At 59.9% G+C, this 230,686-nt stretch carries 191 protein-coding genes, 6 pseudogenes and 1 riboswitch (2 of these 198 cut by a window edge); of the genes and pseudogenes, 111 read left to right on the top strand and 86 right to left on the bottom strand.

Translation table 11 applies throughout. The features are described 5' to 3' along the window. Positions 1 to 177: the beginning of a tRNA (uridine(34)/cytosine(34)/5-carboxymethylaminomethyluridine(34)-2'-O)-methyltransferase TrmL gene (gene trmL / locus AC1RDQ_RS12070; RefSeq protein WP_090452600.1), read on the bottom strand. Its footprint begins 279 nt before the window's first position; only the first 177 of its 456 coding nucleotides appear in the window; the start codon lies at positions 175 to 177; its stop codon lies off the left edge, out of view. Between trmL and AC1RDQ_RS12065 the strand changes: the two genes are divergently transcribed. Beyond that, complete coding sequence (locus AC1RDQ_RS12065) at positions 176 to 616, top strand: hypothetical protein (protein ID WP_057712405.1); 441 nt, start codon at positions 176 to 178, stop codon at positions 614 to 616. The two genes, trmL and AC1RDQ_RS12065, sit on opposite strands and share 2 nt — an antisense overlap. Positions 617 to 1,172: 556 nt before the next feature. Here the strand turns inward: AC1RDQ_RS12065 and ntrC are convergent. The 5 genes from ntrC to AC1RDQ_RS12040 all read right to left on the bottom strand — a co-directional run bounded on the left by ntrC (position 1,173) and on the right by AC1RDQ_RS12040 (position 5,499). Next, positions 1,173 to 2,609 (bottom strand): nitrogen regulation protein NR(I), encoded by a 1,437-nt coding sequence (ntrC, locus tag AC1RDQ_RS12060; protein ID WP_046040882.1) that lies wholly within the window; start codon positions 2,607 to 2,609, stop codon positions 1,173 to 1,175. After that, complete coding sequence (gene glnL, locus AC1RDQ_RS12055; RefSeq protein ID WP_340312482.1) at positions 2,606 to 3,691, bottom strand: nitrogen regulation protein NR(II); 1,086 nt, start codon at positions 3,689 to 3,691, stop codon at positions 2,606 to 2,608. Before glnL ends, ntrC begins: the two co-directional genes overlap by 4 nt. 227 nt (positions 3,692 to 3,918) lie before the next feature. Continuing rightward, the gene (locus AC1RDQ_RS12050) at positions 3,919 to 4,539 is read right to left on the bottom strand and encodes a DUF4124 domain-containing protein (protein ID WP_492587375.1); all 621 of its coding nucleotides are present in this window, start codon (positions 4,537 to 4,539) and stop codon (positions 3,919 to 3,921) included. Beyond that, positions 4,536 to 5,051 carry a DUF4124 domain-containing protein gene (locus tag AC1RDQ_RS12045; RefSeq protein ID WP_492587374.1) on the bottom strand — a complete coding sequence of 172 codons (516 nt, stop codon included), beginning with the start codon at positions 5,049 to 5,051 and terminating at the stop codon, positions 4,536 to 4,538. The genes AC1RDQ_RS12050 and AC1RDQ_RS12045 overlap by 4 nt, the downstream gene beginning before the upstream one ends. 25 nt (positions 5,052 to 5,076) lie before the next feature. Next, complete coding sequence (locus AC1RDQ_RS12040; protein ID WP_492587373.1) at positions 5,077 to 5,499, bottom strand: cupin domain-containing protein; 423 nt, start codon at positions 5,497 to 5,499, stop codon at positions 5,077 to 5,079. A 275-nt stretch (positions 5,500 to 5,774) separates the two neighbouring features. Between AC1RDQ_RS12040 and gmtY the strand changes: the two genes are divergently transcribed. The 3 genes from gmtY to gmtX are packed head-to-tail and all read left to right on the top strand — an operon-like array spanning position 5,775 to position 10,523. Next, positions 5,775 to 7,241, top strand: coding sequence for a gamma-mobile-trio recombinase GmtY (gene gmtY, locus AC1RDQ_RS12035; protein WP_492587371.1), 1,467 nt, complete (start codon positions 5,775 to 5,777; stop codon positions 7,239 to 7,241). Between the two features lie 2 nt (positions 7,242 to 7,243). Then, the gene (gmtZ, locus tag AC1RDQ_RS12030; protein WP_492587370.1) at positions 7,244 to 9,868 is read left to right on the top strand and encodes a gamma-mobile-trio integrase GmtZ; all 2,625 of its coding nucleotides are present in this window, start codon (positions 7,244 to 7,246) and stop codon (positions 9,866 to 9,868) included. Continuing rightward, the gene (gene gmtX / locus AC1RDQ_RS12025) at positions 9,861 to 10,523 is read left to right on the top strand and encodes a gamma-mobile-trio protein GmtX (RefSeq protein WP_492587368.1); all 663 of its coding nucleotides are present in this window, start codon (positions 9,861 to 9,863) and stop codon (positions 10,521 to 10,523) included. The genes gmtZ and gmtX overlap by 8 nt, the downstream gene beginning before the upstream one ends. Positions 10,524 to 10,565: 42 nt before the next feature. Here the strand turns inward: gmtX and AC1RDQ_RS12020 are convergent, their stop codons facing one another. After that, entirely contained in the window at positions 10,566 to 11,999 is a 1,434-nt protein-coding gene (locus tag AC1RDQ_RS12020; RefSeq protein ID WP_492587367.1) for a UvrD-helicase domain-containing protein, read from the bottom strand. After that, the gene (locus AC1RDQ_RS12015; RefSeq protein ID WP_492587366.1) at positions 11,992 to 13,698 is read right to left on the bottom strand and encodes an ATP-dependent nuclease; all 1,707 of its coding nucleotides are present in this window, start codon (positions 13,696 to 13,698) and stop codon (positions 11,992 to 11,994) included. Before AC1RDQ_RS12015 ends, AC1RDQ_RS12020 begins: the two co-directional genes overlap by 8 nt. 782 nt (positions 13,699 to 14,480) lie before the next feature. Between AC1RDQ_RS12015 and AC1RDQ_RS12010 the strand changes: the two genes are divergently transcribed. Continuing rightward, positions 14,481 to 15,416 (top strand): hypothetical protein, encoded by a 936-nt coding sequence (locus AC1RDQ_RS12010; RefSeq protein WP_492587364.1) that lies wholly within the window; start codon positions 14,481 to 14,483, stop codon positions 15,414 to 15,416. Here the strand turns inward: AC1RDQ_RS12010 and AC1RDQ_RS12005 are convergent. From AC1RDQ_RS12005 to AC1RDQ_RS11985, 5 genes are all read right to left on the bottom strand, one after another. Next, positions 15,392 to 16,453, bottom strand: a complete 1,062-nt coding sequence (locus AC1RDQ_RS12005; protein WP_492587363.1) for an RES family NAD+ phosphorylase — start codon at positions 16,451 to 16,453, stop codon at positions 15,392 to 15,394. The genes AC1RDQ_RS12010 and AC1RDQ_RS12005 overlap by 25 nt on opposite strands. Positions 16,454 to 16,657: 204 nt before the next feature. Continuing rightward, a complete protein-coding gene (locus AC1RDQ_RS12000; RefSeq protein WP_492587362.1) occupies positions 16,658 to 17,068 on the bottom strand; it encodes a GNAT family N-acetyltransferase in 411 nt (136 codons plus the stop codon). An 84-nt stretch (positions 17,069 to 17,152) separates the two neighbouring features. Next, on the bottom strand, positions 17,153 to 18,025 hold the full coding sequence (locus AC1RDQ_RS11995) for a hypothetical protein (protein WP_492587360.1): 873 nt from the start codon (positions 18,023 to 18,025) through the stop codon (positions 17,153 to 17,155). A 23-nt stretch (positions 18,026 to 18,048) separates the two neighbouring features. Next, positions 18,049 to 18,585: a DUF6998 domain-containing protein gene (locus tag AC1RDQ_RS11990; RefSeq protein ID WP_492587358.1), complete on the bottom strand. Its 537-nt coding sequence runs from the start codon at positions 18,583 to 18,585 to the stop codon at positions 18,049 to 18,051. Between the two features lie 466 nt (positions 18,586 to 19,051). Next, entirely contained in the window at positions 19,052 to 19,981 is a 930-nt protein-coding gene (locus AC1RDQ_RS11985; RefSeq protein WP_121102109.1) for a LysR substrate-binding domain-containing protein, read from the bottom strand. Positions 19,982 to 20,191: 210 nt separating this feature from the next. On the opposite strand from AC1RDQ_RS11985, the gene AC1RDQ_RS11980 reads away from it, so the two are divergent. The 10 genes and pseudogenes from AC1RDQ_RS11980 to AC1RDQ_RS11935 all read left to right on the top strand — a co-directional run. After that, the gene (locus AC1RDQ_RS11980; protein ID WP_008017331.1) at positions 20,192 to 20,962 is read left to right on the top strand and encodes an ABC transporter substrate-binding protein; all 771 of its coding nucleotides are present in this window, start codon (positions 20,192 to 20,194) and stop codon (positions 20,960 to 20,962) included. Positions 20,963 to 21,099: 137 nt separating this feature from the next. After that, complete coding sequence (locus AC1RDQ_RS11975) at positions 21,100 to 21,789, top strand: ABC transporter permease (RefSeq protein ID WP_008017329.1); 690 nt, start codon at positions 21,100 to 21,102, stop codon at positions 21,787 to 21,789. Beyond that, positions 21,786 to 22,499 (top strand): ABC transporter permease, encoded by a 714-nt coding sequence (locus AC1RDQ_RS11970; RefSeq protein WP_008017327.1) that lies wholly within the window; start codon positions 21,786 to 21,788, stop codon positions 22,497 to 22,499. Before AC1RDQ_RS11975 ends, AC1RDQ_RS11970 begins: the two co-directional genes overlap by 4 nt. A gap of 27 nt (positions 22,500 to 22,526) precedes the next feature. Then, complete coding sequence (locus AC1RDQ_RS11965; protein ID WP_008017326.1) at positions 22,527 to 23,294, top strand: ABC transporter ATP-binding protein; 768 nt, start codon at positions 22,527 to 22,529, stop codon at positions 23,292 to 23,294. 70 nt (positions 23,295 to 23,364) lie between these two features. Then, positions 23,365 to 24,486 carry a DUF2817 domain-containing protein gene (locus AC1RDQ_RS11960; protein ID WP_008017325.1) on the top strand — a complete coding sequence of 374 codons (1,122 nt, stop codon included), beginning with the start codon at positions 23,365 to 23,367 and terminating at the stop codon, positions 24,484 to 24,486. Positions 24,487 to 24,749: 263 nt separating this feature from the next. Next, a complete protein-coding gene (locus AC1RDQ_RS11955) occupies positions 24,750 to 25,823 on the top strand; it encodes an aromatic ring-hydroxylating dioxygenase subunit alpha (protein ID WP_492587356.1) in 1,074 nt (357 codons plus the stop codon). A gap of 1 nt (position 25,824) precedes the next feature. Continuing rightward, positions 25,825 to 26,964, top strand: a complete 1,140-nt coding sequence (locus AC1RDQ_RS11950) for an FAD-binding oxidoreductase (RefSeq protein ID WP_008017321.1) — start codon at positions 25,825 to 25,827, stop codon at positions 26,962 to 26,964. Positions 26,965 to 27,021: 57 nt separating this feature from the next. After that, the gene (locus AC1RDQ_RS11945) at positions 27,022 to 28,140 is read left to right on the top strand and encodes an S-(hydroxymethyl)glutathione dehydrogenase/class III alcohol dehydrogenase (protein ID WP_008017320.1); all 1,119 of its coding nucleotides are present in this window, start codon (positions 27,022 to 27,024) and stop codon (positions 28,138 to 28,140) included. Positions 28,141 to 28,221: 81 nt separating this feature from the next. Further along, positions 28,222 to 28,605, top strand: a complete 384-nt coding sequence (locus AC1RDQ_RS11940; RefSeq protein ID WP_008017318.1) for a VOC family protein — start codon at positions 28,222 to 28,224, stop codon at positions 28,603 to 28,605. A 211-nt stretch (positions 28,606 to 28,816) separates the two neighbouring features. Next, positions 28,817 to 29,068, top strand: a pseudogene (locus tag AC1RDQ_RS11935) (hypothetical protein); the annotation flags it as partial. A gap of 130 nt (positions 29,069 to 29,198) precedes the next feature. On the opposite strand, the pseudogene AC1RDQ_RS11930 reads toward AC1RDQ_RS11935, so the two are convergent. The 3 genes and pseudogenes from AC1RDQ_RS11930 to AC1RDQ_RS11920 all read right to left on the bottom strand — a co-directional run. Next, positions 29,199 to 29,684: pseudogene (locus AC1RDQ_RS11930) on the bottom strand (transposase); the annotation flags it as partial. A 240-nt stretch (positions 29,685 to 29,924) separates the two neighbouring features. Beyond that, positions 29,925 to 30,521 (bottom strand): NADPH-dependent F420 reductase, encoded by a 597-nt coding sequence (locus AC1RDQ_RS11925; protein ID WP_205890803.1) that lies wholly within the window; start codon positions 30,519 to 30,521, stop codon positions 29,925 to 29,927. A gap of 12 nt (positions 30,522 to 30,533) precedes the next feature. Then, positions 30,534 to 31,286, bottom strand: coding sequence for a 3-oxoacyl-ACP reductase family protein (locus AC1RDQ_RS11920; RefSeq protein WP_205890802.1), 753 nt, complete (start codon positions 31,284 to 31,286; stop codon positions 30,534 to 30,536). A gap of 110 nt (positions 31,287 to 31,396) precedes the next feature. Here AC1RDQ_RS11920 and AC1RDQ_RS11915 point away from each other — a divergent pair, with 110 nt between their 5' ends. Further along, positions 31,397 to 32,335, top strand: a complete 939-nt coding sequence (locus tag AC1RDQ_RS11915; protein WP_492587354.1) for a LysR family transcriptional regulator — start codon at positions 31,397 to 31,399, stop codon at positions 32,333 to 32,335. 171 nt (positions 32,336 to 32,506) lie between these two features. Beyond that, positions 32,507 to 33,130, top strand: a complete 624-nt coding sequence (locus AC1RDQ_RS11910; protein WP_492587353.1) for an ATP-binding protein — start codon at positions 32,507 to 32,509, stop codon at positions 33,128 to 33,130. Positions 33,131 to 33,248: 118 nt separating this feature from the next. Here AC1RDQ_RS11910 and AC1RDQ_RS11905 read toward each other — a convergent pair whose 3' ends face one another. Both AC1RDQ_RS11905 and glnA read right to left on the bottom strand, forming a co-directional pair. Next, on the bottom strand, positions 33,249 to 33,428 hold the full coding sequence (locus AC1RDQ_RS11905; RefSeq protein ID WP_492587351.1) for a hypothetical protein: 180 nt from the start codon (positions 33,426 to 33,428) through the stop codon (positions 33,249 to 33,251). A gap of 909 nt (positions 33,429 to 34,337) precedes the next feature. Further along, the gene (glnA, locus tag AC1RDQ_RS11900; RefSeq protein WP_008002929.1) at positions 34,338 to 35,744 is read right to left on the bottom strand and encodes a type I glutamate--ammonia ligase; all 1,407 of its coding nucleotides are present in this window, start codon (positions 35,742 to 35,744) and stop codon (positions 34,338 to 34,340) included. A 328-nt stretch (positions 35,745 to 36,072) separates the two neighbouring features. Between glnA and thiI the strand changes: the two genes are divergently transcribed. Together thiI and typA are read left to right on the top strand one after the other, a co-directional pair. Beyond that, positions 36,073 to 37,527 (top strand): tRNA uracil 4-sulfurtransferase ThiI, encoded by a 1,455-nt coding sequence (gene thiI, locus AC1RDQ_RS11895; RefSeq protein WP_090452611.1) that lies wholly within the window; start codon positions 36,073 to 36,075, stop codon positions 37,525 to 37,527. Positions 37,528 to 37,666: 139 nt separating this feature from the next. Then, on the top strand, positions 37,667 to 39,487 hold the full coding sequence (typA, locus tag AC1RDQ_RS11890) for a translational GTPase TypA (protein WP_057712399.1): 1,821 nt from the start codon (positions 37,667 to 37,669) through the stop codon (positions 39,485 to 39,487). Between the two features lie 219 nt (positions 39,488 to 39,706). On the opposite strand, the gene AC1RDQ_RS11885 is transcribed toward typA, so the two are convergent. After that, entirely contained in the window at positions 39,707 to 40,144 is a 438-nt protein-coding gene (locus tag AC1RDQ_RS11885; RefSeq protein ID WP_108216195.1) for a YkgJ family cysteine cluster protein, read from the bottom strand. 255 nt (positions 40,145 to 40,399) lie between these two features. Between AC1RDQ_RS11885 and AC1RDQ_RS11880 the strand changes: the two genes are divergently transcribed. The 5 genes from AC1RDQ_RS11880 to AC1RDQ_RS11860 all read left to right on the top strand — a co-directional run bounded on the left by AC1RDQ_RS11880 (position 40,400) and on the right by AC1RDQ_RS11860 (position 49,609). Beyond that, a complete protein-coding gene (locus tag AC1RDQ_RS11880; RefSeq protein ID WP_492587350.1) occupies positions 40,400 to 42,850 on the top strand; it encodes a glycogen/starch/alpha-glucan phosphorylase in 2,451 nt (816 codons plus the stop codon). Between the two features lie 290 nt (positions 42,851 to 43,140). After that, on the top strand, positions 43,141 to 46,347 hold the full coding sequence (locus AC1RDQ_RS11875) for a DUF2339 domain-containing protein (RefSeq protein WP_492587348.1): 3,207 nt from the start codon (positions 43,141 to 43,143) through the stop codon (positions 46,345 to 46,347). Beyond that, entirely contained in the window at positions 46,344 to 47,717 is a 1,374-nt protein-coding gene (locus AC1RDQ_RS11870; RefSeq protein WP_492587346.1) for a DUF3999 domain-containing protein, read from the top strand. The genes AC1RDQ_RS11875 and AC1RDQ_RS11870 overlap by 4 nt, the downstream gene beginning before the upstream one ends. Positions 47,718 to 47,992: 275 nt before the next feature. Continuing rightward, positions 47,993 to 49,003, top strand: coding sequence for a class 1 fructose-bisphosphatase (locus AC1RDQ_RS11865; RefSeq protein WP_150811990.1), 1,011 nt, complete (start codon positions 47,993 to 47,995; stop codon positions 49,001 to 49,003). Positions 49,004 to 49,006: 3 nt separating this feature from the next. Beyond that, on the top strand, positions 49,007 to 49,609 hold the full coding sequence (locus tag AC1RDQ_RS11860; RefSeq protein ID WP_492587344.1) for a DUF924 family protein: 603 nt from the start codon (positions 49,007 to 49,009) through the stop codon (positions 49,607 to 49,609). 114 nt (positions 49,610 to 49,723) lie between these two features. Here AC1RDQ_RS11860 and AC1RDQ_RS11855 read toward each other — a convergent pair whose 3' ends face one another. Both AC1RDQ_RS11855 and AC1RDQ_RS11850 read right to left on the bottom strand, forming a co-directional pair. After that, positions 49,724 to 50,488, bottom strand: coding sequence for a methyl-accepting chemotaxis protein (locus AC1RDQ_RS11855; protein ID WP_371318464.1), 765 nt, complete (start codon positions 50,486 to 50,488; stop codon positions 49,724 to 49,726). Between the two features lie 93 nt (positions 50,489 to 50,581). Continuing rightward, positions 50,582 to 51,604: pseudogene (locus AC1RDQ_RS11850) on the bottom strand (HAMP domain-containing protein); the annotation flags it as partial. A gap of 293 nt (positions 51,605 to 51,897) precedes the next feature. Between AC1RDQ_RS11850 and AC1RDQ_RS11845 the strand changes: the two are divergent. Together AC1RDQ_RS11845 and AC1RDQ_RS11840 are read left to right on the top strand one after the other, a co-directional pair. After that, the gene (locus tag AC1RDQ_RS11845; RefSeq protein ID WP_007975531.1) at positions 51,898 to 52,152 is read left to right on the top strand and encodes a hypothetical protein; all 255 of its coding nucleotides are present in this window, start codon (positions 51,898 to 51,900) and stop codon (positions 52,150 to 52,152) included. Positions 52,153 to 52,182: 30 nt separating this feature from the next. Then, on the top strand, positions 52,183 to 52,752 hold the full coding sequence (locus tag AC1RDQ_RS11840) for a lipocalin family protein (protein WP_057712393.1): 570 nt from the start codon (positions 52,183 to 52,185) through the stop codon (positions 52,750 to 52,752). 114 nt (positions 52,753 to 52,866) lie between these two features. Here AC1RDQ_RS11840 and AC1RDQ_RS11835 read toward each other — a convergent pair whose 3' ends face one another. Next, positions 52,867 to 54,231 carry a formimidoylglutamate deiminase gene (locus AC1RDQ_RS11835; protein ID WP_492587342.1) on the bottom strand — a complete coding sequence of 455 codons (1,365 nt, stop codon included), beginning with the start codon at positions 54,229 to 54,231 and terminating at the stop codon, positions 52,867 to 52,869. A gap of 146 nt (positions 54,232 to 54,377) precedes the next feature. Between AC1RDQ_RS11835 and hutC the strand changes: the two genes are divergently transcribed. The 18 genes from hutC to mdoH all read left to right on the top strand — a co-directional run bounded on the left by hutC (position 54,378) and on the right by mdoH (position 77,640). After that, complete coding sequence (gene hutC, locus AC1RDQ_RS11830) at positions 54,378 to 55,088, top strand: histidine utilization transcriptional repressor HutC (protein WP_173677901.1); 711 nt, start codon at positions 54,378 to 54,380, stop codon at positions 55,086 to 55,088. Beyond that, positions 55,085 to 55,654 (top strand): HutD/Ves family protein, encoded by a 570-nt coding sequence (locus AC1RDQ_RS11825; RefSeq protein ID WP_492587340.1) that lies wholly within the window; start codon positions 55,085 to 55,087, stop codon positions 55,652 to 55,654. The genes hutC and AC1RDQ_RS11825 overlap by 4 nt, the downstream gene beginning before the upstream one ends. Before the next feature lie 497 nt (positions 55,655 to 56,151). Beyond that, positions 56,152 to 57,834, top strand: a complete 1,683-nt coding sequence (hutU, locus tag AC1RDQ_RS11820) for a urocanate hydratase (protein ID WP_492587338.1) — start codon at positions 56,152 to 56,154, stop codon at positions 57,832 to 57,834. Between the two features lie 157 nt (positions 57,835 to 57,991). Further along, the gene (locus tag AC1RDQ_RS11815) at positions 57,992 to 59,461 is read left to right on the top strand and encodes a purine-cytosine permease family protein (RefSeq protein WP_057712389.1); all 1,470 of its coding nucleotides are present in this window, start codon (positions 57,992 to 57,994) and stop codon (positions 59,459 to 59,461) included. Between the two features lie 69 nt (positions 59,462 to 59,530). Next, a complete protein-coding gene (locus tag AC1RDQ_RS11810; protein ID WP_492587336.1) occupies positions 59,531 to 60,499 on the top strand; it encodes an ABC transporter substrate-binding protein in 969 nt (322 codons plus the stop codon). 70 nt (positions 60,500 to 60,569) lie between these two features. Beyond that, complete coding sequence (locus tag AC1RDQ_RS11805; protein WP_057712387.1) at positions 60,570 to 61,421, top strand: ABC transporter permease; 852 nt, start codon at positions 60,570 to 60,572, stop codon at positions 61,419 to 61,421. Continuing rightward, positions 61,418 to 62,248 (top strand): quaternary amine ABC transporter ATP-binding protein, encoded by an 831-nt coding sequence (locus AC1RDQ_RS11800; protein WP_052961897.1) that lies wholly within the window; start codon positions 61,418 to 61,420, stop codon positions 62,246 to 62,248. The genes AC1RDQ_RS11805 and AC1RDQ_RS11800 overlap by 4 nt, the downstream gene beginning before the upstream one ends. 150 nt (positions 62,249 to 62,398) lie before the next feature. Beyond that, positions 62,399 to 63,922, top strand: a complete 1,524-nt coding sequence (gene hutH / locus AC1RDQ_RS11795) for a histidine ammonia-lyase (protein WP_492587334.1) — start codon at positions 62,399 to 62,401, stop codon at positions 63,920 to 63,922. A 119-nt stretch (positions 63,923 to 64,041) separates the two neighbouring features. Next, positions 64,042 to 65,574 carry a histidine ammonia-lyase gene (hutH, locus tag AC1RDQ_RS11790; RefSeq protein WP_090452629.1) on the top strand — a complete coding sequence of 511 codons (1,533 nt, stop codon included), beginning with the start codon at positions 64,042 to 64,044 and terminating at the stop codon, positions 65,572 to 65,574. A 109-nt stretch (positions 65,575 to 65,683) separates the two neighbouring features. Further along, entirely contained in the window at positions 65,684 to 67,090 is a 1,407-nt protein-coding gene (locus AC1RDQ_RS11785; RefSeq protein ID WP_102672199.1) for an amino acid permease, read from the top strand. Between the two features lie 17 nt (positions 67,091 to 67,107). Beyond that, a complete protein-coding gene (hutI, locus tag AC1RDQ_RS11780; protein WP_492587332.1) occupies positions 67,108 to 68,313 on the top strand; it encodes an imidazolonepropionase in 1,206 nt (401 codons plus the stop codon). Positions 68,314 to 68,323: 10 nt separating this feature from the next. Beyond that, positions 68,324 to 69,127, top strand: coding sequence for an N-formylglutamate deformylase (hutG, locus tag AC1RDQ_RS11775; RefSeq protein ID WP_492587331.1), 804 nt, complete (start codon positions 68,324 to 68,326; stop codon positions 69,125 to 69,127). Positions 69,128 to 69,395: 268 nt separating this feature from the next. After that, positions 69,396 to 70,352, top strand: a complete 957-nt coding sequence (locus tag AC1RDQ_RS11770) for a choline ABC transporter substrate-binding protein (protein ID WP_492587330.1) — start codon at positions 69,396 to 69,398, stop codon at positions 70,350 to 70,352. A 161-nt stretch (positions 70,353 to 70,513) separates the two neighbouring features. Further along, a complete protein-coding gene (locus tag AC1RDQ_RS11765) occupies positions 70,514 to 71,431 on the top strand; it encodes an alpha/beta hydrolase (protein WP_492587328.1) in 918 nt (305 codons plus the stop codon). 104 nt (positions 71,432 to 71,535) lie between these two features. Then, positions 71,536 to 72,507, top strand: coding sequence for a prolyl aminopeptidase (gene pip / locus AC1RDQ_RS11760; RefSeq protein WP_407515064.1), 972 nt, complete (start codon positions 71,536 to 71,538; stop codon positions 72,505 to 72,507). Continuing rightward, on the top strand, positions 72,504 to 72,941 hold the full coding sequence (dtd, locus tag AC1RDQ_RS11755; protein ID WP_057712378.1) for a D-aminoacyl-tRNA deacylase: 438 nt from the start codon (positions 72,504 to 72,506) through the stop codon (positions 72,939 to 72,941). The genes pip and dtd overlap by 4 nt, the downstream gene beginning before the upstream one ends. Before the next feature lie 321 nt (positions 72,942 to 73,262). Further along, on the top strand, positions 73,263 to 75,077 hold the full coding sequence (locus tag AC1RDQ_RS11750; RefSeq protein WP_090452641.1) for a glucan biosynthesis protein G: 1,815 nt from the start codon (positions 73,263 to 73,265) through the stop codon (positions 75,075 to 75,077). Then, the gene (gene mdoH / locus AC1RDQ_RS11745) at positions 75,070 to 77,640 is read left to right on the top strand and encodes a glucans biosynthesis glucosyltransferase MdoH (RefSeq protein ID WP_492587327.1); all 2,571 of its coding nucleotides are present in this window, start codon (positions 75,070 to 75,072) and stop codon (positions 77,638 to 77,640) included. The genes AC1RDQ_RS11750 and mdoH overlap by 8 nt, the downstream gene beginning before the upstream one ends. A 197-nt stretch (positions 77,641 to 77,837) precedes the next feature. Here the strand turns inward: mdoH and AC1RDQ_RS11740 are convergent, their stop codons facing one another. From AC1RDQ_RS11740 to ubiE, 11 genes and pseudogenes are all read right to left on the bottom strand, one after another. Beyond that, positions 77,838 to 78,551 (bottom strand): methyl-accepting chemotaxis protein, encoded by a 714-nt coding sequence (locus AC1RDQ_RS11740; protein ID WP_492587503.1) that lies wholly within the window; start codon positions 78,549 to 78,551, stop codon positions 77,838 to 77,840. A gap of 141 nt (positions 78,552 to 78,692) precedes the next feature. Next, positions 78,693 to 79,754: pseudogene (locus AC1RDQ_RS11735) on the bottom strand (methyl-accepting chemotaxis protein); the annotation flags it as partial. Between the two features lie 222 nt (positions 79,755 to 79,976). After that, positions 79,977 to 80,684 (bottom strand): 16S rRNA (uracil(1498)-N(3))-methyltransferase, encoded by a 708-nt coding sequence (locus AC1RDQ_RS11730; protein WP_090452647.1) that lies wholly within the window; start codon positions 80,682 to 80,684, stop codon positions 79,977 to 79,979. Next, positions 80,681 to 81,475 (bottom strand): twin-arginine translocase subunit TatC, encoded by a 795-nt coding sequence (gene tatC, locus AC1RDQ_RS11725; protein ID WP_057712372.1) that lies wholly within the window; start codon positions 81,473 to 81,475, stop codon positions 80,681 to 80,683. The genes AC1RDQ_RS11730 and tatC overlap by 4 nt, the downstream gene beginning before the upstream one ends. Continuing rightward, a complete protein-coding gene (tatB, locus tag AC1RDQ_RS11720; RefSeq protein ID WP_150811974.1) occupies positions 81,472 to 81,915 on the bottom strand; it encodes a Sec-independent protein translocase protein TatB in 444 nt (147 codons plus the stop codon). The genes tatC and tatB overlap by 4 nt, the downstream gene beginning before the upstream one ends. Before the next feature lie 10 nt (positions 81,916 to 81,925). Beyond that, the gene (locus AC1RDQ_RS11715; protein WP_057712370.1) at positions 81,926 to 82,198 is read right to left on the bottom strand and encodes a twin-arginine translocase TatA/TatE family subunit; all 273 of its coding nucleotides are present in this window, start codon (positions 82,196 to 82,198) and stop codon (positions 81,926 to 81,928) included. A 25-nt stretch (positions 82,199 to 82,223) separates the two neighbouring features. Continuing rightward, the gene (locus AC1RDQ_RS11710) at positions 82,224 to 82,556 is read right to left on the bottom strand and encodes a phosphoribosyl-ATP diphosphatase (protein WP_007975564.1); all 333 of its coding nucleotides are present in this window, start codon (positions 82,554 to 82,556) and stop codon (positions 82,224 to 82,226) included. Further along, entirely contained in the window at positions 82,549 to 82,950 is a 402-nt protein-coding gene (hisI, locus tag AC1RDQ_RS11705) for a phosphoribosyl-AMP cyclohydrolase (protein WP_007989281.1), read from the bottom strand. The genes AC1RDQ_RS11710 and hisI overlap by 8 nt, the downstream gene beginning before the upstream one ends. An 81-nt stretch (positions 82,951 to 83,031) precedes the next feature. Beyond that, a complete protein-coding gene (gene ubiB, locus AC1RDQ_RS11700) occupies positions 83,032 to 84,636 on the bottom strand; it encodes a ubiquinone biosynthesis regulatory protein kinase UbiB (RefSeq protein ID WP_057712369.1) in 1,605 nt (534 codons plus the stop codon). Further along, positions 84,633 to 85,256 carry a ubiquinone biosynthesis accessory factor UbiJ gene (locus tag AC1RDQ_RS11695; RefSeq protein WP_057712368.1) on the bottom strand — a complete coding sequence of 208 codons (624 nt, stop codon included), beginning with the start codon at positions 85,254 to 85,256 and terminating at the stop codon, positions 84,633 to 84,635. Before AC1RDQ_RS11695 ends, ubiB begins: the two co-directional genes overlap by 4 nt. Next, entirely contained in the window at positions 85,256 to 86,026 is a 771-nt protein-coding gene (ubiE, locus tag AC1RDQ_RS11690) for a bifunctional demethylmenaquinone methyltransferase/2-methoxy-6-polyprenyl-1,4-benzoquinol methylase UbiE (protein ID WP_492587325.1), read from the bottom strand. Before ubiE ends, AC1RDQ_RS11695 begins: the two co-directional genes overlap by 1 nt. Before the next feature lie 155 nt (positions 86,027 to 86,181). On the opposite strand from ubiE, the gene AC1RDQ_RS11685 reads away from it, so the two are divergent. The 3 genes from AC1RDQ_RS11685 to AC1RDQ_RS11675 all read left to right on the top strand — a co-directional run bounded on the left by AC1RDQ_RS11685 (position 86,182) and on the right by AC1RDQ_RS11675 (position 87,972). Then, entirely contained in the window at positions 86,182 to 86,457 is a 276-nt protein-coding gene (locus AC1RDQ_RS11685) for a polyhydroxyalkanoic acid system family protein (protein ID WP_150811973.1), read from the top strand. Positions 86,458 to 86,702: 245 nt separating this feature from the next. After that, positions 86,703 to 87,125, top strand: coding sequence for a phasin family protein (locus AC1RDQ_RS11680; protein ID WP_057712367.1), 423 nt, complete (start codon positions 86,703 to 86,705; stop codon positions 87,123 to 87,125). A 10-nt stretch (positions 87,126 to 87,135) separates the two neighbouring features. Next, positions 87,136 to 87,972 (top strand): phasin family protein, encoded by an 837-nt coding sequence (locus AC1RDQ_RS11675; RefSeq protein ID WP_489339600.1) that lies wholly within the window; start codon positions 87,136 to 87,138, stop codon positions 87,970 to 87,972. Between the two features lie 97 nt (positions 87,973 to 88,069). Here the strand turns inward: AC1RDQ_RS11675 and AC1RDQ_RS11670 are convergent, their stop codons facing one another. From AC1RDQ_RS11670 to AC1RDQ_RS11625, 10 genes are all read right to left on the bottom strand, one after another. Next, on the bottom strand, positions 88,070 to 88,690 hold the full coding sequence (locus AC1RDQ_RS11670) for a TetR/AcrR family transcriptional regulator (RefSeq protein WP_057712365.1): 621 nt from the start codon (positions 88,688 to 88,690) through the stop codon (positions 88,070 to 88,072). A 59-nt stretch (positions 88,691 to 88,749) separates the two neighbouring features. Further along, a complete protein-coding gene (gene phaC, locus AC1RDQ_RS11665; protein ID WP_057712364.1) occupies positions 88,750 to 90,432 on the bottom strand; it encodes a class II poly(R)-hydroxyalkanoic acid synthase in 1,683 nt (560 codons plus the stop codon). Between the two features lie 115 nt (positions 90,433 to 90,547). Next, entirely contained in the window at positions 90,548 to 91,402 is an 855-nt protein-coding gene (phaZ, locus tag AC1RDQ_RS11660; RefSeq protein WP_057712363.1) for a poly(3-hydroxyalkanoate) depolymerase, read from the bottom strand. A 164-nt stretch (positions 91,403 to 91,566) separates the two neighbouring features. Further along, positions 91,567 to 93,246 carry a class II poly(R)-hydroxyalkanoic acid synthase gene (phaC, locus tag AC1RDQ_RS11655; RefSeq protein WP_492587323.1) on the bottom strand — a complete coding sequence of 560 codons (1,680 nt, stop codon included), beginning with the start codon at positions 93,244 to 93,246 and terminating at the stop codon, positions 91,567 to 91,569. Positions 93,247 to 93,505: 259 nt separating this feature from the next. After that, complete coding sequence (locus AC1RDQ_RS11650) at positions 93,506 to 93,877, bottom strand: gamma-butyrobetaine hydroxylase family protein (RefSeq protein ID WP_057712361.1); 372 nt, start codon at positions 93,875 to 93,877, stop codon at positions 93,506 to 93,508. Positions 93,878 to 94,090: 213 nt separating this feature from the next. Then, positions 94,091 to 95,428, bottom strand: a complete 1,338-nt coding sequence (gene hslU / locus AC1RDQ_RS11645) for an ATP-dependent protease ATPase subunit HslU (RefSeq protein ID WP_150811968.1) — start codon at positions 95,426 to 95,428, stop codon at positions 94,091 to 94,093. 54 nt (positions 95,429 to 95,482) lie between these two features. Further along, the gene (hslV, locus tag AC1RDQ_RS11640) at positions 95,483 to 96,013 is read right to left on the bottom strand and encodes an ATP-dependent protease subunit HslV (RefSeq protein WP_007975582.1); all 531 of its coding nucleotides are present in this window, start codon (positions 96,011 to 96,013) and stop codon (positions 95,483 to 95,485) included. Positions 96,014 to 96,299: 286 nt separating this feature from the next. Continuing rightward, complete coding sequence (locus AC1RDQ_RS11635; protein ID WP_057712359.1) at positions 96,300 to 97,013, bottom strand: SPOR domain-containing protein; 714 nt, start codon at positions 97,011 to 97,013, stop codon at positions 96,300 to 96,302. 1 nt (position 97,014) lies between these two features. Continuing rightward, positions 97,015 to 98,751, bottom strand: coding sequence for an arginine--tRNA ligase (gene argS / locus AC1RDQ_RS11630; protein ID WP_102672218.1), 1,737 nt, complete (start codon positions 98,749 to 98,751; stop codon positions 97,015 to 97,017). Between the two features lie 236 nt (positions 98,752 to 98,987). Further along, positions 98,988 to 101,207 carry a primosomal protein N' gene (locus tag AC1RDQ_RS11625; protein ID WP_492587321.1) on the bottom strand — a complete coding sequence of 740 codons (2,220 nt, stop codon included), beginning with the start codon at positions 101,205 to 101,207 and terminating at the stop codon, positions 98,988 to 98,990. A 289-nt stretch (positions 101,208 to 101,496) separates the two neighbouring features. Between AC1RDQ_RS11625 and rpmE the strand changes: the two genes are divergently transcribed. From rpmE to AC1RDQ_RS11610, 3 genes are all read left to right on the top strand, one after another. Beyond that, complete coding sequence (gene rpmE, locus AC1RDQ_RS11620; protein ID WP_008047849.1) at positions 101,497 to 101,715, top strand: 50S ribosomal protein L31; 219 nt, start codon at positions 101,497 to 101,499, stop codon at positions 101,713 to 101,715. A gap of 35 nt (positions 101,716 to 101,750) precedes the next feature. Further along, a complete protein-coding gene (locus AC1RDQ_RS11615) occupies positions 101,751 to 102,539 on the top strand; it encodes a thermonuclease family protein (protein ID WP_057712357.1) in 789 nt (262 codons plus the stop codon). A 183-nt stretch (positions 102,540 to 102,722) separates the two neighbouring features. Continuing rightward, a complete protein-coding gene (locus AC1RDQ_RS11610; protein WP_008047852.1) occupies positions 102,723 to 103,991 on the top strand; it encodes a malic enzyme-like NAD(P)-binding protein in 1,269 nt (422 codons plus the stop codon). A gap of 230 nt (positions 103,992 to 104,221) precedes the next feature. Here the strand turns inward: AC1RDQ_RS11610 and AC1RDQ_RS11605 are convergent, their stop codons facing one another. Beyond that, entirely contained in the window at positions 104,222 to 106,660 is a 2,439-nt protein-coding gene (locus AC1RDQ_RS11605) for a penicillin-binding protein 1A (protein WP_492587502.1), read from the bottom strand. Positions 106,661 to 106,878: 218 nt separating this feature from the next. On the opposite strand from AC1RDQ_RS11605, the gene AC1RDQ_RS11600 reads away from it, so the two are divergent. From AC1RDQ_RS11600 to AC1RDQ_RS11485, 24 genes are all read left to right on the top strand, one after another. Next, a complete protein-coding gene (locus AC1RDQ_RS11600) occupies positions 106,879 to 107,943 on the top strand; it encodes a pilus assembly protein PilM (RefSeq protein WP_349734660.1) in 1,065 nt (354 codons plus the stop codon). After that, on the top strand, positions 107,943 to 108,509 hold the full coding sequence (locus AC1RDQ_RS11595) for a PilN domain-containing protein (protein ID WP_349734658.1): 567 nt from the start codon (positions 107,943 to 107,945) through the stop codon (positions 108,507 to 108,509). The genes AC1RDQ_RS11600 and AC1RDQ_RS11595 overlap by 1 nt, the downstream gene beginning before the upstream one ends. Next, positions 108,506 to 109,129, top strand: coding sequence for a type IV pilus inner membrane component PilO (locus AC1RDQ_RS11590; RefSeq protein ID WP_349734656.1), 624 nt, complete (start codon positions 108,506 to 108,508; stop codon positions 109,127 to 109,129). Before AC1RDQ_RS11595 ends, AC1RDQ_RS11590 begins: the two co-directional genes overlap by 4 nt. Next, complete coding sequence (locus tag AC1RDQ_RS11585; protein WP_349734655.1) at positions 109,126 to 109,653, top strand: pilus assembly protein PilP; 528 nt, start codon at positions 109,126 to 109,128, stop codon at positions 109,651 to 109,653. Before AC1RDQ_RS11590 ends, AC1RDQ_RS11585 begins: the two co-directional genes overlap by 4 nt. 13 nt (positions 109,654 to 109,666) lie before the next feature. Further along, the gene (locus AC1RDQ_RS11580; RefSeq protein WP_492587319.1) at positions 109,667 to 111,736 is read left to right on the top strand and encodes a type IV pilus secretin PilQ; all 2,070 of its coding nucleotides are present in this window, start codon (positions 109,667 to 109,669) and stop codon (positions 111,734 to 111,736) included. Positions 111,737 to 111,740: 4 nt separating this feature from the next. Continuing rightward, the gene (aroK, locus tag AC1RDQ_RS11575; RefSeq protein ID WP_057712350.1) at positions 111,741 to 112,259 is read left to right on the top strand and encodes a shikimate kinase AroK; all 519 of its coding nucleotides are present in this window, start codon (positions 111,741 to 111,743) and stop codon (positions 112,257 to 112,259) included. 151 nt (positions 112,260 to 112,410) lie between these two features. Then, positions 112,411 to 113,511, top strand: a complete 1,101-nt coding sequence (aroB, locus tag AC1RDQ_RS11570; RefSeq protein ID WP_057712349.1) for a 3-dehydroquinate synthase — start codon at positions 112,411 to 112,413, stop codon at positions 113,509 to 113,511. 10 nt (positions 113,512 to 113,521) lie between these two features. Then, positions 113,522 to 115,114, top strand: coding sequence for an AAA family ATPase (locus AC1RDQ_RS11565; protein ID WP_492587317.1), 1,593 nt, complete (start codon positions 113,522 to 113,524; stop codon positions 115,112 to 115,114). 349 nt (positions 115,115 to 115,463) lie between these two features. After that, entirely contained in the window at positions 115,464 to 119,909 is a 4,446-nt protein-coding gene (gene gltB / locus AC1RDQ_RS11560; RefSeq protein ID WP_492587315.1) for a glutamate synthase large subunit, read from the top strand. Between the two features lie 32 nt (positions 119,910 to 119,941). Continuing rightward, the gene (locus AC1RDQ_RS11555) at positions 119,942 to 121,360 is read left to right on the top strand and encodes an FAD-dependent oxidoreductase (protein ID WP_007997363.1); all 1,419 of its coding nucleotides are present in this window, start codon (positions 119,942 to 119,944) and stop codon (positions 121,358 to 121,360) included. A gap of 253 nt (positions 121,361 to 121,613) precedes the next feature. After that, on the top strand, positions 121,614 to 122,681 hold the full coding sequence (hemE, locus tag AC1RDQ_RS11550; protein WP_057712346.1) for a uroporphyrinogen decarboxylase: 1,068 nt from the start codon (positions 121,614 to 121,616) through the stop codon (positions 122,679 to 122,681). A 290-nt stretch (positions 122,682 to 122,971) separates the two neighbouring features. After that, on the top strand, positions 122,972 to 124,438 hold the full coding sequence (gene gbpA / locus AC1RDQ_RS11545) for an N-acetylglucosamine-binding protein GbpA (RefSeq protein WP_057712345.1): 1,467 nt from the start codon (positions 122,972 to 122,974) through the stop codon (positions 124,436 to 124,438). Positions 124,439 to 124,515: 77 nt separating this feature from the next. After that, the gene (locus tag AC1RDQ_RS11540) at positions 124,516 to 125,064 is read left to right on the top strand and encodes a cytochrome b (protein WP_090452687.1); all 549 of its coding nucleotides are present in this window, start codon (positions 124,516 to 124,518) and stop codon (positions 125,062 to 125,064) included. 4 nt (positions 125,065 to 125,068) lie between these two features. Beyond that, complete coding sequence (locus AC1RDQ_RS11535; protein ID WP_492587313.1) at positions 125,069 to 125,611, top strand: hypothetical protein; 543 nt, start codon at positions 125,069 to 125,071, stop codon at positions 125,609 to 125,611. Between the two features lie 8 nt (positions 125,612 to 125,619). Continuing rightward, positions 125,620 to 127,539 (top strand): type II secretion system secretin GspD, encoded by a 1,920-nt coding sequence (gene gspD, locus AC1RDQ_RS11530; RefSeq protein WP_492587311.1) that lies wholly within the window; start codon positions 125,620 to 125,622, stop codon positions 127,537 to 127,539. 4 nt (positions 127,540 to 127,543) lie between these two features. Next, on the top strand, positions 127,544 to 129,016 hold the full coding sequence (gene gspE, locus AC1RDQ_RS11525; RefSeq protein WP_492587309.1) for a type II secretion system ATPase GspE: 1,473 nt from the start codon (positions 127,544 to 127,546) through the stop codon (positions 129,014 to 129,016). A gap of 3 nt (positions 129,017 to 129,019) precedes the next feature. Next, the gene (gene gspF / locus AC1RDQ_RS11520; protein WP_492587307.1) at positions 129,020 to 130,225 is read left to right on the top strand and encodes a type II secretion system inner membrane protein GspF; all 1,206 of its coding nucleotides are present in this window, start codon (positions 129,020 to 129,022) and stop codon (positions 130,223 to 130,225) included. Positions 130,226 to 130,228: 3 nt separating this feature from the next. Further along, complete coding sequence (gene gspG, locus AC1RDQ_RS11515) at positions 130,229 to 130,684, top strand: type II secretion system major pseudopilin GspG (protein WP_492587305.1); 456 nt, start codon at positions 130,229 to 130,231, stop codon at positions 130,682 to 130,684. 3 nt (positions 130,685 to 130,687) lie between these two features. After that, entirely contained in the window at positions 130,688 to 131,155 is a 468-nt protein-coding gene (gene gspH / locus AC1RDQ_RS11510; RefSeq protein ID WP_340312405.1) for a type II secretion system minor pseudopilin GspH, read from the top strand. Continuing rightward, the gene (gene gspI, locus AC1RDQ_RS11505; protein ID WP_090452700.1) at positions 131,148 to 131,531 is read left to right on the top strand and encodes a type II secretion system minor pseudopilin GspI; all 384 of its coding nucleotides are present in this window, start codon (positions 131,148 to 131,150) and stop codon (positions 131,529 to 131,531) included. The genes gspH and gspI overlap by 8 nt, the downstream gene beginning before the upstream one ends. After that, entirely contained in the window at positions 131,524 to 132,066 is a 543-nt protein-coding gene (locus AC1RDQ_RS11500) for a type II secretion system protein GspJ (protein ID WP_492587303.1), read from the top strand. Before gspI ends, AC1RDQ_RS11500 begins: the two co-directional genes overlap by 8 nt. Beyond that, positions 132,063 to 132,914: a type II secretion system protein GspK gene (locus AC1RDQ_RS11495; protein ID WP_492587301.1), complete on the top strand. Its 852-nt coding sequence runs from the start codon at positions 132,063 to 132,065 to the stop codon at positions 132,912 to 132,914. The genes AC1RDQ_RS11500 and AC1RDQ_RS11495 overlap by 4 nt, the downstream gene beginning before the upstream one ends. Further along, on the top strand, positions 132,911 to 134,017 hold the full coding sequence (gspL, locus tag AC1RDQ_RS11490) for a type II secretion system protein GspL (protein ID WP_492587299.1): 1,107 nt from the start codon (positions 132,911 to 132,913) through the stop codon (positions 134,015 to 134,017). The genes AC1RDQ_RS11495 and gspL overlap by 4 nt, the downstream gene beginning before the upstream one ends. Next, entirely contained in the window at positions 134,014 to 134,445 is a 432-nt protein-coding gene (locus AC1RDQ_RS11485) for a type II secretion system protein M (RefSeq protein WP_492587297.1), read from the top strand. The genes gspL and AC1RDQ_RS11485 overlap by 4 nt, the downstream gene beginning before the upstream one ends. Here AC1RDQ_RS11485 and AC1RDQ_RS11480 read toward each other — a convergent pair. Then, on the bottom strand, positions 134,438 to 135,718 hold the full coding sequence (locus AC1RDQ_RS11480) for an MFS transporter (RefSeq protein WP_150811946.1): 1,281 nt from the start codon (positions 135,716 to 135,718) through the stop codon (positions 134,438 to 134,440). The two genes, AC1RDQ_RS11485 and AC1RDQ_RS11480, sit on opposite strands and share 8 nt — an antisense overlap. Positions 135,719 to 135,836: 118 nt before the next feature. Between AC1RDQ_RS11480 and AC1RDQ_RS11475 the strand changes: the two genes are divergently transcribed. The 3 genes from AC1RDQ_RS11475 (at position 135,837) to AC1RDQ_RS11465 (ending at position 138,165) form a co-directional block, all read left to right on the top strand. Continuing rightward, complete coding sequence (locus AC1RDQ_RS11475) at positions 135,837 to 136,739, top strand: LysR family transcriptional regulator (protein ID WP_492587295.1); 903 nt, start codon at positions 135,837 to 135,839, stop codon at positions 136,737 to 136,739. Positions 136,740 to 136,837: 98 nt separating this feature from the next. After that, a complete protein-coding gene (locus AC1RDQ_RS11470) occupies positions 136,838 to 137,221 on the top strand; it encodes a type II toxin-antitoxin system PemK/MazF family toxin (RefSeq protein WP_492587293.1) in 384 nt (127 codons plus the stop codon). A 680-nt stretch (positions 137,222 to 137,901) separates the two neighbouring features. After that, entirely contained in the window at positions 137,902 to 138,165 is a 264-nt protein-coding gene (locus AC1RDQ_RS11465; RefSeq protein WP_090452716.1) for a DUF6124 family protein, read from the top strand. Positions 138,166 to 138,286: 121 nt separating this feature from the next. On the opposite strand, the gene AC1RDQ_RS11460 is transcribed toward AC1RDQ_RS11465, so the two are convergent. From AC1RDQ_RS11460 to AC1RDQ_RS11365, 20 genes are all read right to left on the bottom strand, one after another. Next, positions 138,287 to 139,513 (bottom strand): beta-ketoacyl-ACP synthase, encoded by a 1,227-nt coding sequence (locus AC1RDQ_RS11460; protein WP_154861171.1) that lies wholly within the window; start codon positions 139,511 to 139,513, stop codon positions 138,287 to 138,289. After that, positions 139,513 to 140,241, bottom strand: a complete 729-nt coding sequence (gene fabG, locus AC1RDQ_RS11455) for a 3-oxoacyl-ACP reductase FabG (RefSeq protein ID WP_102671137.1) — start codon at positions 140,239 to 140,241, stop codon at positions 139,513 to 139,515. Before fabG ends, AC1RDQ_RS11460 begins: the two co-directional genes overlap by 1 nt. Then, positions 140,241 to 140,699, bottom strand: coding sequence for a hotdog family protein (locus tag AC1RDQ_RS11450; RefSeq protein WP_492587291.1), 459 nt, complete (start codon positions 140,697 to 140,699; stop codon positions 140,241 to 140,243). Before AC1RDQ_RS11450 ends, fabG begins: the two co-directional genes overlap by 1 nt. After that, a complete protein-coding gene (locus AC1RDQ_RS11445; RefSeq protein ID WP_349734620.1) occupies positions 140,696 to 141,892 on the bottom strand; it encodes a beta-ketoacyl-[acyl-carrier-protein] synthase family protein in 1,197 nt (398 codons plus the stop codon). Before AC1RDQ_RS11445 ends, AC1RDQ_RS11450 begins: the two co-directional genes overlap by 4 nt. After that, on the bottom strand, positions 141,889 to 142,506 hold the full coding sequence (locus tag AC1RDQ_RS11440) for a hypothetical protein (protein WP_492587289.1): 618 nt from the start codon (positions 142,504 to 142,506) through the stop codon (positions 141,889 to 141,891). Before AC1RDQ_RS11440 ends, AC1RDQ_RS11445 begins: the two co-directional genes overlap by 4 nt. After that, positions 142,506 to 143,231: a class I SAM-dependent methyltransferase gene (locus tag AC1RDQ_RS11435; RefSeq protein WP_057712324.1), complete on the bottom strand. Its 726-nt coding sequence runs from the start codon at positions 143,229 to 143,231 to the stop codon at positions 142,506 to 142,508. The genes AC1RDQ_RS11440 and AC1RDQ_RS11435 overlap by 1 nt, the downstream gene beginning before the upstream one ends. After that, positions 143,228 to 144,475 carry an NAD(P)/FAD-dependent oxidoreductase gene (locus tag AC1RDQ_RS11430; RefSeq protein ID WP_492587287.1) on the bottom strand — a complete coding sequence of 416 codons (1,248 nt, stop codon included), beginning with the start codon at positions 144,473 to 144,475 and terminating at the stop codon, positions 143,228 to 143,230. The genes AC1RDQ_RS11435 and AC1RDQ_RS11430 overlap by 4 nt, the downstream gene beginning before the upstream one ends. Next, entirely contained in the window at positions 144,462 to 145,622 is a 1,161-nt protein-coding gene (locus tag AC1RDQ_RS11425) for a hypothetical protein (protein WP_057712322.1), read from the bottom strand. The genes AC1RDQ_RS11430 and AC1RDQ_RS11425 overlap by 14 nt, the downstream gene beginning before the upstream one ends. Beyond that, on the bottom strand, positions 145,619 to 147,958 hold the full coding sequence (locus AC1RDQ_RS11420) for an MMPL family transporter (RefSeq protein WP_492587286.1): 2,340 nt from the start codon (positions 147,956 to 147,958) through the stop codon (positions 145,619 to 145,621). Before AC1RDQ_RS11420 ends, AC1RDQ_RS11425 begins: the two co-directional genes overlap by 4 nt. Then, positions 147,942 to 148,646, bottom strand: coding sequence for an outer membrane lipoprotein carrier protein LolA (locus tag AC1RDQ_RS11415; protein WP_492587284.1), 705 nt, complete (start codon positions 148,644 to 148,646; stop codon positions 147,942 to 147,944). Before AC1RDQ_RS11415 ends, AC1RDQ_RS11420 begins: the two co-directional genes overlap by 17 nt. After that, a complete protein-coding gene (locus AC1RDQ_RS11410) occupies positions 148,643 to 149,068 on the bottom strand; it encodes an acyl-CoA thioesterase (RefSeq protein ID WP_057712319.1) in 426 nt (141 codons plus the stop codon). Before AC1RDQ_RS11410 ends, AC1RDQ_RS11415 begins: the two co-directional genes overlap by 4 nt. After that, the gene (locus AC1RDQ_RS11405; protein WP_150811934.1) at positions 149,061 to 150,605 is read right to left on the bottom strand and encodes an HAL/PAL/TAL family ammonia-lyase; all 1,545 of its coding nucleotides are present in this window, start codon (positions 150,603 to 150,605) and stop codon (positions 149,061 to 149,063) included. The genes AC1RDQ_RS11410 and AC1RDQ_RS11405 overlap by 8 nt, the downstream gene beginning before the upstream one ends. Beyond that, complete coding sequence (locus tag AC1RDQ_RS11400) at positions 150,586 to 151,527, bottom strand: lysophospholipid acyltransferase family protein (protein ID WP_407515026.1); 942 nt, start codon at positions 151,525 to 151,527, stop codon at positions 150,586 to 150,588. The genes AC1RDQ_RS11405 and AC1RDQ_RS11400 overlap by 20 nt, the downstream gene beginning before the upstream one ends. Continuing rightward, complete coding sequence (locus AC1RDQ_RS11395) at positions 151,524 to 152,258, bottom strand: glycosyltransferase family 2 protein (protein ID WP_057712316.1); 735 nt, start codon at positions 152,256 to 152,258, stop codon at positions 151,524 to 151,526. The genes AC1RDQ_RS11400 and AC1RDQ_RS11395 overlap by 4 nt, the downstream gene beginning before the upstream one ends. A gap of 146 nt (positions 152,259 to 152,404) precedes the next feature. After that, positions 152,405 to 154,084 carry an ApeI family dehydratase gene (locus tag AC1RDQ_RS11390; RefSeq protein WP_492587282.1) on the bottom strand — a complete coding sequence of 560 codons (1,680 nt, stop codon included), beginning with the start codon at positions 154,082 to 154,084 and terminating at the stop codon, positions 152,405 to 152,407. After that, positions 154,081 to 154,626 carry a COG4648 family protein gene (locus tag AC1RDQ_RS11385; protein ID WP_057712314.1) on the bottom strand — a complete coding sequence of 182 codons (546 nt, stop codon included), beginning with the start codon at positions 154,624 to 154,626 and terminating at the stop codon, positions 154,081 to 154,083. Before AC1RDQ_RS11385 ends, AC1RDQ_RS11390 begins: the two co-directional genes overlap by 4 nt. Then, the gene (locus AC1RDQ_RS11380) at positions 154,623 to 154,877 is read right to left on the bottom strand and encodes an acyl carrier protein (protein WP_007992314.1); all 255 of its coding nucleotides are present in this window, start codon (positions 154,875 to 154,877) and stop codon (positions 154,623 to 154,625) included. The genes AC1RDQ_RS11385 and AC1RDQ_RS11380 overlap by 4 nt, the downstream gene beginning before the upstream one ends. Before the next feature lie 9 nt (positions 154,878 to 154,886). Then, entirely contained in the window at positions 154,887 to 155,162 is a 276-nt protein-coding gene (locus tag AC1RDQ_RS11375; protein WP_057712313.1) for a phosphopantetheine-binding protein, read from the bottom strand. Then, complete coding sequence (locus AC1RDQ_RS11370; RefSeq protein ID WP_492587280.1) at positions 155,140 to 155,952, bottom strand: lysophospholipid acyltransferase family protein; 813 nt, start codon at positions 155,950 to 155,952, stop codon at positions 155,140 to 155,142. The genes AC1RDQ_RS11375 and AC1RDQ_RS11370 overlap by 23 nt, the downstream gene beginning before the upstream one ends. Continuing rightward, a complete protein-coding gene (locus AC1RDQ_RS11365; RefSeq protein ID WP_090452742.1) occupies positions 155,928 to 156,653 on the bottom strand; it encodes a beta-ketoacyl synthase chain length factor in 726 nt (241 codons plus the stop codon). Before AC1RDQ_RS11365 ends, AC1RDQ_RS11370 begins: the two co-directional genes overlap by 25 nt. Positions 156,654 to 157,008: 355 nt before the next feature. Between AC1RDQ_RS11365 and AC1RDQ_RS11360 the strand changes: the two genes are divergently transcribed. Next, positions 157,009 to 157,779 (top strand): ParA family protein, encoded by a 771-nt coding sequence (locus tag AC1RDQ_RS11360; RefSeq protein ID WP_015093167.1) that lies wholly within the window; start codon positions 157,009 to 157,011, stop codon positions 157,777 to 157,779. A gap of 129 nt (positions 157,780 to 157,908) precedes the next feature. On the opposite strand, the gene trxC is transcribed toward AC1RDQ_RS11360, so the two are convergent. The 6 genes and pseudogenes from trxC to AC1RDQ_RS11330 form a co-directional block, all read right to left on the bottom strand. Beyond that, positions 157,909 to 158,343: a thioredoxin TrxC gene (gene trxC, locus AC1RDQ_RS11355; protein WP_077432334.1), complete on the bottom strand. Its 435-nt coding sequence runs from the start codon at positions 158,341 to 158,343 to the stop codon at positions 157,909 to 157,911. A gap of 73 nt (positions 158,344 to 158,416) precedes the next feature. After that, a complete protein-coding gene (gene selO / locus AC1RDQ_RS11350; RefSeq protein WP_492587278.1) occupies positions 158,417 to 159,880 on the bottom strand; it encodes a protein adenylyltransferase SelO in 1,464 nt (487 codons plus the stop codon). Positions 159,881 to 159,928: 48 nt separating this feature from the next. Then, positions 159,929 to 163,297: a mechanosensitive channel MscK gene (gene mscK / locus AC1RDQ_RS11345; protein WP_223501850.1), complete on the bottom strand. Its 3,369-nt coding sequence runs from the start codon at positions 163,295 to 163,297 to the stop codon at positions 159,929 to 159,931. A gap of 34 nt (positions 163,298 to 163,331) precedes the next feature. Then, entirely contained in the window at positions 163,332 to 165,074 is a 1,743-nt protein-coding gene (locus tag AC1RDQ_RS11340) for a potassium/proton antiporter (protein WP_057712307.1), read from the bottom strand. 218 nt (positions 165,075 to 165,292) lie between these two features. Then, the gene (locus AC1RDQ_RS11335; RefSeq protein ID WP_371318461.1) at positions 165,293 to 166,156 is read right to left on the bottom strand and encodes a methyl-accepting chemotaxis protein; all 864 of its coding nucleotides are present in this window, start codon (positions 166,154 to 166,156) and stop codon (positions 165,293 to 165,295) included. After that, positions 166,148 to 166,903, bottom strand: a pseudogene (locus AC1RDQ_RS11330) (MCP four helix bundle domain-containing protein); the annotation flags it as partial. The gene AC1RDQ_RS11335 and the pseudogene AC1RDQ_RS11330, both read right to left, overlap by 9 nt. Before the next feature lie 401 nt (positions 166,904 to 167,304). Between AC1RDQ_RS11330 and AC1RDQ_RS11325 the strand changes: the two are divergent. From AC1RDQ_RS11325 to AC1RDQ_RS11310, 4 genes and pseudogenes are all read left to right on the top strand, one after another. Continuing rightward, positions 167,305 to 167,535: a hypothetical protein gene (locus AC1RDQ_RS11325; protein WP_492587276.1), complete on the top strand. Its 231-nt coding sequence runs from the start codon at positions 167,305 to 167,307 to the stop codon at positions 167,533 to 167,535. Continuing rightward, on the top strand, positions 167,532 to 167,834 hold the full coding sequence (locus AC1RDQ_RS11320; protein WP_057712304.1) for a cell division protein ZapA: 303 nt from the start codon (positions 167,532 to 167,534) through the stop codon (positions 167,832 to 167,834). The genes AC1RDQ_RS11325 and AC1RDQ_RS11320 overlap by 4 nt, the downstream gene beginning before the upstream one ends. Positions 167,835 to 167,889: 55 nt before the next feature. Next, positions 167,890 to 169,008 (top strand): annotated as a pseudogene (locus AC1RDQ_RS11315) (HAMP domain-containing protein); the annotation flags it as partial. A gap of 18 nt (positions 169,009 to 169,026) precedes the next feature. After that, positions 169,027 to 169,872, top strand: coding sequence for a methyl-accepting chemotaxis protein (locus AC1RDQ_RS11310; RefSeq protein WP_492587501.1), 846 nt, complete (start codon positions 169,027 to 169,029; stop codon positions 169,870 to 169,872). A 142-nt stretch (positions 169,873 to 170,014) separates the two neighbouring features. Here the strand turns inward: AC1RDQ_RS11310 and AC1RDQ_RS11305 are convergent, their stop codons facing one another. Together AC1RDQ_RS11305 and putA are read right to left on the bottom strand one after the other, a co-directional pair. Further along, entirely contained in the window at positions 170,015 to 171,817 is a 1,803-nt protein-coding gene (locus tag AC1RDQ_RS11305) for an acyl-CoA dehydrogenase (RefSeq protein WP_492587274.1), read from the bottom strand. A 257-nt stretch (positions 171,818 to 172,074) separates the two neighbouring features. Next, on the bottom strand, positions 172,075 to 176,025 hold the full coding sequence (gene putA / locus AC1RDQ_RS11300) for a trifunctional transcriptional regulator/proline dehydrogenase/L-glutamate gamma-semialdehyde dehydrogenase (RefSeq protein ID WP_429521858.1): 3,951 nt from the start codon (positions 176,023 to 176,025) through the stop codon (positions 172,075 to 172,077). A 461-nt stretch (positions 176,026 to 176,486) separates the two neighbouring features. Here putA and putP point away from each other — a divergent pair, with 461 nt between their 5' ends. The 3 genes from putP to AC1RDQ_RS11285 all read left to right on the top strand — a co-directional run bounded on the left by putP (position 176,487) and on the right by AC1RDQ_RS11285 (position 179,806). Beyond that, positions 176,487 to 177,971, top strand: coding sequence for a sodium/proline symporter PutP (putP, locus tag AC1RDQ_RS11295; RefSeq protein WP_057712300.1), 1,485 nt, complete (start codon positions 176,487 to 176,489; stop codon positions 177,969 to 177,971). Between the two features lie 431 nt (positions 177,972 to 178,402). Beyond that, complete coding sequence (locus AC1RDQ_RS11290) at positions 178,403 to 178,726, top strand: hypothetical protein (protein ID WP_492587272.1); 324 nt, start codon at positions 178,403 to 178,405, stop codon at positions 178,724 to 178,726. Positions 178,727 to 178,966: 240 nt separating this feature from the next. Further along, entirely contained in the window at positions 178,967 to 179,806 is an 840-nt protein-coding gene (locus AC1RDQ_RS11285; RefSeq protein ID WP_057712298.1) for a 23S rRNA (adenine(2030)-N(6))-methyltransferase RlmJ, read from the top strand. 110 nt (positions 179,807 to 179,916) lie between these two features. On the opposite strand, the gene msrA is transcribed toward AC1RDQ_RS11285, so the two are convergent. The 5 genes from msrA to aceE all read right to left on the bottom strand — a co-directional run bounded on the left by msrA (position 179,917) and on the right by aceE (position 190,009). Further along, on the bottom strand, positions 179,917 to 180,567 hold the full coding sequence (gene msrA / locus AC1RDQ_RS11280; RefSeq protein WP_090452759.1) for a peptide-methionine (S)-S-oxide reductase MsrA: 651 nt from the start codon (positions 180,565 to 180,567) through the stop codon (positions 179,917 to 179,919). A 219-nt stretch (positions 180,568 to 180,786) separates the two neighbouring features. Further along, positions 180,787 to 183,480 (bottom strand): putative bifunctional diguanylate cyclase/phosphodiesterase, encoded by a 2,694-nt coding sequence (locus AC1RDQ_RS11275; RefSeq protein ID WP_090452761.1) that lies wholly within the window; start codon positions 183,478 to 183,480, stop codon positions 180,787 to 180,789. A gap of 234 nt (positions 183,481 to 183,714) precedes the next feature. After that, on the bottom strand, positions 183,715 to 185,109 hold the full coding sequence (locus tag AC1RDQ_RS11270) for an alkaline phosphatase D family protein (RefSeq protein WP_492587270.1): 1,395 nt from the start codon (positions 185,107 to 185,109) through the stop codon (positions 183,715 to 183,717). A gap of 275 nt (positions 185,110 to 185,384) precedes the next feature. Further along, entirely contained in the window at positions 185,385 to 187,352 is a 1,968-nt protein-coding gene (gene aceF, locus AC1RDQ_RS11265) for a dihydrolipoyllysine-residue acetyltransferase (protein ID WP_492587268.1), read from the bottom strand. Between the two features lie 11 nt (positions 187,353 to 187,363). Continuing rightward, positions 187,364 to 190,009 (bottom strand): pyruvate dehydrogenase (acetyl-transferring), homodimeric type, encoded by a 2,646-nt coding sequence (gene aceE / locus AC1RDQ_RS11260; RefSeq protein ID WP_057712293.1) that lies wholly within the window; start codon positions 190,007 to 190,009, stop codon positions 187,364 to 187,366. A gap of 383 nt (positions 190,010 to 190,392) precedes the next feature. Here aceE and glnE point away from each other — a divergent pair, with 383 nt between their 5' ends. The 15 genes from glnE to AC1RDQ_RS11185 all read left to right on the top strand — a co-directional run bounded on the left by glnE (position 190,393) and on the right by AC1RDQ_RS11185 (position 208,477). Next, entirely contained in the window at positions 190,393 to 193,332 is a 2,940-nt protein-coding gene (gene glnE / locus AC1RDQ_RS11255) for a bifunctional [glutamate--ammonia ligase]-adenylyl-L-tyrosine phosphorylase/[glutamate--ammonia-ligase] adenylyltransferase (RefSeq protein WP_492587266.1), read from the top strand. A gap of 203 nt (positions 193,333 to 193,535) precedes the next feature. Then, the gene (gene waaF / locus AC1RDQ_RS11250; protein WP_492587264.1) at positions 193,536 to 194,570 is read left to right on the top strand and encodes a lipopolysaccharide heptosyltransferase II; all 1,035 of its coding nucleotides are present in this window, start codon (positions 193,536 to 193,538) and stop codon (positions 194,568 to 194,570) included. 1 nt (position 194,571) lies between these two features. Continuing rightward, positions 194,572 to 195,633: a lipopolysaccharide heptosyltransferase I gene (waaC, locus tag AC1RDQ_RS11245; RefSeq protein ID WP_046039742.1), complete on the top strand. Its 1,062-nt coding sequence runs from the start codon at positions 194,572 to 194,574 to the stop codon at positions 195,631 to 195,633. Further along, positions 195,633 to 196,754 carry a glycosyltransferase family 4 protein gene (locus AC1RDQ_RS11240; protein ID WP_492587262.1) on the top strand — a complete coding sequence of 374 codons (1,122 nt, stop codon included), beginning with the start codon at positions 195,633 to 195,635 and terminating at the stop codon, positions 196,752 to 196,754. The genes waaC and AC1RDQ_RS11240 overlap by 1 nt, the downstream gene beginning before the upstream one ends. After that, positions 196,755 to 197,561 (top strand): lipopolysaccharide core heptose(I) kinase RfaP, encoded by an 807-nt coding sequence (gene rfaP, locus AC1RDQ_RS11235; RefSeq protein ID WP_218495205.1) that lies wholly within the window; start codon positions 196,755 to 196,757, stop codon positions 197,559 to 197,561. It begins immediately after the preceding gene. Next, the gene (locus AC1RDQ_RS11230; RefSeq protein WP_218495204.1) at positions 197,561 to 198,295 is read left to right on the top strand and encodes a lipopolysaccharide kinase InaA family protein; all 735 of its coding nucleotides are present in this window, start codon (positions 197,561 to 197,563) and stop codon (positions 198,293 to 198,295) included. Before rfaP ends, AC1RDQ_RS11230 begins: the two co-directional genes overlap by 1 nt. Then, a complete protein-coding gene (locus AC1RDQ_RS11225; RefSeq protein WP_090452769.1) occupies positions 198,292 to 199,044 on the top strand; it encodes a lipopolysaccharide kinase InaA family protein in 753 nt (250 codons plus the stop codon). The genes AC1RDQ_RS11230 and AC1RDQ_RS11225 overlap by 4 nt, the downstream gene beginning before the upstream one ends. Then, complete coding sequence (locus AC1RDQ_RS11220) at positions 199,044 to 200,495, top strand: lipopolysaccharide kinase InaA family protein (RefSeq protein WP_492587260.1); 1,452 nt, start codon at positions 199,044 to 199,046, stop codon at positions 200,493 to 200,495. The genes AC1RDQ_RS11225 and AC1RDQ_RS11220 overlap by 1 nt, the downstream gene beginning before the upstream one ends. Before the next feature lie 229 nt (positions 200,496 to 200,724). Then, on the top strand, positions 200,725 to 201,060 hold the full coding sequence (locus AC1RDQ_RS11215) for a YceK/YidQ family lipoprotein (RefSeq protein ID WP_102669310.1): 336 nt from the start codon (positions 200,725 to 200,727) through the stop codon (positions 201,058 to 201,060). Between the two features lie 166 nt (positions 201,061 to 201,226). Then, positions 201,227 to 202,984 carry a carbamoyltransferase family protein gene (locus tag AC1RDQ_RS11210; RefSeq protein WP_150811915.1) on the top strand — a complete coding sequence of 586 codons (1,758 nt, stop codon included), beginning with the start codon at positions 201,227 to 201,229 and terminating at the stop codon, positions 202,982 to 202,984. After that, positions 202,968 to 204,098 (top strand): glycosyltransferase, encoded by a 1,131-nt coding sequence (locus tag AC1RDQ_RS11205; RefSeq protein WP_492587258.1) that lies wholly within the window; start codon positions 202,968 to 202,970, stop codon positions 204,096 to 204,098. The genes AC1RDQ_RS11210 and AC1RDQ_RS11205 overlap by 17 nt, the downstream gene beginning before the upstream one ends. Then, entirely contained in the window at positions 204,098 to 204,994 is an 897-nt protein-coding gene (locus AC1RDQ_RS11200; RefSeq protein ID WP_340312339.1) for an antimicrobial resistance protein Mig-14, read from the top strand. Before AC1RDQ_RS11205 ends, AC1RDQ_RS11200 begins: the two co-directional genes overlap by 1 nt. 8 nt (positions 204,995 to 205,002) lie before the next feature. After that, the gene (locus AC1RDQ_RS11195; RefSeq protein ID WP_340312338.1) at positions 205,003 to 206,445 is read left to right on the top strand and encodes a PIG-L family deacetylase; all 1,443 of its coding nucleotides are present in this window, start codon (positions 205,003 to 205,005) and stop codon (positions 206,443 to 206,445) included. Further along, positions 206,442 to 207,596, top strand: coding sequence for a glycosyltransferase family 4 protein (locus AC1RDQ_RS11190; protein WP_150754789.1), 1,155 nt, complete (start codon positions 206,442 to 206,444; stop codon positions 207,594 to 207,596). Before AC1RDQ_RS11195 ends, AC1RDQ_RS11190 begins: the two co-directional genes overlap by 4 nt. Beyond that, positions 207,593 to 208,477 (top strand): glycosyltransferase, encoded by an 885-nt coding sequence (locus tag AC1RDQ_RS11185; protein WP_102669306.1) that lies wholly within the window; start codon positions 207,593 to 207,595, stop codon positions 208,475 to 208,477. The genes AC1RDQ_RS11190 and AC1RDQ_RS11185 overlap by 4 nt, the downstream gene beginning before the upstream one ends. A gap of 65 nt (positions 208,478 to 208,542) precedes the next feature. Here AC1RDQ_RS11185 and AC1RDQ_RS11180 read toward each other — a convergent pair whose 3' ends face one another. Beyond that, positions 208,543 to 209,766, bottom strand: a complete 1,224-nt coding sequence (locus tag AC1RDQ_RS11180) for an acyltransferase family protein (protein WP_492587256.1) — start codon at positions 209,764 to 209,766, stop codon at positions 208,543 to 208,545. Beyond that, the gene (locus AC1RDQ_RS11175) at positions 209,766 to 211,628 is read right to left on the bottom strand and encodes a bifunctional O-antigen ligase/aminoglycoside phosphotransferase family protein (protein WP_150811910.1); all 1,863 of its coding nucleotides are present in this window, start codon (positions 211,626 to 211,628) and stop codon (positions 209,766 to 209,768) included. The genes AC1RDQ_RS11180 and AC1RDQ_RS11175 overlap by 1 nt, the downstream gene beginning before the upstream one ends. A gap of 154 nt (positions 211,629 to 211,782) precedes the next feature. Between AC1RDQ_RS11175 and msbA the strand changes: the two genes are divergently transcribed. Both msbA and hldE read left to right on the top strand, forming a co-directional pair. Next, the gene (msbA, locus tag AC1RDQ_RS11170) at positions 211,783 to 213,585 is read left to right on the top strand and encodes a lipid A export permease/ATP-binding protein MsbA (RefSeq protein ID WP_057712276.1); all 1,803 of its coding nucleotides are present in this window, start codon (positions 211,783 to 211,785) and stop codon (positions 213,583 to 213,585) included. A gap of 211 nt (positions 213,586 to 213,796) precedes the next feature. Continuing rightward, a complete protein-coding gene (hldE, locus tag AC1RDQ_RS11165; protein ID WP_407515008.1) occupies positions 213,797 to 215,221 on the top strand; it encodes a bifunctional D-glycero-beta-D-manno-heptose-7-phosphate kinase/D-glycero-beta-D-manno-heptose 1-phosphate adenylyltransferase HldE in 1,425 nt (474 codons plus the stop codon). Between the two features lie 180 nt (positions 215,222 to 215,401). On the opposite strand, the gene AC1RDQ_RS11160 is transcribed toward hldE, so the two are convergent. The 4 genes from AC1RDQ_RS11160 to AC1RDQ_RS11145 all read right to left on the bottom strand — a co-directional run bounded on the left by AC1RDQ_RS11160 (position 215,402) and on the right by AC1RDQ_RS11145 (position 218,918). Then, positions 215,402 to 216,367, bottom strand: coding sequence for a hypothetical protein (locus AC1RDQ_RS11160; protein WP_057712274.1), 966 nt, complete (start codon positions 216,365 to 216,367; stop codon positions 215,402 to 215,404). 32 nt (positions 216,368 to 216,399) lie between these two features. Then, positions 216,400 to 217,212: an aldo/keto reductase gene (locus AC1RDQ_RS11155; RefSeq protein ID WP_492587254.1), complete on the bottom strand. Its 813-nt coding sequence runs from the start codon at positions 217,210 to 217,212 to the stop codon at positions 216,400 to 216,402. Further along, the gene (locus AC1RDQ_RS11150; RefSeq protein ID WP_057712272.1) at positions 217,209 to 218,384 is read right to left on the bottom strand and encodes an NAD(P)/FAD-dependent oxidoreductase; all 1,176 of its coding nucleotides are present in this window, start codon (positions 218,382 to 218,384) and stop codon (positions 217,209 to 217,211) included. Before AC1RDQ_RS11150 ends, AC1RDQ_RS11155 begins: the two co-directional genes overlap by 4 nt. Before the next feature lie 201 nt (positions 218,385 to 218,585). After that, positions 218,586 to 218,918: a DMT family transporter gene (locus AC1RDQ_RS11145; protein ID WP_492587252.1), complete on the bottom strand. Its 333-nt coding sequence runs from the start codon at positions 218,916 to 218,918 to the stop codon at positions 218,586 to 218,588. 103 nt (positions 218,919 to 219,021) lie between these two features. On the opposite strand from AC1RDQ_RS11145, the gene AC1RDQ_RS11140 reads away from it, so the two are divergent. After that, positions 219,022 to 219,924: a LysR family transcriptional regulator gene (locus AC1RDQ_RS11140; protein WP_191622243.1), complete on the top strand. Its 903-nt coding sequence runs from the start codon at positions 219,022 to 219,024 to the stop codon at positions 219,922 to 219,924. A gap of 11 nt (positions 219,925 to 219,935) precedes the next feature. Beyond that, on the top strand, positions 219,936 to 221,228 hold the full coding sequence (gene waaA, locus AC1RDQ_RS11135; protein ID WP_492587250.1) for a lipid IV(A) 3-deoxy-D-manno-octulosonic acid transferase: 1,293 nt from the start codon (positions 219,936 to 219,938) through the stop codon (positions 221,226 to 221,228). Between the two features lie 121 nt (positions 221,229 to 221,349). Here the strand turns inward: waaA and AC1RDQ_RS11130 are convergent, their stop codons facing one another. Beyond that, positions 221,350 to 222,783: a TolC family outer membrane protein gene (locus AC1RDQ_RS11130; protein ID WP_492587248.1), complete on the bottom strand. Its 1,434-nt coding sequence runs from the start codon at positions 222,781 to 222,783 to the stop codon at positions 221,350 to 221,352. Between the two features lie 205 nt (positions 222,784 to 222,988). After that, positions 222,989 to 223,094: riboswitch (TPP riboswitch) on the top strand. A gap of 165 nt (positions 223,095 to 223,259) precedes the next feature. On the opposite strand from AC1RDQ_RS11130, the gene thiC reads away from it, so the two are divergent. Together thiC and cytX are read left to right on the top strand one after the other, a co-directional pair. Continuing rightward, on the top strand, positions 223,260 to 225,149 hold the full coding sequence (thiC, locus tag AC1RDQ_RS11125; protein WP_008063536.1) for a phosphomethylpyrimidine synthase ThiC: 1,890 nt from the start codon (positions 223,260 to 223,262) through the stop codon (positions 225,147 to 225,149). Between the two features lie 152 nt (positions 225,150 to 225,301). Then, a complete protein-coding gene (cytX, locus tag AC1RDQ_RS11120) occupies positions 225,302 to 226,594 on the top strand; it encodes a putative hydroxymethylpyrimidine transporter CytX (RefSeq protein WP_492587246.1) in 1,293 nt (430 codons plus the stop codon). Here cytX and AC1RDQ_RS11115 read toward each other — a convergent pair. Further along, positions 226,563 to 227,309 carry an RsiV family protein gene (locus AC1RDQ_RS11115; RefSeq protein ID WP_102669298.1) on the bottom strand — a complete coding sequence of 249 codons (747 nt, stop codon included), beginning with the start codon at positions 227,307 to 227,309 and terminating at the stop codon, positions 226,563 to 226,565. The genes cytX and AC1RDQ_RS11115 overlap by 32 nt on opposite strands. A 224-nt stretch (positions 227,310 to 227,533) precedes the next feature. Here AC1RDQ_RS11115 and AC1RDQ_RS11110 point away from each other — a divergent pair, with 224 nt between their 5' ends. The 5 genes from AC1RDQ_RS11110 to parE form a co-directional block, all read left to right on the top strand. Then, a complete protein-coding gene (locus AC1RDQ_RS11110; RefSeq protein WP_150811903.1) occupies positions 227,534 to 228,151 on the top strand; it encodes an NUDIX domain-containing protein in 618 nt (205 codons plus the stop codon). Beyond that, positions 228,142 to 228,594: a DUF1249 domain-containing protein gene (locus tag AC1RDQ_RS11105; protein WP_007977461.1), complete on the top strand. Its 453-nt coding sequence runs from the start codon at positions 228,142 to 228,144 to the stop codon at positions 228,592 to 228,594. The genes AC1RDQ_RS11110 and AC1RDQ_RS11105 overlap by 10 nt, the downstream gene beginning before the upstream one ends. A gap of 112 nt (positions 228,595 to 228,706) precedes the next feature. Further along, entirely contained in the window at positions 228,707 to 229,522 is an 816-nt protein-coding gene (gene cpdA / locus AC1RDQ_RS11100; protein ID WP_492587244.1) for a 3',5'-cyclic-AMP phosphodiesterase, read from the top strand. 273 nt (positions 229,523 to 229,795) lie between these two features. Then, positions 229,796 to 230,404 carry a YqiA/YcfP family alpha/beta fold hydrolase gene (locus tag AC1RDQ_RS11095; protein ID WP_492587242.1) on the top strand — a complete coding sequence of 203 codons (609 nt, stop codon included), beginning with the start codon at positions 229,796 to 229,798 and terminating at the stop codon, positions 230,402 to 230,404. A gap of 50 nt (positions 230,405 to 230,454) precedes the next feature. After that, on the top strand, positions 230,455 to 230,686 hold the 5' portion of the coding sequence (parE, locus tag AC1RDQ_RS11090) for a DNA topoisomerase IV subunit B (protein ID WP_340312326.1). The gene runs 1,673 nt beyond the window's last position; 232 of the gene's 1,905 nt are visible here — the first part of the coding sequence; its start codon is at positions 230,455 to 230,457; the stop codon falls past the right edge of the window.

Raw genomic sequence — 230,686 nt, 5'->3', positions numbered from 1 at the left:
GCGTTGCAGGGTGGCATACTCGTGGTAATCGAGGCCGGCCCGGCGCAGGCGCTTGTCGTCCATCTCGAAGCCCAGCGGTTCGATCAAATGCAGGTGGCAGCCACTGTTGGCGCACAGCCTGATAACGTTGCCGGTATTCGGCGGAATTTCTGGTTGGAAAAGGATGACGTGAAACATGCACGGCTCCGAAGGCAAAGATGACGCGCATTCTACGCCGCCAGAAGGCGTGCGTTCGAAACTATTCCTGCGGGTAATGGGCTCGCTGGCGATTGTCGGGGTGATGGTCGGGATGATGATCGGTCGCCTGACCACGCCAGACCCCAGTCAGTTGCAGCAGGTGGAAGTGACGAACGACGGGCTGGTGGTGTGGTTCAACAATGAACCCAAGACCCACGGCGAAATTGTGGACGGCAGTGTCGCGCTGCTGTTTGGCGCCGAGGGCAAGGCGCAGAAAGGTCAGCTCAAGCTCGGCGGCAAGGACGTGAACTGGCGGGTACGTTTGAGCGATGGGGGGTTGTTGCTGACACTGGTAGCGGCCCGGCCCCTGCGGGGCGAATGGGTCGGTAGCGAGGTTGATGACCGCTGGCGGCTGGAGATCCATCTCCGGGAGCAATAAAAGAGGGAATCCCCGGCCTGCCTGTACCAAGGTTCCCGAAACGGGAGGCTCGTCGCGAGTGCGGTGTGAGCCTGGTGTAAAGAAGGAACCCCTGACCTGCCTGTATCAAGGGCCCCAAAACGGCTGGGCTCGTCGCGGGTGCGGTGTGAGCCCGATGTAAAGAGGGGAATCCCCGGCCTGCCTGTACCAAGGTCCCCGAAACCGGGTAGGTGAACTGATTCACTTGAAAGGGTTATTGCAGGGGGCATGCCAGGTTTTAACAGCTTGGAACAAAAAATCGCTTTGAAGCGCTGAAAGCCCCGAGATCCGGGGCTTTTGTGTTTTTGGGTGGTGGGTAGTATCGAGTTTTATGGCGAGGTTTCAGGACAGTGGTTGTGCGCGATTGCGGTTCACGGTGCATTCAGTCGGTGCATTGATGGCTCTAAAAGCATCGCGAGCAAGCTCGCTCCCACAGGGTTCGAAGGTGTCTGCACGATCGTGAAAACACCGAAAATCCACTGTAGGAGCGAGCTTGCTCGCGATTGGGCCTAAAGATCAGCGAAGTACTAAAGGCTGTTTAGCCCTCATCCCCCTCATCATCATCCCCGCCATCAACCTTCATCCCCAATTCCTTGATCTTGCGAGTCAGGGTGTTGCGTCCCCAACCCAGCAAGACGGCGGCATCACGGCGGCGACCGGCGGTGTGCTTGAGGGCGGTCTCGATCATAATCCGCTCGAAGGCCGGTACGGCGCTGTCGAGCAGGCTTGACTGACCACGGGCCAGCGCCTGGTCGGCCCACTGGCGCAGGGCCTGCTCCCAGTTGGTCACGGGCGCCGAGTCCTGAGGCAGGCTCAGCAGCTCCGGCGGCAGGTCACCGATGTGCACTTCACGACCCGAAGCCATCACCGTGATCCAGCGGCAGGTATTCTCCAACTGCCGCACGTTGCCGGGCCATGGCAAGTTCTTCAGGTATTCCTCGGTTTCGCTTTTCAGCAGCTTCGGTTCGACTGCCAGTTCCTGGGCGGCGCGGCCGAGGAAGTGCTTGGCCAGGGTCGGGATATCTTCGCGGCGATCCGACAGGCGCGGGATATGGATGCGGATCACGTTGAGGCGATGGAACAAGTCCTCACGGAATTTCCCGGCATGCACCAGGGTTTCCAGATTCTGGTGAGTCGCGGCGATGATGCGCACATCGACCTTCACCGGCACATGACCGCCGACGCGGTAGAACTCGCCGTCGGCCAGTACCCGTAGCAAGCGGGTCTGGGTGTCAGCGGGCATGTCACCGATTTCGTCGAGGAACAGCGTACCGCCGTCGGCTTGCTCGAAACGCCCGCGACGCAGGTTGGCCGCGCCCGTGAACGCGCCTTTCTCGTGGCCGAACAGTTCGGATTCCATCAGGTCTTTGGGGATCGCCGCCATGTTCAGCGCAATGAACGGCGAAGCGGCGCGCGGGCTGTGACGATGCAGCGCGTGGGCCACCAGTTCTTTACCGGTACCCGATTCACCATTGATCAGCACGGTGATGTTGGAGTGGCTCAAGCGTCCGATGGCGCGAAACACTTCCTGCATCGCCGGCGCTTCGCCGATGATTTCCGGGGTGCGGGTCAGGGTCGGGGCAACTTCCAGGCCTTGTTGTTCCTGAGCGTGCTGGTTGGCGCGCTTGACCAGGGAAACCGCTTCATCAACGTCGAACGGCTTGGGCAGGTACTCGAACGCGCCGCCCTGATAGGACGCGACAGCGCTGTCCAGATCGGAGTGCGCGGTCATGATGATCACTGGCAGCCGCGGGTGCTGTTCGCGAATCCGCGCCAGAAGCTCCAGACCGCTGGCGCCGGGCATGCGGATGTCGGAAATGATCACGTCCGGCTGCTGGCGCGCCAGACGGCTCATCACGCCATCGGCGCTGTCGAAGCTTTGCGTGGTCATGCCTTCCTGTTGCAAGGCTTTTTCCAGGACCCAACGGATAGAACGGTCGTCATCGACGATCCACACGGTTTCACTACGGCTCATGTCGATGTGGCTCCTTGTTCCAGTGGCAGAAAGATCGAGAAGGTGGTGTGGCCGGGGTGGCTGTCACATTCGATCAGGCCCTGGTGCTGGCTGATGATGTTCTGGGTAATGGCCAGGCCCAGCCCGGTACCGTCCGGACGACCGCTGACCATGGGGAAGAAAATGGTTTCCTGAAGTTCTGCCGGGATGCCCGGACCGTTGTCGATGATTTCGATCTTGGTCACCAGGCGATGGCGCACGTGGCCGATGGTGAACTGGCGCATGGCGCGGGTGCGCAGGGTGATTCGCCCCAGGCGCAGTTCGTTCTGGCTGCTGATGGCCTGCATCGCATTGCGCACGATGTTCAGCACGGCCTGAATCATTTGTTCGCGATCGATCAGGACGTCGGGGATGCTTGGATCGTAGTCGCGCACCAAGGTGATGCAGCCCTGGCTTTCAGCCTCCACCAGATGGCAGACACGCTCAAGCACTTCATGGACATTGCACATGGCCAGCGACGGCAGTTTGTTGGAACCGAGCATGCGATCCACCAGATTACGCAGGCGGTCGGCTTCTTCGATGATGACGTTGGTGTAGTCGCGCAGGCTCTCTTCCGGCAGTTCCCGGGCCAGCAATTGTGCTGCGCCGCGAATCCCGCCCAAGGGGTTCTTGATTTCATGGGCAAGGCCGCGCACCAGCATCTTGCTGGTTTCCTGTTTCGACAGCTGTGCTTCTTCCTTGGTGATCCGCAGCAGGCGGTCACGGGGGTGGACTTCGAGCAGCAGCATCGTGTCGCCGTTGCTCAGAATCGGTGTTACTGCGTAGTCGACGGTCAGGGTCTGACCGGTGAGGGCGGTGAGCATGGCTTCGCGCTTGGTGAACGGGTGCGCCTGCTCGACGGCCTGGCGCAACGAGTTCAGCGCTTCGGTCGATTCGGTAAACAACTCACTGATGAACTGCCCATGGCTGCGCTGACCGCTGATGGCCAGCAGCATCTCCGCCGCCGGGTTCATGTACTCGAGGCGCAGTTCGGCGTCGAGCAGGATGGTGGCAGTGGTGAGGTTGTCGAGTAGCAAACGGTGGAGTGCGTCGCTAATGGTCATCGGGACCTCTTTTAGGGCAGAGCGTGCGTAAAAAAATGCTGATACGGGCAAAATGCAAAAACCAAACCAAGGCTCCGAAAAGAAGCGTTCAGCGCCTGAAACAGGCGTTTGACGCTCGTTTACGTGGCGTTCTGCCAGCTATCGCGGGTACTTTCGAACCAAAATGGGTTGGAGTGTGAGTACGGTGCAAACAATTGCACCAATATAGTGCGCAAGCCTGAACGAGGTTAAAAGAGTCTCAAGAAAGGATTTTTTTCTTCGCCTGGTCTGTCGCTGAGCGGACATTCCGGCCGCTGGCCGTAGTCTTCGAGAGTGCAGGGTTTGATCCTGCGCTTCTGGGCGAGAGACGTGCGCTGCATGTGGAAAGGTTGGTTGGCGGTGCGTTCGACGATGCGCCCCTGTACGTCGAGGATTTCCACGGACAGGGTATGGCTGCCGCGATCGATGTTGCTAAGCGGGAACACCGGGCTCAGGCCAGGTTCGGCGGTGGGCTGGCCGTCGAGCAGCAACCGGTAGTGGTGACCGGGTTGCAGGGCCGGTTCGTTGGTGGCGCTGACAATGACTTCGCCGGTGTTGCTGCGGATGGTTGCGTCGGGTTCCGGGATCAGGATACGCAGCACCTCATAGTGGAACAGCGCCTGTACTTCAGGACTGCTCTCGGCGATCAACAGTGCTGCGCTGGTGGGGTTGGCCGCTATTCGATTGCTCTTTGTCAGCGGTACACGCCGGGCGTCGCCGGGTTTTGGCTGGTCGGTGAAAACCCGGTTGCCCTGAGCATCGACATACATGAAGACCTCTGCCGAGGCGGGCTGGGCGATCAGGCAGGCGATCAGTAGCCAGGCCTTCAAGGTATGTGCACCCGCTGTACGGTGAATGTCAGCGCAGGGCTCTGCTGCACAACGTTTTCGCCATCGATCACTTGCACGGCGAGGCGGTGTTCGCCGCGATCGATGTTCACCAGTTGCAGGATCGGCACATTGCCTGGCTGGCCGTAGGGCTGACCGTCCAGCAGCAGACGTAACAGGTGGGTGGCTTGCAGGCGCGGTTTGATCAGTACGTTAATCGTGAAGGTGCCATTGTTGGCACGTAACGCTTCTGTGGTGGGCAGGCCGGTGAGTTCCAGTTTTTCGTAGGCTCGGTGGGTCGGCTCGGTGTTATTGCCTGCCAGAGGTTGTGCAGGATCGACGGGCGGTTGACGCTCGATGCTGTTGATCGGTGGCAAATCAACCGCCCGGGCGTCAACGCCATCGGGCGGTTGATTGCTGTAGGCGGTATTGCCGGCGGCATCGGTGTATTTGTAGATTTGGGCCATCACAGGAGAAATGAAGGACAGCAGTAGAAGTAATAAAAGTGGCCGCATTCGGACTCCCTGTGTGAAGCAAAGGCTACTCCGCCAATGGAATACCTTCGCTGCCAGCATAGAACACAACAAGTTCTACCGGTTCATCGCCGGTGACTCCGCGATGAGTGATATTGACCATTTCGGCCAGTGCTTCGCCTTGTTTGACGCGTCTGGTCTGGCCGCTGTTCCTGTCCTCGATAGTTAGCTCGCCTGAGAGGATGTAGCCCGCGTTGGGAATGGGATGGGTGTGCCAGGGGAGTTTGGTATTGGCAGGTATCGTGAGCTTGAGCACTGTCAGCTCGGGCACGGCATCCGGGTAGCGAATGTAAGGTGTGCCATCCCACGACTTGCTGCTTTGAAGCAGGATTTCCCGTTCGATGTCTGTCGATGGGGAATTTGTGGTGCAGCCTAGAAGGGCGAGGGCGGTGAGAGCGGCCAGTAGCGTCTTGAGTGGGAAAATTTTCATCATTCCATCCGTTGATTGCAGGTAGAGAACAGCCTACGAGTCATTCAGATGGGTTGATGCCGGACGATGCTGTGTGTGCCCGAAGAGATGTCTAACTTTATTGTCGGAAGTTGCCTACAAAAAAGGCCTCCCGAAGTTCTTTGCAGCGCAGTACTAGTGTACTAAAACTACTAATAGCCCTCGTTCAGAGGGCTATTTTTTTGCTTTTATATTGCATACTTGACAGCCCTAAATGTACTTTAATACTAAAGGAACAATGAAGCGAGGATGGCTTGATGCCAGCAGTGGATGCATATGCAAAGGTCGTGGTCGATGACTCAGGATTTCGTAGCGAAATTCTTGTCCTACTGACCGAGAAAGGGGTTGTGCTACCCCTGCTGGACTATTTGCTGAATAAGCAGAGTGAACGCAGCCTGTCCTGGCAGCGCAATGTGGTCATTGCGACGAAGCTGCTGCTTGAATACATGGAAGCCAATCAGCACAACTTTTTAGACCCCAACACGCTGTTTCAGTCATTCGCAGCCCGCCTCTTTACTGGCACTGTTGGTGATGACGGACTCGATCCATCCGGTCTCTACTGGATACCTGCCAGTACCGCCATGGCCAATCGGCACCTCAATGCCCTCAAGGGACTGACCGATTACCTGGTTGATCACCAGGACGTTCAGAATATGAACCCTCTAGTGACCGCCAGTAGCTATGACCAACGCCTGAACTATGCCGCGTGGTACCGACGCAACCAGAACGATTTTCTCGGTCACATCAAGGACAAAACTGTTAACGAAACCGTCCGAAAGGCGCGCAACGTTAAAGGGCGGCGTGCGTTGAGCAAGACCGACTATGATGCTATTGCCTTCCCTGAGCGGTTACTCGAACGATTTTTTCTAGAGGGAGTGGGCGGCGCACAGGATCGGCGCTGCGCTGTTCGTGACCAGCTGATCTTGCTCATGATGCACGGCGCAGGCTTGCGCGAAAGCGAGCCTCTGCATTTGTGGGTACAGGATGTGTTGTTCGACCCGCACGACCCAACCAAGGCCATCGTCCGTGTTTTTCACCCCGAAGAAGGCAAGGCGCCAGATGATTGGAAAAGTCGAACGGGAAAGACCAACCGCTCGGCCTACCTGCGAGAAACTCATTCTCTCGCCCCGCGCAATAACCTCAGAGGCACCAAAGGTGTGGGCTGGAAGGTTCGACTGCATGACCACCGCGACAACTACATCCAGTTACATTGGTTTCCAACCGACTATGGCCGGCTGTTCCTGAAACTGTGGAAGGAACATCTGTATTACTTGGCCAGCATTGACCGCCATCACCCCTATGCCTTCGTTTCCTACGAGAAGCGCACTTTGGGGCAGCCCTATACCTTAAATGCTTTAAACAAGAACTATGCCTCCGCGATGGCCCGTATAGGGCTGAGCACTGCCAAGATCGAAGGCCGCTCGCCTCATGGCCACCGCCATGCCTATGGCCGCCGGATGACCCGCGCCGGCATTGACCCGGTGATGCGCAAGAAAGCTCTGCATCATTCATCGCTCGAATCCCAAGCCGTCTATACGGCTCCCGGCATAGCCGATGTCAGCCAAGCGATGGAGCAGGCGAGTAAGCGCCTGGATGAGCATCTGGCAGAGGGCCGGCTTATTCAGCCTTTCAGCAACTGGGACGAGCTAGTGAAAACCGGATTTGAAGACATTGACCCACTCGGCCTGCTGTCAGGGCCACATGCCAAACTTAGGAAGCACTGACCATGGGGATAAAGAGAGGCAAGCAAAATGGTCGTGGCACTGATCTGACCTTTGCCTGGCTCACTCAGGATCATGGCGCGCAGTGGGAGAAATGGCGCGTACTCATGACAGGTTGGATAGCGACTCAGCATCAGGGCGTTAGTCTTAAGTTAGGCTCACTGGTTTTCTTTGTAATGCACTACCTGCCTAAGGTGCCCAATGGACACCAGCCTGGCTATTTGTTTCAAGCGGCTAAGCAAAGGGCAATGCCCGACCTTGAAAGTATGCTTTTAGATGCCCGCCCTACCGAAGCTATCCGTCTGCAGAACTACATCGCTGAGTTCATCGATTGGGTGATTGCCGAACATTTCTCTGAGCCGAATGACCAAGGCCGGATGTTGCAACTGGTGGACAACCCATTCGAAAAGGCCAGCAGAAAAGGCATGATCACTACGGAATCGGTACATAACCCGCTACCGTATACCTACATCAAGGAGCTGCGCGAAATCCTTTGTCCTCGACCCTTTGGCGTCTTCAACGACTGGATTTGGGCGCAACAGGCCACCGGTAAAGAGCGCTCTAATGGCCGTTCAGCTGCAAAAACCGGCGACTGGTTTGAGGTCGATCCCTCCCTGATCGATCCTGACGATCCCGACTGCGTGTGGCGAACCCGCACCCTTACTCGGCGTATTAATCGGACAGACGAAACGATAAAAATCCACGAACTTTGGTCTCCCGCGCGCGCCGTGGCCCTGCTGCTCAAGTTGCATCTGCCTCTACGCACCTATCAGGTTCGCTTTCTCGACTCGGGTGAAGCCGATACCTGGCGCTATGAAAAAGGTGAATGGGTCTTCAACCAGCGGCATCCGTTCAAGAACGGTAGCGAGAAAAACCCTTGGAGCCGAGGCGTGTTCTCCCGTATTCGCAGCCTTGACACTGGCGAGATCATGACCGGGCTTTATATCAACACCAACAAGACTGCTGATCAGAATCAGGACGAGCGTCAGCGCGGCTACACCATCCCTTGGCAACATGCTGAAGTGTTGTACTGGCTAGAGAAGCTGCGGAACTGGCAGGAGAAATACAACCCGATTGATCAGCCAACACCCTGCACGGAGTTGGAAGGCAAGCATTTTGGTAATGCCAAGTCGGAACAGCAAAAACGCGACATGGGTGCCATCTGCTTCTTGTTCCGCGATGCCAAAGCCAAAGGGGAGGATCGTTTCAAGCCTACTACGGCGAATGGTCTCGACTTGATTTGGTATCGACTCCTTAATGCTCTGGAAGACCGGGTAGCGGCTCGCGGGCAGACCCTCAGTGACGGCTCTCGATTGCAGTTTGTGAAGGATTACGGGGAGGGTTATGCACATAAAAAGACAGCCACCGAGTTTCCATTGCATAGTCTGCGAGTGTCCCTGCTGACTTGCTTTGCAATGGAAGGTCAAATTCCGATGCCAGCGCTGTCCAAGCTCCTTGCCGGGCATTCGCGACTGCTGATGACGCTCTACTACACCAAACCGACGCCAGCCATGATGACCCAGGCACTGGACGCGGCGACTCTGAAAGTAGAGGCCGCACAGGCCGACAGCTTGCGCACTTTCTTACGCGATGCTGACATGCGCCAGATCGGGAGCAAGATAGCCTACCGCGACGAAGTCTCGCTACAAGCGGCGCTGGCGAACCGCAATCCGGTCGGCTGGGAGCATCGCCATGTCGGCATTTGCCTGGTTGGCGGCAACACCGCCAAATCCAATGAGTCGGGCAGTGTAGGTGGCTGCTGGAACGGCGGCGAATACATGCATACGAGGGGAAACGCTGGGGATATATATGGCCCCGTCCCCAACGGCCCAGAGAATTGCACTCGTTGCCGCTGGCTCGCTACCGACGCACGTTATCTGGACGCCCTGCGGGCGCAATTTAACAACCAGAGCTACAAGGCATCCCTGGCTGCCAACCTCGCTGTGGAGCATGAACAGGTGCGAGACACCTTGCTTGATGCCCGCTATCTGGCCACGGAACAAGGTAGCCCTTTCCTCCAGCAGCATCAGTTGCAGGAGGCCGAGCGGCGCTATGAGAAGCAGATAGTCCTCGCCGATCAGTATGCCAAGGACATGATCGCCACCTTTCAGCTAATTGCCCGTGTGATCGCCATCGAGGAAGGCCGTGCCGAAGGAGACAACGCCACCAAACTCGTGGCTGTCGGCAGCATGCAGGACGTTCATCAGCCTATTAGCCTCATCGAAACCCGATCGGAGCTGCTGCAACTGGCCCAAATTTGCGAAGACGCCGAGCTCTACCCAGATCTGGCCGATGACCTGCGCAAAACGCCTGCCATCGAAAAACGCTCTCGTGCGCTCAACAATTTGCTGATGCGCAATGACTACACCCCTCTTTTTATGCAGATGGACGAACGCATGCAGCTCATCGCCGGCAACGCCATGATGCGAGCCATGGCACGCCAAGCCTCGCCCAATGACCAATTGGAAGGCTTCAGCTACATCACTGGAGTATTGGAAGCCGGGCAGCATCTGCAACTGCTCCCAGACGGCATCAAGGCCTTGGAAGAGATCTACCAAGACCCGGTAATCAAACTGTCCGATTTGATCGCCACCTCAGCTAAAGCCATTCAGGAGTCGAGCCATGATTGATGCCCAGGCGATCTTTGAAGATCTCAAAGCGCACGCCTCAACGCGGCAGGCAAAGTCGCTGACTGTTCTCAATGAAGTGCTGAAGTCCCAGCACTCCTCTGGCGTGCGAAATTTCTCGATTGCAGAGATTGCACGCCAGTCCGCCGAACGCGGAGGCCCCAGCGCCCAAACCATTCGCAACAAGACGGGCTTGGTCTTTCGGCAGCTCATCGAGGCCTGGGCCGCTCAAGCCGGCGCCTCGATGAAAGCCCCTATCAATCCACTGGCCAAAGCAAACCGGGTTCCAAAGGATTACGAATTGCTTGAGCGGATCTCAGACCCGGCCTTGCGAGCGTTGTTTGGTCAGATCATTGCCGAGCGCAACCGCTACCGCAATGAACTCAATACGCTCAAGGCACACAGCGAGCTGATTGTAGATAGGCGACCTATGCAGCAATTCGAACAACCTTCGGAGAGCGGTGCTGTGCAGCTAGTGCAGACACTAAACCTCAATGACATGGAGGTCGAAGCGCTGAAGGCGGCTATTTCGGACGAGTTCTTCGGGTTCCGGGAATGGGCTGTGAGCGCAGCCGGCCAGGTCAAGGATGAAAACAAGCGCGAAATCTACAAGCATGGCTACGTGAATGCCATCAAGAAGGTTCTCAAGGAGGTCTGACCCATGCCGATGAACTGGTAGTTCTGATTCCATGTCGAGCAGCTACTTTGCTGGCACATGCCTACCGCTGCCAATGATGGTGAGAGATTTAGAACCACGGGTCATCGCGACGTACAGATCCTTGGCGTCGAGGACATCAGCGTCCAAGATTACAGCATGGTCATATTCAAGGCCTTTGACTAGCAAAGTGGTTCCGATGAGTTTTTGGTGTTTGATAGGTCGCCCCGTATGCCTCATCTCGCGCTGGTATACCTTGCCGACCTCCGGGAGCGTCATGTCTTCATTTTCGCCGTGGATCTTCAATACCTGGAGCAAACGATTCAGTAAGTCACGACGATAAGCCGACGTCTCCGGATTGGATTTCAACGCCAGGAAGAAGGCCTTAAGACGGCCGCTTGTAGGGCTTTCAAGGTAGGCGTTTGCAGCAAGTAGGACCGCAGGATATTTAGTACCTTTCCGTTGCGCCGCAACTTCACCTCTTTTGGTACCAGCCGTCAATGTGCCACTCACACCGGTAAAACATTTCTTTGCAAAATCTAGCGCAATCAGGAAACTCTTTTGAGTGGCCTTAGCGGCGCCCAACTTTTCTAGGAATGCATGAAGTACCCTCCCTTCAACTTCCTCAATGGATGAAAACCTGCCTCCCATGGTTCGGGCCAACAGATGCGTCTTGTTTTTGGACTGCTGATCTCCGCCATACAGAGCGATAGCGCTTTCGTTATGACCTAACAGGTTGCAAAGAGCGGAATACTGTTTTGAGGCTAGGTATTCAGGTTCGGTGTGAAGCCAAATCACGCTGGGTGGACGTTTACTGGAAAGGTCAATTTTCAGACCTGCCTGAATTTTGGTGCGAACCTCTTTGAGCCAGGCTCCAAGCTGGGGATTTCCGGCCTGCTTCCAGCGCCAAGGTGTCTCCAATTCGCCCAGACAATCGAAACTGGGATAGACGCTAGCCTCCCAGTCCACTGGCTTGCCATCGTCGAAATCAAAAATTGCCTGCATAGGATCGCCCAGTACCCGGCAAGGCAGGAGTTCTGCTAAGGCACAGACCAATGAGTGCTGTAGGTCTGAGCAATCCTGATATTCGTCGACATAGATACCAGCGTATGTGGTCAAGACGGCACGCCTGATGAATGCCTTCTTGAGCAACCCAGAACAGCAGGCATAGAGCTGATTCCACTGTTTATTGGTCGGGCTATCTATCGTCCATCCTGATCTCTTCGGGTAGGCCAAACAAAGGCGCAGCGACCAGCTTGCAATCGTGTCCACCTGATACTTGGAAGCCGGCACACCGAGCGCTGTCATTTTTGTTTTGATCGAATTGACGCCGGCGTAAGTATGAGTCAGCACCAATTGCCTGCCGTTCGAAGCACGCACTGCCAACGCGATGAGATAAGTTTTTCCATACCCGGCGGGGGCGATCACATATCCTTTCGTGGTGCAGCCGTTGAGTTTGGCTGCTAGATCCTCAGACATGCTCTACCCACGTCCATAGATTGTTGAGTTGGCTGGCAAGGTTCGATTTAGCGAACTCTGCGTTTTTGAAGGCAGGCCGTATCGTCTTGAACCAGAGGTCACCCCGAGTGATGTCTTTGAACCAACTGGACTTCTTCGCCGTAATACCGATGGCCACTCTCAACGCGGGATTGTCCTTCCAACTTCCTAAATCTTTGTCCAGCTCTCCCGGGTATCTAGATGCCACCTGATCGCGAACTGAGTAGCCCAGCCTATCCCGAGCAAGTTGCACACTCGCCAAGACATCCGCCCACGGTAGATCCTGGAAGGCACGTTCTTCCAGCGAAAGCTTGTCGCTCCACATGTAGACCGCAATGTCTAGGTCAGTGAGCTCAGCTGCGTCCTTGGGCGAAAACTGCTCTTCAGCGTCTCCATCAGCAAGCACCGAAACGTGGTAGTGGAGTGCTTTGAATGCTTTGGCAATCGGTTTCACATTTCCACCACCCCGAACGTCCAGCAACGCCACACCATGGAAAGACAATGGATCCTTTTTGTTCTCGACTTGGTGATCGTCGAATCCTCGCAGGAAGCCGACCTCTGTAGCGCCTTCGCACACTACGACTTTCTTCGCAAGGAACGCTTCCGCACTTGAACGAACCTTGCCCTGCATCTCGTGCTCTTCAAGCCCTCTCTTCGCAGCAGGAATTATCTGCACCAAGCCATCTTTGCTGTGCACAACGTAAAGCTCTTCGATTGTGAGTTCACGCAACACTATGGGAGAGTGGGTCGTGAGGAAATACTGTCCGCGCCTGTCTTCTCTGATGTGCTTGATCAGCCGGGTGATCCGATGCGGCTCCAAGCCAAACTCCACTTCGTCGAACAAGGTAATGTGGCCTTCCTCTAGGCTCATCTTTTGGATACCGCACAGAAGCATGCGCCTTGATCCAAGACCCAACTGACGCAGTGGCATATCACCGTCATGCAGGACTAACCCACCCACCTTCAGATTTATCGAATTCAAATCGAGATGCGCCTTGTAGGCGTCGACCACCGGGACGCCTAGGAGCTTGGCTATTTCCTGGGACTTCGAGGCCGCTGCGTCGAAGTTCTTCAGGGTGACAGGCCGGCTAATATCCAACGACGTCCTAGCGGTCCTCGAAGCGTCTGCTAACAGCTCATTCAGACTCTGTGCTGCCGTCAGCTTCGCTAGAGCAGTCCCAGTCGCCCATGAAAGCTGCCTTTCACTGTAAGCGCCGATCAGACCCACGCTTACTGCATTTCGGTCGGCTTGCCTGAAAGAAGTGCCTTCAGGATTACGGTCAGAGACCACGATCCACTTCGGCTCCAGATCCTTCTCAACCGTGAAGCGTATGGTCAGAACATTTTCTAGGTGATCATCCGGCTCGTCGGTGATTTCGAGCGCTTCGCTATCCCAGCCTCGAAGGTGGTGTCCATATTTGTTGAGTGAGCAGAAGTCGTCGACAAGGTCGCCAATGGTTATTTCGATGGCAATGGAGTTCTCAATCTTGCACTGGTAAAAGTCAGAGTCGCTGAGCGCGAGGTTCCATTGGGGATAGAATGTATAGCGGACTGCATCCAATATCGTTGACTTGGACGAGTCACCTTTCCCAATTAGGCAGAAAATGTGAGCTTTCGGAAGACTCCACTCTAACTCCCTGATCCCTCGAAAATTCTTGATATTTAGTTTTCTGATTTTCACCGAGCAGCGTCTCCTTGAACCTCATTTATCAAAGTAGGGCGAGCTATGATGTATTGCCCCCCTCTGACTCCCTAAGTGCAGCCCCCAAACGACTGTTCGCCTGGGCTCCAATCATAGATGCATTTTGGAATAGTGGGAGAAGGCGCAAATGCATGAATCCTCCCGACTGAGGGCTTTATCTCTGCAATAACCCTTACGGCTGACGTGTAAGCTTCGCAGAGCATGCTCCTCAATGTGATTTCGTCGGTTTACACGAGGGCGAACTGACTCCATGTGGGGCCGTTTTTCGATGGAAAAAAGAAATCCTCTGATGCGCTGGGTAATTGCACTGACCTGACCACCCATTTGCATTCGACCTGACCAGCCATTTGCGTCGGACTTGACCAGCACGCTTTGTAATCATAACCGGCAGAGAACGGCCAATCTCTGCCGTTCATCAATGGCAGATTTCGGCCGATTCTGTTGAAAAAGTCGACCATGGTTTCCACGACAGAAAAGTACGCGCTTGAGATTGAAATCTTTACTTTGAACAGAGGATTCCGGGTTCAGATTTCGCGGAGCGGCGCGCGAAAAAGGCGTTTTCAGCGGTCAGTATGCGAGCAGTCTGGAAGTACCGACTTTTTCAACAGAATCGGCCATTAGCAGTCACTCACAACGAGCGTATTGACCGCTTGTACAAAAAGGCGAAGCATGCGTTTAACATTAATGCGATAGGTCACAGGATTAAAATCTCCTTATAATCAACCAGAAGTAGCACCTCAACCGAACTTTGAGTGGTAGATATGGCTAGCAAGGATCGCAAGAAGAAAAAGCAGAAAGCAGCAGACCCTAAAACTGGAATGTGTGCCCTTCTTGGGGTAGAAGGCCCTTTTGCTAAATCCCATCTTATCCCCCAAGCCTTGACCGGAACAGAAGTGCCAGGCGAGCGATTTATCGAAACTGGCAGAGGATTCAGGCCAATTCGTAGATTTACAAGTTGGTATGACCATCAGCTTGTAATTAGAGCAGGTGAGCAGATACTTAGCGAGATCGATACACATGGCATCGCGGAGCTTAGAAAGCATAAATTGGTTTGGAGCGGGTGGGGAAAAGATAAACAGCTTGTTACTCATGACTATGTAGTTCAGCCTGATGCAGAAACCGGTCTCGGTGTTCGCTTAATTGAAAATATTGACAATCAAAAGTTACGGCTATTTTTCCTTAGCCTGCTATGGAGATCTCTTACTACAAAAATAAAAGAATTTTCACACCTCGAGAATATAGGCGTTAATTTACAAGCACTTGGTGAGCTTATAGTAAGGAAAGCCCCCAGCCCTGCTAACTACCATCCTATTGTTCTCAGTCAGATGGATAGCCGCGGATTCACTCACAACCACACGCCTACAATTCAAGAGGTTGAGTTTCCTTTTGAAGATGGTGTTAGAAAAGCGTCGTATTATAGATTTTACATGCAGGGAATTGTCGCACATATCTATCCAGAAGGATGCGATGACCTGTTTTCGACTGCTCCCATGTCATTTATTGGTGGAGCAGAAAAGCTGTGGGTTTTTACAAGGCGTTTTGAAAAATCTAAGCAATACGTCGAAGCGTGCGAAGTTATGGAAGACTCGGCTCGAAGATGGCCCGGTACTACTTCATTGACTGCTGATCTGCCTTCAACAGAGGTGGTGGCAGAACCGGAAGACTCACATCCCTATATTCCGGCTGGTCCGAAATGAAAATCGTAAACAACTCTACTAAGGATGAGGCGATTGATGCATGATACGGAAATTTTCCCCTCTGCGAGCGGCCATCCAAACAAAGCCAGATTTGGAATTGATTTAGCCTGCTCATATTCTTGCATGGACGGAAATCTGCGGTGCGAGATACCATATGTCGTTTGGAATGGCATTTGCCCAATACGTAACAAACTGAAGTACGACGGGTAAACGATGCCATCGAACCCAGCAATTCTGGCGGCATCAGCGATAGCTTGAGTTATCTCGTACGCATGCTTTCCCGCTAGGAAGAGCATGTGAATAGACATATCAAGACTTTCAAACTCAGTAACGTCTTCTTTCAGTAATGCCGATAAATCAAGCAGTCGCAACGATCTTGTGGAAGCCAGAGTAGCCACAAATATTTCATCCTCTGCGGAAACCCGACACTCATGTACGCAAACCTCGAGGTCTGTTGAACCATACAGTACTGAGTTTCCTGATGAATCGAGACGTCCTTTCCCGGAATATTCTGGGGGGGCACTATCGTATTGGTCAGCATCATCTGGTGTAGAGGGGTTTACTCGGATACGGTAGAAAGACTCTGCCGTGTCCAACACTCTTACTGGGTACTCAGCCAAGATTCGATCAATGATATCTTGCCGATGCTCTTTTGCTTGGAGAGCTTTGAGTGGTTCTACTTCGCCGACCATCCAAAGACGAGGGCCATAATGGAAAAAGCCAATACCAAGAAGCCGCTCAATGAGTTGAACATCTGAAACTAACCAAGGAGCCACCTCAATGGACGTTTTCTGGTGTTCGTTGAATTGGATCTTCGGGGCAGCACCGTAGTGCGCTCGGCACATTGACCCCCAGACAAAATAACGGTGAGCCAGCACCTCAACACCAGCCAATGGGAGCTTTTTGGAGTCTGTGGAACCACAGTTTCGGCACGGATTTTTATTATCCTGTCCGATTTTTTCCGCATCCAATTGGAGACCACGATCAGAGAAACAGTTCGAGCAAGCGACGGGGTCACTCTCTATGAAGTTAGTCATTATTGAAATCCTTTTGAGGCGCATTGAATAATTGCTGAAAGTAGCGCCTGACGCTACAGATCAGCTCCTATAGCAAAGGCCTGCTTTGGGTCGCGGCCCCCGGCAACAGACAGCAATCGGCCAATTTCAGACGCTGGCTAACGTTTGGCTAAGGGGGGCTTTATCCCTGTCCCACTGAGCGAAGCGAACGATTTTAACCATTTGTTAGGCCTGCATCGTAGGTAGGGCTTTTTCCATTATTTCTGGTTCATCAGATTTCTGAAAATAACTGTTTTTTTTATACCAAGCTACCAAACGATCTGGGTCTGTTTCTTGGTCTAAGGGATATGGCTTAAGCCGAATATGTGTACAGCGAAGCTGTAAAGCGTGGTTCTCGGCGTATGAGAGTAGTAGTGCTCCAATGCTTTGCTGTCTAAATTCTGGAAGAACAAAAATTTCATAAATGAAACCAACAGCTTGGTGGCTCCAATCTTCGTATGACAGCAAGCCCGCTTCATGCCCATTTTCTAATATGACAAATTCTTGGGACCTACCTCCATGAGCTCGTTTGGCTCGCTCGAAAAGAACAGGGCTTTTCAGAGTGTCAATGGAATCGATCTTTAGTACTTTGCGCATATTTATTCCTTTGGTCATAACCTATGGTCAAGGGGCAGGCGTGAGCCCCCCCCAGTGAGCGAAGCGAACGGTTTGAACCGATTATTAGACGCCAGGCAACGCGGACATAGCTTTACGGACTTCTTTATTATTGTTGAGGCATGCTCGCTCGATGAATGTATAAGCGTTTTTAATAAGACCATTTTTGGGTAGGCCTTTGGCCAAGCCTGAAATTTTTTCTTTAGATGTTTTTTGAAAATCATAGCCATAGTCATTTAGGAATGCCATGAGTATGAAGTGAAAGCTATTTATAACTTGCCAGCGAAGGCAGCTGTGGTCGACTGAAATACCTGAAAAATAATTGATCAAATGTATGAATTCTTTTTCTTCGACTTTTTTCTTGAACTCGGAATAGCTTAGCATTTTGTCATCGCTGCTCATTTTTCCGATAAGTTCTCTGAAATCATCGCTAAAAAAATGATCAGTGGCTACTGACTGGTTGTAGCCTGTACCTGTAAAAATTTCAGTATCGCTAAAAAATTGTGGGAAGAGTTTTAGATACTTTAGAAACTCTAGATCTTTTTTTGTGCTGACTGTGCTGTCAAGATATACAAGCTCTAGGTCGATTTTGCGACAAAGTGAAAAAAACAATAAAAATCTATAACAAAACGACAGTAGGTAGTATTTGTCTGTAATGTTTTCCCCATCCCTTTGAATGTGCCATGCTTCTGGTGCATTTTTAGAAAAATTCCATAGCCGATGATTCAGTGACTCAGCTGAATTCAGCAGTGGCACCTTATACTTCGAAATTGCTTCTTTAACTTTTTTGCGCTGATCATATGTGTAATCGCTTTCTAGTTTGAATTTATGGAAATTACGCTCCCATATCGGCTTTGTTATGGCGCGCAAGAGAAGCGTGGCTATTGTAACGGCTGCCGCTATCAGTGCCGATTGAACTTTTGGGTCAGTGAATTCCATTTTATGACTCTGATGTCTAACGATTAAGCTAAGGGATCGGCTTCGCCAGTCCCAGCGATTGAAATTCGTGATTTGAGCGCAGTGGTAGAAACGTTCAACTTGTCACTAATACTCTGAACGCTGTTGTCTAGCAGCAAGGCACCGCGCAGGTGCAAAATGTGGCCGTTAACATGTGCTCTATGCACGCTGTACTTTGAGATTGCAGAGTGTGGAATTGAATACGCCTCAATGATTTCATACGACTCATTAAAAATAACAGCTATAAGCTCATCAAAATCATTTTTTTCGAGGTTTCGTATGACCCCTAACTGCTTTGAACGGTTATTTGCGGTTATGCGACGTGATTTGATTTGAATCTTTTTTCCATCACTGGATTCGGCGTCGTGGCCTGCGGCTGAATTGTTTGCAAGGGTTAGGTTAAGGGCCGATGAGACCAACCATTCTGCGTAATCGCCAACAGGATTATTTTTTGTTCTAAGTACGCCACGATTTTTAAGCTCATCAATTGCGGCAGCGTGCAGCTTGAGCAACTCAGATATTGATAGGTCGGCTAGGTTCATATTGTTAAAGGCTTCTAACTGTTATTAGACGACATTGATGCAGGATAACACTCCATGTTTATACGTAACTCCTTTTTCGGGGCTGGAAGTCGAGCTAGAAGCGCGACATTGGCGATCAGGAAAAGCGTCGTGACCTTTAGGTACATTACGGATACATGGCAATCGTGTCCACCATCTGCCTTTGGCCAATTTTTGCCTGTTACCTCCGTCAGCTATTGGCCGTCAACTGCCCTCCATGAACGGCAGCTATGGGTCGACTGCTGCCCTGCGTGACAGGCAGCGAACGGCCAAAAGCGGACCGAGTGCAATATCCGCTTTTGGCCGATCTCTGCTTTTCGCCACTGGCAGCTAAGGGTCACTCTCTGCCGGTCATGGTTACGAAGCGTGCTGGTCAAATCCGATGCAATCGGTGCTCAGATCGAATGCAAACGGGAGGTCAAGTGGTAACTATTCTTTTCACTTATGGTCAGGTCAATAGTCGCTCACTTACTGCCATTTGATCCCGTCCACGGGCTACCAGCCATCGATGGAAGTCGCGACAGTGGGCTTTATCGAAAGCATCTTTGGCACCCACTAAAAAATACGACGAAGGCATTTGCAGCCCCTGCGCGAACGGCATGATCAAACGCCCATCCGCCACGGCATCGGCAATCATTGAGTATTGTGCCAATACCACGCCCTGCCCAAGGATCGCCGCCTGGATTGCCATTGACGACAGTGAATAGACACGATAACCGTCACAAATCTGAGAACAGTCGACTTGTTGCGTGCTGAACCAATCTCGCCAGGAAGGTGGGGAGGCGAACTTGGGCAACCAATCGATAGACAATAGCGGATAAGCCAACAGATCTGCCGGAGTCCGTAACGGCATATCGGCACGCAACATGTGAGGGCTATAGACCGGAACGACACAATCGCGGAACAGCTCGATGGCGTGCTCGGTTGCCGCATAATCTCCGTATGTCACCCGAAAATCGATTTCATAGCCGTCAGGTGAGGGTTCCGCATGGCTGCCATCAAGGAACAGATTAATATCCGGGTGGTCGCTCTGCCAAGTGTAGATGAGCGGAGCCAGCCAATCTGAAAGCAGCGATGGCAAGGCACTGATTCGCAAGTTGGTGGCACTCTTCGCTCGCTCGACCTCTACCTGAGCAATACGCAGCACTTCAAACGCCGCCACGCAGCTATCGTGGTATCGCTGTCCCGCAGCAGTCAGGCGAATACGCTTGCCCACCCTGAAGGTCAAGCTCATCCCCAGACTGTCTTCCAGCAATCTCATTTGCTGACTGACAGCCCCTGCCGAAATGCCCAATCGCCTTGCCGCTTCGACAATCCCGCCGAAGCGTCCAACAGCTTCAAATACCTGTATGGCCCGTAGAGAAGGCAAGTTGTTCATAGGCACCTCCAGAAAAGCGAGTGCGAATTAATACTTTAGCTCAGCTACACAAAGCAACAGTTTTAGGCATCTTTTCGAATGTTCAGACTCTCGTATTCTGGTCCTGCCAGCGCTGCTGATTGCAGGCAGCGAGGGCAACACGATGAGCCTTGCACCCTGACCTTGCATTAGCCCTGCGCACACTCCAATGACTGAAAAAGGCAAAGAACAATGAAAAAAATAATTCTCGCCACAGTATTTGCTCTCGCTTCGACTTACGCGTTCGCCAACGACATGAACACGCTTCGCTTCGGCGTAGATCCGACCTTCGCGCCTTTCGAATCGAAGGAGCCCAGTGGTCAATTAATCGGTTTCGATATTGATCTGGGTAATGCCATTTGCGCTCAGCTCAAGGTCAAGTGCGTCTGGGTCGAAGTCGCTTTCGACAGCATCATCCCGGCACTCAAGGCGAAGAAGTTCGATGGCATCCTTTCGGCGATGACGGTCAACGAAAAACGCAAAGAAAATATCGCGTTCTCTGACCGGCTCTACAACTCGCCCAATCGTCTGATCGCCAAGGCTGACAGTGGTTTGCTCCCCACCGTGGAGTCGCTCAAGGGCAAGCGTGTCGGCGTCGCCCAAGGCAGCACTCAAGAAGCTTACGCCAAGGCAATCTGGGCACCACACGGCGTTACCGTTGTGTCTTACACCAATCAAGACCTGCTCTACCCAGACCTTGTCAGCGGCCGTATCGATGCCACCCTTACAGACGCGGTCGTCGCGGATATCGGCTTTTTGCAAACACCGCAAAACAATGGGTTCGCCTTTGCCGGCGACACTGTTCAGCATGAAGAGCTACTAGGCCAAGGGATTGCGATTGGGCTGCGCAAGGATGACGAAAAACTTGTCCAGGCTATCAATGGTGCGCTTGCAGAAATACACAAGAACGGAACTTACGACGCGATTCAGAAAAAGTATTTCACCTTCGATATCTATAACTGAGTCCTTGTCCTGGCGGGCTCTGATCTCCATGCATGGGTGATCAAGAGCCCTGGCCATGCCCCCCCGCGATTCCCCCTGATTTCAAAGCCTCTAAATAGACGGTTTACGGACCACTATTGCCGAAGGAGAGACAGAACATGTTTTTACAGGGTTATGGTGCGTTGATTCTCGAAGGTACTTTCGCAACCATCAAACTGGCGTTGCTCTCGATGTTGCTGGCTGTTTCGCTCGGTTTAATCGGTGCGTCGGCAAAGCTTTCCAACCAGCGCCTCTTGCGAGTGTTGGCAACAGGTTACACAACGTTGATCCGCAGTGTTCCTGATCTGGTGATCATGTTGCTGTTGTTCTACAGCCTGCAAATTTTGTTGAATGTTTTTACCGAACGGATGCACTTCGAGCAGGTTGATCTCAATCCATTTGTTGCCGGGGTTTTTACCCTTGGTTTCATCTACGGCGCCTATTTCACCGAGACGTTTCGTGGCGCCTTTCAGTCCGTACCTGGCGGCCAGCTTGAGGCCGCTATCGCTTATGGAATGAGTCGTCGACAACTATTTGTGCGGGTCCTGTTCCCACAAATGATGCGCTTCGCACTTCCAGGCATCGGCAACAACTGGCAGGTGCTGATCAAGGCGACCGCGCTGGTCTCGATTATCGGTCTTATCGATATCGTCAAGGTCACGCAGGATGCCGGCAAACACTCGATGCAACTGTTCTACTTCAGCCTGATCGGCGCTCTGATTTATCTAGCGATTACCACCCTGTCCAACGGCATCCTGATGTGGCTGGAGCGCCGCTACTCTGCCGGTGTCAGAGGGGCGCAGCTATGATCGAAATCATCCAGGAGTATTGGCAATCCTACCTCTGGTTCGACGGCTATCAACTGTCCGGCGTTGCCATGACGTTGTGGCTGCTGGTGGTTTCCATCGCCATCGGCGGCGTCTTCGCTGTGCCACTGGCAGTGGCACGCGTCTCAAGAAATCCGTTCATCCGTGGGCCCGTCTGGTTCTATACCTATGTGTTCCGGGGTACGCCGCTGTATATCCAGTTGCTGCTTCTTTACACCGGCGTCTACAGCCTGGAAATGGTCCGCTCCCAACCGGAACTGAATGCCTTCTTTCGCGAAGGGATCAACTGCACGTTACTGGCTTTTGCCCTCAACACCTGCGCATACACCACAGAGGTTTTCGCCGGCGCGATCCGCGCCACACCTTACGGTGAAATCGAAGCCGGACGCGCTTATGGCATGTCCAGCTTTACCTTGTATCGACGAATCATTTTGCCGTCTTCGCTACGTCGTGCGCTGCCGTACTACAGCAATGAGGTGATCCTCATGCTGCACTCCACCACCCTTGCATTCACCGCCACCGTTCCTGATCTGCTCAAGGTCGCCCGTGATGTGAACTCGGCCACTTACTCCTCGTTCGAGGCATTCGGGATAGCGGCGGTGCTCTATGCCTTGATGGTGTTTACCCTGGTCTGGCTTTTTCGTCGCTGCGAAATCCGCTGGCTGGCCTTCTTGAAACCTCAAGCTCATTGATCTGCCGCTACCTGGAGAGCATCGATAATGTACAAACTGAAAATAGATGAGTTGTACAAGAAGTACGGCCCTCATGAAGTCCTCAAGGGTGTATCGCTCAAAGCCAAAGCAGGTGATGTCATCAGCATCATCGGTTCGAGCGGATCGGGCAAGAGCACCTTCCTGCGCTGCATCAACTTCCTCGAACAGCCCTGCGCCGGGCGAATTACCGTGAACAACGAGGAAATTCGCACGAAACAGGATATCAACGGCGCCATGAGTGTGGCCGATCCGCGCCAACTGCAAAAAATACGCACCAAACTGTCGATGGTGTTCCAGCACTTCAACCTGTGGCAGCACATGACGGTGCTGGAAAACATCATCGAAGCGCCCGTTCATGTCCTTGGCATCAAGCGCAAGGAAGCTGTGCAGCGAGCCCACCAGTACCTGCGCAAGGTTGGCCTGGACTCAAGCGTGGACAGTAAATATCCCTCGCATCTCTCGGGCGGTCAGCAACAGCGCGTGGCGATTGCGCGTGCGCTGGCGATGGAACCGGAAGTGATGCTTTTCGACGAACCGACGTCAGCACTCGACCCGGAACTGGTCGGCGAAGTGTTGAAAGTGATGCAAGCGCTTGCAGAGGAAGGCCGAACCATGGTCGTGGTCACCCACGAGATGGGCTTTGCCCGCAACATTTCCAACCACGTCATGTTCTTGCATCAAGGTCGCGTAGAAGAAGAAGGACATCCCGGCGAAGTATTGGTCAACCCGAAAAGTGAACGATTGACCCAGTTTCTCTCCGGCCGCTTGAAATAGCGCTTCGTTCAAAACCCTCGCACCGGACGCTCCATGAGCGTCCGGTGCGAGCGATCGACAAGAGATGACCATGAGCACAGGTTTTCCCACGCATCCGAGTTACAACAGCCAACGCGAGCAATTTCTGGCTGCCGCTAAAGCGGCAGATGCCAGCCTGACAACCTACCCCCACCCATTGAACGGGCCCTTTGGCGAGCCACTGAGTACCGATGTTGCCTGGCTTGGCGATCCACGCGCCAGCAAAGTGCTGGTCGCCCTCAGTGGCACCCACGGTGTTGAAGGTTACTATGGCTCGAACTGTCAGATCAGATGGTTACAGGAATTCAACAAAAGGACCCTGCCTGCCGATGTCGCGGTGCTGATGATCCACCTCATCAACCCCTGGGGTACGGCCTGGATGCGCCGCGTCAATGAAGACAACATCGACATCAATCGCAACTATCCGGACTTCACTCCAGGACTGCCCGATAACCGCCAGTACGAGTCACTACACGCTATCTATGCCTGCGAACAGCTGTCGGGGCCATCGCGCGAAAAGGCCGACGCCCTGCTCGACGATCGCGTTCGCACAGAAGGCTGGGCAGCGGTGATGTCGATTGTCGAGGCCGGCCAGTACAACCACCCTGACGGTCTTTACTACGGCGGACAAACTGCAAGTTGGACGAACAAAACCCTGCATACGATTTTGCAGGAGCACCTGCACCGCTGCGACACGGTCATGTGTTTTGACCTTCACACCGGCGCCGGGGACTATGGCCACCCCATGCTGATGACGATTGCCCAGTCCTCCTATCCAGCGCTTGCCGATGCTCAAGCGATCTATGGGCCTTGGCTGTACACCCTGATCACCGGACCTGGCAGCCAGAGTGATACGGGCGTAGCCGCAACAGCGACTGGCTACACATCACAAGCCATCATTGACGCGCTACCGCACGTACACTTGATGCCATTCGTCATTGAATGCGGCACGTATCCGGGAGAACAGATCCATACCGTTTTGCGCAACGACCATTGGTTGCACCTGCACGGGGATTTCACGGATCCAGTTGCCGGGCAAATCAAACGGGAGCTGCTCGAACAGTTCTACCCAGCCGATCTTGATTGGCAAGCCGTCGTCTGGCAGCGCACTCGACAAATATGGGAGCGTGCCTTGGTGGCACTGCCACTCATTCAGCCTCCATCCCACCCATAAATCCTGGCCCACCACAACGGCCGAAATCCATCGCGATACCCCACATTCAAGACTGCCTTGCGCGGTCTTGAATGCGTTGCCTGAGGCAAGTTCAAGTCCAGGTTCCGCGCACTCATTCAACCCTATGACCTGTTAGTAGATCTAAACTAACAAACAGATTTAGACATCTATTCTTACTCAAACAGATCCTCGTAACCTGTCCTCCTTGTTAGCCAACGTTCGCCAGCACAGGGCGAACAACAAAATAATAAGGAGAAATGCCCATGTTTTTGCGAAACGCATGGTATGTAGCCGCCAGTGAAGCCGAGTTGGGTGAGGATCTCTTCCCGGTGACTCTTCTCAGTGAGTCTGTGGTGCTTTACCGCAAGAGTGACGGCACCCCGGTAGCCCTCGAAGATGCCTGCCCTCACCGCAAGCTGCCACTGTCAATGGGGCGTCGCAAAGGTGATGACATTGAATGTGGTTACCACGGCTTGACCTTCGACTGCTCGGGTAGCTGCGTCCGCGCACCCGGTAGTCAACGCATTCCCCAAGGCGCCAGGGTTCGCAGCTACCCCCTGGCCGTGCGCTACGGTTTGATCTGGATCTGGATGGGTGATCTCGAACTGGCAGACGAAGCGAAAATTTGTCACGTGCCTGAATGGGGTGACCCCGCGTGGGGGCTCAATCGCGGCGACAGCATGGTTATCCCGTGCAACTACCTGTACATGACCGACAACCTGCTGGACCCCGCACATGTCGCGTGGGTGCATCAATCTTCCTTTGGTAACGCAGCCTGCGCAGAGGAACCGTTGCAAACCACGGTAACCGATGTCGGTGTGATTGTTTCGCGCTGGATGCGCGATGTCGAGGTGGCACCTTTCTATGCCAAGTTCGTCAAGTTCAGTGGTCATTGTGATCGCAAGCAGCACTACGAAGTGCACTACCCGTCCCAGGCCATTATCAAGGCGCTGTTCACGCCAGCTGGAACGGGGAGCGATGAAGGTGAACTGCACGAACATGTGTTCCTGATGAACTCCTACAATTTCATGACCCCGATCGACGAATCGAACACGCGTTACTACTGGTTCCAGGTCCGTAATTTCGATACCGAGAATGAAGATGTATCACGCCAGTTCGACGAAGACGTCCGACACGCCTTTGCCGAAGATCGGGTAGTGCTGAGTGCTGTGCATAAGGGCATGGCTAATAAAAGCACGCCCAACATCGATCTGGCTTCCGACTCGGGGCCGCTACGTTTTCGCCGTAACCTCGATAAGTTGATTGCCCAGGAACAGGCTGGCAGCTTGATTCCGCTCACCCAACGGCACACTGCGGAACAAAAGACGGAGGCATGAGATGGGCACTCAACTGCAAACGCTGTCCTCCTCTGCAGGTTTCAAGACCTTCCGGGTGATTGAAAAAAAACAAGAGAGCGCAGTCATCACCTCCTTCGTCCTGACGGCGAGCGACGGCGTTTCCAACCTGTGCTTTCGCCCGGGGCAGTACCTCATCGTTCGCCTCGCCCTGGACGGCGGTGTCAAGGTGCTGCGCAACTACAGTCTATCCGGAGACGCCAATGACCTTGCGCGCGTCCGCATTTCGGTCAAACGTGAGCCTGCACCGTTCGACCAGCCAGAGCTGCCACCGGGTCAAGGGTCCAACCACCTGCACGACCATGTGCAGATCGGCGATTTCCTGGAGATCGCCGGTCCCACTGGCACCTTCGTGCTGGACGAAGAAAGCCCCAGGCCAGTGGTGTTGTTCAGTGGTGGCGTGGGACTCACTCCGATGCTGAGTATGCTCCATCAACTGAGTACACATTCGTCGCGCCCGGTGTATTTCATCCATGCCTGCGAAAATGGAGCGGTACATGCTTTTCGCGATGAGGTTTTGGCACTGGCCAGCCGTCGCCCAGGGATCAGCGTGCATTTCTGCTATCGCAACCCGAATGCCGACGATCAGGCCAGCGCGGCCTTTCACAGCCAGGGTCTGGTAAGCCGAGAAACCTTGCAAAGGCTTCTTCCACTGGACGACTACGACGTCTATCTGTGCGGCCCCCGGTTCTTTATGCAGGCGAACTGGCGCCTGTTGCGCGACCTCGGGATCGCCAGCCAGCGCATTCATTATGAGTTCTTCGGCCCGGCGACAATCCTCGAAGAGGATGAAGTCGTACCAGTGGCGCCCCCTCCTCGCGCGTCGCCTGTACTCAAAGCGCCGACCGCGTCGATTGAAGGGGCCCTGACCGTGGAGTTTCTGCCATCGGGTAGGCGCGTGGCATGGGATCAGAATTGCCAATCACTGCTCGAACTTGCCGAACAGAACGGCCTGACTCCGTCATTCAATTGCCGCGCAGGCCTGTGTAACACCTGCCAGGTCACCCTGCGGAAAGGTTCTGTCGAGTATTTCGAAGAGCCATTGGATACCCCTGAATGCGGCCGAATTCTGCTCTGTTGCACCCGCCCGACCACCGCGGTGACGGTGGACCTGCGGCAGTGATCGGCCCAATCACGATCAACACCGCTACCGCCTTCGTTGCACTGAGGAATCAAGAACATGATCAAATCGCGAGCCGCCGTTGCCTTCGCAGCCAACCAGCCCCTGCAAATCGTTGAAGTCGATGTCGCACCGCCCCAGGCGGGTGAAGTACTGGTGCGGATCATCGCTACCGGGGTCTGCCATACCGATGCCTTTACCCTTTCCGGTGCTGACCCGGAAGGCCTCTTTCCAACCATTCTCGGTCACGAAGGCGGCGGTATCGTCGAGGCGATTGGCGAGGGCGTTATTTCAGTAGCGGTGGGTGATCACGTGATCCCGCTCTACACCCCTGAGTGCGGAGAATGCAAGTTCTGTCTGTCCGGCAAGACTAACCTTTGCCAGAAAATCCGCGCCACTCAGGGCAAAGGCCTGATGCCTGATGGCACCAGTCGCTTCTCATACAAAGGCGAGCCCATCTATCACTACATGGGATGTTCGACCTTTTCTGAATACACCGTACTACCAGCAATCTCGCTGGCGAAAATCCCAAGGGAAGCGCCGCTGGAGAAGGTGTGTTTGCTCGGTTGCGGTGTCACGACCGGCATCGGTGCAGTGCTCAATACCGCCAAGGTCGAAGCAGGCGCTACGGTAGCGATTTTCGGTTTGGGGGGCATCGGCCTGGCAGCCATCATCGGCGCCACCATGGCCAAGGCGGGGCGGATCATCGCTGTGGACATCAATCCGGCCAAGTTCGAGATAGCCAAACAACTGGGAGCCACCGACTTCGTCAATCCGAAGGATTACGACAAGCCAGTTCAAGATGTCATCGTTGAATTGACCGAAGGCGGCGTCGACTACTCCTTCGAGTGTGTCGGCAACGTTCAGTTGATGCGCGCGGCGCTGGAAAGCTGCCACAAGGGTTGGGGCGAGTCGGTGATCATCGGCGTCGCCGGTGCTGGCCAGGAAATCAGCACGCGGCCATTTCAACTGGTGACCGGTCGCGTCTGGCGCGGTTCGGCCTTTGGCGGCGTGAAGGGGCGCAGTGAGCTACCCAGCTATGTCGAGAAAGCGCAAAAGGGCGAAATCCCGTTGGATACCTTCATCACCCATACCATGGGGCTCGATGACATCAACAACGCCTTTGACCTGATGCACGAAGGCAAAAGCATTCGCACCGTCATTCATTTTGATCGCTGAGCTTGGGCGCAGCGACGTTCGTCAGGGTTGCCCTGACATAACTGCACCACCCACTGTGTTTACACTCGGAGAAGTAAATAGATGAGCATCTTTACCCACGTTACCGTCGGCACCAACGATCTGAACAAAGCCCGTGCTTTCTATGACAGTGCTTTGGGTCAGTTGGGCCATAAGCGCATCGCCGATCTGGCCGACAATGGTTCGATCTGGGGTGAGAACGCCCCCTCTTTCTTCGTTTTAAAACCAGCCAATGGCGCCCCTGCCAGCGTAGGTAACGGGGTTACTGTCAGCTTCGCAGCTCCGAATCGCGCCTCGATTGATGCTTTCCACGCAGCAGCACTGGCGGCCGGTGGTACCGATGAAGGAGCGCCAGGAACTCGCGATTGGGCGCCGAATGCTTATGCCGCCTATGTCCGCGACCTCGACGGCAATAAATTGGCTGTTTATTGCTTTAAACCAGCCTAAACGCTGATCCTGCGTCCTTAGAAGTCTCCAGATTGAATCGCCTCTGATTTTTTTTCAGAGTCATCTGAGAGACTTCTATTCGCCGGTTATGGTGCCGGCGTAAGGATGCAGACTTCAGGCGCAATTACTCCTCGCTTGGCTCGAACAGCGGTGTTTCACAGACCTCGGTCGGACGGTCCGCTTGGATTTCATATATCTGCTGCAGGGCCTGATCTACGCCTTCCTGTTCAAGCGTGGCCTATTCCTTGCCCTGCTGGAGTTCACCTCGGTGAATTTCGCTTGGACATTCCAGCTCCCACCCAGTGTGATTAACATGCAGGTGATCTGGGCCATCGGTGTAAGCATGATTGCCCTCGCCATACTGGTCTGGCTGCCAAGTCCAACCCTGTTTGCTCTTGGACTGCTCATTGTCGCCGGGCACAACCTGCTCGATGGTCTGCACTTCCCGGTCGGTTCAATAATCTTCATGGTTTGTCCTCCACGTTGAGGGAGGACCCCGGCCAGCTTTCGCGTCAGGAAGTGCGTTGCACCCATCTACTGTTTGAGCGTCCCGAAGGGATGATGCTCTATTCAATTTCTCCCATTCGCCGCTACAGTTTGGCGCTCGTGAAATTGCGGTCGCGGTTGTTGACTGCTTAGAGTTTACTGCTATCGATGGGGATCAGATTCTCTCCAAACAGTTCCAACTGCTGACACAGCACAACGAACTAGCGACAGACGCCTCGGATGGCCTTGCTATTGCCTTTTCGGAAGTTCGCGATGGTCTTGAAGTCCGGCATCAAACGCCCGGTCAACCATAAAAGCTCAACGTTGCGTTGAGCTTCTCGTTCCAGCCGCCGGCTCGACTGAATGCGGTTGAGATAGCCGTAGATGTAGATTTTCAGCAGGATTGAAGGATGGTAAGCAGGCCGGCCTGTGTCAGCAGGAATAGCACCGTCAAAACCCAGATTGACTAGGTCGAGTTCATCGACGAAGACGTCGACTATGCGAATCGGATTGGTATCGTTGACGTAGTCGTCGACGCTTTCGGGAAGTAAGGTGCCTTGGCCTCGATGTTCACCTTGGATGAAGCGCTTCATGGGCGATCCCTGAGATGAAACCCTCAGAAATCATAGCAAGGGCTCGCGGAGGTGTTTTTACACGCTCAGGGCCTATAGCTGTCCTTCACGAAGGGCTGCAATCAAAACCGGTCAGTCGTGACAGACAGAAATCGGCCAATTTCTGCCAATGTTGAGCGGCTGCTATGGGTCGGTTGCTGCCCTTGGTGACAGGCAGAAATCGGCCAAAAGCGGACGCTTGGAGCGCCCGACGATTGGGGATTAGTCGTGTTTTACCAGGTTAAGTGCCGGTAATGGCCCTCCAGGGAACTGCGCCAGTCGCCCTTCGCTTAGGCCTCCCAGATCGATGCCAGCGAAGCCCAGTTGCTCAATTAACGCCCCCACATTGACCTTAGCCTCGACATCCTCACCGGAATAGAACAGAACGCGCCGACCACCTTCGGCCTGCGGATCGCCGCTCAGCAGCGTCGGTGCAAGGTGGTTAAAGGCTTTGACCAAGCGCGCTCCAGGTAGCATCCGTGCAACCACTTCGCTCGAACTCTGGCCGCCCAGATCGAAGGGCCGGAAGGTTGGCGCCTCGATGGGATTGTTGGTGTCGACCACGATGCGCCCATTCCAAGGAGGCAGGTTTTCTAGCGCGGCGGGAATTTTCGACCAGTTCACCGCGAGAAAGACGATGTCTGCCTGGGCGGCTTGCTCCCGGCTTACCGGTATGACCATCGGCCCCAGTTCGTCGGCCAGACTCCGCATGCTCTCCGGCCCACGGCTGTTGGCGATTGCGACCTCGATACCTGCCTTGCTCAGGGCGCGTGCGATGGCACTGCCTATGGCACCAGCGCCGATGACTCCAATCTTCATGTCCGTCTCTCCTCAGGCCGTGAAACCACCATCTACCAGCAGCTCGGCGCCGCTGACGAAGGCCGCCTCTGGGCTGGCCAGCCAGGCAACGGCAGCGGCGATGTCGCGGCCCTCGCCGTAGCGGCCAACGGCAATATTCGGGCGAACGAAATCGGCCACAGGGCCGTCCGCCGGGTTCATGTCGCTGTCAGTTGGGCCGGGGTGCACGGTGTTGACCGTGATGCCGCGTGGGCCGAGGTCGCGCACCAGCCCGCGACTGAAGCCGGCCAAGGCGCCCTTAGTTAGGGTGTAGGCTGAGGCGGTGGCAAAGGCAGCGTACTGCACCATGGAACTGCCGATATGGATGATGCGCCCGCCGCGCCCCATGTGTTTGAGCGCCTCCTGAGTGGCGACAAACACTCCGGTCACATTCACCGCGAGAATGCGCTGGAAGTCCTCGAAGGCGATCTCCTCTGGGGCGCCGAGTACGCTGATGCCAGCGTTGTTAACCAGAATATCCAGCCGACCGAAAGTGCTGGCGACCTGCTGTACCGCATCGCGCACTGCCTGCGGGTCGCCGGCATCGGCGGCAATCGCCACCGCCGTGCCGCCGGCGGCTACTATCTCGCTGACTAGCGTTTTGGCCTTGTCCGGCGATGCGTTGTATGTGATGGCGACACTGGCTCCGTCTGCGGCCAGGCGTTTTGCGATGGCGGCGCCGATGCTGCGCGATCCGCCGGTAATCAGGGCGACCTGGCCGTTCAGGGGAAGGTTGACGTTGTTCATGATGCAGACCTCGTGTGGGTGGTAGGTGTGCTCATGAAACGCCTTTCGCTTTCCACGCAGTAGCAGGTAATGACTAGAATTACCTTCAACTAATGATTGAAGGTTAGGCTATGGAAACCTTGGCAAATTTGGAATCCTTCGTACGCAGCGCCGAGTGCGGAAGCTTCTCCGCAGCCGCACGTCGTCTGGGCCTGACGCCGGCGGCCATCAGTCGCAATGTTGCTCAGCTGGAAACCAATCTCGGCGTACGCCTGTTCCAACGCAGCACCCGGCGTCTGACCCTGACCGAAGCCGGCGAGCGCTTTCTCGTGAATGTCGGCGGCGGGCTGGAAAGCATCCAGGCGGCGATTGCCGATCTCACCAGTAGCGCCGGTGCCCCGGCTGGGCTGCTGCGCCTGTCGGCGGCTCCGGCCTTTGGGCGCGACTATCTGCTACCGCTGATGCCTGAGTTTCTAGCCCGCTACCCGGCAGTCACGCCGGAATGGCATTTCGACAACCGCCAGGTAGAGCTGATCACCGATGGTTTTGATGCAGCAATTGGCGGCGGCATCGAATTGACGCCCGGCGTGGTGGCGCGCGAACTGGCGCCAGCGCATCTGATACTGGTGGCGTCACCGGATTATTTGGCCGGGCGGCCAGCACCACGTCGGCCAGAGCAGCTAGCCAAGCTCGAACACTTGGGAATGCGGTCTGCTCAGAGCGGTAAGGTACGCAGCTGGATGCTGCAGAGCCCCAAGGGCGAGCGAGCGCCGCTGGAGTTACGCCCGAGGATGTTAGTAAACGATCCTCAAGCCCTATGTCAGAGCGCGTTACTCGGGCTGGGCGTGGCCCTGCTTGCCGTACCTGATATGCTGGCGCATCTGCAAAGCGGTGCGCTGCGACGTGTCTTACCGGACTGGTATGTCGATGCCGGCCCTATCTCGCTCTACTTTGCCAGTCAGAAGCTGTTACCGGCCAAGACACGGTCGTTCATTGATCACCTGGTCGAGCATTCTCGCGATCAGCAATGGGGTAAGCGCTTCGATGCGAGAAATGGGGCTGTGAGCTAATGTCCGCTCCTGGCCGATTTCAGCCTGTCACGAAGGGGCGGTTTTGGGCAGTATAGGGTGTGTTCATTTGAGTACATTTCTATGGTCGTAACAGGTAATCCTTACCCAGCCAGTGGTGGTACACGACCTCCTGAGCTGGTTAGACGTGACGATCTACGTGAACGATTGCGAGTGTCGATCGAACGCGTTCGCATTGGGCGACCAGCAAAAAACCTCATAATTATTGGGTCACGAGGTGTCGGAAAGACGGTTCTACTGAATCAGATGCTGACGGACGCAGAGTCGATTGGTATCCACGCAGTCTATGCGGAAGCATCGGAAAAGCGGTCGTTGTCTTCCCTGGTGGTCCCACAATTAAGGGCTGCATTGCTTTGCATGAGCACTATGCAAGCGTCCAAAGACGCTGCTATTAGAGCGCTCCGAGCGCTCTCAGGCTTCGTAAAATCACTGAAAAGACGCTACCAAGATATTGAGGTGGATTTCGATTACGAACCCGAGCCGGGGTTGGCCGACAACGGCGATCTCGAAGGGGATTTTGCCACCTTGTTGACTCATGTTGGTGAAGCGGCGCGGCATGCACGGACGGCCGTAGTGATCTTTATCGATGACCTTCAGTACGTCGCTGAACCAGAGTTGGCCGCCCTCATTACGGCCCTGCATCGGGTTTCGCAGTTGAGTCTTCCGGTCACAGTTGTTGGAACTGGCCCGCCCCAATTGCTCGACCGAGTTGGAAGTGCGAAGTCCTATGCTGAGCGTCTGTTCGACTATCCCGAAATAGGCCACTTCAGCCAGTAGAGGCGAATTTGATATTCGTAAAACCATATGAAGACGGGAACCCGTCGAATTGAGCCGTTATCGATTTGGTTAGCCGTAATTTCGCAGAACTATCGATCTAGCGGTTGCCCCTCGTACTTCATGCTTTCCGGCGATGGCTGACATGGGCTCGCAGCGCGAAGGTCTGCTGATCCATGGAGAACACCTTGGCATAGCGCTCAGGGGAGAACATCACCCGGTCTACCGCCCGGATAGCCTCCATCAATGCCTCAAAACTGGTGGGATGAAAATCCAACGGCGATTCTCTGGCCATGGACATTTACCTCTCTGGTTGCTTGCACTCTTTATGCATAAAACTTGCACAATCTGAGCATATTTCAATCCGCTATTCGCCCGTTGGCCATAAATTGCTGTTGGCCGGCCCTCAGGAGGCGACCCCTGTCATGCTGGTGTGATGAGGCTGTTTTTGGATTGCGAATTCACGCGGCTGGCTAGCGAAGCAAAAATGATGTCCCTAGCGCATGGGTCCGAAGCAAGGCCAGAATTTTACATCGTGCTTTCGGATACCTAGCCGTCGAATTCCCCCTAGGGGTTCGAAACGTTTCACGGTGAAACGCTTGGGAATTTCCCTCTGGCATGCGAAACGTTTCACCGGACTATCTATATAGGGTCGATCTCTGCCTATGGCCGCCGGCAGCAATGGGCAGCTCTCTATCGAACATGGTTACTAAGCTTGCTGGTCAAGTCCGACGCAAATGGCTGGTCAAATGCAATGCAAACGAGTGATCAGTACCGATGCAATCAGCTGGTCAAGTGGAGTGCAATTCCGCATGCGCATCGCTGACCTTACAGGAGAGGCGTGGGGATTATGGTTGTCCTTAACCAATCATCAATTGCGGGATTGCGGCCTCCTGGTCTACGCCTTGTGGCGAATTAATGAACCGCTTTCGCGGCCTGCCAGACCGAGCGCAAAAGGTGTATTCAGCCGAGTGATGTAGGGATCAAGAAGGGCTGGAATTTACCGACTCAGGAAGGGAGGGATTCGAAAATAAAAACTCCCAGCGGCTAACGCCAACTGGGAGCAGTATACCTAATAGTACATATACCAAAAAAATCTAGCGCTGGAAGCCCTTCACTTACACGCTTACGCACCTTTAGTATATTTTCGTGCTGTAAAGAGAAGTAGGAGGCCTCTTTTTGTCACGCCGCGTGCCGCGGCGCTACCGGATCAGCAGCTGTAGTACAGCTCGTATTCCAGTGGGTGTACGAAGGTACGTACCTTGATTTCTTCTTCGCTTTTCAGGGCGATGTAAGCGTCGATGAAGTCGTCGCTGAAAACGCCGCCTTTGGTCAGGAACGCACGACCTTTGTCCAGCTCTTCCAGGGCTTCTTTCAGGCTGCCGCAAACTTGTGGGATCTCTTTGGCCTCTTCAGGCGGCAGGTCGTACAGGTTTTTGTCAGCGGCGTCGCCAGGGTGGATCTTGTTCTGGATGCCGTCCAGGCCAGCCATCAACAGTGCGGCGAAGCACAGGTACGGGTTGGCAGCCGGATCCGGGAAGCGTGCTTCGATACGGCGGGCTTTCGGGCTCGACACGTAAGGAATACGGATCGAAGCGGAACGGTTGCGAGCCGAGTAGGCCAGCATCACTGGAGCTTCGAAGCCTGGAACCAGACGCTTGTAGGAGTTGGTCGCCGGGTTGGTGAAGCCGTTCAGGGCCTTACCGTGCTTGATGATGCCGCCGATGAAGTACAGGGCGGTGTCGGACAGGCCGGCATAGCCTTCGCCAGCGAAGGTGTTCTTGCCATCTTTCCAGATGGACATGTGTACGTGCATACCCGAGCCGTTGTCGCCGTACAGAGGCTTAGGCATGAAGGTCGCGGTGCGGCCGTAGGCATCGGCAACGTTGTGCACAACGTACTTCAGGGTTTGGGTTTCGTCGGCTTTCTTCACCAGGGTGTTGAACTTGACGCCGATTTCGTTCTGGCCGGCAGTTGCCACTTCGTGGTGGTGAACTTCGACGGTCAGGCCCATTTCTTCCAGTGCGTTGCACATGGAGGTACGGATTTCGTGGTCGTGGTCGAACGGCGGAACCGGGAAATAGCCGCCTTTGACGCCTGGACGGTGGCCTTTGTTGCCGCCTTCGATGTCCTGGTCGGACATCCACGAACCTTGTTCAGAGTAGATCTTGAACATGGAACCGGAAATGTCGGACTTGAACTTCACCTGGTCAAAGATGAAGAACTCTGGCTCCGGACCGGCGTATACGGTGTCACCGATAGCGGTGGCTTTCAGGTGCTCTTCGGCGCGCTTGGCGATCGCACGTGGGTCGCGGTCGTAGCCTTGCATGCTCGAAGGCTCGATGATGTCGCAGACCAGGATCAGGGTCGGTTCTTCGGTGAACGGATCCAGAACAGCGGTGGAGTCGTCCGGCATCAGGATCATGTCGGAGGCTTCGATGCCTTTCCAGCCGGCGATGGAGGAGCCGTCGAACATTTTGCCGACTTCGAAGAAGTCGTCATCCAGCGCATCGCGAGCCGGCATGGTCACGTGGTGCTGAGTGCCTTTGGTGTCCGTGAAGCGCAGATCAATCCACTTGACGTCATGATCTTTGATGAGTTGAACCGACTTCGACATAGTGTCCTCCGGGTGTATTAGGGCTGGTAGTGGATGCCCTTAAATGTTTGTGATGCCGGCGCGAATACTCTGCCAAGGCAACCTGCCTCACAAGGGAGCAAATTGCATGCCAGTGCCCCAGCATGGATTTTTTGCCCCAAAATCACGCTTGAGAGGGCGTTTTGCCCTTTAAAGCAGAAAAGCTCGCCCTGTAATGTGGCGCCATATCCAATAAGTGACCTGTTTTGGTGCATGCAAAACCTTCTGCACATTAACTGGTTAAACCTTGAGCAATTTCCGCTATAATCCGCGCCCCCCTTTTTCGGCAGGCCATGCGCGCGCTGTTTCCATGAAATTAATCGTAAAAGTCTTCCCCGAGATCACCATCAAGAGTCGACCTGTCCGGACGAAATTTATCCGCCAGTTGGCCAAAAACATCCGCGCCGTGCTCCGTGATCTGGACCCGGTCGTGGTGGTGAACGGCGTGTGGGACAATCTCGAGCTGGAAACCCGTGTTACCGACCCGAAAGCCTTGAAAGAGATGGGTGAGCGCCTGACCTGCATGCCGGGCATCGCGCACTTTCTGCAGATCGACGAGTACCCGCTGGGCGACTTCGACGACATCACCGAAAAGTGCAGGCAGCACTACGGCGATGCGCTGGCCGGGAAAATTTTCTCGGTGCGCTGCAAGCGTGCGGGCAAGCACACGTTCAGCTCGATGGACGTCGAAAAATACGTCGGCAGCAAGCTGCGTCGCGAGTGCGGCGCCGCCGGGATCGACCTGAAAGCGCCGGAAATCGAAGTCCGGATCGAAGTTCGCGACCAACGGTTGTTCGTGATCCACAGCCAGCACAACGGCATCGGCGGATATCCGCTGGGCGCGCTGGAGCAGACCCTGGTGCTGATGTCCGGTGGCTTCGACTCCACCGTGGCGGCCTACCAGATCATGCGCCGCGGCCTGATGGCGCATTTCTGCTTCTTCAATCTGGGCGGACGTGCCCACGAACTGGGCGTCATGGAAGTCGCGCATTTCATCTGGAAGAAGTACGGCAGCTCCCAGCGCGTGCTATTTGTCAGTGTGCCGTTCGAAGAAGTGCTGGGCGAAATTCTCGGCAAAGTCGATAACAGTCATATGGGCGTAGTATTGAAGCGTATGATGTTGCGCGCTTCCTCCCAAATTGCCGATCGACTGCACATCGACGCACTGGTCACCGGTGAGGCGATCTCCCAGGTGTCGAGCCAGACGCTGCCGAACCTGTCAGTGATCGACTGCGTGACCGAAAAGCTGGTACTGCGCCCGCTGATCGCCAGTCACAAGCAGGACATTATCGACACAGCAATCGAAATCGGCACCGCCGATTTCGCCCGGCACATGCCGGAATACTGCGGCGTCATCTCGGTCAATCCGAAGACCGCGGCCAAGCGCTATCGCGTCGAGCATGAAGAGAAAGAATTCGATATGGCGGTACTCGAGCGTGCGCTCGAAAACGCCAAGCTGGTGCCGATCGATCGCGTGATCGATGAACTGGGCCAGGACTTGCAGATTGAAGAAGTCAGCGAAGCGCTGGCCGGTCAGATCGTCATCGACATCCGTCACCCGGATGCCGCTGAAGACGACCCGCTGGATCTCGCTGGCATCGAGGTACAAACGATGCCGTTTTATGCAGTGAACGCTCGTTTCAAGGAACTGGACCCTACTCGCCAGTACCTGCTGTATTGCGACAAAGGCGTGATGAGTCGCCTGCATGCCCACCATTTGCTCAGTGAGGGGCATGCCAATGTGCGCGTTTATCGACCGAGCTAAGTGCCCGGGGCTGTTTGCCTGTGGCCTGCGTCACCGGCCCCCCGATGCCACCGTCAAGCTGTAACGGCTTTCACGGACGCTACTGTTAATCGCTGCCAAGACTTGTCAGCACACCGAATCCTCTGATCGAGATACACAAGTGATCGAAAATCTACGCAACATCGCCATCATTGCCCACGTTGACCATGGTAAGACCACCCTGGTAGACAAACTCCTGCGTCAATCCGGCACCCTGGAGCGCAACGAGCTCAACGACGAGCGCGTGATGGACTCCAACGACCAGGAGAAAGAGCGCGGTATTACCATTCTGGCGAAAAACACCGCCATCAACTGGAACGGCTACCACATCAACATCGTGGACACCCCGGGCCACGCCGACTTCGGCGGCGAAGTTGAACGCGTAATGTCGATGGTCGACTCCGTTCTGCTGCTGGTTGACGCTCAAGACGGCCCTATGCCGCAAACCCGTTTCGTGACCAAGAAGGCTTTCGAAGCCGGCCTGCGTCCGATCGTGTGCATCAACAAGGTTGACCGTCCAGGCGCGCGTCCGGACTGGGTTCTGGACCAGATCTTCGACCTGTTCGACAACCTGGGTGCCACCGAAGAACAGCTGGACTTCAAAGTCGTCTACGCCTCGGCCCTGAACGGTATTGCCGGTCTGGACCACACCGAAATGGCTGAAGACATGACCCCGCTGTACCAGTCGATCGTCGACAACGTACCGGCGCCGGCTGTTGACCGTGAAGGTCCGTTCCAGATGCAGATCTCCGCACTGGACTACAACAGCTTCCTGGGTGTTATCGGTGTTGGCCGTATCGCTCGTGGTCGCGTCAAGCCGAACACCCCGGTTGTGGCTATCGGTGCCGACGGCAAGAAGCGTAACGGTCGTATCCTGAAGCTGATGGGTCACCACGGTCTGCACCGCATCGACGTTGAAGAAGCTGCAGCAGGCGATATCGTGTGCATCAGCGGTATGGACTCGCTGTTCATCTCCGACACCCTGTGCCACCCGGACACGGTCGAAGCGATGAAGCCGCTGACCGTCGACGAGCCAACCGTTTCCATGACCTTCCAGGTAAACGACTCGCCATTCTGCGGTAAAGAAGGCAAGTTCGTGACTTCCCGTAACATCAAGGAACGTCTGGACAAAGAGCTGCTGTACAACGTTGCACTGCGCGTTGAAGAAGGCGACTCGGCTGACAAGTTCAAGGTTTCCGGCCGTGGCGAACTGCACCTCTCGGTACTGATCGAAACCATGCGTCGCGAAGGCTTCGAAATGGCTGTAGGCCGTCCGGAAGTGATCATCCGTCTGGTTGACGGCGTGAAGCACGAACCGTTCGAAAACGTCACCATCGACTTGCCGGAAGAATCCCAGGGCAAGGTGATGGAAGAGATGGGCCTGCGTAAGGGCGACCTGACCAACATGGTGCCGGATGGCAAGGGCCGTGTACGTCTGGAATACAACATCCCTGCTCGCGGTCTGATCGGTTTCCGTAACCAGTTCCTGACCCTGACCAACGGTGCTGGCATCCTGACCTCGATCTTCGACCGTTACGACGTGATGAAGTCCGGCGACATGTCCGGCCGTCAGAACGGCGTTCTGGTTTCGGTTGAAACCGGCAAGGCACTGACCTACTCCCTGGAAACCCTGCAGGCGCGTGGCAAGCTGTTCGTAGAACACGGTCAGGAAATCTACAACGGTCAGATCGTTGGTCTGAACAGCCGTGACAACGACCTGGGCGTTAACCCTACCAAGGGCAAGAAGCTCGACAACATGCGTGCTTCGGGTAAAGACGAAACCATCGCTCTGGTTCCACCTGTTCGCTTCACCCTGGAACAGGCTCTGGAATTCATCCAGGACGACGAGCTGTGTGAAGTAACTCCTAAGTCCATCCGTCTTCGCAAGAAGATCCTGGACGAAAGCGAGCGTACCCGCGCTGCCAAGAAAGCCAAGGCATAAGATTTAGCCCCGGCTGAACGAAAACGCCCCCGGTCGAGAGACCGGGGGCGTTTTTGTTTGTCTGGGATTTATGCGGTGTTTGTTCGGGCCTCATCGCGAGCAAGCTCGCTCCCACAGTGTTCGAGGTGAACCACAAATTGTGTGAACACCACAGAACCCCTGTGGGAGCGAGCTTGCTCGCGATGGCGGCCGATCAGCCGCCGCAAATTTCAGGAAGTATCAGAACCGCTCGATACTCCGTGAACTCCGCTCGCGCTCCACTTCTTTTGGCTTGTACGCGCAATACCCCGGCCGCGGGCCGATTTTCGGGTGATTACGGCAAGTATCCGGGCGCTTTTCATAAATAGTGCACAGACGGCTCTTACGATCCAGGTACAGGCAATCGTTGTTGCTCATGCGCTGGAGGGTAAAGATTCCTGACTTCTGATTGAAGCGTTCGACCAAGCCTTCCTTTTGCAGGCGCTTGGCGATGTTCTTCGGCGGATCACCCAGCTCGAATTCATCGACCACGCCGATGCGGATCAGATCCTTGATCTTGACCTCGACGGGCAGGGTGCAGCAGCTGGACATGCACGAGCCGCACATCGGGGCAGAGTACTTGGCCCAGGTATCGAGGCGGTCGATCTCTGCGGCAGCGATCAGGTTCGGCTTCATCATCGTTTGTTACCAGCGTGTGCATCAGGGCGCGCGATCATACCGGGACTGGTGGATTTTTGAACAACCTTTCGCCAGATTTTTTCACGGCCGGCCAATAAACCGCTAATCCGGCACGGCCCCTGCATTGAATCAGGTACACGACAATGTATTGCCGACCCGATTCGCCCTTACAGGAAAAACTGCCGAACCAGAGCCTCTACCGCCTGTCAGACCGTCTAGGCTCAGACAACTCCAAGCTCGCTCGAGGTCCTATCGATGACTCAAGAACCACTTGTTCGCGAAGCAGAGGTGGCCGCATTCCGCGACGCCGTCTTGACCAAACTCACTTATGCAGTGGGTAAAGACCCGGATCACGCCTTCGACCACGACTGGTTCGAAGCCATTGCCCTGGCCGCGCGGGATCACATGGTCGAGCACTGGATGGACCACACGCGGCAGATCTACCGCAAAGGTCAGAAGCGCGTCTATTACCTCTCCCTGGAATTTCTCATCGGTCGGCTGCTGTTCGATAGCCTGAGCAACCTCGGCCTGCTCGACGTGGCCCGCGAAGCCCTGACCGAACTCGGCGTCGACATTGAGCGAATCCGTTTGCTGGAGCCCGATGCGGCCCTGGGCAACGGCGGCCTCGGGCGTCTGGCGGCGTGTTTCCTGGAAAGCATGTCGACCCTCGGCATCGCCGGTCATGGCTACGGCATCCGCTATGAGCACGGGTTGTTCCGTCAGGCGATTGTCGATGGCTGGCAGCAGGAGCAGACCGAACACTGGCTGGATTTCGGCAACCCTTGGGAGTTCGAGCGGCCGGAAGTGGCTTACACCATCGGTTTCGGCGGCAGTGTCGAGACCCTGACCGACGACACCGGCAAATCCCGACAAGTCTGGTCCCCGGCGGAAACCGTGCGAGCGATTGCCTACGACACGCCGGTGGTCGGCTGGCGTGGGGCGAGCGTCAACACCCTGCGCCTGTGGCGTGCCCGGGCCATGGAAGACCTGCATCTGGAGCGTTTCAACGCCGGTGACCACCTGGGCGCCGTGGCCGAAGTGGCCCGGGCCGAAAGTATCTCTCGGGTGTTGTACCCGGCGGACAGCACCGAAGCCGGCCAGGAGTTGCGCCTGCGTCAGGAGTATTTCTTCGTCGCCGCCTCATTGCAGGATCTGTTGCGCCGCCATCGCAACATGCACACCTCGGTGCTGACCCTGGGCGATCACGCGTCGATTCAGCTCAACGATACTCACCCCTCGATTGCCGTGGCTGAACTGATGCGGCAACTGGTCGACGTGTATGACGTGGCGTGGGATGCCGCGTGGCAGGTCACCGTCGATACGCTGTCCTACACCAACCACACATTGCTGCCCGAAGCGCTGGAAACCTGGCCGGTCGGCTTGATGGAACGCATGTTGCCGCGGCACATGCAGATCATTTACCTGATCAACGCCCACCACATCGACTCCCTGCGGGCCAAAGGCATTCACGACTTCGACGTACTGCGCGCGGTGTCGCTGATCGAGGAAGACAACGGTCGCCGGGTGCGCATGGGCAACCTGGCGTTTCTCGGTTCCCACAGCATCAACGGTGTGTCCGGGCTACATACGCAGCTGATGCGTCAAACGGTGTTCTCCGAACTGCACAAGCTCTACCCGGAGCGGATCAACAACAAAACCAACGGCATCACCTTCCGCCGCTGGTTGTATCAGGCCAACCCCGAACTGACCTCGATGCTGGTCGATGCCTTGGGCTCCGCGGTACTGGACAACCCGGAAGAGCGTTTGCTCGCCCTTGAACCGTTCGCCGAGAAAAGTGCATTCCGCAAGGCGTTTGCCGAGCAACGCCTGCACAGCAAGAAAGCCCTGGCGTACCTGATTCATGAGCGACTGGGCGTGGCGGTCAACCCGGCGGCGATGTTCGACGTGCAGGTCAAGCGAATCCACGAGTACAAACGCCAGTTGCTCAACCTGATGCACACCGTGGCGTTGTACCAGGCGATTCGCGCGGAGCCTGAAATCGACTGGGTGCCACGGGTGAAAATCTTCGCCGGCAAGGCAGCCGCGAGCTATCACCAGGCCAAACTGATCATCAAGCTGACCAACGACATCGCCCGGGTGGTGAATAACGACCCGACCGTGCGCGGCTTGCTCAAAGTGGTGTTCCTGCCCAACTACAACGTCAGCCTGGCGGAGAGCATCATTCCGGCGGCGGATTTGTCCGAGCAGATCTCCACCGCCGGGTTCGAAGCCTCTGGCACCAGCAACATGAAATTCGGCCTGAACGGCGCGCTGACTATCGGTACCCTGGATGGGGCCAACGTGGAAATGAGCGAGCGCATCGGCACCGAGCACATGTTTATCTTTGGTCTCAGCGCGCAGCAGGTGGAGGCGCGCAAACAGAATCATGAGTTCAGCGCGGTGCCGGATATCGCCGCGTCCCATCGTCTGAACGATGTGCTGCAAGCGATTCGTGGTGGGGTGTTCTCGCCGGACGATCCGTCCCGTTACGCCGGATTGATCGATTCGCTGGTGGACTACGACCGCTTCCTGGTCTGCGCCGACTTCGATTCCTACTGGCACGCCCAGATGCGCGTCGAAGCCCATTGGCACGATTCGAAGGAGTGGTGGCGCTCGGCGGTGTTGAACACGGCGCGGATGGGCTGGTTCTCGTCGGACCGGACCATTCGCGAGTACGCCACGGAAATCTGGAAGGCACTGGAGTAGTTTTCAGCCAGAACTGCGAGCAAGGCCCGGTTGTTGACGGGCTGGGTCGATATACTAGGCGCTGGATTACCGGGCGGCAGGGTTGATCAGATTCTGAACACACCACAATCCCTTGTGGGAGCGAGCTTGCTCGCGATAGCGCACTGACATTCAACATTAATGCTGAATGTTATGGCCTCATCGCGAGCAAGCTCGCTCCTACACTGGGTTGTGGTGTTTTCGCACTAGACTGATCAGACACTGTACCGCTTGGACTTGCCTCATGATGGGGCCGCTTAGGGATATCGACCATGCAATGGATGTTCATGCTGATAGGGCTGGTGCTCGGCTGGATACTCGACGAGTCATTCAGCGATGCGCTGCTGGGCGCGTTGTTCGGATTGGGTATCGGCCAGGCCCTTCGCATGGCTCGCATGGACTCGCAGGCAGTCGAGCAGCAGCGTTTGCTGGAACAGGCGCAGGTAGCGCTGCAGGCTGTCGAGCAACGGCTGGCGCTGCTCGAAGCATCGGGCGTCAAGGCGCCGGAAACCCGCGAGCCACTGGTCTCACCTGAAACCATCCTCGATGAAGCACCTGCCGCAGCCCCGGAGTTGGTCTGGGAGCTGCCGCCCGAACTCGAGCCGATCGCCGCAGCGGCCACCGAAACCAACCGTTCGCAGCCCGCCGATGCCTGGAAGCCCGAGCCGATCGCTCGCCAGGCACAACCACCTGTCCCTCCGCGTGGCCCGAACCTTATCGATCGCGCCATCAGCCGTGCCCGAGCCTGGTTGTTCGGTGGCAATACCGTGTTGCGGGTCGGCGTGGTGCTGTTGTTCCTCGGCCTGGCCTTTTTGCTGCGCTATGCCACCGAAGGCGTGGTGGTGCCGGTTGAGTTGCGGTACGCAGGCGTTGCGGCGGCGGCCTTGGGGTTGCTCGGGCTGGGCTGGTGGTTACGGGCGCGCAACAGCAGTTATGCGTTGATCCTGCAAGGGGCCGGGATCGCCGTGTTGTACCTGACGGTGTTTGCCGCGATGCGCCTGCATCCGCTGCTCGATCCCACATCGGGGTTTGGCCTGCTGGTGGCGGTGACAGTCTGTTCGGCGATTCTCGCCATTACCCAGGACTCCCTGGGGTTGGCCGCCGCGGCCGCACTGGGCGGATTCGCCGCGCCGCTGCTGGCCTCCACCGGCGCCGGCAGCCACGTCGCGCTGTTCAGCTACTTTGCCCTGCTCAACGCCGGCATCTTCGCCATCGCCTGGTTCAAGGCCTGGCGGCTGTTGAATGTCATCGGGTTCAGCGGCACCTTCGGCATCGGTTTCGCCTGGGGCCTGCGTTCCTACTCGCCGGAGCAGTTGTGGAGCACCGAGCCGTTTCTGATTTTGTTTTTCCTGATGTACCTGGCCATTGGTCTGCTGTTCGCCCGGCGCAGGCTGCTGGAAATGAGTGATGCACCGGCAGAGAGCAGTCGCGAATCGCTGCTGCAATGGTCGGCGCGCAAGGGCGACTACGTCGACGGCACGCTGCTGTTCGGTCCGCCGCTGGTGGGTTTCGGCTTGCAGTTCGCACTGGTGCAGCATTTGGAGTTCGCTGCGGCATTCAGTGCCTTGGCGCTGGGCATGATTTACATGGGACTTGCCCGTTGGCTGATGGCCGGGCGCACGCTGTTACTGGGGGAAACCTGCCTGGCCTTGGGCGTGATCTTCACCAGCCTGGCGATTCCGCTGGGGCTCGATGCACGCTGGACGACCGCGGCGTGGGCGGTGGAGGGCGCGGGGATCTTCTGGCTCGGCCTTCGCCAGCAAAGGCCCCTGGCCCGGGCGTTTGCCTTGCTCCTGCAACTGGGCTCGGCGCTGGTGTTTCTCAGCGAGCTGTACAACAGCGAGAGCAGCCTGCTCGGTGGTGTACCGCTAGGCGCGCTGTTATTGGGCGTTGCGTTGTTGTTCAGCTTCTACCAGTTGCGTAAAGCCTTGCCGGAGCAGATCAGGCCTTGGGAGCTAAAAGGTCTGCCAGTCCTGGCGTGCCTCGGGCTGGCGTTTCTCTATTTGCTGGCGCCGTTGTTTTTCTTCAGCCACGGCACGGTGATCAGTTGGGCCTTGGCCGGGGCGTTGACGTTGTTGGTTGGCTTGCGCCTGCCATCGCGCACATTCGTGTTCACCGCGCTCGCTGTGCAACTGTTGGGTGGTGCGCTGTTCCTGGCGACGGGGCCGCTGTTCAGTGAAGGGCTGAGTCCCTTGGCTCATGCTGGATTCTGGGCGCCGCTGGTGTTGGGGCTGGCAGCGATGGTCGGGGCCTGGCGTTTGCAGATGGGTCATTCGCCCGAAGCATTCGAAGGGCTGAGCCTGTTGCGATTGTCCCAGGCGTTGCTGGTGTGGGGCGCGGGCTGGTGGGCGTTGGCCTGGGTCATCGAAGTGCTGCATTTTGCGTCGCTGCCGATGCAGGCGACTTTGTTGTTAAGCATCGCAGCTGTGAGTGTTGCGCTATGGACGGTGTTGGCGCTGCGCCTGAAATGGCCGTCACTGGGGGTGCTCGGTACGGTGTTGATTCCCGCGGCGGCGCTGGTGCTGCTGGCAGCCTGGCACTCGCGTTACCACCCGGCGGCCAACGTCGGCTGGCTGGCGTGGGCCGCCGTGTTCGTGGTGCATTTCATGTCCCTGCGACGCCTGGCGCCCATGCTGCCAGCACGCGTGACGAGTGTCGCCCATGTGCTCGGCTGTTGGCTGTTGATGGGGGTGCTGGCGCTGGAGCTGCGTTATGGCTTGCTGGTGTTGTCCGAGCAATACAACGCTTGGCGCTGGTTGGGTTGGGCGATTCTGCCAAGTCTGTATCTGGTTCTGATGGCGGCGCCTCGCGCGTGGCCGTGGCCGGTGGCGGCGTACTCGAGGGAATACCGTGTATACGCCGCCGCGCCGCTGGCGTTGCTGATGCTCGGCTGGTTCTGGCTGGCGAATGTCGCCAGTGACGGCAACGCCGAGCCACTGCCCTACGTGCCATTGATCAACCCGCTGGAGCTGGGCCTGTTGTTCGCGCTGTTCGGCATCTATGTCTGGTCCCGCAGCGCCATGACACAACTGGCGCTGTACAAGGATTACGCCGCCATCGCCACGCAAGGGGTCGCAGGTGCCTCGCTGTTCGTGTTCTTTACGGCATTGGTAATGCGTACGGCGCACCATTGGAGCGGGGTGCCGTTCGAGCTGGATCTGTTGTTGGCGTCGATGCGGGTGCAAGCCGGGTTGTCCATCGTCTGGACCTTGATGGCCCTGAGCCTGATGATCGGTGGCCATTTGCGTCGCCACCGCGAAGTCTGGTTGATCGGCGCCGCCTTGATAGGTGTGGTCGTGGCCAAGCTGTTCTTTGTCGAATTGAGTAATCGCGGCGGGCTGGCGCGGATCGTGTCGTTTATCGGTGTCGGCGTGTTGCTGCTGGTGGTGGGCTATTTCGCCCCGCTGCCGCCCAAGCGTGCCGAAGCTGTGCCGGATATCGAGAAACCGGTCCCGGAATCCGAAGGAGTGTCATCTTGAGTCAGAAGCTGAACCTGGGTTGGCTGGGCGCAGTTGCCATGGGCGTAGTGTTGTCGGCGGTTGCCCAAGAAAAACCGGCGGATTTCACCACCCAAGTACCTTTGTCGGTGACGGGTGAAGGGCCCTGGTATCGCCTTGAACTGCCCCTGAACGTACAACTGAATGCACGGCAGGCCGACCTGAGCGATGTGCGTGTGTTCAATGCGGCGGGCGAAGTTCAGGCTTATGCCCTGGCCCGGGAATCGGCGCGGAGCAATGAAGCGCGCACCTTGACCGAGGTGAAATGGTTTCCGCTGTACAACTCGGTGGACGCCACTGAAACCGCGCCGAGCGTGCGGGTGCAATCGAGCACCAACGGCACATTGGTCGAGGTGCAGCCCTCCAGTCAGCTGGAGGCGAGTGAGGAAGAGCTGCGTGGCTGGTTGCTCGACGCTTCGGCTATCAAGGCGCCGTTGCAGCAGCTGGTTCTGGACTGGAGCAGCGAGCGCGACGGCTTCCAGCGTTTCACCATCGAAGCCAGCAACGATTTGCAGCATTGGCAGTCCTGGGGCGAAGGGCAGGTGGCGCGCCTGACCTTTTCCGACGAGCGGGTCGAACAGCATGAAGTCAACCTGCCGGGCCAGTCGGCACGCTACCTGCGGTTACTGTGGATCACGCCGCATTCGGCACCGACACTGACTTCGGCACAACTACAGAGCGCCAGTACCCGCAGCCTGCCGCTGCCGTTGGTCTGGTCCCAAGGGTTGACCGGCAGCAGCGTGAAGGCGGGTGAATACACCTGGCAGTTGCCGATGGGGCTGAATGTCGAGCGGGTGCAGGTCGAGTTGAGCCAGCCCAACAGCCTGGCGCCAGTGAGCCTGGCCGGCCGTCGCGACAGCAGTCTGCCTTGGCAGTCGTTGGGCAGCGGTTTGCTCTATCGCCTGGCCCAGAACGGTCAGGATGTGGTGCAAAACGAATTGCAGTTGTCCGGGCAGATCGTCCAGCAATTGAAGCTGACCGTGGACGAACGCGGTGGCGGCCTGGGTGATCGGGCGCCGACGCTGAAGTATGCCGTGCGTGCCACACAACTGGTGTTCCTGGCGCGCGGGCCTGGGCCTTACACGCTGGTCGTGGGGAATTCGACGGCGAAGGCGGCGAACTTGCCGCTGTCGACGCTGATTCCGGATTACAGCCCGGCGAAGCTTGCGACCTTGGGCAGGGCCATTGTGGATGTCGGGGCGGTGGTTTCGAATGCATCGACAGAGAAAACGCTGGCGACGACGGACATCCCCTGGAAGAAGTTCGGCTTGTGGGCGGTGTTGTTGCTCAGTGTCCTGTTCCTGGCGGCGATGGCGTTCAGCTTGCTGCGCAAGCCCTCTGTCAAATCCTGACAATGGATGCTGCGCACCCAATCGCGAGCAGGCTCGCTCCCACAGTTGGAACGCGTACCCCTGTGGGAGCGAGCCTGCTCGCGAAAGCGTTCGTTCAGTCACTGAAAAATACCGAAATGACCGCAGTTCCCAGGCTCACATCCAGTCCATTTCCTACTACGCTCATCCCCGCACATGAACTCTCTTTGGCCGATCACGTCTGATAGGAGGAAATGCGCCCCGACTCGCGTTAAACTGCGCGGGTTTTTAGCCCCCCCATTCCACCGGAGCCTTCCATGTCCCGCGTTACCTTGAGTCGCTATTTGATTGAGCAGACCCGCAGCAACAACACTCCTGCCGATCTGCGCTTCCTGATCGAAGTGGTGGCGCGTGCCTGCAAGGAGATCAACCACGCCGTGTCCAAAGGCGCCCTGGGTGGCGTTCTGGGCAGCATGGGCACTGAAAACGTCCAGGGCGAAGTGCAGAAAAAGCTCGACGTGATCTCCAACGAGATCCTGCTCGAAGCCAACGAATGGGGCGGTCACCTGGCCGGCATGGCGTCCGAAGAAATGGATAACGCCTACCAGATTCCGGGCAAATACCCGAAAGGCGCGTACCTGCTGGTATTCGACCCGCTGGACGGTTCGTCGAACATCGACATCAACGCCCCGGTCGGCACCATCTTCTCGGTACTGCGTTGCCCGAATGAATACCTGAGCCAGAACGAGCCCTTGAATGAGAAGGCTTTCCTGCAGCCAGGCACCCAGCAAGTGGCCGCCGGTTACGCGATCTACGGCCCGCAGACCATGCTGATCCTGACCCTGGGCGACGGCGTGAAAGGTTTCACCCTGGACCGTGAGATGGGCAGTTTCGTACTGACCCACGAAAACATCACCATTCCTGAAACCACCCAGGAATTCGCCATCAACGCTTCCAACCAGCGTCACTGGGAAGCACCGGTACAGCGCTACGTAAGCGAATTGCTGGCCGGCGATGAAGGCCCGCTGAAAAAGAACTACAACATGCGCTGGGTTGCCGCGATGGTGGCTGACGTGCACCGCATCCTGACCCGTGGCGGTCTGTTCATGTACCCACGCGACAGCCGCGAGCCGTCGAAGCCGGGCAAACTGCGCCTGATGTACGAAGCCAACCCGATGTCGTTCCTGGTGGAACAGGCAGGCGGCGCGTCCACCGACGGCCACCAGCGCATCCTCGACATCCAGCCGGAAGGCCTGCACCAGCGTGTTGCGGTGTTCCTCGGTTCGAAGGAAGAAGTTGCCCGCGTCACGGCTTACCACAAGGAATAAACCATGACCGCGCCCTGGCAGCCGTTGCTTGATTGGTGGTTCGGAAATTTCGGGTCAGCGAAGGAAGTGGCGGCGCAGAAGGGCAAGTTGTGGTTTGGCAAGCGCGACAGCCAGGACCTCGAAGCGCGTGAGCGTTTCGGGGGCCAGGCCGAGCAGGCACTGGCCGGCGGATTGACCGAGTGGATGCAATGTCCCGAAGGTTGGCTGGCCCTGGTGCTGTTGCTCGATCAAATCCCGCGAATGATCTTTCGCGACACTCCCAAAGCATTCTCCGGCGATTCCCGCGCACAGAAATTGGTAGCCCAAGGTATTGCGGCGGATTTCGATCGCCAGTTGCAGCCGATTCAGCGGGTGTTCATCTATCTGGTGTTCGAGCACAGCGAAAACCTCGCGGTGCAAAACGAAGGTGTCTCGCGCTATATCGAACTGGTGGCGCAGCAGCCTGAAGGTGACCGAACGCTGTTTGCCGATTACCTGGATTACGCCGAGCGGCATCAGAGGGTGATTGCGCAGTTTGGGCGGTTTCCCCATCGCAATGCGGTGTTGGGGCGGGAGTCTACGGCTGAGGAGTTGGCGTTTCTCTCAAAGCCGGGCTCCAGGTTCTAGTTTTTTGTTGCTGATGCCGCCATCGCGAGCAAGCTCGCTCCCACAGTAGATCTCCAGTGCGACAAAGATCCCTGTAGGAGCGAGCTTGCTCGCGATGAGGCCAGTGGCTACGCCTTAGATCCTGAAGCTACCCACCAGCTGCTTCAACCGCGCCGCCTGCTGTTCTAGATCGGCACACGCACGCAAGGTCGACTGCAGGTTCTCCACGCCTTCCTGGTTCAGCGTGTTGATTTCGGTGATGTCGACGTTGATCGACTCCACCACGGCGGTCTGTTCCTCGGTCGCGGTGGCCACCGACTGGTTCATGCCATCGATCTCCCCGATGCGCTGGGTCACGCTGCCCAGACGTTCGCCCGCCTGGTTGGCGATGCCGACGCTGCTTTCGCTCTGGCGCTGGCTGTCGGTCATGATGCCCACCGCTGCCCGGGCACCGACTTGCAGCTCTTCGATCATCGTCTGCACTTGCTGCGCCGAGTCCTGGGTGCGGTGAGCGAGGTTGCGCACCTCATCGGCCACCACGGCAAAACCACGACCGGCCTCGCCAGCGCGGGCCGCTTCAATGGCGGCGTTGAGTGCCAGCAAGTTGGTCTGCTGGGAGATGCTGGTGATCACTTCCAGGATCTGCCCGATGTTGACCGTGTTGCTGTTGAGGGTCTCGATGTTGCCGCACGAGTCGCTGATCTTGGCCGACAGTTGCTGCATCGCCGCGATGGTTTTATCCACCACCTGTTGACCGTCTTCGGCCAGGCTGCGGGCATCGCTGGAATGTTGCGAGGCGAGGGCGGCGTTCTGGGCGATTTCCTGGGCGGCAGCACCGAGCTGGTTGATCGCCGCGGCCACGCTGCTGGTGCGCGAGGCTTGCTGGTCGGAGTTGAACATCGACGAGTTCGAGGCGGCGACTACCCGCAGCGCCACTTCGTTGACTTGGCCGGTGGCCGAGGATACTTCGATGATCGAGGTATGGATGCGTTCGACGAAACGGTTGAACGACAGCCCCAGCGCGCCGAATTCGTCGTGGCCGTGAATGGTCAGGCGTTTGGTCAAGTCGCCTTCGCCTTCGGCGATGTCATGCATAGCGCGACCCATGGTCAGCAGCGGTTGCATCAACAGGCTGATCAGCATGCCCAGCAGGGCGATGATGATCACCACCGCAATGACCATGGCGATGATCGCCGAGGTGCGGAATTCGCTGAGCATCGAGAACGCGGTTTCCTGGTCGAGCACCAGCGCTACGTACCAGTCCGCCGATGGCACGCCGTTGACGTGGGTGAAAGAGATGAACTGACGCTTGCCGTCGATCTCGACTTCCTTCATGCCCGGGCTGACTTTCGGCGCGCCGTTGGGGTAGGCCTCGGTCAGGTTCTTGAGTACCAGCTTGCTGTCCGGGTGAATCAGGATCTTGCCGTCGGCACCGACGATGAACGCATGGCCGTGACCGCCGAAGTTCAGCGAGTTGATGATCGCGCTGACGCTGGACAGGTCGATGTCGGCGCCGGCGACACCGATCATCTGGCCCAGGTGCTCCACCGGGGTGGCGACTGTGATCACCAGCTTGCCAGAGGAGGCGGCGATGTAGGGTTCGGTGACGATGGTCTGTTGCGCACTATTGGCCGCCTTGTACCAGCCACGGGCGCGCGGATCGTAGTCCGCCGCGCGGTTGCCCGCCGGGACCGAGAACATCACGCCGTCGGCGCCACCGAAGTAACTCAGCTGGAAGTTGCCGGTGTAGGCGGGCAGGTCGATGATTCGTTTCAGGCCAGCGGGAGCATTGCCGTCGGCGTTGATCTGTTGGGCCATCGACTGCAGCAATTGCATGCGGCTTTCCAGCCAGGTCTGGATGTTGCTGGTGGTCAGGCTGCCGAGTTCCTGCATCGAGGCTTCGGTACTGTTGCGCAAGGTTTCGCGTTGGCGATAGTCGTTGAACAGGATGAAACAAGCGAATGCGACGGCCACCACGAGGGCGGCAGCCAGCAATATCTTGTGGCTGAACTTCATGTTTCTGGTCATGGGTGAGCTACCGCAGAGGGGCTGTTCTACAAAATGGGGGAGCAAATGCCACTGACGTGGCATTGCGTTGCATTTATGTCGACTGAGCGGCGCCAAAGATTAGGCGAATTCTCTGAAAAACGACGAAATGCCCGGTAAACAGGCAAAGTGGCTGATTTTCGGCAAAAGGTAGACGAGTGGCCCGATAAATAGCCTGCCGGGCAGGGAACCTGACAGGGGTTTTCTCTTCTAAGCTTCAGCTTGGCAGCCATGCCAATCCCCTACGCCCCCGGAGTTTCACCATGTCGTTGCGTTCCATCGCCCTGCTTTCATTCTGCGTATTGCTCGCTGCCTGCAGCAAGGTCAATCAGGAAAACTACTCGAAGCTCTCCGCCGGCATGGCCAAGGCCGATGTGGAGACCCTGTTGGGCAAACCCGCCGATTGTTCAGGCGCGCTCGGCATGTCCAGCTGCACCTGGGGCGACAAGAACAGCTTTATCAGCGTGCAGTTCGCCGGTGACAAAGTGCTGATGTTTTCCGGCCAAGGCCTGAAGTAAACCGGGGCGATCGCCCACGGGAGAAAAATAATGAAGCGGTTATTGATCATCCTTTTTGCCGGCCTGGTGTTGGCCGGCTGTGCCACGTCTGGCCAGGACCCATTGGCCCCCAAGACGGTCAATAGCGTCAACCTCAAGCGCTACCAGGGCACCTGGTACGAGCTGGCTCGTATGCCGATGTACTTCCAGCGCGACTGCGCGCAGTCCGAAGCCCATTACACGCTCAAGCCCGACGGCAACCTCGCAGTGCTGAACCGCTGCCTGACGGCGCAGTGGCAATGGGAAGAGGTCAAGGGCACGGCTTATCCACAGGTGCCCGGCAAGAGCGACAAGCTGTGGGTCGAGTTCGATACCTGGTTTTCCAGGCTGATCCCGGGTTCGGCGAAGGGCGAATACTGGGTGCTGTACGTCAGCGATGACTACAAGACCGCCATCGTCGGTGACCCGAGCCGCAAGTATCTGTGGCTGTTGTCGCGCACGCCGACCGTGAACGGTGTGGTGCGTGAGGAGTTGCTGAGCAAGGCACGTCAGCAGGGGTACGACACCACGCGGCTGATCTGGCGGGCCTCGGAAAAGCAGATGGCCGAGACGTCCAACTGATTACAGATAACACTGTGGGAGCGAGCTTGCTCGCGATAGCGGACTGTCAGACAACATCAATGTTGAATCTGATGGCCCTATCGCGAGCAAGCTCGCTCCCACAGTTGTTTTGTGTCAGCCCAGGAGTTCGCGCAGGACTTGAGTGAAGGCGCGATTGCTTTCTTCCTCATCAGCATGCCGTCCATCCCGCACAACCCACTGGCCGTTCACCAACACGTCCCGCACCTGACGATCGCCACCGGCAAACAGCCAGCGATTAAGAATCCCGTCGCCATTGGCTGTCGCCAGATACGGGTCGTTGCCGTCCAGCACCAGCCAATCCGCGCGCTTGCCGACTTCCAGAGCGCCAATCGGCTGACCCAGCGCCTGGGCACCACCATCCAGCGCGGCATCAAACAGCGTGCGGCCGACCATTGGCTGATCCGCGCCGTACAAACGATTACGCCGCTGATCACGCAGACGCTGGCCGTATTCCAGCCAGCGCAATTCTTCCACCACGCTCAATGACACGTGACTGTCGGAACCGATGCCCATGCGGCCGCCCTGGGCGAGGAAATCCACCGCCGGGAAAATCCCGTCGCCAAGGTTGGCTTCGGTGGTCAGGCACAGGCCGGCGATGGCGCGGCTCCTGGCCATCGACGTGACTTCTTCCGGGTTGGCGTGGGTCGCGTGGACCAGGCACCAGCGCTGGTCGACTTCGACGTTTTCGTACAGCCATTGCAGCGGACGACGACCGCTCCAGGTCAGGCAGTCGTCGACTTCTTTCTGCTGCTCGGCAATGTGGATGTGCACCGGGCATTGTTTGTCGCTGGCGGCCAGCACTTCGCTGATCTGTTGCGGCGTGACCGCGCGCAGCGAGTGGAAACACAGGCCCAGGGCCTGCGCCGGCTGCTGCGCCAGGAGCGGTTGCAGGCGCGATTGCAGCTTGAGGTAATTTTCGGTGCTGTTGATGAAGCGACGCTGACCTTCGTTCGGAGTCTGGCCGCCGAAACCGGAGTGGCTGTAGAGCACCGGCAGCAGGGTCAAACCGATACCCGCGGAACCTGCAGCCTGGCTGATACGCAGGGCCAGTTCGGCCGGGTCCGCGTAAGGCTGGCCACTGATGTCATGGTGTACGTAATGAAATTCCGCCACCGATGTGTAACCGGCCTTGAGCATTTCGATGTACAGCTGACGGGCGATGACGCCGAGTTGTTCCGGGCTGATTTTTCCGACGAGGCGATACATCAGGTCGCGCCAGGTCCAGAAACTGTCGTTCGGATTTCCCGCCACTTCCGCCAGCCCGGCCATGGCCCGCTGGAAGGCGTGGGAGTGCAGGTTCGGCATGCCAGGCAGCAGCGGACCGCTCAACCGCTCGGCGCCATCTGCATGGGAATCGGCCTGAATATGGGTCAAAACGCCGTCGGCGCTGACCTCAAGACGTACATTGTTGGCCCATCCACTAGGCAGCAGCGCGCGTTCGGCAAAGAAGGCGGACATGGTTCAGCACCCCATCGTGTGTTATTTGTATATACATATACAGACGTTTGCCTGCCCGGTAAACTCCGGCAAGCTAGCAATCTCTTTTCAACGAACAAGGATTAACCGTGCCGACTCCGCCTCCAGTCTCTCCGTTGGCCGCGAACATGGGCGACAGTCCGGCGCCCTTGTACGCCCGCGTCAAACAAATGATCACCCAGCAAATCGACAGTGGAAACTGGCCGCCGCACTATCGTGTGCCGTCGGAAAGCGAGCTGGTCAGCCAGTTGGGCTTCAGCCGCATGACCATCAACCGCGCCCTGCGCGAGATGACCGCCGATGGCCTGCTGGTGCGCATGCAAGGCGTCGGCACGTTCGTCGCCGAGCCGAAAAGCCAGTCCGCACTGTTCGAAGTGCACAACATCGCCGACGAAATCGCCTCTCGCGGTCATCGCCACACCTGCAAGGTCATCACCCTTGAAGAAGAGGCCGCCGGCTCCGAGCGCGCGCTGGCCCTGGACATGCGCGAAGGGCAGAAGGTGTTCCACTCGCTGATCGTGCATTTCGAAAACGATATTCCGGTGCAAATCGAAGACCGTTTCGTCAATGCGCTGGTGGCGCCGGACTACCTCAAGCAGGACTTCACCCTGCAAACGCCATATGCCTACCTGAACCAGGTCGCGCCGCTGACCGAAGGCGAGCACGTGGTCGAGGCGATCCTGGCCGAGTCGTCCGAATGCAAATTGCTGCAGATTGAAAAAGGCGAGCCGTGCCTGCTGATCCGTCGCCGCACCTGGTCCGGCCGTCAGCCGGTGACCGCCGCTCGCTTGATCCACCCCGGTTCCCGTCATCGTCTGGAAGGTCGGTTCCATAAATGAATCAGTTAAAGGTTTTACGCGCCAAAGATTACCCGCGCATGCCGTGGAAAAACGGCGGCGGCAGCACCGAAGAAATCACCCGCGATGCCGGCACCGGTCTGGATGGCTTTGGCTGGCGCCTGTCGATTGCCGACATTGGCGAATCGGGCGGGTTTTCCACCTTCGCCGGTTACGAGCGAGTGATCACTGTTTTGCAGGGCGACGGCATGAGCCTGACGGTGGATGGTCAGGATACTCGGCCACTGTTACCGCTGGACCCGTTTGCCTTCAGCGGTGAAAGCAAGGTTTCCTGCACATTGCTCGGCGGTGCGATTCGCGATTTCAACCTCATTTACGCACCGCAGCGTTACGCCGCGCGGTTGCAGTGGTTGTCGGGCGAGCAGCGGTTTTTCAGTGAGGCGGGGACTGTGCTGGTCTTCAGCATCAGCGATGCGCTTGAAGTGAAGGTCGGTACCAGCGCTTCGCAACTGGGTCGCCATGATTGCCTGCAACTGGTCGGTAACACCGGATTGCTGGAAGTCTCCAGCAATGGCGCCTGCTGCGTGGTCGAACTCGTCGCACGCTGATACACCATCCCTGTAGGAGCGAGCTCGCTCGCGAATAACCCAAATTCGCCGCTGGGCATCTGGTTCTACGCGTTATCCTTCACGACCATCGCGAGCAAGCTCGGCTCCTACAGGGGGCGATGTTTGCCCGCGATGTTGTGCTACCCCTCAGACCGTTTCCGTCCGCGCACCAACTTGTTACCGAACGCCCCAGTGTGGCGCAAGACCACGCTCAAGTAACAACCCGCCTATCCTCCAAAAAATCCCCTCGAAAAATTTCATCTACGCCAAAACCCTTGTTCCAAGGGCTCTCCAGCTGTTTCCGAACTTTTCTTGAATGCTCATCCAACAAGTTGGCCGCTTGATTGCATATGCTTGTATGTACAAGTAAAGACGTATGCGTATGAGTCACGAAGACTCAACCATCGTCCACTGATTCGCCGGTGTGCACTGATGCCCATTGGCTTGCTCGCCCACTGCCTGGGTTGGTTTGGATTGATTGCTGAGGAGTTCTTTTCGTGACCGAGAATAAACGTACCAAGTTTCGCGACGTCGAAATCCGTGCCGCACGCGGTAACAAGCTGACCGCCAAGAGCTGGCTGACTGAAGCGCCGCTGCGCATGCTGATGAACAACCTCGACCCGGAAGTCGCCGAGAACCCTAAAGAACTGGTGGTTTACGGTGGTATCGGTCGCGCTGCACGTAACTGGGAATGCTACGACAAGATCGTCGAAAGCCTGACCAACCTGAACGACGACGAGACCCTGCTGGTGCAATCCGGCAAGCCGGTCGGCGTGTTCAAGACCCACAGCAACGCCCCGCGCGTACTGATCGCCAACTCCAACCTGGTTCCTCACTGGGCGAGCTGGGAACACTTCAACGAACTGGACGCCAAAGGCCTGGCCATGTACGGCCAGATGACCGCCGGCAGCTGGATCTACATCGGCAGCCAGGGCATCGTCCAGGGCACCTACGAAACCTTCGTTGAAGCTGGTCGCCAGCACTACAACGACAACCTGACCGGCAAGTGGGTACTGACCGCTGGCCTGGGCGGCATGGGTGGTGCTCAGCCTCTGGCTGCAACCCTGGCTGGCGCTTGCTCGCTGAACATCGAATGCCAGCAGGTCAGCATCGATTTCCGTCTGAAAAGCCGCTACGTCGACGAGCAAGCCAAAGACCTCGACGACGCACTGGCCCGCATCGCCAAATACACCAAAGAAGGCAAGGCGATTTCCATCGCGCTGCTGGGCAACGCGGCTGAAATCCTGCCTGAACTGGTCAAGCGCGGGGTGCGCCCGGACATGGTCACCGACCAGACCAGCGCCCACGACCCGCTCAATGGCTACCTGCCAGCAGGCTGGACCTGGGACGAATACCGCGCTCGCGCCAAGACCGAACCTGCTGCCGTGATCAAGGCCGCCAAGCAATCGATGGCTGTGCACGTTAAAGCGATGCTCGACTTCCAGAAGCAAGGCATCCCGACCTTCGACTACGGCAACAACATCCGTCAGATGGCGCAAGAAGAAGGCGTGGAAAACGCATTCGACTTCCCGGGCTTCGTACCGGCCTACATCCGTCCGCTGTTCTGCCGTGGCATCGGCCCGTTCCGCTGGGCTGCACTGTCGGGCAACGCTGAAGACATCTACAAGACCGACGCCAAGGTCAAGGAACTGATCCCGGACGACGCCCACCTGCACAACTGGCTGGACATGGCCCGCGAGCGCATCAGCTTCCAGGGTCTGCCGGCACGTATCTGCTGGGTTGGCCTGGGCCTGCGCGCCAAGCTGGGCCTGGCGTTCAACGAAATGGTCCGTAGCGGCGAGTTGTCCGCGCCAATCGTGATCGGTCGCGACCACCTGGACTCCGGTTCGGTATCGAGCCCGAACCGCGAAACCGAATCGATGCAGGACGGTTCCGACGCCGTTTCCGACTGGCCACTGCTCAACGCTCTGCTCAACACCGCGAGCGGCGCGACCTGGGTATCCCTGCACCACGGCGGCGGCGTCGGCATGGGCTTCTCCCAGCACTCGGGCATGGTGATTGTCTGCGACGGTACTGACGAAGCGGCCGAGCGTATCGCTCGCGTGCTGCACAACGACCCGGCCACTGGCGTCATGCGTCACGCCGATGCCGGTTACCAGATCGCCATCGACTGCGCCAAGGAACAAGGGCTGAACCTGCCGATGATTACCGGCAAATAACGCTGTACGGCTTTATGTGGGAGCGAGCTTGCTCGCGATGAGGGCGACACATTCAACCTCTTCGTTGACTGAAAAACCGCTATCGCGAGCAAGCTCGCTCCCACAGAAGCCAACACCGACAACCGATATACCTATAACAATCCACAGAGGTTGAATCATGGCTGTTAACAGCGAACGTGCAGGCAACAAACCGTTGATCGAGAAGCGTTCGATCGACTACATCCCGGAAGCGGAAAGACACGGTCGTCTGTTTAGCCAGTTCACCCTGTGGATGGGTGCCAACCTGCAAATCACCGCGATTGTCACTGGTGCATTGGCGGTGGTGCTTGGCGGTGATGTGTTCTGGTCGTTGATCGGTCTGTTGATCGGCCAACTGCTCGGCGGTGGCGTAATGGCGCTGCATGCCGCGCAAGGCCCCAAGCTTGGCCTGCCGCAGATGATTTCCAGCCGGGTACAGTTCGGCGTGTACGGCGCGGCCATCCCGATCGTGCTGGTGTGCCTGATGTACCTGGGCTTCACCGCAACGGGAACCGTGTTATCCGGCCAGGCGCTGGGCCAGTTGTTTGGCGTCAGCGACAGCGTCGGTATCCTCATTTTTGCCAGTGTCATCGTGCTGGTCACGGTGCTCGGTTATCGGGTGATCCATTGGATCGGCCGAGTTGCCAGCGTCATCGGTGTGATTGCCTTCGTTTATCTGTTCTGGCGCCTGATGAGCCAGACCGACGTCGGCGCTCTCCTGCAAATCCGTCACTTCAGCTGGAGCAGCTTCCTGCTGGCGGTGTCGCTTGCGGCGTCCTGGCAGATCGCGTTCGGCCCTTACGTGGCTGACTACTCACGCTACCTGCCGAGCAATATCTCCTCGGTGAAAACCTTTTTCGCCGCAGGTGCGGGTTCGGTCATTGGCGCACAGGTGGCGATGGTCCTCGGCGTGTTCGCTGCCGCTTCGGCCAACGGGCAATTCGCCGGTCACGAAGTGGCCTACATCGTTGGTCTGGGCGGTACCGGTGCCACTGCTGCGCTGCTGTACTTCAGCATCGCGTTCGGCAAGGTCACCATCTCCACGCTGAACTCCTACGGCAGCTTCATGTGCATTGCGACCATCATCAGCGGTTTCCGTGGTGACCTGAAGGTAACGCACTTGCAGCGTCTGGTCTTCGTGCTGGTCATCGTCGGTGCTGCGACCCTGATGGCGTTGCTCGGTCAGCACTCGTTCCTCGGCGCGTTCAAGTCTTTCATCCTGTTCTTGCTAGCGTTCTTTACCCCCTGGAGCGCGATCAATCTGGTGGACTACTACTGCATCACTCGCGAGCGCTATGACGTACCGGCTCTGGCCGATCCGAATGGTCGCTACGGTCGTTGGAACCTCCTCGGTATCAGCGTCTATGTGTTCGGTGTGCTGGTGCAGCTGCCGTTCATCTCCACTAAGTTCTATACCGGTCCGCTGGTGGCGGCCCTGGGTGATGTGGATATTTCCTGGGTCATCGGCCTGGTGCTTCCCGCCGCCCTGTATTACCTGTGTGCAAAAAAATGGCACGGCACAGTGCCTGATCGTTTGATCCTGCCGGTCGAGCAGGGCGCGATCACCGAACAAAAGCTGAATGTCGGTCGCGCTGCGGCGCAGGCCTGATTGGACGTGGACAGGGCTGGATGCCTCTTGACTGCCGTAAGCCAATTCATGATTAGGAGCGTCATAACAATGAAATCGAACAAGACCCTGCTGACCGCATTGCTTTCCATGGGCCTGCTGGCCAGCGCTGGCGCCACTCAGGCGGCGGGTTGGTGCGAGTCGGGCAAACCGGTGAAGTTCGCCGGTTTGAACTGGGAAAGCGCCATGCTGCTGACCGACGTGATGCAAGTCGTGCTGGAGAAAGGCTACGACTGCAAGACCGACAGCCTGCCGGGCAACTCCATCACCATGGAAAACGCCCTGAGCAGCAACGACATTCAAGTGTTTGCCGAAGAGTGGGTCGGCCGCAGCGAAGTCTGGAACAAGGCCGAGAAGGCCGGCAAAGTCGTCGGTGTCGGCGCCCCGGTTGTTGGCGCGATCGAAGGCTGGTACGTGCCGCGCTACGTGATCGAAGGCGACGCCAAGCGTAAGCTGGAAGCCAAGGCTCCGGACCTGAAAAACATTGCTGACCTGAGCAAATACTCGGCGGTGTTCAAAGACGCCGAAGAGCCTTCCAAGGGCCGTTTCTACAACTGCCCGGCCGGCTGGACCTGTGAGCTGGACAACAGCGAAATGCTGAAAAGCTACGGCCTGGAAAGCACCTACACCAACTTCCGCCCAGGCACCGGCCCGGCGCTGGATGCCGCTGTGCTGTCGAGCTACAAGCGTGGCGAGCCGATCCTGTTCTACTACTGGTCGCCAACGCCTTTGATGGGCCAGATCGACGCGGTGAAACTCGAAGAGAAACCAGGCGTGAACAAGACAGTGACCATCAAGGTCGGCTTGTCCAAGACGTTCCACGACGAAGCGCCTGAACTGGTGGCCGTGCTGGAAAAGGTCAACGTGCCAATCGACCTGCTGAACCAGAACCTTGGGCGCATGACCAAAGAGCGGATCGAATCACCAAAACTGGCCAAGATCTTCCTGAAGGAACATCCTGAAGTCTGGCACGCATGGGTGAGCGAAGACGCAGCCAAGAAAATCGACGCGGCCTTGTAGGTTGGGCTTCTCCGGCTGTCGGCAACGGCAGTCGGACGCTTGATCGCAACCCCTTGATTGAGAGTCTCTTATGTTTCCCGAAAGCTTTACCTTTTCCATCGCCGACTGGGTCAACGGTTGGGTCGATTCGCTGGTTACCAACTACGGCGACGTTTTCCGCAGCATATCCGACACCCTGCTGTGGGCCATCGTCAATCTTGAAGGCCTGCTGCGTGCTGCACCCTGGTGGCTGATGCTGGCGATCGTGGCCGGTGTGGCCTGGCACGCGACCCGCAAGGTCGTGACCACTGCCGTCATCGTTGGTTTGCTGTTCCTGGTGGGGGCGGTCGGCCTCTGGGACAAGCTGATGCAGACCCTGGCGCTGATGATGGTGGCGACGATCATTTCGGTCTTGATCGGCATTCCGCTGGGCATTCTCTCGGCGCGCAGCAACCGCCTGCGTTCGGTGCTGATGCCGTTGCTGGACATCATGCAGACCATGCCGAGCTTCGTGTACCTGATCCCGGTTCTGATGCTGTTTGGCCTGGGCAAGGTCCCGGCGATTTTCGCCACGGTGATCTACGCCGCACCACCGCTGATCCGTCTGACCGATCTGGGCATTCGCCAGGTCGACGGCGAAGTGATGGAAGCGATCAACGCCTTCGGTGCCAACCGCTGGCAGCAACTGTTCGGCGTGCAACTGCCACTGGCCCTGCCGAGCATCATGGCCGGGATCAACCAGACCACCATGATGGCCCTGTCGATGGTGGTGATCGCCTCGATGATCGGTGCCCGTGGCCTGGGTGAAGACGTGCTGGTAGGGATTCAGACCCTCAACGTCGGGCGTGGCCTTGAAGCCGGTCTGGCGATCGTGATTCTGGCTGTGGTGATCGACCGCATTACACAGGCGTATGGTCGCGCACGGCATGAGGTGAGCAAATGAACAACGCAACCGTGAGCAAGATCGAAGTCAAGAACGTCTTCAAGATTTTCGGCAACCGTTCCAAGGATGCGCTGGCCATGATCGGCCAGGGCAAGACCAAGGACCAGGTCCTGGCCGAAACCGGCTGCGTGGTCGGCGTGAACGACCTGTCGCTGAGCATCGGCAGCGGCGAGATCTTCGTGATCATGGGCCTGTCGGGCTCAGGCAAGTCGACCCTGGTGCGCCACTTCAACCGCCTGATCGACCCGACCAGCGGCGCGATCCTGGTGGACGGCGTGGACATCCTGCAATACGACATGGAAGCCCTGCGCGAATTTCGTCGGCGCAAGATCAGCATGGTGTTCCAGAGCTTTGGCCTGTTGCCGCACAAGAGCGTGCTGGACAACGTCGCCTACGGCCTGAAAATCCGTGGCGAAAGCAAAGCCATGTGCGCTGAGCGTGCGCTGCACTGGATCAACACCGTGGGCCTCAAGGGCTACGAAAACAAATACCCGCACCAGCTATCCGGCGGCATGCGTCAGCGTGTGGGCCTGGCCCGCGCCCTGGCGGCGGACACTGACATCATCCTGATGGACGAAGCGTTCAGCGCCCTCGACCCACTGATCCGCGCGGAGATGCAGGACCAGTTGCTGGAACTGCAAAAGACCTTGCACAAGACCATCGTCTTCATCACCCACGACCTCGACGAGGCCGTGCGCATCGGCAACCGCATCGCGATTCTCAAGGACGGCCGCCTGATCCAGGTCGGCACGCCAAGAGAGATCCTGCATTCGCCGGCGGATGAGTATGTCGACCGCTTTGTGCAGCGTCGGGCGGCGGTGGTTTAAAAGGTTTGTGCCGGCTGTGCTGGCCCCATCGCGAGCAAGCTCGCTCCCACAGTGGATCCCCGGTGTTCACAAAACCTGTGGGAGCGAGCTTGCTCGCGATGAGGCCGGTAAAGATGCATCAATATTCAGGTTTGTACGCAGAGGTTGAAGATGTCCCAGGCTGAAAAAATCGTTATCACCGAGTCGCAGGTCAGTTGGCAGGATGTGGTCGCCGTTGCTCGTCATGGCGCACAGCTTGAACTGTCGGCACCGATCTGGGCGCGCATCGAGAACGCACAGGCCATCGTCCAGCGCATCGTCACCAGCGGCGAACGTGCCTACGGCATCAACACCGGGCTGGGCGCGCTGTGCAACGTCTCGCTGCAGGACGAACAACTCAGCCAGTTGTCGCGCAACACCTTGCTCAGCCACGCTTGCGGCGTGGGTGCACCGCTGACCGACGAGCAGACCCGCTCGATCATGTGCGCGGCCATCGTCAACTACAGCCACGGCAAATCCGGCTTGCACCGTCAGGTCGTCGAAGCGCTGCTGGCGCTGCTCAACCGGGGCATCACCCCGCAGGTGCCGTCCCAGGGGTCGGTGGGTTACCTGACTCACATGGCGCACATCGGCATCGCGCTGCTGGGCGTGGGCAATGTCAGCTATCGCGGGCAGATCGTTTCCGCGCAGCAAGCGCTGGCCGAAGAAGGTCTGCAACCAGTCAAGCTCGGTGCCAAGGACGGTTTGTGCCTGGTCAACGGTACGCCGTGCATGAGCGGCCTGAGCTGCCTGGCGATTGCCGATGCCACGCGCCTGCTGGAATGGGCCGACGTGATCGGCGCCATGAGCTTCGAAGCCCAGCGCGGGCAGATCGATGCGTTCGACGCGGAGATCATCGCGCTCAAGCCGCACCCGGGCATGCAACAGGTCGGGATCAACCTTCGGGCCTTGCTCGACGGCAGCGAAGTGATCGCCCAGAGCAAAGGCATTCGCACCCAGGATGCCCTGAGCATTCGCTCGATCCCGCAGGTGCACGGTGCTGCGCGCGATCAACTGGTGCACGCGATCAAACAGATCGAAACCGAGCTTAACGGCGCCACCGACAACCCGCTGGTGCTGGGTACCGCGGACAATTACCGCGTGGTGTCCCAGGCCAACCCTCATGGCCAGTCCGTGGCAATGGCGGCGGACTTGCTGGCGATCGCCATGGCGGAAATCGGCTCCATCGCCGAGCGTCGTCTGGACCGTTTGATCAACCCGCACGTCAGCGGCCTGCCGGCTTTCCTGGTGGCCAACCCGGGCGTGAACTCCGGGATGATGATCGTGCAATACGTGGCCGCTTCGCTGTGCGCGGAGAACCGTCAACTGGCGCAACCGGCAGTCCTCGACAATTACGTCACTTCCGGTCTTCAGGAAGATCACCTGAGCCTGGGCACCAACGCCGCGCTGAAGCTGCATCGCACGCTGGAAAACTGCACGCAGATCCTCGCCATCGAGTATTTGCTGGCGGCCCAGGCGTTTGAATTCTTGAAGGAACAACGCTTTGGTGCGGGCACCGATACCGCTTGGCGTCTGCTGCGTGAGCGAGTTCCTGCCTACGACCAGGACCGCTGGCTTGCACCAGACATTGCCGCCGCTGCCAGTGTTCTGAAAGACCCTGTTTTGCTGCAAAAAACGTTACCGAATCTGAATTGATTTCCCTATAAAACCAGCGTGCCAAGGCGCCACCCCCTCAAAAAGGGGGAAGCGACGGACAACGGACATCTCCGGAGCGTCTGGTTAGTTAATAGCTAACTCTCAAAAGGAGCACAAAAATGACTGCGCTAAATCTGATTCCCGGCCAACTGACCCTCGCCCAACTGCGTGACGTCTATCAGCAGCCGGTGAAACTGACCCTCGACAACAGCGCCTCGGCCCAGATCGAAGCCAGCGTTGCCTGCGTGGAACAGATCCTCGCCGAGAACCGCACCGCCTACGGTATCAACACCGGTTTCGGTCTGCTGGCCTCGACCCGCATTGCCAGCGAAGACCTGGAAAACCTGCAGCGCTCGCTGGTGCTGTCCCACGCCGCCGGTGTCGGCCAGCCGATCAGCGATGAGCTGGTGCGTCTGATCATGGTGCTCAAGGTCAACAGCCTGAGTCGTGGTTTCTCTGGCATCCGTCGTGTGGTGATTGACGCGCTGATCGCCCTGATCAATGCCGAGGTTTACCCGCACATTCCATTGAAAGGCTCGGTCGGTGCTTCCGGTGACCTGGCGCCTCTGGCCCACATGTCGCTGGTGCTGCTGGGCGAAGGCAAGGCTCGCTACAAGGGCGAGTGGATGGAAGCCACCGAAGCGCTGAAAGTTGCTGGTCTGACCCCGCTGACCCTCGCCGCGAAAGAAGGCCTGGCGCTGCTCAACGGCACCCAGGTGTCCACCGCGTTTGCCCTGCGTGGCCTGTTCGAAGGTGAAGACCTGTTTGCTGGTGCCTTGGCACTGGGCGGCTTGACCGTTGAAGCGGTCCTGGGCTCGCGTTCGCCGTTCGACGCCCGTATCCATGCTGCCCGTGGCCAGAAAGGCCAGATCGACGCCGCCGCCGCTTATCGCGATCTGCTGGGCGAGCGCAGCGAAGTCTCCGACTCCCATGAAAACTGCGAGAAGGTACAAGACCCGTACTCCCTGCGTTGCCAGCCACAAGTCATGGGTGCCTGCCTGACCCAGTTCCGTCAAGCGGCCGAAGTACTGGCGATCGAATCCAACGCCGTTTCCGACAACCCGTTGGTTTTCGCCGCTGAAGGTGACGTGATCTCCGGTGGCAACTTCCACGCCGAGCCGGTGGCCATGGCCGCTGACAACATGGCATTGGCCATCGCTGAAATCGGTTCCCTGAGCGAGCGCCGTATCTCGCTGATGATGGACAAGCACATGTCGCAACTGCCGCCGTTCCTGGTGGCCAACGGCGGTGTGAACTCCGGCTTCATGATCGCCCAGGTGACCGCGGCGGCATTGGCCAGCGAGAACAAGGCGTTGTCCCATCCGCATTCGGTGGACAGCCTGCCGACTTCCGCCAACCAGGAAGACCACGTGTCGATGGCTCCGGCGGCTGGCAAGCGCCTGTGGGAAATGGCCGAAAACACCCGTGGGATTCTCGCGGTGGAATGGCTGGCGGCAGCCCAGGGCCTGGACCTGCGCAATGGTCTGAAGACTTCGCCAAAACTGGAAAAAGCCCGTGCCATTCTGCGTAACGAAGTGCCGTTCTATGAGAAGGACCGCTTCTTTGCACCGGATATCAACGCTGCGAGCGAGTTGCTGGCTTCCCGTTGCCTGAACGAGCTGGTTTCGGCGAAGTTGCTGCCTAGCCTGTAATTGCCCCTTCGCGAGCAGGCTCGCTCCCACAGGTGCATGCCACCCAATGTGGGAGCGAACTCGCTCGCGATTCGATTTTGCGTCGGATAACAATAATTAGGGACGAGAAATGCAACAGCCAGAAAAAGGTTTGAAACGCGGGCTCTCTGCCCGACATATTCGCTTCATGGCGCTGGGGTCGGCAATCGGCACCGGGCTGTTTTATGGATCTGCCTCGGCCATTCAAATGGCCGGTCCTGCGGTACTGCTCGCTTACCTGATCGGTGGTGCGGCGGTGTTCATGGTCATGCGCGCCCTCGGTGAGATGGCGGTGCACAACCCGGTGGCCGGCTCTTTCGGCCAGTACGCCAGCACCTATCTGGGGCCGATGGCGGGCTTCATCCTCGGTTGGACCTACGCATTCGAAATGGTCATCGTCGGCATGGCCGATGTCACTGCATTCGGTATCTACATGGGCTTCTGGTTTCCGGAGGTTTCCCGCTGGATCTGGGTGCTGGGTGTCGTTTCCATCGTTGGCGGCCTGAACCTGTGCAACGTCAAAGTCTTCGGTGAAATGGAGTTCTGGCTGTCGCTGCTCAAGGTCGCCGCCATCGTCGCGATGATCCTGGGTGGTTTCGGCATCATGTGGTTCGGCATCAGCTCGGCCCCCGGCCAAGCGACCGACATCAGCAACCTCTGGAGCCACGGCGGTTTCATGCCCAATGGCATGGGCGGTCTGATCGCTTCGTTCGCGGTGGTGATGTTTGCGTTTGGCGGTATTGAAATCATCGGCGTAACGGCAGGTGAAGCCAAAGACCCGCAGCACGTGCTGCCCCGGGCGATCAATGCTGTACCGTTGCGGATCCTGCTGTTCTATGTGCTGACGATGCTGGTGCTGATGTCGATCTTTCCATGGCAGCAGATCGGCAGCCAGGGCAGCCCGTTCGTGCAGATTTTCGACAAGCTGGGGATCAGCTCGGCGGCCACCATCCTCAACATCGTGGTGATCACGGCGGCGATTTCGGCGATCAACAGTGACATCTTCGGCGCTGGCCGCATGATGTTCGGTCTGGCCCAGCAAGGGCATGCACCCAAGGGCTTCGCCCGCCTGTCGCGCAATGGCGTGCCATGGATGACGGTGGTGGTGATGAGTGCTGCGCTGTTGCTGGGTGTGTTGCTGAACTACCTGATCCCGGAAAACGTGTTCCTGTTGATCGCTTCCGTCGCGACCTTTGCCACGGTGTGGGTCTGGCTGATGATTCTGGTGACCCAAGTGGCCATGCGCCGGTCCATGAGCGCCGAGCAGGTTGCACAACTGAAGTTTCCGGTACCGCTCTGGCCTTATGCACCGGCGGCGGCGATTGCCTTCATGCTGTTCATTTTCGGCGTGCTGGGCTATTTCCCGGACACCCAGGCAGCGCTGATCGTCGGCGTGGTCTGGATCGTGTTGCTGGTGCTGGCTTACCTGACGTGGGTGAAACCGGCGGCGGGCCAGGCAGCCCTGGTGACGCAGGATCCTACTTTTTCTCATCGATAACCTAATGGAGGCCAAGGATGAAAACTCTCTGGCAACACTGTCACGTCGCAACCATGGAACAAGGCGTCTACTCGATCATCGAGGATGCGGCCATCGTGACGTCAGGAGCGCACATTGAGTGGATCGGCCCGCGCGGTGAGTTGCCGGCGGGCGAGTACCCGGCCGTCAATGATTTGAACGGGGCCTGGGTCACGCCGGGCCTGATCGACTGCCACACTCACACGGTGTTCGGCGGTAACCGCAGCGGTGAATTCGAACAGCGCCTGCAAGGCGTCAGCTACGCGGAAATCGCCGCCAGCGGTGGCGGTATCGCCAGCACCGTACGCGCCACCCGCGCAGCCAGCGAAGATGAACTGTTCGCCAGTGCCGCCAAGCGCCTGAAAAGCCTGATGCGTGATGGCGTTACCAGCATCGAAATCAAGTCCGGCTACGGCCTGGACCTGGCCAGCGAGCGCAAGATGCTGCGTGTGGCCCGTCGCCTCGGCACCGAACTGCCGGTCAGCGTGCGCAGCACCTGCCTGGCGGCTCACGCCTTGCCGCCGGAGTACAAGGATCGCGCTGACGACTATATCGATCACATCTGCGCCGACATGCTCCCGGCCCTGGCTGCCGAAGGGCTGGTCGACGCCGTGGATGCGTTTTGCGAGTACCTGGCGTTCTCCCCGGCGCAGGTCGAGCGGGTGTTCATTACCGCCCAGGCACTGGGCCTGCCAGTGAAGCTGCACGCCGAGCAGTTATCGTCGCTGCATGGCTCGAGCCTGGCGGCGCGCTATCACGCGTTGTCCGCCGATCACCTGGAGTTCATGACCGAGGACGACGCCATCGCCATGGCCAAGTCCGGTACGGTCGCGGTGCTGTTGCCCGGCGCCTTTTACTTCCTGCGTGAAACCCAATTGCCGCCGATGGAAGCCCTGCGCAAGCAGGGCGTGAAAATCGCCATCGCCAGCGACCTCAACCCGGGCACCTCACCGGCGCTGTCGTTGCGCCTGATGCTGAACATGGCTTGCACCTGCTTCCGCATGACCCCGGAAGAAGCCCTGGCCGGCGCGACGATTCATGCCGCCACCGCGCTGGGCATGGCCGATACTCATGGTTCGCTGGAGGTCGGCAAGGTCGCGGATTTTGTCGCCTGGCAAATCGATCGTCCGGCCGACCTGTGTTACTGGCTGGGCGGCGACCTGGAAAAACGCGTCGTGCGCCACGGCGTCGAATCAAGTCTGTAGGAGATCTGTTGTGGATAAGGTTCTGAACTTCAAACAAGGCCGCGTACCGCTGCTGATCAGCATGCCCCACGCTGGTGTGCGCCTGACGCCTGCGGTCGAAGCCGGGTTGATCCCTGACGCGAAAAGCCTGCCGGACACCGACTGGCACATCCCGCAGCTATACGACTTCGCCGCGGAACTGGGTGCAAGCACCCTGGCGGCCGAGTACTCGCGGTTCGTCATCGACCTTAACCGACCGTCCGACGACAAGCCTTTGTACGTGGGCGCGACCACCGGCCTGTACCCGGCAACGCTGTTCGACGGCATTCCGTTGTTCCGCGAAGGGCTGGAGCCTTCGAAAGAAGAGCGCGCGACTTATCTGGAGCAGATCTGGACGCCGTACCACAGCACCTTGCAGCAGGAACTGGCGCGACTGAAGGCCGAGTTCGGCTATGCGCTGCTGTTCGATGCGCACTCGATCCGCTCGATCATCCCGCACCTGTTCGACGGCAAGTTGCCGGACTTCAACCTCGGCACCTTCAACGGCGCCAGTTGCGATCCACAGCTTGCGACCCGACTGGAAGCGATCTGCGCGCTTCATGACAACTACACCCACGTACTCAACGGGCGCTTCAAGGGCGGGCACATCACTCGCCATTACGGCAATCCGGCCGAGAACATCCACGCGGTGCAACTGGAGTTGGGGCAGTGCACCTACATGGAAGAGTTCGAGCCGTTCCGCTATCGCCCGGATCTGGCGGAACCGACGCGGTTGGTGCTCAAGGAGTTGCTGCAAGGCTTGCTGGCCTGGGGTGAAAAACACTACAGGCGCTAAAGCCTGACGCGTAACCCTGTGGGAGCGAGCGAGCTTGCTCGCGATAGCGGTCTGTCTGTTACATCTATGTCGACTGATCCACCGCCATCGCGAGCAAGCTCGCTCCCACAGGTAAGTGTTCATTTTGAAAGCGCGACGTAACAGTCGCCACCGTGCAAAACACGGTCGCCACAGGTCGCTTTTACCGCTCGTCTGCTGCGTAATGTTCTGGCCACGGTGCACAAAGACACCGGCCTCACAATAATCGCTGCCGCACGAGATGCTCTCTATGACAAGCACCAAAGGTTTGTTCGCCCGCTGTCTCTCAATCCTCTGCGGCACGGCTCTCCTGAGCACCGGCGCCCTGGCCGCTGACGACGCCTCCTGCAAAACAGTGCGCATGGGCGTGGTCAACTGGACCGATGTGATCGCCACCAGCGGCATGGCCGACGTGTTGCTCAATGGCCTCGGCTACGAAAGCAAACAGACCAGCGCCGTTCAGCAAATCATCTTCGCCGGGATCCGCGACAAGCGCCTGGACATTTTCCTTGGTTACTGGAAACCGGCGATGGACAAAAACATCGCGCCGTTCCTGGCCGCCAATCAAGTCAAAGTCATGGACAAGCCGAGCCTGGCTGATGCCCAGGCCACCCTTGCAGTCCCTGACTATGTAGCAGCGGCGGGCCTGAAGACCTTCTCCGACATCGCCAGATTCAAGGATCAGCTTGGCGGCAAGATCTACGGGATCGAGCCGGGCAGCGGCGCCAACACCACGATCAAGACCATGATCGAAACCAATCACTTCGGCCTGAAGGATTTCAAACTGATCGAGTCCGGTGAAGCCGGCATGCTCGCCGCCGTACAGCGCGCCGTGAATCGCAAGGAGTTCGTGGTGTTCGTCGGTTGGACTCCACACCCGATGAACATCAACATGAAGATCGCCTACCTGACCGGCAGCGAAGACGTGTACGGCCCGAATGAAGGTGCTGCGACCGTTTCCACCGTAACCGCGCCGGATTACGCCCAGCGCTGCCCGAACGTCAATCGACTGCTGGAAAACCTGACCTTCACCGCCGCCCAGGAAAGCCAGTTGATGGTGCCGATCATGGAGCGCCAATCGGCTCAGGATGTCGCGAAAAAATGGCTGCGCGAGCATCCGGAAGATCTCCAGCGCTGGCTGGCGGGTGTCAGCAGTTTTGATGGCAAGGATGGCGTGGCCACGGTTCAGACCAGTCTGAAGAACTGACACCTTTCCAGATGTTTGCAAAACCTGTGGGAGCGAGCTTGCTCGCGATGGCGCCCTCACATTCAACATCTATGTTGCCTGTCAGTTCGCAATCGCGAGCAAGCTCGCTCCCACAGGTCATAAGTACGCCTTGAAAACCTGAACAGGCTTGCACCAGTCTTATGGCTCCTTATCCACTTTCCGAGCAGATGACGGCTTTCGTCGAGAAAACCGTCAGTTTCAACAGCACCGACAACGGCCCCGAAGGTCTGCGCCGGGCCTATAGCGAGATGTGCCGGGCATTCACGCCGCCGCGTCCCGCCGGGTTGTATGTGGTCGATTTCGAGTTGGCGGGGGTTGCCGTTCGTTCGTATCAGCCGCCGGTTTCACCTTCTGCTGGTGGCGTGCCGTGCATCGTCTATCTACATGGCGGTGGCTGGGTGGTGGGGGATCTGGATTCCCACGACTTCATTTGCGCGGAACTGGCCTCGACCCTGGGCGTGTTGGTGATCGCCGTCGATTACCGCCTGGCGCCGGAACATCCGTTTCCGGCGGCCTTCGACGATTGCCTCAAAGTCTGGCGGGCGTTGCGCACCGGGCCGTTCAAACTTGACCCTGCGCGTACGCTGGTGGCCGGCGACAGTGCCGGTGGCAACCTCGCGGCAGCGTTGTGCCTGGCGCTGCGCGATGCCGGCGAGCCGGTGCCGTGCGCGCAGGTCCTGATCTATCCGGGCTTGGGCGGCGATCACCGGCTGCCGTCGCGCAGTGAGTGCATCGACGCGCCGTTACTCAGCAGCAGTGACGTCGATTGCTATCACTCGCTTTACCTGCAGGGCACCCGCCATCCGAACGCCTACGCCATGCCATTGCTTGCCACGGATTTCAGCAGACTGCCACCGGCATGGATCTCCGTGGCGCAATTGGACCCGTTGCGTGATGACGGCGTACTGTATGCCGAGCGACTGAGTGCCGCGGGCGTTGCTGCCACATTGTACGTCGGCGAGGGTTTGGTCCATGGCTGTTTACGGGCCCGTGGGCAGGTGGCCGAGGTCGATGCGCTGTACGAAACCCTGTTTGGTTATCTTGCGGAAAAACTCTGACTTCGCACGGGCATGCTCATTGACGTAATTCGGGTTTATGATGCCCAACGGCAGAATAATAGAAGTCCCCCCAGGGATGACCTCGACCCCTTACGGAGTGCGCAATGCAGACTTTGTACCCGCAGATCAAACCCCACGCCCGGCACGATCTGGCCGTCGACGAGACCCACACGCTGTATGTCGACGAAAGCGGTTCACCGGAAGGTTTGCCGGTGGTGTTCATCCACGGCGGCCCCGGTGCCGGATGTGATGCCCAGAGTCGGTGCTACTTCGATCCAAATCTTTATCGCATCGTCACCTTCGACCAGCGCGGTTGTGGTCGCTCGACCCCCCACGCCAGCCTGGAAAACAACACCACCTGGGACCTGGTCGCCGACCTCGAGCGGATTCGCCAGCATCTGGGCATCGAAAAATGGGTGCTGTTTGGTGGCTCCTGGGGTTCGACCCTGGCGCTGGCCTACGCGCAAACCCATCCTGAGCGGGTACACGGCCTGATCCTGCGGGGGATCTTTCTCTGCCGTCCGCAGGAAATCGAATGGTTCTATCAGGCCGGCGCCAGCCGCCTGTTCCCCGATTACTGGCAGGACTACATCGCGCCGATCCCGCTGGACGAGCGCGACGACTTGCTCGCTGCGTTCCACAAACGCCTGGTCGGCAACGACCAGATCGCCCAGATGCACGCGGCCAAGGCCTGGTCGACCTGGGAGGGCCGCACCGCGACCCTGCGCCCTAACCCTCTGGTAGTCGACCGTTTCTCCGAGCCTCAACGTGCGTTGTCGATTGCCCGCATCGAATGCCACTACTTCAGCAACCACGCCTTCCTGGAGCAGAATCAGCTGATCCGCGACATGGGCAAGATCGCCCATTTGCCCGGCGTGATCATTCATGGTCGCTACGACGTGATCTGCCCGCTGGATAACGCCTGGGAATTGCATCAAGCCTGGCCGAACAGCGAACTGCAGGTCATCCGCGATGCCGGTCATGCCGCTTCCGAGCCTGGCATCACCGACGCACTGGTACGCGCCGCCAATCAGATGGCCCGGCGTCTGCTCGACCTGCCGCCTGAAGAAGCATGAAGGGCCTGCTGCAACGGGTGCGCGGCGCGCGGGTCGAGGTCGCGGGCGAGATCGTGGGTGCCGTCGATCAGGGATTGCTGGTCCTGGTAGCCGTCGAGCCCGACGATACGCGGGCCAGCGCTGACAAACTCCTTAATAAGCTGCTTAACTATCGGGTATTCAGTGACGCTGAGGGCAAGATGAATCTGTCCTTGGCGGATGTGGGCGGTGGGCTGCTGCTGGTCTCTCAGTTCACCCTGGCTGCCGATACAAAAAACGGGCTGCGTCCGAGTTTCTCGACCGCGGCCCCTCCGGCGTTGGGCGAGGAGCTGTTCGACTATCTATTAAGCAAAGCGAAACAGGTGCATGGCACTGTGGCATCAGGTAGATTCGGCGCGGATATGCAGGTGCACCTGGTCAATGATGGCCCGGTAACCTTCCTGTTACAGACCTGAAAGCGCTTGAAACAAGTTTTTACGTTCATTTCGACTGAAAACAGGGGTTTTTCGCGATAAATACTTTGTTACCCCTGATGCGTTGTAACGCGGCCTACTAGATAATCCCGCGCTACGGGGATCAGCGTTCGTTGGTCCATTTTGACTTAGGTAGAGACTTGTCCGGATCCGATTGGGGAATCATTTCGCCACAGCGGAGTCGGAACAATGCTCGCCAACTTGGCAAGAGTGGTTTGCAAGGGCGGTTTTTTCATACCGTACACCGTGCAGGCCCTTTAACTGGCCGTTGGTTTTTTGATCTGTTTTCGGCGAGGGTTGCTCGTGATTGTTAGTCCCTGTAACGCACCAAAATTGTCTGCCAAACGGTTACGCAGCGCCCTGGTAGCGGGCTCTGCACTGCTCTGCCTGCTCAGCGCCGGTCAGCTTTGGGCATTCAGTCTGGATGATGTATCGGTCAAGGCAAAAGAACTGGCCGCGCAGAAATTCGAAGCGCCGCGCAGTAACCTGCCGAACGAGTTCCGCGACATGAAATTCGCGGACTATCAGAAAATTCGTTTTCTGACGGAAAAAGCCGAGTGGGCTGACCAGAAGACGCCGTTCAAGCTGTCCTTCTATCACCAGGGCATGCATTTCGATACGCCGGTGAAAATCAACGAAATCACCGCGAACACCGTCGAAGAGATCAAATACGATCCGAGTCGTTTCGACTTCGGCGATATGAAGTTCGATCCAAAGGCCACCGAACAACTGGGTTATGCCGGTTTCCGTGTGCTGTACCCGATCAACAAGGCCGACAAGCAAGACGAAATCATGACCATGCTTGGCGCGAGCTACTTCCGCGTCGTCGGCAAGGGTCATGTCTATGGTTTGTCCGCTCGCGGCATGGCGCTTGATACCGCATTGCCGTCCGGCGAAGAATTCCCGCGTTTCCGCGAGTTCTGGATTCAGCAGCCCAAGCCAGGCGACAAGCACCTGGTGATCTTCGCCCTGCTGGATTCTCCTCGTGCCACCGGCGCCTACCGCCTGACCCTGCGTCCGGGCAGCGATACCATCGTCGACGTCAAGGCGCAGATGTTCCTGCGTGACAAGGTCGGCAAACTGGGCATCGCCCCGTTGACCAGCATGTTCCTGTTCGGCGCCAACCAGCCGTCGAAAGTACTGAACTACCGTCGCGAGCTGCACGATTCCAGCGGCCTGGCGATCCATGCCGGCAACGGCGAGTGGATCTGGCGTCCGCTGAACAATCCGAAGCACCTGGCCGTGAGCAACTTCAGCGTTGAAAACCCGCGCGGCTTTGGTCTGCTGCAACGTGGCCGCGACTTCAGCCACTACGAAGACCTCGACGACCGCTACGACAAGCGTCCAAGCGCCTGGATCGAGCCGAAGGGTGACTGGGGCAAGGGTACGGTCGACCTGGTCGAGATTCCGACCGCTGACGAAACCAACGACAACATCGTTGCTTTCTGGAATCCGGAAAAATTGCCGGAACCTGGCCAGCCGCTCGATGTCGCTTATCGTATGCACTGGACCATGGATGAAGCCTCGATTCACGCGCCGGACAGCGCCTGGGTCAAACAAACCCTGCGCTCCACTGGTGACGTCAAGCAGTCCAACCTGATTCGTCAGCCGGACGGCAGCGTTGCCTACCTGGTGGACTTTGAAGGCCCGTCCCTGGCGGCTTTGCCGGCCGAAGCGGACGTTCGCAGCCAGGTCAGCGTCGGCGACAACGCCGAGCTGGTGGAAAACAGCGTTCGCTATAATCCTGAAACCAAAGGCTGGCGCCTGACCTTGCGGATGAAGATCAAGGATCCGAGCAAGTCCACCGAGATGCGTGCCGCGCTGGTGCAGAACATCGTGCCGGCGGACCTGGCCAAGACTTCGATTCCGTCGTCGAACTCGTCGGTTGCCAAGGCCGACAAGGTTGCCGCCAAGCAACAAGAGAAAGCGGACAAGGAAGCCAGGCAAGCGGAGGCCAAGCAGGCCGAAGCCAAGCCTGTTGCAGATGCCAAGGACAAGGCCAATAAAGACGCCAAGCAGCCTGTCGCTGCCGACGCGGCCCCAGCCACACCGGAATCGGCCCCGACTGAAGAAGTCCTGACCGAGACCTGGAGCTATCAGTTGCCTGCCGATGAGTAACTCTCAAGTACGGCCAGAAACTCTTTCCGAGTATCTGGCGCATCTGCCGATGACCGACCAGCAGCGCGCGGAACTCGCGGGCTGCAGGTCTTTCAGTGAACTGCATGAGCGTCTGTCGTCCTCGACTTTCGACGCGCCAGCCGAGGCCGCCCAGGCTTCGGTCGGCAAGCGCTTGACCCTGAGCACTGCCGAAGAATTGCAGGACGCCGAAATGCTGGTGCTCGACGCCAGCGGTCGCGTCTGCCTTAAGGCGACCCCACCGATTCGTCGGACCAAAGTCGTGCCGGAGCCGTGGCGCACCAATATTCTGGTGCGCGGCTGGCGGCGTCTGACCGGTCGCACCAATCCGCCGAAGCCGCCGAAAGACGAGAACGTGTTGCCGGCCGCGCGCTGGCGCACCGTCGGTTCGATCCGCCGCTACATTCTGCTAGTACTGATGCTCGGTCAGACCATCGTCGCCGGCTGGTTCATGAAAGGCCTCATGCCTTACCAGGGCTGGTCATTCGTCGACCTCGACGAAGTCTTGCACCAACCGTTACTGCAAACCGCCACCCAAGTGCTGCCATATGCATTGCAGACCAGCATCCTGATCCTGTTCGGGATTCTGTTCTGCTGGGTTTCGGCCGGTTTCTGGACCGCGTTGATGGGCTTTCTCGAGTTGCTAACCGGGCACGATAAATACCGCATCTCCGGTAAAAGTGCTGGTAACGAGCCGATTCCAAAGGATGCGCGCACCGCGCTGGTGATGCCAATCTGCAACGAAGACGTGCCTCGGGTATTCGCCGGTCTGCGTGCAACGTTCGAATCGGTCGCGGCCACGGGTGACCTGGACCGCTTCGACTTCTTCGTCCTCAGCGACAGTAACGACGCCGACATCTGCGTCGCCGAGCAACAGGCCTGGCTGGATGTCTGCCGCGAAGCCGGGGGCTTCGGCAAGATTTTCTATCGCCGCCGTCGTCGTCGCGTAAAACGTAAAAGCGGCAACCTCGACGACTTCTGCCGTCGTTGGGGCGGTGACTACAAGTACATGGTCGTACTCGACGCCGACTCCGTGATGAGCGGTGAGTGCCTGACCAGTCTGGTACGCCTGATGGAGGCCACGCCGGACGCCGGGATCATCCAGACCGCGCCGCGTGCGTCGGGCATGGACACCCTTTATGCTCGCATGCAGCAGTTCGCCACCCGCGTGTACGGTCCGCTGTTCACTGCCGGCCTGCACTTCTGGCAGTTGGGCGAATCGCACTACTGGGGCCACAACGCGATCATCCGCATGAAGCCGTTCATCGAGCACTGCGCCCTGGCGCCATTGCCCGGTAAAGGCGCATTCGCCGGTGCGATTCTGTCCCACGACTTCGTCGAAGCCGCGCTCATGCGTCGTGCCGGCTGGGGCGTGTGGATTGCCTACGATTTGCCGGGCAGCTATGAAGAACTGCCGCCGAACCTGCTGGACGAACTCAAGCGCGACCGTCGCTGGTGCCACGGCAACCTGATGAACTTCCGCCTTTTCCTGGTCAAGGGCATGCACCCGGTGCACCGCGCGGTGTTCCTGACCGGCGTGATGTCCTACCTGTCGGCGCCGTTGTGGTTCTTCTTCCTGGTGCTGTCGACCGCGCTGCTGGCGGTCAACACGCTGATGGAACCGCAATACTTCCTCGAACCGCGTCAGCTCTATCCGCTGTGGCCACAATGGCATCCGGACAAGGCGATCGCGCTGTTCTCGACCACCATCGTGCTGCTGTTCCTGCCGAAGCTGTTGAGCATCATCCTGATCTGGGCCAAGGGTGCGAAAGAGTTCGGCGGCAAGTTCAAGGTGACCCTGTCGATGCTGCTGGAGATGTTGTTCTCCATGCTGCTGGCGCCGGTGCGGATGATTTTCCACACCCGTTTCGTACTGGCCGCGTTCCTCGGCTGGGCCGCGACCTGGAACTCGCCGCAGCGTGACGACGACTCCACGCCGTGGAGCGAAGCGGTCAAGCGCCACGGTCCGCAAACCTTGCTGGGCTTCTTCTGGGCCATGCTGGTGATCTGGCTGAACCCGAGCTTCCTGTGGTGGCTGGTGCCGATCGTCGGTTCGTTGATGCTGTCGATCCCGGTGTCGGTGATCTCCAGCCGTGTCGGTCTGGGCCTGAAGTCCCGTGACGAGAACCTGTTCCTGATCCCTGAGGAATACAATCCGCCACAGGCACTGCTGGCGACCGACCAGTACACCCACGAAAACCGCTGGCACGCGCTGAACGACGGCTTCGTCCGCTCGGTGGTCGATCCACAGCAAAACGCCCTGGCGTGCTCGTTGGCGACTTCCCGGCACAATCAGTCCGAGCCGATCGAATGGCTGCGGATCGAACGGGTACGGCATGCAATGAAAGTCGGGCCCGAAGGCCTGACCAACAACGAGCGTGTGCAGTTGTTGAGCGATCCGGTAGCTCTGGCCCGCCTGCATGAGCAGGTTTGGAACGAAGGCCATCCAGAGTGGCTGGGCGCGTGGCGCAAGTCGGTGAAGGCCGATCCTCATGCACCGTTGTTGCCGCTCAAGCCGTTGAGCGTGCAGCCTCAGTTGGCATAATAAAAAACCCCGCGAAAGCGGGGTTTTTTATGGCTTGAAGTTTGTTCTTGAGCTTGCACCCGATTCTGTAACGGCAGCGTCTGGCCGATCGCTTTCACTTTGGCGTTCATGCGGTTGGCGCAACACTGTCGAGCCCTGTGAGCTTGCCCGCGAAGGCATCACCTCGGTCTTTGGTAGGCCGAGGCATACGGATCACCTCAAACCCTGAACTTGCCCACCAGCAACTGCAAATGAGTCCCCAACCGCGCCAGCTCAACGCTGGACGCTGCCGTCTCTTCACTCGCCGCCGACGTCTGATCCGACACATCCCGCACATTCAGCACGCTGCGGTTGATCTCCTCCGCCACGGCGCTTTGCTGTTCGGCAGCCGCGGCGATCTGCTGGTTCATCGCCTGGATCGCCGACACCGTGCGGGTGATGCTTTCCAGTGAACCGCCGGCACGGCGGGTCAGTTCGACGCTGCTGTCGGTCAGGGTGCGGCTGTTGTCCATGATGGTCGCCACTTGCTGGGTGCCGTTTTGCAGGCCGACGATCAGCTCTTCGATCTCTTCGGTGGACTTCTGTGTGCGCTGGGCCAGGCTGCGGACTTCGTCTGCCACCACGGCAAAACCACGGCCGGCCTCACCGGCACGGGCGGCTTCAATCGCGGCGTTGAGGGCCAGCAGGTTGGTTTGCTGGGCCACGGACTTGATCACGTCGAGCACGCTGCCGATCTTGTCGCTTTCGCGCTTGAGTTCGCCCATGGCCTCGGTGGAGTGACCGACTTCCGCGGCCAAGCGTTCGATCTGGGCGATGGCTTCGCCGACGACTTTGTCGCCCTCCCGGGCCTGCTGATCGGCGGCGACGGCGGCTTCGGAGGCTTCTTCGGCGTTGCGCGCAACTTCCTGCACGGTGGCGGCCATTTCGTTCATGGCGGTTGCGACCTGATCGGTTTCGACCTTCTGACTGTTGACCCCGGCGCTGGTCTGCTCGGTGACGGCAGACAGCTCTTCAGCGGCGCTGGCGATCTGCGTGACGCCATCGCTGATGCCGCCGATCAGTTCGCGCAGCCCTTGGGTCATGCTTTGCATGGCCCGCTGCAACTGGCCGAGTTCGTCGCGGCGCTGCGACGTCAGGTTGTGGGTCAGGTCGCCACTGGCGACGCGCTGGGCCACGATCAGGGTCTGGTTCAATGGAATGATGATCTGCCGGGTGATCGCCCAGGCGGCCAGCAGGCCGAAGGCGATGGCCAGCACGGTGGCGAGGGTCAGCATGTTCTTGGCATGGGCGGCGTCGGTGTCACGCACGACGGTTTGCGAGACGGTGAGTTTCTGGCTCATGTCCAACAGGATGTCGCCTTGGGTGGACATGCGTGCCAGGGCCTTGGCGCTGGCCACCTGGGAGTCGCGGAACTGGCTGACGGCGGCGCGATAGGCTCTCAGCGAGTCAGTTGCCTGTTGCAGGTTGGCGATGTGTTCTTCAGGCAGTTTGATCGGCAGGCTCTCGAGGTTCTTCAGGGCGTTGTCGATCGCGTCGAGGGCTGGCTGTTCGGCTTCGCTCTTACCGCTGTAGGTGTAGCCGCGAACCTGGAAGCGCGCCTGCTGGATCAGTTTGCTCAGGTCGATCACGCTGTTGAACGCCGCTACGCTGTCGCCTTGCAGCATGGATTTTTCCACTTCGGCGACGCGGGCCACGGCATTGTCGGCAGTGGCGCCGAGCTTGCTGCGGGCGTCTTCACGCTGGGCGCCGGCCTGGGTCATGTCGTTGAAGGCGCGGCGGTATTCGGCGACAGCGGCCAGTTGTTGATCGACCATGGCCGTATCGGCCGGTTGCTCGATCAGGCCGCGGGCGGTCTGCAGGCCGCTTTCGAGTTTGCCTAACAGATCGTTGACGGCGCCGGGACCTTGTTCGCCGCGACGCATCTCGTAATCCAGGCGTGCAATGCGCAGGTCCTTGGTCAGGTCGTTGAGACTGGCGATGAACCCCAGTTTATCGCCGCGGCTGGTCACGCCGCTCAGGCCGCTCCAGCCGGTGAAGGTGATCAGCAGGGTCAGCAGCAGCACCAGACCGAAGCCGATCCCCAGCTTGCGTTTGACGCTGACGTTTCCCAGATTCTCGGTTAGCCATTGGTACATGCTGAAACTCCCCGGACCAAACAATGGTTTTATGGGGGCTTTATCGGCAGGAGGGCTGGATTCTGTAGGTGACTCCCGATGTACGGGCAAGTGATCATCTGTGGCAAATGTTGACCTGTGGGAGCGAGCTTGCTCGCGATGGCGTTGTTTCAGGCAACACGGATGTCGACTGTTACTCCGCTATCGCGAGCAAGCTCGCTCCCACAGGGACAGTGTCTGGATTTAAAAGAGGCGTGCCAGCAACGCGGTCACGGCGGTTTCGACCCGCAGGATGCGTTCGCCCAGTTGCACCGGTTGCAGGCCGGATTTGCCCAGCAGGTCGATCTCGTAGGGAATCCAGCCACCCTCGGGGCCGATGGCCAGGGTCACCGGTTCGCTGAGTGCGCGAGGGCAGGGCGGGTAATTGCCCGGATGCCCCACCAGGCCGAGGGTGCCTTCGGTCATCGCGGGCAGACGGTCTTCGACGAAGGGCTTGAAGCGCTTCTCGATCACGACTTCCGGCAACACACTGTCCCGCGCCTGTTCCAGGCCGAGGATTAGCTGCTCGCGAATCGCCTCTGGCTCCAGGAACGGGGTCTGCCAGAAGCTCTTCTCGACGCGATAGCTGTTGACCAGCACGACCCGTGGCACACCCATGGCCGCCACGGTCTGGAACACCCTGCGCAGCATCTTGGGCCGTGGCAGGGCCAATACCAGGGTCAGTGGCAGCTTGGCCGGTGGTGGCTGGTCGAGGGTGACGCGCAATTCCGCTTCGTCGGCGTCCAGGCGCAGCACTTCGGCCGAACCCATCAAACCGCCGATTCGCCCGACGCGCATGCTGTCACCGACTTCGCAGCGGTGGACTTCCTGCATGTGGGTCAACCGGCGATCACGCAGGATCACGCGGTCGGCCGCAATGAAATCGGCCTCTTCGAGGAGCAGCAGGTTCACGCTTGGGTCGCTGGCGGCTGGTCGTTGTGATCGTCAGCCGGTTGGTCTTCCGGATGGTCGCCGCGCTTGCTGATCAGGCTGCCGAACAGGATGCCGATCTCGAACAACAGCCACATCGGAACGGCCAGCAGGGTCTGCGAGAAGATGTCCGGTGGTGTCAGGATCATGCCGACCACGAAGCAGCCGATGATCACGTACGGACGGATTTTCTTCAGGTATTTGACATCAACCACGCCGATCCACACCAGCAGCACCACGGCCACCGGAATCTCGAACGCTACGCCAAAGGCGAAGAACAACGTCATGACGAAATCGAGGTAACTGGTGATGTCGGTCATCATTTCCACGCCGGCCGGGGTGGCGGCAGCGAAGAACTTGAAGATCAGCGGGAACACCAGGAAATAGGCGAAGGCCATGCCGGCGTAGAACAGAAAGATGCTGGAGACCAGCAAGGGCACGGCGATGCGTTTTTCATGCTTGTACAGGCCGGGGGCGATGAAACCCCAGATCTGGTGCAGGATCACCGGAATGGCCAGGAACAGCGAGACCATCATCGTCAGCTTCAGTGGCGTCAGGAACGGCGACGACACGTCAGTGGCAATCATCGTCGCGCCAGCGGGCAGGTACGCGCGCAGCGGCGTGGAGACGAAGGTGTAGATCTGCTGGGTAAAGGCAAACAGCCCGGCAAAGATGATGAAGATCGCCGCTACACAGCGCAGCAGACGGGTACGCAACTCGGTGAGGTGCGAAACCAGCGGCATGTGCTGGTCGTTTTCAGGGAGATCGCTCATGGGGCTCGCGGCGGCAAAGTGGTGTCATTGGGCGCTGGCGTTGTCGGCGCGGCGGCTGGAGCAACGGGTTCAACCGGCATCGCTGCCACAACAGGCGCAGGTTCCGCCGTCGGAGCAGGTGTCGGGTCGACAGCCGCGGCAGGCGCAAGAATCGTCTGCGTACCCACATGCTCCACCGGTGTCGGCTCCTGCTGGGTCGGCGTGAAGATTTTCCGCGCCTCCTGCTCAAGCGACAGGATGTGCTCGTTGTGCAGTTGCCGACGAATCTCGTCGGCACCGATTTCACGTTCAACTTCCTGTTTGATTGCGTTGAAGCTGCGCTTCAGGCGCCCGACCCACAGGCCGGCGGTGCGCGCAGCGCCCGGCAAGCGCTCGGGACCCAGCACCAGCAGGGCGACGAGGCCGACGAGCAGCAGTTCAGAGAAGCTGATACCAAACATTAGTCAGTGCTCACACGTCTTTGCGGATCGGCTCTTCGACTTTCTGTGCCTGCACGTCGATGGTGTGCGGCTGGTTCACGGATGCCTGTGGCTGAACCGGAGGAACCGGTTGGGCCGGGGTCGCGTTCGGGTCGGCCGGTTTTTCATCGTCGTTCATGGCTTTGCGGAAGCCCTTGATCGACTCGCCGACGTCAGTGCCGAGGTTTTTCAGTTTCTTGGTGCCGAACACCAGTACCACGACAACCAGGATGACGACCCAGTGTTTCCAGTCAAAAATGCCCATGCTGCTGCTCCTCTCTAATAGTTATTCAGGCGGACGGGCGCGAGGCTTTCTCGGCGTGTCCGGAGAGACCGAAACGACGGTCCAGTTCATCGAGTACAGCCTGTGGATGCTGCCCCAATTGGGCGAGCATGACCATGCTGTGGAACCACAGGTCGGCGGTTTCGTAGATCACATCGCTGCAGTCGCCGCTGACGGCGGCGTCCTTGGCGGCGATGATGGTTTCGACCGACTCTTCGCCGACTTTTTCCAGAATCTTGTTCAAGCCCTTGTGGTACAGGCTGGCGACATACGAGCTGTCGGCGGCGGCGCCTTTGCGCTCCTCCAGTACCTCGGCGAGGCGGGTGAGAGTGTCACTCATGTTTGTGCCCTGCGGAATAGATGGCGTGCGGATCTTTCAGGACCGGGTCGACGGTTGTCCAGTCGCCGTTCTCATAGACGCGGTAGAAGCAGCTCTGGCGGCCGGTATGACAGGCGATGTCGCCGATCTGCTCGACCATCAGGATGATGACGTCGGCGTCGCAGTCCAGGCGCATCTCGTGCAGGGTTTGCACGTGGCCGGACTCTTCGCCCTTGCGCCACAGCTTGCCACGGGAACGTGACCAGTAAATGGCACGGTTCTCGGCAGCGGTCAGTTCCAGTGCTTCGCGGTTCATCCAGGCCATCATCAGGACGCGCCCGGTCTTGTGATCCTGGGCAATGGCCGGCACCAGGCCGTCAGCGTCCCACTTGATCTCGTCCAGCCAGTTTTTCATCTTCGACTCCGACAGCGGGCTCGACACTTCAATAGCCGAGCTCAGGCGTTCAAACAGTGTGCCAGTCGTTCACACAACTGGCTATCGGCGCACGACCAGATACAAACCGACCGCCATCATGATTCCCGCCGGCCAATAGGCCAACTGGTTCAGCGGTCCGCCAGCGGCAAGGACGGCGCCACCGGCCAGATGGGCCGTACCGAGCAGGCGCAGGAACCAGTCGTCACGGCGTCGACGCCACGGTGGCGGCGGGTCGTAGGCGTGGGGTTGGGACATGCGTTCGAGCAGGTCGCGGGCCATGTTGGCCAGGTGCGGGATCTGTTCGAATTGGCTGTGCACGTTGCCGAGCAGGGCTTTGGGGCTGACCCGCTCGCGCATCCAGCGTTCGAGGAATGGCTGAGCGGTGTTCCATAGATCGAGGTCCGGGTACAGCTGGCGGCCCAGGCCTTCGATGTTCAACAGGGTTTTTTGCAGCAGGACCAGCTGTGGCTGCACTTCCATGTTGAAGCGGCGCGCAGTCTGGAACAGGCGCATCAGCACCTGACCGAAGGAAATATCTTTTAACGGTTTTTCGAAGATCGGCTCGCACACGGTACGGATCGCCGCTTCGAATTCGTTGAGCTTGGTTTCCGCCGGCACCCAGCCCGAATCGATGTGCAACTGCGCCACGCGACGGTAATCGCGCTTGAAGAAGGCGAACAGGTTGCGCGCCAGGTAATCCTGGTCTTCCGGGGTAAGGCTGCCGACGATGCCGCAGTCGATCGCAATGTACTGCGGGCTCCACGGATTCACGGTGCTGACGAAAATGTTGCCGGGGTGCATGTCGGCGTGGAAGAAACTGTCGCGGAACACCTGGGTGAAGAAAATCTCCACGCCACGCTCGGCGAGCATTTTCATGTCCGTGCGCTGGTCGGCCAGAGTCGCCAGATCGGTAACCTGAATACCGTAGATGCGTTCCATCACCAGCACTTTCGGCCGGCACCAGTCCCAATAGACTTGCGGTACGTACAGCAGCGGCGAACCGTCGAAGTTGCGCTTCAACTGGCTGGCGTTGGCCGCCTCGCGCAGCAGGTCGAGTTCGTCGTAGATGGTTTTTTCATAATCGCTGACCACGTCCACCGGGTGCAGCAGGCGCGCATCGGCCGAGAGTTTTTCGGCGGCGCGGGCGAGGATGAACAGCCACGCCAGGTCCTGGGCAATCACCGGTTTGAGGCCCGGGCGGATCACCTTGACCACCACTTCTTCACCGGTTTTCAGTTGCGCGGCGTGCACCTGCGCCACCGAGGCCGAGGCCAGCGGTTCGACGTCGAAACGGCTGAAGACTTCGCTGATTTTCTTACCCAGCTGTTCTTCGATCAGCTTGACCGACACTTGCGAGTCGAATGGCGGTACGCGGTCCTGCAGCTTCATCAGTTCATCGGCGATGTCCTCGGGCAACAGGTCGCGGCGAGTGGACAGGATCTGCCCGAACTTGATGAAGATCGGCCCCAGGTCCTGCAACGCCAGGCGCAAGCGCGCGCCACGGCTCAGGTCCAGGGTTTTGCGCGGGAACCAGCGCCACGGCAAGGCGTAACGCAGCGCCCGCAAGAACCAGGGCAGCGGCAGGGCGAACAGCAGGTCATCGAGGCGGTAGCGGATCACGACGCGCTGGATGCGCAACAGACGGCGGACGGCAAGCAGCTTCATGCGTTATCGCTTGGGTCGAGGGATCGGGAAAGGCGCTCGAAACGCGCCTCGAGACGTTCCAGATCGAGCTTGATCTGGTCCAGTTCACTGAATCGGGCTTCGGCTTCGCGCTGGCCGACGAGGGTGCGCGATTCTTCGGCCAGGTATTCGCCCAGGTTCTGGTTGAGGCTGGCGAACCCTTGCTGATACCAGCGGGCGCGGCTGCGCAGGTGACCGCCGACCAGTTGCGTGGCCACCGGGCCGAGCCAGCGCGAGAGTTCGTACTCCCAGTCCAGCTCCAGGTCCTGAAGGATCGCCGCCAGTTCCAGCAGCACGCCGCTGTCGCCGTCGAGTTCGACTTCAGGGGCGTGCAGGACCGAGGTCTTGTCCTTGCTCATCGCCAGTTTCAACAGGCTCGAGGCAGGTGCGCGCAAGGTGCAGTCGGCGCCGGTTTCCCACTGGGAGGCGAGCATCAGGCCTTCGTCGCTGGGCAGGATGAACAGTTGCAGCACCGGGCTGCGGCAATCGACGGCAATCACCTTGCCGGTCAAATGCGCCAGCCGCGGCAGCGCCGTGCTGTCGAGACGCAGCACCCGGTTCAGGCCGAGTTCAACGCTGGCGAGCAGGCCGGCGAGCAACATCAGGGCTTGATGCCGCGGTGCAGGGCAACGATGCCTGCGGTCATGTTGTGATAGGTCACGCGGTCGAAACCGGCCTCGACCATCATCGACTTCAGGGTTTCCTGGTTCGGGTGCATGCGGATCGATTCGGCCAGGTAGCGATAGCTTTCCGAGTCGTTGGTGATCAGCTTGCCCATCAGCGGCATGAAGGCGAACGAGTAAGCATCGTAGGCCTTGGACATCAGTGCGTTGGTCGGCTTGGAGAACTCCAGTACCAACAAGCGGCCGCCCGGCTTGAGCACGCGCAGCATCGAGCGCAGTGCATCTTCCTTGTGGGTCACGTTGCGCAGGCCGAAGGCGATGGTCACGCAGTCGAAATGGTTGTCCGGGAACGGCAGTTTTTCCGCATCGGCCTGGACGAATTCGACGTTGCCGGCCACACCGAGGTCCAGGAGGCGGTCACGACCGACCTTGAGCATGGATTCGTTGATGTCGGCCAACACGACCTGGCCGGTAGGGCCTACCAGGTGCGAGAATTTTCTGGTCAGGTCGCCAGTGCCGCCGGCGATGTCGAGCACGCGGTTACCGGCACGAACGCCCGACAGTTCGATCGCGAAACGCTTCCACAGACGGTGCATGCCGCCCGACAGAAGGTCGTTCATCAGGTCGTACTTGGCGGCTACCGAGTGGAAAACCTCAGCGACTTTTTCCGCTTTCTGGCTTTCCGGAACGTTTTTGAAGCCGAAGTGAGTGGTGGGTTCGGCATTGCTGCCTTTGCGCTGATCAGTCATATCGCTGTCACCAAAAGAGAATGCGCGACATTCTAATCCCCAAGGCATGCTTTGTCTTGGCAAGGCTGAAGGTAAGATGGGCAACCATCGGGACGTTTTGACGCAGCAGTGGTCAAGATGCCTCGGGAAAGCATCCATAAAGCAGGAGTCATTTGATGGCCCGTATTAGTGTTGAACGTGCCCATGGCCTGGGTAAGGAAGCGGCTCGCGAGAAGGCCGACAAGCTGGCGCAGAAACTTTCCGATCAGTATGGCCTGGAGCCGCAGTGGTCCGGCGACACCTTGAACCTCAAGCGCTCGGGTGTGAAGGGTGCGGTGCATGTCAGTGAAGATTCGATCAAGGTCGACGTGGAACTGGGCCTGATGATGTCGGCCATGAGCGGCATGATCAAAGCGGAAATCGAAAAGGCGCTCGACAAGGCCCTGGCCTGATTTCCAGCTGTAATGAGATCCCCTGTGGGAGCGAGCTTGCTCGCGATGGCGCAGTGTCAGTCGACATTAATTTTGACTGATGAATCGCTATCGCGAGCAAGCTCGCTCCCACAGTTTTTTGTGTGGCGCTCTCAAAGGTTTATGTCATTTGTTAGGGTGCCGTTTCTAATTTTTCTCCCTACTTTGTGCCAGAGCCCGACACTTACCCGGGCAGTTCCTCAAACCTTCTGCGCGTGAGGTGCACCATGGCCAAAGTTATTTTGAAGAAAAAAATCGACCCGTCGACCGGCACGCTGGGCGACGTCAAATCCTATGCCCGCAAGATCTGGCTGGCAGGCCTGGGTGCCTACGCCAAGGTCGGCCAAGAGGGCAGCGAGTACTTTCAAGAGCTGATCAAGGCTGGTCAGGTTGTTGAAAAGAAAGGCAAAAAGGTAGTCGCTGAGAAGCTTGAAGCGGCCAATGCCGAGATCGATGAAGCCAAGAGTGAAGTCAGCACTTTCAAAGGCAAGGTCGAGGTTCAACTCGACAAGGTCGAGAAGGCGTTCGACACGCGTGTCGCAAGTACCTTGAATCGTATCGGTATTCCGTCTAAACATGACGTTGAGACACTCTCTGCTAAGCTCGATGAGCTGACGGCATTGCTCGAACGTGTCGCGCGTAAATCTTAAGGAGAACGGGATGGCTGTTAAAAAGAAAACCGAAAAAGAAGGCAGCTCGTGGATCGGGAAGGTTGAAGATTACTCCCGAAAAATCTGGCTGGCTGGTTTAGGCGTGTACTCGAAGATCGACACTGACGGCAGCAAACTCTTCGATGCATTGGTTAAGGACGGCGAGAAAGCCGAGAAGCTCACCAAGAGCGCTGTTGGCAAGACTGTCGACGCCGCCAAGGACTCCGCTTCTTCGGCCAAGTCGCGCATCAGCGGCGTGAAAGATCGCGCACTGGGCAAGTGGGATGAGCTGGAAGGTGCTTTCGACAAGCGTCTGAACAGCGCCATTTCGCGTCTGGGCGTACCGAGCCGCAACGAGGTCAAGGCACTGCACAGCAAGGTCGAAACCCTGACCAAGCAAATCGAAAAACTGACCGGTGCCAAGGTTGCGCCTGTTGCGGCGAAAACCGCGGCAGCCAAGCCTGCTGCCAAAACCGCAGCCAAGCCACTGGCAAAAGCAGCGGCTAAACCTGCTGCCAAGCCTGCGGCTAAAACTGCAGCCGCCAAACCGGCCGCAGCCAAACCTGCAGCCAAGCCGGTGGCTGCAAAAGCCGCCGCCAAACCAGCGGCTAAACCGGCCGCCAAGCCTGCAGCGAAAACTGCAGCGGCCAAACCCGCTGCGGCGAAAAAACCAGCGGTGAAAAAGCCGGCAGCTCCAAAGGCCGTTGCGCCAAAACCAGCAGTGGCAGCTGCCAAACCGGCAACGCCGGCCGCTCCGGTCAGCGCGTCGAACTCCGCTACCGCACCGACCCCTGCGGTCACCCCGACTGTCGCGCCAGCTCCATCGACGCCAACCAGTCAGTCCTGATTTTCAGGGCTCAAGAAAACGCCCGGCCTGTGAAGGTCGGGCGTTTTTGTTTGTGTGCGAATCTCTGACCGACACAAGCCCAATGTGGGTGTCAGGGTTATTCGTGGTCTTCCAGGTACTCCATCGCCATCTGTTCGGTCGCGGCCTTCATCGATGGCAGCAGGTGCGGCGCCACCAGCATCATGATCTGGTAAACCACCAATCGCACTTCGCCCTGACGATCAAGAATCCGCTGATAGTCCAGTGAAAAAAGCAGCGTCATGGTGATCTGCTCCACCAGTTGCCCCAGTGCCTGGGTATCGCTGACCAGCAGCCCTTGCGCCTTCAATCGTGCCAGCAGCGACGCCAGTGTGCGCTTGAGTGCATTGAGCAGGTTGCGAATGCCCTTGGCCAGTTTCGGCAGGCGCCCGGCGAGGTTCGACAGATCCTGGAACAGGAACCGGTAGTGGGACAGGCGTTCGACGATCAGGTGCAGGAACAGCCAGTATTCTTCGGGTGCCAGTTCGGCATCGGCCGGTGGATCGAGCAAGGGGGCCAGTTCGCCCTGGAAACGCTCGAACAGCCCGAGAATCAGAGGCTCCTTGCCGTGGAAGTGGTAGTAGAGGTTGCCCGGGCTGATGCCCATCTCATTGGCAACTTCCATGGTGGAGACATTCGGTTCGCCCTTCTGATTGAACAACTGCAGGGCACATTCGAGGATCCGGTCGCGGGTTTTCATCCAGTCTTCTTAATGATCGGGTCTTGCCACGGCCGACAGTGGCCGTGGCTCGTTGAACGTCAGCGCACGCGCACGTAAGTACCGGGTGCTGCCTCCATCGGTGGATAGTTCTGGTTGCCGAGCGCCATGTGGGTTTCCTTCTGCGCACCGGAGCGTTCCTGAATCCAGCCAAGCCATTGGGTCCACCAACTGCCATCGACACGCTTGGCGTCGTAGTACCAGGCCCGTGGGTCGCTGCTGAATTTGCCGTTCTCGACGTAGTTGGCTTTCGGGTTGCTCGGCGGGTTGAGGATGCTCTGCACATGGCCGCTGTTGGACAGCACGAAGCGCCGCTCGCCACCGAGCAACAGCGTCGAGCGATACACCGCGTCCCACGGCGTGATGTGATCGTTGATGCCGGCGACGCTGAAGCTGTCGACGGTGACCTTCTGCAAGTCGATCGGCGTGCCACACACTTCCAGGCCGCCCGGATGAGTCAGCGGGTTGTGCTTGAAGAAGTCCAGCAGGTCACCATGCAGGGCGGCCGGCAGGCGCGTGTTGTCGTTGTTCCAGTAGAGAATGTCGAACGCCGGTGGCTCCTTGCCCAACAGGTAGTTGTTGACGAAGTAGCTCCAGATCAAATCGTTGGGGCGCATCCAGGCGAAGACCTTGGCCATGTCGCGGCCGTCCAGTACACCTTTCTGATAGGAGCGGCGTTTGGCGGCTTCCAGAGTCTGTTCGTCGGCGAACAGCGTTGCGGGGCTGTCCATCTGGCTGTCGAGCAGGCTCACCAGGTAAGTTGCGCTGGACACCCTGCGCAGCTGCCGTTTGGCCTGCAGGTGTCCTTGCAGCGCGGCAATGGTCAGACCGCCGGCGCAAGCGCCCATCAGGTTGACCTCCCGTGCGCCGGTGATCGCCCGGCAGACATTCATGGCCTCTTCTACGGCTTCCACGTAGGTCGAGAGCCCCCATTCGCGGTGACGCACATCCGGGTTGCGCCAGCTGATCATGAAGGTTTGCAGGCCGTTTTTCAGCGCGTACTGGACGAAGCTGTTGTGGGGGCTCAGGTCGAAAATGTAGTACTTGTTGATTTGCGGCGGCACCACCAGCAGGGGCTTGGAATACTGCTTTTCGCTCATCGGTTTGTACTGGATCAACTCCAGCAGTTCGTTGCGAAACACCACGGCTCCGGTGGAGGTGGCGACCGTCTTGCCAACCTCGAATGCTTGCTTGGTGACTTGCCGGGGCAGGCCGTCGTTGTGCAGCAGATCGTCCACCAAATGGCTGATGCCACGCACCAGGCTGTTACCGCCGGAATTGAAGAGCTCCTTGACCGCCAGTGGATTGAGCAGGGTGTTGGAGGGTGATACGGCGTCGTTGAGCAAGGTGAACGCAAAGTGGGCGCGGGCGCGGTCGTCCGGGCTCATGTCGCTCTCGTCGATCCAGCTCTTGACCTGTTTCTGCCAGCTAAGATAGGCCTGCAGGCTGCGCCGATAAAACGGGTTGAGGCTCCATGCCGGATCGGTGAAGCGAGCGTCCTGCGGGTTGGTCGGGTGCAGGGTTTCGCCCAGCAGCACACGACCAAGCTGGCCGCCGAGTTTGAGGGCATGTCGGGCACTGTGCACCGGATTGCGCAAGCCATGGGCGGCCACACTACGCAGGGTCGATAACAGATCCCGACCGCGCAGGCCGGTAATCGCACTCTGTGCATTGATGAACGCGGCGGGAGTCGGTAAGGAATCCCTCGCTGGTTTCTCGCGCATGAGTCAACACTCCTTCGTCTTCAGGCTAAAAACAAACACACCGAACCAGAACACCATAGACGCTGTAACGGGTTGTTGCGCGGCGTGGCGTCCTGCCGGCCGCTGATGCAGCGGTTTAGCTGCCCAATGGCGCCGGACGCGGATGCATCACCGCGCGCTGGCGCTCCTCTTCCAGGAATTTCATGATGATCGGGGCCACCGCTTCGGCCCGGGTAATCAGGAACAAATGCCCGTCATCGATGATGTGCAACTGGGCGTTGGGGATCCGCCAGGCCAGCAAGCGCATGTTGACCAACGGGATCAGCGGGTCATCGTCGCCGGCCAGTACCAGGGTCGGCTGGCGGATCTTGTGCAACCAGTGGATGCTGGTCCAGCCGAGGCCGGCGAACAGCTGCCAGTAGTATCCGAGCTTGCCCGCTGAACGCACCTTGGCCGCATGGCTCGCGGCCAGCGTCGGGTCGCGACGGAAAGCGCCGCCGTAGATCATCGGCGCAATGCGGATCACGTGGGACGGTTGGATGTAGCGTCGCGGGCTGGCCATCATCCACAGCACTTTCGGCTTGCCCGGTACCATCACCGCACCCGCCGCCGTTGCCGCCAGCACGAGTTTCTTGCAGCGCTCCGGATAGTCGTAGGCGAACTGTTGGGCCAGGGCGCCCCCCCAGGACACGCCGATGACGTTGACCTGCCCGTAGTCGAGATAGTCGAGCATCCGCGCCGTGAGCTTCGCAAGGCTCGGAAAACGGTACGGCCGGTTTGGTGTCGACGAACCGCCGACGCCGGGTACGTCGAAGGCGATGACTTCCAGGTCCGGATCCAGTGCAGCGATGAACGGGAACACCAGCTCCAGGTTGGCGCCGATGCCGTTGAATATCAGCAGGGGCGTCAAGTGAGGCTTGCCGGGGCGTACCGCCGTGCGGAGCGTCTGGCCATCCAGATCGACGGTACGGAATATGAAGGGTTGCGGCATGCTTCTGGCCCTGTGTGTCGCTTTCTCAAATTCTTCCCCGATCCCCTGTAGGAGCGAGCTTGCTCGCGAAAAACGCGAGGACGACACGTTAACCAGGCAGTGCGCGTTATCGTTGACGTCCATCGCGAGCGAGCTCGCTCCTACAGTAGGGCGAGGTGTGTCAGTTACCGCTCATGCACATAGGTGCCTGGCGCGGCTTCACCCGCGGGATAGGCCTTGTTGCCCAATTTCAGCGGAGCTTTTTTCAGGTTGCCCGAACGCTGTGCCTGCCACGCCTGCCAGTGCAGCCACCAGGAGTCGGCGTGCTTGGTCGACTCTTCCTGCCAGTCATCGGCATTGGCGGGCATTTCAGTGCTGGTCATGTAGCGCGATTTCGGATTGCCCGGCGGGTTCAGAATGCTCTGGATGTGTCCGCTGCTGGACAGCACGAATTCAACGTTGCCCCCGAACAGTTGCGCCGACTTGTAGCAGGAGCGCCACGGGGTAATGTGGTCGCTGGTACCGGCCAGCGAGAAGATGTCGGCGGTGACCTTCTTCAGATCGATCGGCGTACCGCACACTTCCAGTGCATCGGCACGGGTCAACGGGTTACTTTTGAACATCTCGATCAGGTCGCCATGGAACGCGGCGGGCAACCGGGTGGTGTCGTTGTTCCAGAACAGAATGTCGAATACCGGCGGCTCGTTGCCCAACAGGTAGTTGTTGACCCAGTAGTTCCAGATCAGGTCGTTGGGGCGCATCCAGGCGAAGACTTTCGCCATGTCGCGGCCTTCGAGTACACCGGCCTGGTACGACTGGCGCTTGGCGGCTTCCAGGGTTTGCTCGTCGACGAACAGGGCCACGTCGCTGTCCAGGGTGGTGTCGAGCACGCTGACCAGCAGGGTCAGGGCGTTGACCTTGTTCTCGCCGATTGCCGCGTAGTGGCCCAGCAGCGCGGTGCAGGTGATGCCGCCGGAGCAGGCACCGAGCATGTTCACGTCTTTGCTGCCGGTGATGGCGGTGACCACATCAACCGCTTCCTTGAGCGCTTCGATGTAGGTCGACAGGCCCCACTCGCGCTGCTCCTTGGTCGGGTTGCGCCAGCTGACGATGAAGGTCTGCATGTTGTTGCGCAGGCAGAATCGCGCCAGGCTCTTTTCCGGGCTCAGGTCGAAAACGTAGAACTTGTTGATCTGCGGCGGTACCACCAGCAGTGGGCGTTCATGCACCTGCTCGGTGATCGGCTTGTACTGGATCAGCTCCAGCACGTCGTTGCGAAAGATCACCGCGCCCTCGGTCACACCAAGGGTCTTGCCGACCTCGAATGCACCCATGTTGACCTGGCTCGGCATGCCGCCGTTATGCACCAGGTCCTTGGCCAGGTGCGAGAGGCCGTCGAGCAGGCTCTTGCCACCGGTTTCGAAGAAGCGCTTGACCGCCGCGGGGTTGGCCGCCGTGTTGGTCGGGGCGAAGGCCTCGGTCATGAGGTTGATCACGAAGTGCCCGCGGCTGACGTCCTTGGCCGGCAGGTTGCTGTCGTCGATCCAGTCGTGGAGTTCCTTGCGCCACGCCAGGTAGGTTTGCAGATAACGTTTGTAGAGCGGGTTCTGGCTCCAGGCCGGATCCGCGAAACGACGGTCATCGCTGGTCGGCAGCAGCTCGGATTTGCCGAGCAGCACGTTCTTGAGTTCCAGGCCGAAATGAGCGACATGCCTGGCGCTGTGAATCGGTTGCTTGATGGCCTGCCTGAGCACCATTCGAGCAGAAGCCAGTAGATCCTTTCCACGCAGTCCAACGACAGGATTCAGCCCCAAGGTGTTTTCCGAGGCTTGACTCTTCAAGTCATCGTTATTCTTGTTACTCATCTACGACGCTCCATTGTCCTGAGACGAGTACCGGGTCCTGCTGTGTAGTCACACAGCCAATGCCAGGTACTACTGCTCGGGGTGACCGTTAATACTGCATCGCTGCTTTTTTAATGCAGAGAGCACTGCAGGGAACTTGCCAGTTCCATTGGTTACCCGAGTTTAATTTTTTTCGCAAGCAGGCCAATCGACGGCCCTGGAGCGGAGCATTCAAACAGATGAAATTAGAAAATGCCCTCTAATGAGCAAAAGGCTCGGATTAGAGCATCAGCCTGACGACGGATTCGTTCGGGTCGCGGGTTTTTCCGGCGGCTTTTAGCTCGGCCAGATAATCTTCCCAGAGTGCGTCATAACGTCGCCCCAGCTCGTACAGATATTCCCAGGTGAACAAGCCGCTGTCGTGGCCGTCGTCGAAGGTCAATTTCAGTGCGTACTGACCGGCGGGTTCTACCTTGGTCAGTCCTACGTTGATCTTGCCAAATTGCAGGATGGGTTTGCCGTGGCCCTGGACCTCGGCGGAAGGAGAGTGCACGCGCAAGAACTCGGCGGGCAGGGTGTACTCCTCGCCGGACGCGTATTTGAGCGTCAGGGTTTTCGAGGCTTTGTGCAGCTTGATGTCGGTGGGGATCATGGCCAGATGTCCGTCTTGTGCAGAACCTTGTGGGAGCGAGCCTGTGGCGAGGGGGCTTGCCCCCGTTCGACTGCGAAGCAGTCGTAAAACCGATCACCGCATTCTGATTCAGGATCGCGGTGGCTGGTTTTAGGTGCGCTTCGCGCCCCAACGGGGGCAAGCCCCCTCGCCACAGGCTCGCTCCCACAGGATCTCTATCGCTGTAAGTATGGCTTACAGGATATAACGGGACAGGTCTTCGTTCTGTGCCAATTCACCCAGGTGGCTGTTGACGTAGTCGGCGTCGATCTGGATCACCTTGTCGTCATGGGCGCTGGCCAGGTCGCCGGCGCTGAACGACACCTCTTCGAGCAGGCGCTCGAGCAGGGTGTGCAGGCGACGGGCACCGATGTTTTCGGTTTTCTCGTTGACCTGCCAGGCGATCTCCGCGATGCGCTTGATGCCGCTCGGCTGGAACTCGATGCCCAGGCCTTCGGTTTTCAGCAGAGCGCAGTATTGCTCGGTGAGCGAGGCGTGAGGCTCGCTGAGGATGCGTTCGAAATCCTCAGGGGTCAGGGCCTTGAGTTCGACACGGATCGGCAGACGGCCTTGCAGCTCGGGCACCAGGTCGCTCGGCTTGCTCAGGTGGAACGCACCCGAAGCAATGAACAGGATGTGGTCGGTCTTGACCATGCCCAGCTTGGTGTTGACGGTGCAGCCTTCGATCAGCGGCAGCAGGTCGCGCTGCACGCCTTCGCGGGACACATCGACGCCACCGGAATTGCCACGCTTGGCGACCTTGTCGATTTCGTCGATGAACACGATACCGTGCTGCTCGACCGCTTCCAGGGCCTTGGCCTTCAACTCTTCATCGTTGACCAGGCGACCGGCTTCTTCGTCGCGCACCAGCTTGAGCGCTTCCTTGACCTTGAGCTTGCGGGCTTTCTTCTTGCCCTTGCCCATGTTGGCAAACAGGCTTTGCAACTGGTTGGTCATTTCTTCCATGCCCGGTGGCGCGGAGATATCGACGCCGGTCATTTCGGCGACCTCGATTTCGATCTCCTTGTCATCCAGCTGACCTTCGCGCAGGCGCTTGCGGAACAGCTGGCGGGTGTTGGAGTCGGCAGTCGGGGCGTCGTCGCTGCTGAAGCCCATGCGCGCCGGTGGCAGCAATGCATCGAGGATGCGCTCTTCGGCGGCGTCTTCGGCGCGGTGGCGAACCTTGACGATTTCCTGTTCGCGCAGCAGCTTGATCGCGGCATCGGCCAGGTCACGAATGATCGACTCGACGTCGCGGCCGACATAGCCGACTTCAGTGAACTTGGTCGCTTCGACCTTGATGAACGGCGCATTGGCCAGTTTGGCCAGGCGACGGGCGATCTCGGTTTTACCGACACCGGTCGGGCCAATCATCAGGATGTTCTTTGGCGTTACTTCAACGCGCAGCTCTTCGGGCAGTTGCATGCGGCGCCAGCGGTTGCGCAGGGCAATGGCGACGGCGCGCTTGGCATCGTCCTGGCCGATGATGTGGCGGTTGAGTTCGTGGACGATTTCACGGGGAGTCATGGACATAATATTCAGTGGACCTCAAGCAAGAATGAGCCGTGGTGCGATGGCTGCACGGGCTTACTCGGCGCAGTCCTGCTCCTCAATGGTCTGGGTGTGGTTGGTGAATACACAGATGTCGCCGGCGATACCGAGGGCGGTTTCGACGATTTCCCGGGCTGACAGGTCGGTCTTTTTCAGCAGCGCGCTGGCCGCGGCCTGGGCGTAGGCGCCACCGGAACCCATGGCGATCAGGCCGTCTTCGGGCTCAACCACATCGCCGTTGCCGGTGATGATCAGGGAGGCGTCCTTGTTGGCGACCGCGAGCATGGCTTCAAGGCGGCTCAGGGAACGGTCGGTGCGCCATTCTTTGGCGAGTTCGACGGCGGCGCGCACCAGGTGACCCTGGTGTTTTTCAAGCTGGCCTTCGAAGCGTTCGAAGAGGGTAAAGGCGTCAGCGGTGGCACCGGCAAAACCGGCGATGACCTGACCGTGGTACAGGCGGCGAACTTTTTTCGCGTTGCCTTTCATCACGGTATTACCAAGGGAAACCTGGCCGTCGCCGCCCATGACGACTTTGCCGTGGCGGCGAACTGAAACGATGGTGGTCAAGGGAAGAGTCTCCACGCAGCGGGGCGAAAATGCCTTATGCCCATTCATATGGGGGTGGTGGAGAGGATTTCAACTGAAGGAAGCGGCGGGGGACGAATGGCGTGCAATAACTGTGGCGAGGGGGCTCGCCCCCGTTCGGTCGCGCAGCGGCCGTAAAACCGGTATCCCGGATTTGTCTGAAGCAACGTGGTGTCCGGGTTTGGGGGCGCTTCGCACCCCAGCGGGGGCAAGCCCCCTCGCCACAGGGGTTGTGGGCGACCTCAAGCAAGGTGCCCACAGGGAGGATTCAGCGGCTCTGGCGTTGTTGTAACAACAAATTGCTGAAGCCTGCGCCCGCCAATTGTTTCTGCGCGGTGGTCAGTTGCTCGCGGTTGCTGAACGGCCCGACCAGAACCCGATACCAGGTTTCGTCTTTCACCGTGCCGGATTCAACCGCCACGGCCTGGCCCAGCAGGATGATCTGCGCCCGCACTTTGTCCGCATCAGTCTCTTTGCGGAACGAGCCAGCCTGCAGGAAAAACTTCGTCACAGGCGCAGCCTTGACCGGTGGTGCAGGAGGCGGAGTAATCCCGGCCAAGGCAGCCTGGGCCCGTGCGGTGTCGATCTTCGCCGCTTCGGCCGGGGTGACCGGCGTGGTCGGGATGGCAGGCACTTGCGGCGTCGGCAGGGTTTTTTCCGGCACGGCATCCGGCGGCACGATGACTTCCGATTCCGGCAGCAAGGTGTAGAAGTCGTACTTCGGCTTCACCGGTTGCGTCGGGCTCGGCGGGGTCTTGTTGGCCTCGGCGATCTTGCTGGCTTTCTGCTGTTGCTGTTGCTCAACCTTTTCACGCTTGACCGTGTCGCTGCCCTTGCCCGGCTCCAGTTTCATCAAGAACACAAGGAACGCACCGACGGTGAGGCCGATGACCATCCACAACCAACCCGGAATCGGTTGCTTTGCAGGAGCTTGGTAACGGCTGGCGCCACGCTTGGGTGCAGGTTTTTTCTTGGCAGCCAACTTACATACGCTCCAGAGTTTCCAGGCCCAAGAGTTCCAGGCCTTGCTTGAGGGTGCGTCCGGTCAGCGCGGCGAGGCGCAGGCGGCTCTGCATTTGTGCCGGGGTATCGGCGGCGAGGATCGGGCAGTTCTCGTAGAAGCTGGAGAACAGGCCGGCGACGTCGTACAGGTAAGTGCAAAGGATGTGCGGGGTGCCTTTTTCGGACACGTTGTTCAGGATTTCGCCAAACTGCGCGAGCTTCGCCGCGAGTTCATGCTCGTGTGCCGCTTCGAGGACGATCTGGCCTTCGACTTCGCTGAAGTCCTTGCCGAGCTTGCGGAACACGCCGGCCACGCGGGTGTAGGCGTACAGCAGGTACGGCGCGGTGTTGCCTTCGAAGTTGAGCATCAGGTCGAAGTTGAAGCTGTAGTCACTGGTGCGGTGCTTGGACAGGTCGGCGTACTTCACTGCGCCGATGCCCACGACCTTGGCGATGTTGCGCAGCTCGGCTTCGGCCAGCTCCGGGTTCTTGTCCTTGACCAGGGTGTAGGCGCGTTCCTGGGCTTCGGTCAGCAGGTCGATCAGCTTCACGGTACCGCCATCACGGGTTTTGAACGGACGACCGTCCGCGCCGTTCATGGTGCCGAAGCCCATGTGTTCCATTTCCATCGGATGGGTCACGAAACCGGCCTTGCGCGCCACGGCGAACACTTGCTGGAAGTGCAGGGCCTGACGCTGGTCGACGAAGTACAGCGCACGATCGGCCTTGAGCTTGCCGCTACGGTAGCGCACGGCCGCCAGGTCGGTGGTGGCGTAGAGGTAGCCGCCGTCAGCCTTGACGATGATCACCGGCAGTGGGTCGCCGTCGGCGTTCTTGAACTCGTCGAGGAACACGCACTGGGCGCCGTTGCTCTCGACCAGCATGCCTGCGGCCTTCAAGTCGTTGACCACGTTGATCAGGTCGTCGTTGTAGGCGCTTTCGCCCATCACGTCGGCCATGGTCAGTTTAACGTTGAGCAGTTCGTAGATCTTCTGGCAGTGGGACAGCGAGATGTCCTTGAACTTGGTCCACAGGGCCAGGCAATCGGCGTCGCCGGCCTGCAACTTGACCACCAGGCCACGGGCACGGTCGGCGAACTCTTCGGATTCGTCGAAGCGTTGCTTGGCGGCACGGTAGAAGTTTTCCAGGTCCGACAGCTCGTCGCTGGTGATCGGGTTTTCCTGCAGGTAAGCCATCAGCATGCCGAACTGGGTGCCCCAGTCGCCGACGTGGTTCTGACGGATCACGGTGTCGCCGAGGAACTCCAGCACGCGGGCCACGCCGTCGCCGATGATGGTCGAGCGCAGGTGACCGACGTGCATCTCCTTGGCCAGGTTCGGCGCCGACAGGTCGACCACGGTGCGCTGCACCGGGCCGGCCTTGCGCACGCCGATGTGGGTGTCGGCCAGGGCCGCGTCCAGGCGTGCGGCCAGGGCGTCGGTGTTCTGGAAGAAGTTCAGGAAGCCCGGGCCGGCGATTTCGGTCTTGGCGACATTTTCGTCAGCCGGCAGGGCGGCGATGATTTTTTCCGCCAGGTCGCGGGGCTTCATGCCGGCGGGCTTGGCCAGCATCATGGCGATGTTGCTGGCGAAATCGCCGTTCTTCTTGTCGCGGGAGTTTTCCACCTGGATCGCCGGCGACAGGCCTTCAGGCAACACACCTTCGTTGACGAGTTGGGTGATGGCTTGTTGGATCAGCTGGCGAATGGTGTCTTTCATGGTCTTCTCTTTCGACCGCAGGCGCGGCGGCGCATCATGCGCTGGTGGAAAAACTGGGCATTATCCGTTGCGAAGACGGGCTTGCCAACCTTAGCAGGCAGGATGTGGATGTGTGGTGACAATTAGGGCCCCATCGCGAGCAAGCTCGCTCCCACAGGTTTTGAGGTGGATACAAAATTTAGTTCCACCCGAGAACCACTGTGGGAGCGGGCTTGCTCGCGAAAGCGATCTCAAAATCAATATAGATCTACGGGGTCGACATCCAAGGACCAACGCACCGCCCGCCCGCTCGGCATCTGCTCCAGCACCAGCAACCAACTGGCCAGCAATCGATGCAAGGGTGCTCGCGCCGTAGCCTGTACCAACAGTTGCGCACGGTAACGCCCGGCCCGGCGCTCCATCGGTGCCGGGACCGGTCCCAATAACTCGATCCCGGTCAGATTCTGCTCGGCCAGCAAACGCTCCGCCTCGCTGCAAGCCTCATCCAGGAAGCCTTCGGCCTGACCCGGTTTATGCGCCTCGGCCCGCAGCAGCGCCAGGTGCGCAAACGGCGGCAGACCGGCCGCGCGGCGTTCGCTCAAGGCCTGTTCGGCAAAGGCGAAATAGCCTTGCTCGGTCAATTGCACCAGCAGCGGATGGTCGGCCAGGTGCGTCTGGATAATCACCTTGCCCGGCTCTTCGGCGCGACCTGCGCGGCCGGCGACCTGCACGATCAATTGAGCCATGCGCTCGCTGGCGCGGAAGTCGCCGGAGAACAGGCCGCCGTCGGCGTCGAGGATCGACACCAGCGTCACCCGTGGAAAGTGGTGACCTTTGGCAAGCATCTGCGTGCCGATCAGGATGCACGGCTGGCCTTTTTGAATGGTCGCGAACAACTGGTTCATCGCATCCTTGCGCGATGTGCTGTCGCGGTCGACCCGCAGCACCGGATAGTCCGGGAACAGAATCGCCAGGCGCTCCTCGGCCCGTTCGGTGCCGGCGCCAACGGGGCGCAGATCGACCTTGTTGCACTTCGGGCACTGGCGCGGCACGTGTTCGACGTAGCCGCAATGGTGGCAGCGCAACTCGCCGTAACGCTGGTGCACGGTCATTCGCGCGTCACAGCGCTGGCACTCGGACATCCAGCCACAGTCATGACACAGCAGGGTCGGGGCGAAGCCGCGGCGGTTGAGGAACACCAGGACTTGCTGTCCGGCGGCCAGAGTCTGGCCGATGGCTTGTTGCATCGGCCCGGAAATGCCGCTGTCCAGCGGGCGGCTTTTCACGTCCAGACGCAGGAAGCGCGGCTGTTTGGCGCCGCCGGCTCGCTCGTTCAAGCGCAGTAGCCCGTAGCGGCCGGTGTAGGCGTTGTGCAGGCTTTCCAGCGAAGGGGTGGCGGAACCGAGGACAATCGGGATGTTTTCCTGTCGCGCCCGCACCAATGCCAGATCACGGGCGTGGTAGCGCAAACCTTCCTGCTGTTTATAGGAGCCGTCGTGCTCTTCGTCGATGATGATCAGGCCGGGGTTCTTCATCGGTGTGAACAGGGCCGAGCGGGTGCCGATAATGATGTCGGCCTCACCGTCCCGCGCGGCCAGCCAGGCCTCGAGGCGTTCGCGGTCATTGACCGCCGAATGGATCAGCGCGATACGGGCATTGAAACGCTGTTCGAAGCGCGCCAGGGTCTGCGGGCCGAGGTTGATTTCCGGGATCAGCACCAGCGCCTGCTTGCCGGCCTCGAGGGTTTCGCGGATCAACTGCAGATAGACTTCGGTCTTGCCGCTGCCGGTGACGCCGGCCAGCAGGAACGCGTGATAACTGTCGAAGCCGGCGCGAATCGCCTCATAGGCGGCGCGCTGCTCCGGGTTTAGGGGGAGTTCCGGTTGCGCCAGCCAGTGTTCGTGGCGTGCGCCCGGGGCGTGCCGGCGGATCTCGATCTGCACCAGGTCCTTGGCTAGCAGCAAATCCAGGCTGTCCTTGCTCAGCATCAGTTTGCTCAGCAATTGATGGGCGACGCCATGGGGATGTTGGGCCAGCGTGGCCAGGGCTTCACGCTGGCGCGGGGCGCGGGCGATGCGCGGATCGTCGAGGCTGGCCCCAGGGGCGGCGGACCAGAAGCGCTCCTGGCGTGCTTCGGCTAATTCACCCTGGCGCAGTAAAACCGGCAGCGCCCAGCTCAAGGTGTCGCCGAGGCTGTGCTGGTAATACTGGGATGTCCACAGGCACAGCTTGAACAGCGCGGGCGGCAGCGGTGGCGTAGCGTCGAGCAGGGCCAGGGCCGGCTTGAGTTTCTCGACCGGCACTTCGCTGGTGTCGGTGACTTCTACCAGAATACCGATCATCTCCCGTCGGCCGAACGGTACCCGCAGGCGCATGCCGGGGTGCAACTGGGCGCGCAGGACGCCAGCCGGAGCGCGGTAGTCGAACAGGCGGCGCAGCGGCGAAGGCAGGGCGAGGCGCAAAATGGCGTCGGGCACGCGGGGGATCTCGATCAGCGGAAGATAAAAGCGGGGTTGCATGTCCCCCTGTGGGAGCGAGCTTGCTCGCGATAGCGCCGTGTCAGGCAACGCATATGCCGAATGACACACCCTCATCGCGAGCAAGCTCGCTCCCACAGGGATCGCGTATTGGGCCGGGAGCCTAGCAGACGGTCGGTCTCAGGGACAGCTTGCGTGATTGGCATTGTCTGGTAGAATCCGCGGCCTAATTACGTGCGGTATTCAACAATAGTGTTGGGTGGCGGCACGCTAGCCTGAGGAAGACACCATGAAAGCTGATATCCATCCAGAATACCCAGCAGTTGCTGTTACCTGCAGCTGCGGCAACAAGTTCGAAACCCGTTCGACCTTCGGCAAAGCCCTGGCGATCGACGTTTGCAACGAATGCCACCCGTTCTACACCGGTAAGCAGAAGACTCTGGACACTGGCGGCCGCGTACAGCGCTTCGCCGACCGTTTCGGTGCTTTCGGCGCGAAAAAGGCCTAAGGCCAATCAACTTGGGAAGCCGTTCCGGTTTTTCCATGCTGATGAAAAAGGCGTCCCTCGCGGGCGCCTTTTTTATGTCCGCGATTTGGCTATCCGGCGCCCAGGCATTTTGCCCGGCACCCAGCGGCCTGGCGCCCGTCGCGGTGCAGCGGGTGGTGGACGGCGACACCCTGCGCCTGAGCGATGGCCGCAGTGTGCGCATGATCGGCTTGAATACGCCGGAGCTTGGCAAGAATGGCCGTTCCGACGAACCGTTCGCCGTGGTCGCGCGCAAGCGACTCGAAGCCCTGGTGGCGGCTAGCGACGGGCAGGTTGATTTGCTGCCTGGCAAAGAAGGCAAGGACCATTACGGCCGCACCCTGGCTCATGTCTACGGTGCCAATGGCGTCAACCTCGAAGCGCAAATGCTCGCCGAAGGCCTGGGTTTTCAGGTGGCCGTGGCGCCAAATGTCGATCTGGTCGCCTGTCAGCAAGCTGCAGAAACCAGCGCTCGACAGGCCGGGCTCGGTGTGTGGCGCCAGTCGCCTGTACTGAAGGCGGAGCAGATCAGCACTTCCGGTTTCGCCGTGCTCAGCGGTCGTGTGAGCAAGGTTCAACGCAATCGTGGCGGGGTTTGGATCGAGTTACAGGATTCGGTTGTATTGCGCGTTGCACCCAATCTGCTGGGGCGGTTTGATACGGCCTTGCTGGAAAGGCTCGAAGGCAAGCAGATCGAGGCGCGCGGTTGGGTGCTGGATCGTTCGCGACGTGGCGGACTGAAAGAAGGTCAGGCGCGCTGGATGTTGCCCTTGACCGACCCGGCGATGTTTCAAGTCGTGCAGTGATAAAAAATTGTAGACATTTTTTGCGCTGATTGTGAACAGTCTAACCCTTGTCTGCCGTGGCTCTTGGCCCAAAGTCGTAGGGCCGGGCGCTTGACAGGGGTGACCAGTCAGTCTTGTGGGGACTTTGCGAGGCGCGTATCCTCGCTGACCAGTCTGTCCAACAGTAAAAAGCGGAATGCCAAAATGTCTGATCTGAAAACTGCCGCTCTCGAATATCACGCCAATCCTCGTCCAGGGAAGCTGAGTGTCGAGCTCACCAAGGCCACTGCTACCGCTCGCGACCTGTCGCTGGCCTACAGCCCGGGCGTAGCCGAACCAGTACGCGAGATCGCCCGCGATCCTGAACTGGCCTACAAGTACACCGGCAAAGGCAACCTGGTTGCAGTCATTTCCGATGGCACCGCGATTCTCGGTCTGGGTAACCTCGGCCCATTGGCTTCCAAGCCAGTGATGGAAGGCAAGGGCGTACTGTTCAAGCGCTTCGCCGGCATCGACGTTTTCGACATCGAAGTCGACTCCGAAAGCCCGCAAGCCTTCATCGACACCGTCAAGCGCATCTCCATCACCTTCGGTGGCATCAACCTGGAAGACATCAAGGCACCAGAGTGCTTTGAAATCGAGCGCGCTCTGATCGAGCAGTGCGATATTCCGGTATTCCACGATGACCAGCACGGCACCGCTATCGTGACCGCCGCCGGCATGATCAACGCCCTGGAAATCGCTGGCAAAACCCTGCCGGAAGCCAAGATCGTCTGCCTGGGTGCCGGCGCTGCCGCCATCTCCTGCATGAAGTTGCTGGTGAGCATGGGCGCCAACATCGAAAACATCTACATGGTCGACCGCACCGGCGTGATCCACTCCGGCCGTGACGACCTGAACCAGTACAAGGCTGTGTTCGCTCACGCGACCGACAAGCGCACCCTGGCTGACGCCCTGCAAGGCGCCGATGTGTTCGTTGGTCTGTCCGGCCCGAACCTGCTGAGTGCTGAAGGCCTGCTGTCGATGGCGCCTAACCCGATCGTGTTCGCCTGCTCGAACCCTGATCCGGAAATCTCCCCGGAGCTGGCGCACGCTACCCGTAGCGACGTGATCATGGCCACCGGTCGTTCCGACTACCCGAACCAGGTCAACAACGTACTGGGCTTCCCGTTCATCTTCCGCGGTGCCCTGGACGTTCGCGCCAAGCGCATCAACGAAGAAATGAAAGTGGCTGCGGCCAACGCCCTGCGTGAACTGGCCAAGCTGCCGGTACCTCAGGAAGTGTGCGACGCCTACGGCGGCATCAAGCTGGAATTCGGTCGTGAGTACATCATTCCGAAGCCAATGGATGCCCGTCTGATCACCCTGATCTCCGATGCCGTGGCCAAAGCTGCCATCGAGACCGGCGTGGCGACCCTGCCGTATCCGAAGAACTACCCGCTCAAAAGCGTGGATGACGTGTTCAACGGCTAAGCCGTTGTAGCGCTTCAACGAAAAGCCCCGGCTTGTGAGAGTCGGGGCTTTTTTGTGCCTGAAGGTTTTGTGGGGTTTCTGATGGCCCCTTCGCGAGCAAGCCCGCTCCCACATTGGAATGCGTACCCCTGTGGGAGCGAGCTTGCTCGCGATGGCGATATGACAGGAAACCCGGATGCAAAAAAGCCCCGCCTTCTACAGAAGAGCGGGGCTTTATGTTGGTCCTGCAATCAGAACAAATCGATCGGCGCCGCTTCATCCGCCGGCAGCGGGCTGCCAGGTGCCAGACCGTTGCCCAGCTCGTTCCCGGACGGTGGCGTATCTTCGACCTTGAACAGTTCAAAGTAGGCCCCCGGGGTGCCCGGGCTGGCCGCGCGACCGCTGATCGGATCGACTCGCAGGCTGAGGATGCCTTCGGGCTCCGGTTGAGTATGTGGTGGTTTGCCTTTGAGCGCGGCGCCCATGTAGTTCATCCAGATCGGCAGCGCGACGGTGCCGCCGAATTCCTTGCGACCCAGGCTTTCCGGTTGATCGAAGCCGGTCCACACGGTCGTCACGTAATCGGCGTTGTAGCCGGAGAACCAGGCGTCCTTGGATTCGTTGGTCGTACCGGTCTTGCCGGCAATGTCAGGGCGGCCCAGGGCGAGCGCGCGGCGACCGGTGCCGAGCTTGATCACATCCTCAAGCATGCTGTTGAGGATGTACGTGGTGCGCCCATCAACGATGCGTTCGGCCACGGCGGGTGCTTGTGGTGTCGGCGTAGTGCCCGGTACCTCGCCCGGCGTTGCGTTGACCGTGAAGGCTTGGGCGGCTGGCACGGCAATGCCATCGCTGGCAGCGCCGCCCTGAGGCACGCTCGGCGGGTTGGCGACGAACAGTGTGTCGCCGTTGCGGCTTTCGATCTTGTCGATGATGTACGGGGTGATCTTGTAGCCGCCGTTGGCGAAGGCGCTCCAGCCGGTGGCGATTTCCATTGGCGTCAGGGTCGCAGTGCCCAGTGCCAGGGACAGGTTGGGTGGCAGGTCCTGTTTGTTGAAGCCGAAGCGCGTGATGTAGTCGATGGTCTTGCCGACGCCCATCGCTTGCAGCAAGCGGATCGACACCAGGTTGCGCGACTTGTACAGCGCTTCACGCAGGCGAATCGGGCCGAGGAAGGTGTTGGTGTCGTTCTTCGGGCGCCAGACCTTGTCCAGGTACTCGTCGACGAACACGATCGGTGCGTCGTTCACCAGGCTGGAGGCGGTGTAGCCGCTATCCAGTGCGGCGGCGTAGACGAACGGTTTGAAGCTCGAGCCCGGCTGGCGCTTGGCCTGCAATGCACGGTTGTAGTTGCTCTGCTCGAAGGCGAAGCCCCCGACCAGCGAACGAATGGCGCCGTTCTGCGGGTCCAGGGACACCAGAGCGCCTTGGGCCTGCGGGATCTGGCTGAACTTCAGCGAATTGTCCGGCTGACGCTGCACGCGAATCAGATCGCCGACCTGGGCCACGTCCGAGGGTTGTTTCGGGTTGGCGCCCATGCTGTTGGTGTTCAGGAACGGCCGGGCCCACTTCATGGTGTCCCAGTTCACGTGTTCCTGGCCGGTGCGGGTCAGTACCTGCAGGCCGGTCTTGTCGACCTGGGTCACGATGGCCGGTTCCAGGCCGCTGATGATGCGTTGTTTGGTCAGCTCGGTTGCCCAGGCCTCGCGGGTCTTGCCCGGCAGCCGCGACTCTGGCCCGCGATAGCCGTGACGCTGGTCGTAGGTCATCAGGCCTTCGTGGACCGCGGTGTTGGCCAGCTCCTGGAGGTCGCTCGGTACCGTGGTCGTGACGCGGAAGCCTTCGGTATACGCGTCGCTACCGTAACGCCCGACCATTTCGGCACGGGCCATTTCGGCGATGTACGGGGCGTTCACTTCCGGGGTCGGCACGTGATAGCTGGCGTTCAGTGGCTCGTTGACTGCAGCGGTGTAGTCGGCCTCGCTGATTTTTCCGAGCTTGTACATGCGCCCCAGGATCCAGTCGCGACGCTCCTTGCTGCGCGCCGGGTTGGCCAGCGGGTTGAAGCGCGACGGCGCCTTGGGCAGGCCGGCGATCATCGCCATCTGCGCCAGGCTGACATCGCGGATCGATTTGCCGTAATAGACCTGCGCCGCCGCCTCGATGCCGTAGGCGCGGTTACCCAGATAGATCTTGTTGACGTACAGCTCGAGGATCTCGTCCTTGGTCAGCTGCTGTTCGATCTGCAGGGCCAGCAGGATCTCGGTGGTCTTGCGTGAAAAGCTGCGTTCGCTGGTCAGGAAGAAGTTCTTCGCCACCTGCATGGTGATCGTGCTGCCGCCGGACTGGATGTGTCCGCTTTTGACCAGTTGGGTCGCGGCACGCATCAGGCTGCTCGGATCGACGCCGTAGTGGTTGGCGAAATTGTCGTCTTCAGCACTTAGTAACGCATTGATGAAATTGGGGGGAATGTCGGCGAAACGGATCGGTGTACGGCGCATTTCGCCAAATTCTGCGATCAACTTGTTATCGCTGCTGTAGACCCGCAAAGGGATCTGCAACTGGATGCTTCTCAGCGCCTCCACGGACGGTAGTCCGGGACTAAGGTAAAGGTACGCCCCGCTCAGACCCAGAAGGAGTCCGCAGAAAACCGCGACGATGGACCAACCGAAAAACTTCAGCAGACGAATCAAGGCTTTTGGATATCCAGGGTAAAAAATGAATTGGGCAACAGGGTTCAGGCTAAACGAGAACGACCCGCGCTTGAGCAAAAAGCGGAAAAAAACGCTGGGCATTATAAGCATTTTTCTGATCGGGAGCGTGGCTGGCGCTGCTGTCAAGACGGGTGGATTGAACGCAATGGACATTGCAGAGTCCGTAACTCACGGAAAGTCATAGGGAATTGGTAGTGCCAGGACTCTTCAAGAAAAAATCCAATACGCTGCTGGGAATCGACATCAGTTCCACCTCGGTGAAACTTCTTGAGTTGAGCCGTCAGGGTGAGCGCTACCGGGTCGAGGCCTATGCGGTCGAACCATTGCCGGTCGGCGCGGTGATCGAAAAGAATATCGCCGAGCTCGAAGGTGTGGGGCTGGCCCTCACTCGCGCGCTGGCCAAGGCCAGAACCGCCCTCAAGAACGTGGCCGTGGCCGTGGCGGGCTCAGCGGTGATCACCAAGACCATCGAGATGGATGCCGGTCTTTGCGAAGACGAAATGGAAAGCCAGCTGAAAATCGAGGCTGACCAGTACATTCCTTATCCCCTGGACGAAGTCGCGATCGACTTTGAAGTCCAGGGCACCTCCGGGCGTAATCCCGAGCGCGTCAACGTGCTGCTCGCCGCTTGTCGCAAGGAAAACGTCGAAGTCCGCGAGGCCGCCCTGGCCCTGGCGGGGCTGACCGCCCGCGTGGTCGATGTCGAGGCCTACGCGCTGGAGCGTTCATTCGAACTTCTGGCCAGTCGACTCGCGGTTTCCGAGAAACCTTTGACGGTCGCAGTGGTGGACATCGGCGCCACCATGACCACCCTGAGCGTGCTGCACAACGGGCGGATTATCTACACCCGCGAACAACTGTTCGGCGGTCGGCAACTGACCGAGGAAATCCAGCGTCGCTACGGCCTGACGCTGGAGCAGGCGGGGCTGGCGCAAAAGAAGGGCGGGTTGCCGGATGACTATGCCGCTGAGGTCTTGCAGCCATTTCGAGAGGCGCTGGTGCAGCAGGTGTCGCGCTCGTTGCACTTCTTCCTTGCTTCCGGCCAGTACAGCGCCGTCGACCATGTCCTGCTGGCCGGCGGTACGGCGTCGATCTCGGGGCTGGACCGTTTGATCGAGCAGCAATTGGGTACGCCGACCCAGGTCGCGAACCCGTTTTGCGAAATGACTCTGGGCAGCAAGGTCAATGGCGCTGCCTTGGCTAGTGATGCGCCGGCGTTGATGATCGCCTGCGGTCTGGCCCTCAGGAGCTTCGACTGATGGCACGGATCAACCTTTTACCCTGGCGCGAGGAGCGACGTGAAGTCCGCCGCAAGCGCTTCCTGCTGGTCCTGGTGGCGGCAATGGTGGGCGCGATGGGGGCGGTGCTGGTTGCGAACCAGGTCATTAGCGGTGCCATCGACCAGCAAGTCGCCCGTAACGATTACATCGGCAAGCAAGTCGCCGTGGTCGATGATCGAATCAGCCAGATCAATGATCTCAAGGCGCGCCGTCAGCAATTGGTCGAGCGCATGGCTGTCATCCAGGGCCTGCAAGGCAATCGCCAAATCAGCGGGCGAATATTTGACCAGTTGGCGCGAGCCCTGCCCGACGGCGTGTATTTCACCGAAGTGAAAATGACCGCAAAGACCTTGTCCATCACCGGTGCCGCGCAATCCAACAACCGCGTTTCAGAATTGATGCGCAACCTCGAGGCATCAGACTGGTTCGAGGCGCCGAGCCTGAGCGAAGTCAAGGCCACGGCTGCCGGCCAGTTGGAGCAGGCAAACGTCTTCCAGTTGACCGTCCGCCAGACTCAACCCGCAACACCGGAGGGGGGCAAATGAGTCTGTCCGAATGGTTTGAAGGGGTGCGCAAGATCGACATCAATGATCTGGATACCAGCAACATGGGCGCCTGGCCGCCGGCGATCAAGTGTCTGGTGGCCGCCTTGCTCGTGTTTCTGGTGATGGCCTTTGGCTATAACTTTTCCACCCGCGACCTTGTGAGCCAGCTCGATCTCAAGCGCGAGGAAGAGTCGACACTCAAGGAGCAGTTCGCCAGCAAGGCCCGCATGGCGGCGAACCTGGATCTCTATACCCGGCAGTTGAAAGAGATGGAGAACACCTTCGTCGTGCTGTTGCGGCAACTGCCCAGCGATACCGAAGTGCCCGGCTTGCTCGAAGACATCACGCGTACGGGCCTCGGCAGTGGCCTGGAGTTCGAAGAGATCAAGTTGCTGCCGGAGGTGGCCCAGCCGTTCTACATCGAACTGCCGATCCAGATCACGGTCACCGGGGAATACCACGACCTGGCCACCTTCGTCAGTGGTGTGGCCGGGTTGCCGCGAATCGTTACCTTGCACGATTTCGATCTGGCTCCTGTCAGCCCTGAGGGTGGTCCGAAACTGCGCTTGACCATCCTCGCCAAGACCTACCGCTACAACGACAAGGGACAGCATCAATGAGCCCGGCACGTAGTTTTTCGGTGGTGGTATTGCTGTCTGCCCTGTCCGGTTGTGGCGGGGGGGATGACTACACCGATCTGGACGCGTACATGAACGAAATGCGCCTGCTAGGGCCAGGGAAGATTGAACCAACGCCAGTATTCCAGTCTTACCCTGCATTCACTTACAACGCGGCGAATCTGCGCAGCCCGTTTTCGCCGCAGATCAGCACCGATCTGGCGGCCCGGCGGCGGGGTTCGGGTAACGTCAAGCCCGACCCGGGTCGGGTCAAGCAATACCTCGAAGGCTTCAACATCGAGCAGTTTGAAATGGTCGGCACCCTTTCCAATGCAACGGGCTCCTATGCCCTGCTGCGGGGGGCGGGTGGGGTGCACCGGCTGAAAGTCGGCGATTACCTGGGGCGTAACCACGGACGGATCGTTGCGATCAGTGGCTCTCAAGTCGATATGGTTGAAATTGTCCCCGATGGTCAGGGTGCGTGGCTGGAGCGTCCCCGGACCATCCCTTTGAAAGAGCACTCATAGTGGAACTCCAATAATGAACAGGATTCTTTCCACCGTCGGCCTTTCGCTATGGATAGCGTTGTTGTCGCCGATGGTACAAGCGGCCAATCTCAAGGCGCTGGATGTCGCAGCGCTGCCGGGTGACCGTGTCGAGTTGAAGTTGTCGTTCGATGCGCCGCCCCCGGTGCCCCACGGCTACACGACGGATTCGCCAGCCCGGATTGCCCTGGATTTGCCGGGTGTCGCCAGTCAGCTGGCGAGCAAGACTCACGATCTGGGCAGTGGAAATGCCCGAAGTGCGACGGTGGTGGAAGCCCGGGACCGTACGCGATTGATCATCAACCTGACCCAGCCGGCCCCGTACGACTCGCGAATAGAAGGTAACAATCTGCTGGTTGTTGTCGGGCAGGGAGTCAAACCGTCGATATCCAGGCCGGCGGCGGTAGCAACGCCGGTTCCGGCACGAGCCGTCGCGACGGCGGGCAAGGCCATTCGGGGTGTGGATTTCCAGCGGGGGACCCAGGGCGAAGGCAACGTGGTGATCGACTTGTCGGATCCATCGATTGCGCCCGACATACAAGAGCGCGAAGGCAGGATCATCGTCGGATTTGCCAAGACCTTATTGCCCGAGCGATTGCGCGTGCGCCTGGACGTGAAGGATTTCGCCACGCCCGTGCAGTTCGTCAATGCCAGCGCGAGCGGCGATCGAGCCACCATCAGCATTGAGCCCGGCGGCACGTTCGATTACTCGACCTATCAGACTGACAATAAGCTCACGGTCAGCGTTCGCCCGGCGACGGTCGACGAACTGCAAAAACGCAAAGCCGGGCAACAGGCCTACAGTGGCGAGAAGCTATCGCTGAACTTCCAGGACATCGATGTGCGCTCGGTGCTGCAACTGATCGCCGATTTCACCAACCTCAATCTGGTGGCCAGCGACACGGTCCAGGGGGGAATTACCCTGCGCTTGCAGAACGTGCCGTGGGATCAGGCGCTGGATCTGGTGCTGAAAACCAAGGGGCTGGACAAGCGCAAGGTCGGCAATGTCCTGCTGGTTGCGCCGGCCGATGAAATTGCTGCCCGTGAGCGTCAGGAGCTCGAATCGCAAAAGCAGATTGCCGATCTGGCGCCGTTGCGTCGGGAGCTGTTGCAGGTCAATTACGCCAAGGCGGCGGATATCGCCAAGCTCTTCCAGTCGGTGACCAGTGCCGAAGCGAAACCCGACGAACGGGGATCAATCACCGTCGATGAACGCACCAACAACATCATTGCCTACCAGACCCAGGACCGGCTGGATGAGCTGCGCAGGATCGTCACGCAGCTGGATATCCCTGTGCGTCAGGTGATGATCGAGGCGCGCATTGTCGAAGCCAACGTCGACTATGACAAAAGCCTCGGGGTGCGCTGGGGTGGTTCGATACAGAACAAGGGCAACTGGAACACCTCCGGCGTCAGCAATGGACTCAATGGGTCATCGACCATTGGCACGCCCGGCAGTACCAGCACCAACTCACCGTTCGTCGACATGGGCGTAGCCAACAACACCTCGGGAATCGGCATCGCCTTCATCACCGATAACGTCTTGCTGGACCTGGAGCTGACGGCCATGGAGAAAACCGGCAACGGGGAAATCGTCTCCCAGCCCAAGGTGGTCACGTCCGACAAGGAGACCGCCAAAATCCTTAAGGGCACAGAGATTCCCTATCAGGAAGCCAGCTCCAGCGGCGCGACTTCGGTGTCGTTCAAGGAGGCTTCGCTGTCGCTGGAAGTGACACCGCAGATCACGCCCGACAACCGGATCATCATGGAAGTCAAGGTGACCAAGGACGAACCGGACTACCTGAACAAGGTTCAGGATGTACCCCCCATCAAGAAAAACGAAGTCAACGCCAAGGTCCTGGTCAACGATGGCGAGACCATCGTCATTGGTGGTGTTTTCTCAAATACTCAGAGCAAGGTTGTAGATAAGGTGCCATTTCTTGGCGATGTGCCGTATCTTGGCCGCCTTTTCCGGCGTGATGTGGTTTCGGAGAAAAAATCCGAGCTGTTGGTATTCCTCACTCCGCGTATCATGAATAATCGGGCGATTGCTGTGAGTCATTGATTCTGTGCGAAATTTGATTCTTGTTGGACCGATGGGTGCTGGAAAAAGCACCATCGGCCGGTTGCTGGCCAAAGAGCTGCGCCTGCCATTCAAAGATTCCGATAAGGAAATTGAATTGCGCACGGGCGCCAATATCCCTTGGATCTTCGATAAGGAAGGCGAACCGGGTTTTCGTGATCGCGAGCAGGCAATGATTGCCGAGCTGTGCGATTGCGACGGTGTGGTGCTGGCGACAGGCGGGGGCGCGGTCATGCGCGAAGCCAATCGTCGGGCACTGCATGCCGGTGGGCGGGTGGTTTATCTGCATGCGTCAGTCGAGCAGCAGGTCGGCCGCACGTCCCGCGACCGCAATCGGCCATTGCTGCGCACCGCCGATCCAGCCAAGACCCTGCGGGATCTGCTGGCGATCCGCGATCCGCTTTATCGGGAAATTGCCGACCTGGTGGTCGAAACCGATGAGCGGCCGCCACGAATGGTCGTACTCGACATTCTAGAGCGTCTGCAGCAGTTGCCACCCCGTTAAAGCGCCGCGCGAAATGCGCTATCCTCGGCGTCCCGCCATGACCGTTCGAGGTTGTGGCGGATGGCTACCGAACGGCGTCACACCAGCAGAGGCCGTGGATATTCGTTAACTCAAGGCAGTACGCCTGATTCCATCTTCACTGTGGGGACACATGCAGACACTCAAGGTCGATCTAGGCGAGCGCAGCTACCCGATTCATATTGGCGAAGGTTTGTTGGATCAGCCCGAGCTGCTGGCCCCGCACATTCGCGGACGGCAAGTAGCGATCATCTCCAACGAGACTGTTGCGCCGCTCTATCTCGAGCGTCTGACCCGCAGCCTGGCGCAGTTCTCGGTGATTTCCGTGGTACTGCCCGACGGCGAAGCCTTCAAGACCTGGGAAACCCTGCAACTGATTTTCGATGGTCTGCTGACCGCCCGGCATGACCGCCGCACCACGGTGATCGCCCTTGGCGGCGGTGTGATCGGTGACATGGCCGGCTTTGCCGCCGCCTGCTACCAGCGCGGCGTCGATTTCATCCAGGTTCCGACCACGCTGCTGTCGCAAGTCGACTCCTCGGTGGGCGGCAAGACCGGGATCAACCATCCGCTGGGCAAGAACATGGTCGGCGCCTTCTATCAGCCGAACGTGGTGCTGATCGATACCGCCAGCCTCAATACCCTGCCGGCGCGCGAGCTGTCCGCCGGGCTGGCCGAAGTCATCAAGTACGGGCTGATCTGTGATGAGCCGTTCCTGACCTGGCTCGAAGACAACGTCGATCGCCTGCGCAATCTGGACCAGCAAGCCCTGACCTATGCCATCGAGCGTTCCTGTGCGGCCAAGGCGGCAGTGGTCGGTGCCGATGAGAAAGAGACAGGCGTGCGTGCCACCCTGAACCTGGGCCACACTTTTGGCCACGCCATTGAAACCCACATGGGCTATGGTGTGTGGCTTCATGGTGAGGCTGTGGCTGCTGGCACCGTAATGGCGCTGGAAATGTCCGCGCGCCTCGGCTGGATCAGCGAGCAGGAGCGCGATCGCGGCATTCGTCTGTTCCAGCGTGCGGGGCTGCCGGTCGTTCCGCCAGAAGAAATGACAGAAGCCGATTTCCTCGAACATATGTCCATTGACAAAAAAGTGATCGACGGTCGTTTACGCCTGGTGCTGCTGCGCCACATGGGTGAAGCGGTGGTGACCGACGATTATCCGAAAGAGGTTCTACAGGCCACGCTGGGGGCAGACTACCGCGCCCTGGCTCAGCTTAAAGGTTAATAAGAACACAATGACTAGTTTGCATGCCGACGAGGCCTTCCTCGGCCATTACCAGTTGAGTCATGACCCTTTTGCTCCACGGGTGCCTGGCTTCAAATTTTTCCCGGCCCAGCGCAAACCCGTGCTGGGACAACTGCATCACCTGGCCCGATACAGTCAGTTGCTGCTGGTGGTCACTGGCCCAGAAGGCAGTGGCAAGACCCTGTTGCGTCAGGCTCTGGTCGCCAGCACCAACAAGCAATCGGTACAAAGCGTGGTGGTTTCTGCCCGCGGCGCCGGCGATGCGGCCGGGGTATTGCGTCAGGTGGCCCAGGCGTTGAACGTCGGCCAGGCTGATGCCGACGCTATTCTGGCCCAGGTGGTGCAGCTTGCACTGACCGGGCAGGAAGTCTATCTGCTGGTCGATGACGCCGAACAACTCGACGAGTCCGCCCTTGAGGCTCTGATGATCCTGGCTGCCGGTGCGCCGGAAGGCCGTCCACATGTGTTCCTGTTCGGTGAGACCTCGCTGATTGCTCAGCTTGAGGCTTTGCATCTCGAGGAAGAGCGTTTCCACGTCATCGAGCTGCAGCCCTACACCGAAGAGGAAACCCGCGAATATCTGGAGCAGCGTCTCGAAGGCGCTGGTCGCGGTATCGAACTTTTCACCGCGGATCAGATCTCTGATATTCACGAAAGCTCCGAAGGTTGGCCTGGCAGCATCAATCAGGTCGCCCGCGATGCAATGATCGAAGCCATGATCGCCAGCCGCTCAGCGGTCAAGCGTCCAAAAATGGGGTTCAATATGCCGAAGAAACACGTGTTGGCGATTTCCGCCGTGGTCGTGGTCGCGGTAGCTGCCGCCTGGTTGATTCCAGGTCGCAACAAGGCACCGACCACCGGTGCGCCGGCCAATGAACAGGCGCAACTGCCGCTTGGCCAGGGTCAGCCAACAGCGAATGGCGGCGCTCCGGCCGTAGAATTCGCTGGCAACACGCAACCGATGCCGTTGCCGTTGGTCGGCAACTCGCAACCGGTCATGCGCGGTCCGCTGGCTGAAGCGGCAGGTGGCATTACCGAGGGTGACGACGGCGTGCCGGTTGAAGGCTCCAGCGCCACTCCGCCGACCGTGACCACTACTGCGCCGCCTGTGGGCGTTCCTGCCGGCCCTGCGCCGACACCAGCGGCCAAGCCGACGCCTGCGCCGACTCAGGTCGCCACCGCCAAGCCAGCGCCTGTACCAGCGCCTGCTCCAGTGGCCAAGCCAGCACCAGCCAAGCCAGCCGTTGCCGCGGCCAAGCCTGCCGAGAAACCGGCTCCGGCGGCCAAGGCCGCTGGCGGCACCTGGTACGCCGGACAGGCACCGGGTAACTATGTAGTGCAAATCCTCGGCACCAGCTCCGAAACTGCCGCACAAAGCTTCGTCAAGGAGCAGGGCGGCGAGTACCGTTATTTCAAGAAAGTCCTCAATGGCAAGCCGCTCTACGTGATCACCTACGGCAACTTCGCCAATCGTGATGCAGCCGTTTCCGCCATCAAGGCCTTGCCAGCGAAGGTTCAGGCTGGTAAACCTTGGCCTCGCACTGTCGCCAGCGTCCAACAGGAACTGGCAACAACTCGCTGAAGATTCGGCGGCCTTACCCAGGCCGCCTCTCCAAGCACCTCAAAATTTCTACAAGTGCGCGCAACCTTCCGGGCTGCGTGCCTTGTGGTGTCTGCGTCACAGTAGTCTTTGAGTCGTTGCGGTCAGAATTAAAAAAAGTTTTGACTAGCACAGCAGATCGCTTTAAACCTTTCACAAATGCGACATAGATTTGCGACATTTCGTCGTCAAATTTGTGAGCCTCTGTGTCGGTGTGTACAATGACCTCCCTTTTGCCCCCGCAAAGCTGGCGTACGTTCGGCGCGGTTGGTAAGTGGTTGAATTGAAAAGAAATTTGCTTCGCGAGAAGCAGCCTGGTGAGAAAGTGTCTATGAAAGCAGGTCTGTACCAACCAGATGAATTCAAGGATAACTGCGGTTTCGGCCTGATAGCCCATATGCAGGGCGAGCCCAGTCATACCCTTTTGCAAACGGCCATTGAGGCCCTGACCTGCATGACCCACCGCGGTGGGATTAATGCCGACGGCAAGACCGGTGACGGTTGCGGTCTGCTGATTCAAAAGCCGGACGTGTTCCTGCGTGCCATCGCCCAGGAAACGTTCGGCGTCGTACTGCCCAAGCAATACGCTGTGGGCATGGTTTTCTTCAATCAGGACCCGGTCAAGGCCGAAGCCGCTCGCGAGAACATGAACCGCGAGATCCTGGCCGCCGGTCTGCAACTGGTCGGCTGGCGCAAAGTGCCGATCGACACCAGCGTCCTCGGTCGCCTGGCCCTTGAGCGCCTGCCGCAGATCGAGCAAGTGTTCATCGGTGGTGAAGGCCTGAGCGATCAGGACATGGCCGTCAAGCTGTTCACCTCCCGTCGTCGCTCGTCCGTGGCCAATGCCGCCGACACCGACCACTACGTCTGCAGCTTTTCCCACAAGACCATCATTTACAAAGGCCTGATGATGCCGGCGGACTTGACCGCCTTCTATCCGGACCTGAGCGATGAGCGCCTGCAAACCTCGATTTGCGTGTTCCACCAGCGCTTCTCCACCAACACCTTGCCGAAATGGCCACTGGCTCAACCGTTCCGCTTCCTGGCGCACAACGGCGAGATCAATACCATCACCGGCAACCGCAACTGGGCCGTGGCTCGTCGCACCAAGTTCACCAACGACTTGATGGACCTGGAAGAACTCGGCCCGCTGGTCAACCGCGTCGGTTCCGACTCCTCGAGCATGGACAACATGCTGGAGCTGATGGTCACAGGTGGCATCGACCTGTTCCGTGGCGTGCGGATGATCATTCCGCCTGCGTGGCAGAACGTCGAGACCATGGACCCGGATCTGCGTGCGTTCTACGAATACAACTCGATGCACATGGAACCGTGGGACGGCCCGGCCGGCGTGGTAATGACCGACGGTCGCTACGCGGTGTGCCTGCTCGACCGTAACGGTCTGCGTCCGGCGCGTTGGGTCACCACCAAGAACGGTTTCATCACCCTGGCCTCGGAAATCGGTGTCTGGAACTACCAGCCTGAAGACGTGATCGCCAAGGGCCGTGTGGGCCCGGGCCAGATCTTTGCCGTGGACACCGAAACCGGTCAGATCCTCGACACCGATGCGATCGACAACCGTCTGAAGTCCCGTCACCCGTACAAGCAATGGCTGCGCAAGAATGCCCTGCGCATCCAGGCGACCATGGAAGACAACGACCACGGTTCGGCGTTCTACGACGTCGATCAGCTCAAGCAATACATGAAGATGTACCAGGTCACGTTCGAAGAGCGCGACCAGGTGCTGCGTCCGCTCGGCGAGCAGGGCTACGAAGCCGTGGGCTCGATGGGCGACGATACGCCGATGGCCGTGCTGTCCCAGCGCGTGCGCACGCCGTACGACTATTTCCGCCAGCAGTTCGCGCAGGTCACCAACCCGCCGATCGACCCGCTGCGCGAAGCCATCGTCATGTCGCTGGAAATCTGCCTCGGTGCCGAGCGCAACATCTTCCAGGAGTCGCCGGAACACGCTTCGCGCGTGATCCTCAGCTCGCCGGTCATTTCCCCGGCCAAGTGGCGCTCGCTGATGAATCTCGATCGTCCGGGCTTCGAGCGGGCGATCATCGACCTCAACTACGACGAAAGCGTCGGTCTGGAAGCGGCGATCCGCAACGTGGCCGATCAGGCTGAAGAAGCCGTGCGCGCCGGTCGTACCCAGGTTGTGCTGAGTGACCGTCACATCGCCCCGGGCAAGTTGCCGATCCACGCCTCTCTGGCTACCGGCGCGGTGCACCACCGTCTGACCGAAAAAGGCTTGCGTTGCGACTCCAACATCCTGGTGGAAACCGCGACCGCTCGCGATCCGCACCACTTCGCCGTGTTGATCGGTTTCGGCGCCTCTGCCGTTTACCCGTTCCTGGCCTACGAAGTGCTGGGCGACCTGATCCGTACCGGTGAAGTGCTGGGCGACCTCTATGAGGTGTTCAAGAACTACCGTAAAGGCATCACCAAGGGCCTGCTCAAGATCCTGTCGAAGATGGGCATCTCGACCATCACCTCCTATCGCGGAGCACAACTGTTCGAAGCGATCGGCCTGTCCGAGGAAGTCTGCAACCTGAGCTTCAAGGGCGTGCCGAGCCGCATCAAGGGTGCGCGTTTCGTCGACATCGAAGCCGAGCAGAAAGCGCTGGCCACCGAAGCCTGGAGCCCGCGCAAGCCGATCCAGCAGGGTGGTTTGCTGAAGTTCGTCCACGGTGGCGAGTACCACGCCTACAACCCGGACGTGGTCAACACCCTGCAAGCCGCTGTGCAGCAGGGCGACTACAGCAAGTTCAAGGAATACACGTCGCTGGTGGACAACCGTCCGGTGTCGATGATCCGCGACCTGCTGAAAGTCAAAACCCTCGACACTCCCCTGGATATGAGCGAAATCGAACCGCTGGAGTCGGTGCTCAAGCGCTTCGACTCCGCCGGTATCTCGCTGGGCGCCCTGTCGCCGGAAGCTCACGAAGCCCTGGCCGAAGCCATGAACCGCCTCGGTGCGCGTTCCAACTCCGGCGAAGGCGGCGAAGACCCGGCGCGCTACGGCACCATCAAGAGCTCGAAAATCAAGCAGGTGGCGACCGGTCGTTTCGGTGTAACCCCGGAATACCTGGTCAACGCTGAAGTGCTGCAGATCAAGGTTGCCCAAGGCGCCAAGCCAGGCGAGGGCGGTCAACTGCCAGGCGGCAAGGTCAATGGCCTGATCGCCAAGCTGCGTTATGCAGTGCCGGGCGTGACCCTGATTTCGCCGCCGCCGCACCACGACATCTACTCGATCGAAGACTTGTCGCAGCTGATTTTCGACCTGAAACAAGTCAACCCGAAGGCACTGGTCTCGGTGAAACTGGTAGCAGAAGCCGGTGTTGGCACCATTGCCGCCGGTGTGGCCAAGGCCTACGCGGACTTGATCACCATCTCCGGCTACGACGGCGGCACCGGCGCGTCGCCGCTGACCTCGATCAAGTACGCGGGCGCTCCGTGGGAGCTCGGCCTGGCCGAAACCCACCAGACCCTGCGTGGCAACGACCTGCGCGGCAAAGTGCGGGTGCAGACCGACGGCGGCCTGAAAACCGGCCTCGACGTGATCAAGGCGGCAATCCTCGGCGCTGAAAGCTTCGGCTTCGGCACTGCGCCAATGATCGCCCTGGGCTGCAAATACCTGCGCATCTGCCACCTGAACAACTGCGCCACCGGCGTCGCGACCCAGAACGAGAAGCTGCGCAAGGATCACTACATCGGTACCGTCGACATGGTGGTGAATTTCTTCACCTACGTCGCCGAAGAAACCCGTGAGTGGCTGGCCAAGCTGGGTGTGCGCTCCCTCGAAGAGCTGATCGGCCGTACCGATCTGCTGGAAGTCCTCGAAGGCCAGACCGCCAAGCAGCATCACCTGGACCTGACCCCGTTGCTGGGCAGCGACCACGTGCCGGCGGACAAGCCGCAGTTCTGTGGCGTTGAACGCAACCCGCCGTTCGACAAGGGCCTGCTGGCCGAGAAAATGGTCGACATGGCCACCTCGGCGATCAACGACTTGAGCGGCGCTGAATTCGACCTGGATATCTGCAACTGCGACCGTTCCATCGGCGCACGGATCTCCGGCGAAATCGCGCGCAAGCACGGCAACCAGGGCATGGCCAACGCGCCGGTCACGTTCCGCTTCAAAGGCACGGCCGGGCAGAGCTTCGGCGTGTGGAACGCCGGCGGCCTGCACATGTACCTTGAAGGCGATGCCAACGACTACGTCGGCAAGGGCATGACCGGCGGCAAGCTGGTGATCGTTCCGCCGAAGGGCAGTGTCTACCGCACCCAGGACAGTGCCATCATCGGCAACACCTGCCTGTACGGTGCCACTGGCGGCAAGCTGTTTGCCGCCGGCACCGCGGGCGAGCGTTTCGCCGTGCGTAACTCCGGTGCCCACACCGTCGTGGAAGGCACTGGCGATCACTGCTGCGAGTACATGACCGGTGGTTTCGTCTGCGTATTGGGCAAGACCGGTTACAACTTCGGCTCTGGCATGACCGGCGGTTTCGCCTACGTGCTCGACCAGGACAACACCTTCGTTGACCGGGTCAACCACGAACTGGTGGAAATCCAGCGGATCAGCGGCGAGGCGATGGAAGCCTACCGTAGCCACCTGCAACGCGTGCTGAACGAGTACGTCGAGGAAACCGACAGCGAGTGGGGTCGTGAACTCGCCGAGAACCTCGATGATTACCTGCGCCGTTTCTGGTTGGTCAAGCCGAAGGCTGCCAGCTTGAAAACGTTGCTTTCCAGCACCCGTGCCAACCCGCAGTGATATGCGCCTGAAGAGTTTGATGAGGTTTTAAAATGGCTGAACGTCTGAATAATGACTTCCAGTTCATCGAGGTCGGGCGCAAGGATCCGAAGAAGAAACTGTTGCGTCAACGCAAGAAAGAGTTCGTGGAAATCTACGAACCCTTCAAACCCCAGCAGTCGGCCGACCAGGCCCACCGCTGCTTGGGTTGCGGTAACCCGTATTGCGAATGGAAGTGCCCGGTGCACAACTTCATTCCCAACTGGCTGAAACTGGTGGCCGAGGGCAACATCCTCCAGGCCGCCGAACTGTCGCACCAGACCAACACCCTGCCGGAAGTCTGCGGCCGGGTGTGCCCGCAGGACCGTCTGTGCGAGGGTGCCTGCACCCTCAACGACGGCTTCGGTGCGGTGACCATCGGTTCGGTCGAGAAGTACATCACCGACACCGCGTTCGCCATGGGCTGGCGCCCGGACATGTCCAAGGTCAAGCCGACCGGCAAGCGTGTCGCGATCATCGGTGCGGGCCCGGCGGGCCTGGGTTGTGCCGACGTGCTGGTGCGCGGTGGCGTGACCCCGGTGGTGTTCGACAAGAACCCGGAAATCGGCGGTCTGCTGACCTTCGGTATCCCCGAGTTCAAGCTGGAAAAGACCGTGCTGAGCAATCGTCGCGAAGTTTTCAGCGGCATGGGCATCGAGTTCCGCCTCAACACCGAGGTGGGCAAGGACGTGACCATGGAGCAACTGCTCGAAGAATACGATGCCGTATTCATGGGCATGGGCACCTACACCTACATGAAGGGCGGCTTTGCCGGTGAGGACCTGCCGGGCGTTTATGACGCACTGGACTTCCTGATCGCCAACGTCAACCGCAACCTGGGCTTTGAAAAGTCGCCGGAAGATTTCGTCGACATGAAAGGCAAGAAGGTCGTGGTACTGGGCGGTGGCGACACGGCGATGGACTGCAACCGTACTTCGATCCGCCAGGGCGCCAAGTCGGTGACCTGCGCCTATCGTCGTGACGAAGCGAACATGCCGGGCTCGCGCAAAGAGGTGAAGAACGCCAAGGAAGAAGGCGTGAAGTTCCTCTACAACCGCCAGCCGATCGCCATTGTCGGTGAAGACAAGGTCGAAGGCGTGAAGGTGGTCGAGACCCGTCTCGGCGAGCCGGACGCCCGTGGCCGTCGCAGCCCCGAGCCGATCCCGGGCTCCGAAGAGATCATCCCGGCCGACGCCGTGGTTATCGCCTTCGGTTTCCGTCCGAGCCCGGCGCCGTGGTTCGAACAGTTCGAAATCCAGACCGACAGCCAGGGCCGCGTGGTGGCGCCTGAGCAAGGTCAGTACAAGCACCAGACCAGCAATCCGAAAATCTTCGCCGGTGGCGACATGGTTCGCGGTTCTGACCTGGTAGTGACGGCGATCTTCGAAGGCCGCAATGCGGCTGAAGGGATCCTGGATTATCTGGGCGTCTAAAACCCGATTTCAATTTGAAATGGGATCAAATGTGGGAGCGAGCTTGCTCGCGATAGCGGTGGATCAGTTGACAGAAATGTTGAATGTGACACCGCCATCGCGAGCAAGCTCGCTCCCACAGTTGTTTTGTGGTGTAACGAAAACCGCGTTTACATTGCGACAAATTGACCCGATAGACAAAAGGCTGACCTGCAACCGTGCCTTTTGCGCCCGGCTCTGAGAAAATGCCCTCACTTTTTTTCCGGATGCCGACATGACTGCCCTGAAGAACGACCGTTTCCTGCGCGCCCTGCTCAAGCAACCCGTAGACGTCACCCCCGTGTGGATGATGCGTCAGGCCGGTCGCTACCTGCCTGAATACCGCGCCAGCCGTGCCAAGGCCGGTGATTTCATGAGCCTGTGCATGAACCCGGCGTTCGCTTGCGAAGTCACGATGCAGCCGCTCGACCGCTATCCACAACTGGACGCGGCGATCCTCTTCTCCGATATCCTGACCATCCCCGATGCCATGGGCCAAGGCCTGTACTTCGAAACCGGTGAAGGTCCGCGCTTCAAGAAAGTCGTCAGCACCCTGGCCGACATCGAGGCCCTGCCGATTCCTGATCCGCACAAAGACCTGGGCTATGTGATGGACGCAGTCAGCACCATCCGCCGCGAACTGAACGGCCGTGTGCCGCTGATCGGCTTCTCCGGCAGCCCATGGACACTGGCCACCTACATGGTCGAAGGCGGTTCGTCGAAAGACTACCGCAAGACTAAAACCATGCTCTACGACAATCCGCAAGCCCTGCACCTGCTGCTGGACAAGCTCGCGCAGACGGTCACCAGCTACCTCAACGGCCAGATCATGGCCGGTGCGCAAGCGGTGCAGATCTTCGACAGCTGGGGCGGCGCCCTCTCGGCGGCGGCGTACCAGGAGTTCTCCCTGGCCTACATGAAGAAAATCGTCAGCGGCCTGATCCGCGAGCACGAAGGCCGCAAGGTGCCGGTGATCCTGTTCACCAAGAGCGGCGGTCTGTGGCTGGAAAGCATCGCCGACGCTGGTGCTGATGCACTGGGCCTGGACTGGACCTGCGACATCGGCAGCGCCCGCGCCCGTGTCGGCGACAAGGTCGCCCTGCAAGGCAACATGGACCCGACCGTGCTCTACGCCAAGCCGGAAGCGATTCGTGCGGAAGTCGGGCGCATCCTGGCCAGCTACGGCAAAGGCAGCGGCCACGTGTTCAACCTCGGCCATGGCATCACGCCGGAAGTCGATCCGGAACATGCTGGCGCGTTCCTGCGCGCGGTACATGAGCTGTCGGCGCAGTATCACGAATAGCGATTGCCCGTTTCGACAAAGCCTGTCCCGCCTCGTGCCGGACAGGTTTTTTTGTGCCGTTCAAAAGCTCAATCGATAAAGCATCACTTGTTGTAAGAATGTTTTCTTTCTTTGTCGGACCGAGGAATGGAGAGACTGTTCCTGCCTCGTGCGGCGATTACTCCTACATAGAATTTTCTTCCATCCCCGTAAGGTTCCAGGCCCTTGTCCGGCGTATCGCCGAACAATCACGAAGCGAACAGGGGCGCCCACAAGGCGCCCTGTTTTCGATAAGCAGTCTGGAATACATCATGAAAATCAAGTTTGAAAAGAGAAGTGCCTTAACCGCCTGCACTTCATCGATGATCCTGTTATCGGCAATGCTGGCCTCTCAAACCGTTTCCGCCCATGGCTATCTGGAAGTGCCGCCTTCGCGCGCGCTGGCTTGCCAGAAAGGCTTGAACACCAACTGCGGTGGCGCCCAGTACGAGCCGCAGAGTGTTGGTGAAACCTTCAAAGGCTTTCCGGCCGGCGTCGGCGGTGCTCCCTTGCAGGGACCGGTCGATGGCAAGATCGCCAGCGGTGGTCACTCGCTGTTCTCTGCCATGGATGCGCAGTCCGCCACCCGTTGGCACCTGACGGAAATCAAGGACCGCAACATCGATTTCCAATGGCATTACAAGGCAGTTCATCCGGCCACCAAACACGAGTACTTCATCAGCCGCAACGGCTGGAATCCGAACGAATCGCTCAAGCGCGCCACCTTCGAAAGTACCCCGTTCTGCACCGTCGATGGCGGCAATAAAATGCCGTCTAACAGCGACAAGCACAACTGCACTATCCCGGCAGATAAATCCGGCCAGCATGTCATCCTGGCGATCTGGACCGTCGGTGATACCGATGCAGCGTTTTATAACGCCGCCGACGTGAACATTCTCGCTGAACCGGCGCTACCGGGTGGCTGGTCTTCCGTAGGCAGTATTTCCGCCGCGACCGAGCTGCTGGTCGGCGACAAGGTCAAGGCCCGCGCATTCTCCGCCAATGGCGAGAACCCGGATTACAGCGTCGAAATCAGCATCGACAACGCTGAGGAAGGCTCGCCGCAAGACTGGTCCTTCAAGCTGGCGGAAAAAATCAACGCGACCCACAAGCTCATCCGCGCCGGTATTCGTGATGAAAACGGCAACATCGAGCCGATCCGGGGCAACAACACGCTGTACGCACAAAAAGAAAGCGGTGTAACCCGCTACGAAGTGCAACTGGACATGAAGGAAGACACCGCAGCGCGCATGTCGGTGGCCTCGCAGCAAGCTGAATACGTTCTGGATAAAGGCCGGGCCAAGGTCGAGTTCAGCATGATCTCGAACCGTCCGATGAACGTCGAAGCGACCTTGCTCGACCAGAACAACAAACCGGTAGGCACCACGTCGGCACAAGTGGCCAGTGGCTCCACCTGGCTGTCCATGGATGTACGCAGCAACCCGGGTGCGCACACCCTGACCCTGGTCGGCACCACCCTGGATGGCCGCACCACCCGTCAGGACACTCAGACCACCCAACTGACTGGCGAAGGCGCCGGCGTCGAATACGATTTCGTGTTCCCTGAAGGCCTCGGCGACTACACCGCCGGTACCAAGGTTCTGCAACCGAAGACCAACGAAGTCTTTGAGTGCAAGCCATTCCCCGAGTCGGGTTACTGCAAGCAGTACAGCCCCACTGCCAACGGTTTTGAACCAGGTGTCGGTGCCCACTGGCACATGGCGTGGAACAAGTTGTAAGTCCCCCTTGTAGCACTTCAGGCGATCGGTAGCCGATTGCCTGAAGCTTTATTCTTCTGACGTTGATCGAGTTGAAAATGACTGTTTCGGGTTATTCCAGACAGCGCGTGCTGCTGCATTGGTTGTCTGCCGCGGTGATCCTGTGGACCTTGCTGTCTGGTTTTCTTGTGGCCGGTTTCGAGGTGTCAGCGCACATCAAGGAGTCGGTTGCGTTCTTCAATGTTTCGCTGACGACAGTGTTCATACCGTTTTACCTGTGGCGCCTGTTTCTGTTTTTCACTCATACCCGTTTTTCGGGCATGAAGTCGTTGTCGCTTGTCGAAGTGCTCGCATTGTTTGCCCACGCATTGATTTACCTCTTCGTCGGTGCCGTTCTGGTGACCGGCGTGTTGATGATGGATCGCCCGATCGATGTATTCGGGGTGATCGAGATCGATCAGCCGTTAAGCGATCCACAACTGATCGTTCTGTTCGTCACGGTTCACACGTGGGTATGTGTGGTGCTGTCGCTGCTGCTGGTCGCGCACATCGGCGCCGTCATCGTGCATGAGGCCTGCAACCACCGGGTGCTGCAACGGATGTCTTTGCGCCTGTGTGGCAAGCCTGGGTCCGGGCGACTTGAGTGAGGCCATGGTGATGTTTTCGCGCGAACGCTTGACCGGACTTGCCTTGCTTTTGAGCAAGGCGAGCCTGCTGGTTGTGCCGCTGGCCTATGGGGCGTTCCTGGGCTGGCAGGAGTGGGGCTATCGCGAACAGTTGGTGCTGCCGGCACCGGTCGAAACCTCGCGAACCGCTCCCGCACCCCGTCAAGCGCTCGACGCAACGGCGGTTGCAACGGTGCTCGGTCTGACGACGGGTGCCGAATTGCTGCCGAGCGCGGAACCGCTGACCTTGAAGGCAAGCTTCGTCGTCACTCACGGCTTGTCCCGGGTGTTGCTGGCTGACTCGCAAGGCGCGCGCATCTACCAGGTCGGCGAGCGCTTGCCCGGTGGCAGCATCTTGCGTCGCGTTGAGCCCGATCACGCGGTGTTGTGGAGCAAGGGCCGAGAGGAACTGTTGACGCTCCAGCCTCCCGTCACGGGTTTCCTGCAACGGCTCGCCCCCCACGGCAAGCCGCAAGTGCCGAACGTTTCTCCGCGTTTTTTTAGCCCGCTTGCCGGGCCGACAGAGTGATCAATTTCATGAATAGCTTTCTCGGTGCACGCGCACTGCGACCGGTGCTTTTTTTCGCCGCCATGGCGCTAACGCTTTCCCACGGCACACTTCAGGCCGAGGAAGAAAAATGGCAACTGGCGATGAACAACGCAGAGCTGCGCGACATCGTCGAAGAGATCTCCAACATTCTCGGGACCACCGTGGTACTGGACCCCAAAGTCTCCGGTCGAATCACCGTCATGTCCCGGAAGGCCCTCGATCGTGAAGGGGTGCGCCGGTTGTTCTATTCGGTGCTCGATGCCCATAACTTCACAGTGATCGATGAGGGCGACCGGATTCTCATCACCCCGGTTGCCGAGGCCAGGACACGGGCCGGCCAGGGCACGGTAAAAACCACCACGGCGTCGCAGTTCGTAACCGAAGTCATCGGCTTGAACACCGGTAGCGCCACCGATATTGCCGGGTTGGTGCGGCCATTGGTCTCTGCCAATGGTTATGTTGGCCCTTCGGTGTCGGCCAACGCGTTGGTGCTGACCGATACGGCTGCCAATGTTAAGCGCATCGCCCGGGTGATCCGTGAGCTGGATTCCGGTCAGAACAACCTGCATGCGGTGGTTCAGCTCAAGCATGCCCAGGCGGGCGATGTCGCGCCGGTAATCGAGGCCACCATGGGCAAGCGCAATGCCGAGTCAGCCATACAGGTGCTGGCCGACACCAGGACCAATCGCCTGATTTTCATTGGTCCGCCGGTCGTCCGCCAGCGCTTGATCGAGCTGGCCCGAGGTCTCGATTCGCCGGCCACCACGACCCTCGACAATGCCCGGGTGATTCGCCTGCGTCACAGCGATGCCAAGCAGTTGGCCGAGATTCTGGAGTCGATGGGGCAGGGCAGAAAGCAGACTTCCGCCGTCGGCAGCGCCAAGGACACGTCTGGCGGTGCAAGCTTCATGATCAAGGCCGACGAAAGCCAGAACGCGCTGGTGCTGATCGCCGAACCCGCGCAGGTGCGGACCATCGAAAACATCGTGCGTCAGCTGGACCAGCCACGGGCCCAGGTGTTGATCCATGCCGCAATCGTCGAAATCTCCGGCGACATCGCCGAGGCCGTCGGCGTGCAGTGGAACCTCAACACGGGTGACGCCAAGGGCTTCATCAACTTTCCCGGCACCGACATTCCGATCATCGGCGGGCTGAAGTTCGACGAGAAAAGATCGGCGCCGGAAGGGGCGATCCTGCAACTGGGCGGCGACCGCTTCGGTGCGCTGGTTTCGGCCCTGGCCAGCAACACCCACAGCAACCTGCTGTCCACGCCAAGCCTGTTGACCCTGGACAATCAGGAAGCCGAAATCATCGTCGGCCAGAACGTGCCGTTCAAGACCGGCTCCTATGCCACCAACAGCAACGGCGCGGAGAATCCGTTCACCACCGTCGAGCGCAAGGACGTCGGCATCAGCCTGAAGATCAAGCCTTACATCAACGAAGGCTCGACGTTACGCCTGGAGGTCGAGCAGGAGGTGTCGGACATCGCGCCTTCGGTGTCGGGCATTGATTCCTCGGACCTGATCACCAACAAGCGAGCGCTCAAGAGCACCATCCTCGCCGACGATGGCGAAATCATCGTGATCGGCGGCCTGATCAGGGACAGCGTGCGTACCCAGAAAAGCGGCGTGCCGCTGTTGCGGGACATTCCCTACCTCGGCGCGATCTTCCGCTGGAGCCGCGACACCCAGACCAAAAGCAACCTGATGGTGTTCTTGCGCCCGACCATCGTGCGCAGCAAGGAAGACCTGTCCCAGGTCAGCCAGCAGCGTTACAACGCGCTGCGTGACTTGAGCAAATCAGGGGCGGGGGAAAACAACTCGTTGTTGCTGCCATCCGAGGCGCGCGGGTTGTTTGAACCGGCCACCGACGCGCCAGTGTTCGATTTGCGCGGCAAGGCGCAGTGAATCCATGAGCGAACTCTGCGAGCAATTGCCCTTCGGCTTCGCCCGGCGTTTTGGTGTGTTGCTGGAGCATGACGGCGACGACCTGCGCCTTGCCCTGCGTAGTGATGCGCCGCTCACCGCATTGGCGGAAGCGCGCCGGGTGTGCGGACGGGCGTTGCCGTTTCAAATCGTCGGGGCCGATGAGTACGCCTCGCGCCTGGCGGCGGCCTATCGCGAGGGGCGCAGTGCGGTGGAGCAAGTTGCCCAAGGGCTGGACGAAGAACTGGACTTGCTCAGCCTGGTCGATCAGGTTCCGCAAACCGCCGACCTGCTGGAGCAACAGGGCGACGCGCCGATCATTCGCCTGATCAACGCGTTGCTCGGTGAAGCGGTGCGTGAGCATGCCTCGGATGTGCACCTGGAAACCTTCGAACAGTACCTGTCGGTGCGTATGCGGGTGGATGGCCAACTGCGTGAAATGCTCAGGCCCAAGCGCGAACTGGCGACACTGCTGGTGTCGCGGATCAAGGTCATGGCGCGCCTGGACATCGCGGAAAAACGCGTACCCCAGGATGGGCGAATGGCCTTGCGCCTGGCCGGGCATGAAGTCGATGTGCGGGTCTCGACGCTGCCTTCGGCCCACGGTGAACGGGTGGTGCTGCGTTTGCTCGACAAGCAGGCCGGGCGCCTGGACCTGCACCGGCTGGGCATGCCGGACGATATCCTCGCGGCCCTGCGCCATCTGTTGGGCAAGCCCCACGGTATTGTGCTGGTGACCGGGCCGACCGGTTCCGGCAAGACCACCAGCCTGTACGCCGCCCTGAGCAGCCTGAACGACCAGACCCGCAACATCCTCACGGTCGAAGACCCGATCGAATACCACCTGCCGGGTGTCGGCCAGATGCCGGTCAATCCGAAGGTCGACATGACCTTCGCCCGGGGCCTGCGGGCGATCTTGCGCCAGGACCCGGACGTGGTGATGGTTGGCGAAATCCGTGACCGCGAAACCGCCGAAATCGCTGTCCAGGCGTCCTTGACCGGGCATCTGGTGCTCTCGACCTTGCACACCAACAGCGCGGCCGGCGCGGTCACGCGGCTGGTAGACATGGGCGTCGATGCCTATCTGCTGGCGTCCTCGCTGGTGGGCGTTCTGGCCCAGCGTCTGTTGCGCACCTTGTGCCCCCATTGCAAGGTTTCGTACCTCGCCGATGCGGCGGCCTGCCAGCGTCTTGGGCTCGACACGAGCACGCCGCACACCCTGTTCAAGGCCTCGGGCTGTGAACAGTGCCAGCACGGCTATCGCGGACGCATCGGCATTTACGAACTGATCAGCGTCACACCCGCCGTCTCGGCGCTGATCCATCAGGGCGCCAGCGAGCAAATCCTCGTCGACGAAACGCGCAAGGTCTCGCGCAGCCTGTTCCAGGACGGGCGGCAACGGGTGCTGGAAGGATTGACCAGTCTCGATGAGTTGCTGCGTGTGACCCAGGAGAACTGACCGGTGCCAACCTTCGACTACCGCGCCCGCGATGCCCAGGGACGATCCTGCAAGGGACGGCTGGAGGCCGATGGGCCCCGCCATGGGCGACAGTTGTTGCGTGAACGTGGTTTGTGGCCGCGTGTCTTGACCGAGGTCAGGGGCGGCGGTGCGGGTCAGCAGTCGCGAGGTGGACGCCTGAGTGCTGCTGATCTGGCGTTGTTGACGTTGCAACTGTCAACGCTGGTTCAGGCCGGACTACCCCTGGAGGAAGCGCTCGATGCGGTGGCGAAGCAGAGCTCGAAGCGCAAGGTTGCGAGCTTGCTCTGGGCGGTCAGGAGCCGGGTGATGGAAGGCCACGCACTGGCCTCGGCATTGGGGCAGTTTCCCAGGGCCTTCCCCGAGTTGTTCCGCGCCACGGTGGCCGCCGGGGAACGCTCGGGGCATCTGGGCCATGTGCTGGAGCAACTGGCGGCCTACACCCAGGCCCGCCAGGCCTCGCGGCAAAAGATCCAGATGGCCCTGGTGTACCCGTTGATCCTGATGTTGGCCAGCCTGGCAATCGTCGGTTTTCTGCTCGGATATGTGGTGCCGGATGTGGTGAAGATCTTCGTCGACAGCGGTCAGCCGTTGCCCTGGCTGACCCGGGCGCTGATCGGCGTGAGCAACGGCCTGCGCAACCATTTCCTGTTGTTGATGGGCTTGCTGGCGCCGCTGTTCGGCCTGTGGCGCTGGAGCTGGCAGCAGCCGCAGTGGCGCCTGCACTGGCATCGTTGGGTGCTGAATGCGCCAGTCCTCGGTGAAGTGCTGCGTGCCATGGAAGCCGCACGGTTTGCCAGCACCCTGGCAATCCTCGGCAAAAGTGCCGTGCCGTTGGTGGATGCCCTGGAAATTGCTGCCGCGGTCATCGGCAACTTGACCATCCGCGCGCGGATGGTCGATGTCGCCCGCTCGGTCCGCGAAGGCGCAACGCTGACCCGTGGCCTGGAGCTGAGCGGTGACATCCCGCCGATGATGCTGCACATGATCGCCAGCGGCGAACGTGCCGGCGAACTCGACCGCATGCTGGCCCGGGCCGCCGAACAACAGGAAAACAGCCTCGCCGCGCGCATTGCGCTGGTGGTGGGCCTCTTCGAGCCGGCCATGCTGGTGTTGATGGGCGGCGTCGTGCTGCTGATCGTCATGGCCATCCTGCTCCCGATTCTCAGCCTCAACCAATTGGTGAATTGATCCATGCAACCTGTCCGCAAAAACCTTTCCCGCTCGCAACGCGGTTTTACCCTGATCGAAATCATGGTGGTGGTAGTCATCATCGGCGTGCTGGGGGCTATCGTGGTGCCACAGTTCATGAGCCGCCCCGATCAAGCCAAGGTCACTGCCGCCAGAATCGATATCCAGGCCATCGCCACAGCCCTGGAAATGTATCGCCTCGACAACGCCCATTACCCATCGACCCAGCAAGGCCTGGAAGCGCTGGTCAAGCGCCCCTCCGGACTGCCCGTGGCGCGTGGCTGGAACCCTCAGGGCTACCTCAAGAGCATGCCGGTCGACCCGTGGAACACGCCTTATCAGTACCTCAACCCGGGTGTGCGGTCGGTAGACGGAACTTACGACCTGTATTCCCTGGGCGCCGATGGCGTAGCGGGCGGTGAAGGGTTTGCCGCCGAAATCGGCAATTGGGGCCATTGATCCGTGGGCTACCGCTGTCGGGGGTTTACGTTATTGGAGCTGATGATCGTGATTGTCGTGGTTGGCGTCTTGCTGGGCATGGTGAGCTTTGTCGGTGGGGGCAGTCCCGCGCGCGAGGTCAGGCAGGAAGCCGAGGCGATGGTTCAGGTGATTCATCAGTTGCGTGAGCGTGCGGTGTTCGAAGGCCGGGAATATGGCCTGCGGCTGAGTGCCCGTGGCTACCGGCTGATGCATCTGGGAGTTCGTGGGTGGGAGCCGGTGAAGGAACTGACTGACTGGCCCCTGAGCGTGCGAGTACGTTTGCAGCAGGACGGCTATGCGGTAGGGCTGGACGCAGAAGAAGGACCGCCGCAGTTGCTGTTGCTCAGCAACGATGAAACCAGTGCCTTCACGCTGACATTCGAGTCCGGCAACAGGACCTGGTTGAGCCTGTCCGGCGATGGCATCGGCGAGGTGGCGATCGATGGCTAGCCGGTCATCCTTGTCGTCCATGGGCGGCTTCACGCTGCTGGAAATCATGGTGGCCCTGGCGGTCTTCGCGACGCTGGCGGCAGCCGTGCTGTCGGCCAGTCAATATGCGGTGAAGCAGCGCAACGCCGTCGAGACACGGCTGTTCGCGGCGTGGCTGGCGGATAACCGGTTGAACGAGCTACGCCTGCAATCCGGCCTGGCGGCCGGCCAGCAACAACAGGTCGTGTCCATGGATCAGCGCGACTGGGTGCTGCAACAGCACATCAGCGCCACCCGCAATCTGCGTTTACTCCAGGTCGACATTCAGGTCAGCCCGGCGAACAGTGCGCACGCGTTGTATCGTGCCAGCGGCTGGATACCCGCGAGCCATGAGTAGGCAGCGTGGGTTCACCTTGCTGGAGCTGGTCATCGCCATGGCCATCTTCGCCGTGCTGGGGCTGGCCAGTTGGGGCTTGTTCGATAGCGTGCTGCGAGTGCAACAGGGCACGGCGGCTCACGAGCGAGAGCTGAGGAACCTGCAACGAGCGATGGCGGTGATCGAGCGGGATCTGCTGCACGTCGCTGCGCAGCCGATGGTGCTCGCACCGCCGCTTTTTCAGTTCCAGCGCAGTCACTGGCGCAATCCTCTGGACCAACCGCGCAGTGAGCGCCAGATACTGACCTATCGACTCGAAGGCAGCGTGCTGTGGCGCGAAAGCCAGGGCGAAGGTACGGAGTTCGTGCAACGGCAAAGACTACTCGAAGGCGTTCGTGAGTTGCGCTGGCGTTTGTTCGACAGCCAGTCCGGCTGGGTCGCTCATTGGTCGGCCAGGCAGGATACGAAGGCGCTCATGGTGCTGGAGGTGCAAGTCTCGGCCGGGCGCTTCAAATCGATTCGTCGGGTGTTGCCGATGCCGGGTGCATTGCCATGAACGGGCGCCAACGCGGCATTGCGTTGATCAGTGTATTGCTGGTCATGAGCCTGGCGCTGCTGATCACCGGCGGCTTGTTGCGCAGCCATCACCTTTCGCTGCAAAGCAGTGGGCAACAGTTGCTGCAGATACAGCTGCGGCAGCTCGCATCGGGCGGGGAAACCTGGGCGTTGTTGCTGTTGCGCGAGGCGTTACAGGACGCGGAAAAACCCGTCGAGCGGTATCAAGGCTGGACGGCCATGGCGCCGGGTTTCGACGTTGAAGATGCGCAGATCCGAATCGATATCGATGACCTCGCCGGGCGCTTCAATCTCAATGCGTTGTTACGCCAGGGGCAGGTGGATCAGGTCACCCTCAACCGTTGGGCGCGCCTGCTCGAACTGCTCGAACTGCCTCCTCTGCAACTGAGCCAGGTCGGGCCGCTGGGGGAACTGAGCCAACTGCGCTTGCTGCCTGGCATTGACGCTCGCCTGCTGCAGCGGCTGGAGCCCTGGGTGGCACTGCTGCCCACCGACACCGCCTTGAACATCAACACTGCGCCGGCGCTGCTGTTGAGAACACTCGGCGAGGTGGACGCCGCGACCGCCGATGCGCTGGCGCATCAGGCGGCAACCACGCCCTGGGCGAGCGTCCAGGCGTTTACCCAGGACCCGTTGCTCTCCGGGCAGGGCCTGAGCAATCACGGACTTGGTACCCAAAGCCGCTGGTATCGGATAAGGGTGCAGGTGACCCGGGACGGGCGCGAACTGCACCTGGTCACGGATGTCGGACACGACCCCAAGGCTCGACAGCTGACGGTGCTGCAACGACGTTTTCTTCCCATGAGTAGCCACGAGAGACCGCGATGAACACTTGGCTTTACCTGACCGCCGAGGGGCAGGACGCGCCATCCGGCCTCTGGCCCTGCGTCCTGTGGTCGCCAACCTGTCAACGTCAGCCGATGCCACTGAATCAGGTGGCCTCGGCATTGCAGGGGCAGGCGGTTGATGTGCTGCTGCCCATGGAACTATGCAGTTGGGTTCGCAGCGAGCCATGGCCTTCGCGACGCAGGCCCGAAGCCCAGGCCATGGCCTACGCCGTGGAAGATCAACTGAGTGAAGCGCTGGAAGTTGTGCATCTGAGCGTTGGCGCTCGTGATCGTGACGGCTGCTACCCGGTCATGGTCATTGGCCGCGAACGGTTGGCCGCCGTGCTCGACTTGCTGCGCGAGGCGGGTATTGAGGTGCGCGGGGTGTTCGTCGATGCCGATCTGTTGTCCGGCGATCAGCCGTGCGGCGCCTGGTGGTTCGGTCGCTGGTTGTTGGGTGCAGGCCTGTCGGCGCGCCTGGCGATGTCGCAAGACGACCTGGCGCTGCTCACTCCGTCATTGCCCAAGGACATGCAATGGCTGGATGAGCGTGAGTCCCCCGCCGTCATCGACCAATGCCTGACTCAGCGCCCGACCCGGGCCATCAACCTGCTGCAAGGCGCATTCGCCCTACGGGGCAAGCGTCTGCCCTGGCGTGCCGGCGGGTGGGCGCTGTTGATGCTGGCGCTGTTGACCTGGGGTGCCAGCGAGACGCGGATCCGCTTCCTCGACAGCGAAGCCAGCCGCCTCGCAATCCAGAATGAACTGCGATTCAAGACGCTCTACCCGGAGCAAAGCCGCATCGTCGACATGGCCGCGCAACTCAAGGCCCTGCAAAGCCAGCCTGTCGAATCGCAAAACACCCGCATTGCCGGGCTGGTCCGGTTGATTGAGCAGGTGATTGGCGCCAGCCCGGTCGAGGTCCGGCGCATCGAGTTTCGAGCAGGCGAAGGCTGGAAAATCCAGCTGACCGCCAGCGGCTTTACCGAGCTGGAGCAGTTGCGGGAACGCGGGCGACAACAAGGCACGCCCGTCCGGCTCGACAGCGCGAACAAAGCCGCTGACCGGGTGCACGCCACCCTCACCGTGGAGGACGAGGCATGAAGCAGGCATGGCGGCGCATTTCCGTGCGAGAACAGCGGCTGTTGCAGGTATCGGGGGCTTTTTTGTTGGCGGTTGTGGCTTTCAGCCTGATCTGGCAACCGACCCGGCAGCGGCTGGAAACAGTCGAGCGACAGTATCAACAGCAGGCGGTGCTGGCCGCGCAACTGCAACGGGCGTTACCGCGCAGCCATGTCCCCGTCGACAGCGAAAAACCGCTATCGCTGCGCATCAGCGAAAGCGCCACGGCGGCGGGGCTGGAAATCCGTCAGATGGAGAGTGAAATCGATCTGCTTCGCGTGACCCTCAATGGCAACGCGCAACCCTTGATGCAGTGGCTCGATGGGATCGAGCGCGATGGCGTCGCGCTACAAACCCTGACGCTGGAGAAGCGTGACGATGCCCTGGAGGCGCGGGTGGTGCTCAGGTAGCCGAGGTGTTCTGCGGCAACAACGGCAACTTCGCCAGCTTCAACGCGATCAGCAGCGCAATCACCAGCAGCGTGCCGATGAACAACCCGATCCCGTTCCAGCCGCCCAGGTGCCAGAACACGCCACCCACCGTACCGGCGATGCTTCCCCCGGCGTAGTAGCTGAACAGGTACAAGGACGATGCTTGCCCCTTGGCCCTGGTGGCGCGGCGGCCGATCCAGCTGCTGGCCACCGAGTGGGCGCCGAAGAAGCCGAAGGTAAAGATCAGCATGCCGATGATCACCAGCGGCAATGGCGTAAACATCGTCAGGGCGAGACCACCGATCATCAGCGCGATGGTGCTCCAGAGCACTTTGCGGCGGCCGAGTCTGTCGGCCAGCGAGCCGATTTTCGCTGAGCTGTAGATGCCCGACAGATACACCACCGACAGCAACCCGACGAAGGCCTGTTCCATGTGGTACGGCGCGGCCAGCAGGCGGTAGCCGATGTAGTTGAACAGCGTGACGAACGCGCCCATCAGCACAAAGGCTTCTAGAAACAGCAGCGGCAGGCCGGCGTCGCGAAAGTGCATGGTGAAACCGTCGAGCAGGCTGCGCGGGTGCAGCGAGCGGGCGCGGAAGTTGCGCGATTCAGGGAGGATTTTCCAGAACACCGCCGCGGCAATCAGCGCCAGGCCACCGATCACCAGCATCGCCGTGTGCCAGCTGACGAAGTCGATCAATACCCCGGTGATCAAGCGTCCGCTCATCCCGCCAATCGCGTTGCCACCGATGTACAAACCCATGGCGAGGCCGATGTGCTGTGGGTGGATCTCTTCGCTCAGGTAGGTCATGGCGACCGCCGCCAGACCGCTCAACGACAATCCGATCAGCGCACGCATCAGCAGCACACCGTGCCAGCTCGGCATCATCGCACTGGCCATGGTGCACAGCGCAGCGGCGAACAGTGCTGCCACCATCACCGGTTTACGTCCGATACGGTCGGAAATCGGGCCAGTGATCAGCAGGCCGATGGCAAGCATGCCGGTGGCGATAGACAGGATCAGGCTGCTTTGCGCCGCGTTGATGGAATACTCGTCGGACAGCAGCGGCATCATCGGCTGCACGCAGTAGAGCAGGGCGAAAGTCGCAAAACCGCCGCAGAACAACGCCAGCACCGTGCGCATGAACGCCGGGGTGCCTTTTTCGATGTAGATCTCCGCCAGCTCAGCGGCGATTGCGTCCGGCGCTGAAGGTGAAACTTCATGGGCGAGTGGAGCGACAGCAGTTTTCACGTTGGACCTCGGAGGGCGCAGCCGGTCAGGCAGTGAAAAAAGCATATAGCTGGCTAATGATTCAATCCAATATATTGTTCGACCTGTTTGATAGCTTTTACGACCTAATGGGGTTTCCATGGAATTGCGTCATCTGCGCTACTTCATCGCCGTCGCCGAAGAACTGCATTTCGGCCGCGCCGCACAAGTGCTGGGTATCTCCCAGCCACCGCTGAGCCAGCAAATTCAGGCGCTGGAACAGGAAGTCGGCGCCCGGTTGTTCGAGCGAACCAATCGTCGGGTCGAGCTGAGCGAGGCCGGTCGGCTGTTCCTGGAAGAGGCGCGGCTGGTGCTGGCGCAGGTCGACAAAGCGGCGGATGTCGCGCGACGGGCGCAACTGGGCGAGTTGGGTGAGCTGAAAATCGGCTTCACCTCGTCGGCGCCGTTCAACTCGACCATTCCTCAAGCGATCTTCTCTTTCCGCCAGCGCTTCCCGGCGGTGCATCTGAACCTGCGGGAAATGAGCAGCACCCAGGTGGCCGATGCACTGGTGGACGAGTCGATTGAAGTCGGGATCATGCGCCCGCTCGGGCTGCCGGACTGCCTCAGCGTGGTCGAACTGATGCGCGAGCCGCTGGTCGCGGTGCTCAGTTCCAAGCACCCCTTGGTAGAGGGCAGCGAGGAGGGTTTGTTCCTGTCAGCCCTGGCGCTTGAGCCCTTTGTGTTTTTTCCGCGCAGCTACGGCAGTGGCCTGTATGCGCAACTGCTCAGCCTGGCCCGGGACTCCGGCTTCAGCCCGCACTTCGCCCAGGAAGCCGGCGAGGCGATGACCATCATCGGGCTGGTGGCGGCGGGGCTTGGTGTGTCGGTGCTGCCGGCGTCTTATCAGCGGATGCGCATTGATGGCGTGGTCTATCGACCGCTGCTGGATCCGGCGGCGGTGTCGGCGGTGTGGCTGGTGCAGCGCAAGGATCAGAAGTCGGCGATGGCGCGGGCGTTTGTGGAGTTGTTGACGAGGAAGGTTGAAGGCGTGGTGGCGTGAGAAACTGATCATTACGCAGGACATTTAAAGTAATGGATCGAGCTTAGTGGTTTTCCGGAAACTTGCGCAGAATCGATCTTTTTAGCCGAGTGCCATGGATGCCACTTCTATATCAACCAAAGGAAGGCAGCGTGCTGATTTGTGATTTCAGGGGCTATGAGATTCCTGAAATGGTCAAGATCAGACCGGTCATTGTGATTCGCAAACACAGGACCAACAGCTTGTTGGTTACGGTCGTGCCGCTGAGTACCACCGCTCCGGACTGTATTCTTGAACACCATTTGGAGCTACCCAGTTATTTACAAGGAGCGTCCCCGACCTGTTGGGCAAAATGCGATATGGTCGCGACAGTGAGTCTCTCCAGGCTTGACCGAATCAAGAGTCGAGATCGAAAGGGAAATCGTGTTTACGTCATTTCACAGCTTGAAACAGATGAGTTCCACGCAATCAAAGTCGCGGTGCGCAGGGCGCTGGGGCTGTGATGGCAGCGAAATTGACACAGACAGGCGAGTTGCCACCTGTTGTCTACGATGCCCATTCGGGCAATACTGCCAATGTTCCCGAAAGGGGCTTGTGAGACTCTGAGGATCCTGGGCAACCAGCCATCGCAGAGCCAGGCAGGTACAGGGCGATGACAAGCCGACCTGTCTGTGAAGGGGCGCCGAAAGGCGCCCTTTGTCGTTTCTGGTGTTTCTGAAAACGTTGAATCCGAGGAAGGTGAGTCACTGTAGGAGCGAGCCTGCTCGCGATGGACTAAAGAGCGCCGCGTGCATCCAGGAAACACGTGTCATCGTTAACGACCATCGCGAGCGAGCTCGCTCCTACAGAAGATCAGAAGCTTCACCACTGTTTGTGGGACTTTTCTGAAGTGCTTCCGACAGGCTACAGCGCCTTGCGGCGTTACCTACAACTACTCCAGAATCCGCCGGCTTGTGCGCTTTGAGGGGCATCGCTAACTTGATTCGCGTCACTGATTGTCAGTGGTCGGGTTTAGTAGCCCGCTTTCCATATCTAGCGCATTGGCGCTCCTGATAGGCAGGTATCTCTATACCTGCCCTTGACGGTAGCTGTGCGCAGGGCGCCTTCGGGTGCGCCGGATTGATGTGGACCGGTCTACTAACCTGCGTACAGCTGCCACCCTTCTTTTTCAGGACGCTGAATCATGACCCATACGCCAAAGCCACCGGATACCGATCCAGACGCGCCACGCCAACCCGGCACGATCTTCCTCATTGCCCCCGACATCGACAACCACACCTTGCTGGAATACGCCTGTATGTCGCTGGCATCAGCCAATGTCATGGCCAGTGACTTCGCCAGAGGCCTGAAGGGATCACAGGGCCACACACTGTTGGGGATTCAGCAGTCGATCATGTTGGGGGAGCTGGCGGTGAATCGGGTGCTGGATAACCTCGACCCACCGTAAACCTCTGTAGGAGCGAGCCTGCTCGCGATGGGCGTCAACGATAACGCGGGCAGCCTGAATGAACGCGTTGCCCGGACGTTTTTCGCGAGCAGGCTCGCTCCTACAGGGGGAATATTTCAGGTTACGGCCAGCGCTTGAAAATCAGCGACGTATTAACCCCGCCAAACGCAAAGTTGTTGTTCATCACGTACTGGTTGCTCATCTGCCGAAACTCGCCGCGCAGGTAGTCGAGCTTGCCGCAGTGCGGGTCGACTTCGTCGAGGTTGAAGGTGTGGGCGTACAGGTCGCGGTTCATCATTTCAATGCTGAACCAGGACTCCAGCGCACCGCAGGCGCCGAGGGTGTGGCCGAGGAAGCTTTTCTGCGAGCTGATCGGCATGTGCTCGCCGAACAGGCTGCTGGTGGCCAGGGTTTCGGCAATGTCGCCCTGTTCGGTGGCTGTGCCGTGGCCGTTGACGTAGCCGATGTCCGAAGGTTCCAGCCCGGCGTCCTCCAGGGCCAGTTCCATGGCGCGGCGCATGGTTATTTGCTCGGGACGGGTGGTGTGCTGGCCGTCGGCGTTGCTGCCGAAACCGACGATCTCGGCATGGATGCGGGCGCCACGGGCCAGGGCGTGTTCCAGCTCTTCGAGCACCAGCATGCCGCCGCCTTCGCCGATCACCAGGCCGTCGCGTGCGGTGTCGTAAGGGCGCGGGCTGCGTTGTGGGGTGTCGTTTTTCAGGCTGGTGGCGTAGAGCGCGTCGAAGACCATGGCTTCGGTCGGGCACAGTTCCTCGGCACCGCCGGCGAGCATCAGCGGCAGGCGCCCGAACTTGATCGCCTCGTAGGCATAGCCGATGCCCTGGCTGCCGCTGGTGCAGGCGCTGGACGTCGGGATCAAGCGACCGGTGAGGCCGAAGAAGATGCTGATATTGGCCGCGGTGGTGTGCGGCATCATCCGCACGTAGGAGTTGGCGTTCAGGCCTTCGGCCACTGAGTTGAGCAGCATGTTGCCGAACGCCTTGATCTCGTCGGTGCTGCCGGTCGAGGAGCCGCAGGCGACGCCCATGCGCCCGTCCTTGATCGATTCGTCGCCCAGCAGGCCGGCGTCGGCCAGCGCCATCTCCGCCGCACCCACGGCAAGCCGTGAGACCCGGCCCATGCTGCGCAGTTGCTTGCGGGTCCAGTGGCTTGGCACCTTGAAGTCATCGATGGGGCCAGCCAGGCGCGTGTTGAGTTCGGTAAAACGATCCCACTCGTCCATCCGGCGGATGCCGCTGCGGTTGGCCGCGAAATTTCCGGCGATGGTGTCCCAGTCGCTGCCCAGTGAGGTGATACCGGCCATGCCGGTGACGACGACGCGCTTCATCAGCACAGGCCTCCGTTGACGGCCAGAACCTGCCGGGTGATGTACGAGGCTTCCGCCGACATCAGGAAATTCACCGCGCCGGCCACCTCTTCAGGGGTGCCCATGCGTTGTGCGGGGATCATTTTCATCAGTTCTTCCACCGGCACATTCTCGTCGAGCATGGCTGTGTCGATCAGGCCGGGTGCGACACAGTTAACGGTGATTTTGCGCTTGCCCAACTCGATCGCCAATGCCTTGGCCGCGCCGATCAAGCCGGCCTTTGAGGCGCTGTAGTTGACCTGGCCACGGTTGCCGATCAAACCCGACACCGAGGTGATGCAGACAATCCGCCCGGCGGCGCGACGACGGATCATCGGCATCATCACCGGGTGCAGCACGTTGTAGAAACCGTCGAGGTTGGTGCGCATCACAACATCCCAATCCTCCTCGCTAAGGGCGGGAAAGGCACCGTCGCGGGTCAGGCCGGCATTGAGTACCACACCGTAATAGGCGCCATGGGTTTCCACGTCGGCTTCGAGAATTTCCTTGCAGCGGGCGCGGTCGGCCACGTCGAACTGCAGGATGCGCGCACGACGGCCCAAGGCCTCGACTTCGGCCTTGACGGCTTCGGCGTCGGCCAGGCCGCTGCGGCAATGCAACACGATGTCGTGCCCGGCCTGGGCCAGGCGCAAGGCGATGGCGCGGCCGATACCACGGCTGGAACCGGTGACCAGTACGGATTCAGTCATCACTGGACTCCTTCGGGTTCATGGAGATATTGAGCGGCCTGGGGTGGGCGGAACACATTCAGACGGGCGGTAACGTGAATGCCGGGGGCGTTGATGTGGCATTCGAACACGCCCATGCCGTTATCGTCTTCCAGGGAGCGAATACCGTGGATGGTCAACTCGGTGCCGGCCGGAAAGTTTTCGACGTTGCATTCGAATTTTCGGCTGCCAAGCAGGAAGCCCAATTCCACCTCATCACCGCGCTGGCGCGCATGGCAACCGGCGAAGGCGGCCACGCTCTGGGCCATCAGTTCGATGCCGACCCAGGCCGGCAGGCTGCCGTCGGGGAGGTTGAACAGGCCATCGGGCTTGACGGTCAGGCGCGTGTGAATCTGCTCTTCATCGAACGCCAGGATCTGATCGATAAGAATCATGTCACCCGCGTGGGGCAGCAGTTCGGCGATCGGCCAGTCAATCATGGGGCGTCTCCGATAATCAGGCTGACGTTGTTGCCACCGAAGGCAAAGGAATTGCTCATCAGGTAGCGGGGTGCAATGGACGTCAGGCGAGTGGCCGGGGTCACCCATTGCAGCGGCGGCAATTCGGGATCGGGCTGTCCGTCCCAGACGTGGGGTGGCAGGGCATGCTCGCGATTGTCCGGGCTCAGGCTCAACCAGCAGAACGCCGCTTCCAGCGCCCCGGCGGCACCGAGGGTGTGACCGGTCATGGGTTTGCTCGACGAACAGGGTACGCCAGCCGGGAACAGGGTCGCCACGGCCTGGCTTTCCATGGCGTCGTTGTGCTGGGTGGCGGTGCCGTGCAGGTTCAGATAAGCGATCTGCTCCGGTTGCAGGTTGGCGCGGCCCAGGGCTTTGCGCATCGCTTGCAGGGCGCCACGACCAGTCGGCTCTGGGGCGGAGATGTGATGCGCATCGGAACTGGCGCCGCTGCCGAGCAAGGCAATCGCCTGGCTGTCGGCTGCACGTCTGGTCATCAGGAACAGCACCGCTGCTTCGCCAATGTTGATGCCATTGCGGTTCACCGAAAACGGATTGCAGCGTTGTTCCGAGACCGCTTCGAGCGCCGAGAAACCGTTGAGTGTCAGCTTGCACAAGGTGTCGACACCGCCACACAGCACCGCGTCGCACATGCCCAGGTCCAACAGGCGCTGGGCGCTCATCAAGGCCCGGGCGCTGGAGGTGCAGGCCGTGGAAATGACATAGGTCGGCCCGCTCAATTGCAGCCACTCGGCGAGGAAGTTCGCCGGCGCCCCGAGTTCCTGTTGCTGATAGTCGTACTCGGCAGGGAACTGCTTTTCACGCAGGTAATGCGCCAGGCCCTGGCTGGCCTCGTCGATACCCGAGGTGCTGGTGCCCAGCACGACACCGATGCGGTCGCGGCCGTAGGTCTGGATCGCGCTGTCGATGTCCGCGCGGATTTGCAGCGTGGCCTCCAGCAACAACTGATTGTTGCGACTGTGATGGCGCGACATGTCGGCCGGAATGCTTGCCAGTTTGCCCAGGACCGCACCGACCGGCAGCGTGCGTTGCGGCACCCACCCGGTTTGTTCGCGCATGCCGCCGCAGTCGCCGGCAAACAGGTTGCGGGCGACTTCCTGCCTGTCACGGCCCAGCGCGCAGACCAATCCTAGGGCATTGAGGTAAGCCGTCATGGCGTTTCACCGCTCAGGGGCGTGACTTGATAGCTCGGACCATGCGGTAGCTTCAATTCAAAGTTCTGCGGTTGTGCGTAGCGAATGTCCCAGCGCTCGGGCAGGGACCGTTGTCTGCCGTACTGCCAGGCGCCGGGATAGTTGGCCGCCAGTTCTTCTTGCGGCGTCAGCGCAAACAGCAGCGCCGCGAACAGTTCCCGGGCTTGCGGATTGGGCGGCAGGAAACCATCGGACTCCCAGGTTTTATCGATCAATTTCTGGCGGGCCTGGGGAATGCCCAACAGGTCCATCATCGACCAGCGAATACCCGTCTCTTCACGCTGGATCACCAGCACCCAGTCCTGGCGTTCTTCGGCCAGCCCGCGCTGGATGTGCAATTGCAGCGGCAACGGCAGATCCGGGTTTTGCTCGGGCAGCGGCGCCCGGCCGGCGCAGGCGCTCAAAAGCAGGGCTACGGCAAGCAACAGAAATCGCATAACACCGGTTACCCCTGTGGGAGCGAGCTTGCTCGCGATGGCGGCGATACATTCAACATTGATATTGACTGACCCACCGCTATCGCGAGCGAGCCCGCTCCCACAGGTTTGGTGTTTCAAGCGGTTGGCAATGAACATCACTCAGTTCCTTCAAACGGTTTGCGCGCCACCACATTGACCAGGGTTTCTTCCCGTTGGCCAAAGGGTTTTGGCTTGCACACACCCAAATATTCGAGCAGGCCGAAATCCTTGGCGCGACTCCACCACAGATACGGATAAGACACGTTTTGCGCGGTAAATTCGAAACCTTGCCGGCGAATCATTTGCAGGTACTGCGCAGCGCTTTTCTGCACGTGCATGGGGTGGCGAAACAACCAGCGGATCACCCAGGTATCAATGTAAGCCTCGGTGGATTCGGCGAACAGCAGATAACCGCCGGGTTTGAGTACGCGGTAGAACTCGGCCAGTGCCTGTTCCTGCTCCACCAGGTGATGGAAGGTCTGGTGACAGAACAGCAGGTCGATACTGGCGTCCGGCAGGTTCAGGCTGGCGCAGTCGCCGCCGATCAACTCCACTTCCATGCCTTGGCGGGCCGCTTCTTCGCGGCTCTGGATCAGGCTTTGTGGATCAGCATCGACGCCAATCAGACGACCGGGCGCAAAGGCCTGGCGCAGCAGCGGGAATGACTTGCCCTGGCCGCAACCGGCATCCAGCAGCACCGGGCTGACAGGCAGCGCTTCGCTGAACAGGTTGTGCAAGTCGTTGATCGCCAACCGCAGCACATAGTGTTGCCAGATCTGGCTGCGCAGGAACCACAAACCGAAACGGGTTTCTTCGACGTAGTTGTCGCTCAAGTAGTTCATGACGCATCCCTTGCACAGAATTCCGAAATCGCCTTCAACCGGCGCCTGGCTGCGCTGACGAACGGATTGCGTCGGTCCCAGGCATACCCGGCAAGAATGGAACTGATCATCCCGCGGATTTCCGGTGAACTGCTCTCATGGAAAATCACGTCCTGGAATGTCCCCGCGTACCAGCCTTCGACATAGCAGCGGAACGTGTCGACGCCGCGCTTGAGCGGTTCGGCGAACTCGGTTTGCCAGTCGACGGCTTCGCCTTGCAGCTGACGGTGCAATACCCCAGCCGCCATGCTCGCCGAACGCATGGCGATGGTCACTCCGGAGGAAAACACCGGGTCGAGGAATTCCGCGGCATTGCCCAGCAGCGCGAAGCCCGGGCCGTGCAGGGTTTTGACGTTGGCCGAGTAACCGCCGATGGTTCGGGCCTCGGTGTCCCACTGCGCATTTTGCAACACGCGGGCCAAGCTTGGCGTCTCGGCGATAAAGCCGCGCAGGCACTCGTCCAGATCGTCGCTGCGGCCTGCGAAACGCTCCTCTGCGACGACCACGCCGACCGAGCAGCGCCCGTTGCTGAACGGGATGGTCCAGAACCACACATCGCGCTGGGTCGGATGAGTGGTCACCAGGATCTTGCTGCGGTCGAAGGCCGGGAGGTCGATACGGTCTTCGACGTGAGTGAACACGGCTCGGCGCACCGGGAAGTTCGACGGCGCCTCGAGGTCGAGCAAGCGCGGCAGCACGCGGCCGTAACCGCTCGCATCGAGCAGGAAGTCAGCCTCGATGCGGTACTCGCTACCGTCTTCGCGGCGCACGCCGAGCTGCGGTTTCCCCGGGGCAATGTCGACGCTGACGATTGTTTCGCCATAGCGGATCTCCACGCCTTGCAGCGCGGCCTGATCGGCCAGCAGCTTATCGAAATCGGCGCGCTGGACCTGAAACGTCGTCGATTTGCCGTGGCTGAACGTCTCGCCGAAATCGAAGGCGCTGTAGCGCTCGCCCCAGGCAAACGCGGCACCGGTTTTCAGCTGGAAGCCGGCGGCGTTGACGGCGTCGAGCATGCCCGCTTCTTCGACGAAATCCAGGCAATGGGCCAACAGGCTTTCGCCGATGGAAAACCGTGGAAAATGCTGCCGCTCGATCACCAGCACATCGTGTCCCTTGCGCTTGAGCAACGCGGCGGCGATGGCGCCGGAAGGTCCGGCGCCGATGATCACGACCTGGCGGCATTCCATCTCAACGGTTGGCATGGGGGCTCCTTGCGGGGACAGCGGCTTTCAGGGGGATACGGTGCATGCCGGTCAGGGCTGGCAGCAGTGTAGCGATCAGGCCCATCAGCATCAGGGCAAAGTACAGCGGCGGGCTGATGAGTTGCTGTTGCAGCAGCAGGTTGAGAAAAACGATCTCGCTCAAGCCACGGATGTTCAGCAGCACACTTTCCCGCCAGCGGCTGGCACCCTGGAACGAGGCCCCGGCCCAGCCGAGGCCGAGCCAGTTGCCCAGCAGTTTGCTCAGCATCGGCAACAGCAGCAGGGCGACCAGTTGCATCCAGCCGAGGCTGTCCATCGCGCTGTGCACGTTGATCTGCACGATGCCGAACGTGAGGATCAGCGGGATGGCGATGTACGTCTGCAAGCGGCTCATCCACATGGCCGGCAACGGCAGGACCAGCGGGGCTTTCAGCGCGGCCATGATCAACACATAGCCGATGCCGAAAATCAGCGCATTGAGCTTGAAGTGTTCGGCGACGACCAGCAGGGCGAAAAAGCTCAGGCTGTAGAGCCACGTCTGGCGCAGGCCCAGCAGCCGCAGCAGCACCGGGAGGCACGCGCCGGCCAGGGGCAGCAACAGGCTGCTCAGGTGCAGGCTGCCCTGGGCGATACCGAACAGGGTCCAGCAGGCGAGGTCGATGAGGATCGCGGTTTGCACCAGTCGCCGGGTGGCGGCGGGCGGGTAATCGATGTGCCGCAGGTACAGGTACAACACCGGAATCGCGGTGATGGCGAACAACAGGCCGACGGCCAGCGAACTGATCCACGGTTGCGGCGGCAACAACCAGACGGCCGTGGCCAGGCCGCAGGCAAACGGAATGCAAAAGCTGGGCAGGGCGATTTTCAGGCTTTGGCGATCCAGTTGCAGGTCGATCACATCGCTGAGGATGTAGCCCAGCAACAGGGCAAAGCTCAGGCTGTAGAGGTGCTTCAGCCAGCCCGGCGACACCAGCTGCGCACCGCTCAATTGCCATTGGGGCTCGATCCAGAAATACATCAACAGCGGCAAGCCGAGGGTCGCCAGCAACAACTGGCTGACGATGGGGATCAGGCCGAAATGCCGGCCGACACGGGTCGCCAAGGCGAACAACACCAGTGCCATCGCCCAGAACAGAACGACCATCATGTTGCCCGCTCCACGGCCGTGGGCTCATGCACCTGGCGACCGGCCCACGGTGCGAGCAGGAAGCTGAAGATCAGGCCCAGGCTCACCGACAGTCCGAAGTTGCTCACCGCCGGGGTGCTCGATACCGCCAGCAGGCCGAACGACAGCCAGGTGGTCAATGCCGCCAGCAGGGTGCCCAGCAGGCTCACGGCTGCGCCGCCGACCTGTTCGCGCATCAGGATCGCGTAATCGACGCTGATCGCCGTCACCAGCAGCAGGCCGAACAGGCTGAACAGGGTCAACGGCTGCCCTAGCCAGCCGAGGCTGGCCAGGCTGCACAACGCCGCCAGCAGGGGCAGGGACACGATGCGCAACGCACCGCCGAGGCCGAATGGCAGGATCAGTACCAGCACGATCAACACGCAGGAGGCGAGTTTCAGTTCCGCGGCACTGATTTGGGTGGCCGCGAAGACGTTGTTCAACTCACCCAGTCGATCCACCAGTGTCACGCCGGGTAAATCCTCGCCCTGGAGCCGCAGCAGGGCCGTGTTGTTGATGCCTTGCAGGCTGACCATTGCCGCCACGCCGTCTTCGGTCGGCCCCAGCCACAGGGCCCGGTAGGGTTCTGCCAACGGGCCGCTGAGCGCTGCTTCGATGTCCACGGTCGGCAATGCCTGAAGCTTCGTCAGCTCGGCTTGCAGCGCCTCGACCGGTACGCCGACTTCGAGCAAGGGTTGCCAGAACGAAGACAGTTTGCTCAACGCTGCGCGCACCTGTTGCTGTTCGTTCGGCGGGCTGACCAGTTGATTGAGCGACAGATAACCCTGGAGCTTTTCCAGGCCTGTCAATTGATCCAGTCGTTCTCTCAGAGCGGTCTGGCGCTCGAGCAGTTGCTGCTGATTGGCGGCGCGTATCAGGAAGAACTGGCTGGTGGGTTGATAGCCGGTGATTCGGGCAATGGCCTGGGCTTCGTCGGTCAATTGTTGCGGTGCGCTGATCCACTGGCGGATGTCGTTTTTGCTGCTCAGCTGCAACAGGCCGCCCACGCAAAAGGCGACCAGCAGCGCCAGCAAGACTGGCGTTTTCAGCTGTTTGAGCAGCGCTTCACGACAACCCAGCAAAAACTCGCAAACGCGCAATGGCCAGTGCGCCGGGCGCAGGTCAACGCCCTTGAGCAATGCCGGCAGCAGGCACACGGCGGACAAATAGGCGCCGAGCAACCCTGCGGCAGAGAACGCGGCAATCTGGGTCAGCGCCGGGAAGGGTGTCCAGGCCAGGGCCAGGTAACCGATGCCGCTGGTGATCAGGCTCAGGGTCAAGCCCGGCAGGGTCAGGCGCAGGGCTGGCCAGCTGCGCCAGGGTTTCAGGCTCCAGCTCTTGGACAGGTAATGCAGGGGGTAGTCGACCGCGACACCAATCAGGCTCGAACCCAGCACCAGGGTCATCACGTGCATATGGCCGAACAACGCCACGCAGGCCACCGCACCGAAGAGCATGCCCACCAGCACCGGCACGAAGGCCAGCAAAACGCGCCAGCGCCGGAAGGCCAACAGCAGCAGCAACAAAATCCCCACGGTGGCACCGCCGCCGACCCAGGTCATCTCCCGGGCGGCCTGCTGCTGCCCGCTGGCTGCGTACAACAGGCCGCTGGCGGCGAGCAGTTGCACGTCGTGCCGGGCGGCTTCTTCGCGGCTGTGCTTGAGCAGGTCGGCCACTTGCAGCGGCAGGTTCATGTCGAAGGCGTTGCCGGTGGTGCGCGCGCGCAGCAGCACCCAGCTCTTGCCATCGGCATCGGCGACCAGGGCGCCGCTGCCGATGTCCAGTTGCACCGAACCACGTTGCGGCTGGCTGTTCTGGATGCGCCCGGTCAGGCCCAGCCAGTCGTCCTGGCTCGGCACCAGGCTGTAACCGTTGAACGGGTCGAACAACGCCTGCACCCGCTGCTGGATAAAAGTGTCGGGGTGCTCGATCAGAAGTTGTCGGTCCGCCGTCTGGAGCATCGCCAGGCGACCTTGCAGCAACTGCGTGCGCAGCGCCGGCAAGTCGGCTTGCAGGGTCCACTGGACCTTTTCGAACACGCCGCTGGCCTGCCATTGCTCGCCGAGTGTCTGCGCCATGGCGACGGCCTGCTGGCGATCGCTGTGGCCGACCAGCACCAGCATTTCGCGGTTCAGGGGTTCTTGCATGCGTTGTTCGGCGCGCAGTTCCAGGGCATCGGGCGCTGTGCCGGGCACCAGATCCATCAGGTTGGCCGACAGCGGCGCGCCGTCACGCCATTGCCAACCGGCGAGCGCCAGTACTGCCAGCAGCAGGATCAGAAACAGCCGTGGCAACCACCGTTCACTCGGCAAAGTCATGCTGCTCCGCGTCGCTCAACGGTTGGGTGCTGGTGCTGTCCTGCATGCGCAACAACGTGCTGTCGCCCTGGGTCTCGAGCAGTTCGATGCTGTGTACCAGTTCCGCGCCGGTAATGTTGATCTGGTTGAACACCTGCTTGAGCAGCATCGAGCGTGGCAGCAGCGTGAGCTTCCAGTTCTGCGCGTCGCCGCTCAGGGACAGCTCGAAATCCCGTTGCAGGCCACTGCTATCGCCTTGCAGCACGGCGAGGAACAAACGGTTCTGCTCGGCACCGGCGCTTTTGCCCGGCAGCATTTGCCAAACACTGCCGTCACGTCGGGCAATGCCTTTGGCGGTGATGCGATAGTCCTGTTGCAAGGGCGTTTTCAACAGCCATAACAGGCCGTGGTTTTTTGCCAGCACGAACGTGCCCTTGCTGGTCAGCGGCTGGGGCAGGGCGCGCAGGTGTTTTTCCTGGATGAAATTGCCGTGGATCACCTCGGGTCTGGCCAGTTGATCGCTGAGCTGTTGCAGATCGAAGGCGCTGGCCAGCCCTGGAATGCCCAGTAGCACGCAGAACACTGTAGGAGCGAGCTTGCTCGCGAAAAACCTGAGGGCGCCACGGGGTGTCAGATACCCAGCGTTATCGTTAACGACCATCGCGAGCAGGCTCGCTCCTACAGGGGAACGGGGATGGCAGAACATCATGGCAGGGCCTTCTCGACAGCGTCGGTGAAGACCTTCGGCGAGGCCAGTTGCATCTCGCGGCTGGCAATGTCGACGGCGACCTGTACCGACATGGCCCGGGTCAGGCGCTCACCGGTTTGCAGGTCGCTGATCAGGTAGTTGATCTTCAAGCGGTTCTCCCACTCCACCAGGTTGGCGCGCACGTTGAGTTTCTGGCCGAACACCGCCCCGCGCACGTAGCGCAGTTGCAGGTCGATCACCGGCCACGCATAGCCGGATTCGTTCATCGCCGTGTAGTTGTGGCCGATCTTGTCCAGCAGCGCACAGCGGGCGACTTCCAAGTATTTGACGTAATGGCCGTGCCAGACCACGTGCATGCTGTCGACGTCAAAGAACGGTACGACGATTTCCGTGTCGGTGTAGAGAAATCCCTTGCTACGCATGCAGCCTCCAGTGTTGTTCGGCGATGCGTTGCAGGCACAGGCGCAATTCGCCTTCCAGTGCGCGGTCTTCGATGACCGGTGGGAAGTCCTTGGCCAAGGCTTCATGCATGGTGGCCAACGCGGGTGGCAGGGGGCGTGCATCTTCGGCCTGGCCGCGCAGCCAGACGCCCTGATTGGCCGCCAGCAGTGTAGCGGCCGCCACCTGTTCGGTGAGTTCCAGCACGCGGATCGCATCCCGGGCGGCGATGGTGCCCATGCTCACTTTGTCCTGGTTGTGGCATTCGGTGGAGCGCGAGAAGACGCTGGCCGGCATGGTGTTCTTCAGCGCTTCGGCGGTCCAGGCGCTGGTGCCGATTTGCACCGCCTTGAAGCCGTGGTTGAGCATGGCGCGGTCGGCCGTGGCGCCCGACAGGTTGCTCGGCAAGCCATGGTTGTAGCGCTCGTCCACCAGCAGCGCGAGTTGCCGATCCAGCAGGTCGGCGACGTTGGCCACGAGGTTTTTCAGGCTGTCCATGGCGAACGCGATGTGCCCGCCGTAGAAGTGCCCACCGTGCAGCACGCGCTCGGCCTCGGCGTCGATGATCGGGTTGTCGTTGGCGCTGTTGAGCTCGATCTCGATGAACGAACGCAGCCAGTTCAGGCTGTCGGCCAGTACGCCCAGCACATGGGGCGCGCAGCGCAGGGAATAACGGTCTTGCAGGCGATGCAGTGGTGCGGTCGGCGCGTCGATGGCCAGGTCTTTGCGCAACCACGCGGCGACCTGCATCTGCCCCGGGTGTGGCTTGGTCGCGAACAGGCGCTCGTCGAAGTGCTCCGGGTTGCCTTGCAAGGCGACCACGTTCAGCGCGGTGATGCGCGTGGCCAGATGCAGCAGGTAATCGGCGCGGGCGTACGCCAGGCAGGCCAGACCGGTCATCACCGCGGTGCCGTTCATCAGCGCCAGGGCTTCTTTTGGACGCAACACCAGTGGCTGCCAGCCGAGTTCGCGGTGCACATCGGCAGCCTGCCGGCGCTCGCCGCGGAACATCACTTCGCGTTCGCCGGACAGCGTGGCGGCAACGTACGAAAGTGGCGTCAGGTCACCACTGGCGCCCACTGAACCTTCCTCCGGAATCAGCGGCAGGATGTCGTGTTCAAGGAACGCCTGCAGGCGCTCCAGCAGCTCCACGCGCACCCCGGAAACACCGTGGCACAACGACTGCAAACGCGCCGCCAGTACCGCGCGGGTGGCCTGGGCGTCGAGCAGTTTGCCCAGGCCGCAGCCGTGGAAGGTGTACAGGTGACGGGGCAGCGCCTCGACGTGATGCAGCGGCACCGCGACCACGCAGGAATCGCCATAGCCGGTGGTTACGCCGTAGATCACGCCTTCCTTGTCCAGCAGAGAGTCCAGAAAACGCGCGCCCTTGGCGATGCGCTCGCGGTAGGCAGGGTCGCTTTGCAACTGCGTCGGCACCTTGCGGTTGGCCAGTGCCAGCACATCTTCAATGCGCAAAGGGCGTTCGCCGAAGGTTACCGGCTCAAGCGTTGGCGTCGTCATCGGTCTTCCAGAAAGGGTAAAAGTTGAACCATTGTTGGGGCGCTTCGAGGCAATAGTGACCCAAGCGTTCGGCGTAGCGGGAGGCCCACTGATGAATGACCTGTTCACGGTCGCTGCGCTTCCAGGTGATTGCGTCAGCGAAGGGTTCAATGGTCAGTCGATAGTCGCCGTCGGGCTTTTTCAGGCACAGCAGCAGGTTGACCGGGCATTTCAGCAGGCCGGCCAGCAGCCACGGGCCCTGGGGGAACCTGGCCGGATGATCGAGGAAGTCCACGGTCGCGCAGCGTCCGCCATGCAATGGCACGCGGTCGCCGGCAATCGCCAGCCACTCGCCGCGCTCCAGGCGCTCGCTCAGTTGCAGCATGATCCCGGGGTCCAGTTCGCTGACCTGGATCAGGCGCAAATTGGTCGCCCCGGCTTCGCCCAGCAAACGGTTGAACTGTTCGGCGTGCTTGGTGTGCACCAGAACGTTCATCGTGACTTTCTCGCCGAGCTCCGCCAGTGCGCGGCAGACTTCCAGATTGCCCAGGTGCGCGCCCACCAGCATCTGCCCGCGGGCGCCGCGCAACTGGTCGCGTAGCAGCGCCGGGTCGATGATCTCGATCTGTTCGATGCTCAGCTTGCCGTTCCATACGTCGAGTTTGTCGAGCATGGAATCGGCGAAAGCCATGAACTGGCCGAACACCCGCCAGTGGCTCGGGCGCAGTTCGCTGCGACCGCTCCAGTCGGCCAGGCGTTGCTGGTATTGCCAGGCGCTGTGTCGGGCGCTGCGGCCGAACAGGAAAAAGTACAACACGATGCCGTACAACACTGGGCTCAGTACTCGACGGCCCAGCACTTTGGCACCGAACGCGGTGAGCTTCATCAGCCAGAAACTGCCCCGTTCTTCGCGGTCGGCCCAATGCTGCTTGTCTGAACTCATGCCCGCCACCGTCGCCAGAGGATCACTGGCGCGCGCAGCAACATGCCGAAGAACAGCCGCGTGTGCATGCTGGAAATCAGGACGTTGTCGTGGAACATCCGAAAATGCGAAACGCCGTCCAGCGGGTAATGGACTTTGGTTTGCAGCCATTGCATCGGCTGATTGCGCCAGGTCAGGCGCACCAGGATGTCCGAGTCGAAGTCCATGCGCTTGCCGATTTTCGCTGACTCGATCACCGCCAGGACCGGCGGCAATGGGTAAACCCGGAAACCGCACATGGAGTCGCGAATCTGCAATGACAGGGTGTTGATCCAGACCATGACGTGAGTCAGGTAGCGCGCATACAAACGGCCTTTCGGCACGCTGGCGTCATATTGCGGATAGCCGCAAATCAACGCTCGTGGGTAGCGGCGTGATTGTTCGATGAAACGCCTGACGTCCTGCAAATCGTGCTGGCCATCTGCATCCACCTGCAAGGCATGGCTGAAACCCAGGCGCGAAGCTTCGCGCAAACCGGTCATGACCGCGCCACCCTTGCCCTGGTTTTCGGCCAGCCGGATCAGGTAAACCATTTCACGCTGGGCCAGGCGATCCAGCACCCGGGCGCAGCTTGGGCTGCTGGCATCGTCCACCAGAATGCACGGCAGGTTGCTGGCGATCAGGGCATCGACCACCGTGGTGATGGCGCTTTCGTGGTTGTACACGGGGACGACGGCGCAGGGGCTATGCATGTTGGTGCACACCTGAAAGACCGAGGCGTCTGCTTCGCGAGCAAGCCCGCTCCCACATGGGGTTCGCGGCGTTCACAAATCCAGTGTGGGAGCGGCGGTGCGACGATTCGACTTGCTCGCGAAGGAGTGCGCAGCACTCTCCAAACTTATGCATGCGCTGCCTCCAGCAAGATCCGTCCACTGGAACACGTGGCGGTTTCGTTGCGATAGGCGAAATACAATTTGCCGCGCGCCGGGTCGTAGCGTAGGTGCAGCTGGATTTCGTCTCCCGGGCGTACCAGTTGCTGGAACTTCAAGACTTCCATGCCGGCGAATTTTTTCGGCAGGATCATCAGTTGCTGGCCCAGGCTCAGCGCCCAGTCCACCTGCACCACGCCAGGCAACACCGGTGCCTTGGGGAAATGACCGCTGAAATAGGCCAGGTCCGGTGGCACGGCCAGTTGCAGACTCCACTCGCCATTGCTTTCGACTTGCTCCAGCACCTCGGGCGCTTTGGGGCGCGGCGCCAACAGCAGGGCGTCGACGTCGGCCTGGGGCAGTTTGCCCTGAGCGTTCAGTGGCAGTTGTCGCAGCAGGCGCCAGCGTCTTGGCAGGGCCAGGGCTTCGCAGTGTTGGCTCAGGTGCTGGCGCAATTGCTCGGTGAGGCTGCGTCGACCGTGATTGCGCAGCACATGCAAACCGGCCTCGCTCAGCACCAACAGCGCCCCCAGGGAGGCGCGGTTTTCCTGAACGACGCCGAGCCGAGCTTCGATGACCCATTCATGGGTCGTCAGCGCCTGTTCCAGCATCGGCAGCGAGATGCGTTTTTCTTCCAGTTTGACGATCCGGTCCAGTCGCCCGAGTAATTCGAAGCGACCATCGATGGCGATGCGCGCTGAATCGGCCGTGTGTTCGATTTGACCGACGGGTAAGTAGGGCGAAGCGATCAGCAGCGCACCTTCACTGTCCTGTGTCAGCGTGACATCGGCAAAGGGGCGCCACAGTTCCGCGCCCTGACGCCAGGCGATGCCACCGGTTTCCGAGCTGCCGAAGATTTCCGTTGGCCATTGCCCCAGACGCTCATGCAGGCTCTGTGCGGCCTCGACCGGCAATGCGCCGCCGGAGGAAAACACCCGGCGTACGGCGCTCAAGGCAGGCCAGTCGAGGTTGTCGCCCATGCGCTTGAGCAGCGCCGGGCTGGCCACCCAGGTGAAGGCCGGGTATTCGCGGCTGGCGCGTTGCAGGTCTTCCGGAAAGGCCAACTGCCGACGCAGGAACGGGCGCCCGGCGCACAGTGGCCAAAGCACCCGAAACAGCAGGCCGTAGATGTGCTGGGTGGCGACGCTGCCAATGATGCACGCCGGGCCCAGGTCGGCGCCCCACAGCTGCTCCAGGGCTTCGACTTCATTGGCCAGTTGGCGCAGGTTTTTTTCGATGCGCTTGGGTTCGCCGCTGGAGCCGGATGTGCACAGGCTGAGTCGGCAGTTATCCAGGTCCAGCGCGGCGGCACTAAGCGGCGGTTGTTGGAGGTCGCCAAGGTGCGCATCGTCGGGCTGATCGCTCAGCCACAGATCAACATCACCCGACCAGCGTTGGCGGGTCTGCGGTTGCAGGTCGGACGGCAGCAGCACACTGACCCCGGCACGCCAGGCGCCGAACAGGGCAATCGCCAGGTCGGCGGCATCCTCAAGGTGCACGGCCATCTGCCGGACACCCCGGGCTTGCAGGCCGGCGGCCAGGCGCAGCGCCTGTTCGCACAGTCGGGCGTGATCCAGTGCCGGAGCAGTGGTTACGGCGCGCTCCGGCTGAGCCTTGAGCAGCAGGTGCTCAAGTTTTATCCAATTCATGGGTGGCCTCGTACCCTTATTCGTATGAGCCATTCAATGGCAAACATCAGGCCTATCAATCCGTAGGAAATCAGGCCGGTGTACAGCGTCCACCAGCTCAGCGGCGCCCAGAGGGTCAGGGCGGCGGCACACAAACCGTTGCAAAGAAAAAAAACGCTCCAGGCGATGGTCACCTGACGGGTATAGCGAATGCCCTCGGCCGGCAATTGCGGCTCGCGTACCCGGGCCAGGCGTTCAACGATCGGTGGGCCGAATGTCAGGCTCGATCCGAACAGCACCAACATGAAGCTGCTGATCAACACCGGATACCAGCGCAACAGCGCCGGGCTGTCGAACAGTGCCAGCAACAGGCAGAACACAATGGCCACCGTGGCCATCCACAGGCTGCCAGGCCGTCGTTTGCCGGTCAGCGCCCGGGCCAGCCACAGCCCGCCCAGCAACAGCCCGAACTGCCACGGGGCGAAATGCTCCATGCCGAAATACACCGCAAAGGGATACAAAAGGCCTACCAGCAGCAGGCCGAGGCCAATCAGTCGATTCATGCGGCGGGTTGAACCAGACGGTAGACCGCCTCGACCACGTCACTGACGGTACGCACCGATTTGAATTCTTCGGCGGCGATTTTCTTGCCGGTCTGACGTTTGATGTGATCAATCAGGTCGACCGCGTCGATGCTGTCGATTTCCAGGTCCTGATACAGGTTGGATTCCAGGCTCACACGCTCAGGGTCCAGTTCGAAAAGCTCGACCAAGGCATCGCGCAGGGTGTTGAAAATGTCGTCACGAGTTTGCATGGTCCGGTCTCAAGCTGCCTGTTTTGCGCTGACGAACGCCGCAAGGCTCGCCACGTTACTGAAGTGGTTGCGTGTGTCCTTGGCATCGGCGTCGATTTTGATGCCGTACTTTTTCTGGATGGCCAGGCCCAGTTCCAGGGCGTCCACCGAGTCCAGGCCCAGGCCTTCGCCGAACAGCGTCTGCTCGTTGCCGATGTCTTGGGCGCTGATGTCTTCGAGGCCCAGGGCGTCGATGATCAGTTCTTTGATTTCCAGCACCAGGCTAGGGGTGTTCAGATCGCTCATCTTCGGCGAGCTCCTTGATGAAGTAAGAATGCAAATAATCGTTGAGCTTGCGCGAGGCCTGCGGAGCCGGCCCCTGCGTGGCGAAGGTCTTTGGGTCTATATCGGCCCCGACCCGGAAACTGAAGTGCACGCGCCGCTTGGGGATGCGATACCAGGGTTCGGCCTTGGTCAATGTGGTCGGGCTGACCTTGATAATGACCGGGGTGAGGATTTTCGCACCACGCAGGGCGATTGCCGCGCCGCCCCGATGAAAGGCCGGCGGTTGGCCGGGCTGGGTGCGCGTACCTTCCGGGAAAATGATCAGGGTCTGACCGTCTTTCAGCGCGTCGGCAGCCGCGTCGAGCATGTCCATGCTGCCGTCGTTGCTGATGTATTCGGTGCAACCCAGCGGCCCGCGGGTGAAAGGGTTTTCCCAGAGGCTTTGCTTGACCACGCAGTTGGCGTGGCGCACCAGACCGATCAGAAACACCACGTCGATCAGCGATGGGTGATTGGCAATGATCATTTGCCCGGGGCGACCGAGTTTCTCCGCACCCTCAATGTTATAGGTCAGTACCCCGGTACGGGCCATGAAACGCACAAAAATCCAGAAACAGCGGCTGACCGTTTGCCGGGCCCGCAGCCGATGGGTCCGGGCGTCGCCCGGCAGCCAGTTCAGTACAGGGAAAATCACCAGGCGCAGGCACAGCCCGCCCAGCCCGAACAGGGCGAAGCTCGCGGCGGTGGCCAGCAAACGCCAGTAATAGGCGTCGCGGTTTTTCTCGGTCATGGGTTGCGTTGCCAGGTCCATACACGATTTTTCCAGGCATGTTGGCAGGTGGTTTGCTGACCGAGCAGCGCACACAGCAGATTCAGCGCGTGAGGCCAGCGGGGTTTGGACAACGCATCCGAGGGGCTGTTCAGGGACAACTGCCAGTCGGTACCGGGTGTGATCAGCAAGCCGACGGCATAAGGGAACGGCACGTCGTCGATCCAGGTCGAGTAAGCCTCGGGTGGCTTCTCTTCGGTGACCACCAGCAGTACCGCGCGAGCGCCTTCAGCCAGCAGCGCGGCAGCTTCAAGCATGCCGTGTTCCAGGCCATCGCCTGCGGCGGCCAGGGCGGTCATTTCGCTGGTTTCACCCCGCATGATCGACCACAAGCCAATGATCGCGTTATGCACCGACAAGCTGAACCGGGTCGGCGACAGCGGCTGGTCGGCGGCCAGATCACTGAGAATATCGACGGTGCGGGGCGTTTCGCCGTGACGGGAAACAAAGACCAATGGCAGATCCTGCCGACCTTCGGCCAAAGGCCAGCCGACACTGAATGCCATGCGCGCCAGACGGCTGAGCCGTCGACGCTGCATGGCCGGCAGAAAGGAAACGTCGGGAGCGGCATCGCTGTCCGGCAGCACGACCGGTTGTCGGCACCAGGCCTGCCAATCGGACACGCTATCAAGCCCCGGGGCCCAGGCGCGCCATTGGGCGATGTTGAAGTTGATCACAGACATTCATCCCACCCTCACGGGCTTACTTGACGCGGGGGAGTGGCCGAGGGCCGAGATTTACCCTGCGTGGCGTTTGGCGCCGAGTGGCGCGCATTATCCCGGTGCCGGGAACGTGTAGCAAATGCTGGTTACATTTTGCTCAGAAGATGAAGCGGCTGGTTCGCAAAAATTGAATGATTGGCAATTATTCACAGAATTATTACCCCGTCTGTCGGTTCTGGCGTCGAACCGCCGGGCCGCTCAGGGCTTTTCATGCAAGAGAAGGCAACTGACTGTGTAGTCCTTGCACTGGTGAGGTAGCGTAGCCATACCGTGGACCACTACACTCGGTCATTCTTTGATACACGGAGGTTTTGACATGCGGCGCGTGGTGTTCAATCAGAAAGGTGGCGTTGGCAAATCCAGCATTGCCTGCAATCTGGCGGCAGTCAGTGCCAGCGAGGGTTTTCGCACCTTGTTGGTGGACCTCGATGCCCAGGCCAACTCCACTCAGTACCTGACGGGGCTCACCGGTAGCGATATCCCGATGGGCATCGCCGATTTCTTCAAGCAGACGCTGTCTTCCGGGCCGTTCTCCAAAAAGAATCAGGTCGACATCTACGAAACCCCGTTCGATAACCTCCATGTCATTACCGCCACCGCCGAGCTGGCGGACCTGCAGCCAAAGCTTGAAGCCAAGCACAAGATCAACAAGCTGCGTAAGTTGCTTGAAGAGCTGAGCGAAGACTACGACCGGATTTACCTCGATACCCCGCCAGCACTGAATTTTTATGCGGTTTCAGCGTTGATTGCCGCCGATCGTGTGTTGATCCCCTTCGATTGCGACAGTTTTTCACGCCAGGCACTGTACGGCCTGATGGCGGAAATCGAAGAGTTGAAGGACGACCATAACGAAGGCCTGGAAGTCGAAGGCATCGTCGTCAACCAGTTCCAGGCCCGCGCCAGCCTGCCCCAGCAAATTCTCGATGAGCTGATCGCCGAAGGCCTGCCGGTGCTGCCGGTGTACCTGGCCAGCTCGGTACGCATGCGTGAATCCCACCAGGCCAATACGCCGCTGATCCATCTCGACCCGCGGCACAAGCTGACCCAGCAGTTTGTCGAGCTGCACAACCTGCTGGAAAACGCCTGATTCTGGCGGATAACACAGAACCCCTGTGGGAGCGGGCTTGCTCGCGAAAGCGGTGTATCAGGCGACACCTCTTTTGAATGTCAGCCCGCCTTCGCGAGCAAGCTCGCTCCCACATGGTTCCGTGTTGTTTCAGATGCCTTGGCTACGCAACCAGCTCATCAGTTGCGGTAACGGGAACGCCCCGCTCTGCCGGGCGACTTCCCGGCCGTTCTTGAACAGGATCAGGCTCGGAATCGAGCGAATCCCCAACTGCGCCGACAACTGCTGGTTCGCCTCGCTGTCCAGCTTGGCCAGGCGACACTTGCCCGCCAGTTGCCCGGCTGCCTGCTCGAACACCGGTGCGAACGACTTGCACGGCCCGCACCAGTCCGCCCACACATCCACCAGCAGCGGCAGATCGCCCTTGATCTGGCTGGCGTAGTCGCCTTGCTTCAATTCAAACGGTTTGCTCAACAGGACTTCGGCCTTGCAGCGCCCGCATTTCGGGTGGTCGTTGAGGCGCTCGGCCGGGATGCGGTTGAGGCCGTTGCAGTGAGGGCAGGGGATGAGGAGTGGGTCGGTCATGACAAATCGTCCAATCGAAAGCGAATGATCCATATCTGGAGACATGACTCCAGATTTTCAATCGTGCAGTGCCTCACGATGAACAACTGATCTCCAGATGCTTGCCCCATTCCGGTGGCCGCTCGGCGTAGCTTTCCATCCCCGGTTGTTCCTCGAACGGATTGCTCAGCACCGCGTGCAGTCGACGGACTTCCGAGTAGTCGCCGTTCTGCGCTGCATCGATGGCGTTTTGCGCCAGGTAGTTGCGCAGGATGTACAACGGGTTGACCGCGTGCATCCGCTGGCGGCGCTGCTCTTGATCAAGCGTGCCTTCACGGGAAACCCTGGCGACGTAGAGCTCGCCCCAAGCGTCAAAGCCCTTGAGGTCGACGAAGTCATCACGCAAGAGGGTGATGGCCTGTTCCGGCGTTTGATCACCCAAACGGCGGAAAAACAGGCTGTAGTCGACGCCGCTGTTTTGCATGAGTTGTAGCAGGTTCTCCAGCAGTTTCTGGTCGTCATCCTCGGCGGTGGTCAGGCCGAGGCGGCGGCGCATCAGGTCCAGGTAATGGGTCTGGAACAGTGGCAGATACAGCCCTAGGGTTTCGCGCAAGGCTTCGACGCTGATGAACGGCGTCAGGGCCTGGGCCAGGGCACTGAGGTTCCACTGGCCAATCGGCACCTGGTTGCTGAAGGAATAACGGCCCTGGTCGTCTGAGTGATTGCAGATGAAGTTGGCGTCGAAGTCATCGAGGAACGCGAATGGGCCGAAATCGAAGGTGATGCCCAGGATCGACATGTTGTCGGTGTTCATCACCCCGTGGCAGAAGCCATAGGCCTGCCATTTGGCGATCAGTTCGGCGTTGCGCTCCACCACTTCGCGGAACATCGCCAGGTACGGCTCCGGTTGTTCCAGGCACTGCGGGAAGTGCATGGCCAGCACGTGATCACCCAGCTCTTTCTGTTGCTCGGGGCGCTTGGTGTAGTAGAAATATTCGAAGTGGCCGAAGCGCACATGGCTCGGCGCCAGGCGCAGGACCATGGCTGCGCGTTCCTGCTTTTCGCGCCACACCGGGGTGTCGGAGCCGATTACGCACAAGGCGCGGGTGGTCGGGATATTCAGTGCGTTCAGGGCTTCGGAGGCGAGGAATTCGCGGATCGACGAGCGCAGTACCGCCCGGCCATCACCCATGCGTGAAAATGGCGTCTGGCCGGCGCCCTTGAGGTGCAGGTCCCAGTGTTCGCCGGCCTCGTTGTACACCTCGCCGAGCAACAGGCCGCGACCGTCGCCCAATTGCGGGTTGTAGGAACCGAACTGATGCCCGGAATAGACCATCGCCCTTGGAATTGCGTCGGCCCAGAGCTTGTGGCCGCTGAACAGTTCGGCGAACTCCGGGGTTTCGGCCACGGCCGGGTCGAGGTCCAGCAGCGCCATGGCGGCGGGGCTGGCCACGACCAGGCGTGGATTATCGATGGGCTCGGGCAGCACATGGGCGGAAAACGCATCGCCCAGGCGGTCGAAGCGGTTATCGAAGGTGAGTTCGTCGAGGGCTTTCAAGGGCCGGCTCCAGCAGAATGTCCGAGCATTCTGCTGGGGAAAGGCCGGTTAGTCGAGTTTGGCGGCGGGTGGTTCTTGCGCGGGCCTGCCGTCGACGATCGGCACGATGGTTTTCGCTTCCGGCTCGATCGGCACCATCTTGTATTCCTGGCCGTGCAGGTTCTTGAGGTAGACCTCCATCTGCCGGAACGAGATGTTGATGTGCTGCTTCTTGAACTCGCGGTTGATGAAGCGGTTGACCTCGTCGAGCACCGGGTTGCGGTCGCCGAGGTCGCGCACGTGCATGCGCAACTCGTGGTCGAGGGTGCTTTCGCCGAAATTCAGGAAGTACACGTGGGGCTCCGGGTCTTTCAGCACGCGCGGGTTTTCGCGCGCGGCCTTGAGCAACAGCTCTTTCACCAGATCCAGGTCCGAGCCGTAGTCGACGCCGAGCTTGAGGGTCACCCGGGTGATGGTGTCGGTCAGCGACCAGTTGATCAGTTGCCCGGTAATGAACGTCTTGTTCGGGACGATGATGTCCTTGCGATCGAAGTCGGTGATGGTCGTGGCGCGGATGCGGATCTTGCTCACGGTGCCCGACAGGTTGCCGATGGTGATGGTGTCACCGATCCGCACCGGACGTTCGAACAGGATCATGATGCCGGAAATGAAGTTGGCGAAGATCTCCTGCATGCCGAAACCGAGGCCGACCGACAACGCTGCCACCAGCCATTGCAACTTGTCCCAGCTTACGCCGAGGGTCGACAGCGTCGAGACAAAACCGACGCCGGCGATCACGTAGGACAGCAACGTGGTGGTCGCGTAGGCGCTGCCCTGGGCAAGGTTGAGCTTCGACAGCACGAACACTTCGAGCAAGCCCGGCAGGTTGCGCGCCAGGGCGAAGGTGATGCCGATGATGATCAGTGCGCCGAGCATGTCGCCGATGCTGATCGGCACCATGCTCATGTTGGCGCCGGTACCGCTGGTGTATTCGTAGAGGGTGACGTTGTCCAGATACGAGAACACCGTGATCAGGTCGGCCCAGACCCAATACAGTGCCGCCATGAAGCCACCGAGCAGCGCCAGGCGGATCAGTCGCAGGGACTGTTCGTTGACCTTCTCGATGTCCATGCTCGGCTCTTCGATCACGACTTCGCCATCGCCGGCCTCTTTGGCGGCCAGCCGCTTGGCCAGGGCGCGCTGGTAGGCCAGGCGCCGGGCCGCCACACTGAGGCCGCGCACGAAGGTGGCTTCGATCACCAGCCAGAACATCAGCAGGTACAGGGTGTTGATCAAACGGTCGCTGAGTTTCAGTGCGGTGTAGTAGTAGCCGAAGCACACCGCCACGAACAACGCGACGGGCAGGGCGGTGAACAGGATCCCCACCAGTTTGCGGAACAGCGAAGCGTTTTCGTGGGTCGGGCTGCTGATGAGCAGGCGGCTGAGCAGCAAGGTCATCAAGGCGTAGCAGATCAGCACCACCGGCATGCCGAGCACGTCATCGGCCAGTGCCGCCGGTTGCAGTTCGGCAACGGCGACTACGGTCACCAGTGCCATGACCACGATGCCGAGGCGGCGGATCCATCTGCGCAGGAATTCCACCTGGGGTTTTTCCCAGCGGAAATGCAGTTCTGCCACGCCACCCGGCGCGAGGATCCGGTAGGCGGTGTAGAACACCAGCCAGGCCCCGGCCATTTGCAGCAGCGCCGCGCCCATATTGGCGTTCTGCCCACGGGCGTCGATTTGCAGGGCCAGCCCGCACAATGCGAGGCCCAGTGAAACCGGCATCGCCAGCAGAATGTTGATCAGAATTGCCTGTGGCGTATGCCACTGGCTATCGCGTTTGAAGTGACCGATGTCCTGGTGAACCTTGTTCAATCGCGCGTATAGACTCTTGCGCCGCCACAGCAGTGCGCCGATCAGCAAGGCCAGTGGCAGGAACAGCAGCGGGCGCTGGGTCAGGCCGTCGGTCAGTTCGCTCAGGCTTGAAAGTACCGGCAGCGTATCGACTTGCCGCTGGAGGCGATCCGGCACACTGTGAATCCACTCCAGGTCCAGCGGCTTGTTGCTGGGAATCCAGAACATCTGTTCATCGAGGGTCGCCCGCAGGCTTTGCGCGGTGCTGAGCAATTGCTTCTGGTTCAGTTGCAGGGTGATGGATTCATTGAGCACCGCGCTCAGTTCGCGGTTGAGTCGCTCCAGCAGGTCGGCGCGGGTGGTGGCCAGTTCCATCAGGCTTTTGCGCAGCTGCGCCGTGACTTGCTCGGGGGGTTGGGTCGACAGCAGGTTTTCGACGTAGGTGGTCGGATTGCTCAGCAATTCCCGTTGCTGGCTGACCTCGAACTGATACAGGCGAATGTCGGCGATCTGATCGGCCAGGTTGCGGTCGAGCCGCAGGCGCGGCAGCGCCTGTTTCTGTTTGTAGAGAATCTTCGAGAGCAGCAGGCTGCCTTTGAGCACGTTGATTTGCTCGTCCAGGGCCGCATCGCTCTGGGTCAGGCTGTCCAGCTGCTGCTTGGTCTGCAGGTTCTGCTGGGTGACTTCGTTGAGGCGGTCGGTGCTCTTGAGCAGGTAGTCCGAGAGCTTCAGGTTGGCCGCGCTTTCGGTGGCCAAAAGGCTGCTGCCGCCGGCCTTCTGCGCTTCGATGGATTGCTGGGTGACCGTTTCCTGGGACAGCGCCAGACGCTTCTGGTTGATCAGGGTTTGCAGTTCCTGGATTTCCTTATCCAGGCGGTCGGATCGCTCCGACAACAAGTCATGCTGGCTGTTGCCGAGGTCTTGCAATTGGGTATTGCCGGCCAGTTCCTGTCGCCGCAGCGGGATCAGGGCGTTCAGCGCCGCCAACTCGGCATTGAGCTGGTCGCGCTGCTCGGCGCTCAGGGTCTTGCCGGCGTCCTTGCCGTTCTTGAGGATGGTGTTGATCTGCTGAATGCGCGTCTGGCTGCTGGATATCTCCGCCTGGGCGCGTTCGGGGCGGGTCTGGGCGGTGATGATCAGGCTGTTGGCATCGGCCAGGGCCTTTTGCAGGTCGCTTTGCTGGGTGGAGCGCTCGGTGAGCAATTGTTCAAGCTGCTGGATCGGTTCCTTGGCGAAACGCTGCGCCACCGGCACCACGGCACTGGCCTTGAGGCGGGTCAGTTCACGCTGGTTCTCGATGGTCTGTTTGGGCGCATTGCTCAATTGCTGCTTGAGCGCGACCAGCTTCTGCTCGTAGTCACGCTTGTTGTTGAGCTGGCTCAGCGTGCCTTGCAGGACCGATTGCAGGGCCTTCAGATCGGCTTCCGGCAGTTTGCGGTCGGCGATCTTGTCCAGGCTCGCTTGCACGGCTTCGCTGGAAGGCGGTTCGGCCGCTTGCGCCGCTTGCGATAAACCAAGGGTGCTGACAGAGAGACTCAAGCCCAGCAGGGCGACGGCGAAAATGGAGCGCAGATTAGGCATAAAGACCGGTCAAGCAAGTGATAGTGGAAGCAGTTTAGAGGAAGAGTCCGGGACCCGGGCGACTTCCTTCGGGGAATCTGACGCCCACTTTACCGATCTTGTTCCCGTCCATGACGGCCACGGTCCAAATGGTGTTGTTCCATTCCACCTGGTCACCCACCACCGGCGCACCGCCAACCTTCTGGGCAATGAAGTGGCCCAGGGACATGTCCGGATCGATGCCTTCGACCTTCAGGCCATAAAGGGCCGCAACCGCGGCCAGCTGGGCGTCTCCTTCGAGTACGAAGTCGCCGAAGAAGCGCAGATCGAGGCCCCGTTGTGGCGCCTGGCTGAAGAGTTTTCCGAGGGCCGGCAGGTTGTGTTCATGGCCGATAACACACAACAAATCATCGACTTCCAGCACTGTACTACCCGACGGATGGAGCAATTGCTGGCCACGAAACAGGGCGGCGATACGGGTGCCTTCGGGCATGTTCAGCTCGCGAAGGGGCGAACCGATGCACCATTTTTCCGCGCCCAGGCGATAGACGAACAGTTCCCACTCGCTGGTGACGTGCACTTCCAGGGCTGAGCGGGAGATGGGTGCAGGCTCCGGGGGCACCGTCACCTTCAGCAGCTTGGCGACCCACGGCAGGCTCGTGCCCTGAACCAGCAGCGACACCAGCACGATAAAGAACGCGAGGTTGAAGTAGAGCTGAGCGTTGGGCAGGCCGGCCATCAGCGGGAACACCGCAAGAATGATCGGGACCGCGCCGCGCAAGCCGACCCAGGAAATGAATGCCTTCTCGCGACCATGGAACGCCTTGAACGGCAGCAGGCCAACTATCACCGACAGTGGTCGGGCAAACAGAATCATCCACAGCGCCAGGGCCAGTGCCGGCAAGGCGATAGGCAGCAGGTCGTGGGGCGTCACCAGCAGCCCCAGCACCAGGAACATGCCGATCTGCGCCAGCCAGGCCATGCCGTCGAGCATGTGCAGGATGCCGTGGCGGCTGCGCACCGGACGGTTGCCGATCACCAGGCCGCAGATGTATACCGCCAGGAAGCCACTGCCGTGCAGGGCGTTGGTCAGCGCAAACACCACCAGGCCGCCGGCAATCACCAGGATCGGATACAGGCCGGTGGCCAGGTTGATGCGATTGACCAGTTGCAGCATGAGCCAGCCACCGCCCAGGCCGATGACTCCGCCGATGCCGAATTCGCGCAGCAAGTGGGTCAGCAGGCTCCAGTGCAGGCCGGTCTGGCCGCTGGCAAGCATGTCGATCAGGGTGACGGTGAGAAACACTGCCATCGGGTCGTTGCTGCCGGATTCGATCTCGAGGCTGGCGGTTACCCGTTCGTTCAGGCCCTTGCCGCCCAGCAGCGAGAACACTGCGGCGGCGTCGGTAGAACCGACGATGGCGCCGATCAGCAGGCCTTGAATCAGGTTCAAGTCGAACAGCCACGCGGCCGCCATGCCGGTCAGCCCGGTGGTAATCAACACCCCGACCGTCGCCAGCGACAGCGCCGGCCATAACGCCACGCGGAAACTCGACACCCGGGTGCGCAGGCCGCCGTCGAGCAGGATCACCGCCAACGCGAGGTTGCCCACCAGATAAGCCGTGGGGTAGTTATCAAAAAGAATGCCGGCGCCATCGACACCGGCCGCCATGCCGACGGCCAGGATGATCACCAGAATCGGGATGCCGAGACGGGACGAAAGTGAGCTCACCAGAATGCTCGCACCTACCAGCAACGCGCCGATCAAGAACAGGCTGTTGATGGTCGTCGCATTCAAAGGCAGTACTCCAGAAAGCTGAAAGGCGGGCGCAAACTGACCATGCAGTCTGCGTGCCAGCGATTCTAACCTGTTGAAATGTGATGCTGTCAAAAAGCTTTGTAGGAGCGAGCCTGCTCGCGATGGACGTCAACGATAACGCGTACTGTCTGGATCAGCGCGTTGTCCTTGATGCCTTCGCGAGCAAGCTCGCTCCTACAGGGGGCGGTGTTGGCGGATTACAGGCTAAACCGCCCAACCAGGGTGTTCAGGTCTACCGCCAGGCGCGACAGTTCATTGCTCGCCGCACTCGTCTGATTCGCCCCGGTGGCCGACTGTACCGACAGGTCACGGATGTTAACCAGGTTGCGATCCACTTCACGGGCCACCTGTGCCTGTTCTTCAGCGGCGCTGGCGATCACCAGGTTGCGCTCGTTGATTTCGACGATGGCGCTGTTGATGGTGTCCAGCGACATCCCGGCGCCGCGGGCGATGTTCAGGGTCGATTCGGCGCGTTCGGTGCTGTTGCGCATCGAATCCACCGCGTGCTCGGTGCCGCTCTGGATGCTGCCGATCATGCGTTCGATCTCGCTGGTCGACTGCTGGGTGCGGTGAGCCAGGGCACGTACCTCGTCGGCCACCACCGCAAAACCACGACCGGCCTCACCGGCGCGCGCGGCCTCGATGGCGGCGTTCAAGGCCAGCAGGTTGGTCTGGTCGGCCAGGCCACGGATCACATCCAGCACCTTGCCGATGTCACGGGACTCGTTGGCCAGGTCGCCGATCAGGGTCGCGGTGCTCTGCACGTCGGCGCTCATGCGTTCGATGGCGCTGACGGTTTCCTGCACCAGGTCACGGCCGTCACCGGCAGATGTGGTGGCGTTCTTCGAGGCCTCGGATGTGCTGACCGCGTTACGCGCGACTTCTTCCACGGCGCTGGTCATTTCGTTGACTGCGGTGGCAGCCTGTTCGATTTCGTTGTTCTGCCGGGTCAGGCCACGGGCGCTTTCGTCGGTGACGCTGTTGAGTTCTTCGGCAGCGGATGCAAGTTGCGTGGCCGAGCCGGAAATGCGCTGCAGTGTGTCGCGCAGTTTTTCCTGCATCTTCGACATGGCCAGCAGCAAACGGCCGGCTTCATCCTGGCCGTCAACGGTGATCGGGCGCGTCAGGTTGCCTTCGGCAATCTGTTCGGCGGCGCCCAGGGCATTGGCGATCGGTTGGGTGATGCTGTTGGTCAGCAACCAGGCGAGCAGCAGCGTCAAGGCGGTGGCGATCACCAACAGTGTGATTACCAGGTTGAACGCCGAATCGTATTGATCCGCCGACTGCTGGTTGGTGTCGTGGCTCTGCTGGGTGTTGATCTCCAGCAGGCGGTTCAACACGGTGTTGACCGCTTCGGAGTTGTTGAGCAAATCGGTGTTGAGCAGGCTGCGCAATTCATCGACCTGATTGTTGCGCGACAGGGTCTTCATCCGGTCTTCGATCTGGCGGTATTGACCCAGCAGCTGTACGTATTGATCGTAGGTCGCACGTTCCTGCGGGCTGGCGATCAGCTTTTCGTAGGTTGCCTGGGCGGTGCGAATCTGCTGGTTGCGCGTCTCCAGCAGTTCCATGGTTTTCTGCTGCACATCAGGCTCGCGGTTCACCAGCAAGCGATAGGACAGTACGCGCAGGCGCAAGGTGAGCTGGGTGAAGTCGTCCAGGCTCTTGATGCTCGGCACACTGTTGTTGGTGATGTTCTCGGCCGCGCCGCGGATCTTGCTCATCTGATTCAAGGCAAACACCCCCAGAACCATCATCAAGCCGCCAATCAGGGCAAAGCTGAGGAACGCCCGAGGGGCGATATTCATATTACGAAGGGACATGGCAATCACCGAAAAGAGCGCATCCGCGCGGGGCTGAGGCTGCTGTATGGATGGCTTATCGGTCGCCTGGCTGAAGTCTTGAGTCCTTGCGCGTTTTTACTGCGACCGGGTGGTTACCTTGTAGGAGCGAACCCGCTCGCGAAAAACGCATGGACAACGCAATCATTCAGACAGGGCGCGATATCGTTCGCGTCCATCGCGAACAAGCTCGCTCCTGCATAGGCGGGCGACGAAGTGCAGGAACCAGATCGGGGTATCACAGTCTCTACAGTTCGCGAGAAAGGTCACTCGTCAGCAAAATCAAGGCTTTGCGCCTGTATAACCCTGGCATCCAGGGTGACTTTTCTTTATCGTACGCGCCCTTTGAAAAAGCCCGGAAAATCAAAATGTTGGAAGCATCCCTAAGCCAATTGGAACAACTGGTCAGTGACCTGGTGCAACAGAACCAGACGTTGCTCGGCACCAACCAGACCCTGACCGCAGAACTGGCCCAGGCCAAGGATGAAAACGAAAGCCTGCAACTGAACCTGATGGAGCAGGAAGAGAAGCAAGGCGCCACGACGGCTCGCATCCAGGCCCTGGTTGAGCGCGTCAGCGCAGGCCCTGTCAGCGCATGAGTTACAACGCCGCAGGGGTAAAAGTCGTCTCGATCCTGGGGGAGGACTATTCGATCAAGGCACCGGCCGGGGAAGAACAGACCCTGCTGGACGCCGCGATGATGTTGAAGGCAGCCCTGGCCGAAACCAAGAGGAAGTACCCGACGCTGATCGGTGACCGACTGCTGGTGCTGGCGGCGATGAATCTGTGCTCCCAGCAGATCGAAATGCAGAAACAGCACAAGCTCGACCTCGACCGTTACCAAGAGCAAGTCAGCGCCACGGTTGAAGTGATTTCCAAGACGATCAATCAGGCCTGATCGGCTTTGCGCACAACCAAAGAATAAATTGTCGGTTGGTTTGTATACAATCGGCATGGCTGTTGCAGTGTTTCAGCCTCTTATTCTTTGGGGGTGCTCCATGCAGTTCTGGCGACGCAGTATTCAATGGCAGTTGATCCTGAGCATGGGCACCGCCCTGCTGGTCAGTATCCTGATCGTGGTTGGCATTTATACCCTGGTGGTCAACCGCCTCGCCCAGAGCTATCTGGTCGAGCAAGCCTTGCCGTCGAGCATCGAAGCGATGCGCAACGACATCGAGCGGATCCTCGTCCAACCCCTTACCGCCGCCAAGGACATCGCCAGCAACAGCATGGTGCGCGACTGGCTGGCCGGGGGTGAGGACAGCGCCAAGACCGCCAGCTTCGCGCAGTATCTGGAAGGCATTCGCGCCGAGCACAAAGCCTTTACCGCGCTGATCATCGGCACCGCGTCCAGCCATTACATTACCGAAAAAGGCCTGGATCGCACCCTCAGTCGTTCCAATCCCAAAGACGCCTGGTTCTACTCGTTCCTCGACAGCAATCAGCCGCGCACCCTCAATATCGACATCGACACGGCCACCGGAGAATTGGCGCTGTTCATCGACCTCAAGGTCGAGCAGGCCGGTAAAGTCGTGGGCGTTGCCGGGCTGGGCCTGAGCATGAAAGAGCTGTCGGAGCTGATTCACAATTTCAGCTTCGGAGAGCGCGGCAAGGTCTATCTCGTGCGTTCCGACGGTTTGATCCAGGTTCACCCAGAGGCGCAATTCAGCGGCAAGCGCACCTTGGCCGAACAGATTGGCGAGTCAGCCGCGCAAGCGGTCATGGGTCAAAAAACTGCCACCAACAGCAGCTTCCAGCGTGATGGCGAAGACTTTCTCGCGTTGAGTCTGCCTTTGCGCGATCTCGGCTGGACGCTGGTGGCCGAAGTGCCGCAATCGCAGATCTACGCCGAAGCCCGGCGCGCCATGTGGATGAGCAGCGGTATCGGCCTGGCGGTGGCGATTGTGTGTCTGTTGCTGGTGGTGGTGCTGGCCCGTGGGCTGGTACGCCCGATTCGTCAGGTAACAGCGGCATTGGTTGCCATTGGTAGCGGTGGTGGAGATTTGACCCAGCGGTTAGATTCCAGTCGCGCCGATGAGCTGGGCGATCTGGCGCGTGGCTTCAATCGGTTCCTCGACAGTCAGCGCGACATGATCGGTGAAGTGCTTACCACCAGCGAACAGTTGCGCGCTGCTGTCGGGCAGGTGGCGCGGGTGGTGGACAACACCGCCGAACGCTCCGGGCGCCAGCAGGAAATGACCGACATGGTCGCCACCGCGGTGCATGAAATGGGCCTGACTGTGCAGGACATCGCGCAGAACGCCGGCAACGCGGCATTCGCTTCACAAACCGCCCGTGACGAAGCGCTGCAGGCGCGGGAGGTGGTGGGTGGTTCGATCCGCCACATTGAAAGCATGTCCCGGGAAATCGGCGTCGCGGCTACAGCGGTGGGTGAACTGGCCCATCAAGTGGCGTCGATCGACCAGGTGCTGGCGGTGATTCGGGGGATTTCCGAGCAGACCAACCTGCTGGCGCTCAACGCCGCTATCGAAGCTGCGCGAGCCGGGGACATGGGGCGCGGGTTTGCCGTGGTGGCCGATGAAGTGCGGACTTTGGCGCGGCGTACGCAGGTATCTACCGATGAAATCCAGCAGATGATCGGCAGCCTCAAGCAGGGTGCGGAGAATGCGGTGTCGTCGATGCATTCCGGGCAAGCCGCGACCGGCACGGGCGTCGAGTCCAGCCAGCGTACCGGGGCTTCGTTGACCGCGATTACCGGGCAAGTGGAGCGCATCAGCGACATGAACCATCAGGTGGCGACGGCGACGGAAGAGCAATCGGCGGTGACCGAGGAGATCAACCGGAACGTACAGGGGATTTCTGACCTGGCGCGGGCGACGGCGGGGGAGGTCAGGGCCTGTCGGGAGGATTGTCAGACGTTGCAGCGGTTGGCGGATGATTTGGCGCGGCAGATGGGTGGGTTCAAGCTGAGTTGATGTATTGATAGTGCTGACGCCATCGCGAGCAAGCTCGCTCCCACAGGGTTTGTGTGTTGAACACAAGATTTGTGGCCAACAGGGATTCCTGTGGGAGCGAGCTTGCTCGCGATTGGTTTTCAGCTACACCACAAAGGTTGGATCAGAACCACTCATCCTGCATGCCCAGGCACACATCATCCCGGGCCTCAAGAATCGCCAGCTGATGGTGGCAGCCCGGCACTTCCCATGTCAGGAAATAACGCGCCGCCTGCAGCTTGCCTTTATAGAAGGCCACATCCGCCGCATTACCCTTGGCCAAACCTTCCTCGGCACGAATCGCCTGTTCCAGCCAGCGCCAGCCGATCACCGTGTGACCAAACACTTTCAGGTACAGCGCCGAGTTCGCCAGGCTGCTGTTGACCTTGCCTTGGGCCAGATCAGTCAGTAGGCCGATGGTCACGGTTTGCAGGCGTGCCACCAGTTTTTCCAGCGGCTCGCGCAGCGGCGTCAATGAATCAAACGCCTGTGCTCGCTCGCCAGTGTCGGCGATCAGGCGGATCAGTTGCTTGAGCCCCGCGCCGCCGTTCTGCGCCAGTTTGCGGCCCAAAAGGTCCAGCGACTGAATACCGTGGGTGCCTTCGTGGATCGGGTTCAGGCGGTTGTCGCGGTAGTACTGCTCCACCGGATACTCACGGGTATAGCCGTGGCCGCCGAGGATCTGGATCGCCAGCTCGTTGGCCTTCAGGCAGAACTCCGACGGCCAGGATTTGACGATTGGTGTCAGCAAATCCAGCAGTTCATGGGCCTGTTTGCGTTCGGCTTCGGTCGCAAGCGTGGTGGTGTCATCGAACAGCCGCGCCGCATAAAGACCCAAGTCAAACGAACCTTCGACGTAAGCCTTTTGCGTCAACAGCATGCGTTTCACGTCGGCATGCTGAATGATCGCCACTGGTGCAGTGTTCGGGTCCTTGCTGTCTGGCACGCGGCCCTGCGGACGCTCGCGGGCGTATTCCAGCGAGTACAGATAGCCGGCGTAGCCAAGCATCACCGCGCCCATGCCGACGCCGATCCGCGCCTCGTTCATCATCTGGAACATGTAACTCAAGCCATGGTGCGGCTTGCCCACCAGATAGCCGACGCACTCACCGTTATCGCCGAAATTCAGTGCGGTGGAGGTGGTGCCGCGCCAGCCCATCTTGTGGAACAGCCCAGCCAGCAGCACGTCATTGCGCTTGCCCAGGCTGCCGTCATCGTTGACCAGGAACTTGGGCACGATGAACAGCGAAATGCCCTTCACCCCGGCCGGTGCGTCCGGCAGCTTGGCCAGCACCATGTGCACGATGTTTTCCGACAGCGGATGATCGCCACCGGAGATGAAAATCTTGTTGCCCTTGAGGCGATAGGTGCCGTCAGACGCAGGTTCTGCGCGTGTACGAATATCCGACAGCGATGAGCCTGCGTGGGGTTCGGTCAGGGCCATAGTGCCGAAGAAACGGCCATCGATCATCGGTTGCAGGAAGCGGCGCTTCTGCTCTTCAGTGCCGAAGCTCTCGATCAGGTTCGCCGCGCCCATGGTCAGGAACGGGTACGACGTCGAAGCCGCGTTGGCCGATTGAAAGTGCGCGAAGCAGGCCTGGGACAGCAGCGTAGGAAGCTGCATGCCGCCAGCGTCGAAACTGCGCGCGGCGTTGAGGAAGCCGGCTTCGAGGAAGGCGTCTACCGCCGGTTTCACTTCCGGAATCAGAATCGCCTGACCGTTCTCGTAGCGCGGCTCGTTCTCGTCGCCCTTGCGGTTGTGCGGGGCGAAGAACTTCTCGGCGATGTTGCGGGCGGTGCCAATGGCGGCATCGAAGGTTTCGCGGTTGTGCTCGGCGAAACGCTCACGCTGGGTCAGGCCCTCGGCATCAAGGACTTCATACAGCTCGAAAGCCAGATTACGGGAACTGAGCAACGTCTCGGACATGGCGGCCTACCTTTTATTGGAATGGGCCGAGTCTAGGCTTGTGAATTTATGCTGAATAGCATGATTGATGAGCGTGATGGTGGGGCAGAGCAGAGCCTTAGCAGGCACTACAAAACAACTGTGGGAGCGAGCTTGCTCGCGATGGCGGCAGATCAGTCAATATGGAAGGTGACTGATGGATCGCTATCGCGAGCAAGCTCGCTCCCACAGGGGGATTGCATACCGGGCGGCCAATGCGGCAGCCCGGCTTATCGGTTTTAGCCGATGGTCATCAAACTGGCATTACCACCCGCCGCAGCGGTGTTGACGCTCAATGCACGCTCAATCACCAGGCGCTCCAGCGCAATGTTGGTTTCGCCCTGCGACAGGCCCTGAACCCCAACGATGGCGCCGGCACGCTTGGCAACCTGCTGGCACACCGCACGCAACTGGTCGGAATGGCCGTGATGCAGAACCGCATCAAACACCACTTCGTCCTTGTTCCAGTCGGAAACCAGCTTGATGCGCGCCTGAATGTCCTTCGGCAGGCGTGCGAACAAGGCTTTGGTCATGTCAGCTTCCGGCCATACCGCCGAACCGCCGACAGCCAATACCGCCGCCAGTTGCGTCAGCAGGTCGCCTTCGACTTCCGCCAGGCACAGCACGTGTTCCCGTGGCAGGATCGCATAGCTGTTGCGTTCGCCGGTCGGGCCGGCCAGGAGGCGAGTGATACCGCTTTGCGATTGCGCGGCGAACTGCACGCACAGGGTGCTCAGGTCGGCGAACTTGTGGTTGTCGGCCCAGGCTTTCAAGGCGGTCAGCGGCTTGCTCATGGCATCGCGCAGACGAACGTCCGGTGCCGCGGCAGCATCGCCACGAGCGAAGGATTGTTCGATCGCATCCGCAGGGCGGGTCGACAGCAGGCGGTACAGGTACAGCGGGCCGCCGGCTTTCGGGCCGGTACCCGACAGGCCTTCGCCGCCGAATGGCTGCACGCCTACTACTGCGCCAACAATGTTGCGGTTGACGTAGACGTTACCGGCGTTGACGTTGTCGATCACCTTGGCAATGGTCTCGTCGATGCGGGTGTGCACGCCCAGGGTCAGGCCGTAGCCGGAAGCGTTGATCTGACCGATCAGTTGATCGATGTCCTTGCGCTTGTAGCGAACCACGTGCAGTACCGGGCCGAAGATCTCCCGCTGCAGTTCGTCGAAGCTTTCCAGTTCGATCAGTGTCGGCATCACGAAGGTGCCGCGTTTGACTTCTTCGGCGTCGGCGATGGCCACCTGGTACACGCTGCGACCTTTGTCGCGCATGGCCTGGATGTGCTTCTCGATGCCAGCCTTGGCTTCGGCGTCGATCACCGGGCCGATGTCCACGGACAGACGCTCAGGGTTGCCGAGACGGCTTTCAGCCATGGCACCTTTGAGCATTTCGATGACGCGGTCGGCGGAATCTTCCTGCAAGCACAGTACACGCAGAGCCGAGCAACGCTGACCGGCGCTGTCGAAGGCCGAGGACACCACGTCGATCACCACCTGTTCGGTCAGTGCCGAGGAGTCGACGATCATCGCGTTCTGGCCACCGGTTTCGGCGATCAGCGGAATCGGACGACCCTGGCTGTCCAGGCGGCCGGCGATGTTGCGTTGCAGCAAGCGCGCGACTTCGGTGGAACCGGTGAACATCACGCCTTTGACGCGATCGTCGCCGACCAGGCCGGCACCGACGGTTTCACCGCGACCCGGCAGCAGTTGCAGCACACCTTCCGGGATGCCGGCTTCGAGCATCAGGCGCACGGCCTGAGCGGCGACCAGCGGCGTTTGTTCCGCAGGCTTGGCCAATACCGGGTTACCAGCGGCCAATGCAGCAGCCACCTGGCCACTGAAGATCGCCAGCGGGAAGTTCCACGGGCTGATGCATACGACTGGGCCCAACGGACGGTGAGCGTCGTTGGTGAAATCGTTGCGTGCCTGCACCGCGTAATAACGCAGGAAATCCACGGCTTCACGCACTTCGGCGATGGCGTTGGCGAAAGTCTTGCCGGCTTCGCGGGCCAGCAGGCCCATCAGCGGCTGGATCTCGGCTTCCATCAGATCGGCGGCACGTTCCAGGATCGCGGCGCGCTCGGCGGGCGGCGTGGCCTGCCAGATCGGTGCAGCGTTGAGGGCGCACTGGATCGCGTTGTCGACGTCTTCGACGGTCGCTTCCTGCACATGACCGACCACGTCACGCAGATCGGACGGGTTCAAGACCGGTGCCGGGGCTTCGCTGCTGGAAGCGCAACCGAGCATAGGTGCCGCTTTCCAGTGGTTGTGTGCGGTAGCGAGAAGCGCGCAGGACAGGGATGCCAAACGATGTTCGTTGGCCATGTCGATGCCGCTGGAGTTGGCGCGCTCGGAGCCATACAGGTCACGCGGCAGCGGAATGCGCGGGTGCGGCAGGCCGAAACCACCTTCCACGGTCGCCATTTGCTCGATGCTGGCTACCGGATCGGCCACCAGTTCCTGGATCGAAATCGACTGGTCGGCAATACGGTTGACGAACGAAGTGTTCGCGCCGTTTTCCAGCAGGCGACGCACCAGGTAGGCCAGCAGGGTTTCGTGGGTTCCGACTGGAGCGTACACGCGGCACGGACGGTTCAGCTTGCCTTCGGAAACTTTGCCTACAACCTGTTCGTACAGCGGCTCACCCATGCCGTGCAGGCACTGGAACTCGTACTGGCCCGGGTAATAGTTCTGACCGGCGATGTGATAAATGGCCGACAGGGTGTGGGCGTTGTGCGTGGCGAACTGCGGGTAGATGACTTCCGGCACCGACAGCAGCTTGCGGGCGCAAGCGATGTAGGACACGTCGGTGTACACCTTGCGGGTGTAGACCGGGTAGCCTTCCAGGCCTTCGACCTGGGCGCGCTTGATTTCGCTGTCCCAGTACGCGCCTTTTACCAGGCGGATCATCAGGCGATGACGGCTGCGGCGAGCCAGGTCGATCACGTAGTCGATCACGTAGGGGCAACGCTTCTGGTAAGCCTGGATCACGAAACCGATGCCGTTCCAGCCAGTCAGTTGCGGCTCGAAGCACAGGCGCTCGAGCAGATCCAGTGACAGCTCCAGGCGATCGGCCTCTTCGGCGTCGATGTTCAGGCCGATGTCATATTGCTTGGCCAGCAGGGTCAGCGACAGCAGGCGCGGGTACAGCTCGTCCATCACGCGCTCGTACTGGGCGCGGCTGTAACGCGGGTGCAGGGCGGACAGCTTGATCGAGATGCCCGGGCCTTCATAAATCCCGCGACCGTGGGAGGCTTTGCCGATCGAGTGGATGGCTTGTTCGTACGAGGCCAGGTACTTCTGCGCGTCATGCTCGGTGAGTGCGGCTTCACCCAGCATGTCGTAGGAATAGCGGAAACCTTTGGTTTCGAACTTGCTGGCGTTGGCCAGGGCTTCGGCGATGGTTTCGCCGGTCACGAACTGCTCGCCCATCAGGCGCATGGCCATGTCGACGCCCTTGCGGATCATCGGCTCGCCGCTCTTGCCGATGATGCGGCTCAGGGACGAAGTCAGGCCGGCTTCGTTGTGGGTCGACACCAGTTTGCCGGTCAGCAGCAAACCCCAGGTGGCGGCGTTGACGAACAGCGACGGGCTGTTGCCCAGGTGCGGCTGCCAGTTGCCGGTGCTGATCTTGTCGCGGATCAGGGCGTCGCGGGTGCCTTTGTCCGGGATGCGCAGCAGCGCTTCGGCCAGGCACATCAGCGCCACACCTTCCTGGGACGACAGGGAGAACTCCTGCAACAGGCCCTGGACGATGCCGGCACGGCCGCCAGCGCTCTTCTGGTTGCGCAGTTTTTCAGCAATCGAGGCGGCGAGTTTGTTGGTGGCTTCGGCCATCGGTGCCGGCAGGCGAGCCTGCTCGATCAGCATCGGCACGACTTCCGGCTCGGGGCGACGGTAGGCGGCGGTGATCGACGCGCGCAGTACCGATTGCGGCAGGATGCTTTCGGCGAATTCAAGGAAGCACTGGTGGGCGTGATCCAGAGGCGCGTCGACGGAGTCGTCGGAATCCTTGGTCGAACCGTTCAGCTCGGACAGGGTTGCACCACCCTCGAGTTTTTCCAGGTAATTGAAGATTGCCTGCTTGATCAGCCAGTGCGGCGTGCGATCAATCGAGGTCGCGGCGGCCTTGAGGCGTTCGCGGGTCGGGTCGTCAAGTTTGACCCCAAGGGTGGTGGTAGCCATGTTTTTATCCTCATGTTTGCCACGACTGCGTGGCATCAGCTGGCGGCAAGATTAGCCGTGCGACTGTTGAGGTGCAACCGGGTGCAACCCTTTTTTTGTCGGAATATTACGCAGCTCGTCAGGAAATAAATTCTGGTACGGCGGTGCTGCCTTTGCTTGGTGCTTTTTAGGGTGGTTGGCCCGAGTTCTTGCTCCGAAAAGGAGCAAAAAACCGGGTTTGAAATTTATTTCCGACTGGGTGCAACTTATTCTCAAGAAACTGGTTGCACCTTATTTGCTTTGTTGAATAGCATTCGCGCCCAAGGTGCAACCCGGTCGAAACCCGGGTGCTCCGGCTGATGGCTTTCCTGGGGAAACATCAGTCATAAATGCGCGGGAATCCGGATCGTCTGTCAAACGTATGCGTTTGCGAGCGGTTCACCAGCCGCAGCTACATAAAAACAAAGCCAGGGCGTAACTTAATGAGCGTAAGCAATCCAACCCTGATCACGTTCGTGATCTACATCGCAGCAATGGTGCTGATCGGCTTGATGGCCTATCGCTCCACCAACAACCTTTCCGACTACATTCTGGGCGGTCGTAGCCTGGGCAGCGTCGTGACCGCACTGTCCGCCGGTGCCTCCGACATGAGCGGCTGGTTGTTGATGGGCTTGCCCGGCGCGATCTACATGTCCGGTCTGTCCGAAAGCTGGATCGCCATCGGCCTGATCGTCGGCGCCTACCTGAACTGGCTGTTCGTCGCCGGCCGTCTGCGTGTGCAGACCGAGCACAACGGTGATGCACTGACCCTGCCGGACTACTTCGCCAGCCGTTTCGAAGACAAAAGCGGCCTGCTGCGGATCATCTCCGCGGTCGTGATCCTGGTGTTCTTCACCATCTACTGTGCTTCCGGCATCGTAGCCGGCGCCCGTCTGTTCGAAAGCACCTTCGGCATGTCCTACGAGACTGCGCTGTGGGCCGGTGCTGCGGCGACGATTGCCTACACCTTTATCGGTGGTTTCCTGGCCGTGAGCTGGACCGATACCGTACAAGCCACCCTGATGATCTTCGCGTTGATCCTGACGCCGGTTATCGTGTTGCTGGCCACCGGCGGCGTCGACACCACTTTCCTTGCCATCGAAGCGCAAGATCCAAGCAACTTCGACATGCTCAAGGGCACCACTTTCATCGGCATCATCTCGCTGATGGGCTGGGGTCTGGGCTACTTCGGCCAGCCGCATATCCTGGCGCGTTTCATGGCTGCCGATTCGGTTAAATCGATCGCCAACGCCCGCCGCATTTCCATGACCTGGATGATCCTGTGCCTGGGCGGCACCGTGGCAGTCGGCTTCTTCGGTATCGCCTACTTCTCGGCGCACCCGGACGTGGCTGGCGCAGTCACCGAGAACCACGAGCGTGTGTTCATCGAACTGGCCAAGATCCTGTTCAACCCATGGATCGCGGGTATCCTGCTGTCGGCCATTCTGGCTGCCGTCATGAGCACCCTGAGCTGCCAGTTGCTGGTGTGCTCGAGCGCCCTGACCGAAGACTTCTACAAGACCTTCCTGCGTAAATCCGCTTCGCAGCTGGAACTGGTGTGGGTCGGCCGTGCCATGGTGTTGTTGGTTGCCCTGGTGGCGATCGCCCTGGCGTCCAACCCGGAAAACCGTGTACTGGGTCTGGTGAGCTACGCCTGGGCCGGTTTCGGTGCCGCATTCGGTCCGGTCGTGCTGATCTCCGTGATCTGGAAAGACATGACCCGCAACGGCGCACTGGCCGGTATCCTGGTCGGCGCGATCACCGTGATCGTCTGGAAACACTTCGAACTGCTGGGCCTGTACGAAATCATCCCTGGTTTCATCTTCGCCAGCCTGGCGATCTACTTCGTCAGCAAAATGGGTACGCCGACTGCCGGCATGTTCCAGCGTTTTGCTGCTGCTGAGGCGGACTATCGTTTGAACAAGTGATGAGTGATGGGTTGAACTCTTCCCGTCCCTGATAAAAGAACGGCTCGCAGCTTTAACAGTGCGGGCCGTTTTTTTTGCTTCTCCGATATCCGTGGTGCGAATTTTCCGGGCAGGGTCCTCGGACGTTTCCTTCAAAAAGTAGCGGTTTTCATGAACTGGTGCGACCGGAGATCCATCGATAGTCTTTGGCGGTCACTGACAATTCAGTGGTGGGGTGTAGGAACCCGTTAAGACCATGAGACACGCTTGGCATCGACACCTTATTTGCGGCCACTAACTTGCGCCCGTAAGATCTGTTTCGGCGGCTGTGCGCGGGCACGCTTCGGCGTGGTCGAGTTCTCTGGTCTCGATATTCCTACCCCGCGTATGGCTGCCACCCAAGCCTGTAGGAAGGCCGATGGTAGCCCTCACTTCTACCAGAGGTTTAAAAAATGAAAACGATTCACCCCGACCCACCCTACGTAAAGCCAATCCCCCATCCCGACAACCGCTTCATGGCATTGACCAGCAACTGCACCGATACGCCCACCCTGTTCGTCGACACCCACGCGCCACTCGACATCCTCACCGACACCGCCAACTACAGACTCCGCGCAGTAACCCAAGTGCTTGAGAACCTGTCCATGCGCGGCTCAATCGAGTGTGAGTCCTTCATCCTCAGCGATTTCGCCTTGCTCTGCGCCATTTCGTTGCGCGATGGCTGTGATGTGCTGGATGTGGTTGGGCGGCGGTTGCGGGCGCGGCCTTCGGCGTAGCGCCGGGCGGCTTTTGTGGTGAGGGGGCTTGCCCCCGTTGGGTTGCGCAGCAACCCTGAGTTCAGCGACCCGGTGTTATCAGGCACACCGCAGTACTTGGGGTTGGCGACTGCTTTGCAGTCGAACGGGGGCAAGCCCCCTCGCCACAGGGCTGTGTAATGCCTCACCGGCCGCTCAGCCGCCAACCCCTGACTTGCCGGCCGGTAAAAGGTAAACTTCCCGGCCTTCGCAGGAGCAGCCATGAATTATCGTCACGCCTTCCATGCCGGCAATCACGCCGATGTGTTCAAACACCTGACCTTGACCCGCCTCATCGCTCTGATGTCGCGCAAGGAGCAGCCGTTTGCCTATCTCGATACCCACGCCGGCATCGGTCTGTATGACCTTCAGGGTGATCAGGCCAATCGTACCGGTGAGTACCTGGAAGGCATTGCGCGTTTGTGGGATCAGCCGGATCTGCCGATCCTGACCGCTGATTACATGCAGGTGCTGCACGAGATGAACCCGGATGGCCAGTTGCGCTATTACCCGGGGTCGCCGGAGTTGGCGCGGCGCCTGACCCGTCCGCAGGATCGCGTGTTGCTCAATGAGAAGCACCCGGAAGATGGTGTGCTGCTCAAGGACAACATGGCCGGTGATCGTCGGGTCAAGGTTCACTTGGGTGAGGGCTGGCATGTGTCGCGGGCCTTGCTGCCGGTGCCGGAGAAGCGTGCGGTGATGTTGATCGATCCGCCGTTCGAGAAGCTCGACGAGATGCAGCGCTGTGCCGCGTCGTTGAAGGAAGCGATTGGCCGGATGCGTCAGACAGTGGCGGCAATCTGGTACCCGGTGAAGGATCAGCGCGCGTTGCGCCGCTTCTATCAGGACCTGGCCGGTACCGGTGCGCCGAAGTTGTTGCGGGTGGAGTTGCTGGTACATCCGCTGGATACGCCCAACAGCCTGAACGGGTCCGGGCTGGCGATCGCCAATCCGCCGTGGGGGCTGGAGGAAGAATTGCGTGAGCTGCTGCCTTGGTTGTCCGAGAAGCTTGGGCAGACCCAGGGTGGGTGGCGGATGGATTGGTTGATTGCCGAGAGTTGATCTGTAGGAGCGAGCTTGCTCGCGAAGGTCGTGAACGTTAACGCGTAAAACCGGATGCCCAGCGGCGTCCTTTGGTTTTTCGCGAGCGGGCTCGCTTCTACAGTCAATTGTCAGATCGGGCAGGTCACGCCTGTGCCGCCAATTCCGCAGTAGCCTTCCGGATTTTTCGCCAGGTATTGCTGGTGATACGTTTCGGCAAAGTAGACGGTCGGGGCCTGGTCGATTTCGGTGCTGATTTCACCGAGACCGGCCTTGGACAGCTCGGCCTGGTAGGTTTCCTTGCTCTTGAGCGCCGCGTCCAGTTGTTCCGGGCTAGTGGCGTAGATCACCGAACGGTATTGGGTGCCGATGTCATTGCCCTGGCGCATGCCCTGCGTCGGGTTGTGCAGTTCCCAGAACATCGCCAGCAGTCCTTCGTAGCTGACCTTGGCCTTGTCATACACCACCAGCACCACTTCGGCGTGACCGGTCAGGCCCGAGCAGACTTCTTCGTAGGTCGGGTTCGGTGTGAAACCGCCGGCGTAGCCGACCACGGTGCTGACCACGCCTTCACGCTGCCAGAAGCGGCGTTCCGCGCCCCAGAAGCAGCCGAGGCCGAAGATCGCGAAGTCGACATCTTCGAAGAACGGGCCGAGCAAGGGGGTGTCTTTAAACACAAAGTGCTTTTCAGGCAGGGTCATCGCGGTTTCGCGGCCAGGCAGAGCTTGTTCTTTAGTAGGGAGCACGTTTTTGTTCACCAGAATTTCCGAGCGCAGAACCATGATCAGTCCTCTCAGTCAGGTTGGGTTGTAAATAAACAGACTGTCAGTGTGCCCAATACCTGCCCGATACGCACTACCCCTGTAGGGGGGAGCCTGCTCGCGATAGCGGTGTGTCGGTGTCATGGGGGGCTGACTGGTCCACCGCTATCGCGAGCAAGCTCGCTCCCACAGGTTTTTTGCCTGCCACAGAGTTTATGTCTGCCACAGGTTCTGTGTCTGTCAGGCGATTGGGCCACGCGGGTAGCGTTTGAGCTTGTCGATCAGCTCATTGCCCGGGATCGGACGGTCGAACAGGTAGCCCTGGCCGACGTCGCAGCGATGACGACGCAGGAACGACAACTGCTCGGCGGTTTCGATGCCTTCAGCCACGACCTTGAGTTTCAGGTTGTGGGCCATGGCGATCACTGCGGAGGTGATTTCCATGTCGTCCTGGTTGTCCGGGATTTCGTGGATAAAGCTTCGATCGATCTTGATGATGTCGATGGGGAATTTTTTCAAGTAACTGAGTGACGAGTAACCGGTGCCGAAGTCGTCCATGGCCAGGGTCAGGCCCAGGCGCTTGAGCTGGTCGAGCTGCAAGTGGGTGTCTTCGGTAGCCTCCAGCAGCAGGCCTTCGGTCAGCTCCAGCTCCAGCAAATGAGCCGGCAGGGCTTCTTCCTTGAGGATGTTGGCAATGGAGGCCACCAGGTCCGGGTCGGAAAACTGCTTGGGCGACAGGTTGATCGCCACTTGCAGGTTGCCCAGGCCGGCGGCGGTCAGCGCTTTGCTCATGCGGCAGGCCTGGCGGGCGATCCACTTGCCGATCGGAATGATCAGCCCGGTTTCCTCGGCGACGCTGATGAACTGATCCGGGCGGATCATGCCCTTTTCCGGATGGTCCCAGCGCAGCAGGGCTTCCATCCCCAGCAGGCGACCGCTGCGCAGGCACAGCTTGGGCTGGTAGAACACGTCGAGTTCGTTCTGGGTTAGGGCGCGGCGCAGGTTGTTTTCGACGAACAGCTTGTAGCTGGCCTCGGCGTTCAGCGCTTCGGTGAACACCTGCACCTGATGTTTGCCGTTGGCCTTGGCCTTGTGCAGCGCCAGCCCGGCATTGCGCATCAGGGTTTGCGGGTCGCGCCCGTGCAGTGGCGCGCAGGCCAGGCCCACGGAGCCGGTGACACTGATCAACTGGTTGTCGACGAACATCGGTTTGTCGAGGGTCGCCAGCAACTGGTTGGCCACTTGCTGGCCCGTCGTGAGGTCGCTGTTGTCCAGCAATACGGCGAATTCGTTACTGGCGAAGCGTGCCAGGCTGCCGCTCGGGATCAGGCTGTTGCGCAGGCGCCGGGCCAGGCTGATCAGCAGTTTGTCGCCGGTCTGGTGGCCGAGGCTGTCGTTGATCCGCTTGAAGTTGTCGATGTCCACCAGCAACAGGCTGATCGGCGCGTCGCTGTCCCGGGCGAAGCGTTCATCGAGGTTGCGGATGAACGCCGGGCGGTTGCCGAGGTTGGTCAGGTTGTCGGTGTAGGCCAGGCGCTCGATACGTTGTTGGGCGAGCTTGGTCTGGGTGATGTCTTCGTAGATGCCGATGTAGTGGGTCAGCTCGCGGTTGTCGCCGTAAACCTTGGAGATCGACAATTGGCCCCAGTAGGGTTCGAGGTTTTTCCGGCGGCTCTTGAATTCACCTTGCCAACTGTTGCTCTTGGCCAGCGCCGAAGGTGCATCGAACAGCAGTTCGCTGAGGTTCTCCAGGGCCGGTAGTTCTGACAGCCGCTGACCGTGCACTTCTTCGGTGGAATATTGGGTGATCGCGGTGAAGCTCGGGTTGACGTATTCCACCACACCATCGCAGTTGACCAGCAAAAAGGCGTTGGCACTTTGTTCGACCGCACGCTGGAACAGGTGCAGGGCGCTGGTGGCGGTTCGCCGGTTGTGGTTGCTGATGACCTGGGCAAACTGGTCCGCCAGTTCTCCGGCGAACGCGATTTCATCCGACTGCCAGGCGCGGGTTGCCCCGGTTTGCTCCAGGCACAAAACGCCGACCACCTGGCCATCGACGCGGATACTGGCGTCGAGCATTGCGTTGACGTCCCGCGGGCGCAGGCTTTCGGCCATCTCCCGGGTGCGTGGGTCGCGCATGGCGTTATGGGCGTCGATGGCACGGCCGGTGTGCAGGGCGTCGAGGTAATCGGGGAAAAGACTGACGTCGATCGGTTGCGGCAGCAGGTATTCCTGATTCGTGCGGTGATAGGCCGAGATCGGCACCAGCATCGAGCCTTCGAGGTGCCACAGGCTGGCACTGTCGATTTCGTAGATGTCGCAGGCGCTGCGGGTGATCAGCTCGGCGGCTTCGCGCAAGGAGTTGTTGCTGCTGTAGCGTTGACGGGTGAGCAGCAGGATCAGATCCTGCTGGGCTCGCACCCGCTCCAGATGCAGCAGTTGCTCCTGCTGGGCACGCTGATTGAGTTCCAGGGCGATTTGCAGGCGCGAGTTCTGGGTTTCAAGGTCCATGGCCGGTTGCAGCGGGTCATCCTCGAACAGGCCGTCGATGACCAGTAGGTAGCCGCGCAACAGGTGTCGATTGTGTTGTTTGTAGGCTTCGCCCAGTTCCAGCAGAGTCAGGGAGCCAGCGGCGGTGTGCAGGGTATAGCGGATCAGATAGTGCGGGCTTTCAGTCAGCTGTTGCTGGACTGCGTCGTGCAGTTGATAGCGCGCTAGCGGCTCCATCAGGCTGGCGTAGGGCGAGCCCACCAGCGCACACAGTTCCACGGCTGGCAGGCCGAACTGGCGTTCACAATTGGGATCGAGAAACAGCAGCGCCCAGCTGGGTTCATTAAGCCGTTCGAAACGCAGCATGCCGAGCCGCGAGGGCACAGGCAACTGCGTCACTACCTCGGCCACCATACGGCTGGCGGCATCGGGCTGGCTTTTCATGGAGGGAAACTCGCTTCGAATATGCTGAACGCGCTGGGCTCTCGCCCTCTTTACTGTTGCCTGCGGCAAGGTTGCATCATTGCGACACCGACTGACAAGAGAGATGAAGGCCAAGTGCTATAAGAATATGTCGGCAGACGACAAGTTTTCTTCAGTCGGTGGCAAAAAGTATTGCCAGCCGCTGAAAAATCGCAGTTTTGCAAGTATTGCCAGTGACTGCGATCTGTTTCCGGGTCAGCGAATCGGGATGCCAATGGACTGCAAATGCTTGCCCTCCCGGTCGTGGAAATTCACCTGAAGCTGCCCGGCATCGACGACCAGGTGTGCAAAATTATCCTGGCTGATCACCTTGCTGGTCAGTTCATGTCGATAGTTGCCTGCGACGGTGCGGACCAGGGGGTGATCGAGGACGAATGTGGCCGTCGTGGCATAGGGCAGCATTTTGCTGTTGCACAGCGGTGACGAGACGATGGTGTGGACCTCGAAGTCTGGATCCTCACTGTGGCTCAGTCGACTGGTCAGCGAGCCGTGGACATCGCCGGAAATGAAGAAGACATTCTTGATGCGGTGTGTGCGAATGGTCTCCAGCAACCGTAGCCGTTGTTCTGGAAAGGCCTGCCAGGCGTCATCATCCGTGCGTTTGCGGTCAGGGTAGAACATGACACTGGTGACCACGAATTTGACCCGTGCCGGGCTGTGGATCAGCCAGTCGCACAAGGCTTGTTCCTGGGCTGCGTCGAGAATGCGTCGGTCAGTGGCCGACAGATTGCGTCGGGTCCGACTGTCGGTAACAAACCATTCGATATCACCTTCAGTAAATTGATACCAGTATTTGTCCAGTCGTTTATTTGTCAGTCCATCATCAGTTAGTGCGTGGGCCGGACTATGGCTGGCCTGATACAACTCATAGGCCCTGATTGCGTTTGCATATAAGTACTCATCGGACTTGCTCTTGTTGGCGGGCCAGTTGTCCTCTATTTCATGGTCGTCAAGGATCATGTAAGTGGGCAGGTTGGACATTAACCTGGCGATATTTATCTGCGAAAACGCCACGCGATATTTATGGAGGATCTCCTTGAGTTCCCGATCAGGGGCAATAATGTTCAAGTCATCGACATATATTTGGTCTCCCGTCATCACCAGCGCGCTGACGGGAGGACTGGCTTGCTCCACCAAACGTGAAATCGAAGCAAAGACTCTGTCACCCAGATGAGGGGCGGATGCTATGCCTGCGGTCATGCGCAGGTATCGGCAAGAGCCGACAATGTAGGCCCTTGGCAGGCTGGCCTGGCTGGAACGGGTACGCAAGTGATAAACCTGCCGTGACCATTGCAGCGGCAGTTCCTTCACCGTGTCGACGGTGTGCGCAGGGCTGGTCAGGCTGAACCACCCGGCCTGATATTCATAGTCGGAGTCGGCGGACAGGTTGTTCAGCACGATAACTTCGCACATGTCGTGCTCGGGTTCGAGTTTCGCAAAGTTACCTTTTGACCAGTGATCTTCACCTTGTCGTCTATAACGAATGCCAGCAAATACCAAAGTGTTTTTGTTGTGTTCGCCGCGTAAAAAAATACGGGCGTGATTAGTTGTGGTGTGGCCAATAATCGGGCCGACAGTGGGTTTGAACATGTTTGAGTCCATTCGGCTGCTAATGAATTAGTCAGATGGTTGTTTCGGATGTAATAAGTAGTCTTCCAGCCAAGACTAGTTATTTGGCCCGAAAAAATATCTGGCAGAAATGGACTCGAGTTGTGGGCGGTATCAGCCACAAATGTAGGAAGACGTTTTAAGTAATAACTTCAGGCAAAAAAAAGCCCCGCCAAATTGGCGGGGTTGAGGTACGAGCGTGGCGCTCGGAAACGTGGAACGCAACAGGCCCTCCGGAGAAGGAGGGCCGGTCGGTGTTACAGGAGCATGGTGCGGATGTCGCCCAGCAGATCGCTCAGACGCTTGGTGAAGCGTGCAGCAGCGGCGCCGTTGATCACACGGTGATCGTAGGACAGCGACAGCGGCAGCATCAGTTTCGGCTGGAAGGCTTTGCCGTCCCAGACTGGCTGGATGGTTGCCTTGGAAACACCGAGGATCGCCACTTCCGGCGCGTTGACGATCGGCGTGAAGCCGGTGCCGCCAATGTGGCCGAGGCTGGAAATGGTGAAGCAGGCGCCTTGCATCTCGTCCGACGAGAGCTTCTTGGTCCGGGCTTTTTCAGCCAGGGAAGCAGCCTCGGCGGCCAATTGCAGCAGGCTCTTCTGGTCGACGTTCTTGATGACCGGTACCAGCAGGCCATCCGGGGTGTCGACGGCGAAGCCGATGTTCACGTATTTCTTGCGGATGATCGCTTTGCCGCTTGGCGCCAGCGAGCTGTTGAAGTCCGGCAGTTCCTTGAGCAGGTGCGCGCAGGTCTTGAGCAGCAACGGCAGGATGGTCAGCTTGACGCCGGCCTTCTCTGCAACGGCTTTCTGGGCAACACGGAACGCTTCGAGCTCGGTGATATCCGCCGAGTCGAATTGCGTCACGTGCGGTACGTTCAGCCAGCTGCGATGCAGGTTGGCGGCGCCGACCTGCATCAGGCGGGTCATCGGCACTTCTTCGATTTCACCGAAGCGGCTGAAGTCCACGACCGGAATCGGCGGGATGCCCGCGCCACCGGTAGCGCCAGCAGCAGCGGCCGGTGCTTCCTTGGCCTTCTGCATCATGGCTTTGACGTAAACCTGCACGTCTTCCTTCAGGATGCGACCGTGCGGGCCGCTGGCGCCAACGGCGCTCAGCTCGACGCCGAATTCGCGGGCCAGTTGACGCACGGCAGGGCCGGCGTGAACTTTGGCGCCTGGCTTGGCTGGAGCAGCAACCGGGGCAGCAGCAGGAGCAGCGGCAGCCGGAGCAGCAGCGGCTGGAGCCGGAGCGCTCGGAGCAGCAGCGGCAGGTGCGGTCGCAGCAACAGGTGCAGCAGGAGCGGCGCCTTTGACTTTCAGCTTGAGGATCAGGTCACCGGTACCGACTTCGTCATCGAGCTTGATGGAAACGCTTTCCACCACGCCAGCGGCTGGCGACGGGATTTCCATGCTCGCCTTGTCGGATTCCAGGGTGATCAGCGACTGGTCGGCCACAACGGTGTCGCCGGCCTTGACCAGGACTTCGATGATCTTGGCCTTGCCCGCCGAACCGATGTCCGGAACATGGATGTCCTGAACGCTGTCGGCCACTGGAGCGGCCGGGGCTGCGGCAGCAGCAGGTGCAGCGGCGGGTGCCGGAGCGGCAGCCTGGGCCGGAGCAGCAGCCGGTGCAGCAGCACCCGCCACTTCCAGATCCAGGATCAGGTCGCCGGTGCCGACTTCGTCGTTGAGCTTGACGCTGATGGCCTTGACCACGCCAGCGGCAGGCGACGGGATTTCCATGCTCGCCTTGTCGGACTCCAGGGTGATCAGCGACTGATCAGCCGCGACGGTGTCGCCGACCTTGACCTGGATCTCGATGATCTGGGCCTTGCCCGACGAACCGATGTCCGGCACGTGCACTTGCTGAACGCTGGCAGCAGCCGGCGCAGCAGGAGCAGGAGCAGGAGCGGCGGCAGGTGCAGCAGCCGGTTTGGCTTCAGCCTTGGCCGCCGGTGCGGCAGCCGCAGGAGCCGCAGTAGCGGCACCTTCGACTTCCAGCTCCAGCAGTTCGTCGCCTTCTTTCAGGCGATCGCCCAGCTTCACTTTCAGGCTCTTGATGATACCGGCCTTCGGCGCGGGCACTTCCATGCTCGCCTTGTCCGACTCAAGTGTCAGGATGCTCTGGTCGGCTTCGATACGGTCGCCGACCTTCACAAACAGTTCAATTACTTCACCTTCACCGCTGCCGATGTCAGGTACGCGAATGAGTTCGCTCACAGAATCTCTCCTCAGCAGTCCAGTGGGTTGCGTTTTTCCGGGTCGATCCCGAACTTGGCGATGGCTTCAGCCACCACTTTAGGTTCGATATCGCCACGGTCAGCCAGTGCTTCCAGGGCTGCCAACACCACGAAATGACGGTCGACTTCGAAGAAATGACGCAGTTTCTTGCGGCTGTCGCTGCGGCCGAAACCGTCGGTGCCCAGGACTTTGAATTCCTTGGACGGTACCCACTGACGGATCTGCTCGGCGAACAGTTTCATGTAGTCGGTAGAGGCAATGACCGGACCTTGACGGCCGTTCAGGCACTCTTCCACATAGCTCAGCTTAGGCTTCTGGCCAGGGTGCAGACGGTTGGTGCGCTCAACGGCCAGGCCGTCGCGACGCAGTTCGTTGAAGCTGGTAACGCTCCACACGTCGGCGCCGACGTTGAACTGTTCACGCAGGATCTTCGCTGCTTCACGGACTTCACGCAGGATGGTGCCGGAGCCCATCAGCTGAACGTGGTGCGCCGCTTCGCGGTTGTCTTCTTCGAGCAGGTACATGCCTTTCTTGATGCCTTCTTCGGCACCGGCCGGCATGGCTGGCTGCTGGTACGACTCGTTCATCACGGTGATGTAGTAGAAGACGTCCTGTTGCTCTTCGGTCATCTTCTTCATGCCGTCCTGAATGATCACCGCCAGCTCGTAGCCGTAGGTTGGATCGTAGGTGCGGCAGTTCGGGATGGTCGCGGCCAGCAGGTGGCTGTGACCGTCTTCGTGTTGCAGGCCTTCACCGTTCAGGGTGGTACGGCCGGCGGTGCCGCCAATCAGGAAGCCACGGGTGCGGCTGTCGCCAGCGGCCCAGGCCAGGTCGCCGATACGCTGGAAGCCGAACATCGAGTAGAAGATGTAGAACGGCAGCATCGGCTGGTTGTGGCTGGAGTACGAAGTACCGGCAGCGATGAAGGAGCTCATGGCGCCCGCTTCGTTGATGCCTTCTTCGAGGATCTGGCCCTTCTGGTCTTCCTTGTAGAACATCACCTGGTCTTTATCGACTGGCTCGTAGAGCTGGCCGACGGAGGAGTAGATGCCCAGCTGACGGAACATGCCTTCCATACCGAAGGTACGGGCTTCGTCCGGGATGATCGGTACGATGCGTGGACCGATTTCCTTGTCCTTGACCAGTTGCGCGAGGATCCGCACGAAGGCCATGGTGGTGGAGATTTCGCGGTCGCCCGAGCCGTCCAGGATCGCCTTGAGGGTTTCCAGTGGCGGGGTCGGGATGTTGAAGCTCTTGGCGCGACGCTGAGGTACGAAGCCGCCCAGTGCGGTACGGCGTTCGCTCAGGTAACGGGCTTCGGCGCTGCCTTCTTCCGGTTTGAAGAATGGCAGGTTTTCCAGTTCATCGTCCTTGACCGGGATGTCGAAGCGGTCGCGGAACAACTTCAGGCTGTCGACGTCGACTTTCTTGGTGTTGTGCGCAGTGTTCTTCGCTTCGCCGGCACCGGTGCCATAACCCTTGATGGTCTTGGCCAGGATGACGGTCGGTTGTTCTTTGTGGTTGACCGCTTCGTGGTACGCCGCGTAGACCTTGTACGGGTCGTGGCCGCCACGGTTGAGTTTCCAGATCTCGTCGTCGGACAGATCTTCGACCATCGCCTTGAGTTCTGGCGTGTTGAAGAAGTGTTCACGTACGAACGCGCCGTCTTTGGCTTTGTAGTTCTGGTACTCGCCGTCGATGACTTCGTCCATGCGGCGTTGCAGGATGCCGTCGACGTCCTTGGCCAGCAGTGGGTCCCAGAAACGGCCCCAGATGACTTTGGTCACGTTCCACTGAGCACCGCGGAACACGCCTTCGAGTTCCTGAATGATCTTGCCGTTGCCGCGAACCGGGCCGTCGAGGCGCTGCAGGTTGCAGTTGATGACGAAGATCAGGTTGTCCAGCTTCTCGCGGCCGGCCAGGGAGATAGCGCCCAGGGATTCCGGCTCGTCGCACTCGCCGTCGCCCAGGAAGCACCAGACTTTCTGTTTGCCTGGCTGGATGAAGCCGCGGTGCTCCAGGTACTTCATGAAGCGTGCCTGGTAGATCGCCTGGATCGGGCCCAGACCCATGGATACGGTCGGGAACTGCCAGAAGTCAGGCATCAGCCAAGGGTGCGGGTAGGACGACAGGCCCTGACCGTCGACTTCCTGGCGGAAGTTGTTCATCTGGTCTTCGGTGATGCGGCCTTCCATGAATGCGCGGGCGTAAACGCCTGGCGAGGTGTGGCCCTGGAAGTAGATCAGGTCGCCGCCGTGTTCTTCGGTCGGGGCCTGGAAGAAGTAGTTGAAGCCGATGTCATACAGGGTCGCACTGGAGGCGAAGCTGGAGATGTGACCGCCGAGGTCAGAATCCTTCAGGTTCGTACGCATTACCATGGCCATCGCGTTCCAGCGTACCAGCGAGCGAATGCGGCGTTCCATGAACAGGTCGCCAGGCATGCGTGCTTCGTGGGTTACCGGGATGGTGTTGCGGTAAGGCGTGGTGATGGCGTAAGGCAACTGCGAACCGCTGCGGGTCGCCAGTTCACCCATACGGGTCATCAAATAGTGAGCACGGTCTTCGCCTTCTTTGTCGAGAACCGATTCCAGGGCGTCCAGCCATTCCTGGGTTTCGACGGGATCGAGGTCTTGCATGGCTTGCTCCAGGGCGGAAAGGCTACCAGAATCGGTTGCCTGAGTTAGCGACTGGCCTTGTGGGCAGACGTTATGAATTCTTGGATTGCCGACAGGTTGTTCCGGCGGCGTGTAGTTTTACTACAAATCATCCGGCATTTCAGCCCGTCTAATGTATATACGAGTAGTAAAACTACAGAAGAGCGGCTTGTGGCCCCCGGCTGCGTTGTGAGAATAATCGTTAAGGTTGGTCTTTTTCCAACTACAAAAGGTAAAAGCTTGATGCTGGCTGCCAAAATAAAAGAAATTTCAGCTATTTCTAACTTTTGTTCGACACTCCCTCAGGTAGTGGGTTTTCGAAAACCACTACATGCAGCCCGTTGCACGCCGATCAAGGATAGACCATGAGCCTCCCTTCGCTTGCCGAACTGCCCGCCATTCTCCTGCCGTTTGTCACCCGTGCCGAGCAGTCGTTCCGGGCTGCCGTCGCCGCTCTGGACGATGACCACGGGCTGTCCGCCTGGACGCCGGAACGCTGGGCGCAATTTTCCCGCGTCACCGCCGCCAGCGATTTCGTGATTGAACAGTGTGTTCGTGACCCTTTGATGTTGCTGGGGCTGGTGCAGTCCGGCGAACTGGACCGCGGCTTCGCTCCCGGTGAGTTGTGCGGGCAGATCGCGGCCGCCGCGAACGTGGCCGAGACCGATGATCAGCTTGGCCGCGCCTTGCGCCGCCAGCGTGCACGCCATCAGGTGCGGATCATCTGGCGCGACCTGACCCGCCAGGCCGATTTGATCCAGACCTGCCGCGACCTTTCGGACATGGCCGATGCCAGCATCGATCAGGCCTATCAATGGTTGTACGTGCGGCATTGCCAGCAGTTCGGCGTGCCGACCGGGCGGCGCAGCGGCGAACCGCAGCAGATGGTCATTCTCGGCATGGGCAAGCTCGGTGCCGTGGAGCTGAACCTGTCATCGGACATCGACCTGATATTTGCCTATCCCGAGGGTGGCGAAACAGTTGGCGTCAAACGCCCGCTGGATAACCAGGAGTTCTTCATCCGTCTGGGCCAGCGGCTGATCAAGGCCCTGGACCCGATGACCGTCGACGGCTTTGTATTTCGCGTCGACATGCGTTTGCGTCCCTACGGTTCGGCGGGCGCGCTGGTGCTGAGCTTCAACGCGCTGGAGCAGTATTACCAGGACCAGGGGCGCGACTGGGAACGCTACGCGATGATCAAGTCGCGGGTGGTGGCCGGGGATCAAGTAGCCGGCGCGCAACTGCAAGAGATGCTGCGGCCATTCGTTTACCGGCGTTACCTCGACTTTTCCGCCATCGAAGCGCTGCGCACCATGAAGCAGCTGATCCAGCAGGAAGTGCGGCGCAAGGGCATGGCCGACAACATCAAGCTCGGTTCCGGCGGTATTCGCGAAGTCGAGTTTATTGCCCAGGCGTTCCAGTTGATCCACGGCGGCCGCGATCTGAGCTTGCAGCAGCGCCCACTATTAAAGGTATTGAGCACGCTGGAAGGTCAGGGGTACCTGCCGCCGAACGTGATCAGCGAGCTGCGTGAAGGTTACGAATTCCTGCGTTACACCGAACACGCGATTCAGGCGATTGCCGATCGCCAGACGCAAATGTTGCCCGATGGCGAGCAGGATCAGGCGCGCATTGCCTTTATGCTGGGCTTCGCGAACTGGACGGCGTTCCACGAACAACTGATGTATTGGCGCGGCCGTGTGGCTTGGCACTTCGGGCAGGTGATCGCCGATCCCGATGAAGAACAGGGCGCCGAAAGCGAAGTGGTGGTCGGCGGTGAGTGGTTGCCGCTGTGGGAGGAGGCTCAGGACGATGAGGCCGCTTGCCGCCAACTGGAAGAGGGTGGTTTCAAGGATGCCCCAAAAGCCTTGAAAGCCCTGGCCGGCTTGCGCAGCAGCCCGCAATTGAGGGCGATGCAGCGTCTGGGGCGCGAGCGTCTCGATGCTTTTATTCCGCGGCTGCTCGCGCAGGCCGTGGAACATGACAACCCGGACCTGGTACTGGAACGGGTGCTGCCGCTGGTCGAAGCCGTGGCCCGTCGTTCCGCGTACCTGGTGCTGTTGACCGAGAACCCCAGTGCGTTGCGGCGTTTGCTGACGCTGTGTGCGGCGAGCCCGTGGATCGCCGAGCAAATCACCCGCTTCCCGCTGCTGCTCGACGAATTGCTCAACGAAGGCCGGCTGTTCAAGCCGCCACTGGCGCCAGAACTGGCGGCAGAGTTACGCGAGCGCCTGACACGGATTCCCGAGGACGACCTCGAACAGCAAATGGAAGCTCTGCGCCATTTCAAGCTGGCGCACCGCTTGCGAGTGGCCGCCTCGGAAATCGCCGGCAGCCTGCCGCTGATGAAAGTCAGCGATTACCTGACCTGGCTCGCCGAGGCGATCCTGGAGCAGGTGCTGGCACTGGCCTGGCGGCAAACCGTGGCCAAGTACGGCACGCCGCTGCGCACCGATGGCACCTTGTGCGATCCCGGCTTCATCATTGTCGGTTATGGGAAAGTCGGCGGCCTGGAACTCGGGCATGGTTCGGACCTGGACCTGGTGTTCATCCACGATGGCGATCCACAGGCTGAAACCGATGGAGCCAAACCCATCGATGGCGCGCAATTTTTCACCCGATTGGGGCAGCGGATCATTCACTTGCTGACGGCGCAGACCAACTCCGGGCAGTTGTATGAAGTGGACATGCGTCTGCGACCGTCCGGCGTGTCGGGCTTGCTGGTGAGTTCCCTGGGTGCGTTTGCCCGCTATCAGGAAAACGAGGCCTGGACCTGGGAGCATCAGGCATTGGTGCGCGCGCGGGTGTTGGTGGGCAGTCAGGATGTCGGCCAGGCCTTCGAGAAAGTCCGTGCCACGATATTGGGCAAAACACGTGATCTGCCGACCCTGCGCCAGGAAGTCAGCGAGATGCGTGCCAAGATGCGCGATAACCTCGGCAGCAAGAGCACCGCGGCCGGCACCGGGGCAAATGCCTTCGAAGCCACGGCGCCGTTCGATATCAAGCAGGACGCCGGAGGTATCGTCGATATTGAATTTATGGTGCAATACGCGGCCCTGGCGTGGTCCGAAACACACCCGCCATTGCTACGCTGGACGGACAACATCCGCATTCTGGAAGAGTTGGAGCATGAAGGGTTGATGCCCGTCGAAGATGCCAGCCTGTTGCGTGAAGCGTATAAAGCGTACCGTTCCGCCGCCCACCGGCAGGCCTTGCAGAAGGACCCCGGGGTGATTCCGGGCGATCAGTTCGCGGACGAACGGCGGCAGGTCATGCGGATCTGGCGTGAGCTGGGGCTAAGCTGAAACGGGATATTTGATACGCCAATATTCCCTGTAGGAGCGAGCTTGCTCGCGATGGTCGTTAACGATAACGCGGCAAGCCTGACACCCCGCGGAGTTCTCAGGTTCATCGCGAGCAAGCTCGCTCCTACAGTAGATTTGCGTTGTTCTGTAGAATTTTCGAGGCGGGGAGGCGTAGGCCTCCCCGGTTCGTTTATGGAAACCACATGAAAATTCTGATCGTTGGGCCCAGTTGGGTCGGTGACATGGTGATGGCGCAGACACTTTTCCAGTGTCTGAAACAACGCCACCCGCAATGCGAAATCGACGTGCTGGCCCCCGAGTGGAGCCGGCCGATTCTTGAACGCATGCCCGAAGTTCGCCAGGCCTTGAGCTTTCCGCTCGGTCACGGTGTTCTGGAACTGGCAACGCGTCGGCGCATCGGCAAATCCCTGGCTGGCCAGTACGACCAGGCGATCCTGTTGCCCAATTCCCTGAAGTCGGCGCTGGTGCCGTTCTTTGCCGGCATCCCGAAGCGCACCGGCTGGCGTGGCGAGTTTCGCTATGGCCTGCTCAATGACGTACGCACGCTGGACAAGGATCGTTATCCGCTGATGATCGAGCGCTTCATGGCCCTGGCTTACGAGCCGGGCGTTGAGTTGCCAAAGCCGTATCCACGTCCGAGCCTGCAGATCGACCCGGTTACCCGCGAAGCGGCGCTTGCCAAGTTCGGCCTGACCCTCGACCGCCCGGTGTTGGCCCTGTGCCCCGGCGCCGAGTTTGGTGAGTCCAAACGTTGGCCGTCCGAGCATTACGCCAAGGTTGCCGAAGCGAAGATCCGCGAAGGCTGGCAAGTCTGGCTGTTCGGTTCGAAAAACGACCACGCCGTGGGCGAAGACATCCGCGCGCGGCTGATTCCCGGCCTGCGTGAAGAATCGGTCAACCTCAGCGGCGGCACCTCGCTGGCCGAAGCCATCGACCTGATGTCCTGCGCCGATGCGGTGGTGTCCAACGACTCCGGCCTGATGCACGTTGCCTCCGCGCTGAATCGCCCATTGGTGGCAGTCTACGGCTCGACGTCGCCAGGTTTCACGCCACCGTTGGCCGAGCACGTCGAAGTCGTTCGTCTGGGCATCGAGTGCAGCCCATGCTTCGACCGCACCTGCCGTTTCGGCCATTACAACTGCTTGCGCCAACTCATGCCGCAAGCGGTGAACGAAGCCCTGCAGCGGTTGCAAGGCACTCCGGTCGAGGTCAAATAGCTTGCGGGTTCTGTTGATCAAGACTTCTTCGCTGGGGGACGTCATTCATGCGTTGCCGGCGTTGACCGACGCGGCGCGGGCGATCCCCGGCATCAAATTCGACTGGGTGGTGGAAGAAGGCTTTGCCGAGATCCCGACCTGGCATCCGGCGGTGGGCAAGGTGATTCCGGTGGCGATACGTCGCTGGCGCAAAAACATCTGGCAGACCATCAAGAGCGGTGAGTGGAAGCGCTTCAAGCAAAGCGTTCGCGCCACGAAATATGACTTGGTGATCGACGCCCAGGGCCTGCTGAAAAGCGCCTGGCTGACCCGTTACGTCAAGGCGCCGGTGGCCGGCCTCGATAAAAACTCTGCACGCGAACCCATCGCTGCGCGCTTTTACGATCGACGCCTGGCCGTTGCCCGCGGGCAGCACGCGGTGGAGCGAGTGCGTCAGTTGTTCGCCATCGCGTTGGGCTATGACTTGCCCAAAGGCCTGGGTGACTACGGCCTGAATATCGAGCGCCTGGTGGAGTTGCCGCGTAAGAATCCGTACGTGGTGTTTCTGCACGGCACCACCTGGGACACCAAGCACTGGCCCGAAGCCTATTGGCGTGAGCTGACCGAGCGGGTCGGCTACCTGGGCGTAGGGGTGAAACTGCCGTGGGGCAATGCGCTGGAGAAAGCCCGGGCCGAGCGCATCGCAGCCGGTTTCAAACACGCCGAGGTGTTGCCCAAACTGAACCTGGCCGGTGTCGGCAAGGTACTGGCGGGCGCGCAAGCCTGCGTGGCGGTGGACACCGGCCTGGGCCATCTGGCCGCTGCGCTGGATGTGCCGACGCTGTCGCTGTTCGGCCCGACTAACCCGGGCCTGACCGGCGCCTATGGCAAGGTGCAGATTCACCTGGCCAGCGACTTCCCTTGTGCGCCGTGCCTGCAAAAGAAATGCACTTATCAACCGACGGCTGAAGATGCCCGTCAGTTTGACCTGAAACGCGAGTGGCCGTTGTGCTTCACGCGTCTGAATCCCGAGCGTGTCGCGAGCCGACTGAGCACGTTGTTAATGGCTGAGGAGCTGCGCTGATGCAATTGGCATTTGTCTTGTACAAGTATTTTCCATTTGGCGGCTTGCAGCGCGATTTCATGCGAATCGCCCTGGAGTGCCAGAAGCGCGGCCATCAGATTCGCGTCTACACGCTGATTTGGGAAGGTGACGTACCGCCGGGTTTCGAAGTGCTTGTGGCGCCGGTCAAGGCGTTCTTCAACCATCGGCGCAACGAAAAGCTCAGCGAATGGATGGAAGCGGACCTGGCCAAGCGCCCGGTCGACCGCCTGATCGGCTTCAACAAGATGCCGGGCCTGGACGTCTACTACGCCGCCGACGGCTGTTTCGAAGACAAGGCGCAGAACCTGCGTAACTCGCTGTATCGCCGTTGGGGCCGCTATCGCCACTTCGCCGAATACGAGCGGGCGGTGTTCGCCAAAGAGGCGAAGACCGAAGTGCTGATGATTTCCGAGGTCCAGCAACCGCTGTTCATCAAACATTACGATACGCCGCTGGAGCGCTTTCACCTGCTGCCACCGGGTATCGCCCAGGATCGGCGTCGGCCGGCCGATGCCGATGAAATTCGTGCCGGGTTCCGTGCTGAATTCAATCTCAAGGACGATGAACTGCTGCTGGTGCAGATCGGCTCCGGGTTCAAGACCAAGGGTGTCGATCGCAGCCTCAAGGCACTGGCGGCATTACCTGCCGATTTGAGGAGGCGCACCCGGCTGTTTGTAATTGGCCAGGATGACCCCAAGTTATTCCAGATGCAGAGCGCGACCTTGGGGCTGGGCGACAACGTCACGTTCCTCAAAGGGCGCAGTGACATTCCGCGTTTCCTGTTGGGTGCCGATCTGTTGATCCACCCGGCGTACAACGAAAATACCGGCACCGTGCTGCTCGAAGCCCTGGTGGCCGGCTTGCCGGTGCTGGTGAGCGCGGTGTGCGGTTACGCCCATTACATCGCCGAGGCCGATGCTGGCCTGGTGCTGGACGAACCGTTCGATCAGGCACAGCTGACGCAGTACCTGACCGGCATGTTGAACGACGCTCAAGCAAGGGCGGCCTGGAGCCGCAATGGTCTGGCCTTCGCCGAAACGGCCGACCTCTACAGCATGCCGCAGCACGCGGCGGATGTGATTCTGGCGGAGCACGCTTAAATGAAGTTGATGCTGGCTGAACCGTTCAAGAGCCTCTGGGCCGGACGCGACCCGTTCGCCGAAGTCGAGGGGCTCAAGGGCGAGGTGTACCGCGAGCTGGAAGCACGCCGGACATTACGCACGGAAGTCGACGGCAACGGGTTTTTCGTGAAAATCCACCGTGGCATCGGCTGGGGCGAAATATTCAAGAACCTGCTGACGGCCAAGCTTCCTGTACTGGGTGCCGGTCAGGAGTGGAAGGCGATTCAGCGCCTGCAGGAAGTGGGCGTGCCGACCATGACCGCTGTCGCATATGGCGAGAAGGGCCGTAACCCGGCCGATCAACATTCGTTCATCGTCACCGAAGAGCTGGCGCCAACGGTCAGCCTGGAAGATTTCAGCATCAACTGGACCCGGCAGCCACCGGAGCCAAAACTCAAGCGCGCACTGATCGCCGAAGTCGCGCGCATGACCGGCATGATGCACCGCGCCGGGGTCAACCACCGCGACTGCTACATCTGCCATTTCCTGCTGCACACCGACAAACCGGTGACCGCCGACGACTTCAAGCTTTCGGTGATCGACTTGCACCGTGCCCAGACCCGCCCGGCGATCACCTTGCGCTGGCGCAACAAGGACCTGGCTGCCCTGTACTTTTCCGCGCTGGACATCGGCCTGACCCGCCGCGACAAGCTGCGTTTCCTCAAAGGCTATTTCCAGCTACCGCTACGACAGATCCTGTGTGAAGAGGCAGCTTTGCTGGCATGGCTCGACGGCAAGGCCAACAAGCTCTACGAGCGTAAACAGCGATACGGGGATGCGCTCTGATGTCGGGTTGGAAGCTGGAACCGGCCTACAGCGAGCTGGCCGATGACTTCGGCAGCCTTGAGGCTGTGTTTGCGCTGCAAGGCGAGCGTTTGACCCGTGACGCGCTCTCGGAGGTCATCCGTGTCGAGCGCAATGGCGTCAACTATTACGTCAAACGGTATGTGGGCGCCGGCAAAGGCTTGCGGCGTTACCTGGGCAAGCCTCGGGTGAAGATGGAATGGCAGAACCTCAAGCGCTTTGCCAAGTGGGGTATCCCCACTGCCGAAGTGGTGGCCTGGGGGCTGGAGCGGCGCGGTGCGGCCTACGCTCGCGGCGCGATGATTACCCGGGAGCTGCCGGGTACCGAGGACTTGTCGGCACTGGCCGAGCGCCACGACCCGAAGCTGTCGGACCGCGCCTGGGTCGATACCGTCAGTCGTCAGCTGGCCCAATACACCCGGACCATGCACGACCACCGCTTCACCCATAATGATTTGAAGTGGCGCAACCTGCTGATCGACGATCAGGCTCGAGTGTTTTTGATCGATTGCCCCAACGGCGATTTCTGGCGCGGTTTCTGGCTCAAGTACCGTATTACCAAGGATCTGGCGTGCCTGGACAAGGTCGCCAAATATCAATTGTCGGCTACACAGCGCCTGCGCTTTTACCTGCAATACCGCAACCGGACCCGGCTCAACGCTGCGGACAAAAAACGCATCCGGCACGTGGTGAGATTTTTCGAGGGACGCGAATGACTGACTTTCTGGCCGCTGAAGACCGTGCGCTGCTTGAGCGCCATGGCCTCGGCACGTTCGAGGCACTCTGGACCAAACAGCTCGATGCGGTGGACGAACCCAACACCGGTGGCGGCGGCTGGAGCAGCGTGTTTCGGCTGGACCTGGAAGGTCATGGTTTCTACCTCAAGCGTCAAAGCAACTACCTGACCCGCACCTTGCGCGCACCGTTCGGCGAGCCGAGTTTCGCTCGCGAGTTTCGCAACATCTCCCGTTACCGGAAGATGGGCATTCCGGCGCTCGAAGCGGTGTTCTACGGGGAGCGCAAGGTCAATGGCGAGGTCCGCGCGATCCTGCTGACCCGTGCGCTGGACGGTTGGGACGACCTCGACTCGCTGTTGCAGCGCTGGACTCAATTGAGCCCTGAGCAGCACTCGGAAATCCTCAAGGCCAGTGGCGAACTGGCCCGGCAGCTGCACGCCGCACGCCAGGTGCATGGGTGCTTCTATCCCAAGCACATTTTCATGCGCGCCACCGGCAACGGCTATCAGGCTCAATTGATCGACCTGGAAAAGACCCGGCCGCTGCTGTACGGGCAGCGTGACCGAATCAAGGACCTGGAGCCGCTGACGCGCCGTGCGCCCGAGTGGGGCGAGTCGCAACTGCGGCAATTGCTGGCCGCCTATCTGGATCAGCCGCAGGACAGCTCGCTGATCGATAGCTGGCTGCAGCGATTGACTGCGCGGCGCAGCCAAAAGAGGCCGCGCTGATGCGTTTATCCGAACTGAAGACCGCAGGCCGCAATCCCGTTTTGCCGCTGAGCGTTTCGCTGGCCGACGCCGCCGGCCCCGCCGAACTGCAGCTGCTGAGCCTGTTGCGGGTGTTGCCGGGGCAGCGTTATGTCGGTGCCGGCGTCTGGCGTGGCCGGCCGGTGTTGGCCAAATTGCTGGTCGGCAGCAAGGCTGCACGGCATTTTCAGCGTGAACTGGATGGCGTACGCCTGCTCTCTGCCCAGGGGCTGACCACGCCGCAGCTGTTGGCCGATGGCCTGAAGGACGGCGAGGGTGGCTGGCTGCTGTTTGATTTCCTTGAGCATGCCGAAAGCCTGGGCGACACCTGGAAGCAGGTGGAGCAGCAGCCCGTACTGTCCGATGGGCAAGGGGCGGTGCTGGCCGAGGCGTTGGGCGCGATCGGCCAGATGCATCGCAAGGGCCTGTGGCAGGAAGACCTGCACCTGGACAATTTGCTGCGCCAGGGTGGTCGCCTGTACCTGATCGATGGCGCAGGTATCTGCTGCGAGACACCTGGCCAGCCGCTGTCCCGGCAGAAGGTCCTGGAAAACCTCGGGGTGTTCTTCGCCCAGTTGCCGAAGTCGATTGAACCCTTCATTGAAGAGTTGCTGGTGTATTACCTGCTTAGCAACGGCGAACACGCCTTACCCATGGAGGCGTTGCAGAAGCAGATCGACAAGGTCCGCAGTTGGCGCCTCAAGGACTTCCTGATCAAGGTCGGCCGCGAGTGCACGCTGTTCAGCGTCCAGCGCGGAGCCTTCGGGTTACGGGCGATTCGCCGCGAGGAAGTGCCGTCGATGGTGCCTGTGCTGGAGCAGGCCGATGCCTTGCTCGATCAGGGGCACCTGTACAAGACCGGCGGTGCGGCGAGCGTCGGCAAGGTCGAGGTAGATGGCCGCACGCTGGTGATCAAGCGCTACAACATCAAGGGTTTTGCCCACTGGCTCAAGCGCTTCTGGCGTCCGAGCCGGGCCTGGCATTCATGGCGCGAAGGCAACCGCCTGGCGTTCCTCGGGATTGCCACGCCCAAGCCGCTGGCGTTGCTGGAAAAGCGTTTCCTGTGGCTGCGTAGCCGGGCTTACCTGATCACCGAGTACCTGCCGGGGCCGGACATCATCGAGCGTTTTGCGCCGTATGTGGAGCGTGGTGATGCACCGGAAGCCGAGCTGGCGGCACTGGATCATCTGTTTGCCGAGTTGATTCGTCTACGCATCAGCCATGGCGACTTCAAGGGGCATAACCTGTTCTGGCAGCAGGATCGCTGGGCGTTGATCGACCTCGATTCGATGTGCCAGCACGGCTCCCTCGGCAGTTTTTCCCCGGCGTATGCAAGGGATCGCGCGCGGTTCATGCGCAATTGGCCTGAAGGCAGTGCCCTTTATCAGGTCATCGATCAGCGTCTTCCCAAAGATATCTCCAGCGCTGCTTAAACCGCTTATCGCGAGCAAGCTCGCTCCCACACTGAATCTTTGTCGGGCACATATTTTGTGTGCGGCCGAGAACCACTGTGGGAGCGAGCTTGCTCGCGATGAGGCCGGTACTGCCAACCGAGAAAGCAGACAAGTTCTTGTGAACCGTCCTACGCGATCTTGGGACGTCATGAACTGTGGCCCAAATCGCCCGGATGCTAGTTTGCCTGACGTTCTCGGAGGGCTGGCAGTGACGATCAAAATGGCAGTTTCAGCGGGTGTTTTATCAGTGTCGCTAACGGGGTGCGGGACCGCCGCCACCGTCCTGCAGGATGAAGCCCAAGCCGCGCAGGGGCTGCGTCGGCAAAAGACCTATTGCCAATCCATTCCACGGGTCTACAGCGGCCTCGCCTACGACTTCTGTGTCTTGAATGCACCGCCAGACCCTACGGGTATCCTTGTGCCGCTCGTATTGGTGGACCTGGCCGTGTCTGGCGCGCTGGATACCGTTGTCTTGCCGTACACGATTTACCGGCAAAGCGTGGACGGCAGTATCGCCATCTATTGGCGGCCTGCGCGCGGATAAAAAATGCCGTGAGGTCCCGGCCGTGGTTGCATGCCGCTTGCAGCTAGAGGTTTGCCGCCGCTTTTACGCTATAATCCCGCCCTTTAGCTGTCTCTCGCTCATTGCGAGGGCACATTAATTTTTGAGGCGCTTGCGCCTGCATGCAGACTAAAGAGGCTAGACCCCTGTGGCATTGACGATTCTTGGCCTGTCCGGCGCCCTTAGCCATGATCCTTCCGCAGCCCTGTATATCGACGGCAAGCTGGTCGCGGCGGCTGAAGAGGAGCGCTTCGTACGCGATAAACATGCAAAGAACCGCATGCCCTACGAATCGGCGAAATTCTGCCTGGAACAGGCCGGTATCAAGCCGTCCGACGTTGACGTGGTCGCGATTCCATTCGCACCGATCAGTCTGTTCGGCAAGGCCCGCTGGCAGTACGCCAAGCGTTACTGGTACGCCCCGGACCGTGCACTCGACGCGATCCTGATGGGCAACCGTCGCTACAAGCGCTATCGCAACAAGATCGTCTGGTGCCTGGAGCAACTGGGTTTTGATCCGAAGAAGATCAAGATCGAGCCGGTCGAGCACCACCTTGCCCACGCCTCCAGCGCTTATCACTGTTCCGGTTTCAAAGAGAAAACCGCGATCCTGGGCATCGACGGCAAGGGCGAGTACGCCACGACCTTCTTCGGTTACGGCGAAAACGGCAAGATCCACAAGATCAAGGAATTCTTCGATCCGGACTCCCTCGGCGGCCTGTATGGCGCGATTACCGAGTTCCTCGGTTTCGATATGCTCGACGGTGAGTTCAAGGTCATGGGCATGGCGCCGTACGGCGACGCCAGCAAATACGATTTCTCGCGCCTGGCTTCGTTCGAAAACGGCGAACTGGTGATCAACACCGACTACGCCAACGTCATCGGCCTGCGTCGCTACAAAGAAAAGGGCAAGGGTTACTACTTCTCGCCGAAGCTGATCGAGTGGCTGGGTCCCAAGCGCGAAGGCGACATCGCCGACGAGCCTTACATCCACTACGCCGCCAGCATTCAAGCGCTGTTCGAAAAGATTGCGCTGCAGATGATCGACCATTACCTGGGCGACGTGCTCAAGGAAACCGGCAAACTGGCCTACGCCGGTGGCTGTGCGTTGAACGTCAAGCTGAACCAGAAAATCATCGCCCGCGACGACGTCAAAGAGCTGTTCGTACAGCCGGCGTCCGGTGATGCCGGTACCGCAGTCGGCGCGGCAGCCTATGTGTCCCACGCCCGCGGCGTGCCGGTCGAGAAGATGGAACACGTCTACCTCGGCCCGTCGTACAGCAACGAAGACGTGATTGCCGCATGCGCCCGTCACGAGAACAAGCCGACCTGGCGCAAGCTCGACAACATGCCGGAGCAGATCGCCAAAATCATGGTCGATGGCAACCCGGTGGCCTGGTTCCAGGGCCGCATGGAGTTCGGTCCGCGTGCACTGGGCGGGCGTTCGATCATCGGTTGCCCAAGCGTGCCGGGCGTGGCCGACCGCATCAACCACCAGATCAAGTTCCGCGAGCGCTGGAGGCCTTTCTGCCCGTCGATGCTCGACACCGTGGCGCCGCAGATGATCAAGATCGATCACCCCGCGCCGTTCATGACCTTCACCTTCGAAGTGGCTGAAGAGTGGAAAACCCGCGTGCCGGAAGTCGTCCACGAAGACGGCACCTCCCGCGCCCAAGTGCTCAAGCGCGAATACAACCCGCGCTACTACGACATGATGAAAGCGCTGGAAGTGCTCACCGGCAACGGCGTGTCGCTCAACACTTCGCTCAACCGTCGCGGCGAACCGATGATCTGCTCGCCGACCGATGCGCTGAATATGTTCTTCGGCTCCGATCTACAGTACCTGATCATGGAAGACATCCTGGTGGTCAAAGAGGGCGCAAACGCTTATGACTCGCTCGGCTGAACGCCATGTGCTGCAGTTCTGCCACGGCTATGACGGGCCGTTCCTGGACTGCGCACGGCAGTACGCCAGCCTGTTCGCGGGCACCGGTTATCGGGTGACCACGGTCTTTCTGACCGGGGCTGCCGATAGCGAGGTGGCCGCAGCGTGTGCTTCCGATGAAGTGTTGTTCATGGAATACAGCTCCAAGGCCATTCGTGGCCTGAAGCTGGGTGCCATCGGCGATCTGCGCAAGATCGCCGCGTCGCGCAACTTCAGTTTCTGCATCGCCCATCGCTTCAAGCCGATCTACATCGCCTTGCTCGGCACTTCGTTGCCGGTGATTGGCGTGCACCACGCGTTTGACGATTACAAACGCGGCACGCGCAAACTGTTCGCGCATATTTTCCGCAAGCGTCTGAGCCTGCTCGGTGTGTCCGATGCGGTGCGCGACGACATGCGCCAATGCCTGCCGAAATGGCCGGCGACGCGTATTCAAACCCTTTACAACCGCATTGACGTGCCTGCGCTGCAAGCCAGTCAGGTTTCCGCTCGCGAAGCTCGGGAAACCCTCGGTCTCTCGGCTGATGCGTGGATTGTCGGCAACGTTGGCCGACTGCACCCGGACAAGGATCAGGCTACTCTGCTGCACGGTTTTGCTGCGGCGTTGCCGGGGCTTCCGGGTAACAGCCAACTGGTGATTCTCGGCAAGGGGCGTCTGGAGCAGGATCTCAAGGAGCTGGCTCGGGAGCTGGGTATCGGTGATCGGGTGCTGTTCCTCGGTCAGGTGCCGGACGCGCGCAATTATTTCCGCGCCTTTGATGTATTTGCCCTGAGTTCCGATCACGAACCGTTCGGCATGGTGCTGCTGGAGGCAATGGCCGCTGGCGTACCCTTGCTCGCCACAGCGTGTGGCGGGGCGAAGGAAGTGGTCGAAGGCGTGGGCATTCTGTTCCCGCTCAGCGATGCTGAACACCTTGCACAAGGCCTGCAACATTTGGCGGGTATGGATGATCAACAGCGCCGTCAATGCGCCGAGATGATGCTCGATCGCTTGCGTGAGCGTTTCTCCGACCGTGCGGTGCGCGACACCTTCTGGCGTCTGCCGCAAGTTACCGATCTGGCACCGAGGGGCTGATGCTCAACCGACTCCAAGGCTGGCGCGAACGTGGCTGGTCGCCCGTTGACGCCTCTACCTACGCAAAAGCCTGGCAGCAATTTGGCGGAAGCGTCGCGACTCACCCTCTGGTGGTCGAACGACTGGCGGATCTTGCCGGCATCCCGGTGCGATACCTGGCCTGGGAGCAACAGGGCGAAGTCAAGGCCGCGATCCCGACCTGGGGCCGCGATGTGGCGCTGTCCAAGGATGTGCTCAAGCGCAACGGCAAAAAAGGCCTGTTCGATCTCGGCAATGCCGAGCTGATTTTGCCGGCCGCCGCTGATGTTCAGGCTCCTCTGCGCCATCGTGCACGCTACTTGTCGGCACTCAACGAAACCCGCTTCAGCGGTATGAAGTTGCAGACAGAACAACTGGCCATGGCCCGTACCCCGGAAGAGCTGTCGAAGAAGTTTCGCTACAACCAGCGCCGCGAATTGCGTCTGCTGGAAGAGGCGGGCGGTGTGGTGCGTCCGGTCGGCGAATTTTCCAGCGCTGAATTGGCGGCGATCTACTGTGATCTGTTCCAGCGTCGTTGGGGGTTCCCGGCTACCGGCGCTGCGCGCATGGCCGAAGTCCTCGAACTGCTGCGCGAGTTGCTGATCGGTTCGGTGATCTTCCTCAACGATGCGCCGATTGCGATTCAACTGGTGTACCGCGTCGAAGCACCGGAATGGATCAGCGTCGAGTACATCAACGGCGGCGTTGATCCCGAAACCCGCGAATTCAGCCCCGGTAGCGTATTGAGCTTCATCAATACGCAAAGCGCCTGGGAGCATGCCCGGGCGCAGGACAAACCGTTGCGCTTTTCCTTCGGTCGCGCCGACCGTGAATACAAGGATCGCTGGTGCAACCCCGTGCCGGTCTTCACCGTATGAGCCAAACCATGAGCCGCAAACAGCAACTGCTCAAGCGCCATCGGCGCAATAAACGTATCGGCCTGCTGATTGCGCTGGTGCTGTTGATCGTCATGGGTGTGCTGGTGGCCTGGTGGTTGCCGCTGGTGCTGGCGGTTCTGGGTTGGGTTGCCCACGAAGCCTGGTTTGCCGACCACCTGTTCTACTCACCGAAAGACGATTACCAGTACAGCTTTCCGCCCTACACGCCCCAGCCCAAGGTGCACCTGAACGGTGAACATTTGCGGCTGGACGAGGGCGTGATGCTGGTCGACGATGCGACGCTGGTGCTGGCCCTGCGGGTGAAAAGCACCTGGCTGGGACGTTTTATCGATCCAGTGGTCGAGTTGGCGGGGGGCGAAAATCCTGACCGACAAACCTTCGAACGAGGCGTAAACGGCCTGCGTTATCTCAATCTCAGTGGTCAGGCTCAGGCGCTGTCGCGTGGTGAGCTGCGCTTGCGCGGGCGTTTCTGTCGTGTGTTCGGTGAGCCTGTGCTGTGGGCACTGGAACATCCGGATTATCGGCGTCAAAGGGTGATGGTCATCGCGCCCCACGCCGATGATGCCGAGCTGGCAGCCTACGGTTTGTACAGCCAGGCCGACGAAACCTGGATCGTCACGCTGACAGCGGGCGAAATCGAAGCCGAACACTACCGGCAGATGGGACTGAACAAGGTCGATGCGGCCCGCTTGAAAGGCCGCCTGCGCACCTGGGACAGCATCACCGTGCCACGTTGGGCCGGTGTACCCGAGGCCCGCTGCGTACAACTGGGTTATTTCTGCCTGCAACTGGCGAGCATGCAGGCTGCGCCTGCGGTGGCCGCGGGATCACGGGAAGCGGACCTGGGCGATACCCGGCTGTTCCGTCAGTTGAATCCTTTCACGCTGCCGGGCGATGCCGATGGCGCGCCGACCTGGAACAATCTGCTGGCGGATCTGCGTGAGTTGCTGCTGCGGGCCCGCCCCGAGGTCATCGTCCTGCCGCATCCGACCCTCGATCCGCATCCCGACCATGTCTGCGCCCAGGCGGCAGTTCTCGAAGCCTTGCAGGGCCTGGACTGGCAGCCGACCACGCTATTGGGCTATGCCAACCACCTGCACGACAACGACCGCTGGCCGATGGGTGATACCGGTGATGGCATCGCCTTGCCGCCGGCCTTCGATCCGGCCCAGCCGATGCAGCCTTATTGCCTGCCCTTGCCGCTGGAGCAGCAGCGAGACAAGGCCATGGCGTTGGGCATGATGCACGACTTGCAATCGGCGATGCCGTTCAAGCGTCGCTTGCGTCGGTTGATACAACGTTTGTTGGCCGGCCGGTTGCCGTCCACCTATGGCCAGAACGAATTCTTTCGCAAGGCCGTCCGGCGCCACGAGCTTTTGTGGTCCATCAAGCACACACCAGGCAATGTTTCTCAGCGGGGAGAGTTATGAGTCAGCGGTCAAAGGTCCTGCAACTGCAGCCTGACTACAACGTCAAAGCCCATGATTTCGCCGACCTCGCGGAGCAAATCGTCAAGGCCCTACCCAGTGATCGCTATGAAGTGACCGCCGCGTTTCTGCGCGGCAAACCCGGGCCGGGCGAAGCAGTGAGCCGAGCCGACCGTTCGGTGTACTTCGAATTTTCCGACAAGTCCCTCAAGGGCATGCGCCTGCGGGCCATGTGGCAGCTGTACAAGTTCTGCCGTCGGGAAAAATTCGATGTAGTGATCTGCAACCGCTTCAAGCCGGTGAACATGATGCTGGCGCTCAACCGCTGGTTGAAAGTGCCGTTGTGCATCGGCATTTCCCACGGCTTTGGCGAGTACGACCGTTTTTACCGGCGCCGCCAGACCCAGCGCCTGATTGATCGTCACTGGCGCTTCGTCGGCGTGTCGCCAGCGGTGAAACAGTATCTGCTGGACTGTGACTGTGGCTTCACCGATCAGAATACCTATGCCATCACCAATGCCATCGACATCGAGCAGGCCGAAGGTCTGCAACACAGTCGTGAAAAGGCCCGTGAAATGCTGGGCATCGATCCGTCGGTGCGGCTGATCGGTGCGTTGGGGCGACTGGTGCCGGTCAAGGGTCATATCTATTTGCTGCAGGCCTTCGCGGCACTCAAGGACAAATACCCCAATACTCAACTGGCGATCATTGGTGCCGGCCGCGAAGAGTCGCGCCTGGCCGCGGAAATCGACCGCCTCGGCCTCAGCGGTCGCGCCCATTTGCTGGGGTTCAAGGAAATTGCCCTGCAGTACATTCGAGCTTTCGACATCTGGACCATGCCTTCTTTGGCCGAAGGCCTCGGGCTGGCGCTGCTCGAAGGCATGAGCGGGCATTTGCCGGTGATCGCCTCGAACGTGCCGGCCATGTTGCCGCTCATCGAGGGGGCCGGTGGCCTGGCGATTACGCCGAAGGATGTGCCGACGCTGCAGGCGGCGCTGGACACTTACCTTGGCCTTTCGGATGACGAGCTCAAGGCCAAGGGCGAGCAGTCCTTCCGTTATCTGCAGCAACACCATGACATTGAGGAGTTCCGTCGCGAATACCTCAATCTGATCGATTCCGGCCTGGAACAGGCCCGCAAGGAGCAGCCATGAACGACGCGCAACCCATCGTCACGGTCATCATCGCGTCGTACAACCACGCTCCTTACATCGAGGAAAGCATTCTCAGCGTCCTCAACCAGACCTATCGGAACATCGAGTTGCTGGTGGTCGACGACGGCTCGAAGGATGACAGCGTCGAGCGGATCAAGGCATTGCAGGCCATCCATGGCTTCGACTTCCGGGTTCAGGAAAACCAGGGGCTGACCAACACCCTCAACGGTGCAATTGCCCGGGCCAAGGGCAGCCTGATCGTGCCGTTCGGTTCGGATGACATCATGCTGCCGGAGCGAATCGCCACTCAGGTCGCGCATATGGAGGGCAAGCCCGAGGTCGGCATTTGCGCCGGTAACATCGAACTGATCGATGCCGACGGCAATCTCTACCCCGAGAAGCGCCAGCGTCGGGATGTGCCGTTCCGTCGTCTGGATTTCGACGACATGTTCCTCGAGCGCAAGCCCTATCCTCCGGCGCCTACCCTGATGATCCGCCGCGAAGCGCTGGACAAGGTGGGCGGTTTCGACCCGACCATTCGCCTGGAAGACTTGCTGATCGAGCTGAAGGTGACCCATGCCGGTTACTTCATCGACGGTCTGAATGTGTTGATGGCGCGCTATCGCAAGCACGCCACCAACTCCTATAAGAACCACCGCTTCATGATCGACAGCATCCTGCGCACCTACGCGCTCTTCAGCGATCACCCGCTGTATGACGAGGTGCGCTACAAGTTCCTCAATTCCATGTTCCTCAAGACCGCCAACCGTGATCGCAAGCTGGCGCGGGAGTTGCTGGCGCAGATTCCGTTCAAGGCCTGGAACAAGAAAACCTGGCGTGGACTGGGCCGGATGTATTTCTCACGGCTGGAGAAAGACTGAGCCGGAGGCTGGATTCAAGGAGGGGAAGGCGGGCATTGTCCTCGGTGACATGCCCCGGCAATGGCTCAACGTTGTTGAGCCGTTTCCTCCGGAAGTTCTTTCCTCGGCTTCCTGTTCTGGCGCAACCAGTGCAGGGTTTTCTTGCCGGCATTGATACCGGGCTTTTCGATGTACAGGTAAGTCAGGCTGCTGATGATGATCAGCAGGCAACTGCACACGGCCAGCAACGGCAGGAAGACCCAGGCTTGCCGGACGTCAAGGTGCAATATCGGCGGCAGCCGCTGCACCAGTACCCAGAGCACGAAACCGTGCAGCAGATAAGTGCTGTAGCTGATTTCCCCCAGCCAGCGGATGCTGCGTGGTCTCAGGGCGCCGAACAAGGTATTGCCGGACGCCACGATCACAAAGAACAGTGAAAGCAGCAGCAGCGCTCCCAGGTTGAATGCCCGGTTGAACGCCGTAAAGGCGATCGCCAATGCGAGCAGGGCGATGATGCCCGCCAGCGGAGACAAGCTCCAGGCGACGCATTGTGGACGGCGAATCCAGTACGCCGCAGCGATGCCGCCGAGGAAGCTGGCAAGGAAGTGCTTCTTCAGCGAGTGTTCCCAGCCGACCACCTGGTACAGGGTATAGATGCCGATCAGGCACAGCACCGTCTGCATCCAGCCACCGCGATAAATGAACACCATGGCAGCCAGTGGCAGGGCCAGATAGAAAAACAACTCGTACCCCAGCGTCCAGGTGACGTTGGAGATCAGCATGCCGGTCTGGTGGTACTGGTTGACGTCTGGCCGGTCGAAGATCAGCCAGGCCAGGGTCTGGCCAATGAGTTGGGTGCCGGAGTCCTTGAGTTCCCAGTCCTGCAAATAGAACACACAGACAAACACGGTCAACATCAGCGGCAGGTAGAGCGGGTAGAGGCGAAACAGCCTGGATACCGCAAATGCCAGCCAGTCGTGCTGCCGTCCGTGGGTGAGCAAGCGGTTCCAGAACAGAAAACCGGTGATCATGAAAAAGAGGGCGACGCTACCCTGGCCGAGCTGCGAGTAGAAGTTGCTCGGTGGAAAGTCGATCACGCCGGTTTTCAGAAAGATCCAGGTAATGATCGAGTGGTGCACGAACACGCCGAAGGCCAGATACCCGCGTAAGCCGTCGATGCCGGCAAAGCGGCTTTCGCCGCAATGCTCCAGCTCTCGGGGGATTTTCGGCACGCTGCGCAACAGTAGCGCAGCGGTCGCGATGGCAAGCAGGTAGGCCGCCATCGCGATAAGCGGGTTGGTTTCTGTCATCAGTGAGCCTGGGCCGGAGGACTCCCGGCCAGCACGTGCCTGTGCAAATTATCCACGTCGGCTTTCGAGGCCGTCGCGGCATATCCCAGCAGCAGTGCTTCGAAGTGATCCTCGAACAACCAATGCCGATCCGATGCGTAGCGCTGCATGTGGCGCAGATTACGCCGACGCAGGGAGGGGCTCAATGCCGAGGGGTAAATTCGCAGGTCGGCCAGGTCGATCAGGCCGAACTCGCCGTCCTCCAGCACCAGCACATTGCCCAGGTGCAGGGAGCGGAAGTAGACCCCTTGCTGGTGCAGTTGAGCCATGAATTTACCGAAGCGCTCCACCAGTGCCTGGCGCACCGCCGGGGCGGTGATGCCTTGCAGGATCTGGCGCAGCGTGTTGCCCGGCAACGGGGAGTAATGCACGGCGGTGCTGCCGTCTTCGAACCGGTAAAGGTCGAGGATGTGCGGTGTCGGGATGCCCATGCCGCGCAGTTGCACGCTATTGACGGCAAAACGATCGGAGTAGGGCGTGAAACTGCCCGAGGTATACCAGCGACGGCGACGGAACAGCTTGAGAAAACTGCCATCGGTCAGGCGCAGGACCTTGGGGCCCAGACCATCCTCTTCGATGACCCTGGCATCGGCAGTCAGCTGTTGCAGGGCGCTTGGTGTCGCCGTCTTGATCGGCGTGTCCAGCAGGCGCCGGGCACGCTGATTGATGCTCAATGCGGCAATCAGCGCCAAGGGGATCCATAGCAGGAACCAGTGCTCCTTGGGGCGAGAGATGATCCCGCCACCTTCAGTCAGGCCTGCACCGATACCGAAGGCCAGCCAGGCTGAGGCGATGATAAACAGCGGTTGCACACGATGGCGCCGGCTGCTGATGAAGCTCCATACAACAAAGAACAGCCATGGCAGCAGGCCGATAATGCCGACGTAGTAGAGCACGCCCAGGGCAAAGCTATGGGGTTCCTGAAGGTTGTAGCCTACGCCGGGGTCCAGTCTCAGTGCGGCGTTGTAACCGTGCCCGATCCATGGGTGTTCAGCGATCCGGTTCAGGGTCAATTGCCAGAGCTCGATGCGGAAGGAACTGCCTCTTTCGAAGATTTTGTCCGCAAATAACGCGAAAGTCGCCGTGCCGGCGAAGAACATGGCGCCAAGCATGAAGACCGAGCGTCGATTCCAGCAGATGAAACACAGCCAAAGCGCAGCCAGCGTCAGTGCAACCAGTGGGGTCCTGGAGCCGGTGGCCAGCACCGCGGCGAACATGATCGCCATCGCCGGTACGCTCAGCCAAAGTACCTGGCGTCGCTTGCAGGTCATGCTCAGGCTCAGCCAATAGGTACAAAAAAAGCCGAAAACGTGGGAGCTGAGCAGTGGATTGTCAAATGCGCCTACACCGATCAGGCGCATTTCCGGTTGGTAGATCTGGTCGAACCTGTACAGGTTGTAGGCAGAGATGACCAGTGCCACCGTCGCGGCGCAGAACAGCAGGGGCTGGATGATTTCGCTGCGAAAGCGCACCAGCAGGTAGCAGCCAACGAACAGCAACAAGGTGTGCAATGGCGGTTTGAACTGGCCAAAGTCGATGTCGTCGTCTGGCCTCCAGCTCAGGCTGAGCAGTGCCCACGCCATAAATAGCAGGGCTGCAATGACGATCGGCTCGCGCAGCAACTCTTTGCCGAGCCGCGGCCGCAGGCACAGTGCAAAGAGTGCCGGAATGCTGAACAGGCCATAATAAAGCTTGTGATGCACACTGCGCCCCGGCAGGAAAAACAGCGCACAAAGCAGCAACAGATAACCGAGCGGAAGGATCCACAAACAAATGAAATCGAAGATTCTGTTGGACGTGCTGTTCAAAACGTTTAATTGCATGCTGGGTAACTTATTCCTGAATTGAGCGACCATACCAAGGCAGGGACATCGGGTGGCTATTTGACGCGCCACAATACACAGACTGTATGCGATTGCCAGAACCCTGGGGAAGCTGTGGTAAAGTCAGCGTCCTTTTCATCGACATTCGCGTGATATGACCGACTCCAGTCTCTGCGCAAGCCCATCGAGCTTGAAAATCTACTTCCGCCTGCTCGGCTATGTCCGGCCGTATATCAGCCTGTTTTTGATCAGCATCGTCGGTTTTCTGATTTTCGCTTCGACACAGCCAATGCTGGGCTACATCCTCAAGTACTTTGTCGACGGTCTATCCAATCCTGAAGCGGTGCTGTTTCCAACAGTGCCCTACCTGCGGGATCTGCAACTGCTGCAGGCGGTGCCATTGTTGATCATCCTGATCGCCGCGTGGCAGGGGTTGGGGTCGTATCTGGGCAACTACTTCCTGGCCAAGGTTTCCCTGGGCCTGGTCCATGACTTGCGGGTCCAGTTGTTCAACAACCTGCTGGTGTTGCCAAACCGGTATTTCGACAAGCATAACTCGGGGCACCTGATTTCACGTATCACCTTCAACGTGACCATGGTCACGGGGGCGGCAACAGATGCGATCAAGGTCGTAATCCGTGAAGGCATGACGGTGATCTTCCTGTTTGCCTCGCTGTTGTACATGAACTGGCGCCTGACGCTGGTCATGGTCGCCATCCTGCCGTTGATCGCCCTGATGGTGCGCACGGCCAGCAAGAAATTCCGCAAGCAGAGCAAGAAAATCCAGCTGGCCATGGGGGACGTGACGCATGTGGCGTCCGAAACAATCCAGGGCTATCGCGTGGTGCGCAGCTTCGGCGGTGAAAAGTACGAAGAGAAACGCTTCTTCGATGCCAGCCAGGGCAACACCGACAAGCAATTGCGCATGACCCGCACCGGCGCCATCTACACGCCGTTGCTGCAACTGGTGATCTACACCGCCATGGCCGTGCTGATGTTCCTGGTGCTGTTCCTGCGGGGCGATGCGTCGGCCGGCGACATGGTGGCCTACATCACCCTGGCTGGCCTGCTGCCCAAGCCGATTCGCCAGCTGTCCGAAGTCAGCTCGACCATCCAGAAGGGTGTGGCCGGCGCTGAAAGTATCTTCGAGCAACTGGATGTCCAGCCTGAAGTCGATACCGGCACCGTCGAGCGTGATGTGGTCAGCGGTCGCCTGGATGTGCGCAACCTCAGCTTTACCTACCCTGACACCGAGCGTCAGGTGCTCAATGACATCAGTTTCTCGGTCGAGCCCGGGCAAATGGTGGCGTTGGTGGGACGTTCGGGCAGCGGCAAGTCGACCCTGGCCAACCTGATTCCGCGTTTCTATCACCACGACAAGGGCGAAATCCTGATCGATGGCGTCGAAGTGGAGCAGTACAAGCTGTTGAACCTGCGTCGGCATATCGCCCAGGTGACTCAGCACGTGACCCTGTTCAGCGATACCGTGGCCAACAACATCGCCTATGGCGATCTGGCTGGCGCACCCCGTGAAGACATTGAAAAGGCGGCCAAGGATGCCTACGCGATGGACTTCATCGCTCAATTGCCTGAAGGCCTGGACACCCAGGTCGGGGAAAACGGCGTGCTGCTGTCCGGTGGGCAGCGCCAGCGCCTGGCGATTGCCCGGGCACTGTTGAAGAATGCTCCGCTGCTGATCCTCGATGAGGCGACTTCGGCGCTCGATACCGAGTCCGAGCGGCATATTCAGGCAGCCCTGGACCAGGTCATGAAAGGTCGCACCACGCTGGTGATCGCTCACCGCCTGTCGACCATCGAGAAGGCCGACCTGATCCTGGTGATGGATCAGGGGAAAATCGTCGAGCGCGGCACCCATGAACAACTGCTGGCGCAAAACGGCTACTACTCGCGCCTCAACGCGATGGGCCTGGACGCCCCGGCCGAAGACATCGCCTGACCCCGAAAGGGCGAGCCTGGCTCGTCCTTTTCGCACTCCCGTCGAAACCGGCCAGCCACTACCGTGACTTTGATGATTTCGCCTAGCGGGTTTATTGCTCAAAAAATGAGCAAAAAATGCTGGCGAATCATCCCGTTGCAGCCACCGCACTAGCCGACACCAACCCTGTGTTAATATCGCGCCCCTGTTCATTCTGTATGTGGGTTGCACCATGAAGTTGTCCATGCCGCGATTCGATCAAGCCCCTGTCTTGGTGGTCGGCGATGTCATGCTCGACCGTTACTGGCATGGTGGTACCTCACGGATTTCTCCTGAGGCACCGGTGCCGGTGGTCAAGGTCGATCACATCGAAGACCGCCCGGGCGGTGCTGCCAACGTTGCCTTGAACATTGCCGCCCTGGGGGCTCCGGCTTCGCTGGTCGGTGTCACCGGCGACGATGAAGCCGCCAACAGCCTGGTCAACAGCCTCAAGGGCGCCGGCGTGCGGGCCATCTTCCAGCGCATTGCGCACCAGCCGACCATCGTCAAGCTGCGGGTCATGAGCCGTCACCAGCAATTGCTGCGCATCGACTTCGAAGAACCCTTCGCCACCGACGCGCTGGCGCTGGCCGCGCAGGTCGATGAGTTGCTCGAAGGCATCAGGGTGCTGGTGCTGTCCGACTACGGCAAAGGCGCGCTGAAAAACCATCAGGCGCTGATCCAGGCTGCCCGCGCCCGCGGCATTCCGGTGCTGGCCGATCCCAAGGGCAAGGATTTCTCGATCTACCGTGGTGCGAGCCTGATCACGCCAAACCTCAACGAATTCGAAACCATCGTCGGTGGTTGCGCCGATGAGCACGAATTGGTGAGCAAGGGCGCGCAACTGATGCACGACCTTGACCTCGGTGCCTTGCTGGTGACCCGTGGCGAGCACGGCATGACCTTGCTGCGCCCGGATCATCCAGCGCTGCACTTGCCGGCCCGGGCCCGTGAAGTGTTTGACGTGACCGGTGCCGGCGACACAGTAATTTCCACCCTGGCGGCCGCGATTGCTGCGGGTGAGGAGTTGCCCCACGCGGTGGCCCTGGCCAACCTGGCGGCCGGTATTGTGGTCGGCAAGCTCGGTACGGCGGCCATCAGTGCGCCTGAACTGCGTCGTGCGATTCAGCGCGAGGAAGGTTCCGAGCGTGGAGTGCTGGGCCTTGAGCAGCTGTTGCTGGCGGTCGATGATGCCCGCGCGCATAACGAGCGGATCGTGTTCACCAACGGTTGCTTCGACATCCTGCACGCCGGTCACGTGACGTATCTGGAGCAGGCGCGGGCCCAAGGCGATCGCCTGATCGTGGCGATCAACGACGATGCATCGGTCAGCCGCCTGAAAGGTCCAGGCCGTCCGATCAACAGTGTCGACCGGCGCATGGCCGTACTGGCCGGCCTGGGTGCGGTGGACTGGGTGATCAGCTTCTCGGAAGGCACCCCGGAAAACCTGCTGAGCGCGGTCAAGCCGGACGTGCTGGTCAAGGGCGGCGACTACGGCATCGACCAGGTGGTCGGCGCGGACATCGTGACGGCCTATGGCGGTACAGTGAAAGTGCTGGGGCTGGTGGAAAATAGCTCGACCACCGCGATTGTCGAGAAGATCCGCAAGTCTGAATAATCTGCGGCCACCTGTGGCGAGGGGGCTTGCTGTGGCGAGGGGGCTTGCCCCCGTTGGGTTGCGAAGCGACCCTAAACCTGCAACTGCGGGGTATCAGGCACACCGCATGCACGGGTTCTCCGACTGCTTCGCAGCCGAACGGGGGCAAGCCCCCTCGCCACAAAAATCCACGTGATCTTCCTATCGTGCCGCTTTACGCGGCACTATTTTCTTCAGCAACAGCTTGGCCTTCCCGCGTAACCGCGCCAGGCCCGAATCCTTCCCCGGCGGGGTCAGGCCCTGCTGCCTCACCCAGTCCTTCCAGCGAATTCGCTCGTCGCGAACCAGCCAGCCTTCCTGTCGGGCAAAACTCTCGGCCAGGTACAGTCCGCGCGTGCTGGCGGGACACAGCTGATCCTTTTTCAAGGTGTAGAGCTCAGCCATCGGGTGGCCGTCCTGCAAGGGCATCAAGTACAGATCGGGGCGCTTGCGGTCGAGGCGGGCGACGAGTTGATCGCCTTCCAGTCGTTCATCGACATGGAACAGGCTCAGGGATTTGGCTTCCTTGGGAACGTCCAGGCGCAAGTCGTAGATCAGTTGCAGTGACGCCGTTGGCAAATGCACGTAAGCCCGCGGACGCTCCATCAGCATCAGGTTGGCGCAACGTACCGGTCGCGCCGAGCCAGACAGTGGCGACAAGCGAAACGGCAGGGCTTCACGGTAATGCAGGGCGGCCGAGTAGGGCGCTGGCAGCCAGGTGTCGTTGAACCGCCCACCGAGCCAGCCTTCCGGGGTTTCCAGCAGGCATTCTTCGGCTATCTCCTGGATCGCCGTGTGCAAGGGCAGATTCAGTTCATGGGCGGGCACGTAACCGGAGATCAGCTTGAGCACCACATCGCCACGGTCCTGCCGGCGTTGGCGCACCAGCACCCAATAGTCGCGATTCTGCCAATGCAGGGTCAGGCGCACCGAAACCCCGAGGTTGGCCAACTCCAGGGCAAACCGTTCGCTGTCGCCAACCGTCACCGGCCGACGACGTTGCAGGGTCTGGGAAAAATTCAGCGGCCTGCCGACGCTCTGATAAGCCAGGCCTTCGGGGGTCGCTTCGACGAATAACGGCAGGGTCTTGAAGTTGCTCGGGTTCTTTCTGATGAGCGTACGCGACATGTCGGCTCCTGCTTAAGGCCGCGTGGGCGGCGTCAGTGGCTACGTAGGACCTGGGCAACGGTCGCGACATTGTGGGCGAGGTGCAGCGGATTGATGGTCCCGACAATAGCACTGGCAACACCCGGATGTTCAAACAACAACTCGAAACTGGCGCGCACCGGATCCACGCCCGGACTCAGGCAGACATGACCACTGGCGAGGGCTTTCTTGACCAGAATGGCTTTGCCGTGTGCAGCAGCATAGTCAATGACGGCTTTCTCGCTTTGTTCGTTCAGATTGTAGGTGACCATCGCGCAATCGCCTTGCTCCAGTGCCTTGAGGCCACCGTCGACGGTTTTGCCGGAAAACCCGAAACCGCGAATCTTGCCTTCGGCCTTGAGCTCGGCGAGAGTTTCGTAGACTTCGCAGTCATTGAGGATCGCCAGGTCGTTACCATCGGAGTGCACCAGCACCAGGTCGATGAAGTCGGTTTCCAGGCGTTGCAGACTGCGTTCCACCGACATACGAGTGTGCGCGGCGCTGAAATCGTGACGGGACTGGCCGTCGGCAAACTCCTCGCCGACCTTGCTGACAATCACCCAATCCTGACGCTGACCGCGCAACAACGGGCCGAGGCGTTCTTCGCTGCGACCATAGGCCGGGGCGGTGTCGATCAGGTTGATGCCCAGGTCGCGGGCGAGTTTGAGCAGCCTGCGTGCTTCATCGTCATCGGGAATCTGGAAGCCGTTGGGGTACTTCACCCCTTGGTCGCGGCCCAGTTTCACGGTGCCAAGACCCAGGGGGGAAACCAGCAGGCCGGTGCTGCCCAACGGGCGATGCAGGTCGTGCAGGGTCGGTTGGCTCATGGCAGCAGTTGCTCCCAGGCCGGTACGCCCATCGGCGGCTTCGGCAGTTCAGGCAGCGCTGCCGGGTGGCTTGGCTGGATACCGTCGCGGGTCAGGCTGGCGATCACCCGGTCGGCGAAGTCCGGCGCCAGGGCGAGTTTGGTCGGCCAGCCCACCAGCAGTCGGCCTTCCTCGGCCACAAAGGCGTTGTCGGGACGGGTCAGGCCTGATTGCAGCGGTTCGGCGCGATCCACGCGCAAGGTGGCCCATTGCACTGTGCTCAGGTCGATCCATGGCAGCAATTGACCTAGTTCTTTCTGTGCGGTGGCGATCTGCTCGGCGGGCTCACGGGTCACGCCTTCGGATTCCGCGATATCGCCGCCCAGGTACCAGACCCATTGGCCATCCGCCGCCGGGTGCGTGGTCACGGTGATGCGCGGTTTGGTGCCACCACCCAGGCAGTGGGCGTACAGCGGTTTGAGGCTTGGCCCCTTGGCGATGATCATGTGCAACGGGCGGCGCTGCATGGCGGGCTGGCTCAGGCCCAGCGTTTCAAGCAATGCCGCGGTTCCGGCGCCGGCGCTCAGGACGATGCGTTGGGCACGGATCTCGCGCTCGTCCACCTTCAGGCCGACCAGCACGCCGCCTTCGAGCAGCGGCTCGATCTTCTGCCCGGCAAGCAAGCCATCTCCGGCCAGATCGGCCAGGCGCTGGATCAGGCTTGGCACGTCGACCACCAGTTCCGCCAGGCGATAGACCTTGCCCTTGAAACGTTTGTCTTGCAGGGCTGGCGGCAATTGCTCGCCCTTGACCTGATCGACGCGGCCGCGCACGGCTTTGCTGGCGAAGAAACTGGTGAGGTTGCCGGCAAGGGTGCCAGGGGACCAGAGGTAATGGGCTTCGGACAACAGTCGCACCCCGGACAGGTCCAGTTCGCCGTCGCCAGCCAAGGCTTCACGCCAGCGGCGCGGCATGTCGGCGATGGCTTCCGAGGCGCCGGTCAGGGCGCCATGCAGCGCGTATTTGGCGCCCCCGTGGATGATGCCCTGGGACTTGACACTCTGCCCGCCGCCGAGGCTGGCGCTTTCCACCAGCACGGTCGAAAAACCCTGGCGACGCAGGCGCGCATTCAGCCAGAGGCCGGCGACACCAGCGCCGACAATCAGCACGTCGGTGGAAATAACGGATGGCATTCGGCGACCTCTGTGTTCAAGACGAGGGCGCAGTATACAGACTCGAAGATTGGAGGGGCTGACGCCAGTACTCTCGAGTCAACGAGTAACCCTGTGGGAGCGAGCTTGCTCGCGATAGCGGTGGGTCAGTCAACATTGATGCTGAATGCCATGCCGTCATCGCGAGCAAGCTCGCTCCCACAGGGGGTCGTGTTTCGAGCTCTAGTGCCCGGCAGTCTTGGAGAAGAGCTGGATGACCACAACACCCAGCACAATCAGCGCCATCCCCATCATCGCCGGCACGTCCAGCTTCTGCCCATAGATAAACAGCGCTGCGACGCTGACCATCACGATTCCCATGCCGGCCCACACGGCGTACGCCACGCCCACCGGAACGCTGCGCACCACCAGGGTCAGCATCCAGAAGGCGATCGCGTACCCGACGATGACCAGCACCAGTGGCAGCGGGGTGCTGAAGCCTTTGACCGCTTTCATCGAAACAGTGGCAATCACTTCGGCGCAGATGGCAATGGCCAGGTAGTAGTAAGCGGTCATGGGTCAATCCTCGTGTGAAGTGTTGCTCTCTGAGGTCGGCATTCTAGAGATTCGCCAGATGCGGTAAAGTCATTACCTATCTGTTTGAGAGATGGGTTGAGCCATGAGCATGCAATGGAATCTGGAGCAGCTGCGGTTGTTTGTGAGCGTGGCGGAGCAGCGTTCGTTTTCTGCTGTTGCGCGCGATCAGCGCAAGGCGCAGTCGGCGGTCAGCAGTTCGATAGCGTTGCTGGAAGAAGACCTGGGCGTCAGCCTGTTCGACCGCAGCAGCGGCCGTCAGCCGAAACTCACTGAAGCCGGCACGGCTTTGCTGGACGAAGCGCGGGAAGTGTTGCGCCAGTGCGAACGGCTCAATGGCCGGGCGCTGGCGATGATGCGCGGGCAGGAAGCTCGACTGCGTGTGGCGCAGGATGAGGCGATGCCTTATCAGCCGATCATCGAAAGCTTCGAAGCCCTGGCGGAAAAATTCCCCAGCCTTGAAGTGCAACTGACCAGCGCCGCCCAAGGCGATGTCGCGCGCAAGCTGGTGGAGCGGCGCGCCGATCTGGGGTTGCTGTTCTTTCACGATCAGATTCCCGAGGCACTTGAGCGGCGGGTGCTTGGCAGCGTGGAAATGGTCACGGTGTGCGGCAAGGATCATCCGTTGGCGCGCAAGGGCGCAGTGGACGGCCAGCAACTGGCGCAACATCGGCAGTTGCTGATGTCCACAGAGTCGAGCATTTATCCCGGCAGTGATCCGGCCAGCCCGCAGGTCTGGCGCGCCGACAGCTTCTATGTGATGGCCGAATGGCTGGTGCGCGGCCTTGGCTGGGCCTGGTTGCCGCGCCACGTAGTGCAGTACCCGACCTATCAGAACCAGATGGTCGAACTGGTCAGCGAATGGACCCCGCCGGCCTTGGTGGTGGAACTGGTATGGCGCCGGGATGAACCGCTCGGTCCGGCCGCGCGCTGGCTCGCCGAACGTTTTGCCGTGCACTTGCAGACGATAGGCGAAAAAAGCCGATAAACTCCGCCGCCATGAATAGAACTCTCTACACCGCGCTGTTTTATCTGGGGCTGCCATTGGTAGCGATTCGGCTTTGGCTGCGCGCGCGCAAGGCGCCGGCGTATGCCAGGCGCATCGGCGAGCGCTTTTCCTACGGGATGCCGACGATGAAACCGGGCGGCATCTGGGTGCACGCCGTGTCGGTGGGCGAAAGCATTGCGGCCGCACCGATGATTCGCGCCTTGCTGGCGCGTTATCCGGATCTGCCGATCACCGTGACCTGCATGACCCCGACCGGTTCGGAACGCATCCATGCACTGTTCGCCAATGAGCCGCGCATCCAGCACTGCTATCTGCCCTATGACCTGCCTTGCGCTGCCCGGCGCTTCCTTGATCGGGTCCAGCCGAAACTGGCGGTGATCATGGAAACCGAACTGTGGCCCAACCACATCCATCAATGTGCCAAGCGCGGGATCCCCGTGGCGTTGGCCAATGCGCGGCTGTCCGAGCGTTCGGCCAGAGGTTACGGCCGGTTCCCCAGGCTGACCCAGCCGATGCTGGCCGAGATGAGTCTGTTCGCGGTGCAGACCGAAGCCGAGGCCCAGCGCTTGCGCGACCTGGGCGCGCGGACGGAAACCGTCGAAGTGACCGGGTCGATCAAGTTCGACCTGACCATCGACCCGCAACTGCTGGAGCGCGCCGTTGAGTTGCGCGGGCAATGGCAGGCGCTGGAACGACCGGTGTGGATCGCGGCCAGTACCCATGACGGCGAAGACGAGGTGGTGCTGGCGGCCCATCGTCAGTTGTTGGCCAGTCACCCCGATGCCCTGCTGATTTTGGTGCCGCGTCATCCTGAGCGCTTCAATTCGGTGTTCGGGTTGTGCCAGCAACGAGGGTTTGCCACGGTCCGGCGCTCCAGCGGCGATGCGGTCAGTGCGAATACTTCAGTGCTGCTGGGCGACACCATGGGCGAGTTGCTGTTTCTCTACGCCCTGGCGGACAGCGCATTTGTCGGTGGCAGCCTGGTGCCGAATGGCGGGCATAACCTGCTGGAACCGGCGGCCCTGGCTAAACCGGTGTTGAGCGGTCCGCATCTTTTCAACTTCCTCGAAATCGCCGCGCAGTTGCGCAGTGCCGGGGCGTTGCAGGAAGTGGAAGATGCCGAAGGGCTGGCGGTGGCGGTGCAGCGACTGTTCGAACTGCCGCGAGATGCGCAGCGCATGGCTGAGGCCGGGTTGACGGTGATGCGCACCAATCAGGGGGCGTTGCAGCGGTTGCTGGATGGGTTGGGGCGGTTGATCGACAAGTCTTCAATTCGCCGCTGATCCTGTGGGAGCGAGCTTGCTCGCGATGGCGGCTGTACATCCAACACCTAAGTTGCCTGTCAGTCAGCTATCGCGAGCAAGCTCGCTCCCACAAGGTTTATGCTGCCTTGAACTCTGATGGTCAAGGTCGCGCTTTCAACTGCTCCTCTGCCGCCTTGGCCAGATCCGGAGGCAGGAAGTCCTTGTCCGGGTTGTAGTTCGGGTTGAGCCAGCGAGCCAGGGTTTGCAGGTCCCCCGGATTCAACGTGCCGGCCTGTTGCTTCAAGCGCAGGTTGTCGAGGATGTAGTCGTAGCGGGTGTTGTTGTAGTCGCGCACCGAGGTGTAGAGCGAGCGCTGCGCATCCAGCACGTCGACGATGTTTCGCGTACCCACCTGATAGCCGATTTCAGTCGCTTCCACCGCGCTCTGGTTGGAGATGATCGATTGCTTGCGCGCCTGTACCTGCTCCACATCGGTGTTCACCGCGCGGTGCAGGTCGCGGGTGTTTTCCACGATGCTGCGGCGCAGGGATTCGCGTTGCTGTTCGGTCTGGTCCAGTTGTGCATAGGACTGACGCACCTGGGAGTTGATCAGGCCACCGCTGTAGATCGGGATGTTCAGTTGCAGGCCCACGGTCGTTTGCTCGACGTTGCCGCCGTAGGGTTGGCCCAAGGGAACCGGATTGCTGAAGCCCAGCGCATCGTTGTCGCCTTTCTCGTACTTGGCGACCGCGTCAAGCGTTGGCAAGTGCCCGGACCTGCGCTGCTTGACGGTTTGCTCGGCGGCGCTGACGGCATAGTTGCTGGCCAACAGATTGAGGTTCTGCCTGCCCGCGGTTTCGACCCAGGCCTTGGCGTCGTTCGGTACTGGCGGCAGGATCGGCAAGTCATGCCTGATGCCCCAGATCGAGTTGTACTGACGGTTGGTCAGGGTAATCAATGCTTCAAAGGCGTCGTCCACCTGGCGCTGCGCAACGATGCGGTTGGCGCGAGCGGTGTCGTAGCTGGCTTGTGAGTTCAATACGTCGGTCTTGTCCGAGAGGCCGACATCGAAACGCTCATTGGATTGATCGAGCTGGCGTTTGAACGCCGCTTCTTCGGCCTTGGTCGAAGCCAGGTTGTCCTGGCTGCGCAGCACGTTGAAATAGCTGTCAGCGGTTTGCAGGATCAGGTTTTGCTCGGTCGCCGAGAGTTGCAGGGCGGCCTGTTCGTTGACTTCCTTGGCGGCCTGGAACTGGAACCAGCGATCGGCGCGGAACAGCGGCTGCGCCAAAGTGGCCTGGTAGGAATGAGCGTCGCGGTTGGTCGTGCCCGAAGGTTGATCGAGCGACGTACGCACCTCGGAAACATTGGCGCCGCCCGAGAGGTTCGGCAGCAGCCCGGCGCGAGCCTGGGGCACGACTTCTTTCTGCGCGCCATATTGGGCGATGGCAGCCGCCAGGTCGGCGTTGTTGTTGACGGCTTCTTGATAAACGCTGACCAGGTCCGTCTTGGCCGATAAGGGCGCATCTGCTGCCCAGGCCATTCCGTTGGACGCACAAGACACGGCGAGGGCCAGTGAGAGTTTGCGCAGCATAGACGATCCCTAGAATTGATATTACAGAGGTAATTTGAGCGCCAAGGCTAAGGCCCTGCTTTGACAGCGTCAATGCGCGGCTCAGCGTAGCGAGTGTAGTTGTGCATTCGGACGGCAACAATCCTGATACTGCGTGTAATTACGCCATTCATCATGGTGTTTGCCGTGGGGTTGGCGTTCTTTGCCAGTTGTGTCTAGACTGGCCGGGTTCTTGTCGGGGTGCCTTGCTTTGAGGCTGAGATCGAATAATTTCGGATCCCGTTGAACCTGATCAGGTTAGCGCCTGCGTAGGGAACAAGATTTCTCGTCACCCGGCGAGTCCTCTTGTGCTTCGTCCGGGATGTTGTTCGACAATCGAACACCCCTCGAGCACTGAGCACAGCACAGCTGGTTTTCCCAGCGCCCGTGCGTCCATTCGTTTACAGGTTCGCTCCGACAAAAATCCACTGCCTGGATGTGTGTCTGGAGAGCCCGTGATGACTACAAAAGCAAAAATCGCCACCAACCTGAGTGATTCGGCCAAGGTCGATCAGCAATCGGTTCAGCCGTTTACCCGCTCGCAAAAAATCTATGTTCAGGGCACTCGCCCGGACATCCTCGTGCCGATGCGCGAAATCAGCCTGGACGTGACGCCGACCGACTTCGGTGGCGAGGTCAACGCACCGGTGGTGGTGTATGACACCTCGGGCCCGTACACCGACCCCAATGTCATCATCGATGTGCGCAAAGGCCTGGCCGATGTGCGTTCGCCGTGGATCGAATCCCGTGGTGACACCGAGCGCCTGAGCGGCCTGAGTTCGAATTTTGGCCAGGAGCGACTTGCCGATCCGGAGCTGACCAAGCTGCGCTTCGCCCACGTCAACAACCCGCGCCGCGCCAAGCCGGGCGCCAACGTCAGCCAGATGCACTATGCGCGCAAAGGCATCATCACCGCCGAGATGGAATACGTCGCCATCCGCGAAAACATGAAGCTGGAAGTGGCCCGTGCCGCCGGCCTGCTGGACCAGCAACACGCCGGCCACAGCTTCGGCGCCAGTGTGCCGAAAATCATCACCCCGGAATTCGTCCGTGACGAAATCGCCCGTGGCCGGGCGATCATTCCGGCCAACATCAACCACACCGAACTGGAACCGATGATCATCGGCCGTAACTTCCTGGTGAAGATCAACGGCAACATCGGCAACAGTGCACTGGGTTCGTCCATCGAAGAAGAAGTGGCGAAACTGACCTGGGGCATTCGCTGGGGTTCGGACACGGTCATGGACCTGTCCACGGGCAAGCACATCCACGAAACCCGCGAGTGGATCATCCGTAACTCGCCGGTGCCGATCGGTACGGTGCCGATCTACCAGGCCCTGGAAAAAGTCGGCGGCGTGGCCGAAGACCTGACCTGGGAGCTGTTCCGCGACACGCTGATCGAGCAGGCCGAGCAGGGCGTCGACTACTTCACCATCCACGCCGGCGTGCTGTTGCGCTACGTGCCGATGACCGCCAAGCGTGTGACCGGCATCGTTTCCCGTGGCGGTTCGATCATGGCCAAGTGGTGCTTGGCGCACCACAAAGAGAACTTCCTCTACACCCATTTCGAAGACATCTGCGAAATCATGAAGGCCTACGACGTCAGCTTCTCGCTGGGCGATGGCCTGCGTCCGGGCTCGATTGCCGACGCTAACGACGAAGCGCAGTTCGGCGAGCTGGAGACTCTCGGCGAGCTGACCAAGATTGCCTGGAAACACGACGTGCAGTGCATGATCGAAGGCCCGGGCCACGTGCCGATGCAGTTGATCAAAGAGAACATGGACAAGCAGCTCGAATGCTGCGACGAGGCGCCGTTCTACACCCTTGGCCCGCTGACCACCGACATTGCGCCGGGCTACGACCACATCACCTCCGGTATCGGTGCGGCGATGATCGGCTGGTTTGGTTGCGCGATGCTCTGCTACGTGACGCCGAAGGAGCACCTGGGCCTGCCGAACAAGGATGACGTGAAGACCGGGATCATCACCTACAAGATCGCCGCGCATGCCGCCGATCTGGCGAAGGGGCATCCGGGCGCACAGATCCGCGACAATGCCTTGAGCAAGGCGCGTTTTGAATTCCGTTGGGAAGACCAGTTCAACCTGGGGCTTGATCCGGACACCGCGCGTTCGTATCACGATGAAACCCTGCCGAAGGATTCGGCCAAGGTGGCGCACTTCTGCTCCATGTGCGGGCCAAAATTCTGCTCGATGAAGATCACCCAGGAAGTCCGCGAGTATGCGGCCAACCAGCGGATCGAAGCGGTCGACGTGGACGTCGCCCAAGGCATGGCCGAACAGGCCGAGCGCTTCAAGCAGGAAGGCAGTCAGCTGTATCAGAAAGTTTGATCTGAGCTGAGGTCGGCGGTGTTTTCACCGCCGCCATCGCGAGCAAGCTCGCTCCCACAAGGGATTTGTGAGCGCCGCAAGTCCCCTGTGGGAGCGAGCTTGCTCGCGATGACGATCATACAAACAACAAATGTCCCTCTGAGATAACACCCTTGAGCATTCAACCCAGCACTTACTCCCCCGATATCGCGGTGCCGACCGACAAGCGTGTATTCGGCGGCCGCGATCTGTTTTCCCTGTGGTTCTCCCTCGGCATCGGCCTGATGGTCCTGCAGACTGGTGCATTGCTCGCGCCAGGCCTTGGCCTGTCCGGTTCGTTGCTGGCAATTTTTCTTGGCACCCTGGTCGGCGTTTTGCTGCTGGCCGCCGTCGGCGTGATCGGTAGCGACACCGGCCTGTCGTCGATGGCCGCGCTCAAACTCAGCCTCGGCACCAAAGGCGCAAGCCTGCCGGCGGTACTGAACCTGCTGCAATTGATCGGCTGGGGTTCGTTCGAAATCATCGTCATGCGCGATGCTGCCAGCCTGCTGGGCGCGAAGGCCTTCAACGAAGGTAGCCTGCTGTCCAATCCCGTGCTGTGGACGCTGTTTTTCGGTGCCCTTGCGACCTTGCTCGCGGTCAGCGGTCCGCTGACTTTCGTGCGCCAGATCCTGCGCAAATGGGGTATCTGGCTGCTGCTGGCCGCGTGTGTCTGGCTGACCTGGAACCTGTTCGCCAAGGCTGACCTGGCCGCATTGTGGGCCCAGGCCGGTGACGGTTCGATGCCGTTCGCCGTGGGTTTCGACATCGCCATTGCCATGCCGCTCTCGTGGTTGCCGCTGATCGCCGACTACTCGCGCTTCGGCAAACGGGCGAAAAACGTCTTCGGCGGCACCGCCATCGGTTTCTTCATCGGCAATTTCTGGCTGATGAGCCTGGGCGTGGCCTACACCCTGGCGTTCGCGCCGAGCGGTGAAGTCAATGCCTTGCTGCTGGCACTGGCCGGCGCCGGCCTGGGGATTCCGCTGTTGCTGATTCTGCTGGATGAATCGGAAAACGCCTTTGCCGATATTCACTCGGCGGCGGTGTCCAGCGGGATTCTGTTGCGCGCCAAAGTCGAGCACCTGGCGTTGGCCATCGGCGTTATCTGCACGCTGATTGCCCTGCTGGCGCCGTTGGCCCAGTACCAGAACTTCCTGTTGCTGATCGGTTCGGTGTTTGCGCCGTTGTTCGGCGTAGTGCTGGTGGATCACTTCATCCTGCGCAAACGCAGTGGCCAGGTGGCGTCAGCCGCGTTGCGCTGGCCGGCGCTCCTCGCCTGGCTGGGCGGGGTCAGCACCTATCATTTGCTGGCCAACCTGTATCCGGATGTCGGCGCAACCCTGCCGGCACTGGTAGTGGCAGGGTTGCTCCAGCTAGTGCTGGGTCGGGCCTTCAGTTACGGCCGGGAAACAGCTCGGGCTTGATGATGCCGTTCAGGCGAGGGTAGGGGATCTTCAGTTCGACATGGCCCAGCGCGTAAGGCGCGATGGTGCTGGTTTCGTATTTGAGGATTACCCCGCCGTAGGTCAGCGCCACGTTCTGGGTTTTCTGGAACGGCCAGCTCTTCACGAACTCCGGTTCCTGATCGAGCTTGGTGCTGATCAACCAGCTGTTGTGCGCCACTTGCGCGGCTTTCCAGAACGCGTCTTCCTGCCCTGGCACCAGCATGTCCGACAGCGTCAGCACTTTATGCTGTTGGCGTGAATAGTTGATGAAACCTCGACCTGGGGTGCCATGGGCACCGCCGGTGTCCAGGTAGCTGGACAATTCGACGATCACCAAGCCGTCATGCTGCTCACGTACCTTTGCCTGCAGATAGCTGCTGAAGCGCGGGCCGGCGGTGCGCAAAAACTCTTCGCGATAGGCCGCCAGGGTCGGGGCGACCGGCGCGTCGGGCGAGGTGCGGGTCATTTGCAGCAGGCGCTTTTCGATGATGCCGTCCAGTGCAGGCTCGTCCGGGAAGTGCAGGGTGTCGATGTTGACCAGGGGGCAATCCGGGTTGCTGCAACCGGGCTTGAGTTGCTCGGAGGCGTCGCGGGTGGTTTCCAGCGGCGTCCGGTAGTTGGGCTGGAACAGGCTCGCGCAAGCGCCCAGGGTCAGGGCGATAGCGGCCACGGAGGCGATTTTGAAAAGCGACATGAGCGTCCTTTCTGAAACAGGGAAGGCAAAAAGTTACCGGCTTCGACTCTCAACAAAGCAGTCAGTTCGCCACTAAGCTAATTAGAGTGGGTTTCGCCCTCACCGTCCATCTCGCTGACGGGAAAGGGGCTGCATCAAACGTCACGGGCGCGTTAGGATGGCGCGAAGTCGAGGCCCAGGAAAAAAGCAGCCTCGAACAGGATTTGCAGTAAAAGAGGATAGTCATGACGGATTTTGCCAACGCCATTCCGACCGCCGTTGATATCGTGCGGCGCGAAAAGTGCTACGAGGGCTTCTACAAACTCGAACGCGTGCACTTGCGCCACGAATTGTTCGCCGGGGGCATGAGTCGCGAGATCAATCGTGAAGTGTTCGTTCGCCATGACGCGGTATGCATGCTGCCTTACGATCCACAACGCGATGAAGTGGTGCTGATCGAGCAGTTTCGCGTCGGCGCCATGGGCAAGACCGACAACCCGTGGCTGATCGAACTGGTCGCTGGTCTGATCGACAAGGATGAAGTGCCGGAAGCAGTTGCTCACCGCGAAGCGCAGGAGGAAGCTGGGCTTGAAATCGGGGCGCTTTGGCCGATGACCAAATACTTTCCATCGCCGGGCGGCAGCAACGAATTCGTGCATCTGTACCTGGGGCGTTGCGACACTACCGGGGTTGGCGGCCTGCATGGGCTGGAGGAAGAGGCAGAAGACATCCGCGTCACGGTCTGGGCTTTCGACGATGCCCTGCAAGCCGTGCGCGACGGGCGTATTGCCAACGCGGCGAGCATCATTGCCTTGCAATGGCTGGCTTTGAACCGCGTTGAAGTGAGGGGGTTATGGTCGTAAACAAGCTGCGCGATCGCTATCGGGTGGACCTGGTGGGGCTGCAAGCGTCCTGCGAGGCGAACTACGCGCGCTTGATGCGACTGCTGCCGGACATGCGCAGCGAGCCCGCCGCGCGGCGCATCGCCGTGACCCATGGCGACCAGATGCTCGGTGTGCTGGCCCTGGAAGTCCTGCTGACCTGCCCCTACACCACGACCCTGCAAGTGCGTCAGGAACACAGCCTGCCCTGGCTGCCGGTGCCGCAACTGGAAGTGCAGGTCTATCACGACGCGCGCATGGCCGAAGTGGTCAGCGCCGAACATGCACGACGCTTTCGCGGCATCTATCCTTACCCGAACGCCTCGATGCACCAGCCGGACGAAAAGGCCCAGCTGAACATGTTTCTGGGCGAGTGGCTGAGCCATTGTCTGGCGCTGGGGCATGAGTACGAAGTGGTACGTTAATTGTGATCAGCAGTTGTGAACTGCGTCAGGTTCACAGATTTCCCCTTTCGATCGTCCCCCAGCATAATTGCGGCACTTACCCATCCCCGTGATCACGCCCTGGGAGAACGCCTTGCCGAGCGTATCCACATTGACCACCGCCGATCCGGCGTTGCTGGTGCAACTCTCCGATAGTCACCTGTTTGCCGAAGCGGACCGCGCGTTGCTGGGCATGAACACCCGCGACAGCCTGCAAAAGGTCATCGAACTGGTGCGCGCGCAACAGCCGCGGATTGACTTGATCCTGGCCACGGGTGATCTGTCCCAGGACGGGACGCTGGAGTCCTACAAACAATTTCGCGACATGACGCGTCAGCTCGATGCGCCGGCGCGCTGGATTCCCGGCAATCACGATGAGCCGCAGATCATGGCCGAGGCGGCGGTGCAGAGCGCTTTGCTCGAACCGGTGGTGGATATCGGCAACTGGCGGGTCACGTTGCTCGATTCGGCGGTGCCAGGCTCGGTGCCGGGTTATTTGCAGGATGAACAGCTGCAGTTGCTCGCCCGCTCATTGAGCGAAGCGCCGGAACGCCATCATCTGGTGTGCTTCCACCATCACCCGGTGTCCATCGGTTGTGCATGGATGGAGCCGATAGGCCTGCGCAATCCCGAGGCGCTGTTCGCCGTGCTGGATCGCTTCGAGCAGGTACGTGCGGTGTTGTGGGGGCATGTGCACCAGGAAGTCGACCGGATGCGCAACGGCGTACGTTTGATCGCCTCGCCCTCGACCTGCATCCAGTTCGAGCCCGGCAGTGAGGATTTCAAGGTCGGGGAACAGGCCCCAGGATATCGCTGGCTGCGGTTGCTGCCCGATGGGCGGCTGGAAACGGGTGTCGAGCGGGTCACCGGGTTTGATTTCACCGTGGATTACGGTTCCAACGGCTACTGACCCCCCTGTAGGAGCGAGCTCGCTCGCGATTAGCCTGAGAGCGCCGCGGGGCGTCAGGTTTGCACCGTTATCGTTGACGACCATCGCGAGCAAGCTCGCTCCCACATTGGATCTGCGTTGTTCATAAATCCCTTGTAGGAGCGAGCTCGCTCGCGAAAAGCGCTGAGAGCACCGCGGGGCGCCAGGTTTTCACCGTTATCGTTGACGCCCATCGCGAGCAAGCGCGCTCCTACAGTAAACTCCGCCTCTTTAGCCGACGCACAGGGAGCTCAAATGTCCGGTTCGATCCTTTATATCCACGGCTTCAACAGCTCGCCGTTGTCGAAGAAGGCCTGTCAGTTGGTCGAGGTGATGGAGCGTCTGGGCCTGAGCGAACACTTGCGCGTTCCGGCATTGCACCATCACCCGCGCCAGGCTATCGAGCAGCTGGAGCAAGCGATTGCCGAGCTGGGGCGGCCACTGCTGGTCGGCAGCTCGCTCGGCGGCTACTATGCCACTCACCTGGCCGAGCGCCATGGCTTGAAAGCCCTGTTGATCAACCCTGCCGTCAGCCCGCACCGGATGTTCGACGGCTATCTGGGGACGCAGAAAAACCTGTATACCGAAGAGACCTGGGAAATGACCCACGACCACGTGGTGGCCCTGGCCGAACTGGAAGTGCCGGCGCCCCAGGATCCACAGCGTTATCAGGTATGGTTGCAGACGGCAGACGAAACGCTGGACTATCGCCTCGCCCAGCAGTATTACCGGGCATGCGCCTTGCGTATCCAGGCCGGCGGCGACCACAGTTTCCAGGGTTTTGCCACGCAACTGCCGACCATGTTGAGTTTTGCCGGCATTGGCGCCGATTTGTATCAGGCAATCGATTTCACCGCACTGTGAGCGATAGCCCCATGAATTCTTTTTTCACCGAACACTGACGACGAGACCCCATGGCCACTCCCAGCGCTAGCTCTTATAACGCAGACGCCATCGAAGTCCTCTCGGGCCTCGACCCGGTGCGCAAACGCCCCGGCATGTACACCGACACCAGTCGGCCGAACCACCTTGCCCAGGAAGTCATCGACAACAGTGTCGACGAAGCCTTGGCCGGGCATGCCACATCGGTGCAGGTGATCCTGCATGCCGACCATTCCCTGGAGGTCAGCGATGACGGCCGAGGCA

This window comes from Pseudomonas sp. GW823-FHT02E01 (genome assembly GCF_058797535.1).
This window is presented reverse-complemented; position numbering and strand designations above follow the sequence as displayed.

Excerpts from the sequence above, each read along its gene's own strand:
- waaA (WP_492587250.1), top strand. The coding sequence starts at position 219,936 with ATGAATAGAACTCTCTACACCGCGCTGTTTTATCTGGGGCTGCCATTG.
- AC1RDQ_RS12020 (WP_492587367.1), bottom strand. The coding sequence starts at position 11,999 with ATGTCTGAGGATCTAGCAGCCAAACTCAACGGCTGCACCACGAAAGGA.
- AC1RDQ_RS11535 (WP_492587313.1), top strand. The coding sequence starts at position 125,069 with ATGGTGATGTTTTCGCGCGAACGCTTGACCGGACTTGCCTTGCTTTTG.
- AC1RDQ_RS11325 (WP_492587276.1), top strand. The coding sequence starts at position 167,305 with ATGTTGGAAGCATCCCTAAGCCAATTGGAACAACTGGTCAGTGACCTG.
- AC1RDQ_RS11290 (WP_492587272.1), top strand. The coding sequence starts at position 178,403 with ATGAAAACGATTCACCCCGACCCACCCTACGTAAAGCCAATCCCCCAT.
- AC1RDQ_RS11185 (WP_102669306.1), top strand. The coding sequence starts at position 207,593 with ATGAACGACGCGCAACCCATCGTCACGGTCATCATCGCGTCGTACAAC.
- gltB (WP_492587315.1), top strand. The coding sequence starts at position 115,464 with ATGAAAGCAGGTCTGTACCAACCAGATGAATTCAAGGATAACTGCGGT.
- mdoH (WP_492587327.1), top strand. The coding sequence starts at position 75,070 with ATGAGTAACTCTCAAGTACGGCCAGAAACTCTTTCCGAGTATCTGGCG.
- AC1RDQ_RS11865 (WP_150811990.1), top strand. The coding sequence starts at position 47,993 with ATGTCCCGCGTTACCTTGAGTCGCTATTTGATTGAGCAGACCCGCAGC.
- fabG (WP_102671137.1), bottom strand. The coding sequence starts at position 140,241 with ATGACTGAATCCGTACTGGTCACCGGTTCCAGCCGTGGTATCGGCCGC.
- gmtZ (WP_492587370.1), top strand. The coding sequence starts at position 7,244 with ATGGGGATAAAGAGAGGCAAGCAAAATGGTCGTGGCACTGATCTGACC.
- AC1RDQ_RS11115 (WP_102669298.1), bottom strand. The coding sequence starts at position 227,309 with ATGTCGCTTTTCAAAATCGCCTCCGTGGCCGCTATCGCCCTGACCCTG.
- AC1RDQ_RS11275 (WP_090452761.1), bottom strand. The coding sequence starts at position 183,480 with ATGAAAAGCCAGCCCGATGCCGCCAGCCGTATGGTGGCCGAGGTAGTG.
- ntrC (WP_046040882.1), bottom strand. The coding sequence starts at position 2,609 with ATGAGCCGTAGTGAAACCGTGTGGATCGTCGATGACGACCGTTCTATC.
- AC1RDQ_RS11765 (WP_492587328.1), top strand. The coding sequence starts at position 70,514 with ATGGCTCCTTATCCACTTTCCGAGCAGATGACGGCTTTCGTCGAGAAA.
- AC1RDQ_RS11810 (WP_492587336.1), top strand. The coding sequence starts at position 59,531 with ATGAAATCGAACAAGACCCTGCTGACCGCATTGCTTTCCATGGGCCTG.
- AC1RDQ_RS11335 (WP_371318461.1), bottom strand. The coding sequence starts at position 166,156 with ATGCAGGAAAAACTGCGCGACACACTGCAGCGCATTTCCGGCTCGGCC.
- AC1RDQ_RS11680 (WP_057712367.1), top strand. The coding sequence starts at position 86,703 with ATGGCCAAAGTTATTTTGAAGAAAAAAATCGACCCGTCGACCGGCACG.
- AC1RDQ_RS11595 (WP_349734658.1), top strand. The coding sequence starts at position 107,943 with ATGGCACGGATCAACCTTTTACCCTGGCGCGAGGAGCGACGTGAAGTC.
- AC1RDQ_RS11195 (WP_340312338.1), top strand. The coding sequence starts at position 205,003 with ATGAGCCGCAAACAGCAACTGCTCAAGCGCCATCGGCGCAATAAACGT.
- waaF (WP_492587264.1), top strand. The coding sequence starts at position 193,536 with ATGAAAATTCTGATCGTTGGGCCCAGTTGGGTCGGTGACATGGTGATG.
- glnE (WP_492587266.1), top strand. The coding sequence starts at position 190,393 with ATGAGCCTCCCTTCGCTTGCCGAACTGCCCGCCATTCTCCTGCCGTTT.
- tatC (WP_057712372.1), bottom strand. The coding sequence starts at position 81,475 with ATGAGCGATCTCCCTGAAAACGACCAGCACATGCCGCTGGTTTCGCAC.
- AC1RDQ_RS11950 (WP_008017321.1), top strand. The coding sequence starts at position 25,825 with ATGGGCACTCAACTGCAAACGCTGTCCTCCTCTGCAGGTTTCAAGACC.
- gmtY (WP_492587371.1), top strand. The coding sequence starts at position 5,775 with ATGCCAGCAGTGGATGCATATGCAAAGGTCGTGGTCGATGACTCAGGA.
- AC1RDQ_RS11370 (WP_492587280.1), bottom strand. The coding sequence starts at position 155,952 with ATGGACCTGGCAACGCAACCCATGACCGAGAAAAACCGCGACGCCTAT.
- AC1RDQ_RS11305 (WP_492587274.1), bottom strand. The coding sequence starts at position 171,817 with ATGTCCGAGACGTTGCTCAGTTCCCGTAATCTGGCTTTCGAGCTGTAT.
- AC1RDQ_RS11825 (WP_492587340.1), top strand. The coding sequence starts at position 55,085 with ATGAATCAGTTAAAGGTTTTACGCGCCAAAGATTACCCGCGCATGCCG.
- AC1RDQ_RS11685 (WP_150811973.1), top strand. The coding sequence starts at position 86,182 with ATGGCCCGTATTAGTGTTGAACGTGCCCATGGCCTGGGTAAGGAAGCG.
- AC1RDQ_RS11385 (WP_057712314.1), bottom strand. The coding sequence starts at position 154,626 with ATGAATCGACTGATTGGCCTCGGCCTGCTGCTGGTAGGCCTTTTGTAT.
- AC1RDQ_RS11785 (WP_102672199.1), top strand. The coding sequence starts at position 65,684 with ATGCAACAGCCAGAAAAAGGTTTGAAACGCGGGCTCTCTGCCCGACAT.
- AC1RDQ_RS11405 (WP_150811934.1), bottom strand. The coding sequence starts at position 150,605 with ATGACGACGCCAACGCTTGAGCCGGTAACCTTCGGCGAACGCCCTTTG.
- AC1RDQ_RS11590 (WP_349734656.1), top strand. The coding sequence starts at position 108,506 with ATGAGTCTGTCCGAATGGTTTGAAGGGGTGCGCAAGATCGACATCAAT.
- AC1RDQ_RS11230 (WP_218495204.1), top strand. The coding sequence starts at position 197,561 with ATGTCGGGTTGGAAGCTGGAACCGGCCTACAGCGAGCTGGCCGATGAC.
- AC1RDQ_RS11580 (WP_492587319.1), top strand. The coding sequence starts at position 109,667 with ATGAACAGGATTCTTTCCACCGTCGGCCTTTCGCTATGGATAGCGTTG.
- AC1RDQ_RS11615 (WP_057712357.1), top strand. The coding sequence starts at position 101,751 with ATGCTGATGAAAAAGGCGTCCCTCGCGGGCGCCTTTTTTATGTCCGCG.
- AC1RDQ_RS11435 (WP_057712324.1), bottom strand. The coding sequence starts at position 143,231 with ATGAACTACTTGAGCGACAACTACGTCGAAGAAACCCGTTTCGGTTTG.
- AC1RDQ_RS11990 (WP_492587358.1), bottom strand. The coding sequence starts at position 18,585 with ATGAACCTAGCCGACCTATCAATATCTGAGTTGCTCAAGCTGCACGCT.
- AC1RDQ_RS12005 (WP_492587363.1), bottom strand. The coding sequence starts at position 16,453 with ATGACTAACTTCATAGAGAGTGACCCCGTCGCTTGCTCGAACTGTTTC.
- AC1RDQ_RS11155 (WP_492587254.1), bottom strand. The coding sequence starts at position 217,212 with ATGAGCCAACCGACCCTGCACGACCTGCATCGCCCGTTGGGCAGCACC.
- AC1RDQ_RS12000 (WP_492587362.1), bottom strand. The coding sequence starts at position 17,068 with ATGCGCAAAGTACTAAAGATCGATTCCATTGACACTCTGAAAAGCCCT.
- AC1RDQ_RS11145 (WP_492587252.1), bottom strand. The coding sequence starts at position 218,918 with ATGACCGCTTACTACTACCTGGCCATTGCCATCTGCGCCGAAGTGATT.
- AC1RDQ_RS11800 (WP_052961897.1), top strand. The coding sequence starts at position 61,418 with ATGAACAACGCAACCGTGAGCAAGATCGAAGTCAAGAACGTCTTCAAG.
- AC1RDQ_RS11440 (WP_492587289.1), bottom strand. The coding sequence starts at position 142,506 with ATGTTCATTGCCAACCGCTTGAAACACCAAACCTGTGGGAGCGGGCTC.
- msbA (WP_057712276.1), top strand. The coding sequence starts at position 211,783 with ATGACCGACTCCAGTCTCTGCGCAAGCCCATCGAGCTTGAAAATCTAC.
- AC1RDQ_RS11805 (WP_057712387.1), top strand. The coding sequence starts at position 60,570 with ATGTTTCCCGAAAGCTTTACCTTTTCCATCGCCGACTGGGTCAACGGT.
- AC1RDQ_RS11375 (WP_057712313.1), bottom strand. The coding sequence starts at position 155,162 with ATGAGCGATCTGAACACCCCTAGCCTGGTGCTGGAAATCAAAGAACTG.
- aceE (WP_057712293.1), bottom strand. The coding sequence starts at position 190,009 with ATGCAAGACCTCGATCCCGTCGAAACCCAGGAATGGCTGGACGCCCTG.
- AC1RDQ_RS11495 (WP_492587301.1), top strand. The coding sequence starts at position 132,063 with ATGAACGGGCGCCAACGCGGCATTGCGTTGATCAGTGTATTGCTGGTC.
- AC1RDQ_RS11365 (WP_090452742.1), bottom strand. The coding sequence starts at position 156,653 with ATGTCTGTGATCAACTTCAACATCGCCCAATGGCGCGCCTGGGCCCCG.
- AC1RDQ_RS11445 (WP_349734620.1), bottom strand. The coding sequence starts at position 141,892 with ATGACGGCTTACCTCAATGCCCTAGGATTGGTCTGCGCGCTGGGCCGT.
- putP (WP_057712300.1), top strand. The coding sequence starts at position 176,487 with ATGAGCGTAAGCAATCCAACCCTGATCACGTTCGTGATCTACATCGCA.
- thiI (WP_090452611.1), top strand. The coding sequence starts at position 36,073 with ATGAAATTAATCGTAAAAGTCTTCCCCGAGATCACCATCAAGAGTCGA.
- ubiB (WP_057712369.1), bottom strand. The coding sequence starts at position 84,636 with ATGAAGCTGCTTGCCGTCCGCCGTCTGTTGCGCATCCAGCGCGTCGTG.
- trxC (WP_077432334.1), bottom strand. The coding sequence starts at position 158,343 with ATGACCGACCCACTCCTCATCCCCTGCCCTCACTGCAACGGCCTCAAC.
- gspG (WP_492587305.1), top strand. The coding sequence starts at position 130,229 with ATGCAACCTGTCCGCAAAAACCTTTCCCGCTCGCAACGCGGTTTTACC.
- AC1RDQ_RS11390 (WP_492587282.1), bottom strand. The coding sequence starts at position 154,084 with ATGAATTGGATAAAACTTGAGCACCTGCTGCTCAAGGCTCAGCCGGAG.
- AC1RDQ_RS11945 (WP_008017320.1), top strand. The coding sequence starts at position 27,022 with ATGATCAAATCGCGAGCCGCCGTTGCCTTCGCAGCCAACCAGCCCCTG.
- hisI (WP_007989281.1), bottom strand. The coding sequence starts at position 82,950 with ATGAAAAACTGGCTGGACGAGATCAAGTGGGACGCTGACGGCCTGGTG.
- AC1RDQ_RS11710 (WP_007975564.1), bottom strand. The coding sequence starts at position 82,556 with ATGAGTGACACTCTCACCCGCCTCGCCGAGGTACTGGAGGAGCGCAAA.
- glnA (WP_008002929.1), bottom strand. The coding sequence starts at position 35,744 with ATGTCGAAGTCGGTTCAACTCATCAAAGATCATGACGTCAAGTGGATT.
- hldE (WP_407515008.1), top strand. The coding sequence starts at position 213,797 with ATGAAGTTGTCCATGCCGCGATTCGATCAAGCCCCTGTCTTGGTGGTC.
- AC1RDQ_RS11815 (WP_057712389.1), top strand. The coding sequence starts at position 57,992 with ATGGCTGTTAACAGCGAACGTGCAGGCAACAAACCGTTGATCGAGAAG.
- AC1RDQ_RS11410 (WP_057712319.1), bottom strand. The coding sequence starts at position 149,068 with ATGCGTAGCAAGGGATTTCTCTACACCGACACGGAAATCGTCGTACCG.
- AC1RDQ_RS11875 (WP_492587348.1), top strand. The coding sequence starts at position 43,141 with ATGCAATGGATGTTCATGCTGATAGGGCTGGTGCTCGGCTGGATACTC.
- AC1RDQ_RS11980 (WP_008017331.1), top strand. The coding sequence starts at position 20,192 with ATGAAAAAAATAATTCTCGCCACAGTATTTGCTCTCGCTTCGACTTAC.
- aroB (WP_057712349.1), top strand. The coding sequence starts at position 112,411 with ATGCAGACACTCAAGGTCGATCTAGGCGAGCGCAGCTACCCGATTCAT.
- AC1RDQ_RS11285 (WP_057712298.1), top strand. The coding sequence starts at position 178,967 with ATGAATTATCGTCACGCCTTCCATGCCGGCAATCACGCCGATGTGTTC.
- mscK (WP_223501850.1), bottom strand. The coding sequence starts at position 163,297 with ATGCCTAATCTGCGCTCCATTTTCGCCGTCGCCCTGCTGGGCTTGAGT.
- rpmE (WP_008047849.1), top strand. The coding sequence starts at position 101,497 with ATGAAAGCTGATATCCATCCAGAATACCCAGCAGTTGCTGTTACCTGC.
- AC1RDQ_RS11105 (WP_007977461.1), top strand. The coding sequence starts at position 228,142 with ATGGTCGTAAACAAGCTGCGCGATCGCTATCGGGTGGACCTGGTGGGG.
- AC1RDQ_RS11880 (WP_492587350.1), top strand. The coding sequence starts at position 40,400 with ATGACTCAAGAACCACTTGTTCGCGAAGCAGAGGTGGCCGCATTCCGC.
- AC1RDQ_RS12010 (WP_492587364.1), top strand. The coding sequence starts at position 14,481 with ATGGCTAGCAAGGATCGCAAGAAGAAAAAGCAGAAAGCAGCAGACCCT.
- gmtX (WP_492587368.1), top strand. The coding sequence starts at position 9,861 with ATGATTGATGCCCAGGCGATCTTTGAAGATCTCAAAGCGCACGCCTCA.
- dtd (WP_057712378.1), top strand. The coding sequence starts at position 72,504 with ATGAAGGGCCTGCTGCAACGGGTGCGCGGCGCGCGGGTCGAGGTCGCG.
- AC1RDQ_RS11585 (WP_349734655.1), top strand. The coding sequence starts at position 109,126 with ATGAGCCCGGCACGTAGTTTTTCGGTGGTGGTATTGCTGTCTGCCCTG.
- gspL (WP_492587299.1), top strand. The coding sequence starts at position 132,911 with ATGAACACTTGGCTTTACCTGACCGCCGAGGGGCAGGACGCGCCATCC.
- ubiE (WP_492587325.1), bottom strand. The coding sequence starts at position 86,026 with ATGACTGATCAGCGCAAAGGCAGCAATGCCGAACCCACCACTCACTTC.
- AC1RDQ_RS11130 (WP_492587248.1), bottom strand. The coding sequence starts at position 222,783 with ATGCTGCGCAAACTCTCACTGGCCCTCGCCGTGTCTTGTGCGTCCAAC.
- AC1RDQ_RS11565 (WP_492587317.1), top strand. The coding sequence starts at position 113,522 with ATGACTAGTTTGCATGCCGACGAGGCCTTCCTCGGCCATTACCAGTTG.
- AC1RDQ_RS11845 (WP_007975531.1), top strand. The coding sequence starts at position 51,898 with ATGTCGTTGCGTTCCATCGCCCTGCTTTCATTCTGCGTATTGCTCGCT.
- AC1RDQ_RS11955 (WP_492587356.1), top strand. The coding sequence starts at position 24,750 with ATGTTTTTGCGAAACGCATGGTATGTAGCCGCCAGTGAAGCCGAGTTG.
- AC1RDQ_RS12065 (WP_057712405.1), top strand. The coding sequence starts at position 176 with ATGCACGGCTCCGAAGGCAAAGATGACGCGCATTCTACGCCGCCAGAA.
- AC1RDQ_RS11770 (WP_492587330.1), top strand. The coding sequence starts at position 69,396 with ATGACAAGCACCAAAGGTTTGTTCGCCCGCTGTCTCTCAATCCTCTGC.
- AC1RDQ_RS11310 (WP_492587501.1), top strand. The coding sequence starts at position 169,027 with ATGATCGGTGAAGTGCTTACCACCAGCGAACAGTTGCGCGCTGCTGTC.
- AC1RDQ_RS11095 (WP_492587242.1), top strand. The coding sequence starts at position 229,796 with ATGTCCGGTTCGATCCTTTATATCCACGGCTTCAACAGCTCGCCGTTG.
- hutC (WP_173677901.1), top strand. The coding sequence starts at position 54,378 with ATGGGCGACAGTCCGGCGCCCTTGTACGCCCGCGTCAAACAAATGATC.
- AC1RDQ_RS11205 (WP_492587258.1), top strand. The coding sequence starts at position 202,968 with ATGACTCGCTCGGCTGAACGCCATGTGCTGCAGTTCTGCCACGGCTAT.
- AC1RDQ_RS11460 (WP_154861171.1), bottom strand. The coding sequence starts at position 139,513 with ATGAAGCGCGTCGTCGTCACCGGCATGGCCGGTATCACCTCACTGGGC.
- gspE (WP_492587309.1), top strand. The coding sequence starts at position 127,544 with ATGAGCGAACTCTGCGAGCAATTGCCCTTCGGCTTCGCCCGGCGTTTT.
- gspI (WP_090452700.1), top strand. The coding sequence starts at position 131,148 with ATGGCTAGCCGGTCATCCTTGTCGTCCATGGGCGGCTTCACGCTGCTG.
- AC1RDQ_RS11450 (WP_492587291.1), bottom strand. The coding sequence starts at position 140,699 with ATGATTGACTGGCCGATCGCCGAACTGCTGCCCCACGCGGGTGACATG.
- AC1RDQ_RS11610 (WP_008047852.1), top strand. The coding sequence starts at position 102,723 with ATGTCTGATCTGAAAACTGCCGCTCTCGAATATCACGCCAATCCTCGT.
- AC1RDQ_RS11270 (WP_492587270.1), bottom strand. The coding sequence starts at position 185,109 with ATGTTCAAACCCACTGTCGGCCCGATTATTGGCCACACCACAACTAAT.
- AC1RDQ_RS11475 (WP_492587295.1), top strand. The coding sequence starts at position 135,837 with ATGGAATTGCGTCATCTGCGCTACTTCATCGCCGTCGCCGAAGAACTG.
- AC1RDQ_RS11175 (WP_150811910.1), bottom strand. The coding sequence starts at position 211,628 with ATGCAATTAAACGTTTTGAACAGCACGTCCAACAGAATCTTCGATTTC.
- hslU (WP_150811968.1), bottom strand. The coding sequence starts at position 95,428 with ATGTCCATGACTCCCCGTGAAATCGTCCACGAACTCAACCGCCACATC.
- AC1RDQ_RS11465 (WP_090452716.1), top strand. The coding sequence starts at position 137,902 with ATGACCCATACGCCAAAGCCACCGGATACCGATCCAGACGCGCCACGC.
- AC1RDQ_RS11905 (WP_492587351.1), bottom strand. The coding sequence starts at position 33,428 with ATGTCCATGGCCAGAGAATCGCCGTTGGATTTTCATCCCACCAGTTTT.
- tatB (WP_150811974.1), bottom strand. The coding sequence starts at position 81,915 with ATGTTTGGTATCAGCTTCTCTGAACTGCTGCTCGTCGGCCTCGTCGCC.
- AC1RDQ_RS11110 (WP_150811903.1), top strand. The coding sequence starts at position 227,534 with ATGACGGATTTTGCCAACGCCATTCCGACCGCCGTTGATATCGTGCGG.
- AC1RDQ_RS11160 (WP_057712274.1), bottom strand. The coding sequence starts at position 216,367 with ATGTCGCGTACGCTCATCAGAAAGAACCCGAGCAACTTCAAGACCCTG.
- AC1RDQ_RS11885 (WP_108216195.1), bottom strand. The coding sequence starts at position 40,144 with ATGATGAAGCCGAACCTGATCGCTGCCGCAGAGATCGACCGCCTCGAT.
- AC1RDQ_RS11140 (WP_191622243.1), top strand. The coding sequence starts at position 219,022 with ATGAGCATGCAATGGAATCTGGAGCAGCTGCGGTTGTTTGTGAGCGTG.
- AC1RDQ_RS11420 (WP_492587286.1), bottom strand. The coding sequence starts at position 147,958 with ATGACTTTGCCGAGTGAACGGTGGTTGCCACGGCTGTTTCTGATCCTG.
- AC1RDQ_RS11940 (WP_008017318.1), top strand. The coding sequence starts at position 28,222 with ATGAGCATCTTTACCCACGTTACCGTCGGCACCAACGATCTGAACAAA.
- AC1RDQ_RS11840 (WP_057712393.1), top strand. The coding sequence starts at position 52,183 with ATGAAGCGGTTATTGATCATCCTTTTTGCCGGCCTGGTGTTGGCCGGC.
- AC1RDQ_RS11220 (WP_492587260.1), top strand. The coding sequence starts at position 199,044 with ATGCGTTTATCCGAACTGAAGACCGCAGGCCGCAATCCCGTTTTGCCG.
- AC1RDQ_RS11650 (WP_057712361.1), bottom strand. The coding sequence starts at position 93,877 with ATGATCCCCACCGACATCAAGCTGCACAAAGCCTCGAAAACCCTGACG.
- AC1RDQ_RS12045 (WP_492587374.1), bottom strand. The coding sequence starts at position 5,051 with ATGCGGCCACTTTTATTACTTCTACTGCTGTCCTTCATTTCTCCTGTG.
- AC1RDQ_RS11860 (WP_492587344.1), top strand. The coding sequence starts at position 49,007 with ATGACCGCGCCCTGGCAGCCGTTGCTTGATTGGTGGTTCGGAAATTTC.
- AC1RDQ_RS11360 (WP_015093167.1), top strand. The coding sequence starts at position 157,009 with ATGCGGCGCGTGGTGTTCAATCAGAAAGGTGGCGTTGGCAAATCCAGC.
- thiC (WP_008063536.1), top strand. The coding sequence starts at position 223,260 with ATGACTACAAAAGCAAAAATCGCCACCAACCTGAGTGATTCGGCCAAG.
- AC1RDQ_RS11380 (WP_007992314.1), bottom strand. The coding sequence starts at position 154,877 with ATGCAAACTCGTGACGACATTTTCAACACCCTGCGCGATGCCTTGGTC.
- AC1RDQ_RS11965 (WP_008017326.1), top strand. The coding sequence starts at position 22,527 with ATGTACAAACTGAAAATAGATGAGTTGTACAAGAAGTACGGCCCTCAT.
- AC1RDQ_RS11425 (WP_057712322.1), bottom strand. The coding sequence starts at position 145,622 with ATGATGGTCGTTCTGTTCTGGGCGATGGCACTGGTGTTGTTCGCCTTG.
- AC1RDQ_RS11225 (WP_090452769.1), top strand. The coding sequence starts at position 198,292 with ATGACTGACTTTCTGGCCGCTGAAGACCGTGCGCTGCTTGAGCGCCAT.
- AC1RDQ_RS11430 (WP_492587287.1), bottom strand. The coding sequence starts at position 144,475 with ATGCCAACCGTTGAGATGGAATGCCGCCAGGTCGTGATCATCGGCGCC.
- AC1RDQ_RS11470 (WP_492587293.1), top strand. The coding sequence starts at position 136,838 with ATGCCACTTCTATATCAACCAAAGGAAGGCAGCGTGCTGATTTGTGAT.
- putA (WP_429521858.1), bottom strand. The coding sequence starts at position 176,025 with ATGGCTACCACCACCCTTGGGGTCAAACTTGACGACCCGACCCGCGAA.
- hemE (WP_057712346.1), top strand. The coding sequence starts at position 121,614 with ATGACTGCCCTGAAGAACGACCGTTTCCTGCGCGCCCTGCTCAAGCAA.
- AC1RDQ_RS11975 (WP_008017329.1), top strand. The coding sequence starts at position 21,100 with ATGTTTTTACAGGGTTATGGTGCGTTGATTCTCGAAGGTACTTTCGCA.
- AC1RDQ_RS11150 (WP_057712272.1), bottom strand. The coding sequence starts at position 218,384 with ATGCCATCCGTTATTTCCACCGACGTGCTGATTGTCGGCGCTGGTGTC.
- AC1RDQ_RS11500 (WP_492587303.1), top strand. The coding sequence starts at position 131,524 with ATGAGTAGGCAGCGTGGGTTCACCTTGCTGGAGCTGGTCATCGCCATG.
- AC1RDQ_RS11915 (WP_492587354.1), top strand. The coding sequence starts at position 31,397 with ATGGAAACCTTGGCAAATTTGGAATCCTTCGTACGCAGCGCCGAGTGC.
- gspD (WP_492587311.1), top strand. The coding sequence starts at position 125,620 with ATGAATAGCTTTCTCGGTGCACGCGCACTGCGACCGGTGCTTTTTTTC.
- AC1RDQ_RS11960 (WP_008017325.1), top strand. The coding sequence starts at position 23,365 with ATGAGCACAGGTTTTCCCACGCATCCGAGTTACAACAGCCAACGCGAG.
- AC1RDQ_RS11855 (WP_371318464.1), bottom strand. The coding sequence starts at position 50,488 with ATGTTCAACTCCGACCAGCAAGCCTCGCGCACCAGCAGCGTGGCCGCG.
- glnL (WP_340312482.1), bottom strand. The coding sequence starts at position 3,691 with ATGACCATTAGCGACGCACTCCACCGTTTGCTACTCGACAACCTCACC.
- pip (WP_407515064.1), top strand. The coding sequence starts at position 71,536 with ATGCAGACTTTGTACCCGCAGATCAAACCCCACGCCCGGCACGATCTG.
- AC1RDQ_RS11835 (WP_492587342.1), bottom strand. The coding sequence starts at position 54,231 with ATGTCCGCCTTCTTTGCCGAACGCGCGCTGCTGCCTAGTGGATGGGCC.
- phaC (WP_057712364.1), bottom strand. The coding sequence starts at position 90,432 with ATGCGCGAGAAACCAGCGAGGGATTCCTTACCGACTCCCGCCGCGTTC.
- AC1RDQ_RS11970 (WP_008017327.1), top strand. The coding sequence starts at position 21,786 with ATGATCGAAATCATCCAGGAGTATTGGCAATCCTACCTCTGGTTCGAC.
- AC1RDQ_RS11240 (WP_492587262.1), top strand. The coding sequence starts at position 195,633 with ATGCAATTGGCATTTGTCTTGTACAAGTATTTTCCATTTGGCGGCTTG.
- argS (WP_102672218.1), bottom strand. The coding sequence starts at position 98,751 with ATGAAAGACACCATTCGCCAGCTGATCCAACAAGCCATCACCCAACTC.
- msrA (WP_090452759.1), bottom strand. The coding sequence starts at position 180,567 with ATGGTTCTGCGCTCGGAAATTCTGGTGAACAAAAACGTGCTCCCTACT.
- AC1RDQ_RS11540 (WP_090452687.1), top strand. The coding sequence starts at position 124,516 with ATGACTGTTTCGGGTTATTCCAGACAGCGCGTGCTGCTGCATTGGTTG.
- AC1RDQ_RS11925 (WP_205890803.1), bottom strand. The coding sequence starts at position 30,521 with ATGAAGATTGGAGTCATCGGCGCTGGTGCCATAGGCAGTGCCATCGCA.
- AC1RDQ_RS11415 (WP_492587284.1), bottom strand. The coding sequence starts at position 148,646 with ATGATGTTCTGCCATCCCCGTTCCCCTGTAGGAGCGAGCCTGCTCGCG.
- hutH (WP_492587334.1), top strand. The coding sequence starts at position 62,399 with ATGTCCCAGGCTGAAAAAATCGTTATCACCGAGTCGCAGGTCAGTTGG.
- AC1RDQ_RS11200 (WP_340312339.1), top strand. The coding sequence starts at position 204,098 with ATGCTCAACCGACTCCAAGGCTGGCGCGAACGTGGCTGGTCGCCCGTT.
- AC1RDQ_RS12040 (WP_492587373.1), bottom strand. The coding sequence starts at position 5,499 with ATGAAAATTTTCCCACTCAAGACGCTACTGGCCGCTCTCACCGCCCTC.
- AC1RDQ_RS11740 (WP_492587503.1), bottom strand. The coding sequence starts at position 78,551 with ATGAACGAAATGGCCGCCACCGTGCAGGAAGTTGCGCGCAACGCCGAA.
- AC1RDQ_RS11400 (WP_407515026.1), bottom strand. The coding sequence starts at position 151,527 with ATGAGTTCAGACAAGCAGCATTGGGCCGACCGCGAAGAACGGGGCAGT.
- AC1RDQ_RS11670 (WP_057712365.1), bottom strand. The coding sequence starts at position 88,690 with ATGAAAACCCGCGACCGGATCCTCGAATGTGCCCTGCAGTTGTTCAAT.
- AC1RDQ_RS11180 (WP_492587256.1), bottom strand. The coding sequence starts at position 209,766 with ATGACAGAAACCAACCCGCTTATCGCGATGGCGGCCTACCTGCTTGCC.
- phaZ (WP_057712363.1), bottom strand. The coding sequence starts at position 91,402 with ATGCCGCAACCCTTCATATTCCGTACCGTCGATCTGGATGGCCAGACG.
- phaC (WP_492587323.1), bottom strand. The coding sequence starts at position 93,246 with ATGAGTAACAAGAATAACGATGACTTGAAGAGTCAAGCCTCGGAAAAC.
- AC1RDQ_RS11555 (WP_007997363.1), top strand. The coding sequence starts at position 119,942 with ATGGCTGAACGTCTGAATAATGACTTCCAGTTCATCGAGGTCGGGCGC.
- hutI (WP_492587332.1), top strand. The coding sequence starts at position 67,108 with ATGAAAACTCTCTGGCAACACTGTCACGTCGCAACCATGGAACAAGGC.
- AC1RDQ_RS11695 (WP_057712368.1), bottom strand. The coding sequence starts at position 85,256 with ATGTTGCTCGCCGGCCTGCTCGCCAGCGTTGAACTCGGCCTGAACCGG.
- AC1RDQ_RS11675 (WP_489339600.1), top strand. The coding sequence starts at position 87,136 with ATGGCTGTTAAAAAGAAAACCGAAAAAGAAGGCAGCTCGTGGATCGGG.
- AC1RDQ_RS11485 (WP_492587297.1), top strand. The coding sequence starts at position 134,014 with ATGAAGCAGGCATGGCGGCGCATTTCCGTGCGAGAACAGCGGCTGTTG.
- gbpA (WP_057712345.1), top strand. The coding sequence starts at position 122,972 with ATGAAAATCAAGTTTGAAAAGAGAAGTGCCTTAACCGCCTGCACTTCA.
- AC1RDQ_RS11920 (WP_205890802.1), bottom strand. The coding sequence starts at position 31,286 with ATGAACAACGTCAACCTTCCCCTGAACGGCCAGGTCGCCCTGATTACC.
- hutH (WP_090452629.1), top strand. The coding sequence starts at position 64,042 with ATGACTGCGCTAAATCTGATTCCCGGCCAACTGACCCTCGCCCAACTG.
- AC1RDQ_RS11985 (WP_121102109.1), bottom strand. The coding sequence starts at position 19,981 with ATGAACAACTTGCCTTCTCTACGGGCCATACAGGTATTTGAAGCTGTT.
- AC1RDQ_RS11995 (WP_492587360.1), bottom strand. The coding sequence starts at position 18,025 with ATGGAATTCACTGACCCAAAAGTTCAATCGGCACTGATAGCGGCAGCC.
- AC1RDQ_RS11395 (WP_057712316.1), bottom strand. The coding sequence starts at position 152,258 with ATGCATAGCCCCTGCGCCGTCGTCCCCGTGTACAACCACGAAAGCGCC.
- AC1RDQ_RS11190 (WP_150754789.1), top strand. The coding sequence starts at position 206,442 with ATGAGTCAGCGGTCAAAGGTCCTGCAACTGCAGCCTGACTACAACGTC.
- AC1RDQ_RS11320 (WP_057712304.1), top strand. The coding sequence starts at position 167,532 with ATGAGTTACAACGCCGCAGGGGTAAAAGTCGTCTCGATCCTGGGGGAG.
- AC1RDQ_RS11715 (WP_057712370.1), bottom strand. The coding sequence starts at position 82,198 with ATGGGCATTTTTGACTGGAAACACTGGGTCGTCATCCTGGTTGTCGTG.
- rfaP (WP_218495205.1), top strand. The coding sequence starts at position 196,755 with ATGAAGTTGATGCTGGCTGAACCGTTCAAGAGCCTCTGGGCCGGACGC.